Source organism: Paraburkholderia sp. BR10923 (assembly GCF_040948765.1).
Taxonomy (GTDB): Bacteria; Pseudomonadota; Gammaproteobacteria; order Burkholderiales; family Burkholderiaceae; genus Paraburkholderia; species Paraburkholderia youngii.
Map to the genome: position 1 here is coordinate 57,105 of NZ_JBFPKO010000008.1, position 226,065 is coordinate 283,169.

Annotated in this window: 211 protein-coding genes, 4 tRNA genes, 1 other RNA gene and 5 pseudogenes (2 of these 221 running past the window's edge); 85 read left to right on the forward strand and 136 right to left on the reverse strand. The window is 64.0% G+C overall.

The features are described 5' to 3' along the window. Nucleotides 1-906, forward strand: partial view of a threonine/serine dehydratase gene (locus tag AB3X94_RS16680; protein ID WP_368612118.1) — the 3' portion only. It extends 129 nt beyond the left edge of the window; 906 of the gene's 1,035 nt are visible here — the last part of the coding sequence; the start codon falls outside the window, past its left edge; its stop codon occupies nt 904-906. Nucleotides 907-1,005: 99 nt separating this feature from the next. Further along, nucleotides 1,006-1,452: a large conductance mechanosensitive channel protein MscL gene (gene mscL / locus AB3X94_RS16685; protein ID WP_176108618.1), complete on the forward strand. Its 447-nt coding sequence runs from the start codon at nt 1,006-1,008 to the stop codon at nt 1,450-1,452. Between the two features lie 123 nt (nt 1,453-1,575). On the opposite strand, the gene AB3X94_RS16690 is transcribed toward mscL, so the two are convergent. The 3 genes and pseudogenes from AB3X94_RS16690 to AB3X94_RS16700 form a co-directional block, all read right to left on the reverse strand. Then, nucleotides 1,576-3,549 carry a response regulator gene (locus AB3X94_RS16690; protein ID WP_368612119.1) on the reverse strand — a complete coding sequence of 658 codons (1,974 nt, stop codon included), beginning with the start codon at nt 3,547-3,549 and terminating at the stop codon, nt 1,576-1,578. A gap of 59 nt (nt 3,550-3,608) precedes the next feature. Next, nucleotides 3,609-3,847 (reverse strand): annotated as a pseudogene (locus tag AB3X94_RS16695) (hypothetical protein). A 54-nt stretch (nt 3,848-3,901) separates the two neighbouring features. Then, nucleotides 3,902-5,512: an ATP-binding protein gene (locus tag AB3X94_RS16700; protein ID WP_176108620.1), complete on the reverse strand. Its 1,611-nt coding sequence runs from the start codon at nt 5,510-5,512 to the stop codon at nt 3,902-3,904. Between the two features lie 114 nt (nt 5,513-5,626). Here AB3X94_RS16700 and AB3X94_RS16705 point away from each other — a divergent pair, with 114 nt between their 5' ends. Both AB3X94_RS16705 and AB3X94_RS16710 read left to right on the forward strand, forming a co-directional pair. Then, nucleotides 5,627-5,962, forward strand: a complete 336-nt coding sequence (locus tag AB3X94_RS16705; RefSeq protein ID WP_157646264.1) for a hypothetical protein — start codon at nt 5,627-5,629, stop codon at nt 5,960-5,962. Next, a complete protein-coding gene (locus AB3X94_RS16710; protein WP_013089382.1) occupies nt 5,895-6,386 on the forward strand; it encodes a hypothetical protein in 492 nt (163 codons plus the stop codon). Before AB3X94_RS16705 ends, AB3X94_RS16710 begins: the two co-directional genes overlap by 68 nt. Nucleotides 6,387-6,585: 199 nt before the next feature. Here the strand turns inward: AB3X94_RS16710 and AB3X94_RS16715 are convergent, their stop codons facing one another. Together AB3X94_RS16715 and AB3X94_RS16720 are read right to left on the reverse strand one after the other, a co-directional pair. Next, nucleotides 6,586-6,711 carry a hypothetical protein gene (locus AB3X94_RS16715; RefSeq protein ID WP_013089381.1) on the reverse strand — a complete coding sequence of 42 codons (126 nt, stop codon included), beginning with the start codon at nt 6,709-6,711 and terminating at the stop codon, nt 6,586-6,588. Beyond that, on the reverse strand, nt 6,711-9,209 hold the full coding sequence (locus AB3X94_RS16720; RefSeq protein ID WP_176108621.1) for an AsmA family protein: 2,499 nt from the start codon (nt 9,207-9,209) through the stop codon (nt 6,711-6,713). Before AB3X94_RS16720 ends, AB3X94_RS16715 begins: the two co-directional genes overlap by 1 nt. 211 nt (nt 9,210-9,420) lie before the next feature. Between AB3X94_RS16720 and AB3X94_RS16725 the strand changes: the two genes are divergently transcribed. Then, a complete protein-coding gene (locus tag AB3X94_RS16725) occupies nt 9,421-10,164 on the forward strand; it encodes an ATP-binding cassette domain-containing protein (protein WP_368612120.1) in 744 nt (247 codons plus the stop codon). Beyond that, the gene (gene fetB, locus AB3X94_RS16730) at nt 10,161-10,967 is read left to right on the forward strand and encodes an iron export ABC transporter permease subunit FetB (protein ID WP_368612121.1); all 807 of its coding nucleotides are present in this window, start codon (nt 10,161-10,163) and stop codon (nt 10,965-10,967) included. The genes AB3X94_RS16725 and fetB overlap by 4 nt, the downstream gene beginning before the upstream one ends. 70 nt (nt 10,968-11,037) lie before the next feature. On the opposite strand, the gene AB3X94_RS16735 is transcribed toward fetB, so the two are convergent. Beyond that, a complete protein-coding gene (locus AB3X94_RS16735) occupies nt 11,038-11,586 on the reverse strand; it encodes a DUF6013 family protein (protein ID WP_176108624.1) in 549 nt (182 codons plus the stop codon). A gap of 233 nt (nt 11,587-11,819) precedes the next feature. After that, on the reverse strand, nt 11,820-12,836 hold the full coding sequence (locus AB3X94_RS16740) for a zinc-binding alcohol dehydrogenase family protein (protein ID WP_368612122.1): 1,017 nt from the start codon (nt 12,834-12,836) through the stop codon (nt 11,820-11,822). Nucleotides 12,837-12,947: 111 nt separating this feature from the next. Between AB3X94_RS16740 and AB3X94_RS16745 the strand changes: the two genes are divergently transcribed. Beyond that, the gene (locus AB3X94_RS16745) at nt 12,948-13,916 is read left to right on the forward strand and encodes a LysR family transcriptional regulator (RefSeq protein ID WP_368612123.1); all 969 of its coding nucleotides are present in this window, start codon (nt 12,948-12,950) and stop codon (nt 13,914-13,916) included. A gap of 22 nt (nt 13,917-13,938) precedes the next feature. Here the strand turns inward: AB3X94_RS16745 and AB3X94_RS16750 are convergent, their stop codons facing one another. The 4 genes from AB3X94_RS16750 to AB3X94_RS16765 form a co-directional block, all read right to left on the reverse strand. Continuing rightward, nucleotides 13,939-14,241, reverse strand: coding sequence for a hypothetical protein (locus AB3X94_RS16750; RefSeq protein ID WP_368612124.1), 303 nt, complete (start codon nt 14,239-14,241; stop codon nt 13,939-13,941). An 82-nt stretch (nt 14,242-14,323) separates the two neighbouring features. After that, nucleotides 14,324-17,143, reverse strand: coding sequence for a DNA ligase D (gene ligD, locus AB3X94_RS16755; RefSeq protein WP_368612125.1), 2,820 nt, complete (start codon nt 17,141-17,143; stop codon nt 14,324-14,326). A 48-nt stretch (nt 17,144-17,191) separates the two neighbouring features. Continuing rightward, on the reverse strand, nt 17,192-18,202 hold the full coding sequence (locus AB3X94_RS16760; RefSeq protein WP_176108629.1) for a Ku protein: 1,011 nt from the start codon (nt 18,200-18,202) through the stop codon (nt 17,192-17,194). Nucleotides 18,203-18,399: 197 nt separating this feature from the next. Continuing rightward, nucleotides 18,400-19,635 (reverse strand): cytochrome P450, encoded by a 1,236-nt coding sequence (locus AB3X94_RS16765; RefSeq protein ID WP_368612126.1) that lies wholly within the window; start codon nt 19,633-19,635, stop codon nt 18,400-18,402. Between the two features lie 286 nt (nt 19,636-19,921). Here AB3X94_RS16765 and serB point away from each other — a divergent pair, with 286 nt between their 5' ends. Further along, a complete protein-coding gene (gene serB / locus AB3X94_RS16770; protein WP_368612127.1) occupies nt 19,922-20,761 on the forward strand; it encodes a phosphoserine phosphatase SerB in 840 nt (279 codons plus the stop codon). A gap of 466 nt (nt 20,762-21,227) precedes the next feature. Here the strand turns inward: serB and AB3X94_RS16775 are convergent, their stop codons facing one another. The 12 genes from AB3X94_RS16775 to AB3X94_RS16830 form a co-directional block, all read right to left on the reverse strand. Beyond that, a complete protein-coding gene (locus AB3X94_RS16775; protein ID WP_368612128.1) occupies nt 21,228-22,412 on the reverse strand; it encodes a cystathionine beta-lyase in 1,185 nt (394 codons plus the stop codon). 84 nt (nt 22,413-22,496) lie between these two features. Continuing rightward, the gene (locus AB3X94_RS16780; protein ID WP_368612129.1) at nt 22,497-23,165 is read right to left on the reverse strand and encodes a hypothetical protein; all 669 of its coding nucleotides are present in this window, start codon (nt 23,163-23,165) and stop codon (nt 22,497-22,499) included. Between the two features lie 63 nt (nt 23,166-23,228). Further along, nucleotides 23,229-24,413, reverse strand: coding sequence for a beta-ketothiolase BktB (gene bktB, locus AB3X94_RS16785; protein WP_176108634.1), 1,185 nt, complete (start codon nt 24,411-24,413; stop codon nt 23,229-23,231). Nucleotides 24,414-24,498: 85 nt separating this feature from the next. Next, the gene (locus AB3X94_RS16790) at nt 24,499-25,449 is read right to left on the reverse strand and encodes a sugar kinase (protein ID WP_368612130.1); all 951 of its coding nucleotides are present in this window, start codon (nt 25,447-25,449) and stop codon (nt 24,499-24,501) included. A 3-nt stretch (nt 25,450-25,452) separates the two neighbouring features. Further along, nucleotides 25,453-26,847 carry a 30S ribosomal protein S12 methylthiotransferase RimO gene (gene rimO, locus AB3X94_RS16795; RefSeq protein WP_368612131.1) on the reverse strand — a complete coding sequence of 465 codons (1,395 nt, stop codon included), beginning with the start codon at nt 26,845-26,847 and terminating at the stop codon, nt 25,453-25,455. An 81-nt stretch (nt 26,848-26,928) separates the two neighbouring features. Further along, the gene (locus AB3X94_RS16800; RefSeq protein WP_176108637.1) at nt 26,929-27,972 is read right to left on the reverse strand and encodes a tRNA-dihydrouridine synthase; all 1,044 of its coding nucleotides are present in this window, start codon (nt 27,970-27,972) and stop codon (nt 26,929-26,931) included. A 430-nt stretch (nt 27,973-28,402) separates the two neighbouring features. Beyond that, on the reverse strand, nt 28,403-29,020 hold the full coding sequence (phaR, locus tag AB3X94_RS16805; RefSeq protein ID WP_176108638.1) for a polyhydroxyalkanoate synthesis repressor PhaR: 618 nt from the start codon (nt 29,018-29,020) through the stop codon (nt 28,403-28,405). Nucleotides 29,021-29,157: 137 nt separating this feature from the next. Beyond that, the gene (locus AB3X94_RS16810) at nt 29,158-29,898 is read right to left on the reverse strand and encodes a 3-ketoacyl-ACP reductase (RefSeq protein ID WP_176108639.1); all 741 of its coding nucleotides are present in this window, start codon (nt 29,896-29,898) and stop codon (nt 29,158-29,160) included. A gap of 227 nt (nt 29,899-30,125) precedes the next feature. Continuing rightward, on the reverse strand, nt 30,126-31,307 hold the full coding sequence (locus AB3X94_RS16815; RefSeq protein WP_176368882.1) for an acetyl-CoA C-acetyltransferase: 1,182 nt from the start codon (nt 31,305-31,307) through the stop codon (nt 30,126-30,128). 179 nt (nt 31,308-31,486) lie between these two features. Beyond that, complete coding sequence (gene phaC, locus AB3X94_RS16820; protein ID WP_368612268.1) at nt 31,487-33,292, reverse strand: class I poly(R)-hydroxyalkanoic acid synthase; 1,806 nt, start codon at nt 33,290-33,292, stop codon at nt 31,487-31,489. A 599-nt stretch (nt 33,293-33,891) separates the two neighbouring features. Next, entirely contained in the window at nt 33,892-34,755 is an 864-nt protein-coding gene (gene pgeF / locus AB3X94_RS16825) for a peptidoglycan editing factor PgeF (protein ID WP_368612132.1), read from the reverse strand. Continuing rightward, entirely contained in the window at nt 34,752-36,002 is a 1,251-nt protein-coding gene (locus AB3X94_RS16830) for an RluA family pseudouridine synthase (protein ID WP_368612133.1), read from the reverse strand. The genes pgeF and AB3X94_RS16830 overlap by 4 nt, the downstream gene beginning before the upstream one ends. Before the next feature lie 38 nt (nt 36,003-36,040). Between AB3X94_RS16830 and AB3X94_RS16835 the strand changes: the two genes are divergently transcribed. Further along, complete coding sequence (locus tag AB3X94_RS16835; RefSeq protein ID WP_176108643.1) at nt 36,041-36,901, forward strand: outer membrane protein assembly factor BamD; 861 nt, start codon at nt 36,041-36,043, stop codon at nt 36,899-36,901. Between the two features lie 93 nt (nt 36,902-36,994). Here AB3X94_RS16835 and rlmD read toward each other — a convergent pair whose 3' ends face one another. The 6 genes from rlmD to surE all read right to left on the reverse strand — a co-directional run bounded on the left by rlmD (nt 36,995) and on the right by surE (nt 43,385). Next, complete coding sequence (rlmD, locus tag AB3X94_RS16840) at nt 36,995-38,425, reverse strand: 23S rRNA (uracil(1939)-C(5))-methyltransferase RlmD (protein WP_176108644.1); 1,431 nt, start codon at nt 38,423-38,425, stop codon at nt 36,995-36,997. 153 nt (nt 38,426-38,578) lie between these two features. Then, nucleotides 38,579-39,355 (reverse strand): 3'-5' exonuclease, encoded by a 777-nt coding sequence (locus AB3X94_RS16845; RefSeq protein WP_176108645.1) that lies wholly within the window; start codon nt 39,353-39,355, stop codon nt 38,579-38,581. Nucleotides 39,356-39,359: 4 nt separating this feature from the next. Next, a complete protein-coding gene (gene rpoS, locus AB3X94_RS16850) occupies nt 39,360-40,448 on the reverse strand; it encodes an RNA polymerase sigma factor RpoS (RefSeq protein WP_176108646.1) in 1,089 nt (362 codons plus the stop codon). Nucleotides 40,449-40,459: 11 nt separating this feature from the next. Further along, entirely contained in the window at nt 40,460-41,410 is a 951-nt protein-coding gene (locus AB3X94_RS16855) for a peptidoglycan DD-metalloendopeptidase family protein (protein WP_176108647.1), read from the reverse strand. A gap of 5 nt (nt 41,411-41,415) precedes the next feature. Next, nucleotides 41,416-42,630 carry a protein-L-isoaspartate(D-aspartate) O-methyltransferase gene (locus tag AB3X94_RS16860; RefSeq protein WP_176108648.1) on the reverse strand — a complete coding sequence of 405 codons (1,215 nt, stop codon included), beginning with the start codon at nt 42,628-42,630 and terminating at the stop codon, nt 41,416-41,418. After that, nucleotides 42,627-43,385, reverse strand: coding sequence for a 5'/3'-nucleotidase SurE (gene surE, locus AB3X94_RS16865; RefSeq protein WP_013089351.1), 759 nt, complete (start codon nt 43,383-43,385; stop codon nt 42,627-42,629). Before surE ends, AB3X94_RS16860 begins: the two co-directional genes overlap by 4 nt. 225 nt (nt 43,386-43,610) lie before the next feature. Between surE and AB3X94_RS16870 the strand changes: the two genes are divergently transcribed. Beyond that, a complete protein-coding gene (locus AB3X94_RS16870) occupies nt 43,611-44,585 on the forward strand; it encodes an NADPH:quinone oxidoreductase family protein (protein WP_368612134.1) in 975 nt (324 codons plus the stop codon). A 78-nt stretch (nt 44,586-44,663) separates the two neighbouring features. Here the strand turns inward: AB3X94_RS16870 and AB3X94_RS16875 are convergent, their stop codons facing one another. From AB3X94_RS16875 to ffs, 8 genes are all read right to left on the reverse strand, one after another. Then, complete coding sequence (locus tag AB3X94_RS16875; RefSeq protein ID WP_176108650.1) at nt 44,664-45,488, reverse strand: ABC transporter permease; 825 nt, start codon at nt 45,486-45,488, stop codon at nt 44,664-44,666. A gap of 72 nt (nt 45,489-45,560) precedes the next feature. After that, a complete protein-coding gene (locus tag AB3X94_RS16880) occupies nt 45,561-46,373 on the reverse strand; it encodes an ABC transporter ATP-binding protein (RefSeq protein WP_368612135.1) in 813 nt (270 codons plus the stop codon). A 75-nt stretch (nt 46,374-46,448) separates the two neighbouring features. Continuing rightward, a complete protein-coding gene (locus AB3X94_RS16885) occupies nt 46,449-47,486 on the reverse strand; it encodes an ABC transporter substrate-binding protein (RefSeq protein WP_368612136.1) in 1,038 nt (345 codons plus the stop codon). A 159-nt stretch (nt 47,487-47,645) separates the two neighbouring features. After that, complete coding sequence (locus tag AB3X94_RS16890) at nt 47,646-48,887, reverse strand: CaiB/BaiF CoA-transferase family protein (protein ID WP_176119892.1); 1,242 nt, start codon at nt 48,885-48,887, stop codon at nt 47,646-47,648. A gap of 154 nt (nt 48,888-49,041) precedes the next feature. Beyond that, nucleotides 49,042-49,638 carry a recombination mediator RecR gene (recR, locus tag AB3X94_RS16895; protein ID WP_018418135.1) on the reverse strand — a complete coding sequence of 199 codons (597 nt, stop codon included), beginning with the start codon at nt 49,636-49,638 and terminating at the stop codon, nt 49,042-49,044. Between the two features lie 141 nt (nt 49,639-49,779). Continuing rightward, complete coding sequence (locus tag AB3X94_RS16900) at nt 49,780-50,106, reverse strand: YbaB/EbfC family nucleoid-associated protein (protein WP_008923976.1); 327 nt, start codon at nt 50,104-50,106, stop codon at nt 49,780-49,782. Nucleotides 50,107-50,179: 73 nt separating this feature from the next. Further along, nucleotides 50,180-52,675, reverse strand: coding sequence for a DNA polymerase III subunit gamma/tau (locus AB3X94_RS16905; protein WP_368612137.1), 2,496 nt, complete (start codon nt 52,673-52,675; stop codon nt 50,180-50,182). A gap of 183 nt (nt 52,676-52,858) precedes the next feature. Then, nucleotides 52,859-52,957, reverse strand: an RNA gene (gene ffs / locus AB3X94_RS16910) — signal recognition particle sRNA small type. A gap of 509 nt (nt 52,958-53,466) precedes the next feature. Between ffs and trxA the strand changes: the two genes are divergently transcribed. The 7 genes and pseudogenes from trxA to AB3X94_RS16945 all read left to right on the forward strand — a co-directional run bounded on the left by trxA (nt 53,467) and on the right by AB3X94_RS16945 (nt 60,590). Beyond that, nucleotides 53,467-53,793 carry a thioredoxin TrxA gene (gene trxA, locus AB3X94_RS16915; protein ID WP_013089343.1) on the forward strand — a complete coding sequence of 109 codons (327 nt, stop codon included), beginning with the start codon at nt 53,467-53,469 and terminating at the stop codon, nt 53,791-53,793. A 284-nt stretch (nt 53,794-54,077) separates the two neighbouring features. Further along, complete coding sequence (gene rho, locus AB3X94_RS16920) at nt 54,078-55,346, forward strand: transcription termination factor Rho (RefSeq protein ID WP_008921615.1); 1,269 nt, start codon at nt 54,078-54,080, stop codon at nt 55,344-55,346. A 151-nt stretch (nt 55,347-55,497) separates the two neighbouring features. Next, nucleotides 55,498-55,840, forward strand: a pseudogene (locus AB3X94_RS16925) (MFS transporter); the annotation flags it as partial. A gap of 29 nt (nt 55,841-55,869) precedes the next feature. After that, nucleotides 55,870-56,703, forward strand: coding sequence for a zinc-dependent peptidase (locus tag AB3X94_RS16930; protein ID WP_176108655.1), 834 nt, complete (start codon nt 55,870-55,872; stop codon nt 56,701-56,703). Between the two features lie 178 nt (nt 56,704-56,881). Next, nucleotides 56,882-57,145: a type B 50S ribosomal protein L31 gene (locus AB3X94_RS16935; RefSeq protein ID WP_012400355.1), complete on the forward strand. Its 264-nt coding sequence runs from the start codon at nt 56,882-56,884 to the stop codon at nt 57,143-57,145. Between the two features lie 305 nt (nt 57,146-57,450). Beyond that, nucleotides 57,451-59,208 (forward strand): glycosyltransferase family 39 protein, encoded by a 1,758-nt coding sequence (locus AB3X94_RS16940; RefSeq protein WP_176377868.1) that lies wholly within the window; start codon nt 57,451-57,453, stop codon nt 59,206-59,208. A 2-nt stretch (nt 59,209-59,210) separates the two neighbouring features. Then, entirely contained in the window at nt 59,211-60,590 is a 1,380-nt protein-coding gene (locus tag AB3X94_RS16945; protein WP_176108657.1) for an MATE family efflux transporter, read from the forward strand. A 124-nt stretch (nt 60,591-60,714) separates the two neighbouring features. On the opposite strand, the gene AB3X94_RS16950 is transcribed toward AB3X94_RS16945, so the two are convergent. Together AB3X94_RS16950 and AB3X94_RS16955 are read right to left on the reverse strand one after the other, a co-directional pair. Beyond that, complete coding sequence (locus AB3X94_RS16950; RefSeq protein WP_176108658.1) at nt 60,715-61,125, reverse strand: carboxymuconolactone decarboxylase family protein; 411 nt, start codon at nt 61,123-61,125, stop codon at nt 60,715-60,717. Continuing rightward, nucleotides 61,044-61,571, reverse strand: a complete 528-nt coding sequence (locus AB3X94_RS16955; protein WP_176108659.1) for a MerR family transcriptional regulator — start codon at nt 61,569-61,571, stop codon at nt 61,044-61,046. Before AB3X94_RS16955 ends, AB3X94_RS16950 begins: the two co-directional genes overlap by 82 nt. Before the next feature lie 311 nt (nt 61,572-61,882). Here AB3X94_RS16955 and AB3X94_RS16960 point away from each other — a divergent pair, with 311 nt between their 5' ends. Both AB3X94_RS16960 and AB3X94_RS16965 read left to right on the forward strand, forming a co-directional pair. Continuing rightward, nucleotides 61,883-62,455 carry a ComEA family DNA-binding protein gene (locus tag AB3X94_RS16960; protein WP_368612138.1) on the forward strand — a complete coding sequence of 191 codons (573 nt, stop codon included), beginning with the start codon at nt 61,883-61,885 and terminating at the stop codon, nt 62,453-62,455. Nucleotides 62,456-62,558: 103 nt separating this feature from the next. Beyond that, on the forward strand, nt 62,559-62,990 hold the full coding sequence (locus tag AB3X94_RS16965) for a YidB family protein (RefSeq protein ID WP_176108661.1): 432 nt from the start codon (nt 62,559-62,561) through the stop codon (nt 62,988-62,990). Between the two features lie 175 nt (nt 62,991-63,165). Here AB3X94_RS16965 and clpB read toward each other — a convergent pair whose 3' ends face one another. Continuing rightward, a complete protein-coding gene (clpB, locus tag AB3X94_RS16970) occupies nt 63,166-65,763 on the reverse strand; it encodes an ATP-dependent chaperone ClpB (protein WP_184129992.1) in 2,598 nt (865 codons plus the stop codon). 169 nt (nt 65,764-65,932) lie between these two features. Further along, a complete protein-coding gene (locus AB3X94_RS16975; protein WP_368612139.1) occupies nt 65,933-66,463 on the reverse strand; it encodes an Rrf2 family transcriptional regulator in 531 nt (176 codons plus the stop codon). A 256-nt stretch (nt 66,464-66,719) separates the two neighbouring features. On the opposite strand from AB3X94_RS16975, the gene AB3X94_RS16980 reads away from it, so the two are divergent. After that, on the forward strand, nt 66,720-67,268 hold the full coding sequence (locus tag AB3X94_RS16980) for a group III truncated hemoglobin (protein WP_368612140.1): 549 nt from the start codon (nt 66,720-66,722) through the stop codon (nt 67,266-67,268). Nucleotides 67,269-67,342: 74 nt separating this feature from the next. Here AB3X94_RS16980 and AB3X94_RS16985 read toward each other — a convergent pair whose 3' ends face one another. From AB3X94_RS16985 to AB3X94_RS17010, 6 genes are all read right to left on the reverse strand, one after another. Beyond that, nucleotides 67,343-67,819 (reverse strand): molybdenum cofactor biosynthesis protein MoaE, encoded by a 477-nt coding sequence (locus tag AB3X94_RS16985; protein ID WP_176108665.1) that lies wholly within the window; start codon nt 67,817-67,819, stop codon nt 67,343-67,345. Between the two features lie 59 nt (nt 67,820-67,878). Then, nucleotides 67,879-68,136, reverse strand: coding sequence for a molybdopterin converting factor subunit 1 (moaD, locus tag AB3X94_RS16990; RefSeq protein ID WP_368612141.1), 258 nt, complete (start codon nt 68,134-68,136; stop codon nt 67,879-67,881). Between the two features lie 54 nt (nt 68,137-68,190). Next, nucleotides 68,191-69,402 carry a gephyrin-like molybdotransferase Glp gene (gene glp / locus AB3X94_RS16995; RefSeq protein WP_368612269.1) on the reverse strand — a complete coding sequence of 404 codons (1,212 nt, stop codon included), beginning with the start codon at nt 69,400-69,402 and terminating at the stop codon, nt 68,191-68,193. A 237-nt stretch (nt 69,403-69,639) separates the two neighbouring features. Beyond that, nucleotides 69,640-71,091: a threonine synthase gene (gene thrC / locus AB3X94_RS17000; RefSeq protein WP_368612142.1), complete on the reverse strand. Its 1,452-nt coding sequence runs from the start codon at nt 71,089-71,091 to the stop codon at nt 69,640-69,642. Nucleotides 71,092-71,099: 8 nt separating this feature from the next. Next, a complete protein-coding gene (locus AB3X94_RS17005; RefSeq protein WP_368588997.1) occupies nt 71,100-72,431 on the reverse strand; it encodes a homoserine dehydrogenase in 1,332 nt (443 codons plus the stop codon). Between the two features lie 102 nt (nt 72,432-72,533). Next, complete coding sequence (locus AB3X94_RS17010) at nt 72,534-73,781, reverse strand: pyridoxal phosphate-dependent aminotransferase (RefSeq protein WP_309235140.1); 1,248 nt, start codon at nt 73,779-73,781, stop codon at nt 72,534-72,536. Nucleotides 73,782-74,237: 456 nt separating this feature from the next. Here AB3X94_RS17010 and AB3X94_RS17015 point away from each other — a divergent pair, with 456 nt between their 5' ends. From AB3X94_RS17015 to AB3X94_RS17070, 12 genes are all read left to right on the forward strand, one after another. Beyond that, nucleotides 74,238-74,612 carry an Mth938-like domain-containing protein gene (locus AB3X94_RS17015; protein WP_176108671.1) on the forward strand — a complete coding sequence of 125 codons (375 nt, stop codon included), beginning with the start codon at nt 74,238-74,240 and terminating at the stop codon, nt 74,610-74,612. 112 nt (nt 74,613-74,724) lie between these two features. Continuing rightward, nucleotides 74,725-76,479: a glycosyltransferase family 39 protein gene (locus tag AB3X94_RS17020; RefSeq protein ID WP_368612143.1), complete on the forward strand. Its 1,755-nt coding sequence runs from the start codon at nt 74,725-74,727 to the stop codon at nt 76,477-76,479. A gap of 24 nt (nt 76,480-76,503) precedes the next feature. Continuing rightward, a complete protein-coding gene (locus AB3X94_RS17025; RefSeq protein ID WP_013089326.1) occupies nt 76,504-76,875 on the forward strand; it encodes an SMR family transporter in 372 nt (123 codons plus the stop codon). 176 nt (nt 76,876-77,051) lie between these two features. Further along, the gene (locus AB3X94_RS17030) at nt 77,052-78,203 is read left to right on the forward strand and encodes a DegT/DnrJ/EryC1/StrS family aminotransferase (RefSeq protein WP_368612144.1); all 1,152 of its coding nucleotides are present in this window, start codon (nt 77,052-77,054) and stop codon (nt 78,201-78,203) included. A 6-nt stretch (nt 78,204-78,209) separates the two neighbouring features. Further along, nucleotides 78,210-79,253, forward strand: a complete 1,044-nt coding sequence (locus AB3X94_RS17035; RefSeq protein WP_176108674.1) for a glycosyltransferase — start codon at nt 78,210-78,212, stop codon at nt 79,251-79,253. Next, nucleotides 79,250-80,179, forward strand: coding sequence for a formyltransferase (locus tag AB3X94_RS17040; protein ID WP_176108675.1), 930 nt, complete (start codon nt 79,250-79,252; stop codon nt 80,177-80,179). Before AB3X94_RS17035 ends, AB3X94_RS17040 begins: the two co-directional genes overlap by 4 nt. After that, on the forward strand, nt 80,176-81,222 hold the full coding sequence (locus AB3X94_RS17045; protein WP_176108676.1) for a bifunctional UDP-4-keto-pentose/UDP-xylose synthase: 1,047 nt from the start codon (nt 80,176-80,178) through the stop codon (nt 81,220-81,222). Before AB3X94_RS17040 ends, AB3X94_RS17045 begins: the two co-directional genes overlap by 4 nt. A 10-nt stretch (nt 81,223-81,232) precedes the next feature. Further along, nucleotides 81,233-82,126 carry a polysaccharide deacetylase family protein gene (locus AB3X94_RS17050; protein ID WP_368612145.1) on the forward strand — a complete coding sequence of 298 codons (894 nt, stop codon included), beginning with the start codon at nt 81,233-81,235 and terminating at the stop codon, nt 82,124-82,126. A 205-nt stretch (nt 82,127-82,331) separates the two neighbouring features. Next, nucleotides 82,332-82,793 carry a peroxiredoxin gene (locus AB3X94_RS17055; RefSeq protein ID WP_176108678.1) on the forward strand — a complete coding sequence of 154 codons (462 nt, stop codon included), beginning with the start codon at nt 82,332-82,334 and terminating at the stop codon, nt 82,791-82,793. A gap of 355 nt (nt 82,794-83,148) precedes the next feature. Next, nucleotides 83,149-84,987, forward strand: coding sequence for a PhoH family protein (locus AB3X94_RS17060; RefSeq protein WP_176108679.1), 1,839 nt, complete (start codon nt 83,149-83,151; stop codon nt 84,985-84,987). A 212-nt stretch (nt 84,988-85,199) separates the two neighbouring features. Beyond that, entirely contained in the window at nt 85,200-86,285 is a 1,086-nt protein-coding gene (locus AB3X94_RS17065; RefSeq protein ID WP_368612146.1) for an NlpC/P60 family protein, read from the forward strand. Nucleotides 86,286-86,336: 51 nt separating this feature from the next. Then, complete coding sequence (locus AB3X94_RS17070) at nt 86,337-87,143, forward strand: SDR family NAD(P)-dependent oxidoreductase (protein WP_368597355.1); 807 nt, start codon at nt 86,337-86,339, stop codon at nt 87,141-87,143. Between the two features lie 167 nt (nt 87,144-87,310). On the opposite strand, the gene AB3X94_RS17075 is transcribed toward AB3X94_RS17070, so the two are convergent. From AB3X94_RS17075 to AB3X94_RS17120, 10 genes are all read right to left on the reverse strand, one after another. Then, nucleotides 87,311-88,321 (reverse strand): inorganic phosphate transporter, encoded by a 1,011-nt coding sequence (locus tag AB3X94_RS17075; protein WP_176377886.1) that lies wholly within the window; start codon nt 88,319-88,321, stop codon nt 87,311-87,313. Further along, nucleotides 88,321-88,947 (reverse strand): DUF47 domain-containing protein, encoded by a 627-nt coding sequence (locus tag AB3X94_RS17080; protein ID WP_013089315.1) that lies wholly within the window; start codon nt 88,945-88,947, stop codon nt 88,321-88,323. The genes AB3X94_RS17075 and AB3X94_RS17080 overlap by 1 nt, the downstream gene beginning before the upstream one ends. A gap of 115 nt (nt 88,948-89,062) precedes the next feature. After that, entirely contained in the window at nt 89,063-90,451 is a 1,389-nt protein-coding gene (locus AB3X94_RS17085) for a replicative DNA helicase (protein WP_176108683.1), read from the reverse strand. A gap of 166 nt (nt 90,452-90,617) precedes the next feature. Continuing rightward, the gene (gene rplI, locus AB3X94_RS17090; RefSeq protein ID WP_013089313.1) at nt 90,618-91,070 is read right to left on the reverse strand and encodes a 50S ribosomal protein L9; all 453 of its coding nucleotides are present in this window, start codon (nt 91,068-91,070) and stop codon (nt 90,618-90,620) included. Between the two features lie 27 nt (nt 91,071-91,097). Continuing rightward, nucleotides 91,098-91,373: a 30S ribosomal protein S18 gene (gene rpsR / locus AB3X94_RS17095; RefSeq protein WP_008922421.1), complete on the reverse strand. Its 276-nt coding sequence runs from the start codon at nt 91,371-91,373 to the stop codon at nt 91,098-91,100. Between the two features lie 2 nt (nt 91,374-91,375). Next, nucleotides 91,376-91,675: a primosomal replication protein N gene (priB, locus tag AB3X94_RS17100; protein ID WP_176108684.1), complete on the reverse strand. Its 300-nt coding sequence runs from the start codon at nt 91,673-91,675 to the stop codon at nt 91,376-91,378. A 68-nt stretch (nt 91,676-91,743) separates the two neighbouring features. After that, nucleotides 91,744-92,118 (reverse strand): 30S ribosomal protein S6, encoded by a 375-nt coding sequence (gene rpsF, locus AB3X94_RS17105; RefSeq protein WP_013089311.1) that lies wholly within the window; start codon nt 92,116-92,118, stop codon nt 91,744-91,746. A 193-nt stretch (nt 92,119-92,311) separates the two neighbouring features. Continuing rightward, the gene (locus AB3X94_RS17110) at nt 92,312-93,259 is read right to left on the reverse strand and encodes an anti-sigma factor (protein ID WP_176108685.1); all 948 of its coding nucleotides are present in this window, start codon (nt 93,257-93,259) and stop codon (nt 92,312-92,314) included. Continuing rightward, nucleotides 93,249-94,142 carry an RNA polymerase sigma factor gene (locus AB3X94_RS17115; protein WP_368612147.1) on the reverse strand — a complete coding sequence of 298 codons (894 nt, stop codon included), beginning with the start codon at nt 94,140-94,142 and terminating at the stop codon, nt 93,249-93,251. The genes AB3X94_RS17110 and AB3X94_RS17115 overlap by 11 nt, the downstream gene beginning before the upstream one ends. A gap of 183 nt (nt 94,143-94,325) precedes the next feature. Then, nucleotides 94,326-95,240, reverse strand: a complete 915-nt coding sequence (locus tag AB3X94_RS17120; protein ID WP_018432103.1) for a LysR family transcriptional regulator — start codon at nt 95,238-95,240, stop codon at nt 94,326-94,328. A gap of 171 nt (nt 95,241-95,411) precedes the next feature. Here AB3X94_RS17120 and gcl point away from each other — a divergent pair, with 171 nt between their 5' ends. From gcl to AB3X94_RS17135, 3 genes are all read left to right on the forward strand, one after another. Continuing rightward, on the forward strand, nt 95,412-97,187 hold the full coding sequence (gcl, locus tag AB3X94_RS17125) for a glyoxylate carboligase (protein WP_176108687.1): 1,776 nt from the start codon (nt 95,412-95,414) through the stop codon (nt 97,185-97,187). 126 nt (nt 97,188-97,313) lie between these two features. Then, a complete protein-coding gene (gene hyi, locus AB3X94_RS17130; protein WP_176108688.1) occupies nt 97,314-98,123 on the forward strand; it encodes a hydroxypyruvate isomerase in 810 nt (269 codons plus the stop codon). 48 nt (nt 98,124-98,171) lie between these two features. Then, entirely contained in the window at nt 98,172-99,083 is a 912-nt protein-coding gene (locus tag AB3X94_RS17135; protein ID WP_368612148.1) for a 2-hydroxy-3-oxopropionate reductase, read from the forward strand. A 263-nt stretch (nt 99,084-99,346) separates the two neighbouring features. Here the strand turns inward: AB3X94_RS17135 and AB3X94_RS17140 are convergent, their stop codons facing one another. From AB3X94_RS17140 to AB3X94_RS17165, 6 genes are all read right to left on the reverse strand, one after another. Continuing rightward, nucleotides 99,347-100,393 (reverse strand): asparaginase, encoded by a 1,047-nt coding sequence (locus AB3X94_RS17140; RefSeq protein WP_368612149.1) that lies wholly within the window; start codon nt 100,391-100,393, stop codon nt 99,347-99,349. 53 nt (nt 100,394-100,446) lie between these two features. After that, a complete protein-coding gene (locus AB3X94_RS17145) occupies nt 100,447-101,373 on the reverse strand; it encodes a CysB family HTH-type transcriptional regulator (protein ID WP_013089301.1) in 927 nt (308 codons plus the stop codon). A 121-nt stretch (nt 101,374-101,494) separates the two neighbouring features. Beyond that, nucleotides 101,495-102,553, reverse strand: a complete 1,059-nt coding sequence (locus AB3X94_RS17150) for a sulfate/molybdate ABC transporter ATP-binding protein (RefSeq protein WP_368612150.1) — start codon at nt 102,551-102,553, stop codon at nt 101,495-101,497. Further along, on the reverse strand, nt 102,554-103,558 hold the full coding sequence (cysW, locus tag AB3X94_RS17155; RefSeq protein WP_176108693.1) for a sulfate ABC transporter permease subunit CysW: 1,005 nt from the start codon (nt 103,556-103,558) through the stop codon (nt 102,554-102,556). It abuts the gene before it with no gap. Beyond that, nucleotides 103,555-104,451, reverse strand: coding sequence for a sulfate ABC transporter permease subunit CysT (cysT, locus tag AB3X94_RS17160; RefSeq protein WP_176119925.1), 897 nt, complete (start codon nt 104,449-104,451; stop codon nt 103,555-103,557). The genes cysW and cysT overlap by 4 nt, the downstream gene beginning before the upstream one ends. A 161-nt stretch (nt 104,452-104,612) precedes the next feature. Further along, a complete protein-coding gene (locus AB3X94_RS17165) occupies nt 104,613-105,659 on the reverse strand; it encodes a sulfate ABC transporter substrate-binding protein (RefSeq protein WP_368612151.1) in 1,047 nt (348 codons plus the stop codon). A 312-nt stretch (nt 105,660-105,971) separates the two neighbouring features. Between AB3X94_RS17165 and lexA the strand changes: the two genes are divergently transcribed. From lexA to AB3X94_RS17180, 3 genes are all read left to right on the forward strand, one after another. Beyond that, nucleotides 105,972-106,622 carry a transcriptional repressor LexA gene (gene lexA, locus AB3X94_RS17170; RefSeq protein ID WP_008922406.1) on the forward strand — a complete coding sequence of 217 codons (651 nt, stop codon included), beginning with the start codon at nt 105,972-105,974 and terminating at the stop codon, nt 106,620-106,622. 110 nt (nt 106,623-106,732) lie between these two features. After that, complete coding sequence (locus AB3X94_RS17175) at nt 106,733-107,077, forward strand: hypothetical protein (RefSeq protein WP_368612152.1); 345 nt, start codon at nt 106,733-106,735, stop codon at nt 107,075-107,077. 119 nt (nt 107,078-107,196) lie between these two features. Then, nucleotides 107,197-107,814: a DUF2939 domain-containing protein gene (locus AB3X94_RS17180; protein WP_176108697.1), complete on the forward strand. Its 618-nt coding sequence runs from the start codon at nt 107,197-107,199 to the stop codon at nt 107,812-107,814. Between the two features lie 71 nt (nt 107,815-107,885). Here the strand turns inward: AB3X94_RS17180 and AB3X94_RS17185 are convergent, their stop codons facing one another. Further along, entirely contained in the window at nt 107,886-108,353 is a 468-nt protein-coding gene (locus AB3X94_RS17185; protein WP_013089294.1) for a universal stress protein, read from the reverse strand. Between the two features lie 340 nt (nt 108,354-108,693). On the opposite strand from AB3X94_RS17185, the gene nodI reads away from it, so the two are divergent. Both nodI and AB3X94_RS17195 read left to right on the forward strand, forming a co-directional pair. Next, a complete protein-coding gene (gene nodI, locus AB3X94_RS17190) occupies nt 108,694-109,608 on the forward strand; it encodes a nodulation factor ABC transporter ATP-binding protein NodI (protein WP_176108698.1) in 915 nt (304 codons plus the stop codon). A gap of 19 nt (nt 109,609-109,627) precedes the next feature. Continuing rightward, nucleotides 109,628-110,455: an ABC transporter permease gene (locus AB3X94_RS17195; protein ID WP_368612153.1), complete on the forward strand. Its 828-nt coding sequence runs from the start codon at nt 109,628-109,630 to the stop codon at nt 110,453-110,455. A 47-nt stretch (nt 110,456-110,502) separates the two neighbouring features. Here the strand turns inward: AB3X94_RS17195 and AB3X94_RS17200 are convergent, their stop codons facing one another. Together AB3X94_RS17200 and AB3X94_RS17205 are read right to left on the reverse strand one after the other, a co-directional pair. After that, a complete protein-coding gene (locus tag AB3X94_RS17200) occupies nt 110,503-110,925 on the reverse strand; it encodes a hypothetical protein (RefSeq protein ID WP_013089291.1) in 423 nt (140 codons plus the stop codon). 281 nt (nt 110,926-111,206) lie between these two features. Next, a complete protein-coding gene (locus AB3X94_RS17205; protein WP_176108700.1) occupies nt 111,207-112,190 on the reverse strand; it encodes a LysR family transcriptional regulator in 984 nt (327 codons plus the stop codon). A gap of 208 nt (nt 112,191-112,398) precedes the next feature. On the opposite strand from AB3X94_RS17205, the gene AB3X94_RS17210 reads away from it, so the two are divergent. Then, nucleotides 112,399-113,823 (forward strand): M20 family metallopeptidase, encoded by a 1,425-nt coding sequence (locus tag AB3X94_RS17210; protein WP_368612154.1) that lies wholly within the window; start codon nt 112,399-112,401, stop codon nt 113,821-113,823. A gap of 101 nt (nt 113,824-113,924) precedes the next feature. Here the strand turns inward: AB3X94_RS17210 and AB3X94_RS17215 are convergent, their stop codons facing one another. Further along, on the reverse strand, nt 113,925-114,977 hold the full coding sequence (locus AB3X94_RS17215) for an NADP(H)-dependent aldo-keto reductase (protein WP_368589021.1): 1,053 nt from the start codon (nt 114,975-114,977) through the stop codon (nt 113,925-113,927). A gap of 169 nt (nt 114,978-115,146) precedes the next feature. On the opposite strand from AB3X94_RS17215, the gene AB3X94_RS17220 reads away from it, so the two are divergent. Together AB3X94_RS17220 and AB3X94_RS17225 are read left to right on the forward strand one after the other, a co-directional pair. Next, nucleotides 115,147-115,374, forward strand: a complete 228-nt coding sequence (locus AB3X94_RS17220; protein ID WP_368612155.1) for a DUF3820 family protein — start codon at nt 115,147-115,149, stop codon at nt 115,372-115,374. 248 nt (nt 115,375-115,622) lie between these two features. Beyond that, nucleotides 115,623-115,868 (forward strand): hypothetical protein, encoded by a 246-nt coding sequence (locus tag AB3X94_RS17225; protein WP_176110588.1) that lies wholly within the window; start codon nt 115,623-115,625, stop codon nt 115,866-115,868. Here AB3X94_RS17225 and AB3X94_RS17230 read toward each other — a convergent pair. After that, on the reverse strand, nt 115,844-116,128 hold the full coding sequence (locus tag AB3X94_RS17230; RefSeq protein WP_368612156.1) for a hypothetical protein: 285 nt from the start codon (nt 116,126-116,128) through the stop codon (nt 115,844-115,846). The two genes, AB3X94_RS17225 and AB3X94_RS17230, sit on opposite strands and share 25 nt — an antisense overlap. 412 nt (nt 116,129-116,540) lie before the next feature. Between AB3X94_RS17230 and AB3X94_RS17235 the strand changes: the two genes are divergently transcribed. The 4 genes from AB3X94_RS17235 (at nt 116,541) to AB3X94_RS17250 (ending at nt 118,834) form a co-directional block, all read left to right on the forward strand. Next, nucleotides 116,541-116,906 carry a hypothetical protein gene (locus tag AB3X94_RS17235; RefSeq protein ID WP_176377903.1) on the forward strand — a complete coding sequence of 122 codons (366 nt, stop codon included), beginning with the start codon at nt 116,541-116,543 and terminating at the stop codon, nt 116,904-116,906. A 141-nt stretch (nt 116,907-117,047) separates the two neighbouring features. Further along, a complete protein-coding gene (gene dusA, locus AB3X94_RS17240; protein WP_368589025.1) occupies nt 117,048-118,049 on the forward strand; it encodes a tRNA dihydrouridine(20/20a) synthase DusA in 1,002 nt (333 codons plus the stop codon). Nucleotides 118,050-118,138: 89 nt separating this feature from the next. Beyond that, a tRNA-His gene (locus AB3X94_RS17245) sits at nt 118,139-118,214 on the forward strand. Nucleotides 118,215-118,564: 350 nt separating this feature from the next. Beyond that, entirely contained in the window at nt 118,565-118,834 is a 270-nt protein-coding gene (locus AB3X94_RS17250; protein ID WP_176108707.1) for a hypothetical protein, read from the forward strand. Between the two features lie 149 nt (nt 118,835-118,983). Here AB3X94_RS17250 and AB3X94_RS17255 read toward each other — a convergent pair whose 3' ends face one another. Next, nucleotides 118,984-119,226, reverse strand: a complete 243-nt coding sequence (locus AB3X94_RS17255) for a DUF6566 family protein (RefSeq protein WP_176108708.1) — start codon at nt 119,224-119,226, stop codon at nt 118,984-118,986. Between the two features lie 110 nt (nt 119,227-119,336). After that, nucleotides 119,337-119,534 (reverse strand): hypothetical protein, encoded by a 198-nt coding sequence (locus tag AB3X94_RS17260; RefSeq protein WP_013089281.1) that lies wholly within the window; start codon nt 119,532-119,534, stop codon nt 119,337-119,339. A 157-nt stretch (nt 119,535-119,691) separates the two neighbouring features. On the opposite strand from AB3X94_RS17260, the gene AB3X94_RS17265 reads away from it, so the two are divergent. Further along, nucleotides 119,692-119,952, forward strand: coding sequence for a hypothetical protein (locus tag AB3X94_RS17265; RefSeq protein ID WP_368612157.1), 261 nt, complete (start codon nt 119,692-119,694; stop codon nt 119,950-119,952). 46 nt (nt 119,953-119,998) lie between these two features. Here AB3X94_RS17265 and AB3X94_RS17270 read toward each other — a convergent pair whose 3' ends face one another. The 4 genes from AB3X94_RS17270 to ssuD form a co-directional block, all read right to left on the reverse strand. Beyond that, nucleotides 119,999-120,214 (reverse strand): molybdopterin-binding protein, encoded by a 216-nt coding sequence (locus AB3X94_RS17270; protein ID WP_008922916.1) that lies wholly within the window; start codon nt 120,212-120,214, stop codon nt 119,999-120,001. Between the two features lie 66 nt (nt 120,215-120,280). Continuing rightward, the gene (locus AB3X94_RS17275) at nt 120,281-121,282 is read right to left on the reverse strand and encodes an ATP-binding cassette domain-containing protein (protein WP_368612158.1); all 1,002 of its coding nucleotides are present in this window, start codon (nt 121,280-121,282) and stop codon (nt 120,281-120,283) included. After that, nucleotides 121,279-122,127: an aliphatic sulfonate ABC transporter permease SsuC gene (gene ssuC, locus AB3X94_RS17280; RefSeq protein WP_368612159.1), complete on the reverse strand. Its 849-nt coding sequence runs from the start codon at nt 122,125-122,127 to the stop codon at nt 121,279-121,281. The genes AB3X94_RS17275 and ssuC overlap by 4 nt, the downstream gene beginning before the upstream one ends. A 73-nt stretch (nt 122,128-122,200) precedes the next feature. Then, nucleotides 122,201-123,361, reverse strand: coding sequence for an FMNH2-dependent alkanesulfonate monooxygenase (gene ssuD / locus AB3X94_RS17285; RefSeq protein WP_368589030.1), 1,161 nt, complete (start codon nt 123,359-123,361; stop codon nt 122,201-122,203). An 89-nt stretch (nt 123,362-123,450) separates the two neighbouring features. Between ssuD and AB3X94_RS17290 the strand changes: the two genes are divergently transcribed. Further along, nucleotides 123,451-123,723: a hypothetical protein gene (locus tag AB3X94_RS17290; protein WP_176108713.1), complete on the forward strand. Its 273-nt coding sequence runs from the start codon at nt 123,451-123,453 to the stop codon at nt 123,721-123,723. Nucleotides 123,724-123,885: 162 nt separating this feature from the next. Continuing rightward, nucleotides 123,886-124,311, forward strand: coding sequence for a hypothetical protein (locus tag AB3X94_RS17295; RefSeq protein ID WP_176108714.1), 426 nt, complete (start codon nt 123,886-123,888; stop codon nt 124,309-124,311). Nucleotides 124,312-124,397: 86 nt separating this feature from the next. On the opposite strand, the gene AB3X94_RS17300 is transcribed toward AB3X94_RS17295, so the two are convergent. Continuing rightward, complete coding sequence (locus tag AB3X94_RS17300) at nt 124,398-125,534, reverse strand: enoyl-CoA hydratase/isomerase family protein (RefSeq protein ID WP_368612160.1); 1,137 nt, start codon at nt 125,532-125,534, stop codon at nt 124,398-124,400. A gap of 46 nt (nt 125,535-125,580) precedes the next feature. Next, nucleotides 125,581-126,417 carry a TetR/AcrR family transcriptional regulator gene (locus AB3X94_RS17305; protein WP_368612161.1) on the reverse strand — a complete coding sequence of 279 codons (837 nt, stop codon included), beginning with the start codon at nt 126,415-126,417 and terminating at the stop codon, nt 125,581-125,583. Between the two features lie 146 nt (nt 126,418-126,563). Here AB3X94_RS17305 and AB3X94_RS17310 point away from each other — a divergent pair, with 146 nt between their 5' ends. Continuing rightward, nucleotides 126,564-127,538 (forward strand): NAD-dependent epimerase/dehydratase family protein, encoded by a 975-nt coding sequence (locus AB3X94_RS17310; RefSeq protein ID WP_368612162.1) that lies wholly within the window; start codon nt 126,564-126,566, stop codon nt 127,536-127,538. A 42-nt stretch (nt 127,539-127,580) separates the two neighbouring features. Here AB3X94_RS17310 and AB3X94_RS17315 read toward each other — a convergent pair whose 3' ends face one another. Together AB3X94_RS17315 and AB3X94_RS17320 are read right to left on the reverse strand one after the other, a co-directional pair. Then, a complete protein-coding gene (locus AB3X94_RS17315) occupies nt 127,581-127,865 on the reverse strand; it encodes a DUF1488 domain-containing protein (RefSeq protein WP_013089272.1) in 285 nt (94 codons plus the stop codon). A 162-nt stretch (nt 127,866-128,027) separates the two neighbouring features. Then, nucleotides 128,028-128,315 carry a hypothetical protein gene (locus tag AB3X94_RS17320; RefSeq protein ID WP_176367862.1) on the reverse strand — a complete coding sequence of 96 codons (288 nt, stop codon included), beginning with the start codon at nt 128,313-128,315 and terminating at the stop codon, nt 128,028-128,030. A gap of 289 nt (nt 128,316-128,604) precedes the next feature. Between AB3X94_RS17320 and AB3X94_RS17325 the strand changes: the two genes are divergently transcribed. Then, the gene (locus tag AB3X94_RS17325) at nt 128,605-128,796 is read left to right on the forward strand and encodes a hypothetical protein (RefSeq protein WP_176108719.1); all 192 of its coding nucleotides are present in this window, start codon (nt 128,605-128,607) and stop codon (nt 128,794-128,796) included. Between the two features lie 82 nt (nt 128,797-128,878). Further along, nucleotides 128,879-129,268, forward strand: a complete 390-nt coding sequence (locus tag AB3X94_RS17330; RefSeq protein ID WP_368612163.1) for a hypothetical protein — start codon at nt 128,879-128,881, stop codon at nt 129,266-129,268. A 46-nt stretch (nt 129,269-129,314) separates the two neighbouring features. Here AB3X94_RS17330 and AB3X94_RS17335 read toward each other — a convergent pair whose 3' ends face one another. Both AB3X94_RS17335 and AB3X94_RS17340 read right to left on the reverse strand, forming a co-directional pair. After that, the gene (locus AB3X94_RS17335) at nt 129,315-129,653 is read right to left on the reverse strand and encodes a multidrug efflux SMR transporter (RefSeq protein WP_368612164.1); all 339 of its coding nucleotides are present in this window, start codon (nt 129,651-129,653) and stop codon (nt 129,315-129,317) included. Nucleotides 129,654-129,657: 4 nt separating this feature from the next. Next, the gene (locus AB3X94_RS17340; RefSeq protein ID WP_176108722.1) at nt 129,658-130,155 is read right to left on the reverse strand and encodes a heme-degrading domain-containing protein; all 498 of its coding nucleotides are present in this window, start codon (nt 130,153-130,155) and stop codon (nt 129,658-129,660) included. 221 nt (nt 130,156-130,376) lie between these two features. On the opposite strand from AB3X94_RS17340, the gene AB3X94_RS17345 reads away from it, so the two are divergent. The 7 genes from AB3X94_RS17345 (at nt 130,377) to AB3X94_RS17375 (ending at nt 135,808) form a co-directional block, all read left to right on the forward strand. After that, nucleotides 130,377-130,453 (forward strand) — tRNA-Met (locus tag AB3X94_RS17345). Nucleotides 130,454-130,670: 217 nt separating this feature from the next. Further along, complete coding sequence (locus AB3X94_RS17350) at nt 130,671-131,216, forward strand: NUDIX hydrolase (protein WP_018432136.1); 546 nt, start codon at nt 130,671-130,673, stop codon at nt 131,214-131,216. A gap of 9 nt (nt 131,217-131,225) precedes the next feature. Next, nucleotides 131,226-131,963, forward strand: a complete 738-nt coding sequence (gene aat / locus AB3X94_RS17355; protein WP_176108723.1) for a leucyl/phenylalanyl-tRNA--protein transferase — start codon at nt 131,226-131,228, stop codon at nt 131,961-131,963. A gap of 102 nt (nt 131,964-132,065) precedes the next feature. Beyond that, the gene (locus AB3X94_RS17360; protein WP_176108724.1) at nt 132,066-132,911 is read left to right on the forward strand and encodes an arginyltransferase; all 846 of its coding nucleotides are present in this window, start codon (nt 132,066-132,068) and stop codon (nt 132,909-132,911) included. A gap of 125 nt (nt 132,912-133,036) precedes the next feature. Continuing rightward, a complete protein-coding gene (locus AB3X94_RS17365) occupies nt 133,037-134,059 on the forward strand; it encodes a quinone-dependent dihydroorotate dehydrogenase (RefSeq protein WP_176108725.1) in 1,023 nt (340 codons plus the stop codon). A gap of 109 nt (nt 134,060-134,168) precedes the next feature. Continuing rightward, nucleotides 134,169-134,963, forward strand: a complete 795-nt coding sequence (locus tag AB3X94_RS17370; protein WP_176108726.1) for a cystine ABC transporter substrate-binding protein — start codon at nt 134,169-134,171, stop codon at nt 134,961-134,963. Between the two features lie 185 nt (nt 134,964-135,148). Beyond that, nucleotides 135,149-135,808 (forward strand): amino acid ABC transporter permease, encoded by a 660-nt coding sequence (locus tag AB3X94_RS17375; protein ID WP_176108727.1) that lies wholly within the window; start codon nt 135,149-135,151, stop codon nt 135,806-135,808. 32 nt (nt 135,809-135,840) lie between these two features. On the opposite strand, the gene AB3X94_RS17380 is transcribed toward AB3X94_RS17375, so the two are convergent. From AB3X94_RS17380 to AB3X94_RS17400, 5 genes and pseudogenes are all read right to left on the reverse strand, one after another. Then, nucleotides 135,841-136,887, reverse strand: a complete 1,047-nt coding sequence (locus AB3X94_RS17380) for a Gfo/Idh/MocA family protein (protein WP_217709932.1) — start codon at nt 136,885-136,887, stop codon at nt 135,841-135,843. A gap of 188 nt (nt 136,888-137,075) precedes the next feature. Further along, nucleotides 137,076-137,795 carry a FadR/GntR family transcriptional regulator gene (locus tag AB3X94_RS17385; protein ID WP_176108728.1) on the reverse strand — a complete coding sequence of 240 codons (720 nt, stop codon included), beginning with the start codon at nt 137,793-137,795 and terminating at the stop codon, nt 137,076-137,078. Between the two features lie 338 nt (nt 137,796-138,133). Further along, nucleotides 138,134-138,742 (reverse strand): flavin reductase family protein, encoded by a 609-nt coding sequence (locus tag AB3X94_RS17390; protein WP_176110590.1) that lies wholly within the window; start codon nt 138,740-138,742, stop codon nt 138,134-138,136. Between the two features lie 138 nt (nt 138,743-138,880). Beyond that, a pseudogene (locus AB3X94_RS17395) lies at nt 138,881-139,696 on the reverse strand (sugar phosphate nucleotidyltransferase); the annotation flags it as partial. A gap of 75 nt (nt 139,697-139,771) precedes the next feature. Next, nucleotides 139,772-141,634, reverse strand: a complete 1,863-nt coding sequence (locus tag AB3X94_RS17400; protein WP_176108729.1) for an alpha/beta fold hydrolase — start codon at nt 141,632-141,634, stop codon at nt 139,772-139,774. Nucleotides 141,635-142,089: 455 nt separating this feature from the next. Between AB3X94_RS17400 and AB3X94_RS17405 the strand changes: the two genes are divergently transcribed. Next, nucleotides 142,090-143,559 (forward strand): oligosaccharide flippase family protein, encoded by a 1,470-nt coding sequence (locus AB3X94_RS17405; RefSeq protein WP_368612165.1) that lies wholly within the window; start codon nt 142,090-142,092, stop codon nt 143,557-143,559. A gap of 9 nt (nt 143,560-143,568) precedes the next feature. On the opposite strand, the gene AB3X94_RS17410 is transcribed toward AB3X94_RS17405, so the two are convergent. Beyond that, nucleotides 143,569-144,102 (reverse strand): GNAT family N-acetyltransferase, encoded by a 534-nt coding sequence (locus AB3X94_RS17410; RefSeq protein WP_368612166.1) that lies wholly within the window; start codon nt 144,100-144,102, stop codon nt 143,569-143,571. A 368-nt stretch (nt 144,103-144,470) separates the two neighbouring features. Here AB3X94_RS17410 and AB3X94_RS17415 point away from each other — a divergent pair, with 368 nt between their 5' ends. From AB3X94_RS17415 to AB3X94_RS17435, 5 genes are read left to right on the forward strand one after another with little or no spacing between them, the layout of a single operon-like run. Beyond that, nucleotides 144,471-144,722, forward strand: coding sequence for an acyl carrier protein (locus tag AB3X94_RS17415; RefSeq protein WP_176108732.1), 252 nt, complete (start codon nt 144,471-144,473; stop codon nt 144,720-144,722). Next, nucleotides 144,719-146,026: an acyl-CoA dehydrogenase family protein gene (locus AB3X94_RS17420; RefSeq protein ID WP_368612167.1), complete on the forward strand. Its 1,308-nt coding sequence runs from the start codon at nt 144,719-144,721 to the stop codon at nt 146,024-146,026. The genes AB3X94_RS17415 and AB3X94_RS17420 overlap by 4 nt, the downstream gene beginning before the upstream one ends. Then, nucleotides 146,027-147,100: an amino acid--[acyl-carrier-protein] ligase gene (locus AB3X94_RS17425; protein WP_368612168.1), complete on the forward strand. Its 1,074-nt coding sequence runs from the start codon at nt 146,027-146,029 to the stop codon at nt 147,098-147,100. Continuing rightward, a complete protein-coding gene (locus AB3X94_RS17430; protein WP_368612169.1) occupies nt 147,097-148,170 on the forward strand; it encodes a DUF1839 family protein in 1,074 nt (357 codons plus the stop codon). The genes AB3X94_RS17425 and AB3X94_RS17430 overlap by 4 nt, the downstream gene beginning before the upstream one ends. Nucleotides 148,171-148,177: 7 nt before the next feature. Further along, complete coding sequence (locus AB3X94_RS17435; RefSeq protein ID WP_368612170.1) at nt 148,178-150,826, forward strand: glycoside hydrolase family 2 protein; 2,649 nt, start codon at nt 148,178-148,180, stop codon at nt 150,824-150,826. Nucleotides 150,827-150,990: 164 nt separating this feature from the next. On the opposite strand, the gene AB3X94_RS17440 is transcribed toward AB3X94_RS17435, so the two are convergent. Continuing rightward, the gene (locus AB3X94_RS17440) at nt 150,991-151,233 is read right to left on the reverse strand and encodes a hypothetical protein (protein ID WP_368612171.1); all 243 of its coding nucleotides are present in this window, start codon (nt 151,231-151,233) and stop codon (nt 150,991-150,993) included. 222 nt (nt 151,234-151,455) lie between these two features. Between AB3X94_RS17440 and AB3X94_RS17445 the strand changes: the two genes are divergently transcribed. Together AB3X94_RS17445 and AB3X94_RS17450 are read left to right on the forward strand one after the other, a co-directional pair. After that, on the forward strand, nt 151,456-152,190 hold the full coding sequence (locus tag AB3X94_RS17445; protein WP_006048767.1) for a Crp/Fnr family transcriptional regulator: 735 nt from the start codon (nt 151,456-151,458) through the stop codon (nt 152,188-152,190). Between the two features lie 15 nt (nt 152,191-152,205). Continuing rightward, nucleotides 152,206-153,612 carry an undecaprenyl-phosphate glucose phosphotransferase gene (locus AB3X94_RS17450; protein WP_368612172.1) on the forward strand — a complete coding sequence of 469 codons (1,407 nt, stop codon included), beginning with the start codon at nt 152,206-152,208 and terminating at the stop codon, nt 153,610-153,612. 173 nt (nt 153,613-153,785) lie between these two features. Here AB3X94_RS17450 and AB3X94_RS17455 read toward each other — a convergent pair whose 3' ends face one another. The 3 genes from AB3X94_RS17455 to rpiA all read right to left on the reverse strand — a co-directional run bounded on the left by AB3X94_RS17455 (nt 153,786) and on the right by rpiA (nt 157,061). Next, nucleotides 153,786-154,208 carry a type II toxin-antitoxin system HigA family antitoxin gene (locus AB3X94_RS17455; RefSeq protein ID WP_176108738.1) on the reverse strand — a complete coding sequence of 141 codons (423 nt, stop codon included), beginning with the start codon at nt 154,206-154,208 and terminating at the stop codon, nt 153,786-153,788. Between the two features lie 494 nt (nt 154,209-154,702). Beyond that, complete coding sequence (locus AB3X94_RS17460) at nt 154,703-155,932, reverse strand: glycosyltransferase (protein WP_368612173.1); 1,230 nt, start codon at nt 155,930-155,932, stop codon at nt 154,703-154,705. 433 nt (nt 155,933-156,365) lie between these two features. Beyond that, the gene (rpiA, locus tag AB3X94_RS17465; RefSeq protein ID WP_176367874.1) at nt 156,366-157,061 is read right to left on the reverse strand and encodes a ribose-5-phosphate isomerase RpiA; all 696 of its coding nucleotides are present in this window, start codon (nt 157,059-157,061) and stop codon (nt 156,366-156,368) included. Between the two features lie 206 nt (nt 157,062-157,267). On the opposite strand from rpiA, the gene AB3X94_RS17470 reads away from it, so the two are divergent. Beyond that, the gene (locus tag AB3X94_RS17470) at nt 157,268-158,101 is read left to right on the forward strand and encodes an RNase A-like domain-containing protein (protein WP_176108741.1); all 834 of its coding nucleotides are present in this window, start codon (nt 157,268-157,270) and stop codon (nt 158,099-158,101) included. Then, nucleotides 158,098-158,391: a contact-dependent growth inhibition system immunity protein gene (locus AB3X94_RS17475; RefSeq protein ID WP_176108742.1), complete on the forward strand. Its 294-nt coding sequence runs from the start codon at nt 158,098-158,100 to the stop codon at nt 158,389-158,391. Before AB3X94_RS17470 ends, AB3X94_RS17475 begins: the two co-directional genes overlap by 4 nt. Before the next feature lie 108 nt (nt 158,392-158,499). On the opposite strand, the gene rlmB is transcribed toward AB3X94_RS17475, so the two are convergent. Next, nucleotides 158,500-159,243, reverse strand: coding sequence for a 23S rRNA (guanosine(2251)-2'-O)-methyltransferase RlmB (rlmB, locus tag AB3X94_RS17480; protein WP_013089240.1), 744 nt, complete (start codon nt 159,241-159,243; stop codon nt 158,500-158,502). Nucleotides 159,244-159,375: 132 nt separating this feature from the next. Further along, nucleotides 159,376-161,871 carry a ribonuclease R gene (rnr, locus tag AB3X94_RS17485; protein WP_368612174.1) on the reverse strand — a complete coding sequence of 832 codons (2,496 nt, stop codon included), beginning with the start codon at nt 161,869-161,871 and terminating at the stop codon, nt 159,376-159,378. 422 nt (nt 161,872-162,293) lie between these two features. Between rnr and AB3X94_RS17490 the strand changes: the two genes are divergently transcribed. The 3 genes from AB3X94_RS17490 (at nt 162,294) to AB3X94_RS17500 (ending at nt 164,076) form a co-directional block, all read left to right on the forward strand. Next, a tRNA-Leu gene (locus AB3X94_RS17490) sits at nt 162,294-162,380 on the forward strand. Nucleotides 162,381-162,607: 227 nt separating this feature from the next. Then, a tRNA-Leu gene (locus tag AB3X94_RS17495) sits at nt 162,608-162,694 on the forward strand. A 155-nt stretch (nt 162,695-162,849) separates the two neighbouring features. After that, nucleotides 162,850-164,076: a tyrosine-type recombinase/integrase gene (locus AB3X94_RS17500; protein WP_368612175.1), complete on the forward strand. Its 1,227-nt coding sequence runs from the start codon at nt 162,850-162,852 to the stop codon at nt 164,074-164,076. A gap of 612 nt (nt 164,077-164,688) precedes the next feature. Here the strand turns inward: AB3X94_RS17500 and AB3X94_RS17505 are convergent. The 3 genes from AB3X94_RS17505 to AB3X94_RS17515 all read right to left on the reverse strand — a co-directional run bounded on the left by AB3X94_RS17505 (nt 164,689) and on the right by AB3X94_RS17515 (nt 168,622). Continuing rightward, a complete protein-coding gene (locus AB3X94_RS17505) occupies nt 164,689-165,708 on the reverse strand; it encodes a Gfo/Idh/MocA family protein (RefSeq protein ID WP_368612176.1) in 1,020 nt (339 codons plus the stop codon). A 13-nt stretch (nt 165,709-165,721) separates the two neighbouring features. Further along, on the reverse strand, nt 165,722-167,260 hold the full coding sequence (locus AB3X94_RS17510; protein ID WP_368612177.1) for an FAD-dependent oxidoreductase: 1,539 nt from the start codon (nt 167,258-167,260) through the stop codon (nt 165,722-165,724). 114 nt (nt 167,261-167,374) lie between these two features. After that, entirely contained in the window at nt 167,375-168,622 is a 1,248-nt protein-coding gene (locus AB3X94_RS17515; RefSeq protein ID WP_368612178.1) for a DUF1479 domain-containing protein, read from the reverse strand. 94 nt (nt 168,623-168,716) lie between these two features. On the opposite strand from AB3X94_RS17515, the gene AB3X94_RS17520 reads away from it, so the two are divergent. Beyond that, on the forward strand, nt 168,717-169,649 hold the full coding sequence (locus tag AB3X94_RS17520) for a helix-turn-helix domain-containing protein (RefSeq protein WP_184225925.1): 933 nt from the start codon (nt 168,717-168,719) through the stop codon (nt 169,647-169,649). Nucleotides 169,650-169,680: 31 nt separating this feature from the next. Here the strand turns inward: AB3X94_RS17520 and AB3X94_RS17525 are convergent, their stop codons facing one another. From AB3X94_RS17525 to AB3X94_RS17580, 12 genes are all read right to left on the reverse strand, one after another. Then, the gene (locus AB3X94_RS17525) at nt 169,681-171,012 is read right to left on the reverse strand and encodes an MFS transporter (RefSeq protein ID WP_368612179.1); all 1,332 of its coding nucleotides are present in this window, start codon (nt 171,010-171,012) and stop codon (nt 169,681-169,683) included. Nucleotides 171,013-171,058: 46 nt separating this feature from the next. Then, nucleotides 171,059-171,619 (reverse strand): heme-binding protein, encoded by a 561-nt coding sequence (locus tag AB3X94_RS17530; protein ID WP_184225764.1) that lies wholly within the window; start codon nt 171,617-171,619, stop codon nt 171,059-171,061. Nucleotides 171,620-171,648: 29 nt separating this feature from the next. After that, nucleotides 171,649-172,821 (reverse strand): dihydrodipicolinate synthase family protein, encoded by a 1,173-nt coding sequence (locus tag AB3X94_RS17535; RefSeq protein WP_368612180.1) that lies wholly within the window; start codon nt 172,819-172,821, stop codon nt 171,649-171,651. Then, nucleotides 172,724-174,448 (reverse strand): GMC family oxidoreductase, encoded by a 1,725-nt coding sequence (locus tag AB3X94_RS17540; protein ID WP_368612181.1) that lies wholly within the window; start codon nt 174,446-174,448, stop codon nt 172,724-172,726. The genes AB3X94_RS17535 and AB3X94_RS17540 overlap by 98 nt, the downstream gene beginning before the upstream one ends. A 10-nt stretch (nt 174,449-174,458) precedes the next feature. After that, on the reverse strand, nt 174,459-175,238 hold the full coding sequence (locus tag AB3X94_RS17545) for a 3-ketoacyl-ACP reductase (RefSeq protein WP_368594183.1): 780 nt from the start codon (nt 175,236-175,238) through the stop codon (nt 174,459-174,461). A 30-nt stretch (nt 175,239-175,268) separates the two neighbouring features. Continuing rightward, nucleotides 175,269-176,375 (reverse strand): ABC transporter ATP-binding protein, encoded by a 1,107-nt coding sequence (locus AB3X94_RS17550; RefSeq protein WP_368612182.1) that lies wholly within the window; start codon nt 176,373-176,375, stop codon nt 175,269-175,271. 3 nt (nt 176,376-176,378) lie between these two features. Further along, nucleotides 176,379-177,242: a carbohydrate ABC transporter permease gene (locus tag AB3X94_RS17555; protein ID WP_368612270.1), complete on the reverse strand. Its 864-nt coding sequence runs from the start codon at nt 177,240-177,242 to the stop codon at nt 176,379-176,381. 59 nt (nt 177,243-177,301) lie between these two features. Then, nucleotides 177,302-178,276, reverse strand: coding sequence for a carbohydrate ABC transporter permease (locus tag AB3X94_RS17560; protein WP_184225759.1), 975 nt, complete (start codon nt 178,274-178,276; stop codon nt 177,302-177,304). 78 nt (nt 178,277-178,354) lie between these two features. Beyond that, the gene (locus AB3X94_RS17565; RefSeq protein WP_368612183.1) at nt 178,355-179,611 is read right to left on the reverse strand and encodes an ABC transporter substrate-binding protein; all 1,257 of its coding nucleotides are present in this window, start codon (nt 179,609-179,611) and stop codon (nt 178,355-178,357) included. Nucleotides 179,612-179,699: 88 nt separating this feature from the next. Beyond that, entirely contained in the window at nt 179,700-181,241 is a 1,542-nt protein-coding gene (locus tag AB3X94_RS17570) for an aldehyde dehydrogenase family protein (RefSeq protein WP_368612184.1), read from the reverse strand. Nucleotide 181,242: 1 nt separating this feature from the next. Beyond that, a complete protein-coding gene (locus tag AB3X94_RS17575; RefSeq protein ID WP_368612185.1) occupies nt 181,243-182,025 on the reverse strand; it encodes an enoyl-CoA hydratase/isomerase family protein in 783 nt (260 codons plus the stop codon). Next, the gene (locus AB3X94_RS17580; RefSeq protein ID WP_368612186.1) at nt 182,018-183,610 is read right to left on the reverse strand and encodes an acyl CoA:acetate/3-ketoacid CoA transferase; all 1,593 of its coding nucleotides are present in this window, start codon (nt 183,608-183,610) and stop codon (nt 182,018-182,020) included. Before AB3X94_RS17580 ends, AB3X94_RS17575 begins: the two co-directional genes overlap by 8 nt. 222 nt (nt 183,611-183,832) lie before the next feature. Between AB3X94_RS17580 and AB3X94_RS17585 the strand changes: the two genes are divergently transcribed. Both AB3X94_RS17585 and AB3X94_RS17590 read left to right on the forward strand, forming a co-directional pair. Further along, entirely contained in the window at nt 183,833-184,915 is a 1,083-nt protein-coding gene (locus AB3X94_RS17585; protein ID WP_368612187.1) for a LacI family DNA-binding transcriptional regulator, read from the forward strand. Between the two features lie 516 nt (nt 184,916-185,431). Beyond that, nucleotides 185,432-185,734: pseudogene (locus AB3X94_RS17590) on the forward strand (acetyl-CoA hydrolase/transferase C-terminal domain-containing protein); the annotation flags it as partial. A gap of 283 nt (nt 185,735-186,017) precedes the next feature. Here the strand turns inward: AB3X94_RS17590 and AB3X94_RS17595 are convergent. From AB3X94_RS17595 to AB3X94_RS17635, 9 genes are all read right to left on the reverse strand, one after another. Continuing rightward, nucleotides 186,018-186,689, reverse strand: a complete 672-nt coding sequence (locus AB3X94_RS17595) for a hypothetical protein (protein WP_368612188.1) — start codon at nt 186,687-186,689, stop codon at nt 186,018-186,020. A 19-nt stretch (nt 186,690-186,708) separates the two neighbouring features. Beyond that, nucleotides 186,709-187,950: a cytochrome P450 gene (locus AB3X94_RS17600; protein WP_368612189.1), complete on the reverse strand. Its 1,242-nt coding sequence runs from the start codon at nt 187,948-187,950 to the stop codon at nt 186,709-186,711. A gap of 35 nt (nt 187,951-187,985) precedes the next feature. Beyond that, on the reverse strand, nt 187,986-188,744 hold the full coding sequence (locus tag AB3X94_RS17605) for a glucose 1-dehydrogenase (RefSeq protein WP_368612190.1): 759 nt from the start codon (nt 188,742-188,744) through the stop codon (nt 187,986-187,988). Between the two features lie 133 nt (nt 188,745-188,877). Further along, nucleotides 188,878-190,119 (reverse strand): cytochrome P450, encoded by a 1,242-nt coding sequence (locus tag AB3X94_RS17610; protein ID WP_368612191.1) that lies wholly within the window; start codon nt 190,117-190,119, stop codon nt 188,878-188,880. Nucleotides 190,120-190,163: 44 nt separating this feature from the next. Beyond that, nucleotides 190,164-191,381, reverse strand: a complete 1,218-nt coding sequence (locus AB3X94_RS17615; RefSeq protein ID WP_368612192.1) for a porin — start codon at nt 191,379-191,381, stop codon at nt 190,164-190,166. Nucleotides 191,382-191,485: 104 nt separating this feature from the next. Then, the gene (locus AB3X94_RS17620; RefSeq protein WP_368612193.1) at nt 191,486-192,040 is read right to left on the reverse strand and encodes an acyl dehydratase; all 555 of its coding nucleotides are present in this window, start codon (nt 192,038-192,040) and stop codon (nt 191,486-191,488) included. After that, complete coding sequence (locus AB3X94_RS17625; RefSeq protein WP_368612194.1) at nt 192,018-193,166, reverse strand: CaiB/BaiF CoA transferase family protein; 1,149 nt, start codon at nt 193,164-193,166, stop codon at nt 192,018-192,020. The genes AB3X94_RS17620 and AB3X94_RS17625 overlap by 23 nt, the downstream gene beginning before the upstream one ends. Continuing rightward, nucleotides 193,163-194,170 (reverse strand): ketopantoate reductase family protein, encoded by a 1,008-nt coding sequence (locus AB3X94_RS17630; RefSeq protein ID WP_368612195.1) that lies wholly within the window; start codon nt 194,168-194,170, stop codon nt 193,163-193,165. The genes AB3X94_RS17625 and AB3X94_RS17630 overlap by 4 nt, the downstream gene beginning before the upstream one ends. Nucleotides 194,171-194,332: 162 nt before the next feature. Next, nucleotides 194,333-195,265, reverse strand: a complete 933-nt coding sequence (locus AB3X94_RS17635; protein WP_176107960.1) for an AraC family transcriptional regulator — start codon at nt 195,263-195,265, stop codon at nt 194,333-194,335. 154 nt (nt 195,266-195,419) lie between these two features. On the opposite strand from AB3X94_RS17635, the gene AB3X94_RS17640 reads away from it, so the two are divergent. The 3 genes from AB3X94_RS17640 (at nt 195,420) to AB3X94_RS17650 (ending at nt 197,404) form a co-directional block, all read left to right on the forward strand. Further along, on the forward strand, nt 195,420-196,217 hold the full coding sequence (locus tag AB3X94_RS17640) for an SDR family NAD(P)-dependent oxidoreductase (protein ID WP_368612196.1): 798 nt from the start codon (nt 195,420-195,422) through the stop codon (nt 196,215-196,217). Nucleotides 196,218-196,314: 97 nt separating this feature from the next. Continuing rightward, nucleotides 196,315-196,443, forward strand: coding sequence for a hypothetical protein (locus AB3X94_RS17645; protein ID WP_368612197.1), 129 nt, complete (start codon nt 196,315-196,317; stop codon nt 196,441-196,443). A 1-nt stretch (nt 196,444) separates the two neighbouring features. Next, complete coding sequence (locus AB3X94_RS17650) at nt 196,445-197,404, forward strand: LysR substrate-binding domain-containing protein (RefSeq protein ID WP_184225747.1); 960 nt, start codon at nt 196,445-196,447, stop codon at nt 197,402-197,404. 5 nt (nt 197,405-197,409) lie between these two features. Here AB3X94_RS17650 and AB3X94_RS17655 read toward each other — a convergent pair whose 3' ends face one another. The 16 genes from AB3X94_RS17655 to AB3X94_RS17730 all read right to left on the reverse strand — a co-directional run bounded on the left by AB3X94_RS17655 (nt 197,410) and on the right by AB3X94_RS17730 (nt 214,778). After that, nucleotides 197,410-198,585: a CaiB/BaiF CoA transferase family protein gene (locus tag AB3X94_RS17655; protein ID WP_368612198.1), complete on the reverse strand. Its 1,176-nt coding sequence runs from the start codon at nt 198,583-198,585 to the stop codon at nt 197,410-197,412. Nucleotides 198,586-198,609: 24 nt separating this feature from the next. Further along, complete coding sequence (locus AB3X94_RS17660) at nt 198,610-199,857, reverse strand: NAD(P)/FAD-dependent oxidoreductase (RefSeq protein WP_368612199.1); 1,248 nt, start codon at nt 199,855-199,857, stop codon at nt 198,610-198,612. Continuing rightward, on the reverse strand, nt 199,854-200,105 hold the full coding sequence (locus AB3X94_RS17665) for a ferredoxin (RefSeq protein WP_368612200.1): 252 nt from the start codon (nt 200,103-200,105) through the stop codon (nt 199,854-199,856). Before AB3X94_RS17665 ends, AB3X94_RS17660 begins: the two co-directional genes overlap by 4 nt. A 43-nt stretch (nt 200,106-200,148) precedes the next feature. Further along, nucleotides 200,149-201,246: a cytochrome P450 gene (locus AB3X94_RS17670; protein WP_368612201.1), complete on the reverse strand. Its 1,098-nt coding sequence runs from the start codon at nt 201,244-201,246 to the stop codon at nt 200,149-200,151. A 165-nt stretch (nt 201,247-201,411) separates the two neighbouring features. Next, nucleotides 201,412-202,107, reverse strand: coding sequence for an SDR family NAD(P)-dependent oxidoreductase (locus AB3X94_RS17675; protein ID WP_368612202.1), 696 nt, complete (start codon nt 202,105-202,107; stop codon nt 201,412-201,414). A gap of 167 nt (nt 202,108-202,274) precedes the next feature. Then, nucleotides 202,275-203,942 (reverse strand): AMP-binding protein, encoded by a 1,668-nt coding sequence (locus tag AB3X94_RS17680; protein WP_368612203.1) that lies wholly within the window; start codon nt 203,940-203,942, stop codon nt 202,275-202,277. 30 nt (nt 203,943-203,972) lie between these two features. Beyond that, complete coding sequence (locus tag AB3X94_RS17685; protein WP_368612204.1) at nt 203,973-204,845, reverse strand: acyl-CoA thioesterase; 873 nt, start codon at nt 204,843-204,845, stop codon at nt 203,973-203,975. Between the two features lie 11 nt (nt 204,846-204,856). Next, the gene (locus AB3X94_RS17690) at nt 204,857-205,168 is read right to left on the reverse strand and encodes a 2Fe-2S iron-sulfur cluster-binding protein (protein ID WP_184225740.1); all 312 of its coding nucleotides are present in this window, start codon (nt 205,166-205,168) and stop codon (nt 204,857-204,859) included. 29 nt (nt 205,169-205,197) lie between these two features. Next, entirely contained in the window at nt 205,198-206,427 is a 1,230-nt protein-coding gene (locus AB3X94_RS17695; protein WP_368612205.1) for an NAD(P)/FAD-dependent oxidoreductase, read from the reverse strand. A 29-nt stretch (nt 206,428-206,456) separates the two neighbouring features. Then, a complete protein-coding gene (locus AB3X94_RS17700; protein ID WP_368612206.1) occupies nt 206,457-207,620 on the reverse strand; it encodes a CaiB/BaiF CoA transferase family protein in 1,164 nt (387 codons plus the stop codon). After that, nucleotides 207,617-208,483 (reverse strand): enoyl-CoA hydratase-related protein, encoded by an 867-nt coding sequence (locus tag AB3X94_RS17705; RefSeq protein ID WP_368612207.1) that lies wholly within the window; start codon nt 208,481-208,483, stop codon nt 207,617-207,619. The genes AB3X94_RS17700 and AB3X94_RS17705 overlap by 4 nt, the downstream gene beginning before the upstream one ends. Before the next feature lie 29 nt (nt 208,484-208,512). Further along, a complete protein-coding gene (locus tag AB3X94_RS17710) occupies nt 208,513-210,012 on the reverse strand; it encodes an aldehyde dehydrogenase (protein ID WP_368612271.1) in 1,500 nt (499 codons plus the stop codon). A gap of 36 nt (nt 210,013-210,048) precedes the next feature. Next, the gene (locus tag AB3X94_RS17715; RefSeq protein WP_184225736.1) at nt 210,049-211,191 is read right to left on the reverse strand and encodes an acyl-CoA dehydrogenase family protein; all 1,143 of its coding nucleotides are present in this window, start codon (nt 211,189-211,191) and stop codon (nt 210,049-210,051) included. A 24-nt stretch (nt 211,192-211,215) separates the two neighbouring features. After that, nucleotides 211,216-212,154, reverse strand: a complete 939-nt coding sequence (locus AB3X94_RS17720) for a cupin domain-containing protein (RefSeq protein WP_176107937.1) — start codon at nt 212,152-212,154, stop codon at nt 211,216-211,218. Between the two features lie 42 nt (nt 212,155-212,196). Continuing rightward, nucleotides 212,197-213,102: a fumarylacetoacetate hydrolase family protein gene (locus tag AB3X94_RS17725; RefSeq protein ID WP_368612208.1), complete on the reverse strand. Its 906-nt coding sequence runs from the start codon at nt 213,100-213,102 to the stop codon at nt 212,197-212,199. Beyond that, nucleotides 213,099-214,778, reverse strand: coding sequence for an FAD-dependent oxidoreductase (locus tag AB3X94_RS17730; protein ID WP_184225733.1), 1,680 nt, complete (start codon nt 214,776-214,778; stop codon nt 213,099-213,101). Before AB3X94_RS17730 ends, AB3X94_RS17725 begins: the two co-directional genes overlap by 4 nt. 440 nt (nt 214,779-215,218) lie before the next feature. Between AB3X94_RS17730 and AB3X94_RS17735 the strand changes: the two genes are divergently transcribed. The 4 genes from AB3X94_RS17735 to AB3X94_RS17750 all read left to right on the forward strand — a co-directional run bounded on the left by AB3X94_RS17735 (nt 215,219) and on the right by AB3X94_RS17750 (nt 220,129). Next, a complete protein-coding gene (locus AB3X94_RS17735) occupies nt 215,219-216,874 on the forward strand; it encodes a spinster family MFS transporter (protein ID WP_368612209.1) in 1,656 nt (551 codons plus the stop codon). A gap of 70 nt (nt 216,875-216,944) precedes the next feature. Continuing rightward, a complete protein-coding gene (locus AB3X94_RS17740; RefSeq protein ID WP_368612210.1) occupies nt 216,945-217,712 on the forward strand; it encodes an electron transfer flavoprotein subunit beta/FixA family protein in 768 nt (255 codons plus the stop codon). Further along, entirely contained in the window at nt 217,712-218,641 is a 930-nt protein-coding gene (locus AB3X94_RS17745) for an electron transfer flavoprotein subunit alpha/FixB family protein (RefSeq protein ID WP_368612211.1), read from the forward strand. Before AB3X94_RS17740 ends, AB3X94_RS17745 begins: the two co-directional genes overlap by 1 nt. Before the next feature lie 36 nt (nt 218,642-218,677). After that, nucleotides 218,678-220,129, forward strand: a complete 1,452-nt coding sequence (locus AB3X94_RS17750; RefSeq protein WP_368612212.1) for an MmgE/PrpD family protein — start codon at nt 218,678-218,680, stop codon at nt 220,127-220,129. Between the two features lie 48 nt (nt 220,130-220,177). Here the strand turns inward: AB3X94_RS17750 and AB3X94_RS17755 are convergent, their stop codons facing one another. From AB3X94_RS17755 to AB3X94_RS17770, 4 genes are all read right to left on the reverse strand, one after another. Beyond that, the gene (locus AB3X94_RS17755) at nt 220,178-220,942 is read right to left on the reverse strand and encodes a glucose 1-dehydrogenase (RefSeq protein ID WP_368612213.1); all 765 of its coding nucleotides are present in this window, start codon (nt 220,940-220,942) and stop codon (nt 220,178-220,180) included. After that, entirely contained in the window at nt 220,936-222,168 is a 1,233-nt protein-coding gene (locus AB3X94_RS17760; RefSeq protein WP_368612214.1) for a cytochrome P450, read from the reverse strand. The genes AB3X94_RS17755 and AB3X94_RS17760 overlap by 7 nt, the downstream gene beginning before the upstream one ends. A gap of 26 nt (nt 222,169-222,194) precedes the next feature. Beyond that, nucleotides 222,195-223,565, reverse strand: coding sequence for an MFS transporter (locus tag AB3X94_RS17765; protein WP_368612215.1), 1,371 nt, complete (start codon nt 223,563-223,565; stop codon nt 222,195-222,197). 405 nt (nt 223,566-223,970) lie between these two features. Beyond that, on the reverse strand, nt 223,971-224,207 hold the full coding sequence (locus AB3X94_RS17770; RefSeq protein ID WP_368612216.1) for a hypothetical protein: 237 nt from the start codon (nt 224,205-224,207) through the stop codon (nt 223,971-223,973). Between the two features lie 214 nt (nt 224,208-224,421). Here AB3X94_RS17770 and AB3X94_RS17775 point away from each other — a divergent pair, with 214 nt between their 5' ends. Together AB3X94_RS17775 and prpF are read left to right on the forward strand one after the other, a co-directional pair. Continuing rightward, on the forward strand, nt 224,422-225,075 hold the full coding sequence (locus AB3X94_RS17775; protein ID WP_368590806.1) for a TetR/AcrR family transcriptional regulator: 654 nt from the start codon (nt 224,422-224,424) through the stop codon (nt 225,073-225,075). Nucleotides 225,076-225,130: 55 nt separating this feature from the next. Then, nucleotides 225,131-226,065, forward strand: a pseudogene (gene prpF, locus AB3X94_RS17780) (2-methylaconitate cis-trans isomerase PrpF) (it continues 165 nt past the right edge of the window).

Consider the following 226,065-nt stretch of genomic DNA (forward strand, 5'->3'; position numbering starts at 1 on the left):
CTCGACTTCTCGTCGCTGCGCGGCACCGTCGTCAATTTCAAGTTCGAGCTCTTGCAGGCGGGTGGCAGCTTCAAGGCGCGCGGCGCCTTTACGAACCTGCTCGCGCTCGACGACGCGCAGAAGAGCGCGGGCGTGACCTGCGTGTCAGGCGGCAATCACGCGGTGGCGGTCGCCTATGCGGCGATGCGGCTCGGCGTCAGCGCGAAGGTCGTGCTGTTCAGCGCGGCGAATCCGGCGCGCGTCGCGTTGTGCCGTGCATACGGCGCCGACATCGTCTATGCGGAAGATCTCGCCGAAGCGTTCGAACTGGTGCGACGCATCGAGGCCGAGGAAGGCCGTTATTTCGTGCATCCGTTCAACGGTTATCGCACGGTGCTCGGCTCGGCGACGCTCGGCTACGAATGGGCGACGCAAACACCCGACCTCGAAGCGGTGATCGTGCCGATCGGCGGCGGCGGCCTCGCGGCCGGCGTCTCCACCGCGCTGCGCCTCGCGAATCCGAACATACACGTGTTCGGCGTCGAACCCGAAGGCTCCGATGTGATGAGCAAGAGTTTTGCCGCCAACCATACGGTCAGAATGGGCCATATGTACAGCATCGCCGATTCGCTGATGTCGCCGCATACCGAGCAATACAGCTACGAGTTGTGCCGCCGCCATATCGATCGGCTCGTGACAGTGTCCGACGATCAGTTGCGCGAAGCGATGCTGATCCTGTTCAATCAGCTGAAGCTCGCGGTGGAGCCGGCTTGCGCGGCCGCCACCGCAGCACTGCTCGGACCGTTGCGCGAACAGTTGCAGGGCAAACGTGTGGGCGTGCTGCTGTGCGGCGCGAACATCGACCCGGTCAGTTTTGCCGCGCATCTGGAGCGTGCGCGTCATAGCGAGTCACAGTTTCCTCATTAACGACACGCGGCGAATGCACTTGTTGCGTCGGGGCCAAAGCACTAGCCTATCCGCTTCAGGTTGGTATGATTCGGCTATTCATATCAGGGAGGTGTGTGTATGAGCATGATCCAGGAATTTAAAGAATTTGCCCTCAAAGGCAATGTGATGGATCTGGCGGTCGGTGTGATTATCGGCGGCGCATTTTCCACCATTGTCAATTCCGTGGTTAAAGACCTGATCATGCCGGTCGTCGGGCTCGCTACCGGCGGCTTCGATTTCTCCAATCTGTTCGTTCGCCTCGGCCATATTCCAGCGACTTACAAAGGCAACCCCGAATCGTATAAAGACCTGCAGACGGCCGGCGTGGCGGTATTCGGTTACGGCTCGTTCATTACCGCGACGATCAACTTCATCATTCTCGCGTTCATCATCTTTCTGATGGTCAAGTTCATCAACAAACTGCGCAAGGAGCCGCAAGCTGCTCCGGCGGAACCGCCGCCGACGCCGGAAGACGTGCTGCTGCTGCGCGAGATCCGCGATTCGCTGCAAAACCAGCAGCGTTAATTGTTAAATAAAGCCCGGTTTCAAATACCTGAGCCCGTGAAATGAAAAGGCCTGTTGCGATTGACTTCGCAACAGGCCTTTGTCTTTTCACTTTGCTTTCAGCACACTGCCCTTTATAGAGCCTCACGCATTCTTTTGCGCCTTCAATTGCGCGGCGCTTTCGATCATCGCTTCGAGCTGGCCGAAATTGACAGGCTTCGTCAGATGCGATGTAAAGCCCGCACCCAAACAACGGCGCACGTCCTCGTCGGTGCCGAAGCCGGTCAACGCGACGGCTGGCACATCGGAATGTTCGCGAAACGCCTCGATGAAATCGAGGCCGGTGCCATCGGGCAACCCAACATCGCTGACAACCAGATCGAAGTTCTGCAGCTGCGTCGCCGCAAGCGCATCGTCGATGCGCCCGACCACCGTCACCTGATGACCCAAGCCGTGCATCAATTGGGCCATCACGTCGGCGGTATCGGCATGATCCTCGATCAGCAGCACGGTCAGCGAACTCGCCGGCTGCACGGTGCTCGGCACGATGACCGGCGGCGCGGCGGTCGGCGCGGCCGCGGTCGGCAGCGTGATCGTGAAGGTCGCGCCGCAATGCGGACCGGGACTCTGCGCGGTCACGGTGCCGCCGTGCACGTCGGTCAGCGCCTTCGTGATCGCGAGACCGAGCCCCAGCCCGCCGAATTGCCGCGTCATACTCTGGTCGCCCTGCTCGAACGCGTTGAACAGCTTGCCGATCTGCTCCGGCTCGATGCCGATGCCGGTGTCTTCGACCGAGATCTGCACCTGCATGCGTTCGTCGCGCGTGCGTACATAGATATGGCCGCCGTCCGGCGTGAACTTGGCGGCATTGCGAATCAGGTTCCACAGCATCTGTTGCAGACGCGCGCGATCGGCGAGCACGTAGTGATGTTTCGCGCGCTTGTCGACATGCACATCCTGCTGCTTGACCTGGATTTCGCTGCGAAAGAGTTCGAGCACGCTGTCGATCACGTCGTGCACGTCGACGGTTTCCAGCGACAGCCGCAGCTTGCCGTTCGCGACGCGCGTCAGATCGAGCAGATCGTCGATCAGCCGTGCCTCCAGCTCGACGTTGCGGCGGATCATCCGCACGCTCGCGCGCGCCTGCTCGGGCAGATCGGCAATCATCTCGAGCACGCTCGCGCCCGCCAGCACCGGAGTGAGCGGCGTGCGCAATTCGTGCGACAGCATCGCGAGAAAACGGTCCTTCGCGCGGTTCGCTTCTTCGGCGGCCTGGCGCGCGGCCTGCTCGGACTCGAGCAGCCGCTCGCGCTCCTCGATCGCCTCGCGCTGCGAGTGAATGTCGGTGCAACTGCCGAACCATTTGCTGACGTTGCCTTCGGCATCGCGCATCGCGACCACGCGCACGTCGAACCAGCGGTACTGGCCGTCGTGGCGGCGAATCCGCATCTCGTGCCGATAGTCGCCGTTGCGGCTCGCCACGGCCTTGAGCCAGCTTTGCCGGATCTGCTCGCGATCGTCGGGATGCACGGCGTCGAGCCACGCAAGACCATGCGAGCTGGATTCGGGCAAGCCGGTGTAGTCGTACCATTGCTTCGACAGGAAGTCGCAATCGCCGGCTGCGTCGCAGGTCAGCACCAGATGCGGCAACGTCTCCGACAGCGTGCGGTAATGCAGTTCGCGATCGCGCAGCAGCAGCGCTTCGTCGGACGCGCGTTGCAGCCGCACCTGCGACAGCACGCGCTCCACGGCCTCCGGCAGATAGTCGAGATAGTCGCCGGACTTCGGCACCACGTCGGACACGCCCGCGCGCAGCGCTTCGATCACGCGCGACTCGTCGGTGAAGCCGGTCACGAGAATCGCCGGAATGCGCACGCCCTCCGCGCGCAGGCGCCGAAAGAAATCGAGCCCGGTCTCCGGCCCGTTCAACTGATAGTCGAGCACCAGCAGATCGAGGCCGCCGCTCGCGAGCCGCTCGCGGGCCGCCTCGACACCGGCGCAGATCGCCACCCGGCAGCCGGCGCGTTCGAGCGACTTGCGCGCGAGCCGCAGGATGCCCTCGTCGTCATCGACAACGAGCACATAAGCGGCTTGCGGCTTGGACACTTCTTCGGTCATGCGGATGCTCTGTGGCTAAGGTCAGTGCTTATGTTGTCATGAACGGCTTTCGGTCGCCTTCAGGCCGGCTCGAGCCGATGCGCCGGCGGCAGCTCGACCACTTGCAGAAAAAAGCCCAGCCGGCGCACGGCCTCGATGAACGTATCGTATTCGACCGGCTTGCGGACGCAGACGTTGCAACCGGGTTCGTAGCAGCGAGCGGATTCGCGCCGGCGCGGCGCAGATTCCGCTCGACGAGCGTTGCGTGGCCGTCGTCGTCTTCGATCAGAACGAAGCTGGCCGTTTGCGCGTGATTCATAGGCTCTGCGTGCCAACGATTCGTCATCCATGTCCGCGCCGGCATGCGCAACGCTCAGAAGCGCACGGGCTGCTCGGGCAGCACCACGAAAAAAGTCGAACCGGCGCCCTCGGCCGATTCGACCCAGACCCGCCCGCCGTGCCGCTCGACCGTGCGCCGCACCACCGCGAGGCCGATCCCCTCGCCGCTAGCGACGTCTGCATGCAGACGCTGGAACGCGCGAAACACCTTCGATAGATACGCGGCCGGAATGCCTAGCCCATTATCGCGGACGTAATAGGTGCGCATACGGACCGCGCGCGGCTCGCTTTCATCGACGGGTTCGGGCGCCAGCGCGCCGACCTCGATGCGCCCGCGGCGCGCCGGATCGAGAAAAGTCAGCGCATTGCCGATCAGGTTGCTGAAGATCTGTTCGACCGCCGCCGGATCGCCCCATGCGGGCGGCAGCTCGCGCACCGTGACGCTCGCGGCGCGCTGGTCGATCGTGCCTTGCAGTCCATCGACGACCCGCGCCACCGCGCGCCCGACGCTGACCCGCTGCCACTGGTATTCGAGCCGTCCCGCGCGCGAGATGCGCAACAGCGCGTCGATGATCGCCGCCGCGCGCGCAACAGCCGTGCGCAAATAGTGCAACGACTCGCGCATGTCGCCATTCAGAATCTGCGTCATGCACCGCGCTTCGATCACAGGCAGGCGAGCCCGCCCGACGAGGCCGTCGAGTTCGTCGCACGATACGTGCAGCTCCTTCGAAAACCCTTGCAGATTCACGAGCGGCGAGCGCAGATCATGCGACACGCTGTAGATGAACATCTCGTTGTCCTGCGTTTCCTGGCGCAATTCCTCATTGACGGCCGTCAGTTCGCGCGCGCGTGCTTCGAGCTCGGTCTTCAGGGCCTGCTGCCCGGCTTCCGCCTCGCGCAGACGCGTATCGGTCTGATGCAGCACCGAGTCGAGCGCGGCGATTTCGTCGCTGCCCGACAACGGCGCCGCGAGCGGCCGGCCGCTGCCGAGCCGCTCGGCGTTATCGGTCAGCACTTCGAGGCGCTGGCCGATGCCGCGCGCGAACACGAAGGCGGTGACCGCCCAGATCAGCATCGAGCCGAATGCCGCGGCGATCAGCGCGCGCTGCTGAAGGTCACGACGCTCGCCGAGCGCGCTCGAGCGCTCGGCATCGAGTACCGACGCCGCCGCGTCGAACTGGGCCAACTCCTCGCGGAACACGGCGATCTGCTCCGGCAACTCGCCGGTTTCGAGCGCGATATAGCGGCGTAGACTGCGCCCCTCGTGCAAAGCCTGCGAGATCGCGACACTCTGTTCGCGATACGCGCCGATCGCGCGCCGCATGCTGCGTACGCGCTCGGCCTGGGCCGGTGTTTCGGCGACGAGCGCATCGAGCTTCGCGAGCCGGTCGTTCAGTTCGACCCACACCGCGTGGCGGTCGATCAGCGACGCATCGCCCGTCACCATCGCGGTGCGCACGCGCGCGGCCTGGCGCAGCAGCGGGTCGACGATGGCCGACGACTCGTAGAGGATCTGCTTGCTGTTGTCGACCCATCGCGCGGCCTGCGCGGTGCGCTCCTGGGTGTCGAAGACGACCCCGAGCAGCGCAAGTTCGACCACGCTCGGTATCGCGATCAGCAGCAGGCCTTTGGTGAATAGTTTCATGGTTCCGTCAGGGCGTTCAGGCTGTGGTTCAGGCTGTCACTCGAACGGCGGGGCTCGCGCACCCGTGGCGCCCTGTAAGGCGGGCGCCGCGCGGCCGGACGGGCCATTATCGACGTGAACCAGAGATATTTCAACGGCGCGCCTGCAAGCGCTCGACCACACAAAAATGACTTTTTTATTGGGATGGGATGTTTTTTCCGCGCCGCCTGCGTCTATGATGGAGACAAGGTGTGCTGGGATGCGAATGCGCGCGGCGAGGCGGTTCGGCATGATTCGTGCGGGAGCGGTGGAGCGATGCAGCAACGTCGAATCATCGTGAATCCGGCCTTGTCGTATGCTATAAAAGATCGACGTGCGGCGCGCGAAAGCCGGGAGTGGTCGCATGAGGACGCAGCGTTTCTTGCAATTCTTTTTCAGGCGAATTTTTATGTCCTTCCCGAAAAAGCGTAGACGCGCGAAGGTGGACGGCGACGAGTCGTTCCTCGCGGTTCTGCGGCATTTCAAGCCGTTCGGTCAACTCGACACCAAGATTGCGCGGGCTCGCGCGCAGGACGAACCGGTGCTCTATGCACACGTACTGCCCGGACTCGACGTGCTTCTATGCAGTGTGCGCGGCGCGCAGCCGCCCTACCCCGCACCAGCCGAATTGCGGCGGCGCTGCATCGAATCCATTACCAACGCACTGGAGCAACCGCTCGATGGTCTCGAGAACGGCGGCTACTGGTACGAGGCCGACGGCTTTGGCTTCCTCGTGTTCGCGAGTCGTGCGCGCGGCAAGATTCTGACGGAGTTCGGCGCGACGCGGATCGGTACTCGCCGCGGCGTGCGTCGCCAGGATGCGTCGGGCGATGCAACACCGCGCTCTCTCCGATAGCGCCGCTCAGAGACCCTGAAGTTCAGGGTTGCTGACAGCTCGTTTCGTCGTCATTCATCCGCGGTTTCGACAGCCGATGTCGTCACCCATCGCTGGCGTCTTCGGTGGCGCGCTGCGTTGCTTTCCAGTTCGCTTCATTGCATTGAAACACGGGCTTCGACGGCGACCGCGCGCAGTTGCGCGCGCGGCACCCTGCCATTCATTCGGCCATTGCATCATCGACGCGCTCGCGCGCGGGCGGCACGCTGATCAGCCACAGAAAGATCACGCACAGGCCGCCACCAAGGCCCCAGTTCAACCAGTCCACAGGCAAGCCCGACAACATCAGCTGCCCTTGTAGTCGGCCGCGCTCGCCGGCGACTGCGTCGCGGGCTTGCGATTGCGATCCGTCGCGGCCGGCGACGACGCGCCGCCCGAGGACTTGTTGACCGGCGCGCCCTCCAGCGACATCGGCGCCTTCGGCTGTTGCTTCACGCCCGGCGCCGGCGCGTTCGGCATCTGCCGCACCTGCGCGAGCAATTGCGTGCACGGCAGCGGCTTGTTGTTGCTCGGCGCGAGCAGCGGGATCAGCGCCGCGAACGGATTGATCAGCCCGAGCCCGACCGCCGCGCCGCCACGCAGCGCAAGCGCGGCCGCATTGACACCGACGTGCGGGTCCTTGAAGGTGCCCTTCACGTACAGCGGCGAGCGCAGCGAAAAGACCCGGAAGCCCTTCGTATGCGGATGCACGCCGAGGTCCATCGTTTCGTCGCGCAGATTGATGTGACCGTCGATGTTGATCACCGCGTCGTCGGTATCGAGCGCGAACACGCGCGCTTCGAGCACGCCGTCGGTCGCGACGAAATCGGCGGCCGCGCAGTTGATCTTCACGTCGCGATTGCCGAACAGCTTTTCATAGACGACGTTCGCGACGTTCAGGCCGGCCGCCTCCATCAGCAGACGGCTCACGGTGCCCTCGCTCACGAGCGCCTTCAGCTCGCCGTTCGAAGTCGCGGCGAGCGCCGCCGGAGAGTTGCCGGTCGCGGACAGCGACGCGTCGCCGTTGATCTCGCCGAGCGCGCTCTGCATCGTCTTGAAGTTCGGGAACAATTGCTTGAGCTTCAGATGCCGCGCCGACATCGCGAAGCGCCCCTTCAACGGCGCCCCGCTGCCATCGAGATAAATGTCCGACGCGAGCGAGCCGCCCGCGACGCCGAACTTGAGCGGCACGAGCGACAGCACGCCGTCGGTCATCACGACATGCGTGTACAGATCCGTGATCGGCAGATTCGCGTTCTTGATGATGCGCCGGCCGGTGAACTTGACGTCGGCGTCGATCGCCTTCCAGCGGTCGGTGCGGAACTCCTCGACCGGCAGCGCGCGGTTGCTCGGCTGCGCGGCAGCGCCGCCGCGCTTCGCCTTGCTCGCGTTCGAATCGGCGCCGATCACCGGCGCGAGATCCGAGAATTGCAACAGATGCGACTCGAGTTCGCCTTTCAGCAGCGGACGCGGCTGGCGGCCGGTATAGGTCAACGAACCGTTCAGATCGCTGCCGCCGACCCGGCCTGTAAAGTTTTCATACGTGAACACGTTGCCGCTCGATTTGAACCGGCCGATCAGATGGCCCTCGGTCGCGTATGGCGGGGTCTCGGGCAGGGTCACCCCCGTCAGCGAATATAGCCGGGCCATGCTGTTGCCTTGCAGCCAGAGACGCAGATCGAGCGCCGCGAGATGCGCCGGATCGGTGACCGTGCCGACGAAGGCGATATGCAGGTCGCCGGCTTTGACGTCGGCCTGCACCGGGAACGGCCGGTTCGCGTCCTGCAGCGCGAGCACGCCGCCGAGCTTGCCGCTGCCCGACAGCGGCGTGCGGTTGTAGATGCCCTTGACGGTCCAGGCGATCGCATAGAGCGGCGTCGCGCGTGGCGCGCCGGGTGCGGTGCCGCTCGCGGCCGAGACGGCCGCAGGCGTGCTGGCGCTCTCACTGGCGGTTTCACCACCTGGCGCGGCGGCGCCGCTCGTCGCGAGCGCGCCGGAAGTCGCGGGCGCGCCTGATGTTGCAGCCGGGCCCGAGGCTGCCGACGCCTGTGCCGGCGTCTGTGCCTCAGAAGCTGCCGCTTCGGAAGCCGCCTTCGCCGCCGAGGCCGCCTGCGCTTCGGCCTGCGCGGCAAGCTGGCTCGCACCCGCGCGGCCGATCGCCTGCGCCGACGCGCTGCGCGAGGCCGCCTCCTGCTGCTTCAGCGCGTCGCCGATCGGGATCGGCTGCCCGAGCGTATCGACGACCATCTGCACCTCGACCTTCTTCTGCTGATCCGAGAGCGCGATATTGCCCTTCGCGAACGCGATATCGTGCAGATCGAGCTTCCACTCGGATGGCCCGGTCGATGAAGGCAGTTTGAAGGTCCAGTTATTGCGGCCGTCTACAAGACGTTCGAGATCGACCGATGGATTCACGAGGTTGATCGCCGGAATCACGATGTCGTGCGCGAGGAGCGGCAGCACCTCGACTTCGAAGTCGATTTCGTCGAGCGTCGCGAACTGCGGCTGTTTGGCCCAGTCGGGATTGCCGATCGTGATGTTGGCGGCCGAAAAGCGCGGCCAGGGCACCCAGCCGCGCCAGCCGGTTTCGCCGACCGCATGACGCCAGCCCACCTTCAGATCGCCGTTGATCGCGAACGGCCTGCCGATCGCCTGGCTGACCTTGTCGTCGATGTAAGGCCGCGCGCGGTTCCAGTCGAAGGTCAGGATGAAGATGACGAGCGCAACGATCAGGATGACGAGCACCGCCAGCAGCCATGCAAGGATTTTTCCGACCCGTCGTCCGATGCTGCTCGACACTGCCATTGAAAGGCTCCGCGTGTTGTTCCACGTTGTGCACCGTGCAGCAGTTATCGTGCCTGGCGCGTGGCAATGAATCGTCGCGCCGGTTGTGGGTTGTGTGCGCTATTCGCGCCTCGCCGTTTTATCATGGCGCACGCTTTGCCGACAGACCGACCGGCGCATTGACGCCGTCGCGCCGGCATCGAAGCGACACCCTCCCCACGATGCTCCAACCATGACGACCGATGTTCCTCTCCTTTTCGCCGACGGCATCGTGCGGCGTGATGCGCAGCGCGGCCAGACGCTGTTGCAGCAGACCACCTTCGTGCTGCGCGCCGGCGAGCGCGTCGCGATCACCGGACCGTCCGGCTCCGGCAAGAGCGTGTTCCTGCGCGCGCTCGCGCTGCTCGATCCGATCGATGCAGGGCGCATCTTGTGGCATGGTGCGCCGCTCGTGCGAGCGGCGATTCCGCGCTATCGGCGCGGCGTCGCGTATATCCGGCAGCGGCCCGCGCTGATCGACGGCAGCGTCGAAGACAATCTGCGCTATCCGTTCGAGCTGCGCGCGTATCGCGACGCGCGCTTCGATCGCGTGCGGGCGGCCACGCTTGCGATGCAGGCCGGCCGCGGCGAGGACTTTCTCGGCAAGCGCGCAAGCGAATTGTCGGGCGGCGAAGCGCAGATCGCCGCGCTGATCCGGGTGCTGCAACTCACGCCCGAAGTGTTGTTGCTCGACGAGCCGACCGCGTCGCTCGACCCGGCTTCGTCGCGCGCGATCGAAGCGCTCGTGCGGGCATGGTTCGATGCCGCGCCTCGCGCTCACGCATCGATATGGGTATCGCACGATCTCGAGCAGGCGGCACGCATGAGCGAACGGCATTTGACGATGCGCGCCGGCGTGCTGGCCGAACACACCACGGTGCGGCGCGACGCGGACCAACGCGATGTTGCGGACCTGCGTCGGGAGTCCCGCCCATGAGCCTGCAGAATCTGAGCTTGTGGGACGTCGCAATCGCGACGCTGCTGATCGTCGTGAATGGCGTGGTGTCGGTCGCGTTGAAACTCGATCTCGAACGCAAGCTCGCATGGGCGGCGGTGCGCACCGTGGTCCAGTTGCTCGCGATCGGCTATGTGCTCGGCTGGGTGTTCAGTTTCGCTCGCTGGTACGTGGTGCTGCCGCTGATGATCGTGATGACGCTGATCGCGGGTTTCGCCGGCGCGCAGCGCGGCAGCCACACCTATGCCGGACAACGCGCCGACAGTGTGCTGTCGATCTGGGTCAGCTCGTGGCTCGTGGCCGCGGCGGGACTGTTCGTCGTGATCCGCATCCATCCGTGGTACGAGCCGCAATATGCGATTCCGATTCTCGGCATGATCCTCGGCAACACGCTGACCGGTGTATCGCTCGGCATCGAGCGGATGACCGAGGAACTGACCGCGCGGCGCGACCGCGTCGACATGGCGCTCGCGCTCGGCGCGACACGTTGGGAGGCCGCGCAGGCGCCGGCGCGCCAGGCGGTGCGCGCGGGCATGATGCCGACGTTGAATCAGATGGCGGTGGTCGGCGTCGTCAGTTTGCCGGGCATGATGACCGGGCAGGTGCTGGCCGGGCAGTCGCCATTGCAGGCGGTGCGCTATCAGATCGTCATCATGTTTCTGATCGCGGCGGCGTCGGCGCTGGGGACGGTGGGTGCAGTGCTGCTCACGTACCGACGACTGTTTTCGGCCGAGCATCAGTTCTTGCCGGCGCGGCTCGTCGAGCGTGAGGCACGCAAAGGATGACTCACCGGGATGACACGCTAACGCATGTGACGGTTCGCGCACGCGGCCATCACCGCGCGCGCTGGATCATTCAACGCTTCGCGGTGACGGCGACCTCAGTGCCATCGTTCAGCGTCAGCGTTTTCGTCGTGCCGTTGACCGGCATCGTGAAACGCACGATCTGACTCATGCGCACATCGTTCGGACACTTGAGCGACTTGCCTGCGCTCGTCACAGTTTTGACACCATGCGGCGTCTGCGCCTGGAAGCTCAGCTGTACGGTCGCGGTGCCGTCGCTCGCCACCACCGGTGCAAGACGGATCTGCGTCTGGCGGATCATCGCGCCGTTCTCGTCGACCGGCAGCGACGCATAGTCCGGGCATGCGTCGGTAGCGGGCACCGGACCGCCGGGCGGCACGGTCTTCCACGTGAAGTCGTCCGTTTCGCCCGAGCGGATCGTGCGGGTCTCCTGGGAATTGCCGAACTGTTTCGACGTGACGCGAACGGTGTAGCGGATCGGACCGTCGAGCGCGGCCTTGTTGGTCACCGTGATCGGCGTGGCTGCGTGAGCAGCCGGCTCGAGCGCGCAGGCGAGAGAAGCGACAATCGAAACGGCGGAGAGTTTGAAGCTGAAGCTCATACTGTCACCTCGTTGTTGTGCCGCTGCGCGCTCGCGTCGACGCGATTGCCCGTGCACTGTTCGCGCACTGCCGAGGCCCGGCCGGTTCACACCGCCTTGCCTCGCCGCAAGACACGCAACCGTTTTGGCATGCTGCGTCGTCAGTCTAACGCCAAGCGCGCTGCCGCGCGTGTCGTGTAGGCTCGGGTGTTAACCCGCTTGCGGCGACGCGCTTTCTGCGCGTCGATTTCATCTCAGAAGCCGGTCAGCACCAGCTTGCCGATCGCGCGCCCTGCTTCCAGCAACCGATGCGCGCGGCGCAGATTCTCGGCGTTGATGCGGCCCAGGTCCTCGCCGAGCGTCGTGCGCAACGTGCCCGCGTCGACGAGGCGCGCGACCTCGGTCAGCAGCTTGTGCTGCTCGATCATGTCGGGCGTGCCGAACATCGAGCGCGTGAACATGAATTCCCAGTGAAACGCGGCGCTCTTCGCCTTCAGCAATTCGACCGGTACCGCGGCGCTGTTCTCGACGATCGTGCAGATACCGCCTTGCGGTTTGATCAGTTCGGCCGCGGCCGGGAAATTGCGATCGGTGTCGTTGAAGATCAGCACGTAGTCGACCTGTTCGATGCCGAGCTCTTTCATCTGCGCGGACAGATCGCCGAAGTGATCGACGACGTGATCCGCGCCGAGCTCCCGTGCCCATTTCGCCGATTCGGGCCGCGACGCGGTCGCGATCACCTTCAGCTTGGCGAGCTGCTTGGCGAGCTGGATGCCGATCGAGCCGACCCCGCCCGCGCCGCCGAAAATCAGCACCGTGCGGCCTGCGTCGGCGCCCTGCGGCGACACGCCGAGGCGGTCGAACAATGCTTCCCATGCAGTGATCGCGGTCAGCGGCAAGGCGGCCGCGTGCGTGAAATCGAGCGACGCCGGCTTGTGTCCGACGATCCGTTCGTCCACCAGATGAAACTCGCTGTTGGCGCCCGGCCGCGTAATGCTGCCCGCATAAAACACGGGATCGCCGACCTTGAACAGCGTGACCTCGGGTCCGGCTGCGACGACGGTGCCGGCCGCGTCCCAGCCGAGGACGCGCGGCGTCTTCTCGACGCTATCCTTCGGCGAGCGCACCTTGGTGTCGACCGGGTTCACGGAAATGGCTTCGACCTTGACCAGCAGATCGCGGCCGCTCGCTTCGGGTTTGGGGATCTCGACGTCGACGAGCGCTTCGGCGTGATCGATTGGCAGATAACGGTAGAGTCCGACGGCTTTCATGGCTGCTCCTTTGGGTTCGGTTGATGTGCAAGCATGACCCGAATCGTAAGACGGTTCTTATTCTGCTAAAACAGTCATAATCACTGAAACATCTTTTGGTTTATCAGAATAATGAACGGTTCATATCCGGCCGGCCGGCCTCTGCCCAGCGAGCGCGAACGGCTCGATCTGCTCGATGTCGGGCTGTTCGTGCGCGCCGCGCTGCTCAACAACGTGTCGGCGGCCGGGCGCGAGTTCGGTTTGTCGGCGGCGGTCGCGAGCGCTCGGATCGCCCAACTCGAAAAGCTGCTCGGCGCGCGTTTGTTGCATCGGACCACGCGCCGCATCAGCCTCACCCAGGACGGTGAAGTGTTCATGACGCGCGCCGAGGCGCTGCTCGACGCGGCCGCCGCCGCACGCGCATCGGTCGGCCGCGCGCAGGCCGAGCCGCAGGGACGGCTGCGCGTGACGATGCCGTCGTCGTTCGGGCGCCAGCATGTGTCGCCGGTGATCAGCGAGTTTTTGCGCCGCTATCCGGGCGTCAGCGTCGATCTGCGCCTGACGGATCAGGTGGTCGATCTGGTCGACGCGGGCATCGATGTCGCGATCCGCGTCGGCGTGCTGAAGGATTCGTCGCTGGTCGCGCGGCGGCTCGCGGTCAATCGCCGCGTGCTGTGCGCGGCTCCCGCCTATCTGGCCGCGCACGGCACGCCGCATCATCCGTCGGATCTCGCGCGGTACGAGTGCATCATCCTGTCGGAGCAGCGCGACTGGCGCTTCGTGACGCCCACTGGCCCGCTCGACGTGCGCGTGAGCGGCCGCCTCGTCACAGACAATGGCGAGGTGATTCGCGACGCGCTGCTCGCGGGCTTCGGCATCGCGCTGAAATCGACATGGGACGTGGCACCCTATCTGCGCAGCGGCGAACTCGTCAGTGTGCTCGACAGCTATCCGCTCGCGGACGACGTCGCGATCTGGGCCGTGTACCCGAGCCGCGCGTTCGTGCCGCCGAAGACGCTCGCATTCATCGACTTCGTCGCCGCGCATTTCGGCGATCCGCCGTATTGGGACCGGGAGCCGGTTGGACTGGCGGGCGCGTAGGCGTCACGCCCGGTACGCGGCGTCAGCGCTTGCCGTTCTTCGCGCCGCCCTGCTTGCGATCCGAATTCACATCGGCATGCGAGTCGTTCTGCGTGCGCTGCTGATACTCGCCGCCGCCGCGGCGGTCGGTATCCTGCAAGCCATGCTCGATATCCTCATGCGCCTGCTTGCCGACATCGCGCGGATGGTCCTCGTGCTGTGACTCCGGATGCTGGTCGGTTTCATGCGGCAGCGGCGCCGCGGCTTCCTGCAACGACTTGGGGTCCTTGTTCGCGTGCGGGTCGGCTTGCGACTCGCCATCAGTCGATTGCGGCAGGGTCTTCATTGCATTGCTCCTTCGCGAAGCGCGTTCGCGCACTGAGTGCGCATGGCGAATTCGCGGGTTGTTCAGCCACCTGGACGAGCACTCATGACGCGACGCCCAGACGTTTTTTCATCGCCGCGGTGATGCGCTGACGCGTCTTCGCATAGTCGGCCCACGGGTCGCTTGCGAGGCCGTCCACGCGCTCGTGGACGTTGCGGATGCCCCATTGATCGCCGCCCGTCGTGCTGTCGAGTTCGTCCCACGCGAGCGGCACCGACACGCCGAGCCCCGGCCGCGCCCGCGCCGAGAATGCGGCCACCGTGCTAGAGCCGCGGTTGTTGCGCAGATAGTCGATGAAGATCTTCTTCTTGCGATTCTGCGCGCCCATCTTCGCGCTGAAGAACTGCGGCAGCGTCGTCGCCATATGCTGCGCGACCGCCTGCGAGAAATCCTTCACTTCGTCCCAGCCGGCCTGCTTCGCGAGCGGCACGACCACGTGCAAGCCCTTGCCGCCGCTCGTCTTGACGAACGACTTCAGGCCCAGTTCGTCGAGCAGCGAGCGGGTCAGTTGCGCGGCCTCGACCATCCGTTCCCAGCCGAGCGACGGGTCCGGGTCGAGATCGAACACCATCCGATCGGGCTTTTCGATAGTCGACGCGAGGGCATTCCACGTGTGAAATTCGACGGTGCCCATCTGCGCGGCGCCGACCAGCGCGGCAAGCGTGTCGATCGTGATCAGCGCAGGATGGCCCGGGTCGAGTCCCTCGTGCTGCGTGACGTGAGGAATCGACAGCTTCTGGCTGTGCTTCTGGAAGAACAGCTCGCCGCCGATATCCTCGGGCGCGCGCACCAGCGCGACGGGCCGCTCGCGCAGATGCGGCAGCATCCATTCGGCGATTGATTCGTAGTACTGCACCAGTTCGAGCTTGCTTACGCCGCTGCTCTTGTCGATCACGCGATCGGGATGCGAGATGCGCACGCCGGCGATTTCGCTTTGCGCGCGCGAGCGTGTTGCCGTGGTTCGGGCGGGCGCGCTTTCCGTCGCGGCGGGCGCGGCGGTCCTGGCGGTTTTCGTGGCTGCGCGCTTTTTCGGCGCGCCTGTTTGCCGCGTATCGTCGGCGGCGGTTTCGGTTTGCTGTTGCACGTCGGCTCCTTGTCGGGCGGTTTCCCTGACGATCTGGCGCGCCGGTTTGTCGTCGCGCAGACTGACGAACGACGCCTGGCGCACGATGCCGTCGCTGGTCCATTCGGCGAAGTTGCATTCGGCGACGAGCACCGGCTCGACCCAGTGCACGGGCGTGCGGCTGCGCTCACGCGGCGCGCTCGCGAACGGCATGCTCTTGCTCGCGTGCGCGTCGAGCGCCTGTTTGACCGAGCGCAGCAACGCGGCGTCGAAGCCGGTGCCGACGCGCCCCGCGTACTGCAGTTGGCCGTCGGCGTCGTAGACGCCGAGCAACAGCGCGCCGAACGCCTCGCGGCTGCCGGCCGGCTCTGAATAGCCGCCGATCACGAACTCCTGGCGGCGTCGGCACTTCAGCTTGATCCACGACGGCGCGCGGCCCGACACATAGCGGCTGTCGCGCCGCTTGCCGATGATGCCTTCGAGCCCCATGTCGCACGCGCTCCTGAGCAGCTCGCCGGCGCTGAACGCGAAGTCGTTCGAAAAGCGCAGCACGCGATCGTCGACGCCTTCGAGCAGCGCGCGCAGAATCGCGCGGCGCTGTTCGAGCGGTACGCCGCGCAGGTCGTAGCCGTTCAGGAACGGCACATCGAACAGATAGATGACGATGTCCTGCGGGCGGTGCGCATCGAACGCGTTTTGCAGCAACTGGAAGCTCGGCACGTCGCGTTCATCGAGCACGACCGCTTCGCCGTCGAGCCACGCGCTTTGCAGGTCGAGCCCGGCGATGGCCTCGATCTGTTTGCTGAATCTGGTGGTCCAGTCGTTGCCGTTGCGCGTGAAAACACTGACCGCACCAGCCTTCTTCTTTGACGCGTGGTCGATGCGCGCGAGCACGCGGTAGCCATCGAACTTGATTTCGTACAGCCAGTCGTCGCCATGCGGCGCAGTGTCGACGAGCGTCGCCAGCTCCGGCGTCAAGCTCGCGGGCAAGGCGGCTTTGACCGCGCCTTCGATCGATGGCGATGCGGCGAGTTCACGTAACGACTGCGCGGTACGCGTGGCGACGATGTCGGGGCGCTTGGGATCGGCTGCGCGGCGCAAGGAGGCGGACTTCGCTGGCTTGCCTGTGCCCGTGGCTTTGCCGTCGCCCGACGTTTTCGTCTGCGCTTTCGCTTGCTTCGTTTTCCTGCCTTTCGACGCGCCGTCGGCCAGCACGCTGCCCGGCAGTTCTTTGAGCACGTCGTAGTCGCTCTCGTCGCGCGCTTCCTCGTCGCGCTCCTTGATCAGCAGCCATTGCTCCTTGTCGCCGCTGCCGCGCATATGGCTGCGTACCAGCGTCCAGCCGCCGTGCAGCTTCTCACCGTGCAAATGAAACTTGAGCTTGCCGGCCGCGTACGACCGCGCGGCCTCGGCCACGCCGCCCGCCGGCTCCCACGTGCCGCGATCCCAGACGATCACGGTTCCCGCACCGTAGTTGCCGGGCGGAATCTCGCCCTCGAACGTCCCGTATTCGACCGGATGGTCTTCGACGTGCACCGCGAGCCGCTTGACCGACGGGTCGAGGCTCGGTCCCTTCGGAACCGCCCACGACAGCAGCGCGCCGTTCAGTTCGAGCCGGAAGTCGTAGTGCAGACGCCGCGCGTCGTGCTCCTGGATCACGTAGGAAAGTGTGTCGGGCGCGGCACGCGTCGCGCTCCTGCCCGCCTTGCTTGCCGCGCGCTTGCGGGTCGCCGCGCCGGATGGCTCCGGCGTGTCTTCGAAGCGGCGCTTGCGGTGGTAGAGCTCGAGTCGGTCGTTCATGGCGATGACTCCGGTGCGTTGGCTGCGATAGGCGGGTCGGCCGCGCGTTCAGGCCGCCGCGCGCCGTTTGCGCGATGTTGCTGTGGTTTTCGATGCAGCGCGGGCGCTGCTGCCACTACCGCTGCGACTGCGCGCGGTGCTTGTCGTGCGAGCCTTTTTGCGCGCGGGCGCGGCCGCCTCTTCATCGGCCTCGGCTTCGCTATCGGTCTGATCCTCGTCCTCGCCGGCGGCGCGCTTGCGGCCCGTGGCAGCCTGCTTGCCCTTGCCGCGGCCGAGGCTGCGTTTGAGCAGATCGGACAGGTCGAGAATGTCGGCGGACTTGCGCGACTCGTGCGGCGTTTCGACCTCGGTGACTTCCTCGGTCTTGCCCGCCTGGATCTTGCGCTCGACGAGCGCCATGATGTCGTCGCGAAACGTATCGTGATACTGCATCGGGTCCCACGTCTCGCTCATGTCGTCGATCAGCTTTTTTGCCATGTCGAGTTCTTTGGCCGACACGCCGGCGGCCTTCATGCCTTCGGGCGGCACCTTGAATTCGTCCAGACCGCGTACCTCGTCGGCCCAGCGCAGCGTGTTCAGCGCGAGCATCGGACCGAGCGGAATCAGCGCGGCCAGATGCTGCTTGTTGTGCAGCACGACGCTCGCGACGCCGATCTTGCCCGAGGCTGTCATCGCCTCGCGCAACAACGCATAGACTTTTTCGCCCTTGCGGTCGGGCGTCAGGAAATACGGCGTGTCGAGATAGAGAAACGAGATGTCGGCGGCGTCGACGAACGCGAGGATGTCGACCGTCTGCGTCGACTCGGGATTCGCCGAGCGGATTTCGTCGTCCGACAGTACGACGTAGTGATCCTTCTCGTATTCGAAGCCGCGCACGATGTTCTCGCGGGTCACGTCCTTGCCGGTGCGCTTGTTGATCTGCTTATAGCCGATCGGGTCGATCGTGCGCTTGTCGAGCAGATTGAAGCCGACCTTCTCCGACCGCGTCGCCGGATAGAGCTGCACCGGTACGTGGACCAGCCCGAAACTGATTGCGCCCTTCCAGATCATATGTGCCATCGCGCGCTCCCCTGTCCCACGGCCCTGAGATATCAGGCGCAGCAGCAAGCGTGCCCGAGTTTTGGCGGGTTTTGCGCTGCCGCTACGCTTAAAGCACGAGCCGTTCCGCTCGGCGGCGTGCCGTCATGAGGCTGTAAGTCTTGCGACAAGGCGGCAAAAGCTACGGCTGTCCTCGTGTGCGCGCTACCGGGGTCGCATCAAGGCTCGAGCAGGACCGGCACGGACGCAAACCCGCGAAACCGCACGCGCCCGCCCCGCGTCGGCTCGCCATCGACGCGATACGCCGGGAAGCGCCGCACGAAGCGCCCGATCGCAATCCGCGCCTCCAGCCGCGCCAGCGACAGGCCCGCGCACTGATGAATGCCGAAGCCGAACGCGAGATGCCGGTTCGGATCGCGGCGGATATCGAAGCGGTCAGGCTCGGCAAATTGCTCGGGATCGCGATTGGCCGCGCCGATGCACAGCGTGACCGGCGTGCCGCGCGCAACCGCGACGCCGCCGATCTCGGTATCGACGGTGGTCATGCGATTGCCGAGCTGGTTCGAACTCTCGAAGCGCAGACATTCCTCGACCGCGGTGCCGATCAACTCGGGCTCGCGCAGCAGCGCGGCGCGCTCGTCAGGCCATTGGCTCAGTGTGACGAGCCCGTTGCCGATCAGGTTGGTGGTCGTTTCATGCCCTGCGTTCAGGATGAAAATGCAGTTCTGCAGCAGCTCGGCTTCCGATAGCTGCTCGTGCGCGCCCTCGCCCTGAATCAGCCGCGTCAGCACGTCGTGCTGCGGATCGCCGGGCTCGCGGCGGCGGCGCGCGACGAGGCCGCGCAGATAGTCGACGAATTCGCTGACCGCGCGATTGCCGCGCTCGAACTGCGCGTCGGTCAGCGACGGCTCGAGCGCGCCGAGTATCGCGAGCGACCAGTCGCGCAGCGGTGCGCGCTCGTCGTGCGGCACGTCGAGCAGATTACCGATGACCTCGACCGGAATCGCCGCCGCGAACTCGCCGATCAGATCGATCCGTCGGCGCTGCGCGGCCGCGTCGAGCAGACCGTCGACGAGCCGGATCAACGCGGGCTCCATCGCCGCGATCGCGCGCGCGGTCAGCGCGCCGGCGATCAGCTTGCGCACACGCGTATGGCGCGGCGGATCGTTGAATACGAGGCTCGTGGTGTGATGCGCGTAGAGCGGCGAGTCGCCGTATTTCGGGCGGAACTCGACGGTCTTGTCGGAACTGAAGGTCTTCGGGTCGCGGTAGACCGCCTGCACGTCGCGAAAGCGCGTCAGGAACAGCGAGCCGTCGGGCATGCGCCGGATCGGGTCATAGGTGCGCAGTGCGCGATAGACCGGATAGGGATCGGCGTAGAACGCGGGGCTCAGATGACGCAGATCGAAGTCGCGGGCAAGGGAGGAAGCGTCGCTGGCGGTTGCCGGGGTCATGCGTTGTCTCCGTGGGGCGTCTTGTTGCGCTTGTGACGTGGCGGCTTCGTGTGACCGTATCTGTTCGGTCTGTTCCGTTACGGCGATACGCGACACGCCGACTTCTGCCAACCTGACGACGACCGCGCCACACGATTCGATGCGTCAGTATGAACCGCGCATTGTCAAAGCGCACGGCAAACCCGCCCGCTACAGCCGCCCGCGACGGCGCGGCGCACGGAACCGATACAATAGCGGGATTTTCCGCGCGCCACGCGCCTCTTTCTTCCCGCGTCACTGGTCGTCCATGAACCTCGTCATTCAAAGCGTCGCCCCCCTTTCCGTCGACCACCACAAAACGCTCGTCGCGCTCGCGCGCGGCTCCCACGCCACCGTCATCGACGAGAGCGCGATTCGCATCGCCGGCGCGAACCTCGCGCAACGCGCCGACGTCGAAGCGTATTGCTACACGCATCAACTCGACTACGCGTTTGTCGAAGCTGGCCGCCAGTTGCGCGACTTCGGGCTCGTCGCGATGGACATGGATTCGACGCTGATCACGATCGAGTGCATCGATGAAATCGCCGATTTCTGCGGGCTCAAAGCCGAAGTCGCGGCGATCACCGAGGCGGCGATGCGCGGCGAGATCAAGGACTTCAACGAAAGCCTGACGCGCCGCGTCGCGCTGCTGAAGGGGCTTGACGCCAGCGCGCTCGAGCGCGTGTATGACGAGCGGCTGCAGTTGTCGCCGGGCGCCGAACGCATGCTCGCCGGCGCGAAACAGGCGGGCCTGAAAACGCTGCTCGTGTCGGGCGGCTTCACGTTCTTCACCGCGAAGCTGACGGCGCGCCTCGGCCTCGATTTCACGCGTGCGAACACGCTCGAAATTGTCGACGGCAAGCTGACCGGCAACGTGATTGGCGAGATCGTCAACGCGGACGTGAAAGCGCGCACGCTGCGCGAAGCCTGCGCGACGCTCGGCATCGAGCCTTCGCGCGCAATTGCGATGGGTGACGGCTCGAACGATCTGAAAATGATGGCCGAAGCCGGACTTTCCGTTGCCTTCCGCGCGAAGCCGGTGGTGCGCGAAGCAGCGAGCGTGTCGTTCAATTTCGTTGGACTGGACGGGTTGCTGCGGTTGTTCTGACGCTGTTGCTCGAGGGGTTCGTTATCGCGCCGGGACAACGACCGACGCGATAACGAAATGCGCGAACTGTGTTGTTATCTGTTGAAAATGGCCGGCAGGAACAGGGCGCACATGCCGGTGATAGCGTGCCAACCATGGACTCGGTCTGCCTGTCATCGCGAGCGGCGACGACAATCCCCAACGCAAGCATTGAGGACTCCCCGCTGCCCTGCTCCAACGCGATCACCGCCTCATAAATCGCGGCGGCACACAGTCCAATCGCACACCAGAACAGTTGCCCGTCTTTCACTGACGCCGCAATCATCGTCCGGGCAACACGCCAGCCATACGCGGGCGCGACAAGCGCACCCGTATCGAACATTCGGCCAAACGGTCAGGTCTGCTCGATACTCAAGGCAACAAAAAGCCCGCCGGGAACGAATCCCGACGGGCTTCTCGAACAACGTGTCGAACAGCCTAACGCGTATTAAGCCAGCTTAGCCAGGCTCTGCTCGATATCCGCGCGCAGATCCGCCTCGTCTTCGAGACCGATATAGAAACGCACCAGCGTGCCGCGGTGCGGCCACTGTGCCGCCGTGCGCATCGACGCGATGTCGTACGGCATCGCGAGGCTATGCGCGCCGCCCCAGCTCCAGCCGAGCGAAAACAGTTCGAGCGATTCGCAGAACGTGTCGATCTGCGCCGCGCTGTACCGCTCGTCGAACACGACCGAGAACAGGCCGCCCGCGCCGGTGAAATCACGCTTGTACACTTCGTGCCCCGGACAGTCGGCCAGCGCCGGATGCAGCACCGCGACGATTTCCGGCCGGCTCTTCAACCACGCCGCGAGCGACAACGCCGCGCGATCATGCTGCGCGAAACGCAGTTGCATGCTCGGCAGGCTGCGCAGGATCAGCGAGCAGTCGTCCGAGGACACGCCGATGCCCATGCGCATGCGCGCCGCTTTCAGCTTCACATGCACGTCGCGGTCGACCGTGATCGTCGCGCCCATCAGCACGTCGCCGCCGCCCGACTGGTACTTGGTCAGCGCCTGCACCGAGATGTCGACGCCGTGGTCGAACGGCCGGAACGCGAGGCCGGCGGACCACGTGTTGTCGATCGCGGTGAAGACGTTGCGCGCGCGCGCCGCCGCCGTGATGGCCGGCACGTCGGGCACTTCCATCGTCACCGAGCCGGGCGCCTCGATCCAGATCAGGCGCGTGTTCGGCTGGATCAGCCTGGCAATGTCCGCGCCGATCAGCGGATCGTAGTAGCGCGCCGTGATGCCGAAATCGCGCGCGAGCCAGTCGCCGTGGTCGCGGTTCGGCGAATAGACGTTATCCGGGATCAGCACGTCGTCGCCGGCCTTCACGAGGCCGAAGTAGACGTTCGAGATCGACGACAGCCCCGACGGCTGCAGCAGCGCATGATTGCCGCCCTCGATCGCGGCGAGGCGCTGCGCGAGCGCGATCTGCGTCGGCGTCGCATGCAGGCCGTAGCGCCATTGCGCGTCGTTTTTCCAGTCGAGCGCGCGCATCGCGGCGAGATCGGGAAACACCACCGTCGACGCCCGCGTGACCGGCGTCGAGAACGATTCGAAGCCCGGCGTGATGTCGTCCTCGGCACGCACGATGCGGGTCTGCAGGCGGCGTTTGAGTTTGGATTCAGTCATGTGGAGCTCGATGAAATACACAGGGAAGCGGGCTTGAAACAACCGCCGCGCCGCGCGACTCAAGATGCCCGGCGTGCATACGCATCAGTCGCCGGTTTGCAGGTTGCTGACGCCGCCCACCGGGTGCCCGCCGGCAGCGGATGCCGGCGCGGGAGCCGCCACTGCGCCGTTCACGGCAGCCGGCTGCGGAGTTGGGGGAGCCGCCTTGGCGGCCGCCGCGCCGGCCGAAGCGGCCGCAGGTGCCGCCTGCCCCGCCGCCAGAGGCTTCAGGTTGAATTCCTGAGGGTTCGAATCGTCGACGTTCATGCGGTCGCCTTCGAGCGAGCCGTCCGGTGCGAACTTGCCAACCCAGTTGCCGGTGATATGCGTGCCGTCGTTCGATTCTTCGACTTCGAACGTATCGCCGACGCGATCGCCGGCGATCAGGACCACCTCGCCGTTATCGGTGTACTGATACTCGCCGTGCACGCCGGAAGGATCGTCGGTCTTGGGCCCGAGCCGCAGCACGATCGGCCGCGCGCCGAGCGTGCCCACGTAGCGCGGAAACTTCGCGAACTCGGGGCTCGGTTTCAGCGGCAGCTGGATCGGCGGCGGCGCGGCCAGCTCCTTGACTGCATCGCTTTCCGCCCACGCCTGCGACGGCATCCACAGCACCGTGCCGGCACACAGCAGCGCGGCGGCGCTTGCCACCGCGCCGGCGCGCCGACGCAACGTGCGCGTTGCCGAACCCTTCGTCACTTTCGCTTCCCGCATCCTGTCGATCCTTGTTGCTGGTTCCTGCTTGCTACCTATGCCGGGCCGGCCGGCCGTGCGCGGTCACAGACGCTCGAAAACCGCCGCGATCCCCTGGCCGCCGCCGATGCACATCGTGACGAGCGCATAACGCCCGCCGATGCGCTGCAGCTCGTACAGCGCCTTCACGGTGATCAGCGCGCCGGTCGCGCCAATCGGATGGCCGAGCGAAATGCCCGAGCCATTCGGATTGACCTTGGCCGGATCGAAACCGAGCTCCTTGCTGACCGCACAGGCCTGCGCGGCGAATGCCTCGTTGGCCTCGATCACGTCGAGATCGGCGACCGTCAGACCCGCCCGCTCGAGCGCCTTACGGCTCGCTGGCACCGGCCCGATGCCCATATACGCCGGATCGACGCCCGCATGCGCGTACGACACGAGCCGCGCCAACGGCTTCACGCCGCGCCGCTCGGCGACGCTGCGCTCCATCAGCACGACGGCCGCCGCCGCGTCGTTGATGCCCGACGCGTTGCCCGCCGTCACCGTGCCGTTGTCCTTCACGAACACCGGCTTCAGCTTCGCGAAATCGTCGGCGGTTGCGTTCAGCCGCGCGTGCTCGTCGGTGTCGAATACGACGTCGCCCTTCTTCGACGCGAGCGTGATCGGCAGAATCTGTTCCTTGAAGTAGCCGCTCGTGATCGCGTGAGCCGCGCGACGGTGCGACTCGAGCGCGAGCGCGTCCTGCGCGTCGCGCGAGATGTCGTACTTGCGCGCGACGTTCTCGGCGGTCACGCCCATATGGATCGACTGGAACGGATCGTTGAGCGCGCCGACCATCATGTCGACCAGACGCGCATCGCCCATGCGCTGACCGAAGCGCGCGGCCGGCATCGAGTACGGCGCGCGGCTCATGTTTTCAGCGCCGCCGCCGATCGCGATATCGGCGTCGCCGAGCAGCACGCTTTGCGCGGCCGACACGATGGCCTGCAAGCCCGAGCCGCACAGCCGGTTCACCGTCAGCGCGGGGGTATGCTGCGCGACCCCGCCGTTGATCGCCGCGACGCGCGCGAGATACATGTCTTTCGGCTCGGTGTGCACGACGTTGCCGAACACGACGTGCCCGACTTCATCGCCCGACACGCTCGCGCGCTCGAGCACTTCGCGCACGACGCGCGCGCCGAGATCGGTCGGGGCAAAATCCTTCAGGCTACCGCCGAACGTGCCGATTGCCGTGCGCACACCGCTTACCACCACTACGTCCCGTTGCATCGCTTGCCCCTCCTGTTGTCTCCAGTTCGCCTGGATGATTGCGCCAACGCGGGCCATGCTGCGCCGCGCGCGGCTTACGTAATATCTAGCCCGCCAGCAGCCGCTCGACGGTCTCGCGCGACGGGATCGGCGCGACCGCGCCATAACCTTGCGTCGACAGCGCGGCGGCGACGTTCGCATAGCGCGCGGCCGCAAATGGATCGTCGCCCGCAACGATGCGCGCGATGAATGCGCCGCCGAAGCAGTCGCCGGCGCCGGTCGCATCGACCGCATCGACGACGTGACCCGGCACGACGCGTCGCTCGTTAGCCGTCGCGATATACGAGCCGTCCTTGCCGAGCTTCAGCGCGACCACGCTCGGCCCGTGCGACAGCAGAAAATCGACGATCTCGTCGCGGCCGGTCAGCCCCGTCAGTTCGGTGACGTCGTCCCAGCTCGGCAGGCAGATGTCGGTCTGGCGGATCGCCTCGAGCATCACCGCACGCGCCCGCGCGAGCGGCCACAGCTTCAGACGCAGATTGGTATCGAAGCTCACGCGCACGCCATTCGCGCGCGCATGCGCGATCGCTTCGAGCGCGGCGTCGCAAGCGCTGACGCTGATCGCGAGACTGATGCCGGACAGATGAACGACCTTCGCCGCCGCGAGCGCGCCGCGCGGCAGATCGGCGGGCGCATAGCGGCTCGCCGCCGAGCCCGCGCGCAGATAGTCGAACGCGTGGCCGTCGGGGCCGTGAGACACGAAATAGACACCGGTCGACGCTTGCGCATCGATGCGCACGAACGACGTGTCGACCTGTTCGCGCTCCCATAGATCGACCAGCAGGCGTCCGAAATGATCGGCGCCGACCGCCGATACGAAGCCGGTCCTCGCACCTTGGCGCGCGGCCGCGATGCAGAAGTTCGACGTGTCGCCGCCGAAGCCTTGCAGGTAGTTCGGCTGATCCTTCGCCGACTGGTTGAATTCGATCATCGCCTCGCCGAGCGCGAGGATGTCCGGTGTTTGAGCTTCAGGCCGTGCGGCCGCGCCGAGCGCCATCGCTTAGACCTCACCCCACAAATCGTGGCCGTCCGCGCCGGTGATCTTCACCGATACGAAATCGCCGACCTTGTAGCGCTTCGATGCTTTGGTAGACGGCGCGATATAGACGACGCCGTCGATCTCCGGCGCGTCCGCCGCGGTGCGGCCGATGCCGCCGTCCGCGTTGATCTCGTCGACCAGCACCTTCAGCGTCTTGCCAACCTTCTTCGCGATGCGCTTCGCCGACACCTGCTCGGCCACTTCCATGAAGCGCGCCCGACGTTCCTCACGCACGTCGTCGGGCAGCGCGCCGTCGAGTTCATTCGCGCTCGCGCCTTCGACCGGCGAATACGCGAAGCAGCCAACGCGATCGAGCTCCGCCTCGCGGATGAAATCGAGCAGCGTCTCGAACTGCTCTTCAGTCTCGCCCGGGAAGCCGGCGATGAACGTGCTGCGGATCGTCAGATCCGGGCAGATCTCGCGCCACGCCTTCACGCGCTCCATCACCTTCTCGGCGTTGGCCGGGCGCTTCATGCGCTTGAGCACTTCCGGATGCGCGTGCTGGAACGGCACGTCGAGATACGGCAGCACATGGCCTTTGTACGGACCCGCGGCCATCATCGGAATCACTTCGTCGACGCTCGGATACGGATACACGTAATGCAGGCGCACCCACGCGCCGTATTGCGCGGCGAGTTCGCCGAGCGCGGCGACCAGATCCGTCATGCGCGTCTTGATCGGCTTGCCGTTCCAGAAACCGGTGCGGTATTTGACATCGACGCCGTAGGCGCTCGTGTCCTGCGAAATCACGAGCAGTTCCTTCACGCCGGACTTGAACAGGTTCTCGGCTTCGAGCATCACCTCGGCGACCGGGCGCGACACCAGATCGCCGCGCATCGACGGGATGATGCAGAACGTGCAGCGATGATTGCAGCCTTCGGAAATCTTAAGGTACGCGTAGTGGCGCGGCGTGAGCTTGACGCCCGCTGCAGGCACCAGATCGACGAACGGATCGTGCGGCTTCGGCAGATGGCTGTGCACCGCCTGCATCACCTCGCCGACCGCGTGCGGGCCGGTCACCGCGAGCACCTTCGGATGCACTTCCTCGATCAGCCCCGAACCGCTGGCGCTCTTCTTCGCGCCGAGGCAGCCGGTGACGATCACCTTGCCGTTTTCGTGGAGCGCTTCGCCGATCGCGTCGAGGCTTTCCTGCACCGCTTCGTCGATGAAGCCGCAGGTGTTGACGACCACGAGGTCGGCGCCGTCATAGGTGCCGGAGATTTCGTAGCCTTCGGCGCGCAGCTGCGTGATGATCTGCTCGGAATCGACGAGGGCCTTGGGGCAGCCGAGGGAAACGAAGCCGACTTTCGGCGTGGCGCCCGGCGCGGCCGGAGCGTTCGAGGGGGTGGAAGACATGGGGAACCGCTTGAAGACGTTAAACCCTGAATTGTAGCGGTTCGCCACCGCCACCGCTCGTAAGTCTTTGAATTCTAGTCTTCAAACGGGGATCGCTTCTGCCGGTTCGGGTTGATGCAGCTCGCTATTTTCGTCGCTAAAAACGTGCTCACGCGTTGGCGCCGACGCGCCCGCGGCCGCCAGCGCCTGGCCGATCACCGTAAGAATTTCGTCAGAGTCCTGCACGCGCCGGATCGCCGCATGCAGTTCGGCCGCTTGCGGCCAGGTCCGCTGCAGGTAGCTGAGCCACTGCTTGACGCGGCCGTGCTCATGGGTCAGCGAGCCGTGCGCCCGCAGCTTGTTCAGGTAGCCGACGATCGAACCCAGCACCTGCGGCCATTCGTCGGCCGACGCACACGGGTCCATGAGCCCGCGGATTCGCTGCGCGAGGAATGGGTCCGACACGGCGCCGCGGCCAATCATCACGTCCGTGCAGCCGCTGACCGAGCGGCAGCGCTGCCAGTCCGCGACTGTCCAGACCTCGCCGTTCGCGATGACGGGCACATCGACGGCGTCGTCGATATGCGCGACCCACTCCCAGTGCGCCGGCGGCCGGTAGCGGTCGTCGCGCGTGCGCGCATGCACGACGAGCGAGGCCGCGCCGCCGTCCACGAGCGCCTGCGCGCATTCGATCGCCCGCGACGTGTCGGACACGCCGAGGCGCATTTTTGCGGTCACCGCGATATCGGCCGGCACCGCGGCGCGCACGGCCGCGACGATCTGGTTCAGCAGCTTCGGGTTCGCGAGCAGCATCGCGCCGCCGCCATGCTGATTGACCACTTTAGCGGGACAGCCGAAGTTCAGGTCGATACCGTACGGCGACAGCGTGGCCGCGTACGCGGCATTGCGCGCCATCCACCCGGGATCGCTGCCGAGCAGTTGAATCACCATCGGCGTGCCGCTGGCGGTCACGCTCGCGTGCAGGATCTCGGGCGCCTCGCGCTCATAGACGCGCGTCGGCAGCATCGAGCCCGTGATGCGGATGAACTCGGACACGCAGCCGTCGAAAGCGCCCGCGCTCGTCAGCACGTCGCGCAGCACGTAGTCCGCAAGCCCTTCCATTGGGGCGAGAAACAGCCGGCTCATGAGGATGTGGGTGAACGGCGGATCAGCGAAGAACGATCCGTGCGGCCTTCGCAACGGAAGACACGGACGCGATCAGGGAGACGGTCGGAAACATAAGGCGGGTCCAGCGGAAGGAAAACGATAACGGCGCTAGCAGCGATGTGCCGGCAGAGGGACGCAACGGACCTTGAACCGCGGCCTGAATCCGGTTCCGACGGAAAAGCGTCCCCACGCGCGGGCCGGTATTGTAGCGCGTCGGTGGCTGCGCAATCGTGCGAGCCATCTGGGAGATTGGCAACGGAGCGGCGGGATGCCAACGCTACGCCGACGGCCACGAGCTGGCTCAGCCAGGTCGCGCGATCCCGTTGCAGCCATGAAGGTCGGCTTCGCGTCCGCGGGCTACCCCCGAAGCCCTCGTCGACCCGAGCGGACCTCGCCGCCATTCACTCGTTCACTTCTTCTCCGGCTCCGGATTGCCTTGGGGCGTAGCCGGCGCATTGCTCGCGTTGTTCGCATTGACAGCGCCGCCCGGCGTGAACGGGAACGTGGCGAACATGGTCTTCGCCTGGTTCTGCATCTGCTCCTGCATTTGCACGAACATGTTCTTCGACTGCTCGATATAGCTGGTCATCATGCCCTGCATCATCGGCGCCTGCATGTTCATGAACTGCGACCAGACCTCAGGGTTCATCGCCTTGCCTTCATAGAGATTCTTCGACTGGTCGGCGAGCTTCGCCTGAATGTCGATGAAGGCCTGGATGTTCTTCTCCAGATACGTGCCCATCATGCCCTGCATCGCATGACCGTAGAACCGGATGATCTGCGACAGCATCGACGACGAGAACATCGGCAGGCCGCCGCTCTCTTCTTCGAGAATGATCTGCAGCAGGATCGAACGCGTCAGGTCCTCGTTGCTCTTGGCATCGATCACCTTGAAATCTTCCTGATCGAGCACGAGCTGCTTCACATCAGTCAGCGTGATGTAGGTGCTCGTCTCCGTGTCGTAGAGCCGACGATTCGGATATTTCTTGATCAGTCGTTCGGCCGTTTTCTTTGTAGTAGTAGTCATGTAACGCCTTTAAGCTCGAGTTAAGCAAACGCGGAAACGGCGTCCGGGCTGTGCGATCGAATCGATTGCGCAGCCGGGACGCCGGGGAAACCATCTGAGCCGGAGCGCGCCGCCATCCGGTCCGGCGCGCCGATGGCTCAGCCCATATGCAAGCCGCCGTTCAGCGAAAAATCTGCGCCGGTGGCGAAGCCCGATTCGTCCGACGCGAGCCATGCGACGATCGAGCCGATTTCGTCCGGCTGACCGAGGCGGCGCACCGGAATCGTCGCGACGATTTTTTCCAGCACGTCCGGGCGGATGGCCTTGACCATGTCGGTGCCGATGTAGCCCGGCGACACGGTGTTGACCGTCACGCCCTTGGTCGCGACTTCCTGCGCGAGCGACATCGTAAAGCCGTGGATGCCTGCCTTCGCAGTCGAATAATTGGTTTGGCCGAACTGGCCCTTCTGGCCGTTCACCGACGAAATGTTGATTACGCGGCCAAAGCCACGCTCGACCATGCCGTCGATCACCTGCTTGGTGACGTTGAACAGGCTCGTCAGGTTGGTGTCGATTACCGCGGTCCAGTCTTCGTGCGTCATCTTGCGGAACACAACGTCGCGCGTGATGCCGGCATTGTTGACCAGTACGTCGATCTCGCCGACTTCGGCCTTGACCTTGTCGAACGCGGCCTTGGTCGATTCCCAGTCGCCGACGTTACCCTCGGAGGCGACGAAGTCGAAGCCAAGCGCTTTCTGCTCGTCGAGCCACTTTGCACGGCGCGGCGAATTCGGGCCGCAGCCCGCGATCACCTTGAAGCCTTCCTTGTGCAGACGCTGGCAGATGCTTGTGCCGATGCCGCCCATGCCGCCCGTTACGTACGCAATTCGCTGTGTCATAAACCACACTCCGTTATCGTTGTCGAGGCGCCTGCCGGCGGCCTCGTGCCTCGCCTGATGCTGGTTCACGTTGCCGCCGGGCGACCGTCTGGCAACGCGCGCTGCCGGCCCGAGTCATCTGTTGCAGCGCGCCCCACCGCCAGTTGGCGTGCGGCGCGGCCAGATGGCTGTGCCGGCGAAGGCCACGCGCGAACGGTCGCGGTCGCGCGCGGCGTACCCAGCGTACTTTAAACTCGCTCGACCGCGAGCGCGACACCCATGCCGCCGCCGATACACAACGACGCCAGACCCTTCTTCGCATCGCGCTTCTGCATTTCGTGCAGCAGCGTAACGAGAATCCGGCAGCCGGACGCGCCGATCGGGTGGCCGATCGCGATCGCGCCGCCGTTCACGTTGATCTTCGACGTGTCCCAGCCCATCTGCTTGTGCACGGCGAGCGCCTGTGCGGCAAACGCTTCGTTGATTTCCATCAGGTCGAGGTCGGCCGGCGTCCAGCCCGCGCGCTCGAGGCAGCGGCGCGAAGCCGGCACCGGGCCCATGCCCATCACCTTCGGATCGACACCCGCGTTCGCGTACGCCTTGATGCGCGCGAGCGGCGTGAGACCGAGCGCTTCCGCTTTCTTCAGCGACATCACGAGCACCGCGGCCGCGCCGTCGTTCAGGCCCGACGCATTCGCCGCCGTGACCGTGCCTTCCTTCGAGAACGCCGGCTTCAGGCCCGCGAGCGATTCGGCCGTCACGCCGTGACGCACGAATTCGTCGGTGGCGAAGCGCAGCGGCTCGCCCTTGCGTTGCGGAATCTCGACCGGCACGATTTCGTCGTTGAAGCGCCCTGCCTTCTGCGCGGCTTCCGCCTTGTTCTGCGACAGCGCCGCGAACGCATCCTGCTGTTCGCGCGTGATGCCGTGTTCCTTCGCGACGTTCTCAGCCGTCACGCCCATGTGGTACTGGTTGTAGACGTCCCACAGGCCGTCGACGATCATCGAGTCGATCAGCTTCGCGTCGCCCATGCGGAAACCATCGCGCGAACCCGGCAGCACGTGCGGCGCGGCGCTCATGTTTTCCTGGCCGCCTGCGACGACGATGTCCGCATCGCCGGCGATGATCGCGTTGGCCGCGAGCATCACGGCCTTCAGACCCGAGCCGCAAACCTTGTTGATCGTCATGCCGGGCACGGCCGACGGCAAACCCGCCTTGATCAGCGCCTGACGCGCGGGGTTCTGACCGGAGCCCGCCGTCAGCACCTGGCCCAGGATAACTTCGCTCACCTGTTCCGGCTTCACGCCGGCCCGTTCGAGTACGGCGCGCACCGCGACCGCTCCGAGTTCAGGTGCGGCAACCTTCGCCAGCGACCCACCAAACTTGCCCACTGCAGTACGAGCGGCCGATACGATCACAACATCAGTCATTTCCATATCCTCAGGGCATCCCGGCAAACCGCGCCGCAGCCCGTTACGTTAAAAATTGCGTCGCAACTTGCGTTGCTCTCACGCCTTCATCAACCAGACGCTCATTCACCTGCCAAACACCTATGCACCGGCCGACTGCACAGCAACTTCGAACGCGCGCGTCGGCCTGTGCGTGAAACCTACTCCCTCTGCCGCACGTAGCGGCCCGGCGCCGGCTCGATGACCGGGAATTCGTCGGAGCCCAGCGTGGCGCGCGGCTTCACCTTCTTGCCGCCGTACTGATCGAGCCACTCGGTCCATTCGGGCCACCAGCTGCCGGGCACTTCCGTCGCCGCTTCGAACCATTCGTCCGCGCTTGCAGGCAGCGTCTTCGCGTCGCTCTCGAGCTTCCAGAAACTGCGCTTTTTCTTCGCGGGCGGATTGATCACGCCCGCGATATGACCCGACGCGCCGAGCACGAACTTCAGCGGTCCCGTGAGCAGCGGCGCGGACGCATACGCGGTTTGCCACGGCACGATATGGTCTTCGCGCGAACCGTAAATGAAGGTCGGCACGTCGATCTTCGACAGATCGATCGGCTCGCCGCAGGTGGTCAGCGCACCCGGCTCGCGCAGCTTGTTCTCCAGATACGTGTTGCGCAGATACCAGACGTACATCGGCCCCGGCACACTGGTCGAGTCGCTGTTCCAGTACAGCAGGTCGAACGGCACCGGCGTACGGCCCTTCAGGTAGTTGTCGACGACGTAGTTCCACACGAGGTCGTTCGGGCGCAGGAACGAGAACGTGTTCGCGAATTCGATGCCGCGCATCAGCCCCGGCGGCGCACCGTTCTTGCCGCCGATGGTCTGCTCGCGCATCTGCACGTGCGCCTCGTCGACGAACACGTCGAGCACCCCCGTGTCGGAGAAGTCGAGCATCGCAGTGAGCAGCGTCATCGACGCGGCCGGATGTTCGCCGCGCGCCGCGGCCACCGCGAGCGCGGTGGCGAGCAATGTGCCGCCGATGCAGAAGCCGAGCGTATTGATCTGCTCGCGGCCGCTGATCTGGCGCACGGTGTCGATCGAAGTGAGCACGCCCTCGGCGATGTAGTCGTCCCACGTCTTGTGCGCGATCGACTGATCGGCGTTGCGCCACGAAATCAGGAATACCTGGTGGCCCGAATCGAGCCCGTGCGCGACGAGCGAGTTTTCGGGCTGCAGGTCGAGGATGTAGTACTTATTGATGCACGGCGGCACGATCAGGAGCGGCCGCTCGCGCACGGTCGCCGTGCGCGGCTTGTACTGGATCAGCTGCAGCAGATCGTTCTCGAACACGACCGAGCCTTCGGTGTTCGCGAGGTTCTCGCCGACCGCGAAACGCGATTCGTCGGTTTGAGAAATCTTGCCGCGCTGCATGTCGCCGAGCAGGTTCATCACACCCTGGCGCAGGCTCTCGCCCTTGCTGTCGAGCAGCGTTTTCTGCGCTTCGGGATTCAGCGCGAAGAAGTTGCTCGGCGAGGCCGCCGCGGTCCACTGCTGGACCGCGAAGCGAATGCGCTCGCGGGTTTTCGGCTGGGTATCGAGCGCGTCGACCATCTGCTGCAAATAGCGCGCGTTCAGCAGATACCACGCGGCGGTGAACGCGTAGGCCGGCGCCTGGCTCCAGGCGTCCGCGCTAAAGCGCCGGTCCTTGAGCTCGGGCGCCTTGATCGCCGACGTGGTGGCCTGCTGGATCAGTTCCATCGCCTCGCGCGAATAGTCGGTTTGCAGCTTCTGCAAACGCTCGGGCGGAATCGCGGCGGTGGGAATGTTGAGCCCCGGCAGCGCGCCGGCGGCCAGCTTGCTGAAGTCGGGCATGCCGGGAAATGCCGGGATTTGCGGAAAGCCAGCCGTGATCTGCGCGAGGTCCGGCATCTGCGGCATTGAAGGCATCTGGAATGCCGCGCCATTGGGCGGAGCGCCGAACGAACGCCAGGCGTTCATCCAGGCGTCGAGAAATTGCTGCATGCCTGCGGCCGACGATGCACCGCTCGTACCGGCCTGCTGCGTCTGCTCCTTCGAGGAGTCCGTGCTGGGGGAAGCTGAGGAATGAGATGCTGCCATGCCTGCTTTTGACCGGTAAGTCCTTGCGGACGGGTTGAGAGGCAGGTTCGTGCGCACGGAGCGATTGCTCGCGACTTCGTCACACCCTGTCTCATGAACGAGGAGGAGCTTAGAAAGAACATTCTTGCTCCCCATCACAAGGCATGTCAATGCTTGTTCCCGATTTTGCCGCGGTGCGATATTTTTTTAATTATCGTTTTCCCTGTATGGCAAATCGCGCTTTTGCGAATAAATGTTCCATGCCGCACGCGGATCGAAAAAAGTCCAACGGCGCATGGCACTTAAGCGTATTTGTCCGTTCGCTCGCCCGCAGAGCAGGCGGGGGATTCCCGCTATCGGCAATCCTTCCGGCAGTGCAACAAAAAATGTGCTTGAAGGCCGCGGAAGGCCTTCAGTGACGGACCTGCCGTGCCATTCGTGAATCTCGAACCGGTGCGCATTCACGCAGAATGAAACTACCGTTCGATTCTAAAAATATGACGAGATGCGCGCGCCACCCAGAATCAATCGGCAATTGATTGCGCGTGTTCGTCGATCCAGATCAACGCGGCCATACGGCCGGTTTCGCGGTCACGGCGATACGAATAAAAACGCTCGCGCAGCGTGACCGTGCACAGGTCGCCGCCGCTGATACGCGTAACGCCGAGCCGCTGCAGGCGCAAGCGCGCCAGCGCTGGCAGATTGGCGAGATATTTGCCGGCTTTCGCGGGATGTGCGACGAACGCCTTCGCGGTCGCATCGCGTTGTGCGTCGTCGACACCAGTCATGAAGGCGTCACGGACGTCTGCACCGACTTCGAACGCGTTGGGCCCGATCGACGGTCCGAGGTACGCATGCAACTCGGCGGCCGGCACGCCCGCCAGCGCCGCGACCCGCGCGGCGGTCTGCTCGACGATGCCCGCCGCGAGTCCGCGCCAGCCCGCATGCGCGGCGCCGACCGCGCGCCCCGCTTCGTCGCACAACAGCACCGGCATGCAATCGGCCACCATCACGACGCACGCGATGCCCGCGCGATCGGTGACGCTCGCGTCGGCGCGCGCCGGCGCGCCATGCTCGCGCGCGTGCGCGACTGCATCCTCGGCGCGCACGATGCCGGCGCCGTGAATCTGTTCGAGCCACGCGGTTTCGCGAACACCGGTCAGCGCGACGAGCCGTGCGCGATTGCTCGCGACCGCGGCCGGATCGTCGCCGGTCTTCATGCCCAGGTTCAGCCCGCCGGGCTGGTCGGCGCCGTCGCGCCAGCGGCCGAACGGCGCGTCGCTGACGCCGCCGTCGCGCGTGGTCACGAGCGCGCGCACGCGCGGCGAGACGTTCCATGCGGGCTGCACGACATTGGCAAAACCCAGCTCCGGCAGATTGGCGCTCATGCGTGATCGTCCTCGTCGTGGTCGCTGTCTTCATCGTACGCGCCATCGTCGAACGATGCATCGTAGTCCTCGTCCTCGTCATACGCGTCGTCGAACTCCCCGGCGTCGTCGCGACCGAGGCCGAGCGCGGCCGACAATGCCTCGATGTCGGCCGGCACGTCGGCGCGCCATTGCATCGAGCGGCCGGTCTTCGGATGGATCAGGCCGAGCCGCCATGCGTGCAGCGCCTGGCGCGCGAAGCCGTCCGGCAGCGGCGTGACCGAGCGCTTGCCGCGCGCGCGTCCGTAGACGGGGTCTCCGAGCAGCGGATGACCGATATGCGCGCAATGCACGCGAATCTGATGCGTGCGCCCGGTCTCCAGATCGCAGTGGATCGCCGTGACCGGCTGACGCTGCCAGATCGCCGCGGCCACGCGTCGAAAATGCGTGCGCGCCGGCTTGCCGGCCGCGCCCGTCACCACGGCCATGCGCGTGCGCTCGCGCGGGTCGCGGCCGATCGGCGCGTCGATCGTGCCTTCATCGGGCATGTTGCCCCACACGAGGGCGAGGTAGCGGCGCTTGACCGTGCGCGCCTGCAACTGACGCACGAGGTCGGTCTGCGCCTCGAGCGTGCGCGCGACCACCATCAGTCCCGAAGTCTCCTTGTCGAGCCGATGCACGATGCCCGCGCGCGGCAGACCCGCCGCGGCCTCGCCATAGCGGTAGAGCAGTCCGTTCAGCACGGTGCCGCTCCAATTGCCGGCCGCCGGATGCACGACCATGCCGGCCGGCTTGTTGATGACGACCAGCGTGTCGTCCTCGTAGACGATCTCGAGCGGCACCGGCTCGGGCGTGAAGGCGAGCTGCTCGGGCAGCAGATCGGGCACGAGCTCGATCGTGGCACCGAGCGGCACCGGCTGGCGAATCTTCGCCGGCTTGCCGTCGACACGCACCCGCTGCGCCTCGATCCAGCTTTGCAGACGGCTGCGCGAGAATTCCGGGAATACTTTGGCGAGCACCTTGTCGAGGCGCTCGCCGGCCAGTTCGTCGGGCACCACGACGCTACGCGGCGCTTCGTCGGCCGCGCGCGCGGGTACGGGCGCCGCCGTGGCCGCGGAGCCTTGCGGACCGCTTTCGGCGAGCGCGTCGCCGGCGAAATCGTCATCGAGGGAATCGACGCCCAACGCGTCGGCCGGGTCGGCGCTTACGCTATAATCTTTGTTGCTATTCCCGGCGCCTGCGGTGCCTGGAGTATTTGAGCGGGTCATTGAATCTGGGTCACCTGGACGTAAAGCTAGACTGGAAAATGCGAGCCTTGAACACCATCACTGAAGCGGCGATCAATTTGGCGGCCATCAAGAAGGCGGCCCGGAAAGTGGCCGGATACATTGCGTGCGCCGCGGCCGTCGTCGCTGTTGCGGCTTGCCACGGCCTGCCGGAGAAGACCGACGAAACGGCAACGTGGAACAACAACAAATTATATACGGAGGCGAACGACGCCCTGACCGGTGGTGACTGGGGCAAGTGCGCGAAGTATTTCGAGCTTCTCGAGGGCCGCGACCCGTTCGGCCACTTCGCCCAGCAGGCGCAGATCAACGTCGCGTACTGCAACTGGAAAGACAACGAAAACGCCGCCGCCGACCAGGCCATCGACCGCTTCATCCAGTTGCACCCGGATCACCCGGACATCGCCTACGCGTATTACCTGAAGGGCATGATCCACTTCAATGACGACCTCGGTCTGTTCGGCCGCTTCTCGGGCCAGGATATGAGCGAACGCGATCCGAAGTCGCTGCGCGAGTCGTATGACGCGTTCAAGGTCGTGGTGGACCGCTTCCCGAACAGCAAGTACGCGCCGGACGCTGCGCAGCGCATGCGCTACATCGTGAATGCGCTGGCATCGCACGAAGTCCACGCGGCGGACTACTACTACCGCCGCGGCGCCTATGTCGCCGCGATCAACCGCGCGCAGCTCGCCTTGCGCGAGTACAAGAACGCGCCGGCCATCGAAGACGCGCTGCACATCATGATTCTGTCGTACCAGAAGCTGAACAACCAGCAACTCGCTGACGACACGCGCCGCGTGCTGGCCGGCACTTTCCCCGACAGCCCGTACGTGACCGGCCACGCACGGCCCGGCACGGCGAAGTCGTGGTGGCAGTTCTGATTCCCCACGCGCCGACGGCACACTGACCGTCGTCTGAAAACGAAAACGCCACGACCTCGGTCGTGGCGTTTTCGTTCATGCGCGCCGCGAGACTCAATCGCGCTCGAACAGCGCAATCGATTCCACGTGCGACGTATGCGGGAACATATTGACGACGCCCGCGCCCACCAGCCGATAGCCGGCCTCATGCACGAGCAGCCCGGCATCCCGCGCGAGCGTGGCCGGCGCGCACGACACGTAGACGATGCGCTTCGGCAGCGGCCCGTTGCCGCTCTGCGCGATCTCCGCGAGCGCCTTCGCGATCGCGAGCGCGCCTTCGCGCGGGGGATCGACCAGGAACTTGTCGAAGTGGCCGAGCGCGCGCAGGTCGTCGGCGGTGACTTCGAACAGATTGCGGCACGCGAACGACGTATGCCCGGCGACGCCATTGAGCTCCGCGTTCGCGAGCGCGCGCTGGGTCAGCACTTCGCTGCCCTCGATACCGACCACTTCCCGCGAAATTCGCGCGAGCGGCAGCGTGAAATTGCCGATACCGCAGAACAGGTCGAGCACGCGGTCCGTGCGCGCCGGCGCCAGCAGGCGCAACGCGCGGCTCACCAGCACACGGTTGATCGCGTGATTGACCTGGGTGAAATCAGTCGGCTTGAACGGCATGCAGATGCCGTATTCCGGCAGCGTGTAGTCGAGCTGCACGTCGAGCGGATAAAGCGGCGTGACTGTGTCGGGACCACCCGGCTGGACCCAGAACTGCACCTTGTGCTCGTCCGCGAACTCGCGCAGCACCTGCTCGTCCGCGGCTGTCAGCGGTTCGAGGTTGCGCACGACGAGCGCCGTGACCGAGGAGCCGACTGCGAGCTCGAGCTGCGGCATACGGTCGTAGATCGACAGCTTGCGGACCATGAAGCGCAGCGGCATCAGCATCGCCGACACATGCGGCGGCAGCACCTCGCAGGTCTTCATATCGGCGATATAGCTGCTCTTCTTCTCGTGAAAGCCGATGCGCATGCCGCCGCGCTCCGGCAGATAGCGCACCGCGAGCCGCGCGCGATAGCGATAACCCCAGGACGGCCCGTGAATCGGCCGGAACACCGTTTCGGGGCGCAGCTTCGCCAGATGCTGCAGGTTGTCCTCGAGCACGCGTTGCTTGACCGCCACTTGCGCGCGCATGTCCAGATGCTGCATCGAGCAGCCGCCGCAGATGTTGAAGTACGTGCATTTCGGCGTCGTGCGGATCACGCTTTCGCGGAACACCTGGACGACTTCGGCCTGCTCGAATTTTGGCTTGCTGCGATGCGTCGAATAACTGACGAGTTCACCCGGCAGTGCGCCTTCGACGAACACAACCTTGCCTGGCGTGCCGTCTTCACTCGCGGTGCGGCCCACGCCGCGCGCTTCCATATCGAGCGAAACGATTTCGATGACCGGTTCGTTGCCGGTAATGACGGGCGCCGGCGCCGGGGCGTGCGCCTTCGCATGCTTCGATGAGCGCCGCGGCGAGCGACGTTGGGGGGCAGTTCGGGACACCTGCGGACTTCCTGACAAACTATGGGGAAAGGCGAGATTGTAGACCAAGCGCCGAGCCTGCCAGTGGCGTGGTCGGGACCACGCCCGGAGCGCGTGTGGATCGCGGCCCGGATTGCGGCGCGGCGCCCCGGCGGACGCACTACTTGCGCGCCGTTACGGCTCGAACGCCGCCAGATACTCGGCCCACTGTGGCGCGGTTTCCAGCGCCAGCGCATTCTTCACGAGGTTGATCTCATCAGCATACTCCGACGGCGAAAAGCCGCCGCGCATCAACTGGAAGCGGCAATACAGCAGATACGTATTGACGACGTCGGTCTCGCAGTAATTGCGGATTTCCTCGATGCGCCCTTGCTGGAACGCCTGCCACACCTGACTGCCGTCCATGCCCATCTTGCCCGGAAAGCCGCACATCTTCGCGAGCGCGTCGAGCGGCGCGTTAGCGCGCGCCTGGTACATTGCCAGCACGTCCATCAGGTCGGTGTGGCGCGCGTGGTAGCGGCTGATGTAGTTGTTCCACTTGAAGTCGCGGTCGTCCTCGCCGAGATCCCAGAACCGGTAGGCCGGGATGCCGTTGACGAGCGCGCGATAGTTGAGCACCGGCAGATCGAATCCGCCGCCGTTCCACGACACGAGCTGCGGCGTGTACTTTTCGATCACGCGATAGAACGACTGCACGAGCGTCGCCTCGCCGTCCTCGGGCGTGCCGAGCGAGCGCACGCGAAAACCGTTGTTGTCGCGGAACACGCAGGAAATCGCCGCGACCCGTTGCAGGTGATGCGGCAGAAAATCGCTGCCGGTTTTTTCCCGGCGCGCGGCGAACGCGTGCTCGGCGACATCGGCGTCGCTCATCGACGCGGGCAAATCTTCAAGACGGCGGATGCCGGCGACATCGGGAATCGTCTCGATGTCGAAAACAAGAATCGGTGTCATCAGGTCAGAGAACGGCGTCTTTGCGGACACCGTTTGAGGCGAAGAAGCGCTTGAGCCGCACCAGCGCTTCCTGTTGGATCTGGCGCACACGCTCGCGTGTAAGGCCCATTTCGTCGGCCAGCTCCTCGAGCGTGGCGGGCTCGATATGATTCAGACCGAAGCGCCGCTCGATTACATGGCGGTGCTTGTCCGACAAACGCGCGAGCCATGCGCGTGTCAGAGTTTCGAGCTCGCGATGCTGCACCTCGGCGTCTGGCGACTGGCTCTGGTCGTCCGACAGCAAATCGAGCAGGCTGCTCGCCGGATCGAGGTCGAGCGGCGCGTCTAGCGACGCGGTGTGCTCGTTCAGCGCGAGGATGTCGGTGACTTCGTCGGTGGTCTTGCCGGTCAGATAGGCGATGTCATCGATGCTCGCGTCGCGGCGCTCGGCGGCTTCGCCCGAATTCATCGAGTTCTTTTCCAGATGGCGCTTCGCACGCAACACCTGGTTGAGCTCACGAATCACATGCACCGGTAGCCGCACGGTGCGCGCCTGGTTCATGATCGCGCGCTCGATGCTCTGGCGAATCCACCATGTCGCGTAAGTCGAAAAACGGAAGCCGCGCGTCGGATCGAATTTTTCGATTGCGTGCATCAGGCCGAGATTGCCCTCCTCGATCAGATCGAGCAGCGGCACGCCGCGATTCAGATAACCCTTGGCAATGCTGACGACCAGCCGCAGATTGCGCTCGATCATCACCTGCCGCGCTTCGAACTCGCCGGCCTTGGCAAGGCGCGAATATTTCTGCTCTTCCTCGACGGTGAGCAGCGGCTTCACGCTGATGCGGTTTAGATAATGCTGGATCGTGTCGGCCGTGAGTTCGGCCTGCAGCAGTGCGCGGAAATCGTCGGCGTCGGGCACGGCGTCGCCGGTGCTTTCGCGCGCGTCGGAGCCCTCGCTGTCGTCGAGGCCGCTCTGGCGTTCGTCGAGATCGCGCTCCTCGACGATCTCCTCTTCCACTTCCGAAGCGCCGCTTTCGTCCACTGCGGCGGACGTGACTTCGCTGATCGTCTCAGACTCGGCTTGCGGCGGGCGGCGCTTCGATTTCGGCATGGTCGTATCGCTTATTGCGGCGGCAAATACTTCAGTGGGTCGACTGGTTTACCCTGTCGGCGAACTTCGAAATGCAACATCACGCGGTCGGAATCGCTATTGCCCATCTCAGCGATCTTCTGCCCTTTCGTTACCGCGTCCCCCTCTTTTACCATCAAAGCGCGGTTGTGTGCATACGCGGTGAGATAAGTTGCATCATGCTTGATGATAATGAGATTGCCGTAACCACGCAGCCCATTTCCCGCATAGACGACGCGACCATCGGCCGACGCTTTAACCGGCTCGCCCGCGGAGCCGCCGATATTGACGCCTTTGTTGGTCGAGTCGTTGAACGTGTTGAGCAGCGGACCGCGCACCGGCCATGCAAATGCTACGTTGCCCGCCGCCGCGCTGCCGAGCTCGGCGTTCGCCGCAGAGGAATTGGCCGGAGGCGCAGCTACCGCGCCGTTCGCGGGCGTACCGTTCGTCGCGCCGCCGTAGAGCGGCGGCATCGCGGCGCCGACCGCGGCCGGCGCGTTGCTGTTCAGCGGCGCGCTTTGCACCGCGCCCGTGCTGCCGATCGGCGCGGTCGACACGCCCGGCGTCATGGCCGCGGTATTCGCACCCGGCGGCACGACGCGCAGCAGCTGGTCGACTTCGATCTGATTCGGATTGGTCAGGTTGTTCCACGTCGAGATGTCGCGGTAATTCTGGCCGTTTTCGAGCGCAATGCGGTACAGCGTATCGCCCGGCTTCACGCGATAGTAACCGGGCGGCGGCGGACCGAGCGGCACCGCCGGTTGCGCCGCGCCCTGCGCGGTGGAAAGCACGCCGCCACCGGAGCGGTCGACGACGGGCGCCTGGTCGAGCCGGGATGCACAGGCCGTCATCAACAGGGACAAGGCGAGCACGCACACGCTGCGCTGGGTTACGGTCAGGGGGGAATTCGGGGTGGTTCTCTGCATCGCGCGCAACATACTCATCGGTGTCAAATCACTCCGGATTTTAAGGGTACAAAGAAAACGCGATCAAGCCGCGACTCGCGCCATTGCGCGGGCCCGAGGCGCTCGACCAGCGTCAGCACCTGGCTCTGTCCTTCCTGCGAGCCGACCGGCGCAACCAGACGTCCGCCGATCGCAAGCTGCTCGAGCAGCGCCTGCGGAACGTCGAGCCCGGCAGCCGCGATCACGATCGCGTCGAACGGCGCCGCCGACGGCAAACCGAGCCGCCCGTCGCCGTAATGCAGCCGGATATTCGGAATGCGCAGCGGACGCAGATTCGTCTTCGCGCGCTCGGACAGCGGCTTGATGCGTTCAATCGAATAAACCTCGCGCGCGACCTGGCTCAGCACCGCTGCCTGATAGCCGCAACCGGTGCCGATTTCGAGCACCGTGTTCGGCGCGCGCCCGGCCGCCGCGAGTTCGATCATCCGCGCGACCACGGACGGCTTCGAGATGGTCTGGTGATGACCGATCGGCAGCGCGGCATCTTCGTACGCCTGAGCCGCAAGACCCGGATCGACGAACATGTGGCGCGGCACCGCCGCCATCGCGTTCAGCACACGCTGGTCGCTGACGCCATTGGCTCGCAGGCGTTCGACCATCCGTTCGCGAACCCGTTCCGAGGTCAGCGCGAGGGCGTTGTTCATCGCGCTGCTGCTTGCGCCGCCGAATGCGCCGCTCATCGCACCGGCTAGCGCGGCGTTCGACGCGGGTTTCGCGCTTTGCTGCGGTTGCGGCTGAAGTGGTGGTGTCGGACGTGCGCTGTGTGCAGACGCACGCGTCGAGGTTTTGCCTGGCTTGACCGACGACTTCGGTGCTTGCTTGACAGGCTGCCCTACCAATGCGCTGGACAACGAGTTCGCCGTTGTCTTTGCGACTGGCGCGGCCTGCGGCTTCGGCGGCATCCCTCCGGTGCTTCCCGTTGGCGAGCCCAACGTAGCGCTCTGCGTCTTCGCCTGGGGAATCACCTGGGGTCGCGTCGCCGGCGTTGACGTTGTTTGCGCCGCAGCGGAGGTCCTCGCTTGCGCTCGCGCGGCCGCGCCGCCCTGCGTCGGTTTCGCCGACTGCTGCCGCGCATTCAACGCCGCGCTCGCCGCGAGCGCCGCCGCGCGCATCTCCCCCGGACGTCCCTCGGGCCGGCGCGGTTCGCGCACCAGGTCCTCGAGACCTAGCGGAAAGCGCTTCGCGCGCTCGCCGGTCATGAACTGCCGCTCCCGGCGCGTAGCCAGTCGCGCGCCGCGGGCAGCATTTGCGTGTAGGTCAGATCGAGCTGCAGCGGCGTGATCGACACGGCGCCGTTCGCGACCGCGTGGAAGTCCGTGCCTTCGCTCGCGTCGCGCGCCTGGCCCGAGGCGCCGATCCAGTAGATCGGTTCGCCGCGCGGATTGGTTTGGCGGATCACCGGCTGCGACGGATGACGTTTGCCGAGTCGGGTGATCTCCCAGCCGCGCAGTTGGTCATACGGCAGGTTAGGAATATTGACGTTCAGCAGCGGATGTCCCGGCAACGGCCGCTCGAGATAATGCGCGACGATTTCGGCGGCAACGCGCGCCGCGTCTTCGAGATGCACCCAGTCTTTGTCGACCAGCGAAAACGCGATGGCCGGCACGCCGAACATGATGCCTTCGGTGGCGGCCGCGACGGTGCCGGAATACAGCGTGTCGTCGCCCATGTTCTGGCCGTTGTTGATACCCGACACGACGAGGTCCGGTGTATGGTCGAGCATGCCGGTCAGTGCGATGTGCACCGAGTCGGTCGGTGTGCCGTTCACGTAGTAGAAGCCATTCGCCGAACGCAGGACCGAGAGCGGCCGCCACAGCGTCAGGGAATTCGACGCGGCGCTGCAGTTCTGTTCGGGAGCCATCACGGTGACGTCGGCGATCGGCTTCAGCGCTTCGTAAAGCGCGGCGAGGCCCGGCGCCAGATAACCGTCGTCGTTGCTGAGTAGGATTCGCATGCGCCGATTGTAACCGAGGAAAGATGGCACGCGAACGACATGGTCGGCGTCTCTGCATGGCGCGCACGAGCGTCGTGCGAGCCGGGTTTATTCAGGTGCGCGGAGGCTTGTGCCGAACGCAAGGATGCTGCTTTGAGTCGCAATCCGCAGCGCAATGAATCGTACGGTCGTGCGCTTTGCTTTACACTCGAAACCGTTGCGAACCCTGAACGATATGGAGCCACGATGCGCGCGATTCGCTGCAAACAGTACGGGCCACCCGAGAGCCTGGTCGTCGATAACCTGCCGGATCTCGAACCGCCGCCAGGCCATGTCGTGATCGACGTGAAGTCCGCAGCCGTCAATTTTCCCGACGTGCTGATCATCGAGAACAAATACCAGTTCAAACCGCCGCTGCCGTTCACGCCGGGTTCGGAAGCCGCGGGCATCGTGCGCGCGGTGGGCGAAGGCGTCACGCAGTTCAGGCCCGGTTCGCGCGTGGCCGCGTTCACCGGCTCCGGCGGTTTCGCCGAACAGGCGCTCGCACCCGCCGCAGCCTGCGTGCCGCTCGACGACGATGTGTCGTTCGAACTCGCGGCCGCGTTCACGCTCGCGTATGGCACCTCGCATCACGCGGTGGTCGATCGCGGCGCGCTGCAGCCTGGCGAGACGATGCTCGTGCTAGGCGCGGCCGGCGGCGTCGGGCTGGCTGCGGTCGAAATCGGCAAGGCGCTCGGCGCGCGCGTGATCGCGGCGGCATCGAGCGACGAAAAGCTCGCGACCTGCGTCGAGCACGGCGCGGACGCGACGATCAACTACAGCAGCGAGGATCTGCGCGAGCGCATCAAGGCACTCACCGACGGCAAAGGCCCGGACGTGATCTACGACCCGGTCGGCGGCGTGTATGCGGAGCCGGCGTTTCGCAGCATCGGGTGGAGGGGGCGTTATCTGGTGGTCGGCTTTGCCAACGGCGAGATCCCGAAGCTGCCGCTGAACCTGATGTTGCTCAAGGGCGCGAGCGTAGTCGGCGTATTCTGGGGCGATTTCGCGAGGCGTGAGCCGCAGCGCAACCGCGCGGCATTCGAGCAGATGACCGGCTGGATTCGCGAAGGCAAGCTCAAGCCCTATGTGTCCGCCCGCTATTCGCTCGACGACACCGGCCGCGCGTTGCGCGACATGGCCGAGCGTCGCGTGATCGGCAAGGTGGTCATCACGCCGTAGCGCATCCAATCAGGCAGCATGAAAAACGGCGCGGCGCCCGAAGGCGATTTCGGGCGCCGCGCCGCTTGCGATCCACACTCACAGCTTCTCGGTATCTCCGGTGCGCGGCTGCCACTTCATCAAACGCCGCTCCGCGATCCCGACGATCGCGTCGAGAATCAGCGCGAACGCGGTGAGCACCAGAATGCCCGCGAACACGGTGTTGATGTCGAAGGTGCCTTCGGCCTGCAGGATCAGATAGCCGACGCCGCGCGCCGAGCCCAGATACTCGCCCACCACCGAGCCGACGAACGCCAGCCCCACCGACGTATGCAGGCTCGAAAACACCCAGCTCATCGCGCTCGGCAGATACACGAAGCGCAGCAGCTGTTTGCGGTTCGCGCCGAGCATGCGCGCGTTTGCGAGCACGACCGGGCTCACTTCCTTCACGCCCTGGTAGACGTTGAAGAACACGATGAAGAACACCAGCGTGACGCCGAGCGCGACCTTCGACCAGATGCCGAGGCCGAACCACACGCCGAAGATCGGCGCGAGAATCACGCGCGGCATCGAGTTCGCGGCCTTAACGTACGGATCGAACAGCGCGCTCGCGGTCGGCGCGAGCGCAAGCCACAGGCCGACGCCGAGCCCGATCGCGGTGCCGAACACGAACGCGAGCACGGTCTCGACGAGCGTGATCCACAGGTGCAGATAAATCTCGCCGCTCGTGAACCACTCCCAGATCCGCTGCAGCACTTTCTGCGGCTCGCCGAAGAAGAATGCCGCCTTGTTCGGATCGTCGAAATAGAACGGCGGCACCAGCGTCGGACTCGTCAGCACGTACCACAGCACGAAGCACAGCACGAGCAGCAGCCACTGCCAGATCACCAGATTCGCCCGGTTTGGGCGCAACGTCTTCCACATGACTTGGATTGCCTCGGACGATTGTTGAATGCGTCTTCTCTGTTAATGCGCATGCAGGGATGCGCGGCACGCTTAAACAGCAGTCAGTTGCTGCTGATACCCCTTGAGCACTTCATCGCGCAGCACGCCCCAGATCTGCGCATGCAATTCGACGAAGCGCGGATGCGAACGGATTTCGGCGACATCGCGCGGCCGTGGCAGATCGATCCGGAACTCGCCGATCGGATGCGTGGCGGGGCCGGCCGACAGCACGACCACGCGATCCGACATCGCGATCGCTTCGTCGAGATCGTGCGTGATGAACAGCACCGCCTTGCGCTTCGCGGCCCATAAATCGAGCAGTTCGTTTTCCATCAGCTGCCGAGTTTGAATGTCCAGCGCGGAAAACGGCTCGTCCATCAGGATGATGTCGGGATCGAGGATCAGCGTTTGCGCCATCGCGACGCGCTTGCGCATGCCGCCCGACAGCTGATGCGGATAGCGGTCGCCGAAGCCGCCGAGTCCAACGCGCTTCAACCACTCTTCGGCCTTCGCGCGCGCGTCTGCGGCCGACATGCCGCGAAACGACAGGCCGGCCATCACGTTGTCGAGCGCCGAGCGCCACGGCATCAGCGCATCGGCCTGAAACATGTAGCCCGCGCGGCGGTTCAGGCCATCGAGCTTTTCGCCGAACACGCTGACCGCGCCCGTGGACGGCTGCAGCAGCCCCGCGCCGATGTTCAGCAGCGTGGACTTGCCGCAGCCAGTCGGCCCGACCACCGACACGAACTCGCCCGGCTCGATACGCAGCGTCGCGTCTTTGACCGCTGTGTAGCGCTGCGCGCGGTTGTCGCGCGCGGCGAACGTGCAAGTGATGTTTTCGAGCGCCAGGGCAGCAACGGTCATCGTACGGCTCGCTTCAGGGATCGGGTTTGCGGGGAGATGTCGCGGCGACGCTGGAGACCGCGCGCGCCGCGTCGTTTATGCCTTGACGGTCGTCAGCGCCTTCTTCACGAAGTCGTTGGTCCACGTCTTCGACAGATCGATCTGCGCGTTCTGGATCATCGGATCGAACGCTTTCAGCGTCTTCAGCGACGTCGCGGGACCGTCGGCGGGCATCAGGCCGTCGGGCGACATCGCTTCGCGCACGTGCTGCCACGCGTCGAGATAGAGTGCGCGGTCGCCGAGCAGATAGCTCTCCGGCACCGTATTGATCAGTTCGCTGCCGCTCGCGTTCTGCAGCCACTTGAGCGCGCGCACCATCGCATTGGTCAGCGCCTGCGTGGTGTTCGGGTTCTTCGTGATGAACGACTGCGACGCGTACAGGCAGCCCGCCGGCATGTCGCCGCCGAACACGGTGTGCGTGTCGGCGAGCGTGCGCGTATCGGATACGACGCGCACTTCGCCGGCGCGCTCGAGGCGCGTGACGACCGGATCGAGATTGGCGATCGCGTCGATCTGGCCGGACTGCAGCGCGGCGATTGCACCGGCGCCCGCGCCCACGCCGATGAACGCGACGTCTTTCGGACTGAGCCCGGCTTTCGCGAGCACGAAGCTCGCCATGATCGACGTCGACGAACCCGGCGCGGTCACACCGATCTTCTTGCCCTTCAGATCGGCGATCGACTTGAAGTTCGGCATCGTCTTCTTCGACACCGCGAGCACGATCTGCGGCGCGCGGCCTTGTAGCACGAACTCACGGAACATCTGCTTTTGCGCCTGCAACAGCAGCGTGTGTTCGAACGCGCCGGAGACCACGTCGGCGCTACCGCCGACTGCCGCCTTCAGCGCCTGCGAGCCGCCCGCGAAGTCGGAAATCTCGACTTCGAGCCCTTCGTCCTTGAAGTAGTTGCGGCGCTCGGCGATCGTCAGCGGCAGGTAGTAGAACAGGTTCTTGCCGCCGACCGCGACGGCGACCCTGGTGGTCTCGGGTTTGGCCTGCGCGAAAGCGAACGGTGTGGCCGCGAGCGAGGCGCCCGCGAGCGCCGCACCGCCGGCGAGGAAGGTTCTGCGTTGCATGGTCCGTTGTCTCCAGATTTTTTTAGTCCGGCTTTTGACCGCCCGGGTGCGCGTTGCGCACGCGCTTGGGCACGGTGTGTGGCTTGCCGGTCGCGCGGAGCCGATCGTGCGTCAGCGCCGCGCTTTAAGCGCTCTTCTCAATGCGTTGCACTGTGCGCATCAGACGATCTGTTGCGCCCGCAACCGCGCGATGCCATCAGCATCATAACCCAGTGATTGAAGGACTTCATCGGTATGTTCACCCAGTTCCGGCCCTAGCCAGCGCGTCTCGCCGGGCGTCGCCGACAGCTTCGGCGTGACCGTGGGCAGCGTGATTTCCTTGCCGTCCTGCCACTTGAAACGCTGGATCATCTGCCGCGCGATGAACTGCGGATCGGTGAACATATCGGCGACGCTGTAGATGCGGCCCACCGGTACATCCGCCGCGTTCAGCACCGCGAGCGCTTCGTCGATCGTGCGCGTGGACAGCCACGCGGCGATCGCGGCGTCGATTTCCTGGGTGCGCGGCACGCGGCCGTCGTTATGCGCGAGCGCCGGATCGTTCGCGAGATCGTCGCGTTCGATCGCGATCATCAGCCGCTTGAAGATCGGATCGCTATTGCCGCCGATCACGATGCTGCCGTCGCTGCACGGATAAGTATTGGACGGCACGATGCCCGGCAGCGACGCGCCGGTACGCTCGCGCACCATCCCGTAGACGCCGTATTCAGGCACCACGCTTTCCATCATGTTGAAGACGGCCTCGTACAGCGCGACGTCGACGACCTGCCCCCTGCCGCCGTTCACCTGCTTGTGATGCAGCGCCATCAGCGCGCCGATCACGCCGTGCAGCGCGGCGATCGAATCGCCGATCGAAATGCCGATGCGCGGCGGCGGCAGATCCGGATAGCCGGTGATATGGCGCAGACCGCCCATCGATTCGGCGATCGCACCGAAGCCGGGCCGGTCGCGATACGGACCCGTCTGGCCGTAGCCCGACAGACGCACCATTACCAGACCGGGGTTCTCGGCGGACAGCACGTCGTAGCCAAGCCCGAGTTTTTCGAGCAGCCCCGGCCGGAAATTCTCGACGACGATATCGGCCTCTTTCGCGAGCCGCCGCACGATTTCTTTGCCCTCTTCGGCTTTCAGGTTGATCGTGACGGACTTCTTGTTGCGCGCCTGCACGGCCCACCACAGCGACGTACCGCCCACTTCCGGATACAGCTTGCGCCATTTGCGCAGCGGGTCGCCGCCTTTGGGGTCTTCGATCTTGATGACGTCGGCGCCGAATTCGCCGAGAAAACGCGCAGCGAACGGCCCGGCGATCAGCGTGCCGAGTTCCAGCACCTTGACGCCGGCGAGCGGACCGCGTGCGTCATGCGGTGCGGTGCTCGCGCCTGAATCGGGGGTGGCGCTCATGAGTCTCCTTTGTCGGCCAGAGTTGGTGCACAGCGCTTACTCTGATCCCCTGCAAGTGGGTTGCATTATTTTGTATCGCCGTGCGCACTGTCTGCACGTCTCGCGACGACGCGTGTCTTCACGGGTACCACGCCGGCCAACGCAAGCCGCATGGCTACATCGAACGACGGTCGAGCATCGCGCGCGCGATCGTGCCCGCGTCGACATATTCGAGTTCGCCGCCCACCGGCACGCCGCGCGCGAGACGCGTGACGGCAAGGCCGCGCGCCTTCAGTGTCTGTCCGAGGTAATGCGCGGTGGCCTCGCCTTCGTTGGTGAAATTGGTGGCCAGCACGACTTCCTTGACGACGCCATCCGACGCGCGCTTCACGAGCCGGTCGAAATGGATCTCCTTCGGGCCGATGCCGTCGAGCGGACTCAACCGCCCCATCAGCACGAAATAGAGGCCGCGATAGGTCATCGTCTGTTCGAGCATGATCTGGTCGGCCGGCGTTTCGACGACGCACAGCAGCGACGGATCGCGCTCCTCATCGAGGCAGACCTCGCAGATCTGCGCTTCGGTAAACGTGTTGCACTTTTCGCAGTGACGCAGATGCTCGGTCGCGAACAACAGCGAGCGGCCGAGCTTTTCGGCGCCTTCGCGATCGTGCTGCATCAGGTGATACGCCATGCGTTGCGCGGACTTCGGCCCGACACCGGGCAGCGCGCGCAGCGCTTCGACGAGCGCCGACAGGGCGGAAGGTTGTTTCATGCGGATCGGCGTCGACGTGGGTGGTGCTCGGGTGGGCGAATCGGGATGCGGGGTGGTGCTCGGACCCGGGCGCACTTTCGCACCGCGGCAATGAACCGCCGCGGCGCTCAACCGCTCAGCCCGGTCTCAATCAGGGCAGGTTCAGAACGGCAGCTTGAAGCCCGGCGGCAGCGGCAGGCCGGCGGTCATGCCGCCCATCTTTTCCTGCGCGGTCGCCTCGGCCTTGCGCACGGCGTCGTTGAACGCGGCGGCGACGAGGTCTTCCAGCATGTCCTTGTCGTCCGCGAGCAGGCTCGGGTCGATCGACACACGGCGCACGTCGTTCTTGCAGGTCATCGTCACCTTGACGAGACCGGCACCCGACTGCCCCTCGACTTCGATCTGCGCGAGTTGCTCCTGCATCTTCTTCATGTTTTCCTGCATCTGCTGGGCTTGCTTCATCAGCCCGGCGAGTTGGCCTTTCATCATGGACGTGCTCCTTCTAGATAGCGTGAAAGCTGGCATTCCGGCGCCGCGCTGCGACGACGCCGCGAACGATGGATCAGTGGGCCGGCGCCGCGCCGTTCGGAGCGGCGTCCGGGTTAATCGGGCGGATCGAGCCCGGCACGATGCTCGCGCCGAATTCGCGAATCAGCGACTGCACGAACGGATCGGCGCTGATTTCGCGCTCGGCCTCCTGCTGGCGCTGCGCGCGCAGCTTCGCGTCGTGCGCTGCAGCGGTACGGCGCGCCGGGCCGACTTCGACCTGCACGTCGACGTTCTGGCCGAGCCGCTCGACGAGCGCTGCTTTCAGTTTAGCGACCTGCGACGCTTCCGCGTATTGCGGCACCGGCACGTTGAGCTTCAGCGTGCTGCCTTCGAGCGCCATCAGTTCGCTGTTGAACGCAAGCTGATACGAGATGCCCTTCAGCGGCAGATCGACCGCGAGCGCGGGCCAGTCGCCGGTGAAACCGAGCGGATCGAGCGGCACCGCGGGCGGCAGCGGGCGTGTGTCGACGACCGGCGCCGGTGCGGCGGCCTGCGCGGCCGGGCCGCCCATGCGGACGTCGTCGGGGCCGTGGTCGAACACCGGCACGAAGTTGTCGTCTGGCGGAATGAAGTACGCGTCGTCCGCGGCCGACAGCGGCATGTAGTCGTCGGGCGGCATGTCGTCCCAAGGTGGGCTTGACGGGCTGGTCTGTTGCGCGTTGCCGCTTGCGCCGGTGTGGGCGTCTCGGATGGGCCCAGCCTGCGCGGCGCTGTCTTGCGACGCGCGGCGTGGCGCGCCGGGGGTCGGCACCGGCGCGACCACGCGCGGCGCGGCGGGTTTCGGGGCGACCGGCGCGGCCGGCTTCGCGGCCGCGGGCGTGTTGGGGCGGCCACGGTCGGACGATACTTTCATGCCGGCGTTGCGCAGCACGTCGAGCGCGGCGCTCGCGCCGCCCGCGCGACGCGGCGCGGAGTCGGCCGAGGCCGCCGGTGCCGGCGTTGAAGCGGGTGCAGCCAATTCCTGGCGCGCTTCCGGCTCCGGTGCCGTGGCCTCTTCCGCGCGGGCCAGCGCGCTCGGCGCGGACGCAGGTGCGAGGTCAGAAGCTTGGTTCGAGACCGGCGCAGTCGAACCGACGATCGCGGCGCCATCATTCGGGGGCGAGTCTTCCCAAGGTGCCAGCGGACGTGCCGACATAGCCGGTGCGTCTGTCACGCGCGCTGCTTCAGCTTGCGCGGTGTCGGCTGCGGGCTTCGCGATCGGCTTTGCGACCGGCGCGGTCGATTTCATCGCATCGCCCGGTTCCTCGCCGGCGACGCCCACCTGAGGTCCGCGAGTCGGCGCAGCGGCCGCCATGGCCGTCGCGGACGAAGGCGACAGCGCGCGCAGCGCGGCAACCGTCGGTGCACCAGAACGCTTCGCACCGGCGCCGGCCGCACCGGTCTGCGCGCCAGCGGCTCCCGCCGCCCCACCTCCGCCGGCTGTTGGCGCCGGCTCGAACGCGAGCATGCGCAGCAGCGTCATCGTGAAGCCAGCGTATTCGTCGGGCGCGAGGCCCAGCTCGCTTCGGCCGATCGTTGCGATCTGATAGAACAGTTGCACCTGCTCGGCGCTCAAGCTGTCGGCGAAGCGGCGCAACTCGGCCGCCTCCGGCCATTCGTCGAGCACCGACGAAGGCGCGAACTGCGCCCACGCGATCCGATGCAGCAGGCTCGCCAGATCCTGCAGCGCCGTCGAAAACGACAGACTGCGCAAGGCCATTTCATCGGCGACCGCGAGCACCGCCGCGCCGTCGCCCTGCGCGAGCGCGTCGAGCAGGCGGATCAGATAGCTTTGGTCGAGCGCGCCGAGCATGCCGCGCACCGCGTCTTCGCTGACCTGGTTCGCCGAATAGGCTATCGCCTGATCAGTCAGCGATAGCGCGTCGCGCATCGAACCGTCGGCCGCGCGCGCGAGCAGGCGCAACGCCTGCGCCTCGTGAGGCACGTTTTCTTCGCCGAGAATGCGTTCGAGATGCGACACGATATGGCCGGCCGGCATCTGCTTCAGATTGAACTGCAGGCAGCGCGACAGCACGGTGACAGGAATCTTCTGCGGGTCGGTGGTCGCGAGGATGAACTTGACGTGCGGCGGCGGCTCTTCGAGCGTCTTCAGCATCGCGTTGAACGCGTGGTTCGTCAGCATGTGCACTTCGTCGATCATGTAGACCTTGAAGCGCGCATCGACGGGCGCATACACCGCGCGCTCGAGCAGCGCGGCCATTTCATCGACGCCGCGATTGCTCGCCGCGTCCATCTCGACGTAATCGACGAAGCGCCCTTCATCGATCTCGCGACACGCACGGCACACGCCGCACGGCGTCGACGTCACGCCGGTCTCGCAATTGAGTGCCTTCGCGAAGATGCGCGACAGCGTGGTCTTGCCGACGCCGCGCGTACCTGTAAACAAATAGGCATGGTGCAGACGGCCGCCGTCGAGCGCATGGGTGAGCGCGCGCACCACGTGCTCCTGTCCGACGAGCGAAGCGAAATCCTTCGGCCGCCATTTGCGTGCGAGAACTTGATAGGTCATCCGGAAATTGTATCAGTAACAATGGCGCGCAAAACCGATTCGGCAAGACGCGCAAACGCGCGACACGGCCACGACGATGCTCAGTCCGAACACGGCGAACGATCAATATTGAAGCGGGGAATACTATGAAGGACAGCCTGCGGAGAATCCGTGAAAACGGCCGCGGAGAAAGAAGCAAAGGAAGGTGACGAGCCCGACCCTCGGCACTGGTGGAAAACGGCTGTGGCTGCTTCGTTCCCGACCTGACCAGGTTGACCATCCCTCCATGCGAGGAGGCCCGTCACGAAAGATTCTATCATTGCCGCGCGCATTGTGCGACTGTTGATATGCGCAAAACGCGAACGACGCTCCGCTTCGAACCGCTTCATACTGTTAACGTCCGCTTGCTGCACGCCGCCCGACGTCATCGCAGCCGCCGCGACGACACCCGCCACGCAAGGCACTTGAGTTCGCCGGGCCCGCCACCATTTAGACTGCAACGCGGTATCCGTGTGCCGCAGACACCGGCCGACGCCGCGGCGGCGACCTATTAGCCCCACTGACCTAATGAGTACTATCGCCATCGGCAACGCATAGCGAATTAAGCTACACTGCCAGTTGAAAGACCCGCATACGCGACTCTTTCCGCGCATTCCGTGAAAATCCGGCATTTTTTCAGACGGTTTTTCTGATTTTCACAGGCATGCGCGGCGGGTCTCCGGATGCGGCAAAGCGAACGGAAATTTTCCCGGTTTTTGACGTATCGTGGCGAGCAATTCAGGCGGGCCTCGAACCGACAGAGGTATTCATAAATGAGCGAACAAATTAAGCATATTAGCGACGCATCGTTCGAACAGGACGTCGTGAAATCCGATAAACCCGTGCTGCTCGATTTCTGGGCCGAATGGTGCGGTCCCTGCAAGATGATCGCGCCGATCCTCGACGAAGTCGCGAAGGACTACGCCGATCGTCTGCAAGTCGCGAAGATCAATGTCGACGAGCATCAGTCCACGCCGGTCAAGTTCGGCGTGCGCGGCATCCCCACGCTGATCCTGTTCAAAAATGGCGCCGTCGCCGCTCAGAAGGTCGGCGCTCTGTCGAAGTCGCAACTCACCGCGTTCCTCGACGGCAACCTGTAAGACATACAGAAGCACGTCGCGGCGCTCGCGGGTTGATCGCGCGCCGCGAGCAGTTGAGAATCGGGCGCATCGGTGGATGCAAACCACCGCGCCCGCCGGTCAAGCGTGTTGTCAACCGGCAACACGCTTTACGACAAAGATGCCACTCCGCCGCACTGGCGGAAATTGGCGTGTGCTATGCTAGAATCCAGAAAACGTCGAAAAGACGTGTAAGTCTTTGAGCGGTTCCGCTCACCCTCCTCCCAGATTTCATTTCGTCGCACCTTCTCCTGCGGGTTCTCCGTATGCATTTATCCGAGCTTAAGACTCTGCACGTGTCCCAATTGATCGAGATGGCCAATGGCCTCGAGATCGAAAGCGCGAACCGCCTGCGCAAGCAGGAATTGATGTTCGCCATTCTAAAAAAACGAGCCAAAGCGGGCGACACGATCTTCGGCGACGGCACCCTCGAAGTGTTGCCGGACGGTTTCGGCTTCTTGCGTTCGCCGGAAACCTCCTACCTCGCCAGCACGGATGATATCTACATCAGCCCGTCGCAAATCCGCCGCTTCAATCTGCATACGGGCGACACGATCGAAGGCGAAGTGCGCACGCCGAAAGACGGCGAGCGCTATTTCGCGCTGGTGAAGGTCGACAAGGTCAACGGCCAGCCGCCGGAGGCCTCGAAGCACAAGATCATGTTCGAAAACCTGACGCCGCTGCACCCGAACAAGGTGCTGCTGCTCGAACGTGAAATGCGTGGCGAAGAGAACGTGACGGGCCGCATCATCGACATGATCGCGCCGATCGGCAAGGGCCAGCGCGGCCTGCTCGTCGCCTCGCCGAAGTCGGGCAAAACGGTGATGCTTCAGCACATTGCGCACGCAATCAAACAGAACCATCCCGACGTCGTGCTGTTCGTGCTGCTGATCGACGAGCGCCCGGAAGAAGTGACGGAAATGCAGCGTTCGGTGGCAGGCGAAGTGATCGCCTCCACGTTCGACGAACCCGCCGCGCGTCACGTGCAGGTCGCCGAAATGGTGATCGAGAAGGCCAAGCGCCTCGTCGAAATGAAGAACGACGTCGTGATTCTGCTCGACTCGATCACCCGTCTCGCGCGCGCTTACAACACGGTGGTACCGGCCTCCGGCAAGGTGCTCACGGGTGGTGTCGACGCGAACGCGCTGCAGCGTCCCAAGCGCTTCTTCGGCGCGGCGCGCAACATCGAGGAAGGCGGATCGCTGACCATCATCGGCACGGCGCTGATCGAAACCGGCAGCCGCATGGACGACGTGATCTACGAAGAGTTCAAGGGCACCGGCAACATGGAAGTGCACCTCGAGCGCCGTCTCGCCGAGAAGCGCGTCTACCCGTCGATCAACCTGAACAAGTCGGGCACGCGCCGCGAAGAGTTGCTGATCAAGCCCGAAGTGCTGCAGAAGATCTGGGTACTGCGCAAGTTCATTCACGACATGGACGAAGTCGAGTCGATGGAATTCCTGCTCGACAAGATCCGCCAGACGAAGAGCAACTCCGAGTTCTTCGACATGATGCGTCGTGGTGGCGGCAGCTAACGCGCGACGTTCGTGCCGGCCGTAGCGGCCGGCAACTGCACAGCATGAAAAACCGCTCGCAGATTGCGAGCGGTTTTTTTTGGCCAGCTATATCGCGGGTGGCGTCAATGCACCGCCGGACGAGCTCGCGTGGGCGTCGAGCGCCTATGCGCTCGTGTTGCTGTTCATCGCGCAGCTGATCGCGAATCTGACTTTCCGCATCTTCGCGATCGAAGAGTTCACGTACGGCTACCGGTTGAAAAACATCGTGTGGCAGTTGACCATCTCCTTCGCGACCGCCTCGGTGATCATCATCGAACAGCACCGGCTCGCGCTGCATCAAAGTCGCCTCGCGGAGTCCGTGAATCCGTACAATTCGGTCTACTAGAAGACGCTCGCGAATCGCGACGATCAGCCGGTCGGTCGCGCAGTAGGCCAATTTTCTCGCGTCGCTCGACGGCTTCCATTTTCTGATCGGCGTCACGATTTGCGGCGGCCTGTTCGCCGCGTGGTAAAAACAGATCGACTGAAGGTGGGCTCAAGCATGCTGTCGAAACTCACGAACTGGCTGGGCACACGGCGTCGCGAGCGCGCGCTGCGCGACTACGCGATCGACGATTCCTTATGGCAGGCAACACTCGCCGGCCTGCCCTTTCTCACACATCTGGAAGCCCCCGATCTCGCACGGCTACGCGAGCTGACGAGTCTCTTCCTCGCGCAGAAGGAATTCTCGACTGCGCACGAGCTCGAACTGACCGATGCGATGACGGTCGGCATCGCCGCGCAGGCGTGCCTGCCGGTGCTGAACCTGAGCCTCGATCTGTATCGCGGCTGGGTTGGCGTAATCGTCTATCCGGGCGAGTTCGTGATCCGCAAGACCGTCGAGGACGAAGACGGCGTCGTGCACGAGATCGAACACGACGCCAGTGGCGAGGCGTGGGAAGGCGGCCCGGTGGTGCTGTCGTGGGAAGACGCGCAGATGACCGACGGCAGCGACGCATACAACGTCGTGATCCACGAGTTCGCGCACAAGATCGACATGCTGAACGGCGAAGCGGATGGCCACCCGCCGCTGATGCGCCGCTGGCACGCGCCGCTCGATGCGCAGGCATGGGCCGACGTGTTCGACCACGCATACGATCATTTCTGCGCGAAAGTCGACGCTGTGCCCGAGCGACGTTGGACGCGTTTCGAACGCGAGTCGCTGATCGATCCGTATGCGGCGGACCATCCGTCGGAATTCTTCGCCGTATGCAGCGAGGCGCTGTTCGTGAAGCCACAAGCGTTCGAGGCGGAGTATCCGGAACTGTACCGGCTGCTCGCGCGCTACTATCGGCAAGATCCTGCGCGCGTCGGATTGACGTTCACGCCGGTTTGAGACGCTGCAAACGGGCGCCGCTTGCGCCGCAATAGAATCTAGTGGCAGAAAAATCGCCAAGCGACTGATTTTCTGGCATAATCGCGGTTTTTCGACCGTAGGCAAGTGGCTCGCGCCTGAAGGCAGTCTAAATTAAGACTGCACGCGGGTTGGCTACCGCCAGATTAAAGGAAAGACCATGAAAGAAGGCATTCACCCGGATTACCGCGAAGTCCTGTTCATCGATATGTCGAACGACTTCAAGTTCGTGACGCGCTCGACCATCCAGACGCGCGAAACCGCGGAATTCAACGGCAAGACCTACCCGCTCGCGAAGATCGAAGTGTCGTCGGAATCGCACCCGTTCTACACCGGCCAGCAAAAGATCATGGACACGGCCGGCCGCGTCGAGAAGTTCAACAAGAAGTTCGGCGCCCGCGCTTCCGGCAAGGCAGCAAAGTAATACCGCAACGGTGCCGGCTTCCGGCCGGCAACGGAGCAAACAGAAAGGGCAGCGCGAGCTGCCCTTTTTTGTCGCCTGCGCGTGGGCGGCCGCTGGGTCGCATACCCGCGACGGCATAACCCGTAACCAGCACACCGCGCTTTCACGACACCTGTTACAGGTTGTCCATCGACGTTGCCGGGCGTTACCGGCCGTGACGTGCATCGCACCGCACGACTACAATGCCGGATGCTCGAAACGGGCCCTCCCGCCCTGACTTGCCGGACCGCTCCGGCTGCATCGTTTATCCAGACTCCACACACCGCATGAGACCTGTCGTCCGCCTCACCGCCTCTGCGACCAGTGCGTTGCCGCGCTGGCTGCTGCTGGCCATCTGTATCCTCTACGCCTCGTTCGGCCTGTTCGGCCGCGACCCGTGGAAGAACGAGGACGCGGCTGGCTTCGGCGTCATGTGGACGATGGCGAATGGCGGCGCGCACGACTGGCTGCTGCCTAACCTCGTCGGCAAATATCTGACCGAGGACGGCCCCCTCGGCTACTGGCTCGGAGCGAGCGCGATCCGCGTCCTCGCACCTTGGGTCGACTCGAGCAACGCGTCGCGCGTGTTCACCGGCCTGCTGTTCTGTGCGGGCTGCGCGTTCGTCTGGTACGCGGCGTATCTGCTCGGCCGGCGCGCCGAAGTGCAGCCGTTCAAATACGCGTTTGGAGGCGAGCCCGAACCGCGCGACTACGGCCGCACGCTCGCCGATGGCGCACTGCTCATCCTGCTCGCGTGCTTCGGCCTCGCCGAGCGCGGCCACGAAACCACGCCGCAGCTCGTCCAGTTCGTCTGCATCGCGATGCTCGTCTACGGCCTCGTGCGCATGATCGACAAGCCGATCCAGGGCGCGCTGATCTGGGGCCTCGCGATCGGCCTCGTCACGCTCGCGAGCAGCCCGGTGCTGGTCGGCGCGCTGCTGCTCGGCACGCTCGCGATGACGCTGATCGTGCGCGAAACGCGTTCGCGCTGGCTGCTGCTCGCGGGTCTGCCCGTCGCGCTGGTGCTCGCGGTATCGTGGCCGATCATCGCGCTTGCCGCATTCCCCGACGACGCCGTCTGGTATCTGAACCAGTGGCTGCACGTGAGCCTGAGTTCGTTCGCGGGCCCACCCGGTTCGGTCGCCGCCTATGCGCTGAAAAACCTGCCGCTCTTCACATGGCCCGCGTGGCCGCTCGCGCTGTGGTCGTGGTTCAGCTGGAAGGGCCTGCGGCGCGCGCCGCACGTGGCGATTCCACTGTCGGTGATCGGGCCGCTGTTCGTGCTCGTGGTGCTGCAAAGCCACCAATCGAATCGACTCTACATGCTGCTGCTGCCGCCGCTCGCGGTGCTCGCCACTTTTGCGCTGCCGACGCTCAAGCGCGGCGCGATCAACGCGATCGACTGGTTCGCGCTGCTGAGCTTCACGATCCTCGGCAGCTTCGTGTGGGCCGTGTATGTGGCGAGTCTGACCGGTTTTCCGCATCCGCTTGCGCGCAATCTCGCGCGGCTCGCGCCCGGCTTCGTGCCGCAGTTCAAGATTCTGTCGTTTATCTGCGCGATCGCGGTGACCGTCTGCTGGTTCCTGCTGGTGCGCTGGCGTCTCGCGCGTCATCCGAAGGTGTTGTGGCGCAGCGTGGTGCTGTCGAGCGCCGGCACGACGCTGATGTGGGTGCTGCTGATGACGCTGTGGCTGCCGGTCGTCAACTACAGCCGGACTTATCGCGACGTCGCGCAGCAGATCGCCAACCACTTGCCCGATGACTACACCTGCATCTCGCCGGTGCGCCTCGGCAATGCGCAAATCGCGACGTTCGCGTATTTCGGCGACATGCATTTCTCGTTCGACCAGGACTGCGACGTGATCCTGCGTCAGGACTCACAGGACTACGGCGACCCGAGCGCGCTGCCCGACTACATCTGGAAGCTCGTGTGGGAAGGCCGCCGCGCGGCCGACCGCGACGAGCGCTTCCGCCTGTACGTGCGCATCGACCGTCCGAAGCCGCCGCCCGGCAAGCACCGCAACTGGCACAAAAAGCCCGACTGACCATGTTCGCCGACGTACGGAAAATCGCCGCGCTCGCGTGGCCCGTATTGATCGGCCAACTGGCCATCATCGCGTTCGGCGTAATCGATACGGCGATGGTCGGGCGCTACTCGGCCGTCGATCTGGCCGCCCTCGGTCTCGGCTCGTCGATCTACGTCTCGGTCTATATCGGCCTGACCGGCATCCTGACCGCGCTGCAGCCGATCGCCGCGCAACTGTACGGCGCGCGCCGCTACGGCGAGATCGGCGAAGAGGTGCGCCAGTCATGGTGGCTCGCCGCCGCGCTGACCGTGATCGGCTTTCTGATCCTGTTCTTCCCCGGGCCGCTGTTGTCGTTGTCGCACGTGCCCGACGCGCTGCACGAGCGAACCCTCGCGTATCTGCGGATTCTCGCGTTCGGGCTGCCCGCCGGCCTCGCGTTCCGGGTCTACAGTTCCGTTGCCAACGCGCTCGGCAAACCGCGGCTCGTGATGTTCCTCCAGATCGCCGCGCTGCTGCTGAAAATTCCGCTCAATACCTGGTTCATTTTCGGCGGCCTCGGCGTGCCGGCGCTGGGCGGTCCGGGCTGCGCGCTCGCGAGCACGCTGCTCAACTGGGCGCTCGCGGCGCTTGGCATGCTGCTGCTCGCGCGCGTCGACGATTTCAAGGCGCTCGGTATCTTCACGCAATTCTGCTGGCCGGTCTGGAAGCGCCAGGCCGCACAACTGCGGCTCGGTATTCCGATGGGGTTGTCGTATCTGATCGAGGTCACGTCGTACACGTTCATGGCGCTCTTCATCGCGCGCTTCGGCACGACGACGCTCGCCGGGCATCAGATCGCCGGCAATATCGGCGCGGTGCTGTATATGACGCCGCTGTCGATCGGCATCGCGTCGTCGACGTTGGTCGCGCAGGCGCTCGGCGCGCATCGGCCGCAAGCGGCGCGCACGCTGTCGCGTCACGGCATCGCGATGGCGGTTGCGCTCGCGTGCTGCTATGGCGCGCTCGTGCTGGTGCTGCGGCCGTATATCGTCGACGGCTATACGACGAACGCGCAGGTCGCGACGAAGGCGTTGCCACTGGTGCTGATCGTCGCCTGCTACCACCTGTTCGACGCTTTGCAGATCACGACCGCGTTCGTGCTGCGCGCCTACAAGGTCGCGGTCGTGCCGACCGTCATCTATGCAGTCGCGCTGTGGGGTGTCGGGCTCGGCGGCGGCTATGCGCTCGGCTTCGATACAACCGGCCTCACGCCGTCCTGGCTCACCGGCGCGCGCGGGTTCTGGGTCGCAAATACTGCCAGTCTCGCGATTGCCGGGGCCGGCTTGCTCGTGTATTGGCGGATCGTGAGCCAGCGCTATTTGCGCAAGACCGCTGCAGTGCGGGTTGATTCGGCTGTATGAGGCGATGGGGGCTCAGGAAGGCCTCGAATCGAACTGATGGGACCGTTAGTTGCACCCCAAAACCGGGGGCGAGACTCTAGCCGTCCTGCATCCGCCATCCCTCTCCCCGTGCAGATCAGCCCTCTCACGCGGCGCACGCGGCCTCCCCCTCCCGATCCCTGGCCTCGAATATTTCGCGCGCCGCGAACAACGCATTGAGCGCGGCCGGAAAGCCCGCATAAAGCGCCATCTGCATGAACACCTCGACGATCTGCTCGCGCGTGCAGCCGACGTTCAGCGCCGCCTCGATATGCACTTTCAACTGCGGCTGCGCACAGCCGAGGGTCGCGAGCGACGCGATCGTCGCAATCTCACGCGTGCGCAGATCGAGCTGCGGCCGGCTGTAGATGTCGCCGAAGCCGAATTCGATCAGCAGGCGCCCGAATTCCGGCGCGATCGGTGCAAGCGCGGCGATTACCTGCTCGCCCGCCGAACCGTCGATTTCCCTGAGCTTGTCCCATCCGCGCGTGTAGCGGTCGTTGTCTGCGTAGTCCATTGCAAGTCCTCATTGGCGTGTGAGGACGACGAGGCTTCGTCGTCCTGTCGTGCCGGATCGGGCTCAAGCGCGCCGCTCGTGGCTGCCTCGTAGTACGCGATCTTGTCGTCGATCGCGCCGAGGTTGCTCTGCAGTTCGGCGATCCGCGCGAGCAGCACGGTGCGATGCGCGACCAGCAGGTCGCGGCGCTCGCGCATCGTCAGATGGCCTTGCGCGCGCAGCGCGGCGATCTGCTGCATGCCGGAAATCGACATGCCCGTCGTCTTCAGACGCATCACGAAGCGTAACCAGTCGAGATCGGCCGGCGAGTACAGCCGGTGCCCCGCCTGCGTGCGCCCGACCGGCCGGATCAGGCCGGCCTGCTCGTAATAGCGCAGCGTGTGCGTGGATACGCCGATCGTTTCGGCGACCTGACCGATGGTGAGCGCGGTTGAGTGTTTCGACATGACGGACTCAGGTTAGGACTTCGAGTGCACTCTAAGTCAAGCGTCGGACGGTGTCATCCGCCGGCGTTACCCATTCTTTATCGCAAGCGCTTTATCGTGACCGGTATCCACCGATAAATTCACCGGAATTGCATGCGGCTAAAAGTTTTAAAGATTGTGTGGCCGGATTTACTTGTCATCGATCGATCGGTATAAATCGACCGCTATCTCAAATCGGGTCTGCGATTTGTTCTATGCTTAAACGCAGCGCCCGCTGACAGGATAGGTCGTCCGTTCCCGGCTAACTTTTTGCCCTCAATGGAGTGCTTGCCATGCTGAAGAAGCTTTTCATGCTTTGCGTCGCTGTGGCTTTGTCGCTGTCGGCCGGATTTGCCGCGGCCGTGGAAGTGAATACCGCCGATCAGGCCGCGCTCGAATCGGTCAAGGGCATCGGCCCCGTGCATGCGAAAGCGATCCTCGACGAACGCGCCAAAAACGGCCCGTTCAAGAATGCCGACGATCTCGCCGCGCGCGTGAAGGGCCTCGGCCAGAAATCGGTCGAGAACCTCGAAGCGGCCGGACTGACGATCAACGGCTCGTCGGCGCCGCCGACCGGCGGGAAGACGTCGACCAAGTCGGCCACGAAGACGACGCCGGCGGCTCCCGCGGCAACCACCGCCGCCGCGCCCGCTGCCACGACGGCAGCGCCGGCCGCGGCTGCTCCCGCGTCGGCCGCGAAGCCGTCGAAGTCGAAGAAGAAGGCCGCTGCATCCGACGCGACAGCCGCTGCGGCGCCGGCCGCCGCGGCAGCTAGCGCACCGGCCGAAGCATCCGGCACCAAGGCTTCGAAGAAGAAAGCGAAGAAGAGCAAGGCGGCATCCGCCGCGGCTGCGTCCGGCGCTTGAGCCGGCGGGGCTGCCGCCCTTGCGTTTCACCGCGACGCGCAACCGCGCGTCGTCGTCACCCGCCCGGCCGTCATGCACGCGCCGGCATTCAAGAGAGACCGTCATGAGCCTACTCGACACCATCGGTTCCCTGCTTGGCAAATCGCCAGAAGGCGGCGGCCAGCAAGCGCTGATCGCAGCCGCGCTCGAATTCGTCAATAACCAGCCTGGTGGCCTGAACGGCCTGATCCAGCGCTTCCAGGAAAAGGGCCTCGGCGACGTCGTGTCGTCGTGGGTCGGCAACGGCGAAAACCAGCCGATCGCGCCCGACGCGCTGCATAACGTGCTCGGCTCCGAGGCCGTCAGCGGCCTCGCCGCCAAGGCCGGCGTCCAGCCGGATCAGGTGACGGGTCTGCTGTCGCAGATCCTGCCGCACGTCGTCAACGCGGCCACGCCGGAAGGCGAAGTGCCGGCCGATGGCAAGCTGAACGCGACCACGGTGCTCGGCGCACTCGGCGGCCTGTCGGCGCTGCTCGGCAACAAGGGCAACGCTTGAGCACGCAGTGCGCGATGCACTAACGGCGGCTCATGCTGCCGGTCGAGGTCGACGCCCGGTTTGAAAACGGCGGGCAAAAAAAACCGGCAACGAAGTCGCCTTCGTTGCCGGTTTCTTAACGTTGGCGGGAACGACTCGACTACCGCCGTCCCGTCGCGTCATCCAGCCATCGCGCTCAGTGCACGACGCGTTCGAACCGCAGCTCACCGTCGTCCACTTCGACCGGAATGACATCCTTCGGACCGAACTTGCCGGCCAGAATCAGCTTCGCGATCGGGTTCTCGATCTCCTGCTGGATCGCGCGCTTCAGCGGCCGCGCACCGAACAGCGGGTCGTAGCCGACCTTGCCGATGTGCTCGAGCGCCGCGTCCGATACCACCAGCTGCATGTCGAGCTTCGCGAGCCGCTCGTGCAGACGCTGCAACTGGATCCGCGCGATCGACTGGATGTTCGAGCGATCGAGCGCATGGAACACCACGACGTCGTCGATCCGGTTCAGGAACTCGGGCCGGAAGTGCAGCTTCACCTCTTCCCACACCGCGTCCTTCACCGCTTCCTGCGGCTCGCCGACCATCGCCTGGATCACCTGCGAGCCGAGGTTCGAGGTCATCACGATCACCGTGTTCTTGAAGTCGACGGTGCGGCCTTGGCCATCGGTCATGCGGCCATCGTCGAGCACCTGCAGCAGCACGTTGAACACGTCCGGATGCGCCTTCTCGATTTCGTCGAGCAGGATCACGCTATACGGCTTGCGGCGCACGGCCTCGGTCAGATAGCCGCCCTCCTCGTAGCCGACGTATCCCGGCGGCGCGCCGATCAGACGCGCGACGCTGTGCTTCTCCATGAACTCGCTCATGTCGATACGGATCAGGTGCTCTTCCGAATCGAACAGGAACGACGCCAACGCCTTGCAAAGCTCGGTCTTGCCGACGCCGGTCGGCCCCAGGAACAGGAACGAGCCGTACGGCCGGTTCGGGTCCGCCAGACCCGCCCGCGAGCGGCGGATCGCATCGGCGACCGCGCTGATCGCCTCGTCCTGGCCGACCACGCGCTCATGCAGCTTCGACTCGATCTGCAGCAGCTTTTCGCGCTCGCCTTGCATCATGCGCGACACCGGAATACCGGTGGCCCGCGACACCACTTCGGCGATCTCTTCCGCGCCGACCTGCGTGCGCAACAGACGCGGACGCTTCGGACTGTTCTGCTCCTCGGCTTCGGCGCGCGTGACTTCCTTCAACTGCGCTTCGAGCCCCGGCAGCTTGCCGTACTGAAGTTCGGCGACCTTCTCGAGCTTGCCCTCGCGCTGCAGACGCACGATTTCCGCGCGCGTCTTCTCGATCTCTTCCTTCAACTGCGCGCTGCCCTGCACCGCTGCTTTTTCGGCGGTCCAGATTTCTTCGAGGTCCGAATATTCACGGTTCAGGCGTTCGATTTCCTCTTCGATCAGTTGCAGACGCTTTTGCGACGCTTCGTCCTTCTCCTTCTTCACCGCTTCGCGTTCGATCTTCAGCTGGATCAGACGACGGTCGAGCCGGTCCATCTCCTCCGGCTTCGAGTCGATTTCCATCTTGATCTTCGACGCGGCTTCGTCGATCAGGTCGATCGCCTTGTCCGGCAGGAAGCGGTCCGTGATGTAGCGATGCGACAGCTCCGCCGCCGCGACGATCGCCGGGTCGGTGATGTCGACGCCGTGGTGCAGCTCATAGCGCTCCTGAAGACCGCGCAGGATCGCGATGGTCGCCTCGACCGACGGTTCGTCCACCAGCACCTTCTGGAAACGGCGCTCGAGCGCGGCATCCTTCTCGATGTACTTGCGGTATTCGTCGAGCGTGGTCGCGCCGACACAATGCAGTTCGCCGCGCGACAGCGCCGGCTTCAGCATGTTGCCCGCGTCCATCGCGCCCTCGGCCTTGCCGGCACCGACCATCGTGTGAATCTCGTCGATGAAGACGATGGTTTGGCCTTCGTCCTTCGCGATGTCGTTGAGCACGGCCTTCAGGCGCTCTTCGAACTCGCCGCGATATTTCGCGCCCGCGAGCAGCGCGGCCATGTCGAGCGACAGCACGCGCTTGTTCTTTAGCGTTTCCGGCACTTCGCCGTTGACGATGCGCTGCGCGAGTCCTTCGACGATCGCGGTCTTGCCAACGCCCGGCTCGCCGATCAGCACCGGGTTGTTCTTGGTGCGGCGCTGCAGGATCTGGATGGAACGGCGGATTTCGTCGTCGCGGCCGATCACCGGATCGAGCTTGCCGGCGCGGGCGCGCTCGGTCAGGTCGATCGTGTATTTCTTCAGCGCTTCGCGCTGGCTTTCGGCGTCCTGGCTATGCACCTGCGAGCCGCCGCGCACCGCGGCGATCGCGGTTTCGAGCGCCTTGCGCGACAAGCCGTGCTCGCGCGCGAGACGGCCCACGTCGCCTTTGTCGTCGGCGACCGCGAGCAGGAACATTTCGCTCGCGATGAACGTGTCGTTGAGCTTTTGCGCTTCCTTGTCGGCCTGGTTCAACAGACCGGTCAGTTCACGGCCGATCTGCACGTTGCCGTCAGTGCCTTGCACCTGGGGCAGCCGCGTGATCGCGTCGTTCAGTGCGGTCTGTAGAGGTTGTACATGCACGCCGGCGCGCGATAGCAGCGAGCGAGCGGAGCCGTCCTGCTGCGCGACGAGTGCCGCCAGCACGTGAACGGGTTCGATGTACTGATTGTCGTGGCCAACCGCCAGACTCTGGGCGTCCGCGAGTGCTTCCTGGAATTTAGTGGTGAGTTTGTCGATTCTCATCAAGAGACCTCCAATTTCGATTACCACCAAAATGAGGCGATTTATTAGGGTTTCAAGCGCTTTTTTGGCCTCGGTCGCAACTATTTAACATTTGAGCGCAAGAACTGCCGCGATCCTTCCCCGGTGAGGCGGCCGGACGGGTTTGCGCACCTGGAGCCGACTCGATGTCCTAGCTCTTGTGGCCCAACGTCGCCGAACTGCCGCCACGCGTGCCATCCGATGCCACCGGAATCGGCAGCGGCACCCTCTGAACGTTGGGTCCTAACCCGAGCAATGCCGCGAGCGGACTTTTCGGTTGCGCGACTTCGCCGATGGTAAAGCGATCGAGTTCGGCGAGAAAAGCGAGGCTCGCCGCCTGCAGCGCGCCGCGCAGCCGGCAGTGCGGCGTGATGACGCAAGGCCGCTGTTGGCCTTGCCGGTCCGGCAGACAGCCGACCAGCGCAAAGTCGCTTTCCGTGACCCGCACCACGTCGCCGACGGTCAGCGACAGCGATTGTGCGGCGAGCCGCAACCCGCCGTTGCGGCCGCGCACGGTTTCGACCCAGCCCAGTTCACCCAGTTGCTGCACGACCTTCATCAGATGATTCTTCGAGATGCCGTAAGCTTCCGAAATGTCATGAATCGTCGATAATCCGTCGCCCCGCACCGCGAGGTACAGCAGCACGCGCAGCGCGTAATCCGTATAGTCGGTAAGTCTCATAGGTCCTGGTATAGCTTGAAAAGCTGCGAGCAAGTGCGTTGAACGTGCCCGATAACCGCGTCGACGCAAGGGTTGCGGTGAATCTGCGCCGCGCCCTAACATCAGTGGCTGGCGGCGTCGTTGCTCGAATCGCGTTGCAAAGCTGTGTCGGATAGCAATAGTAGCTTTTTCCGCATCAACCGTTTGTTAGAAAAACGGGGGGTTCGAAGTTCAGTTAAGCCGCCGCCATCGGCAAACGTATTTTTCTGGAATCCGCATGAATCCGTCTTTCCCCGCCGCGCCACCGGTCGAGCGCGCGGCCGAACCCACCGAGGCCAATATCCGCGAGCTCGTCTACGGCTTTTACGATCGTGTGCGCGCCGATCCGCTGCTCGGTCCGGTCTTCGACGCGAAGCTCGAGGGCCGCTGGGACGACCATCTGCCGAAGATGTGCACATTCTGGAACAGCCTCGTGCTCGGCGCGAAGCAGTATCGCGGCAACGTGCAGCAGGTGCATCAGCCGCTCGAAGGCATCGAGCCGCAGCACTTCAGCCGCTGGCTGTACCTGTTCCTGGATACGGTCGAATCGCACTATCAACCGGCCGCGGCGGTCCGTTTCATGGAGCCGGCGCTACGGATTGCGCAGAGTCTGCAACTGAGCCGTTACGGCTGGGATTACAAGATTCCGGCTGAGCAGCAGGCGCTGCTCGAGCGGGTGGCGCCGAAGCGTCGGCCCCGCGATGCTGACGACGATGGCGAGCAGCCGTCGCGGCCGGCTGGGGAGCCGTTTCCGGTGCCGATCATCGGACGCTCACGGGACCAGTGAACGTCGGTCGGCGCCGACCCGCCTGACACAAACGCGCCGCGTGCGCCACCGCAGCGCCGTGGCCCGCGGTTCGGCTACTCCGCCGTCTGGTTTCCCGATGCGATGCCCCAGCGCGCGAGCGCGGCATCGTCGGTCACGCGCGCGTCGACCCAGCGCTCGCCCGCGTCGGTTTTCTCTTTCTTCCAGAACGGCGCTTCGGTCTTCAGATAGTCCATCACGAATTCGCACGACGCAAACGCGTCACCGCGATGCGCGGCCGTCGTCACCACGAGCACGATCTGATCGAGCGGATACAGCTTGCCAACACGATGCACGATCAGTACCTCGATGCCCGGCCAGCGTTCGCGCGCACGCTCGACGATCGCCTCGAGCGACTTCTCCGTCATGCCCGGATAGTGTTCGAGCTCCATCGTCTCGACCGCGCTGCCCTCGTTCAGGTCGCGCACGGTGCCGACGAAGCACGCGACCGCGCCGATCGTCGGATTGCGCGCGCGCAGCGCGGCCACCTCGGCGCTGAGGTCGAAGTCTTCGGTCTGGACGCGAACGGGCATGGGTGACTCCTGAGGGCTTTTGTCGCTGGCGTGAACGTGATGATGGGCGTGAGCGCGGCTCAGCCGCCGGTGACGGGCGGGAAGAACGCGACCTCGCAGCCTTCGGTAATACGCGTGCTCGCGTTGGTCATCACGTGGTTGCAGGCCATGCGCAGCGCGCGGCCTTCGGCGAGCGTCTCGGCCCAGATGCCGCCACGCACGCGCAGCCACGCGCGCACGTCGCCGACGGTCGCGATGCCGTCGGGCACCTCGACGGTTTCGTCGGAGGTATTGAGCGCTTCACGTACGCTCGCAAAGTATCGGAGTTCAATCTTCATCGGGATACCGCCGGTTTGTGCCGCGCATGCCGCGCATGCCTCGGATAGCCTGCCTCAGTTCAGCAGTTCGGAAAACGGAATGAAGCGCACGGTTTCGCCGGCGCTGATCGCGTGGTTCGGCGGATTGTCGATCAGGCCGTCGCCCCACACGGTCGACGTCAACACGGCCGAGCTCTGATTGGCAAACAGTTCGAGCCCGCCGGCCGCGTTGACGCGCGCGCGCAGGAATTCGTTGCGACGATCGGCCTTGCCCTGCGTGAAGTCCGCGCGCAGCGACAGCGCGCGCGGCGCGACCGCCTGCACGCCGGCCAGCCGCAGCACGAACGGACGCACGAACAGCAGGAACGTGACGAAGCTCGACACCGGATTGCCCGGCAGGCCGATGAAAAACGTTTCGGCCGTGCCCGCCGCGCCACGGCGCACCGCGCCGAATGCGAGCGGCTTGCCCGGCTTCATCGCGATCTGCCACATCGACAGACGCCCTTCGGCCTCGACCGCCGGCTTCACGTGATCCTCCTCGCCGACCGACACGCCGCCGCAGGTGAGAATCAGATCGTGCGCCTCAGCGGCCTCGCGCAGCGTTGCGCGGGTCGCGTCGAGCTGATCGGCGACGATGCCGTAGTCGGTCACGTCACAGCCGAGCTTCTCGAGCAGGCCGCGCAGCGTGAAGCGATTCGAGTTGTAGATCGCGCCGGGCTTCAGCGGCTCGCCGGGCATCGTCAGTTCGTCGCCGGTGAAAAACACGGCGACCTTCACGCGACGGCGCACCTCGAGCTGCGCGCATCCGACCGACGCGGCAAGCCCCAACGCCTGCGGCGTGAGCCGCGTGCCGGCCGGCAGGATCACCGAGCCCGCGCGAATATCGGCGCCCCGCGCGGTGATCCACTCGCCCGCCTGCGGACGATGCACGATCGTCACTTCGTCGCCGGCCACCTCAGTCTGCTCCTGCATCACGACCGCGTCCGCGCCAGCGGGCACCGTCGCGCCGGTGAAGATGCGCGCCGCGCTATGGGGCGCGAGCGGCGCCGGCGCATGGCCGGCCGGAATCCGTTGCGAGACCGGCAGGCGGCTGCCGTGCGCGAGATCGGCGATACGGACTGCGTAGCCGTCCATCGCGCTCGTGTGCATCGGCGGCACGTCGAGCGGCGAGGTGACGTCGGTGGCGAGCACGCGATTCAGCGCGTCGAGCGTCGGCAGCGTTTCGATACCGTCGATCGCTCGCGCGGCGTCGAGCAGGATCGCCAACGCATCGGCAGTGGCGAGCATCGGAGCGCGGGGCGTGGGTGTGGACATCTGGAGTGTCGAAGCCGCAGGTTAAAAGAACATTGTAGCGGCCGATGCCGTTAGCCTGGGCGGCCGGGCGTCATGGAGAGTTTTTTGTGATTTTTGCTGCGTGGCCGCGAGGGGTGCGGCCAGCGTTTTTTCGTAGAGCGGGCGTGGGCGTCGGGATGCCGCGTGAGCCGAAAACAGCCCACACGGCCCGCTTGCCCTCGCCGGTCGCCATTATTCGCCGGTATTCGCGACGATGAAGTCCTTCACCCGCTGCGCGTCCGCGGGCACGACCTCGAAGCGCTGCGGCAGCGACTCGAGCCCCGCGAACGCCGCCGGCCGCTCCGGTTCGCGCAGCAGCGCTTCGCGGATCGTCTCGCCGAACTTGATCGGTTGCGCGGTCTCGAGCACGATCATCGGAATGCCCGGTTGCAGATGCTCGCGCGCGACCTTCACGCCGTCGGCCGTGTGCGTGTCGATCATCGTGTCGTAGCGCTGGAACACGTCGCGGATCGTCTCCACGCGGGTGTCGTGGTTGCTGCTGCCGGACACGAAACCGAACTCCCTCACGCGCGCGAAGTCGCCGCTCGCCGCGAGGTCGAAACCGCCCTTCTCCTCGACGTCACGGAACAGTTGCAGCACGCGCGCCGGATCGCGGCCGAGCAGGTCGTACACGAAACGCTCGAAGTTCGACGCCTTCGAGATGTCCATGCTCGGGCTGCTCGTGTGATACGTCTCGGCCGCCTTGCGCACGCGGTAGATGCCGGTGCGGAAGAACTCGTCGAGCACGTCGTTTTCGTTGGTCGCGACGACGAGCTTCTCGATCGGCAGACCCATCATGCGCGCGATGTGACCCGCGCACACGTTGCCGAAGTTGCCAGACGGCACCGTAAACGACACGCGCTCGTCATTCGACTTCGTCGCGGCAAAGTAGCCCTTGAAGTAATAGACGACCTGCGCGACGACCCGCGCCCAGTTGATCGAATTGACCGTCCCGATCTTGTACTTCGCCTTGAACGCGTGATCGTTCGACACCGCCTTCACGATGTCCTGCGCGTCGTCGAACACGCCTTCCACCGCGAGGTTGAAGATGTTCGGGTCTTGCAGGCTGTACATCTGGGCGGTCTGGAACGCGCTCATCTTTTTGTGCGGCGACAGCATGAACACGCGGATGCCCTGCTTGCCGCGCATCGCATACTCGGCGGCGCTGCCGGTATCGCCCGAGGTCGCGCCGAGAATGTTCAGCGTTTCGCCGTGCTTCGCGAGCGCGTACTCGAACAGGTTGCCGATCAGCTGCATCGCCATGTCCTTGAACGCGAGCGTCGGCCCGTTCGACAGTTCGAGCAGCGACAGCGGCGCGCCGTCTTCGACGCCGAGCGTCTTCAGCGGCGTGATCTGCGCGGCGCTTTCGTCGTCGCGCACGTTGCAGTAGGTCGCGGCCGTGTAGGTCTTGCGCGTCAGCGCGCGCAGATCGTCGGCGGGGATGTCGTCGCAGAACTTCGACAGGATCTCGAACGCGAGATCCGCGTACGGCAGCGTGCGCCAGCGCGTGAGTTCATCCGCGGTGACGCGCGGATATTCGGCCGGCAGATACAGGCCGCCGTCTTTCGCGAGACCGCCGAGCAGGATGTCGGAGAAGGTATGGCGCTCGCCGGCTCCGGCGCCGCGCGTGGAGAGGTAGTTCATAGTTCGGCCTAGTTCAGCGCTTCCATGCGCAGCTTCGTGACTTGCGAGACGACGGTCTGCAGCGCCTCGATCGACTTGATCGCGGCGTTGACCTGCTTTTCGACCGTCTCGTGCGTGATCAGCAGGATGTCGGTTTCGCCCTTGCCGTTCGCGTCGACGAGTTCCGATTCCTTCTGCAGCAGCGCGTCGATCGAAATGCCGGTGTCCGCCAGAATGCGCGTGATGTCGGCGAGCACGCCGGTCACGTCGGCGACGCGCAGGCGCAGGTAGTAGCCGCTCGTGACTTCTTCGATCGGCAGGATCGGCGTGTTCGACAGGCTGTCCGGCTGGAACGCCAGATGCGGCACGCGGTGCTCGGGGTCGGCCGTGTGCAGACGCGTCACGTCGACCAGATCGGCAACCACCGCGGACGCCGTCGGCTCCGCGCCCGCGCCCTTGCCGTAGTACAGCGTCGTGCCGACCGCGTCGCCATGCACGACGACCGCGTTCATCGCGCCTTCCACGTTCGCGAGCAGGCGCTTTTCCGGAATCAGGGTGGGATGCACGCGCAGTTCGATGCCCTTGTCGGTGCGCCGCGTGATGCCGAGCAGCTTGATGCGATAGCCGAGTTCCTCGGCGTATTTGATGTCGATCGCGGCGAGCTTGCTGATGCCCTCGACGTACGCGCGGTCGAACTGCACCGGCACGCCGAACGCGATCGCGCTCATGATCGTCGCCTTGTGCGCGGCATCGACGCCTTCGATGTCGAAGGTCGGGTCCGCTTCCGCGTAGCCGAGTTCCTGCGCGGCCTTCAGCGCGGTGGCGAAATCGAGCCCGCGGTCGCGCATCTCCGACAGGATGTAGTTCGTCGTACCGTTGATGATGCCGGCGATGTACTGGATACGGTTCGCCGTCAGGCCTTCGCGCAGCGCCTTGATGATCGGAATGCCGCCCGCCACCGCCGCTTCGAACGCGACCATCACGCCGTTCGCGCGCGCCGCCTCGAAAATCTCCGTGCCATGTACGGCGAGCAGCGCCTTGTTGGCGGTGACCACGTGCTTGCCGTTGTTGATCGCGCGCAGCACGAGGTCGCGCGCAATGCCGGTGCCGCCGATCATTTCCGCGACGATCGCGATCGACGGATCGTCGACGACCGCGTTGAAGTCATCGGTCAGCGCCACGCTGCCGGCTTCGCCGCCGAGCGCCGCGGTCGCCTTGGCCGGGTTGCGCACGGCGATACGCGCAATCTCGATGCCGCGACCCGCGCGACGTTTGATTTCTTCCTGATTGCGGCGCAGTACCGTGAAGGTGCCGCTGCCTACCGTGCCGAAGCCCAGCAGTCCAACTTTGATCGGTTCCATGCAGCGTGTGTTTCTATTAGAGGTTTGAAAAGGGTGTCTGGGGTGGCACGAGCGGCGCGCCTCATGGGCCGCGTCACGCGCCACATCGTACGCGAGGCCGGCTCAGGCTGTGTGACGCTTGCGGTAGCCATCGAGGAAGCGCGCGATCCGGTTGATCGAATCCGCGAGGTCGTCGACGTTCGGCAGGAACACGACGCGGAAGTGATCCGGCGTCTTCCAGTTGAAGCCGGTGCCCTGCACGAGCAGCACGCGCTCTTCGAGCAGCAGGTCGAGGATGAACTGCTGGTCGTTCTGGATCGGATACACCTTCGGGTCGAGGCGCGGGAACATGTACAGCGCCGCTTCCGGTTTCACGCAGCTTACACCGGGGATCGCCGTGAGCATCTCATACGCGAGCTCGCGCTGCTTGTACAGGCGCCCGCTCGGCACGATCAGGTCGTTGATGCTCTGATAGCCGCCGAGCGCGGTCTGGATCGCATACTGGCCGGGCACGTTCGGACACAGCCGCATCGATGCGAGGATGCCGAGCCCTTCCAGATAGTCTTTCGCGAGCCGGCGGTTCTCGCCGGTCAGGCCCGAAATGGCCATCCAGCCGGCGCGGTAGCCGCACGAGCGGTAGCTCTTCGACAGGCTGTTGAAGGTGACGGTCAGCACGTCTTCGGACAGCGACGCCATCGACGTGTGCTTCTTGCCGTCGTAGATGATCTTGTCGTACACCTCGTCGGCGAAGATCACGAGGCCGTGCTGGCGCGCGATCTCGATCAGGCCGAGCAGCAGTTCGTCCGAATACAGCGCGCCGGTCGGGTTGTTCGGGTTGATCACGACGAGCGCGCGCGTGTTCGGCGTGATTTTCGCGCGGATGTCGTCGAGGTCGGGCATCCAGCTATTCGACTCGTCACAGATGTAGTGCACCGGCGTGCCGCCCGCGAGGCTCACGCCGGCGGTCCACAGCGGGTAGTCAGGCGCGGGCAGCAGCACTTCGTCGCCGTCGTTGACGAGGCCCTGCAGCGCCATCACGATCAGCTCGGACGCGCCGTTGCCGATGTAGATGTCGTCGAGCTCGACGCCGTGCACGCCCTTTTGCTGCGTGTAGTGCATGATCGCCTTGCGCGCGGCGAACACGCCCTTCGAATCGGAGTAGCCCGACGAGCTGGGCAGGTTCAGGATCATGTCCTGAATGATTTCATCGGGTGCCTCGAAACCGAACGGCGCCAGATTGCCGATGTTCAGCTTGATGATGCGGTGGCCCTCTTCTTCGAGCCGCTTCGCGTGTTCGAGGACGGGCCCGCGAATGTCGTAGCAGACATTCAACAATTTGTTGGATTTGAGAATCGGTTTCACGGCGGGCACTTCATCCTGGTTGATGGCTGGGGCAAACCTTGGGCAAACGGGGCCCGGCTGACGTCACCGGGCCGCTCGGATTCACCGATACGGGAATTCGGACGCGGCGGCGCCACCGAAGGCGGCCAACTGCGAAATGGGGTCGAACTGTCGAGCGGCCGCGGCTTTCCGGGTTCCGGCGCGGGAAAAAAACGCAGCGAAAGCGGGCGATGCCAGCACAGGTAGCCGGTGGGCCACGCCGATGTGCTCAGCGCGGCTTGTGGCGGCACTTGAGCGAGGGGCGCCGCAAGGCGGCTAAAAAGTTATAATTTAGCGGATTTTGGCCGACTTCCGCAATGCACCACCCGCAACGGCAAGCCTTTTCGGCCTTCTCGTGTGTCACACGCGTCGAACCGCGCGGCCTGTGCGACGTGCATCCAGGCCGGCAATACGCATGACGTCTCACGACGACTTCGGAAAACCAATTTGAAATTACATCAGGATTCCAGCGGCGCGCTGAATACCGTTACCGGCTACGGCGCCGACTACGTCGAAATCAATCTGGTGCGTCACGCGGGCAGTATTCTCGTGCTGCCGGACGCGCCCGTCATTCCCTGGCCCGTCTCGTCGTTCGAGCGGCTGAGCGCCGAGCATTTCGCGATGCTGGTCGACGCCGCGCCCGAAGTGGTCGTGTTCGGCAGTGGCGAGCGGCTGCGCTTTCCGCACCCGCGGCTGACCGCCGCGCTCACCGCGAAACGCATTGGCGTCGAAACGATGGACTTCAAGGCCGCCTGCCGCACCTACAACATTCTGATGGCCGAGGGCCGCAAGGTCGCGGCCGCGTTGCTGATCGAAGCCTGAGCGGGCCCGGCGCCGACGCATCCCGCGCGAGCCCGCGCCGGCGCCGGCCCCGTTCTGGCCCCCGCGCCGCGCCGGTGCGCGCGTCGTCGATAACAAGAAGGGTTGATATTTCATGAACGATACGCCGTCGAGGCTACCGCTCAACCGCACCGCAATCCTGTTGCTGGTGCTGGTTCTCGCCGTGATCTGGTTCGTGCCGCTCGGCTGGCGCCATCTGCTGCCGAGCGACGAAGGCCGCTACGCCGAAATGGCGCGCGAAATGTTCCTGACCGGCGACTGGATCACACCGCGCTACAACGCCTACAAGTACTTCGAGAAGCCGCCGCTGCAAACCTGGGCGAACGCGCTGACGTTCGCGTGGTTCGGCATCGGCGAATGGCAGGCGCGCCTCTATACCGCGCTGACGGGCTTCGCCGGGGTGCTGCTGATCGGCTTCACCGGCGCGCGCGTGTTCAACGCGGCGACCGGCGTGTTCGCGGCGCTCGTGCTCGCCTGCGCGCCGTACTGGAACCTGATGGGCCACTTCAACACGCTCGACATGGGCCTGTCGTTCTGGATGACCCTCACGCTGTGCGCGCTGCTGCTCGCGCAGCGCCCGAACCTGCGCCTCCCGTGCGTGCGCGGCTGGATGTGGGTGTGCTGGGCGTCGATGGCGCTGGCGGTGCTCTCCAAGGGCCTCGTCGGGCTGATCCTGCCGGGCGCGGTGCTGGTGCTCTACACGCTGATCGCGCGCGACTGGGCGCTGTGGAAGCGGCTTCACCTGGTGAGCGGCCTGATCGTCTTTTTCGCGATCGTCGCGCCATGGTTCGTCCTCGTGCAGCAGAGCAATCCGGAATTCCTGAACTTCTTCTTCGTCGTCCAGCAGTTCAAGCGCTATCTGACGCCCGAGCAGAATCGCCCCGGCGCGTTCTACTACTTCGTGCCGGTGCTGCTGGTGGGCTTCCTGCCGTGGCTGTCGGTAACCGTGCAAAGCGTGCGCCACGCGTGGCGTCAGCCGCGCCAGCCGAACGGCTTCGCGCCGGTCACGCTGATGCTTACGTGGATCGTCTTCATCTTCCTGTTCTTCAGCGCGTCGCACTCGAAGCTGCTGTCCTACACGCTGCCGATCGCGCCGCCGATCGCGATGTTGATCGGCATGTACCTGCCGCTCGTCACGCGCGAGCAGCTGCGCCGGCATCTGGCGGGCTATGCGCTGTTTTTCGTGGTCGCCGCGTTTGCGGCGCTGTTCCTGCCGCGCCTCGGCTCCCAGCGCAATCCAGCCGCGCTGTACGCCGAGTTCCGCGTGTGGGTGCTCGCCGGGCTGGCCGTGGCTTTCGTGCTCACGCTGGTCGCGTTGTGGCTGAACCGCCGCGGCGAGGATGGCGTGGGCGCCAACGCGCGGGTCGGCCTCGGCAGCCTCGCCGCGTTCGGCGCGGGCTGGCTGCTGCTCGCCACGATCGCGGGCACCGGCCACGACGTGTTCGGACGCCTGAGCTCCGGCGCGCCGCTCGCGCCCGCGATCAAGGCAAAACTCGCGCAACTGCCGCCCGACACGCCGTTCTACTCGGTCGGCGTGCTCGACCACACGCTGCCGTTCTACATCGGCCACACGATGATCATGGTCGCGCACCCGGACGAGCTCGCATTCGGCGTGTCCGTCGAGCCGCAAAAATGGGTGCCGACGGAACAAGCGTGGATCGAGCGCTGGAAGGCCGATCGCTACGCGCTCGCGCTGATCCCGCCGCCGACCTACGAGCGCCTCGTCAAGCAAGGCGTGCCGATGCAGGTGATCGCGCGCGATCCGCGTCGCGTGGTGGTGATGAAGCCGCTCGCCGACGGGGCTCCCGCCGCCGCTGCCCCCGCCTCCACGCCCGCGGCAAAGCCCTAATCCTCTCGAGAACCAGACCGTTCGATGAACCCGATTTCCCTCTTCTGCATCCTCGCCGGCGTCACGCTGAACGCCGGCGCGCAGCTGCTGCTCAAGGCCGGCACGAATGCCGTTGGACACTTCGAATTCACCCGTGCGAACATCCTGCCCATCGGCTTCAAGCTGGCAACCCAGCCGCCGATCATCGGCGGGCTCGCCTGCTACGTGATCAGCGTGGCGGTATGGATCATCGGGCTCTCGCGTGTGGACGTGTCGATCGCGTATCCGATGCTGTCGCTTGGCTACGTGGTCAACGCGATCGCCGCGTGGTATCTGTTCGGCGAAGTGATGTCGGTGCAGAAGCTGGTCGGCATCGGCATCATTCTGGTCGGCGTGGTCGTGCTCGCGCGCAGCTAGGCGCCGGGCCTCGCGCAGGAACCCGCGCGGCACACGAGCCGCCTAAGCCTGACGTAAGGTAGGGCGCGGTAAGCTGCACGGTTGCGTTTTTTCCGCCGCGGCCTTGGGTTTGCGCGTAGTTTGTGGTTTACTTCGCGCCCGTCGGGCCGCGCCCCTTTCAATCGAGCGATGCATTCATGAGCCAGTCACAAGTCCCGTTTTTGCCGTTTGTCAAACCCGAGATCGACGAGGAAACGATCCAGGGCGTCGCCGACGTGCTGCGTTCCGGCTGGATCACCACCGGCCCGCAGAACCAGAAGTTCGAGGCAGCGCTGTCCGAGTTCTGCGGCGGCCGCCCGGTGCGCACGTTCAATTCCGGCACGGCGACGCTCGAAATCGGCCTGCGCATCGCCGGCGTCGGTCCCGGCGACGAAGTCATCACGACGCCGGCCACCTGGGTGTCGACCTGCAACGTGATCCTCGAAACCGGCGCGACGCCGGTGTTCGCCGACATCGACCCGATCACGCGCAACATCGATCTCGATCTGCTCGAAAAAGCCATCACACCGCGCACCAAGGCGCTGCTGCCGGTGTTCCTGTCCGGCTTGCCGGTCGACATGGACCGTCTGTACGCGATCGCCCGCGAGCACAAGCTGCGCGTGATCGAAGACGCCGCGCAGGCGTTCGGCTCGACCTGGAACGGCGAGCGCATCGGCAAGCTCGGCGACATCGTGTCGTTCAGCTTCCACGCGAACAAGAACCTGACCTCGGTCGAAGGCGGCGCGCTCGTGCTGAACAACGAGGAAGAAGCGGTGCTCGCTCAAAAATACCGGCTGCAGGGCATCACGCGCACCGGCTTCGACGGCATGGACTGCGACGTGCTCGGCGGCAAGTACAACCTGACCGACGTCGCCGCGCGCGTCGGCCTCGGCCAGCTGCCGCATCTGGAGCGCTTCATCGCACAGCGCAAGAAGCTCGTGCGCGCGTACTTCGCGCAGTTCGAAGGCGGCGCGGCCGTGAAGCTCGGCGTCGGCCTGCCCGTCGCGGACTTCGAAAACAGCAACTGGCACATGTTCCAGATCACGCTGCCGCTCGAAAAACTGTCGATCGACCGCGCCGGCTTCATGGGCGAACTGAAGGAGCGCGGCATCGGCTCGGGCGTGCACTACCCTGCGCTGCACCTGTTTTCCCTGTACCGCGCGCGCGGCTTCAAGGAAGGCATGTTCCCGCACGCCGAACGCTTCGGCGCCACCACCGTCACGCTGCCGCTCTTCACGCTGATGAACGAAGGCGACGTCGAGCGCGTGTGCCGCGCGGTCAACGAAATTTGCGAACACTACGGAAAGTAAGCGGACATGACTTATTCGGAACATCGCGCCGTCGCACCGGAAGTGTCGATCATCATTCCGGTGTACAACGAGGAAGCCGGACTGGCCGCGCTGTTCGCGCGCCTCTATCCGGCGCTCGATGCGCTCGGCACCGGTTATGAAGTGATCTTCATCAACGACGGCAGCCGCGACAAATCCGCGGCGCTGCTCGCCGGGCAGTTCCGCGCGCGGCCCGACACGACGCGCGTGATCCTGCTGAACGGCAACTACGGCCAGCACATGGCAATTCTCGCGGGCTTCGAGCAGTCGCGCGGCGACATCGTAATCACGCTCGACGCCGACCTGCAGAATCCGCCCGAGGAAATCGGCAAGCTCGTCGCGAAGATGCGCGAGGGCTTCGACTACGTGGGCACGATCCGTCGGCAGCGTCAGGACAGCCTGTGGCGCCGCAAGGCGTCGCGCGCGATGAATCATCTGCGCGAGCGCATCACGCGCATCAAGATGACCGACCAGGGCTGCATGCTGCGCGCGTACAGCCGTCACATCATCGATACGATCAACCGCTGCGGCGAAATCAACACGTTCATCCCCGCGCTCGCGTACACGTTCGCGCAGAATCCGGTGGAAGTCGAGGTCGCGCACGAAGAACGCTTCGCCGGTGAGTCGAAGTACTCGCTGTACTCGCTGATCCGCCTGAATTTCGACCTCGTCACAGGCTTCTCGGTGGTGCCGTTGCAATGGCTGTCGTTCATCGGCGTGATCCTGTCGCTAGGCTCCGCGGCGCTGTTCGTCCTGCTGCTGATTCGGCGCTTCATCATCGGCGCGGAAGTTCAAGGTGTGTTCACGCTGTTCGCTATCACCTTCTTCCTGCTCGGCGTGATCATCTTCGCGCTCGGCCTGCTCGGTGAATACATCGGCCGGATCTATCAGCAGGTGCGTGCGCGGCCGCGTTATCTGGTGCAGACCATTCTCGAAGAACGCGACGGCGGCGCCGTCGCCGAAACGCCGCGTCAGACCGTCGCGCAAGGCGTGCAGCCGGTGCCGGTCGCCGATCAGGGACACCAGCCATGAAGCCGCGCGCCGTCGTATTCGCGTATCACAACGTCGGCGTGCGCTGCCTGCAGGTGCTGCTCGCGCGCGGCGTCGACGTCGCGCTCGTCGTCACGCACGAAGACAACCCGAGCGAGAACATCTGGTTCGGCAGCGTGGCATCGGTGGCGGCCGAGCACGGCATCGCCGTCGTCACGCCGGCCGATCCGAAGAGCCCGGAACTGCGCGCCGCGGTGAGCGCCGCGCGGCCGGACTTCATCTTCTCGTTCTACTACCGCCACATGCTGCCGCCCGATCTGCTCGCGATCGCCGCACGGGGCGCTTACAACATGCACGGCTCGCTGCTGCCGAAGTATCGCGGCCGCGTGCCGACCAACTGGGCGGTGCTCAACGGCGAGAGCGAAACCGGCGCGACGCTGCACGAAATGGCCGCGAAACCCGACGCCGGCGCGATCATTGCGCAAACACCGGTGCCGATCCTGCCCGACGACACCGCCGCGCAGGTCTTCGACAAGGTCACGGTCGCCGCGGAGCAAACGCTCTGGCGCGTGCTGCCGGCGCTGCTCGCGGGCGAGGCGCCGCATCTGCCGAACGATCTCGCGCACGGCAGCTACTACGGCGGCCGCAAACCGGAAGACGGCCGCATCGACTGGAGCCAGTCCGCGCAGCAGGTCTACAACCTGATCCGCGCGGTCGCACCGCCGTATCCGGGCGCTTTCACGGATCTGAACGGCCATCGTTTCATCGTCGCGCGCGCGCGTCTGGCCGTGCCCGGCGCGCTCCGCTCGGATTTGCCCCCGGGCCTGCACGTAAGCGATAATGCCGTTTTCGCAATTTGCGGCGACGGCCGCGCAATCAACATCCGCGAATTGCGGCACCAGCACGATGGCGGCGAGACTGCCGTCAGTCCGGCGAAATTCGCCCAGCTCATCCAATCTCATTCATGAAAAAAGTCCTGATTCTGGGTGTGAATGGCTTTATCGGCCATCACCTGTCCAAACGCATTCTCGAAACGACCGACTGGGAAGTGTTCGGGATGGACATGCAGACCGAACGTCTCGGCGACCTCGTCAATCATGAGCGGATGCACTTCTTCGAAGGCGACATCACGATCAACAAGGAGTGGGTCGAATATCACATCAAGAAGTGCGATGTGATCCTGCCGCTCGTCGCGATCGCCACGCCCGCAACCTATGTGAAGCAGCCGCTGCGCGTGTTCGAACTCGACTTCGAGGCGAACCTGCCGATCGTGCGTTCGGCCGTCAAGTACGGCAAGCACCTCGTGTTTCCGTCGACCTCCGAGGTCTACGGCATGTGCACGGACGAGCAGTTCGATCCGGAAGAATCGCAGCTGTCGTACGGCCCGATCAACAAGCCGCGCTGGATCTACGCGTGCTCGAAGCAGCTGATGGACCGCGTGATCTGGGGTTACGGCATGGAAGGCCTGAACTTCACGCTGTTCCGTCCGTTCAACTGGATCGGCCCGGGCCTCGACTCGATCTACACGCCGAAGGAAGGTAGCTCGCGCGTGGTCACGCAGTTCCTCGGCCACATCGTACGTGGCGAGAACATCAGCCTCGTCGACGGCGGCGCGCAAAAGCGCGCATTCACGGATATCGACGACGGCATCAGCGCGCTGATGAAGATCATCGAGAACAAGAACGGCGTCGCCACCGGCAAGATCTACAACATCGGCAATCCGACCAACAATTTCTCGGTGCGCGAGCTCGCGCACAAGATGCTGGCACTTGCGGCCGAATTCCCCGAATACGCGGACTCGGCCAAGAAAGTGCAACTGGTCGAAACGTCGTCGGGCGCGTACTACGGCAACGGCTATCAGGACGTGCAGAACCGCGTGCCGAAGATCGACAACACGAAGCAGGAACTCGGCTGGGCACCCACGTCGACTTTCGACGAAGCGCTGCGCAAGATTTTCGAAGCGTATCGCGGCCACGTCGCGGACGCCCGCGCACTCGTCGAACAGCAATAAGGGCGCATCCTTGGCTCGCATCGTCCTGAAGATCGACGTCGACACGCTGCGCGGCACCCGCGAAGGCGTGCCGAATCTCGCGCGCATCTTCGACCGTTTCAAGGCGCGCGCCACTTTCCTGTTCAGCCTCGGGCCCGACCACACCGGTTGGGCGATGCGCCGCGTGCTGCGGCCGGGTTTTCTGACGAAGGTGTCGCGCACGTCGGTGGTCGAGCATTACGGCGTCAAACAGCTGATGTACGGCGTGCTGCTGCCCGGTCCGGACATCGGCGCGAAGGCGGCGGCCGAGATGCGCGCGATCCACGAAGCCGGCTTCGAGTGCGGCATCCATACCTGGGATCACGTGTACTGGCAGGACAACGTGCGCGCCAAAGATCGCGCGTGGACCGTCGCGCAAATGCAGCAGAGCCACGCGCGCTTCATCGAGGTATTCGGCACGCCGCCCGTCACGCACGGCGCGGCGGGCTGGCAGATGAACGGCCACGCGTTCGAGCAGATCGACGCGTGGGGCATGCACTACGCGTCTGATGGTCGCGGCCACTCGCCTTATCTGCCGGTGGTCGACGGCAGGACGCTCAAGCAGGTGCAGATGCCGACCACGCTGCCGACGCTCGACGAAGTGCTCGGTGTCGATGGTGTCGACACGCACAACGTCGCCGCGTGGATGCTGAAACAAACCGAAAAAAATCCGCACGACCAGGTGTTCACGCTGCACGCGGAACTCGAAGGACAGAAGCTCGCGCCGGTATTCGAACAGTTGCTCGAAGGCTGGCGCGCGCAGGGCCACACGTTCGCCACGATGGGCGATTACTACGCCACGCTAGACCGCGACACGCTGCCATCGTACCCTGTTACGTGGGGTGAGATTCCGGGGCGCTCCGGCGAACTGATCGTCCAGCCCTGAAGGGCCGCGGCGCGGTGCGAAACTCGTCGTCGGTAAGCACGCCGCTTGCTGTCTGCCCGTTCACCGCGTGGCCTGCCGATCGGGCAGCCGCAAGGCAACCGCAAGGCCGCACGCCGACCGAATCCCCGAACAACAACAACCTCGACGACAGACCGGCCGACGCCGCGGCACCTAGCGACGCCGACCCCAACCACCGGAGAACCTCGTGTCCATCGCAGTCGACCAACCCATCCCCGACTTCACCGCCGCCGCGACGGGCGGCGAAATCACGCTGTCAAAGCTGCGGGGCAAGAAGGTGGTGCTGTATTTCTATCCGAAGGACAACACGCCGGGCTGCACGACCGAAGGTCTGCAGTTCCGCGATCTGTATCCGAAGTTCAAGAAGGCCGGCGCGGAAGTGATCGGCGTGTCGCGCGACAGCTTGCGTTCGCATGACAACTTCAAGGCCAAGCTCGAACTGCCCTTCCCGCTGATTTCCGATCCGGAAGAAACGCTGTGCACCCTCTTCGCCGTCATCAAAATGAAGAAAATGTATGGCAAAGAGGTACGGGGAATCGAGCGCTCCACGTTCCTCATCGACGCCGCTGGCGTGCTGCGCCAGGAGTGGCGCGGCGTCAAGGTGCCGGGCCACGTCGCCGAAATTCTGGAGGCTGTACAAGCGCTTTGATGCGCGTTATATTGGGCCGCAATGAGTGCCTGTCCACCCCATATTTTTCTCCGCTGCGCCAGCTCTGACGGCCGCTTGACCGGGTCCACCGGTGCCGTTCCGAGCATGAGGCGCAATGCGAGCATCATCGTCGAGCCGCTAGCCCCGAATACCGGGGCGGCGGCTTTTTTAATTGCGCGCGACCGCTCGTTCACTGGTTCGCGCGCTTCCGTCAAGGAGCCTATCGAAGACCAGGCGAACCGGCATCTCTAGACCGAATGCGCGCCTCCTCGCGCAGACTGGGTGCCCCATGAAGGCATCGTCAGAATGCGACGGGCGGCGCACGATATGCGACCCGATCATTTCGAGGGAAACCATGCCTTTGCCTACTCCCCCCAGCAAGCTCGGCAATCTTTTGTCGCCTGACGAATACAAGGCCAAAGCCGTCACGCCCGCGCGCTCCACTGCGAAAAAACAGGCGCGTGAAGGGGAATCCGCAGAGTCGGCCGATTACGGCCGCGCCAATGTTGCCACCCCGATGGCGCACGCCGCCAACGCCGCCACCACGTTGTGGCCCGTGCCCGCCGTCGAATCGCCGCCCGCCGCGCAACCCGCGCCGGCGCGTGGCCGCAAGACCAAACAGACCGCCGCCCTGTTGCAGCCGGTTCCATCCGGGCGCTCGCAGCTCGGGGACGACGAGGCCGCAGCGCAGCCGGTCGTCGCACGCGCGAAGCACCCCACGGCCGAAACAGCCGCCGCACCCGCCGCGGCGACCCCGGCCGCCACCCGCAAGAAACGCGGCACCAGCGCCGCGCCAGTCGAGGTGCAGAAGCTTTTCGTGCTCGACACCAACGTGCTGATGCACGATCCGAGCTGCCTGTTCCGTTTCGAGGAGCACGACGTCTATCTGCCGATGATGACGTTGGAAGAGCTCGACAACCACAAGAAGGGGATGTCGGAAGTCGCGCGCAACGCGCGTCAGGTGAGCCGCACGCTCGACGCGCTCGTCGCGAACGCGGGCGACATCACCGGCGGCATTTCGCTCGCGCGGCTGGGCAGCCGCGAGGCATCCGGACGCCTGTTCTTCCAGACCCGGCTGACCGCGATCGAGCCCGTCGAAGGGCTGCCCGAAGGCAAGGCCGACAACCAGATCCTCGGCGTCGTGCGCGCGCTGCAGCGCGATCGCGCGGATCGCCAGGTCGTGCTGGTGTCGAAAGACATCAACATGCGCATCAAGGCGCATGCGCTCGGCCTGCCCGCCGAAGATTACTTCAACGACCAGGTGCTCGAGGACAGCGACCTGCTGTACACGGGCATCCGCGCGCTGCCGCAAGACTTCTGGACCCGGCACGCGAAGGGCATGGAAAGCTGGCAGGACACCAAAACCGGCACCACGTACTACCGTGTGACGGGTCCGCTGTGCGCTTCGATGCTGGTCAACGAGTTCGTTTATCTGGAGCCGCAAAACGGCGAGCCCGCGTTTCATGCGTTGGTGCGCGAGCTGAACGGCAAGACCGCGTTGCTGCAAACGCTGCGTGACTATGGCCACCACAAGAACAACGTGTGGGGCATCACGGCGCGCAATCGCGAGCAGAATTTCGCGCTGAACCTGCTGATGAATCCGGAAATCGACTTCGTCACGCTGCTCGGCCAGGCCGGCACCGGCAAGACGCTGGTCGCGCTCGCGGCGGGCCTCGCGCAGGTGCTCGACGACAAGCGCTACAACGAGATCATCGTGACCCGCGCGACGGTGCCGGTCGGTGAAGACATCGGCTTCCTGCCGGGCACTGAAGAGGAAAAGATGCAGCCGTGGATGGGCGCGTTCGACGACAACCTCGAAGTGCTGCAAAAAACCGACGACGCCGCCGGCGAATGGGGCCGCGCCGCGACTCAGGAGCTGATCCGTTCGCGCCTGAAGATCAAGAGCATGAACTTCATGCGCGGCCGGACGTTCGTCGACAAGTATCTGATCATCGACGAGGCGCAGAACCTGACGCCGAAGCAGATGAAGACGCTCGTCACGCGCGCGGGTCCGGGCACGAAGATCATCTGCCTCGGCAACATCGCGCAGATCGACACGCCTTACCTGACCGAGGGCAGTTCGGGCCTGACCTATGTGGTCGATCGCTTCAAGGGCTGGGCGCACAGCGGACACGTGACGCTCGCGCGCGGCGAGCGCTCGCGCCTCGCTGACTACGCGTCGGAGATTCTCTAGGCGTTCGGAGGTCCCTTTCCGGCTTTTCATCGCAAGCCGCGTCCGGTTCGTTCCGGGCGCGGCTTTTTTATTGCGCCGACGTTCTCCGCCGGCAACACTTAGCGCACAAACTTCAAGTAATTTATCAACAATTCTTGCGGCAGCCTTGTTGGGCGGCTACCATCCCGACATCGTCAGTGAGTAAATGGGCGCTTACCGCCCGTGCCGTCTTCATGCGCCAACTCGCCCTATCGCTGCTGCCCGTCCTGCTGCTCGCCGCCTGCGCCGGCGCGCCGCAGAAGAGCTCGCGCGGGTCTGGCGGCACCGTCGTCGCGAACGGCGCCTATCACGCGCCGCCGCCCGGCTTCCCCCATTTCGTCGATCACAGCATCGGCCGCGAGGAAATCTCGATTCAGGCGATGAGCCTCGTCGGCGTGCCCTACCGCTGGGGCGGCAACACGCCCGACAGCGGCTTCGACTGCAGCGGGCTCGTGCGCTACGTGGTGCTGCGCGCGGCGTCGGTGAACCTGCCGCGCACGACTGCCGAGATGAGCGGGCGCGGCGAATCCGTCGAGCCCGAGGAAATCGCGCCCGGCGATCTGATCTTTTTCAATACGACGGGACGCGCGCATTCACACGTCGGCATCTACGTAGGCAAGCTGCGCTTCGTCAACGCGCCATCGACCGGCGGCACGGTGCGGCTCGACTATCTGACCAATCCCTACTGGGCGAAGCGTTTCGACGGCATCCGCCGGATGGCGGGACCGGCGGCGACGCCCGCGCCATTCGATACGCCGAGCTATCAGGCGGCGGCGCCGCAAACGGAGCGCGCTGCCGCGGGCGCCGCCGCGACGGTGGCGGTTCGGCCAGCATCGACCTCTACCGGCGCGATCCCCGCGACCGGTGCAGGTGGCAGCACGCCCATCGCGCAAACCGATCAATTCGAGCCGCCGCCGTCGGGCCTCAGCGACGCGCAACTGCAGGCGCGCTCGGCGGGCGCCGTGGCACCGCCGCTGGGCCCGGCGGCTCAGACACGCATGTACGAAAGCGGTGCTCCTTCACCCGCTCAACCGATGCAGGCCGCCACGACTGCCCGCGTCCTCCCGCCTACCGCAACCGACGCGATCGACGCCGCCGCCGATGCATTCGAACCACCGCCGCCCGCTTCCATCGCGGAACGCCAGGCCCGTCAGGCACAGCAGACCGACGGCGCTGGCGCCGTGCAGCTGATGCGCGCGTCGACTGCTTCCCACGGCGCGCCCGCACCCACGCAAAGCAGCGACGACCCGATCGCCCGTTTCGCGAACGGCAACTTCTGAGGCCGTGATCTGCTATCGTCATCGATATTCTTTCGACGGCGGGTAACGACCATGGAACTCGGACTCAAAAATAAGGTGGTGCTCATTACCGGCGGCAGCAAAGGCATCGGTTTCGCCTGCGCGCGGGCCTTCGCACAGGAAGGCGCGAAGGTCGCGATCGTGTCGCGCGACCCCGCCAACCTCGCGCGCGCCTACGAACAGCTGAAACAGGAAGGATTCCACGTGCATCGCACGCGTGCCGACCTGCACGAACCGCATAGTGCCGCCGATATCGTCGAGGAAGTCAGCGCCGCGGTAGGCCCGATCGACGTGCTGATCAATAGCGCCGGCGCCGCGCGCCGGTACGACCCTGAGACGCTCGATGCCGACGCATTTCGCGCGACGATGGAGGCGAAGTATTTCCCGTATATCTATCCGCAGCAGGAAGTGCTGCGCCGTATGGCCCAGCGCGCAAAGGCCAACGGCGGCGTCGAGCCGGGCACGATCGTCAATATCATCGGCATGGGCGGCAAGGTCGCGAGCGACATCCATATCGCGGGCGGCGCGGCCAACGCGGCGCTGATGCTCGCAACCGTTGGCCTCGCGCACTACTACGCGCGCTATGGCATCCGCATCAACGCGATCAATCCGGGTGCGACGCTGACCGAGCGGGTCGAGGAAGCGGTCCAGTTGGAGGCGGCGCAGCAAGGCATCGGCAACGACGAGGCGCTCGCGCGCGGCCAGGCCCGGATGCCGCTCGGCCGCTACGCAAAGCCTGAGGAAATTGCCGACGTGGCGCTGTTCCTCGCGAGCCGCCGTGCAAGCTATGTGACGGGCGCGATCATCCCGATGGACGGCGCAAACGCACCGCTGATCTGAACGGAAAGAGCGACGCGACGGCCTTCAGGACGGCGCAATTGCGCTTTCAATCGAACTTGTGCAGGGAAACCGATGCGATGCAACGGGCGGCATCAAGCCGAAGCCCGCGCGTGCTGTTTAGCCAAACTCAGCCAAATCGAGCAGCGCAGGCCTGCATCGCAAGGTGATTACAGGAAGTGGTGACCCAGCCACCATGCTCCGCCGGACAGCAGCGCGGACGCCGGGATGGTCAGAATCCACGCCCACACGATGTTACCGGCGACGCCCCAGCGCACCGCGCTCAACTTCTGTGTCGCGCCGACCCCGACGATCGCGCCGGTGATCGTATGCGTGGTGGAGACGGGGATACCGAGCGCCGACGCGGTGAACAGCGTGAGCGCTCCGCCCGCCTCCGCACAGAAGCCGCCGACCGGCTTCAGCTTCGTGATTTTCTGCCCCATCGTGCGCACGATTCTCCAGCCGCCGAACAGCGTGCCGAGACCCATTGACAGATAGCAGCCGCCGATCACCCACAGCGGCGGCGCATTCGCCTTCATCGACGCAAAGCCGGTTGCGATCAGCAGCATCCAGATGATGCCGATGGTCTTCTGCGCGTCGTTGCCACCGTGACCAAGGCTGTACAGGCCAGCGGAAAGCAGTTGCAGACGGCGGAAGCGCCGGTCGACCTTGCTCGGCGGAGTGCGGAAGTACAGCCACGACACCAGCAGCATGAAGAACGAGCCGAGCACGAAGCCCAGCAGCGGCGAAACGAAGATGAACGCGACGGTCTTCATCAGACCGTCCCAGTTCAGCGCCCCCCAGCCCGATTTGGCGAGCGCCGCGCCCACGAGCCCGCCGATCAGCGCGTGCGACGAACTGGACGGAATGCCGTAGACCCAGGTGATCACGTTCCACGCGATCGCGCCGGCCAGCGCGCCGAAGATCACGTAGTGATCGACGATGTCCGGATCGATCGTGCCCTTGCCGACGGTTGCGGCCACCTTCAGGTGAAACACGAAATACGCGATGACGTTGAACGCCGCCGCGAACGCCACCGCCTGCTGCGGCTTCAGCACGCCGGTCGATACGACCGTGGCGATCGAATTCGCCGCGTCGTGAAAGCCGTTCATGAAGTCGAACACCAGCGCAATGGCAACCAGGCCGGTTACGACCCAGATAGCGAGTTGTATCGATTGCATTATGCGTTTTCCAGCACGATGCCTTCGATGATGTTCGCCACATCCTCACACTTGTCCGTGATCGTTTCGAGCAGCTCGTAGATCGCCTTCAGCTTGATCAGGACCTTGACGTCGTCTTCCTCGCGGAACAGCTTCGACATCGCCGCGCGCAGCACGCGGTCGGCTTCCGATTCGAGCCGGTCGATTTCCTCGCAGGCCTTCAGGATCTGGCGCGCCTGCTTCATGTCCGACAGCAGGCTCACCGCGAATTGCACGCGCTCGCAGGTCGCCGTGCAGATATGCGCGAGCTGGCTCGCCTCCGACGTGACCGCTTGCACGTCGTACAGCGAGATCGCGGTGGCGACGTCCTCCATCAGGTCGAGGATGTCGTCCATCGTCGTGATCAGCTTGTGGATCTCGTCACGGTCGAGCGGCGTGATGAAAGTCTTGTGCAGCAGGTCGATGGCTTCGTGCGTGAGCTTGTCGGCCGCTTTCTCGGCCTTTTGCACGTTTTGCTTGTGGATTTCGGCGTCCTGCAGATTGTCGATCAGGAGCTCGAGTTCGCGGCTTGCCGAGATGATGCACGTTGCGTGCGAATTGAAGATTTCAAAGAACTTGCCCTCGGTGGGCATGAATCGACCGAACATTGGGATCCTGGAAATGGGTCACGTAATGGCTGACATAAAACCGCCATATTGTACCGTTCCGCCATCATTGCCGCACTCGCTACAGCGCCGTTACAACAGCCCACGGCGCGTCGCGTCACTCGCCGCCGTAGAAGTTCTGCGCACCCGCAAAATTGTCGAATTTCGTGTATTGACCATGGAACGTGAGGCGAACCGGGCCGATCGGACCATTCCGCTGCTTGCCGATGATGATCTCCGCGGTGCCCTTGTCGGGGCTGTCCGGGTTGTACACTTCGTCGCGGTAGATGAACAGGATCACGTCGGCGTCCTGTTCGATAGCGCCCGATTCGCGCAGGTCCGACATGATCGGCCGTTTGTTCGGCCGCTGCTCGAGGCCGCGATTCAGCTGCGACAATGCGATCACCGGCACGTCGAGCTCCTTCGCGAGGCCCTTCAGCGAACGCGAGATTTCCGAGATTTCGGTCGCGCGGTTTTCGCCCGCCGACGAGCCGCTCATCAGTTGCAGATAGTCGATGATGATCAGCCCGAGCTTGCCGCACTGGCGCGACAGCCGGCGCGCGCGCGAGCGCAGTTCCATCGGGTTCAGACCGCCGGTTTCGTCGATGAAGATCTGTGCCTCGCTCATTTTCTGCACCGCGTGCGTGAGCTTCGGCCAATCCTCGTCGGTCAGACGCCCGGTACGCATGCGATGCTGATCGAGCCGGCCGACCGAGCCGAGCATACGCATCGTGAGCTGCGTGCCCGGCATTTCCATCGAGAACACCGCGACGGGCAGTCCGTACTCGACCGCGACGTACTCGCCGATGTTCATCGAAAACGCCGTCTTACCCATCGACGGACGGCCCGCGACGATGATCAACTCGCCGCCGTGCATGCCCGAGGTCATGCGGTCCAGATCGACGAAGCCGGTTGGCGTGCCGGTCACGTCGCTCGGATTGGCGGTGTGATAGAGCGTATCGATCCGTTCGACCACCTGGGTCAGCAGCGGCCCGATCTCGAGAAAGCCCTGGGTGCCGCGCGCGCCGTCTTCGGCGATCGAAAACACCTTCGATTCCGCTTCGTCCAGCAATTGCCGGACTTCCTTGCCTTGAGGGTTGAACGCGTCGGCGGAGATTTCATCGGCGACCGACACAAGCCGGCGCAGCACCGCGCGGTCGCGCACGATTTCCGCGTAGCGGCGGATATTGGCCGCGCTCGGCGTGTTCTGCGCGAGCGCGTTCAGGTAAGCGAGGCCGCCGACCTCTTCCGCCTTGCCCGAAGTGCCGAGCGCTTCGTAGACGGTGACCACGTCGGCCGGACGCGTGGCCGCGATCAGCTTGCCGATGTGCTCGAAGATGATGCGGTGGTCGTAACGGTAGAAGTCGCTCTGCGCGAGGAAGTCGGCAATGCGGTCCCATGCCGCGTTGTCGAGCAGCAGGCCGCCCAGCACCGATTGCTCGGCTTCGATCGAATGCGGGGGGACTTTCAGCGACTCGAGTTGGGGATCTTTGGACGGTGCGTTCATGGGGAGGAATTATCGGGCAATCCGACGACGGCTGCGAGCGGAAAAAACGCCAACTCGGGGATACTCGACGGATAGTCGGGCACAAAAAAAGCAGGGGCCGGTTACCCGGCCCCTGCCCTTCACCAGCGAAGTGCTGGTTGATCCTGCGCAATGCTCAGCGGTCGACTTAGACGTGCTCGCCGATCACCGCCACCGTCACATCGACGAGAACGTCGGTGTGCAGCGAAACTTGAACCGGGTGTTCGCCAACCATCTTCAGCGGGCCTTCAGGCAGACGCACTTGCGCCTTTTCCACCGCGAAGCCTTGCTTGCCCAGTGCTTCAGCGATGTCGGCATTCGTCACCGAACCGAACAGACGGCCGTCGACGCCAGCCTTCTGATTGATCTGAACCGTCTGGCCTGCCAGCTTTTCGCCTTGAGCCTGAGCGGCTGCCAGCTTTTCAGCGGCGACCTTTTCGAGTTCTGCGCGGCGTACTTCGAATTCAGCCAGGGCTTCTTTCGTTGCACGGCGAGCTTGCTTGTTCGGGATCAGGAAGTTACGTGCGTAACCGTCCTTGACCTTCACGATGTCGCCCAGGTTACCCAGATTGACGACTTTTTCCAGAAGAATGATTTGCATTCGGATGCTCCTTATCGCGTCGTCGGGTTAAGCCTTGTGCTGGTCGGTGTACGGCATCAGCGCGAGGAAACGCGCGCGCTTGATAGCCGTGTCCAGCTGGCGTTGATAGTGCGCCTTGGTACCCGTGAGACGTGCCGGCGTGATTTTGCCGTTCTCGCCGATGAAGTCCTTCAGCGTTTCGATGTCTTTGTAGTCGATGTACTCGACGCCAGCGGCCGTGAAACGGCAGAACTTCTTGCGCTTGAAGAGCGGGTTCTGTTGCTGACGACGCTTGTCGAATTTCTTACCAGTCGGGCGGGGCATGATTAGTCCTTTCCAATGTCCTGCAATGCTGTGATGTGAAATACCAGAGTTCGCGCGTTTCGGTGCTTTTTAGCCAGAAAACCTGTGAAGAGCGTTTCGACGCCCATCTGACAGTTTTCGAGCTTGCCGCTCGCTTCGCCCGCGGCGACCGCCTGCATGGTCAGTTCGACCTGACGGGCAATGCCCGCCTCGACGACTTCCGTGCGGTGGTGCAACGTGCAGCTTGCAATCGGAACGCCGGCGGGCGTGTACCGCACCGCTTCGCGTTCGACGACGCTCGCCGTGAGTTGCAGCCGGTTCATGTACTTGAGATGCCTTCGTGTACGTGAGCGGAGCGACGCTGCGCGTCTGGTAGCTTAAATAGTGTGACTTAAGCCTGCGCTTCGGTCGGCTGAGCGGCTGCCGACTTCTTGGCTTCTTCGCGCTGCACTTCCTTCATCATCGGCGACGGGCCGGTTTCGGCCTTCTTCATCTTGACGATCAGGTGACGCAGAACGGCGTCGTTGAACTTGAACGCGTGTTCCAGCTCGTCGAGCGTGGTCTGGTCGCATTCGATGTTCATGCAGACGTAGTGAGCCTTCGCGAGTTTCTCGATCATGTAGGCCAGTTGGCGACGGCCCCAGTCTTCGACGCGGTGGATCTGACCACCGTGCGACGTGATCGTGCTCTTGTAACGCTCGATCATGGCGGGCACTTGCTCGCTTTGATCGGGATGCACGATAAAGACGATTTCGTAATGACGCATTACACACTCCTTGTGCTGACTTTTGGATAGAAGCCGCCCGGGCGTCGGAACCGGTGCGGCAAGTGAGAAGCCCGAAAGTGTAACCCGATTGGGGACGGGTTGCAAGGCACTCCGCTGATTCGGCCGTGGAATCGGATGTGTTTTCAAGAGCTTAGGGGTTGCAGAACCGGGAAATTCGGGCAGCGGCAGCCCCTCAACCCGCTTCCGTGCGTTGACTGCCGCTCTGCAAGCGCGCTCTGAGCGCCGCTTCGAAGCCCGTGAGCGCATTGGGCGCGGCGTCCGTGATCGCCCACCAGGTCATGCCCGCCGCGTCCCAGTGCGCGATCGAATAGCCGTCGTGACCGAGCGCCGCCGGCGCTGCGCCCTCCGCCGTGGACTGCGGAAACACGTACACGTCGATCACGTGCTTGCCGTAGCGGTACACGAGCACCGCGACCCGCTGATGCGCGAGGTAGTCGAGCCGGCCGCCCTGAAGCGCGAAGCCGGCGGCCGCCAGGTCCTCGACCGGCGGCGAATAGTCGAGCCGGCCGTTGAACCACGGCTTCACGGTGTGACGGTCCGTCGAAATCACGTCGATGTCGCGGCCGGAGACCTGCGCGCGCACATGGCTTTCGACGAGTTCGTCGGTGAACGGCGAGGATTCGGCCGGACGATGCAGCGTCAGCGTCAGGACCGCGGCGGCCGCGCACAACGCGATCACCAGTGCCGCAAGACCGCCGTGCGCGGCCGCGCGGTTTGCACCGCCCGCGCCGAGCGGGCCGCCGAAGCCCCCGAGCCATCCGTCGAGCCACGCGGGCCACCACGCCCCGCGACGCTGACGCCGAGGTTGCTGCGTCACCGGTTGCGTCATCCCGGCGGCGGACTTCTTCGGTAGATCGTCGGGCGCCGCCGTCGCGGCCGACACCGCGGCCCCTTCGTCGACGACGCCGGGCAAGCCCGCCACGATCCGCGCCCGCAACGACTGCGGCGCCCGATGATACGGCGCCGCGCGCAGCGCGCCGCTCAGCGCGCGCACGTTGTCGCTCGCGCGCCGGCAATCGTCGCAGCTCTCGATATGCTGCTGGACCCGGCGCGCATCGGGCGCCGGCAATTCGTGATCGGCATTCGCATCGAGGAGCGGCCGTGCTTCGTTACAGTCCATCCGGCGTCTCCTGAGCGGGGTCGGCGGCAGCGCCGGGAATGTTGAGGGGCCGGCCGTCGGCAAACGCCCGGAGCTGTGTCACTGTTGCGGTGGCGGGCATACCCGCCGACGATGCCGGGCGACCGTCGCCGGAACTTTTTGCCGGCTGGGCGCAGGGGGCGGGGGGCGCGGTGGCCGCCGACCTCGCGAGTCGCCCGGACTGCGCATCCCGATCCGACGGCGCCTCCTGCCGGCCACCCTGCTCGCCTTTACGCCCCCCCTTGCCAACCGGCTCCCCTCCACCTCGTTGCTGCGCCATCAACACCTCCGCCAGCTTGCGCCGCCCACGCGCGAGCCGCGACATCACCGTACCGATCGGCACATCGGCCACCACCGCGATCTCCCGATATCCCATCTCTTCGAGCTCACGCAAGATCAGCACCTCGCGATACTCGACCGGCAAACGCGCCAGCGCATCGTGCACCAGTCGCACATCCTCGTCGCGGATCAGCAGTGTCTGCGGATCGTCACCGCCTGCGCTCCAGCCGTCGAGGGTCGCGTCGTCCATCGTTTCGTCGAATTCGAGCATGTCGTGCGACGGCGCGCGCCGCCGCCATTCCGTGTACCAGGTCCGGCGCACGATCGCGAGCAGCCACGGCCGTGCGGAGTCGCCCCGAAACGTATCGAAGAAGCGGAACGCGCGCATGAACGCTTCCTGCACGACGTCCTCGGCATCGTTCGGATTGCCGCACAGCCAGCGCGCGAGGTTGTACGCGGCGTCCAGATGCGGCAACGCCAGCTGCTGGAAGCGGCGGCTTTTCGCGGCATCGGAATCGGCATCGGCGGCGGGGCGGGCACTAGGCTCGCCCCGCGCGCGGGCGGCGTCTGAGTCGGTCTGGACCACGTGGGTCCCTCCAAGGGCATGGCGGCTGCGTCGTGCGGGTCGCTGCTGTCGCGCGCCCCGCGTGGTGTGCTGACGTGTCTTTCACAGCAGAACTGGCCATAGACCCAGTTTATTCCCGACTTCCGCCAGCAATCGCCAAAAGTTCGGGCTCGCCCGCGCGCCTCTCGCCAACTGATACGCCCGCTAGTACGACGGCCGGTTCCAGTAGTCGTCGCTTGCGTACACGTCTTTCAGATAGTCGATGAAATAGCGCACCCGCGCCGGCACGTAGCGCTGCTGCGGATAGACCGCGAGGATGTCGTAATCGGGCAGCGCATACTCGTCGAGGACGGTTTCGAGCTCACCGCGCGCGAGCTGCTGCTGGATTTCCCATGTCGAGCGCCAGCCCAGTCCGAGCCCTTCCGAAACCCAGCGATGCAGCAGTTCGCCATCGTTGCAGTCGAGGGAGCCCCCCACCCGCACCGTCGCGAGCTTGCCGTTGCGGCGAAAATACCAGCCGCGGTTCTGGCCGCCTTGCAGATTGAACGCGAGGCAGTTGTGGGCCGGCAGATCCTCGAGCGTCTTCGGCTTGCCGTGACGACGGAAATACTCGGGCGTACCGCACACCACGCGCCGGTTCGACGCGAGCTTCACCGCGACGAAGTTCGGATCGACCGTGCCGCCGATGCGAATCGACAGGTCGTAGCCCTCGCGCACCAGATCGACGACCCGGTCGGTCAGATTGAACGACATCTGCAACCCGGGTTTGTCGCGCAAAAATGCGGGCGCGAGCGGCGCGACATGCTTGCGGCCGAACGCGGCCGGCGCCGACACGATCAGATGGCCATTCACCGCGCGGCGCCCCGCGCTCAGTTCGTTTTCCGCCTGATCCCACTCGCTGAGAAGCCCGCGGCAGCGTTCGAGAAACGCCGCGCCGTCCTCGCTGACCACCAGCCGCCGCGTCGTGCGATACATCAGCTTCACGCCGAGGCGCTTCTCCAGCGCGTCGATGCGCCGCCCGAGAATCACCGGCGACACGCCCTCCTCCAGCGCCGCCGCCGCGAGACTGCCCGCATCGGCGACCCGCACGAAGGTTTCGATCTGTTTGAAGCGGTCCATGCTCGTCTCCCACCTGTCTCTTGCCGGGCTGATGCCGGCCGTGCGCCGGTCGTCACGCCATTCCATACTTTTTGTTTCGGAATAAGCGACCCGGACTGATCTTATCAAACCTTTGGCGCAGGCCTACAGTGTCCCTCAACCGACGTAATTACCGACATTGAGGAGACATCCATGGCCAAGATGAGAGCCGTCGACGCCGCCGTTCTGGTGCTCGAAAAAGAAGGCATCGATACCGCGTTCGGCGTGCCGGGCGCCGCGATCAACCCGTTCTACTCGGCGATGCGCAAAGCCGGCGGCATCAGTCACGTGCTCGCGCGTCACGTCGAGGGCGCGTCGCACATGGCCGAGGGCTATACGCGTGCCCAGCCGGGCAACATCGGCGTGTGCATCGGCACGTCGGGCCCCGCGGGCACCGACATGATCACCGGTCTGTACTCCGCCCAGGCCGACTCGATTCCTATTCTGGCTATCACAGGCCAGGCGCCGCGCGCGCGTCTGTACAAGGAAGACTTCCAGGCCGTCGATATCGAAGCGATTGCGAAGCCCGTCACCAAGTGGGCCGTGACCGTGCGCGAGCCGGCCCTTGTGCCGCGGGTGTTCCAGCAGGCGTTCCATCTGATGCGCTCGGGCCGTCCGGGTCCTGTGCTGGTCGATCTGCCGATCGACGTGCAGCTCGCCGAAATCGAATTCGATATCGACACGTACGAACCGCTGCCCGTCTACAAGCCGAAGGCGACCCGCAAGCAGATCGAAGCGGCGCTGACGCTGCTCAACGATGCCGACAAGCCGTTGATCGTATCGGGCGGCGGCGTGTTGAACGCGGTGGCCGAAGACCTGCTCGTGAAGTTCGCCGAAACGGTCGGCGTGCCGGTGATCCCGACGCTGATGTCGTGGGGCGCGATTCCGGACGACCATCCGCTGATGGCCGGCATGGTCGGTCTGCAGACCTCGCATCGCTATGGCAACGCGACGATGCTCGCATCCGACTTCGTGCTCGGCATCGGCAACCGCTGGGCCAACCGTCACACCGGCAGCGTCGATGTGTATACGAAGGGCCGCAAGTTCGTGCACGTCGATATCGAACCGACGCAGATCGGCCGCGTGTTCGGCCCGGATCTCGGCATCGTGTCGGACGCGAAGGCCGCGCTCGAACTGTTCGTCGAAGTCGCCGGCGAATGGAAGGCCGCGGGCAAGCTGAAGGATCGCAGCGCGTGGGTTGCCGATTGCCAGCAACGCAAGCGCACGATGCTGCGCAAGACGCACTTCGACAACGTGCCGATGAAGCCGCAGCGCGTCTATGAAGAGATGAATCAGGTGTTCGGCCGCGACACCTGCTACGTGAGCACGATCGGCTTGTCGCAGATTGCCGCCGCGCAATTCCTGCACGTGTACAAGGCACGCAACTGGATCAACTGCGGCCAGGCCGGCCCGCTCGGCTGGACGATTCCGGCGGCGCTCGGCGTGCGCGCGGCCGATCCGCAACGGCCGATCGTCGCGCTGTCCGGCGACTACGACTTCCAGTTCATGATCGAAGAGCTCGCGGCGGGCGCGCAATTCAAGCTGCCGTACGTGCACGTCGTCGTGAACAACTCGTATCTCGGGCTGATCCGCCAGGCACAGCGCGCTTTCGAAATGGACTACTGCGTGCAGCTCGGCTTCGAAAACATCAACTCGCCGGAGACCAACGGCTATGGCGTCGATCACGTCGCGGTCGCCGAAGGTCTCGGTTGCAAGGCGATTCGCGTGTTCAAGCCGGAAGAGCTGAAGCCGGCGCTGCAAAAAGCGCAGTCGATGCTCGTCGAGTTCAACGTGCCGGTGATCGTCGAAGTGATTCTCGAACGCGTGACCAACATCTCGATGGGCACCGAGATCGACGCGATCAACGAGTTCGAGGAACTCGCTGAAAAGCGTGAGGACGCGCCGACCGCGATCAGCCTGCTCGATTGAGCGTCACGCGTTCGCGGTACCCGCGGCATTCAGCGCGCCCGATGCGCGAGGGCCGAGCTCTTGCTCCGCGCCCTCGCCTCATCACGCCCAGCGCCATTCCCTGACCGACCTGAGAGACAAAGCACCATGCCGAAATTCGCAGCGAACCTGACGATGCTGTTCAACGAAGTGCCGTTCCTCGACCGTTTCGCGGCAGCAGCCAATGCCGGCTTTCACGCGGTCGAATTCCTGTTTCCGTATCCGTATTCGATCGCCGAGTTGGGCGAACGTCTGCAGCAGAACCGCCTGAAGCTGGTGCTGCACAACCTGCCGGCGGGCAACTGGGAAGCCGGCGAACGCGGCATCGCGTGTCTGCCCGACCGGGTCGCCGAGTTCCAGGAAGGCGTCGGCCGCGCGATCGAATACGCAAGCGCGTTGAAGGTGCCGCAACTGAATTGCCTCGTCGGTATTCCGGGCGCGAACGTCTCCGCCGACACCGCCCGCGCGACGATCGTCGAAAACCTGCGCTTTGCCGCGCGCGAGTTGAAGAAGGCCGGTATCCGGCTGCTCGTCGAGCCGTGCAACTCGTACGACATTCCGGGCTTCGCGCTGAACCGTTCGCGCGATGGACTCGACGTGATTCGCGAAGTCGGCTCGGACAATCTGTTCCTGCAATACGACATCTATCACATGCAACGGATGGAAGGCGAACTCGCGGCGACGATCGAAAAGAACCTCGCGCAGATCGCGCATATCCAGCTTGCGGACAACCCCGGACGGCATGAACCGGGCACCGGCGAGATCAACTATCCGTATCTGTTCGCGCTGCTCGACTCGCTTGGCTACGACGGCTACGTCGGTTGCGAATACAAGCCGCGCACGACGACCGAGGCCGGCCTCGGCTGGGTGCAAAGCGTCGCTGGTCAGGCACGCGGCGCGGCACATGCGGCGGCTTGAGACTCGTCAGGCTCAACGCACGCCCCCTATAACCCTGGAGATTCACACATGGCAAAGATCGGCTTCATCGGGCTCGGCATCATGGGCGCGCACATGGCGCGCAACCTCATCAAGGGCGGTCACTCGCTGTTCGTGAACGGCGCGTATCCAGTGCCGGACGACATCGCGAAGAGCGCGAGCGTGGTCGCCAGTTCGACTGCGGTCGCGCAGGCCGCCGACATCGTCATCATCATGGTGCCGGACACGCCTGACGTCGCCAACGTGCTGTTTGCCGACGACGGCGTCGCCGCCGGCCTCAGCAAAGGCAAGCTCGTGATCGACATGAGCTCGATCTCGCCGCTCGACACCCAGGCGTTCGCGAAGAAGATCAACGCGCTCGGCGTCGACTATCTCGATGCGCCGGTGTCCGGTGGCGAAATCGGCGCACGCGACGCGTCGCTGACGATCATGGTCGGCGGTCCCGAGAAGGCCTTCGCTTTAGCCAAGCCGCTGTTCGAGCTGATGGGCAGGAACATCTCGCTGATCGGCGAGAACGGCGCGGGTCAGACCTGCAAGGTCGCGAACCAGATCATCGTCGCGCTGAACATCGAAGCGGTCGCGGAAGCGCTGCTGTTCGCGTCGCGCTCGGGCGCCGATCCGGAGCGCGTGCGCCGCGCGCTGATGGGCGGTTTCGCGTCATCGCGGATTCTCGAAGTGCATGGCGAGCGCATGACGAAGCGCACCTTCAATCCGGGCTTTCGGATCGAGCTGCATCAGAAGGACCTGAATCTCGCGCTCGATGGCGCGCGCAAGCTTGGCATCGCGCTGCCGCATACCGCGAGCGCGCAGCAGTTGTTCAGCGTGTGCGCGGCAAACGGCGGCAAGGCATGGGATCACTCGGCGATGGTGCGCGCGCTCGAGATCATGGCGAATCATGAGGTCGCGCAAACGCCGGATAGCGAGGAGGCGAAGGCGGCCTGAGGTCTGCCTTCGTGGTTCCTGTGTGATTGAGCTCGTCGTCGATTGCGCTGATGGCCGCTTCGGCGTCCGCGCGGCAATGATGAGCACAGGTGGGGCGCCCGTTCGTCGCCCGGCGGCTTCGGCTGCTGGCGCGGCGGAACGGGCAAATCGCGCCGCTCTGGGCTGAGAGCGGCAAGTGGGGTCCGCAGCGGCACCCGGCGACGCCGAGGAAGCCTTGGTCGGTCAGACGTCGTCGTCGGGTGTCCGGCTGTCGGATTCGTCAATCAGTATGTATCGAACACCTTCTGCAACGCAGCCGGCGCCGTATGGCCCGCTGCCAGCGCCAGCATCAACAGCACGCGCGCCTTGTACGGATTCAGCGTACCCGCGCTGACGAAGCCGAGCGCGTCGTCGGCGGCGGCGCCGTTGCGCATCACATGCCCCGAGCCGACACGCGACGAGCGCACCACCGCGATACCGCGCGACACCGCCTCGGCGAGCGCCTGCTGCAACGCCTGATGGAACGAGCCATTGCCCGTGCCCGCGACGACGATGCCGCGCACGCCCGCGGCGACGAGCGCATCGACGGCAGTGCGCGACACACCCGCATAGCTCGCGACGATCTCCACGTGCGGCCACGCCGTATCGATCGCGAACTCGCTCGCAAGCGTATGCGCGCGCACCACGCCGCGCTGAAACTCGACGCGGCCATCCTGCACCCAGCCGAGCGCACCGATTTCCGGCGACTGGAACGCGTCGACCGCATAGGTGCTCGTCTTTACGACGTCGCGCGCGCTATGAATGCGGTTGTTGAACGCGACCAGCACGCCCTGCCCGCGCGAAGCCGCATGCGCCGCGACCGTCACCGCGTTCAGCAGATTCAACGGACCATCGGCCGATAGCGCCGACGCCGGCCGCATCGCCGCGGTCAGCACGACTGGCTTGTCCGACTTGACGGTCAGATGCAGCAGGTAGGCGGTTTCTTCGAGCGTGTCGGTGCCGTGCGTGACGACCACGCCGTCGACGTCGTCGCTCGCGAGTAGCGTGTTGATACGTTGCGCGAGCGTGGTCCACAGCGGCAGCGCCATGTCCTTGCTATCGACGCTGGCGATCTGCTCCGGCGCGATCCGCGCAACCGTCGACAGCGCCGGCACCGCCGCGAGCAACTGATCGACGCCGACGACGCCCGCCTGATAGCCGGACGTGTTGGCGGCGTCCGCTGCCGCGCCGGCGATCGTGCCGCCGGTCGCGAGCACGGCGATGCATGGCAACGCGGAAGTGGCGCCCGGCGTGCTGGGAGGAGTCGGGAGAGAGGAAGTCGAGGTATTCATGGCGGCGATTGTAAGCGATGCGCCGCGCGCCGCCATGCGTGAAAGCGCGAGGCCTAAGCGGCCTCGCGCAACTGCGCCGCGATATCGGTCTCGCTCAGCTGCGGTGCGAACATCTCGATCAGCCGATACGCGTACGCACGCAGGAACGCGCCCTTGCGCAAGCCGACGCGCGTCGTGCTCGCCTCGAACAGATGCTGCGTATCGAGCGCGACGAGTTCGGTGTCGCGCTTCGGGTCGTAGGCCATCGCCGCGACCACGCCGATGCCCATGCCGAGCTCGACGTAGGTCTTGATCACGTCGGCGTCGATCGCGGTCAGCACGACGTCGGGCAATGCGCCTGCTTTCGCGAATGCCTGGTCGATATGCGAGCGGCCCGTGAAGTCCTGGTCGTACGTGACGATCGGGAATTCGGCGATCTCGTCGAGCGTCAGGTTTTCACGGCCGACCAGCGGATGATCCTTCGGCACCACCACCACGTGATGCCACGAATAGCACGGGAACGTGACGATGTCGGGAAAGCGGTCGAGCGCCTCGGTCGAGATGCCGATATCGGCCTCGCCGTTGATGATCATCTGCGCGATCTGCTGCGGGCTGCCCTGACGCAGCGCCAGATGCACTTTCGGGAACACCGACGTGAACTGTCGAACCACCTTCGGCAGCGCGTAGCGGGCCTGCGTGTGGGTGGTCGCGACGACGAGGTGGCCGCTGTCCTGATCCGCGTACTGACGCGCGACGCGGCGCAGATTCTCCGCATCGAGCAGCATCCGCTCGATCAGCTGATGCACGGCCTTGCCCGGTTCGGTGAGGCCCGTCAGCCGCTTGCCGCGGCGAATGAAAATGTCGACGCCGAGTTCGTCCTCGAGATCCTTGATCTGCTTGGACACGCCCGACTGCGACGTGTACAGCACGTTCGCCACTTCGGTCAGATTCATGTTCTGCCGCACGGCCTCGCGCACGAAACGCAATTGCTGGAAATTCATCGATATGTCTCCGGTTCTGCCAGAGTTGAGTTATTAGAGCCGCCAAATGCCAAATGGAACCACTCAGTACGGCCGATACGTTTTTCTCCTGCTTCGAGCGCCGCACGGCGGCGCTGCCATCTCACTGCGCCGGAAACACCCGCAGCGCGCGCGGCACCGCGGTCACGCCGTCGCCGACCGCGAGTTGCAGATCACGCCACGTTTCGCGATCGAGTTCGGCTTCGAGCAGATTGCCCGCGCGACCGGCGAGCTCGACGCGCACCGAGCCGCCGAGCGTCACCACGCGCCGCACGTCGACGACGATGCCGTCGCGATGCCCGGCCGCCTGCCGATACAGCTGCAGGTCATGCGGCCGCACATAGGCGAACGCCGGACCGCTGAAACCCGCCGTGATCGCGACCGGCAGCGCGGCGCCATCGACGACGAAGCCTTGCGCATCGACGTTGCCGTGCAGACGGTTCGCCGCGCCGAGAAACTCGTAGACGAACGGCGTCTGCGGATGGTCGTACACGTCCTGCGGGCTGCCCACCTGCTCGACATGGCCGCGATTGAGCACGACGATGCGATCGGCCACTTCGAGCGCCTCTTCCTGATCGTGCGTGACGAAGATCGTCGAGATATGCAGATCGTCGTGCAGGCGGCGCAGCCAGCTGCGCAGTTCCTTGCGCACCTTCGCGTCGAGCGCGCCGAACGGCTCGTCGAGCAGCAGCACCTTCGGCTCGACGGCCAACGCGCGCGCAAGCGCGATGCGTTGCCGCTGACCACCGGACAGCTCCGACGGATAGCGTTGCGCGAGCCAATCGAGTTGCACGAGCTTCAGCAGTTCATGCACCTTCTCGCGAATCACCTTCTCCGACGGACGTTCCTTGCGCGGCTTCACACGCAGGCCGAACGCGACGTTCTCGAACACCGTCATATGACGGAACAGCGCGTAATGCTGGAACACGAAGCCCACCTCGCGCTCGCGCGCGCCGACCGCCGCGACGTCCTGACCTTGCAGCTCGACCTGGCCGCCGTCCGCGTATTCGAGGCCGGCGATCACGCGCAGCAGGGTCGTCTTGCCGCAACCCGACGGCCCGAGCAGCGCGACGAGTTCGCCCGGCGGAAAGTCGAGCGACACGTTGTCGAGCGCGACGAAATCGCCGAAGCGCTTTTGCAGGTTACGAACGGTGATACCCATTTACAGCTCTCCTTGCTTGAGCGGATGTCGCTGCGACGCAGGCGTGGCGTTGACGAAAAACGAATGAGAAGCGGACTGCGCGCTATTGGCCTGTGACGCATCGGCCGGCGCCGGTCCCGCATGCGCGGGCACCTCACGCGCCGCCGACAGTTCCGCCGACATATGACGCTCGGCCAGCAGCTTGAGCCCCAGTGTGACCAGTGCCAGCAGCGCGAGCAGCGAGGCCACGGCGAACGCGGCCGAGAAGTTGTACTCGTTGTAGAGGATTTCGACGTGCAGCGGCATCGTGTCGGTCTGCCCGCGAATATGGCCGGACACCACCGACACCGCACCGAACTCGCCCATCGCGCGCGCATTGCACAGAATCACGCCGTACAGCAGGCCCCACTTGACGTTCGGCAGCGTCACACGACGGAACGTCTGCCAGCCCGATGCGCCGAGCACGTGCGCGGCTTCTTCCTCGTCGTTGCCCTGCGCCTGCATCAGCGGAATCAGTTCGCGCGCGACGAACGGGAACGTGACGAAGATCGTCGCGAGCACGATGCCCGGCACCGCGAAGATGATCTGCACGTTGTGATCTTCGAGCCACGGGCCGAACCAGCCCTGCGCGCCGAACATCAGCACGTAGATCAGACCGGAGATCACCGGCGACACCGAAAACGGCAGATCGATCAGCGTGGTCAGCAGTGCCTTGCCGCGGAAGTCGAACTTCGCGATACACCACGACGCCGCGAGGCCGAACACGAGGTTCAGCGGCACAGCGATCGACGCGGTGAGCAACGTGAGCTTGATCGCCGACAGCGCATCCGGATCGGCGAGCGCTTCGAAGTAAAAACGCAGCCCCTTATTCAGCGCCTGATAGAACACCGCGGCGAGCGGCACGACCAGAAACAGCGCGAGAAACAGCAGTGCGACGCCGATCAGCAGCCAGCGCACCACGGGCGGTTCGCTGACCGGATCGGGGCGACGCGCACCGCTCGCCGGGTTGGTCGGAAGACGGCTCATTGCACACCTCCACCGATTGCCGCGACGCTCGTGGCCACTGGCGCCGGCCCCGCATTGCCGCGGCTCGTGCGCCGCTGCAGCCACCACTGCAGCGTATTGATCAGCAGCAGCATCAGGAACGACACGACCAGCATCACGACCGCGAGCGCGGTCGCGCCCGCATAGTCGTATTGCTCGAGCTTCGTGATGATCAGGAGCGACGTGATCTCCGACTTCATCGGCACATTGCCGGCGATGAAGATCACCGAGCCGTATTCGCCGAGCGCGCGCGCGAAGGCGAGCGCGAAGCCGGTCAAGAGCGCCGGGAACACGGCCGGCAGCACGACGCGGCGAAACGTGAGCCAGCGCGACGCGCCGAGGCACGCGGCCGCCTCTTCCTGCTCGCGCTCGAACTCCTCGAGCACCGGCTGCACCGTGCGCACGACGAACGGCAGGCCGATGAACGTCAGCGCGACTAGCACACCGACCGGCGTGAACGCGATCTTGATGCCGAGCGGCGCGAGGAACTGGCCGATCCAGCCGTTACCCGCATACACGGCCGCGAGCGAAATGCCCGCGACCGAGGTGGGCAGCGCGAACGGCAGATCGACGACCGCATCGACGATGCGCTTGAACGGAAACGTGTAGCGCACCAGCACCCACGCGACGAGAAAGCCGAACACCGCGTTGATCAGCGCGCCGCCGAGCGCCGAGAAGAACGTCAGCCGATACGACGCGAGCACGCGCGGCGACGCCACCGCACGCACGAACTGGTCCCAGTCGAGCGTCGCGGTTTTCAGAAAGGTCGCCGCCAATGGAATCAGCACCACGAGGCTCAAATAAGCCACCGTGATGCCGAGTGTCAGGCCAAAGCCGGGCAATGCGCTCGGCTTGCGGAAGGTCAACGTGGTCATGCTGGATACTCGTTCATGGTTGATGCTCGCGCGGTTGTTCGTGTTGCGGTGTTGCGGTGTTGCGGTACTACCGCCCTGCTGGCCAGCGGGTCCCGGTTAGCCGAAAGCGCGCCCATTGGGCGCGCCCTTGTTGCCTGTGCCCGTGCTTCAGGCGATGCTTGTTACTGCGGCTGATAAATCGAATCGAATACGCCGCCGTCCGCGAAATGGGTCTTCTGCGCGTTGGTCCAGCCGCCGAACGAATCGTCGATCGTGTACAGCTTCAGCTTCGGAAACTTCGCGGTCAGGTCGGCCGGCACCTTGTTCGAACGCGGACGATAGAAATTGCGCGCGGCGATCTCCTGCCCTTCCTCGCTATACAGAAAGTTCAGATACGCGTCGGCCAGCTTGCGCGTGCCGTGTTTGTCGACGACCTTGTCGACCACCGCGACCGGCGGCTCGGCCAGGATGCTCACCGTCGGCACCACGATCTCGAACTTGTCCGGACCGAACTCCTTCACCGACAGAAACGCCTCGTTTTCCCACGCGATCAGCACATCGCCGATACCGCGCTGCACGAAGCTGGTGGTCGCGCCGCGCGCGCCCGAATCGAGCACGCCGGCGTTCTTGTACAGCTTGCCGACGAACTCCTTGGCCTTCTGGTCGTTGCCGCCCGGCTGATGCTCGGCGTACGCCCACGCGGCCAGGTAGTTCCAGCGCGCGCCGCCGGAGGTCTTCGGATTCGGCGTCACGATCGACACGCCCGGCTTCACCAGATCGTCCCAATCCTTGATGTGCTTCGGGTTGCCCTTGCGCACCAGAAACACGATCGTCGACGTGTACGGCGAGGCGTTGTCCGGCAGACGCTTCTGCCAGTTCTTGTCGACGAGCCCCTTGTTCGCGATGGCGTCGATGTCGTAAGCGAGCGCGAGCGTCACGACGTCGGCCTGCAGACCGTCGAGCACCGAGCGAGCCTGCGCGCCCGAGCCGCCGTGCGACTGCTTGAAGGTGACGGCTTCGCCGGTCTTGGCCTTCCATTCTTTGCCGAATGCCTGATTGATGTCCTGATACAGCTCGCGCGTCGGATCGTAGGACACGTTCAGCAGCGTGGTGTCGGCGTTCGCGACGCCGCTTGCGCCCACCATGCCGAGCGTACCCGCCGCGCCGACGACAAGCGCCGTGATCAGTTTTCTGGTTCGAGCCGCGAGCCCCGTATGCCGATGGTTCATTTCAGTTTCTCTCCGCGTGATGGTCCGCTGATAAGCGTCTGGTGTTGTTTTGCGTCGCGGTCATGTGCACATGAGCGCTAACCCGGAAGCCAGTCTATCGAAGGGCTTTCATCATTAAAAATAATGTTTCTTCATTTTTTAATGCCCAAAAGTGGTAACGGCAGAGGCGCCGGCTGTTCAGACGCCGAAATCGTCGCCATGTCGCCGATAAACGACGCCCCAGCGCGCCCCTTGCGTCGAACTTAAAGTAAAGCTTGAAATGCGCCGAATACTGTATAAAAATACAGTCACCTGTTCATACATACAGTGGCCATGACCAAACTCACCGCACGACAGCAGCAGGTTTTCGATCTGATCCGCCGCGCGATCGAACGCACCGGCTTTCCGCCCACTCGCGCGGAAATTGCCGCCGAACTCGGTTTCAGCTCGGCCAATTCCGCGGAAGAGCATCTGCGCGCGCTGGCGCGCAAGGGCGTGATCGAACTCGCGGCCGGCGCGTCGCGCGGCATCCGCCTGCTGTCCGGGCAGGAGGATGCGCCGCACCAGTTCACGCTGCCGCATGCGGGCCTGATGCAGTTGTCACTGCCGCTGATCGGCCGGGTCGCGGCGGGTAGCCCGATCCTCGCGCAGGAACATATCTCGCAGCACTACGCGTGCGACCCGGCACTGTTCTCGAGCAAGCCCGACTACCTGCTGAAGGTGCGCGGCCTGTCGATGCGCGACGCCGGCATTCTCGACGGCGACCTGCTCGCGGTGCAAAAGCGCAGCGAAGCGAAAGACGGCCAGATCATCATTGCGCGGCTTGGCGACGACGTGACGGTCAAGCGTCTGAAGCGCCGGCCGAACGGCATCGAACTGATCGCCGAAAACCCCGACTACGACAACATCTTCGTGGAAACCGGCAGCGCGGATTTCGCGCTCGAAGGGATCGCGGTCGGGCTGATTCGCCCCAGCGAGTTCTGATCTTTGTTGCCGGAACGCTCGCGCCGGTTTGTCCGAACCAAGCCGCATTAACGCCCGCATTAACGCCCGCATTACGCCGCGCATTCAAGCCGCATCGTCTGGAGAGACTCATGGAACGCCTTGCCCGCCTGCTGCCTTTTCGCCAGTTCGGCCGTCTGCGCCATCTGCGCAAGCTCACGCCTTGCGCGCCGATCGACGCGCCCGCGGCGCGCACGCCGTCGCTGTTCGACGTGCCTGCCGAAGCTTGCGGTCTGCCGTCGTCGTTGCCGGCGTTTGCGCGCGTATCGCTGAATTCGGCGCTGAATGTCGCGGAGCCCGCGCGCCGCGCTCCGGTGCGGGTCTATCATGGACCGTCGCGACTGATCATGGTCGGCACCGTCGACGCCGTATGCCGTATGATCGATCGTTGCATAGCCGACGAAGCCAACGTGCACGGCGCGGTGTTCGAAGCCTGAGCGAATTCTGAGCACGCATGCAATAAGCACTTCGGATGTTCAGAGATTCGCGTGGGATGGGATCGTTTCGACCTCGCCGTGGTCGACGTTAGATCATCACTGACGTGGAGTCCCATTCGATGACAATTCCGAAACGAACACAGGGCAGCGCCACCCGGCCGCTGCTGATCACGCTGATCGTGGTGATCGTGATTGCCGCGCTGGGCTTTATTTACGCGTCACCGTATCTCGCGGTGAACAATCTCAAACGCGCGGCAGACGCGCGTGACGTGCAAACCGTCAATCAGTACGTCGACTTCCCCGCGCTGCGCGATAGCCTGAAGCAGCAGGTGGGCGCCATGCTGACGCACCGGCTCGAAGCGGATGCCGGGAACAAGATGGCCACGATCGGCGCGGTGATCGGCGTGACACTGATCGGCCCGCTCGTCGATGCCTATGCGACACCCGACGGCGTCGCGGCACTGCTGAACGGCATGCCGCCGCGCGGCACACCGGGCGAGCAACCGTCAGCACCGCCAGCCGCGGGCGGAGAAGCGCCGGCCGCATCGGCCGCGGGCGACACCACCACGCACGCAAGCGCGCCGCCGCCCGGGCGCCAAAGCACGGCCGGCTATCGGAGTCTCAACGAGTTTGTGGTCACGTACCGGCGCGGCGAAGGCAACGCGAACTATTCGGCTATCTTCCGTCGCGAAGGGCTGGTCACGTGGAAGCTCGCGGCGATCAATCTGAACGAGTGAGGTTCAAGCCGTGAACTGAAGAGATGCGCGGGCTGGCCATTGGAGCCAGCCGCGTGTCAGGTTTGTTCGTATTACGCCGCGGCCGCCTGCTGCTGCTCCTGCGCGGACGAGCACGCCACCAGAATGCTGCACGACACGCGGTCGAGCAGCGGCGTGTTGCCCGCCCCCATCCACCACCTCGACAAACCGGTCCGGCAGCGATGTCCCACCACCACGAGGTCGACGTGCAACTCGTTGGCAAGATTGGCGATCTCGTCGATCGGATGACCGAATGCGAAATGCCCCTGCGCGTTCACGCCTCGCTCGGTCAGCCAGTTCACGCCCTCCTGCAGAATTTCGCGGGCCGTTTTTTCGAAGCTTCCGCAGGCCACATCGGTCAATAAGCCCGCGCTTTGCGCGATGCTGGAACGCATGTCTACTACCGACAGCAGATGCGTTTCCGCCTTCAGGTCCAACGCCAGATCGGCGCCGCAACGCAGGGCTTTGCGGCCTTCGCGCGAGCCGTCGTAGCACAACAGGATTTTCTGGTAGCTCGCCATCTGTCTTCTCCCATTCGCGCGGAAAGCGCGGTCTGAATCAATCATGGTGCGCCGCAATTCGGCTTGCAAGGGATGGAAAACGCTAAGTGCATAGTCGGTGCGTGCTGAAGCCGTCTGCACAAGCGTTGGGCCACCTGGAGCAGTGTTCGCACACGTTTGCGGCACCGCAAAAGTTCGTATGCGAACGCATCGCATCCCCATGCATTACGCGTTCCCGGACACCCGCTCGCGTCAGTGGCCGATACCCTAGAATAAGCGGCCTGTGCGCAATGCGTGCGTCGCAGGTATGTTGTGTGTCTTGCGCGTACGTTATGTCTTCTTCCGGAGCCTCGCTCGAGTCATGCCCGCAGCCCCCATCGAATTCCATCAGGTCAGGAAAAACTATGGCGAAAAAACAGTCGTCGACGGATTGTCGTTTCATGTGAACACCGGCGAATGCTTCGGGCTGCTTGGCCCCAACGGCGCCGGCAAGACCACGACGCTGCGCATGCTGCTCGGCATCGCGGCGCCCGACGCCGGCGCGATCCGCCTGTGCGGCGAACCGATCCCTGGCCGCGCGCGCCTCGCGCGCTCGCGCGTGGGCGTGGTGCCGCAGTTCGACAACCTCGATCCCGATTTCACCGTGCGTGAAAATCTGCTCGTGTTCGGCCGCTACTTCGGTCTGAGCGCCGCGCAGTGTCGCGCGGCGGTGCCGGGTCTGCTCGAATTCGCCCGCCTCGAGAACAAGGCGGACGCACGCGTGAGCGAACTGTCGGGCGGCATGAAGCGGCGCCTCACGCTGGCGCGCGCGCTGATCAACGATCCCGACGTGCTGATCATGGACGAACCGACCACCGGTCTCGACCCGCAAGCGCGCCATCTGATCTGGGAGCGACTGAGATCGCTGCTCGCGCGCGGCAAGACCATCCTGCTGACCACGCACTTCATGGAAGAAGCCGAACGGCTCTGTCATCGACTGTGCGTGATCGAGGAAGGACGCAAGATCGCAGAAGGCGCGCCGCGCGAGCTAATCGAGTCCGAGATCGGCTGCGACGTGATCGAGATCTATGGTCCCGATCCGTTTGCATTGCGCGACGAACTCGCACCGCTCGCCGAGCGCACCGAGATCAGCGGCGAGACCCTGTTCTGTTACGTGAACGACGCGCAGCCCGTGCATATGCGCCTGAAGCAGCGCGCGGATTTGCGCTATCTGCATCGGCCGGCGAATCTCGAAGATGTGTTTCTGCGGCTCACCGGCCGCGAAATGCAGGACTGAACCCGCAGCGAGACACTTGATGGACGCACGCACCTACGAAACCCACGACGGCACGCCATCGGCACAAGAGCCGTTCGGCGCCTTCCCCGCCAATGCCACGAACTGGATCGCGGTATGGCGCCGCAACTATCTGGTGTGGAAGAAGCTCGCGATTGCGTCGATGTTCGGCAACCTCGCCGATCCGATGATCTATCTGTTCGGTCTCGGCTTGGGGCTCGGGCTGATGGTCGGGCACGTCGACGGCGTGTCGTATATCTCGTTCCTCGCGGCGGGCACTGTGGCGTCGAGCGTGATGATGTCGGCGAGCTTCGAGTCGATGTATTCGGGCTTTTCGCGCATGCACGTGCAGCGAACGTGGGAGGCGATCATGCATACGCCGCTCACGCTCGGCGATATCGTGCTCGGCGAGGTAGTGTGGGCCGCCAGCAAATCGGTGTTGTCGGGTGTGGCGATCATGCTGGTGGCGGGCGCGCTCGGCTATGCGAGTTTTCCGTCGATGCTGCTCGCGCTGCCGGTCATCGTGCTGGCCGGTCTCGCGTTCGCGAGCCTCGCGATGATCGTGACGGCGCTCGCGCCGTCGTACGACTTTTTCATGTTCTATCAGACGCTCGTGCTCACGCCGATGCTGCTGCTCTCCGGCGTGTTCTTTCCGATCTCGCAGCTGCCCGGCCCCGCTCAAGCGGTGACCGCCGCGCTGCCGCTCGCCAATGCGGTCGATCTGATGCGCCCGGCGATGCTCGGCCGGCCGATGGAGCACGCGGCGCTGCATGTGAGCGTACTGGCCGCTTATGCAGTCGGCGGCTTTATCGTGTCGGCGATCCTGTTTCGGCGCCGCATGATGAAGTAAGCCGAACGCGCCGGTGGTCGCTATGAGCGTTTGCTATCGTTGCGCGCTCAGTCCTCGTCGTCGGTCCACGGAATGTCGACGTCGGAGATGAACGCGACCGTCGCGAACGGGCCGCCCTCGTGACGCCCGATCTTGCCATCGGCGCGCTGCCATTCGACCCGGAACACGGTGGCCGGATCGTCCGCGATCAGCCGCACCGTACGCAATTCGTCGGGATCGGCATCCTCGACCGGACCGTCGAGCGAGATCAGCAGCGCCTGCGGCCACAGACCATCGGCGGGATCGTAAATCTTGTCGCCGTCGTGAATCAATGTGAAGGCTTCCACACCGATGGTCGCCGACGCATCGACGATCATCTTGGCGAGCGCACGCAACAGCGCGGTCGCTCTCGCCGAATTTGCCTGGCGGATCGCGAGATCACCGCGCGTGAGCGCCTGCTCGAGTTTCGGATTGGTTTTCTGTTGCGCCATGGATGTGTTGGTCCTATCGCTCTGTTGTGGGCAACGCGCCATCGGGACGACGCGCCGCGTTTCTTTTTGGGTGCATCTATTGCCGCTTGTGTGCATCGCAGCATCGCGGGTTGCGCGGCCGGTCCGCGCTTCGACTGCCATTGTTCTGCCGTTTCCCCTGATCGTGGCGCGCACCATCAGGGTCGTTTTCTCAGGGCCGTCCTTGCCGTCCACCACAGTTTAGGTCGTGATTTGGATTCCGGGAGAACATTTGCCGCTTAGTGCGTGGCATGTGTCGCATTTCATGCATCGGCTCGCGGGCGACGCGGCGTGCGCTTGCCGCGCCCTCGGTCCGCCTTCGAGGCCTGAGCCCCGGCCGGCTTCGGATCCGCGATCCGTGCGATCAGATGGTCGCGAAACGCCCGCACCGACGGCGGCAACTCGCGCCCCGCCATCGTCTGCACCTGGATACTGCGCTGGCGCATCTGCGGGTCGGTCAGCGGAATCACGACGAAGCCGTCGGCCGCATAGCGGTCGCGCACCGACAGCAGCCCCGTGAACATGATCGCGCCGGACTTCTGCGCATAGCGATAACTCGCGCCGCTGTTGTTGCAGATAAGGTCCGGCTCGAGCAGGATGCCTTCGAGCGCACAGGTGATGTCGATCAACTGGCGAAGCGTGGTGCCGGTCTCCGACAACACCAGCGGATAACGGCTCACCTCGGCGAGCGACAGCTTCGCGCGCGCCGCGAGCGGATGATCGACACGCACCAGCACGAACACCGGCGCGCGCTCGGTGTGCTCGACCTTGACGCCCTTCTCCGGCGCGAGGCTGAACGACAACGCGATGTCGACGTCACCGTCGCGCACATGCCGGGTCGCGTCGGCCGGCGACATCACGGTCAACGTGAAATCGATGCCGGGATGCTCGGCGCGGAAATCCGCGATCGCGGCGGGCAGGAAGTCGACCGCGAAGCCCTCGGCGGTCGCGATCTTGATCCGGCTGCCGTGCAGGCTAGCGAGACCGCTGAGCTCCTTCATCACGTGCTCGGCTTCGAGCAGGCTGCGTTGTGCATACGCGAGCAGCCGCTCGCCCGCCTCGGACAGCGCCATGCCGCGCGGACGCCGCTCGAATAGCGTGACGCCGAGTTCGCTCTCGAGCCGCGCGATCTGCCGGCTGAGCGCCGATACCGCGACATGCAGCCGTTCGGACGCGTCGCTCAGCGAGCCGCTGCGCGCGACTTCGACGAAATAACGCAACGCGATGCCATGCAGTGAACGTGCCATCCGGGACGCCTCGATCGAATCGGTTGCAACGGTGCGATGACGCTTTGCCTTTGCGGCAATGCAAGCTTCGAAACATGATCATTGTGACAAAAATGACGCGCTTCTAGAATCGATCGCAATGAGATCGCGGACAAATCGCCCGAAGACCCCGCCATCGGGCCGCGGCCCTCTGCCCGCCTCGCCCATCCCCCGCATTGGAGACACCGACATGAGCCGCCACCAGGCCATCGAGCTTGCCACCCGGCACTTCGAATCCGGCGCTTTTCTCGCCGACCTGAACCGCCGCGTCGGTATTCGCACCGAAAGCCAGGAAAGCGATCGCGGCGCGCTGCTGCGGTCTTATCTGACCAACGAAATCCAGCCCGCAGCGGAGCGCCTCGGCTTCAGCACGCGCATCGTCGATAACCCGGTCGACGGTTTCGGTCCGTTCCTGATCGCGAACCGTCACGAAGGCGATCATCTGCCGACCGTGCTGATCTACGGCCACGGCGACGTCGTGCGCGGCTACGACAGCCAGTGGCGCGCGCCGCTGACGCCGTGGGCGGTGACCATCGAAGGCGAGCGCTGGTTCGGTCGCGGCACCGCCGACAACAAAGGCCAGCACTCGATCAACCTCGCCGCGCTCGCGTGCACGCTCGCCGCGCGCGACGGCAAACTCGGCTTCAACACGAAGCTGCTGATCGAAATGGGCGAGGAAACCGGCTCGCCGGGGCTCGATGCGATCTGCCGCGCGCACCGCGACGAACTCGCCGCCGACGTGCTGATCGCCTCCGACGGCCCGCGTCTCGCCGCGCGTCGTCCGACCGTGTTTCTCGGCTCGCGCGGCGCGGTCAATTTCAAGCTGTCGCTGAACCTGCGCGACGGCGCGCATCACTCGGGCAACTGGGGCGGCCTGTTGCGCAATCCGGCGACGGTGCTCGCCAACGCGCTCGCGAGTCTCGTCGATGCGCGCGGCGTGATCGCAGTCGACGGCCTGCGTCCGCCGCCGATCCCGGAGGCCGTGCGCCGCGCGCTTGCCGACATCACGGTGGGCGACGGTCCTGGCGACCCCACCGTCGACGACAACTGGGGCGAGCCGGGGCTTTCGGCGCCCGAGCGCGTGTTCGGCTGGAACAGCTTCGAAGTGCTGGCCTTCAAGGCGGGCAATCCGGAGAACCCGGTCAACGCGATTCCGCCGTCGGCGTTCGCGGTCTGCCAGTTGCGTTTCGTGGTCGGCACGGATTGGGAAAATCTCGGCAAGCATCTGCGCGCGCATCTCGATGCGCACGGCTTTCAGCTGGTCGAAATCGACGTCGAACGCGGCGCACCGGCCACACGGCTCGATCCCGACGATCCGTGGGTCACATGGGCGCTAGCGTCGCTCGAAGCGACCACCGGCAAGAAGACCGCGCTGCTGCCGAATCTCGGCGGCACGCTGCCGAACGAGGTATTCGCCGACACGCTCGGCCTGCCGACGATCTGGGTGCCGCATTCTTATCCGGCCTGCTCGCAGCATGCGCCGAACGAGCACCTTCTAGGCCCGGTGGTGCGTGAGGGCCTGCAGATGATGGCGGGACTGTTCTGGGATCTCGGCGAGAATTCGCCGCTTGCGGCGAAGCGCGAGGAAGTGGATGCGGCAAAGGCCGCGACTTGAGTTCGGCTCGCGCCGATCGATTCGCGGTGCCTGCCGCGGCCGCCCCGGCATTCTACCGGGGCGACCGCGGCAAGCGCGTCGCGCTTACCTCGACACCGACATCAAGGCGCCGGATTCGGCTGCAGCTCGTGCAGCTTGTCGATTTCCGCAAGCACTTCCGGCGACAGCTTGACGTCCGCGCTCGCGATGTTTTCCTTCAACTGCTCGAGCGACGTCGCGCCGATCAGATTGCTGGTCACGAACGGCCGGCTATTGACGAACGCGAGCGCGAATTGCGCGGGCGACATGCCGTGGCGCTTCGCGAGCTCGACATAACGGGTGGTCGCCTGCACGGCTTGCGGCTTGCTGTAGCGCGCAAAGCGCTCGAACAGCGTGATGCGTGCGCCGGCCGGACGCGCGCCGCCTTCGTACTTGCCCGACAGCCAGCCGAACGCGAGCGGCGAGTACGCGAGCAGACCGATGTTGTCGCGATGCGCGTACTCGGACAGACCCGCTTCGTACGTGCGGTTCAACAGGCTGTACGGATTCTGGATGCTGACGATGCGTGGCAAGCCGAGCTTTTCGGCCGCGCGCAGAAACTGCGCGACACCCCACGGCGTTTCGTTCGACACGCCGACATGGCGCACCTTGCCAGCCTTCACGAATTCGGCGAGCACAGTCAGCGTTTCCTCGATCGGCACCGTGTACGCGTCGTCGACCCACGGATATGACGGACGGCCGAAGGTCATCGTGCTGCGATCGGGCCAATGCAGCTGATACAGATCGACGTAGTCCGTTTGCAGACGTTTGAGGCTGTCGTTGAGCGCCTCGGTCAGGTTCTTGCGGTCGAACTGGTTGCCTTCGCCGCGAATATGACGCGGATTGTGCGGCTGACGCGCGGGACCCGCGATCTTGGTGGCGAGCACGATCTTCTCACGCGCGCTCTTGTGCTGCGCGAGCCACGTGCCGATGTAGCGCTCCGTCGAACCTTGCGTTTCGGCGCGCGGCGGCACCGGATACATTTCGGCGGTGTCGATCAGGTTCACGCCGTGATCGAGCGCGTAGTCGATCTGCGCGTGCGCTTCCTGCTCGGTGTTCTGCTCGCCCCACGTCATCGTGCCGAGACCAATCAGGCTGACCTGCACGTCGGAGTCGCCGAGTCTGCGGTATTCCATCTAACTTGTCCTGTTGAAGAGATGAACGGAAAGCGCAGACGTTACCACGCCGGCGCATTACCTGCAGCAAGGCTAGAATGCGGGGCCATGCGTTGCTGCGCGCCGCCTGGCGATTTGCGTAGTACACGCTTTGCGCTCATGAGGCGCGCTTCATCATGACTTCGTTGCCATGAATCACGAACACCTCGAATTGCTGGTCACGCGCGTGATGCCCTACGGGAAATATAAAGGCCGCGTGATCGCCGACCTGCCCGGCCACTATTTGAACTGGTTCGCGAGCCAGGGCTTTCCGCCCGGCGAGATCGGCCGGCTGCTCGCGTTGATGCACGAGATCGATCACAACGGTTTGAAACCGCTGCTCGATCCCTTTCGCAAACCGAAGCCCAACGAGCGTTGAGACCGTCTCCGTGAAAGCGTTGCCAAGCCCGCCGAAAGTCGCGGCGCAGGCAGGCCGCAAGCAATGTCGGGCAGTCCGAATTCAGACAGGTTTTTTCCTTGCGGATCGCGATTGCATGGCCTTTAATCGGCTTAGGTCGTCGCGCTGTGGAACGTCGATAGTGAAGTGGTTCAGTCGTCGTTCACTCCACTGTTTCTTGTGTTCCGGCGCCGTGCGATCCCCCCGCCTTCGTGACTGCCTGTATGTCCATGTCGCAATTCAATCTGTCCGCGTTGCTCGACTTCATCGGTCACGATCTGTCGCCGGTGCATGCGGTCATCCTGTTCTTCGTGATCGGCTACGTCGTGGTCGGACTACCCGTGCATTTCCGCCAGGGCGCGGCCTCGCGAGACGTGTGGGGCACGGCCGCCGGCGTGACGATGGCGGCGATCTACGCGGCGTTCATTGCCGGCGTGTACCCGTGGCTGCATCATGTGTCGGTGATCGCGCATTGAGCGCCCGCCGCCGCCAGCTCGGGACCGAAGCCTTCCCATAGCTGTTCGAGCAATTCGCGTCGCGGCTGCCATCGCCGCATCGACGTGCGATACAACGGCCGGCGCACCTGCGCAGAACTCGCGGCACTCACAGGCCGCGTCGTCTCGCGAAATGGGAGGAGGCAACGTTCGTCCCACTCGAGTCCGCGATGCGCGAGCATGCGACGCACGTTCGGTTCGAAATCGTCGACCAGTTCCTCGTATTCGATCTCGAGCCTCATGCCCGGGGGAAGAACGCGCCGTTAGTGGGCCATCAACTGATCGTAGGCGCGGTGACAGATAGTCCGCGCCGAGAGCACTCCACTGCGCCGCGCCCGCTTTGTTCAGCATCTCGACGTCGATCCGCAGCGGATCGTCTGCGTCGCATCGCTTGCGACTCAAAAGACGAATCGTCCGACGGAAATTTGCAGCGATGCCCTTGAGTAACGTTTCGAATGGTTAACGAAGTGTTACCGCAGCGCCGCTCGGTAAGACGCGAGAAGATCGGCGGAAAGGTCGAGCGTCGCGGCAACGGCTCGCACAGTCGAAGCCTCGAGCGCACAGCGCCGCGCCGACGCCGGTAACGCTCGGACACAAACGCGGCCGAACTCCGTTGCGCGCGGTTTCTCTGAGGTTTATGTGAAGGAGAAAATCGTGACCAGGCTCATTGCATCGATGACGCTGCTAGCGGCCGTGGCAGCGAGCATCACTGGATGCGCCGTCGCGCCGCCAGCGGACTACGGCTATGCGCAACCCTATTATCCCTACGCGTACGGACCGCCTTACTACGGGCCGGTGTACGGCTCGATTGGTTTCTACGGCGGCTTTGGCGGGCCGTGCTGCTATTACGGCCATGGCTATTGGCACGGTCGCGGCGGATGGCATGGCGGTGGTTGGCACGGCGGGCACGGCGGATGGCATGGCGGGGCCGGCGGATGGCACGGCGGCGGATTCGGCGGCATGCACGGCGGCGGCAGCGCCTGGACCGGTGGTGGCGGGATGGGGGGACATGGACACTGAGGCATTCAGGTATTGAGGCCTTGATGCATCGACGAACCGGTGCCCGCCTCCGTCGCGACAGTGACACGGCCTCAGCGCGCCCGGCGCTTTCTGGCCTTGCGGTAAAATTATCGTTTTGATTCAAGCCCGCTCGGCCGTTCCATGTCTTTACCCCGCACTCCCAGCCCCCGCCGCGTGTCCGTCGCCCCGATGATGGACTGGACGGATCGTCATTGCCGCTCGCTGCATCGAATGATTTCGCGCCATACGTGGCTTTACACGGAAATGGTGACGACCGGTGCGCTGCTGCACGGCGACGTGCCGCGCCATCTCGCGTTCACGCCCGACGAAGCGCCGGTCGCGCTGCAACTCGGCGGCAGCGAGCCCGACGATCTCGCGCGTTCGGCAAAGCTCGGCGAGCAATGGGGCTATGACGAAATCAACCTGAATTGCGGCTGCCCGTCCGAGCGCGTGCAACGCGGCGCGTTCGGCGCATGCCTGATGAACGAGCCGCAACTCGTCGCCGATTGCGTGAAGGCGATGCGCGACGTCGTATCGGTGCCGGTCACGGTCAAACACCGCATCGGCGTCGATACGGTCGAGGAATACGGCTTCGTCCGCGATTTCGTCGGCACGATCGCGCAAGCCGGCTGCGACGTGTTCATCGTTCATGCGCGCAACGCGATCCTGAAGGGCTTGAGCCCGAAGGAAAACCGCGAGATTCCGCCGCTCAAGTACGACTACGCGTATCAGCTGAAGCGCGATTTTCCGCAGTTGGAGATCATCATCAATGGCGGCATCAAGACGCTCGACGAAGTCGACACGCATCTTCAGCACGTCGACGGCGTGATGCTCGGGCGCGAGGCGTATCACAACCCGTACGTGCTCGCCGATGTCGACGCGCGCTTCTATGGGGCGACGCAGGCGCCGCTGACGCGCGATCAGGTCGAAGCGAAACTGATCGAGTATTGCGCGACCGAAATGGCGCGCGGCACCTATCTCGGCGCGATCACACGCCATGCGCTCGGGCTGTATCGCGGCGAAGCTGGCGCGCGCGGTTGGCGTCGAGTTTTGTCCGACAGCAAGCGGCTTGCGGCCCGCGATCTGACCATCTTCGACGAAGCGAGACAGCATCTGCGCGAGCCCCTCGAAATTTTTGAATAAAGGACTAGGCAAAGCCAGATCTAGTCCCTATAATCTCGTTTCTTCGTCGGCGAGACAGGTTTTTAAAGCAAGTCAAGCGGATGTTAGTGGTGGCTGTAGCTCAGTTGGTAGAGTCCAGGATTGTGATTCCTGTCGTCGTGGGTTCGAGTCCCATCAGCCACCCCAAAGAATTCAAGCAAACGGCGTTGTGAGCAATCACAACGCCGTTTTCGTTTTGCTGGCGGCCTTCTGCGTTTTCCATGAAGAATGCGCGGTCTTCCGGCCCGCATCACCCCTTCCCGCCTCCTTCCTATTCTCAAAAACCGCTTGGCCAGCAGGGCCGGATCACCGCTCTGGCTTGCCGCGCTTACGTCTGAACGATTGTTTCCTCATCGGGAATAGTAATTTCAGATTATCGGCACAAATTCTCGATAGTAGGGGTATACACTGCCTTCCATCGACGTTGCAGACACCTGGTTCACTGGCTCCTGCAACATCTTCCTGAAATGCAGTCGAAACGTTATCGGAGTCCTACCATGAAGACCAAGTTTATCGCCGCCCTGCTGGTTGCCGCTTCCGCCTCGATCGCCGCTCCCGCTTTCGCAAGCGGCTATGGTCCGGCGCCGTACTATCGTCCGTCGGTTGGCGCGCCGGCTTCACAACAAGGCCAGAACGCCGAGACCGTCGCTGCTGAACGCGCCAACGCGCAATCGAATGCGTACGGTGGCGTGAATAGCGTGTCGACCCAATCGGGCTCGCGCAGCGAGTCCAAGTCGGGCCCGCAATCGGTGTACTTCGGTCACTAAGCCGCCAGCAGTAGCAGTACCGTCGGATCCGCTGCCTCTGCAGGCAGCGATCAAACTGGGCGCCGCGCATGCAGTATCGATGCCGGCGCCCAGTTGCGTTTACGCCGGCTGTAGTGCGCCCGGCACCGTTCCGTCGCGACTATCCGCCATTAGCTGGCCAGCCCCGCATCGATCAACTCGCGCGCCGCACTGAAAGCCGTCTGGGCGGCCGCATGCTCGGTGGACCACAAGCTATCGATATGCACGAGCTGCCAGTCGACCACCGTCGAATCGTCGCGCAGCACCCGGAAATGCGCCTTGACGCCGGTCAGCACCTGTTCGACCGCCACCTCGATGTCATAGTCGCCATAACGCGCCTGATAGTCGCCCATGTCGACGCCCTTCGGCTCCATGTTCGTCTCCGTGGTTTCGCTGATCGCGGGCAAACGAACGCGCGCGACTCACCCGCGACGCGCCGCCTCGCTCTTCATCCCGGCCGCGCGGCCGGCCGCCGATCAGCGGATCAATTGCAGTCGCCGGAAAGATACTGCCGGCCGTTGCAGTTGATTTCGACCCCACCGCTGCCCGCTTCGGCGACGAGGTCGCATGCCAGCAACTCCGCCGCGACGGACTGGGCGACTTCGGGCGCCGTCTGTCCGACGCCGACGTCGTTCAGACGCCGCAACGCTTCGACCGCTTCGGGACTCAAGGACTTCGACATGGCCGTCTCCGTCGGAATGGTCAATTCATCGTAGCAAGTTTCATCGGCGGATGCAGGCGTGCGCGCCCGCAGCGGCCCCGGAACACAGTCTGCTACTAGTGAATGGTGCATACAGCCGCGGGTCTACAGCCGACGCGCGACATCGAAGGAGAACGACATGAAGCGAGTCAATTGGGCCACCCTTACGGCCACTGCTGCAGCGCTGGCGGCGCTGCTCGCGAGCGGCGCGAACGCCGTCGCGCAGACGGGGTCCAGCGCACCGCCGGACAGCCATGCGCCGATGGCCAAACCGCCCGAGGCGGCATCGGGCGCCGGAGGTTCGAGCAACCCGGACAACATGCCGATCAAGCGACCGACGAAGCCGACCAACGACCACATGTCGCACGAGCCGCCAGCAAGCGGCGCAAACGCGAAGTAGCCGCTGCGCACGCCGCTCGCGCTAGCGCAACGTCGTCAAAGCCTCGTCAAAGCCGCGCAATCGACACCTCGGTCGACTTCACGAGCGCAACCACCTCCGAGCCGACTTTCAGTTCGAGTTCGTCGACCGAGCGCGTCGTGATCACCGACGTGACGATGCCGAACGGCGTCTCCACGTCGACTTCGGACACCACCGAGCCGCGAATGATTTCCTTGACCTTGCCTTTGAATTGATTGCGCACGTTGATGGCGGAAATGCTCATTTCAGATAACTCCACAGAAGCGGTTGATAACGGAATGGATCAGATGGGATCGATTTGCTGGAAAGCTCAGACGGCCCATCGCACTTCGGTCGGCCGCGTCAGACGGCCCGGTTCCGGCAAGCCATACGGGTCATAGGGCTCGTACGCGCGATGCGCGAGCGTGTCGTCGTTCGGCGCGTTTTTGAGTACGCGTTGCAACACGTGATCTTCGAGCGCGGCGAAGCCAGCCGACGCCCGCGCCCGCGGCCGCGCAAGCGCGACCGGCTGATCGAGCGCGATGCGGCCCTCCTCGATCAGCAAAATCCGGTCGCCGAGCGCGACGGCTTCGTGCACGTCGTGCGTGACGAGCAGCGCGGTGAAGCGATGCTCGCGCCACAGCCGTTCGATCAGCGTGTGCATTTCGATGCGCGTCAACGCATCGAGCGCGCCGAGCGGCTCGTCGAGCAGCAGCAATTGCGGACGATGCACGAGGGCGCGCGCTAGCGCGACGCGCTGCCGCTGACCGCCCGAGAGTTGCGCGGGCCAGTCGTTCGCGCGTTCGAGCAGGCCGACTTCGGCGAGCACCGCGCGCGCATCGTCGCGCGCACCCCGGCCGCGGCCGAGGCCGAGCATCACGTTCTGCAGCACGCTTTTCCACGGCAGAAGACGTGCATCCTGAAACATGATGCGGGTGTCGAGCGGACCGCCATTGCCGGCGCGTTTTTCGAGCACGCCCCAGCTGGCTTCTTCGAGACCAGCGACGAGTCGCAGCAACGTCGACTTGCCGCAGCCGCTGCGGCCGACGATCGCGACGAAGCTGCCGCGCTCGATCGACAGATCGAAGCCCGACAGCACCTCGCGCTCGCCATAGCGTTTGCCGACGCCGCGCAATTGCACCGCGTAGTCGCTTGCGGAGCGCGCGTCGCTACGGGCCAGTGCAATGGCGGGTTGCAAGCCGGCCGCCCCGTCCCGCTCGATCTCCCCGGCCTCGTTCGCGTCGTGATCCGCGAGCCGCGGCTGCGCGAGCTCGGTCTCGAGGTCGCTGCCCGCGATGCCGCCGAAGGTCGTCGCTAGTGTCGTTGCGCTCATGCTTTTGCTCCTCGCTGATAGGCCGGATGCCAGCGCAGCGACACGCGCTCGAGGCTCTTCGCGAGCATGTCCGCGAGCTTGCCGAGCGCCGCGTACAGCAGAATGCCGACCACCACCACATCGGTTTGCAGGAATTCGCGCGCATTCATCGTCATGTAGCCGATGCCCGATTGCGCGGAAATCGTCTCGGCGACGATCAGCGTGACCCACATCAGGCCGAACGCGAAGCGCACGCCGACCAGAATCGACGGCAGCGCGCCCGGCAGGATTACGTGGCGGTACAGCGCGAAACCTTTGACGCCATAACTGCGCGCCATCTCGATCAGGTTCGCATCGACCGAACGGATGCCGTGGAACGTGTTCACATAGACCGGAAAGAACACGCCGAGCGCCACGAGGAACACCTTCGCTTGTTCCTCGATGCCGAACCACAGGATCACGAGCGGAATCATCGCGAGCGCGGGGATGTTGCGGATCATCTGCACGGTCGAATCGAGCACGATTTCCGCGGGCTTGAACAAACCCGTCGCCAGTCCGAGCACGAGACCGATTCCGCCGCCGATTGCGAAGCCCGACACCGCGCGCCACGTGCTGACCCTCACGTCCGCCCACATTTCGCCGGACTGGATCAGCGACCAGGCCGCCTTCACGACTGCGAGCGGCTCGGGCAGCACGCGTGTCGACAGCGCACCGCTGCGCGCGGCGATTTCCCACGCGAGCAGGATCGCGATGGGCGCGAGCCACGGCACCAGGTGCGCGCCGAAGCGGCGCAACACGTCAGCGCGCGTGGTGGACGCGGGCTGCGGGGTTGCCCCCGTAGCCGCCTTCAAAGCAGTGTCACTCATGTTGGCTTTTCTCCTTGCCAGTCGATCGTCGTGCACGAATCGCGCAGACCGCGCGCCCTCGCTTCGCGCTCACTCAGCTCGCGCTCGCCGCCTTCGGCAAATCGCTGGTGCCGACGATTTCGCCGAACGGCCCCGACAGCGGCCCGTTGGCGACCTTGCTGAAGCGTTGCGGCAGCAGCGGAAACACGAGTTCGGCGAAGCGGTACGATTCCTCGAGATGCGGATAGCCGGACAGGATGAACGTCTCGATGCCGAGTGCCGCATACTCCTTCATACGCGCGGCCACCTGCTCCGGACTACCGACCAGCGCAGTGCCCGCGCCGCCGCGCACGAGCCCGACGCCCGCCCACAGATTCGGATAGACCTCGAGCTGTTCGCGCCCGCCGCGTTTGCCACCGTGCAGCGCGGCCATGCGGCGCTGGCCTTCCGAATCCATCTTCGCGAACGACGCCTGCGCACGCGCGACCGTGTCGTCGTCGAGCTTGCTGATCAGCTTGTCAGCGGCGGCCCACGCTTCTTCCTCGGTCTCGCGCACGATCACGTGCAGACGGATGCCGAAGCGGATCTGCCGGCCGCGTGCCGCGGCGCGTGCGCGAATGTCGGCGATCTTCTTTGCGACCGCTTCGGGCGGCTCGCCCCACGTCAGATAGGTGTCGATGTGCTCGGCCGCGATATCGTGCGCGGCCGCCGACGAGCCGCCGAACCACAGCGGCGGATGCGGGTTCTGCACCGGCGGATACAGCGCCTTGCCGCCTTTCGATTGCAGATGCTCGCCGTCGAAATCGATCGCTTCGTTGCTATGCGAAGCCGTAAGCAGCTTGCGCCAGATATGCAGGAATTCGTCGGTGATTTCGTAGCGCGTGTCGTGATCGACGAATACGCCGTCGCCGGCCAGTTCGGCCGCGTCGCCGCCCGTCACCACGTTGATCAGCAGCCGCCCGTTCGACAGCCGGTCGAACGTCGCCGCCATGCGTGCGGCGAGCCCCGGCGACGACAGTCCCGGGCGAATCGCGACGAGGAACTTGAGCCGCTGGGTCGCGGGAATCAGGCTCGACGCGACGACCCAGGCGTCCTCGCACGAGCGGCCGGTCGGCAGCAGCACGCCCTCGTAGCCGAGCGTATCGGCGGCGACGGCGATCTGCCGGAAGTAGTCGTAATCGGCTGCGCGTGCGCCTTGGGACGTACCGAGATAGCGGCTGTCGCCGTGAGTCGGAATGAACCAGAACACATTCATGTTGTTGCTCCTGCCTGCTCTTGAAAGAAAACGGTGGGCGCGAGCGCCGGCCGCGCGCATCGAGCCGGCAACCGGCAAGGCGCTGCGACGTGCTGAAGGATTGCGAAACGGACGGTGGACTCAGGCCACCGGCAAAAGCGCTGAAAGCCTATGCGCCGGGCGGACGACACCGCGAACACGACCGCACGCGGGCCCTGCGGCAACGGAGATTCGGCATGAGGCTCGACATTGCGACGGTTTTCCTGGACCAACGTGCGCGTGGTGCGCTCGATTTAACGGATGACGGCGACACCAGCGCCGTCTGCATGAGGAAACAGTCTATGGAGCGGTCCGCGGCTTTTGAACGATTTTTTTTAGCTTAGGAATTCCGCTTTCGTGATTAGCCCGGCGCTACCGCATACGGTTGTTGCGCTTTACACACGCGGCCGCGGCCGCCGCACCTCGATCGATATAATGGCGCTCGTTTCCAATCACCCGGTACAGGCGTTGCGATTCGCGTCGCCAGTACGTTGCCGGTGCAATGCATGCACAAAATAATTCTGCCGTTCGTCGCCGGTTTTCTGGCTTCCTTGTTCTTCCGCGAATCGACGCTGGCGCTGATGCACGCCGCCGGCATGATCGACCCCACCGGTTTTTCGACCGCGCCGTTTTTGCCGCTAGGCCTGCCTGAATTCATCGCGAACGCAATCTGGAGCGCGTGCTGGGCCGTGCTGATGGCCTGGCTGCTGCGCGTCGCGCCGCATCGGCACGCGCCGTGGGTACCGGCGTTCGTGTTCGGCGGCATCGTGCTGACGGCGGCGAGCGTGTTCGTCGTCGATCCGCTGCGCGGCATCTGGCCGAGCGGCAACATGCTGCCGCGCCTCGCGGTGGGCTTCGCGGCGAACGCGATGTGGGGCTGGGGCGCGCTCGTGTTCATGCGCGCGTTCATGGCGAGCGAGGCCGAGGAATGAGCGCGTCGCGCGTGAATACGCGCAACGCGTAGATTTTCGCGGACGGGTTCGCGAGGCGGCGCGTTCAGTGCGCGTTCGGTGCACGTTCACCCGCGCAGAGCGACTAGCGGATGCTCGTTCGCCGGCCACGGACTGTCGAACATCTTCTCCACATCGGCCTGGTTGACGTCCTCGATGCGCGCGAAACGCCAGCGCGGCGCGTTGTCCTTGTCGATGATGCGCGCGCGAATGCCTTCCACCGTGTCTCCGAGCAGGAAGCTCGAACGTGTCAGATCGAGATCGACACGCAGCACGTCGGCCATCGACCCTTCCGCGCGCGTGACCACTTCGAGCGAGACCGCCATCGACAGCGGCGAGCGCACGCGCAGCACCGCGATCGTCCGCTCGGCCCACTCCGCCGCGTCGCCGCCGCGCTCGCGCTCCTGTTCGAGCGACGCGAGTATCCGCGCGACGTCGGGCTGCGCGAAATGCCGGTCGATCAACGTGCGCGCCTTCGCGAGCGCGCTCTCCTCGGGCCGCGGCGCGACCTGACAGGCGAGCGTTTCGCGCTCGACGCACGCAACCACATCCGCGCCGCGCTCGAACGGTTCGCGGCTCAACGTAGCGACGAGCGCGGGCAACGCCGCGTCGTCGATGTAGACATCGGCGAGGCCCGCGTACAACGCGTCGGCCGCGCCGATCGTCTCGCCCGTCACCGCCAGATAGCGGCCGAGCGCGCCGGGCGTGCGCGCGAGAAACCAGCTCGCACCGACGTCCGGAAAGAGGCCGATACGCGTTTCGGGCATCGCCATCTTCGTCGATTGCGTGACGACGCGCAGGCCGCCGGTGCGATGCGCGCCCTGCGAAATGCCCATGCCGCCGCCCATCACGATGCCGTTCATCAACGCGATATACGGTTTCGGATACACGAAGATCGCGTGATTGAGCCGGTATTCCTCGCTGAAGAATGTATCGCGGGCCTGCTGGTCGCCGCGTTGCGCCGCCTCGTACATGAAGCGGATGTCGCCGCCCGCGCAGAACGCGCGCTCATGCCGGCTGCGCACGACGACGGCCAGCACCTCGGGGTCGTCGCGCCACTGGTCGAGCGCCGTGTGGATTGCGCGAATCATGCTCGTCGACAGCGCATTCAGCGCTTTCGGCCGCTCCAGTTCGATGAAACCGATGCGGTTGGTTACGTGGGTCGCGATTTCGTCGCTAGTGGCGGGCGAGGCGGACGTGGGCATGGAAAGCTGGGCGCGGCGGCGCGGGTTGACGTGGAACTGAACGTTATCACGGGCCTGCCGCTTTGCGTTTGGTGGCGGGTTCGGGAGCCGGGTCCGTGGAGTCGGCAGGCTCGGAGTGGCGCCGCGCGACGGTTTTCTTGCCGCGCACTGCGGCGCTCTTCGATGCGCCCGCTGCCACGGGCTGCGGCGCGCCGAGCCAAGCGTCGAGCGTTACGCCGACGAGCGTCTCGAGCGGCGCACTCGGAAACACCGGACACGTGAGATTCAACGCGACGATGCCGTGCAGACTCGCCCACAACGCCTCGGCCCACACGGCCGACTCCATCGATGCGACCGACGCCGACAGACGCCCCGCTGCTCGCAACTCGTCGAGCGCGTCGATCATGATGCGCAGCGCGGCGTCGCCGGGGTCGTCGTCGGCGTTGCCTCGGGACGCGGTTGAACCACCGGTCCCGGCGTTCGCGCTTGCATCGTCCCCGTTGCCGCCATCTTTGCCTGCGCCCGCCGCCGCGCCACCGAGCGCCGCGCCCGTATAGCTCGGATCCTCCATGAAAATCAGCCGGTACGTTTCCGGATGCTGAACGCCAAACGCGACGTACGCGCGCCCGAGCGCCTTCAGCCGTTCGGCGGGATCTGCGATCTGCACGAGCGGCACGAAGGTCGCGAGCAACTGCGCGTAACCCTCCTCGCACAAGGCCCGCGCGATGTCGTCGCGACTCGCGAAATGCAGATACAACGTGGCGGGCGAATATTCGATCGCGTCGGCGATCTTGCGCATCGACAGCGCGGCAAAGCCCTCGCGCACGACGATGCGCCGCGCGGCATCGAGGATGCGTTCGCGCAGCGCCTGTTTCTGGCGGTGTTTTCGTTCAGCGATTCCCATGACTCGCAATTTTCAGGTTGACAAACTGAAAAGTCAAATTAAACTGAACGCTGTTTACTGAACAGTGTTCAGTATATTTTCATCGGTCAAACTGAGTCGCCACGTGCACACGCGACGAGGTCGCGCCGCCATCTGAAGGAGTCGTCATGCAAGCCAAGGGAAAGGTCGGTTTATTCGGTGCCGCAGGCGCAGCGGGTCAAAGCATTGCCGCGGCGCTTGGTGCGGCGGGCCGCGATTATCGGATGGTCGGCCGCTCGCGCGAGGCATTGCAACGCTGCTTCGGTGACGATCCGCACGCTGAGATCGTCACCTGGAACCCCGACGACCCCGCCTCGATTCGCGCCGCGGCCGCCGGTCTGCAAACCGTGATCTATCTCGTCGGCGTGCCCTACGACCAGTTCGCGCAGCACCCGCCGTTGATGGAGAAAACGCTGGCTGGCGTGACGGCCGCCGGCGTCGAGCGCTTCATTCTGATCGGCACCGTGTATCCGTATGGCCGCGCGCATGGCAATCCGATTCGCGAAGATCATCCGCGCGAGCCGCACACGTTCAAGGGCCGCATGCGGCTCGAACAGGAAAAGCTCGTGCTGGCCGCGCATGGCCGGAATGGTCTCGAAACGCTGGTATTGCGGCTGCCCGATTTCTACGGACCGGGGGTTGAGCGCAGCCTGTTGCATGGTGTCTTCGTTGGCGCCGCTACCGGTAAGCGCGCACAGGTGCTCGGTCCCATCGACGTGCCGCACGAATTCATCTTTCTGCCGGATGTCGGCCCCGTGGTCGAACGACTCACGCGCACACCCGAGGCTTACGGCCGCTGGTGGCATCTCGGCGGCGTCGGCACGATCACGCAGCGCGAAGTGGCGCACGAGGCCTACGCGCTCGCGGGCCGCGAGCCGAAGCTGATGGTGGCCGGCAAGGGCATGCTGCGCGTGCTCGGGCTGTTCAATCCGCTGATGCGCGAACTGGTCGAGATGAACTATCTGTTGACCGAGCCGATCGTGCTCGACGATTCCGCGCTGGCGACGTTGATCGGGCCGTTCAGCAAGACTTCGTATCAGGAAGGGATCAGGCGGTGCTTCGAAGCGGCGCGCGAGGCAGTGCCGGCGCATGGCGTGAATTAGCGGCAACGCGTTGACGATGCGTTGGTGGAAGGAAAGTTCCGCTCAGCCTGCCATCTGCCCTGGCGGAAAGTGACCACTCTTGAGCAGCACGGGTGTGCCGTTGCTGATCTGCAAATGCTCACGCGCAACGGCCTCGATGCGCGGCCGGCCCGCATCGAACGCACGCAGCCAGCCGTCGAGGTCCTCGCTGTAAGCGCCGAAATGATCCTCGAGCGCTTCCACCGAGATCGCGCACGGCACCGGCTCACCGTCCACCAGCGCTGAAAACACGACGGTCAGATTGGAGTCACGGTAAGCAGGCGCGTCTTCGGGAAAACGGATTTCCATAGTCGCCTCATCAAAAGGTGGCGGCGGGAACGTAACACGCGTGGAAAGCCGCTATGCGCCGCCGATCCGCGCGGGTCCCGCTATGGTACCCGCGCCGCCGGATCACGGTCCAGCGTGCGCGGGCGCCTGCTTCAGGGCATCGTGCGGGAATCGCCGACACGCTCACTGCCCATCCAGCAATCGGTCGACATATTCACGCGCCGCCCGTTCGACGAACGCGAGCGCCTCTTCTTCGCTACTGAAGCGTTGCCGGTCGCCGAGTTCGAGCAACGTTTCCATCCGATGCGGATCGTCCGGGCCGGCTTCGGCGAGGCTAACCGAGCCGACGTAAGTACCATCCGCTTTGGCGTGCGCTTCGCCCGACGCGCCCGACGTGCTGCCCCCCGGCACGAGGCGCGCGGTGGCGCTGATGTAATAGCCGCGATAAGGGCCACTGACCCGTTCAGCCATCTTCGTCCTCCTGTTGCGGTTGCGGAGCTGGAGCCAGTCGCGACGGCGCCGCCTTGATGCTTCAGCATGCGGCGCGCCGCTGCACCGGAGGTGTGCGGGCGCCCCGCCCCATTCCGATAAGGCGCGTTACAGCGCGATAAGTTCTGCGCGCTCGCGAGCCCCACTTTCGCCCCACCCCACGGCCGCGCCGCACGTCAGCCACGCGCGCTGGTCGAACGGTCCAGATCGGCATACTCCATGCTGTTAAAAGGTACTATGACGACACCATTTCGAGGCCAGCGAGCGCAATATGGGAAAATATTTTCTGCAGAATCACGAACTGCCCGAGCCGGATGCAGCGAACCGCTGGTTCGAGTACGCCGAAAGTCATGGGATCGACATCCCAAAAGCGATCAGCATCTGGGAAGACGCGGCCACTGAAGAAGGCGCGGAAGCCCGGCGGCTCGTCAGCGCGGCGGGCATCACCGTCGAAGCGACCTGAGCCTTGGCGCGCGCCCGCGCGTTCCACACCGACCGGCTCCAGCGCGGCAGCAACCTCTATCTGAATGAAAGGACACAACACGATGCATTTCACGACGCAACCGCGGCGCGCCGGCCGATTCCACCGCCTCCGCTCCAGCGCCGCGCTTGCCTTCTTGCGTCGCGCGTCGCTGACGGCCGCATTGCCCTCCGCGCTGCTGCTCGCCGCGGGGCTCGGCGGCTGCGCGTCGTCGAACACGACCACGCTGATCAATCTGCCGAACGGCCAGACCGGCTTCGCGGTCAACTGCAGCGGCGCCAACGCCGGCTCGAGCTGGGCCTCGTGCTACGTGCAAGCGGGGCAGGCCTGCGGTGCGACCGGCTACGACATCGTGTCGAAAGATAACGACGAGGGTGGCACCGCTGGCGGCAGCGTCACCAACGTGGCATCGGCGAATGTGAAAGGCCGCTCGATGATCGTGCGCTGCAAATAAGCCGACTTACGGTCCGTGCGGCAACCGAGGCGGCTTGCGCGGGCGCTCAATGCGCCTGCATCTTCGAGAAGAGATTCAACACCGCGACGCCAGCGACGATCAATCCCAGCCCGATGATCGCCGGCACGTCGGGTACCTGCCGGTACAGCACCAGCGCGACCAGCGTGATCAGCACGATCCCGGCACCGGACCAGATCGCATAGACGATGCCGACCGGAATGCTCCTGAGCGTCAGCGACAGGCAATAGAACGCGATGCCGTAGCCGAGCACGACGACCATCGACGGCAGCAGCCGCGAGAAACCGTCCGAGGCCCGCATCGCCGAAGTCGCAATGACCTCGGCGACGATCGCGGTCGCGAGCAGCGCATACGGGGGTACGCGCATCGCGTCAGCTTTTCGCGAGCGCGAGCTTGCCGTAATCGTGACCCAGATGCGCGCACAGCGCTTCGACCACGAGCTCATGATCGGCGCGCTGCGGCAGACCGGACACCGTGATCGAACCGATCACGCCCGCGCCTTCCACCGTCAGCGGAAACGCGCCGCCGTGCGATGCGTACTCGGTGGCCGGCAGACCGTGCTTGTCGGCGAGCGTCGCACCCGCGAGCTGCATTTTCAAACCGATCGCGTACGAGCTACGGCGAAATTGTGCAACCGTGTTGCCCTTGCGGCGCGCCCAGTCGACGTTGTCGGGCGTCGCGCCGTCGAGAAGGCTGAAGAACAGCGGCTGGCCAAATGTGCGCACGTCGATCGCGGCGCCAATGCCGCGCGCTTTCGCGACCTCGTGCAGATACGCGCCGACTTGCCACGCACGGTCGGCATCGAAACGGGGAAACACGAGGGTCTTTTCCTGAAGAGCGATGACCTGCAGATCGTGAGCGATATCCATGGGGTTCAGAACGGGTCGGAAGAAGAGTCGAAGAGGTCGCCGTCGTGAAGATCCAGCGAGCCGCGTGGAGAATCTGAATTCTAGCGCAGCGTCCGCGCGCGGCTTTCCGGAGCCTTTCCGATAGGTGACGTAGCGGTCGCGGCGCAAAGCGCAATGAAGCCAATCCTTACATGGCTATTGCGCTGTCTGTCTGGCTGGTCTATAATCTTTTCTTCGACGGACGCGGGGTGGAGCAGTCTGGCAGCTCGTCGGGCTCATAACCCGAAGGTCGTAGGTTCAAATCCTACCCCCGCAACCACAACGAAATCATTGAAGGGTTACAACGCATTGGCGTGTAACCCTTTTTTGTTTTTGTGGCCACGATCTGACGAGCGCATTCGAAAATCGACTGTCAAGCGTGTCAGACGCGGCGGCGCTCCCCGCATCGAACCTCCCATCGCGCAGTCCCCGCCGGCGCCTCAGTAATCGCCCGCCCGGGTGATAAACTCCTATCACCCTTTCTCGTCCCCTTTCCAATGAAATTCTGTTCTGTCTGCGGCCACGGCGTCAGTCTGAGCATTCCGCCGGGCGACAATCGCGAGCGCTTCGTATGCAGCAGTTGCGGCACCGTGCATTATCAGAATCCGCGTAACGTGGTCGGCACCGTTCCCGTGTGGGACGACAAAGTGCTGCTGTGCCGCCGCGCGATCGAGCCGCGCTACGGTTACTGGACGCTGCCCGCCGGCTTCATGGAAATGGGAGAAACGACTGCCGAAGCTGCCTCGCGCGAAACGCTCGAGGAAGCCGGCGCGCGCGTCGAGGTGCAGAACCTGTTTTCGCTGCTGAACGTGCCGCACGTGCATCAGGTGCATCTGTTTTACATGGCGCGGCTGCTCGATCTCGACATTGCCGCCGGCGAAGAAAGTCTCGAAGTGAAGCTGTTCGAGGAGCACGAGATTCCGTGGGACGAGATCGCGTTTCCAACCGTCGGCCAGACGCTGCGCTTTTTTTTCGCCGACCGCGCGGCCGGCAGTTTCGGCCTGCATACCGGCGACATCTTCCGCTCCCTGCGCGAAGGTTGAGCGGCGCGCATGGTTCCCTGGCTCGGAGCTGACGATCCGTTTCCGCCCGTCGAGCGCGCGCTCGGCGCCGCGAGCGGCGCGCCCGGTCTGCTCGCGGCAAGCGGCGATCTGCTGCCGTCGCGTCTGATCGACGCTTACCAGCGCGGCATTTTCCCGTGGTATTCGGACGGCCAGCCCGTGTTGTGGTGGAGTCCCGATCCGCGCATGATCCTGCGCCCCGCCGAGTTCAAGCTGTCGCCGTCGCTGCGCAAGACGCTCAAGCGGATGTTGCGCGACGACGCGTGGGAAATCCGCGTCGATCAGGATTTCGCCGCCGTGATGCGCGCCTGCGCGCAGGCGCCGCGCCGCGGCCAGCGCGGCACGTGGATCACCGCCGACGTCGTCGAAGCCTATTCGTCGCTGCATCGCCTCGGCGACGCGCACAGCATCGAAACGTGGTTCGAGGGCAAGCGCGTAGGCGGTTTGTATGGCGTGTCGCTCGGCCGCATGTTCTTCGGCGAATCGATGTACACCGACGTCACCGACGGCTCGAAAATGGCGCTGGCCGCGCTGGTCGGCCACTTGCGACGTCACGAAATAGAAATGATAGACTGCCAGCAGAACACGTCGCATCTGGCGTCGCTCGGCGGCCGCGAGATAGCGCGCAAGGCGTTCGTCGCGCATGTTCGCGCGTCTGTCGGCGCACCGGCCATTCCTTGGCGCTTCGACAAGACCGCCCTGCTCGAAATCCTCGTGCGCGCGGCGTAGGAAAAATCAGGCCGAATCCGGGTCCGCCGCCCATCGAATCGCGGCATCAACCGCCATGCGCGCCGGGTTTGCATTACCAGAGACGCTTCGAGAGCTGCCAACGTGACTCATCCCAACGAGCTGCCTCTTTCGCCGCTTTCCGCGCTGCAATTTTATGCAACGGCGCCCTATCCCTGCAGTTACCTGGACGGCCGCATCGCGCGCTCGCAGGTCGCCACACCCAGTCACCTGATCAATTCGGACGTCTACACGGATCTCGTCAAGGCCGGCTTCCGGCGCTCGGGCGTGTTCACCTACCGTCCGTATTGCGACGGCTGCCGCGCATGCGTGCCGGTGCGCGTGCCGGTCGAGCGTTTTCAGCCGAACCGCACTCAGCGGCGTGTGTGGAGAAAGCACGGCGAGCTGATCGCGACCGTCGCGCCGCTGCATTACGACGAGGAGCATTACGCGCTGTATATGCGCTATCAGTCGGCGCGCCACGCAGGCGGCGGCATGGATCGCGACAGCCGCGATCAGTACGAGCAGTTCCTGCTGCAAAGCCGGATCAACTCCCGGCTCGTCGAGTTTCGCGAGCCGGCGCCGCTGCGTCCCGATGGACGGCCCGATCCGCGCCCCGATGCACAGGGCGCGCTGCGCATGATCAGCATGATCGATATCCTCGGCGACGGCTTGTCGTCGGTCTACACGTTCTTCGAGCCGAGCCTGCCCCATGCGAGCTTCGGCACGTACAACATCTTCTGGCAGATCGAGCAGGCACGCAGCCTGAACCTGCCGTACGTGTATCTCGGCTACTGGATTCGCGAAAGCCCGAAAATGGCGTACAAGGCGAATTTCCGGCCGCTCGAAGGCTTGATCGACGGCGAGTGGCGCGTGCTCGATCCGGCCAGCATCGACTTTCCGCCGGTCGATCTGCCGATGCATGGACGACGCGGTCCGCTCAGGCCGTAGCCGAAGCGCCGTCCGCCGAGTCGTCGCCGGGCCCTGCTCGCCGCCAGCAACGCCCTACAGTCTCATCAAAGCCCAAAGCCGGTAAAATAGCGGGTTCCCATTTTCCGGCCGTCCGGCTTCATCCCGTGTTCAGTTCCCTTTATCCGCTCGTTCGCGCCCAACTCTTTCGCATGGACGCGGAAGACGCTCACCATCTGACTTTGCGCATGCTCGGCGCCGCCGGCCGCACCGGCATCGCCGGCGCGCTCGCCGCGCGCGTGCCGGATTCGCCGCGCACCGTGATGGGCCTCACGTTCCGCAACCCGGTCGGACTCGCGGCCGGCCTCGACAAGGACGGCGCGTGCATCGACGGTCTGGCGGCGCTCGGCTTCGGCTTCATCGAAGTGGGCACCGTGACGCCGCGCGCGCAGCCGGGCAATCCGCGCCCGCGCATGTTCCGGCTGCCGCAAGCGAACGCGGTGATCAACCGGATGGGCTTCAACAACGCCGGCGTCGACCAGTTCGTGAAGAACGTCCAGGCCGCGCGCTATCGCGGCATCCTCGGTCTGAACATCGGCAAGAACGCCGACACGCCGATCGAGCGCGCCGCTGAAGACTACCTGTACTGCCTCGAGCGCGTGTACCCGTTCGCGAGCTACGTGACGGTCAACATCTCGTCGCCGAATACGAAGAACCTGCGCCAGCTGCAAGGCGCCGACGAACTCGACGCGCTGCTCGCCGCGCTGAAGGACAAGCAGCAACGGCTCGCCGACATGCACGGCAAGCTGGTGCCGCTCGCCCTCAAGATCGCTCCGGACCTCGACGACGAGCAGATCAAGTCGATCGCCGACACCTTGCTGCGCCACCAATTCGAAGGCGTAATCGCGACCAACACGACGCTGTCGCGCGCTGCCGTCACCGGCATGCCGCATGCGGACGAAGCCGGCGGCCTGTCGGGCAAGCCGGTATTCGACGCGTCGAACGAAGTGATCCGCAAGCTGCGCGCCGAAGTCGGCGAGGCGGTACCGATCATCGGAGTCGGCGGGATCTTCTCGGGGGAAGACGCACGAGCGAAGCTCGCGGCCGGCGCGTCACTGGTGCAGCTTTATACTGGTTTCATCTACCGCGGTCCGGCGCTCGTCGCCGAATGCGCGCAGGCGCTGCGCTAAGCATCCGCACCCGCGGTGCATATAGACATAAACAAACGGTATTTAGATTGCGATAGTCTCGTTTGCTATGCTCTCGACCGTCAAAACGTCAGACGTACAAAGGAACACGATGAAATTTGGCCTGCTGAAGAAACTCCTCGCCACCGCGCTGATCGGCGCGTCGTTGACCGCCGTCGCCGCGCACGCGGAAGACCTGCTCGACCAGGTCAAGCAGCGCGGCACGCTGCGCGTCGGTCTCGAAGGCACCTTCCCGCCGTTCAACTCGAAAGCGCCGTCGGGCGAGCTGGTCGGCTATGACGTCGACATCGCCAAGGCCGTCGCGGCCAAGCTCGGCGTGAAGCCGGTGTTCGTCACGACCGAATGGAGCGGCATCATCGCCGGTCTGCAGGCGGGCAAGTTCGATGTGATCGTCAATCAGGTCGGCATCACCGACGCGCGCAAGCAAACCCTCGACTTCTCGCCGGCGTACACGTACTCGGCCGCGCAACTGATCCAGCGCAAGGACGACACGCGCCAGTTCACGTCGCTCGAAGACCTGAAGGGCAAGAAGCTCGGCGTCGGTCTCGGCACGAACTACATGGACATGGCGAAGTCGGTGCCCGGCATCGACGTGAAGACCTATCCGGGCGCGCCCGAATACCTGCGCGACCTGGCCGCCGGCCGGCTCGACGCGGCGTTGAACGACCGTCTGATGCTCGCGTACCTGCTGAAGAACTCGAACCTGCCGCTGCGCACCGGCGCGAACGTCGGCCCGGGCAACCCGTCGGGCATTCCGTTCCGGAAGGGCAACCCGCAGTTCGCAAAGGCGATCGACGATGCGATGACCCAGCTCGAAGCGGACGGCACCTTCACGAAGATCTCGGACAAATGGTTCGGCATCGACGTCAGCAAGCCGATCAAGTAACACCCGTGTAGTCAAACGAAGGGCGGCATCGATCACGATGCCGCCCTTCGCGTTTATGCGGCCCGCGCGGGGCCTTGGACCCGAACCGCGCGTCACGTATACCCCGAGCCGCATTGCGCGACCCGCGCCTGAACGCGCGCCAAAGTTTATGATGTGCGCTTTGTGCGTCAATAAGAACACTACCCATGTCCATCACATCCCTGCTGCTCCAATCGCTGCCGGTACTCGCACAAGGCGCCTTGCTGACGATCAAGTTCGCGATCCTGTCGATGATCTTCGGCTTGATCGGCGGCGCCGTGCTCGCACTGATGGGGATCAGCCACAGCCGGCCGCTGAACTGGATCGCACGCGTTTATGTGAGCGTGATGCGCGGCACGCCGCTGCTGGTGCAGATCTTCGTGATTTACTACGGTCTGCCGAGCTTCGGCATTTCGCTCGAACCGACGCCGGCCGGCGTAATCGCGCTGTCGGCGAACGTCGCCGCCTATCTGTCCGAGAGCATGCGCGGCGCGATTCTGGGCATTCACCAGGGCCAGTGGCTCGCGTCGTACAGCCTTGGGCTGTCGCGGCGCCAGACGCTGCGCTACGTGATCGCGCCGCAGGCGCTGCGCATCGCGGTGCCGAGTCTGTCGAACAGCCTGATCAGCCTGGTCAAGGACACCTCGCTCGTGTCCGTGATCACGGTGACCGAGTTGCTGCGCAGCGCGCAGGAAATGATCGCGTCGACCTACCAACCGCTGCCGCTTTATCTGGCCGCCGCGGCCGTGTACTGGGTACTGTGCCAGGTGCTCGAGTGGGCGCAGCGCTGGTACGAGCGGCGGCTGTCGCTACCGACGCGGCACTGAGCGCCGCGCACTCCTTTCTTTGCCCTCGCGGCTCATTCGCCAGCGAACTTCAGCCCCAACGCCGCGCGCGCCGCGTCGGCCATCGCGATCATCTGTCGCGACGTGTCGTGCGGCATCAGCGGACTCTGCAGCACACCCGCGCGAATCAGCTCGCAAAAGTGCGCGGTCTCGTAGTTCAAACCACCGCCTTCGAACGGTTCGTCGAGTTCGACGACGCGGCCGTCCGCGTAACGGATGGTCGCGCGCGACGGGTTCCACCACGGCTCGTGCAGCGTCACGTGACCGCCTTTGGCCATCAGCAGCGCATCGCCCTTGCCATGCAGATCGAGCCCGCAGAATAGCTGCGCGATGCCGCCGCGCTCGTGCTGGCTGTTCAGACTCGCGAACGTATCCACGCCGGTGGCGCCGAGCCGGCCGAAGGTCCGCACGTCGCGCGGGGCGCCGAGCCAATCCACCGCAAGAAACATCTCGTAGATGCCGATATCGAGCAGCGCGCCGCCCGCATGCTCGAACGACAGCGACGGATGATCGGCCGGCACGCCCGGCACTGAGCAGCCCGCGCGCACGAGGCCGACCTCGCCGATCGGATCGGCCGCGAGGTGCTCGCGCAACCTTCTGTAAAGCGGATAGAACGGCGGCTTCATCGCTTCCATGAAGAGCCGTTGCGAAGCGCGCGCGGTCTCGAGCACGCGCTCGAGCTGCGCACGATTGATACACGCGGGTTTCTCGCACAGCACGTGCAACCCGGCTTGCAACGCGGCGATCGCATAGTCGGCGTGGCTGTCCTGCAGCGTCGCGATATAGAGCGCGTCGATGCCGCTCGCGAGCAGCGTATCGAAACTGTCGCAAACGGTACCGCCGAATTCATCGGCGAACGCCTGAGCCGGTTCCACGCGACGCGACCACAGCGCGGCGAGCCGCGCGCGCGGCACGAAGGCGAGACCTTGCGCAAAGCGGCGCGCAATTCGGCCAGTGCCGACGATCCCCCAACGGATCTCACGCGATGAAGTGGTGTCCTGCGTTGCCCGATTGGTCGGTTGGGCGGTGGCTGCCTGCGGTGCCGCTGTCGTGTCTGTCATCGTTGTGCGAGGGTCCATGCGGTTCGGAACAGCCGCTATTGTCGCCGATGCCGTTTGAGAATGCGGCGAACCCGGCCAATCCGAACCATGCGACATCGCAGCCGCGCACCGACCTTCGACACCCGCGCCGCCGCTGTCGCGGCCAGGCACTCACGCAGCCAGGCTCAAACCGACGCTCACACCGAGTCTCAAACCCGCGCCGGCGGCTCCGCGGAAAACCGGCCGCCGATCTCCTCGGCCGAGTAATCGATCATCGCCAGCGAGGCGATCTCGGCCTCCTTCGGATCGCGCCGCTCGATCGCTTCGACGACGCGCTGATGCGACGCGATCGCGCCCTCCCACACCCCGGTCCGGTCATGCACGATCGGGGTGACGGTCGACAGCGCGCCGCGAATGATCGCGGCCATCTGCTTGAAGAACTGGTTGCCGCTCGCGATCACGATACGCGTGTGGAACAGCTCGTCGGCTTCCTGATAGGCGGGCTCGCCCGGACGGATCACGCGAAACGCCTCGAACGCCTCGCGAATCGCGGCGACATCCGCGGCACTGCCGCGTGCGGCCGCCTGCGCCGCAGCGCGTGGTTCGATCAGGATGCGAAACTCGATCACGTCACGCAGAAACATCGGATCGGGCTTCGCGCGAAAACGCCAGTTGACGACGTCCTCGTCGATCATGCGCCAATCGCTCATAGGCCGGATGCGCGTGCCGATCTTCGGGCGCACGTCGAGCATGTCGCGCGCGAGCAGCATCGATAGCGCCTCGCGCATCACGGTGCGGCTCACGTCGAATTCCTTCGACAGCACATCCTGCGGCGGCAGAATCGCGCCGTACTTTTCCTCGACGATGCCGCTGACGAGCCCGTCCATTACTTTGCTCACCAGCGAGCGATCCTTGTTTGCGTGTTCCATGACATATCCCCGAAGCGGTGTTGACCCCGCGTGGCCTGTTGATGAAGGGCCCGTACGTATCTGCTATGCAAATAGGATCGTTTTCCGATACGTTGCTAGCTTCGAAACGGATGCGCCAGTTGGGACACTTCCTGACAGGGTTATCCCTCTGAAGATTTGTTTCGTTCGTGTAACGCAATCTGTTCCGCCAGGCTCAAAGCTCGCCCGTCAAAGCGTGCCTGCGTTACCCGGTTTAATTAGTGCGCATTCGCACGTTGGCAAGACGAAATTGTCTGATCTGCACGGACGTGGTCCGGCGATTGCGTGCTTGGGCGAACAAACATGCGATGGCAATCGCATCACGCCGAATCCTCGTTCGACGCGCTCGCCGCCACCGACGCATAGCGGCCGCCGAAAAACAGCAGCGGCGCGTGCTCGTCGAGCGAGAACACCAGCACCTCGCCGACGAACAGCGTATGGTCGCCGCACGGATGGCGGTCCACCACGCGCGCGGCGAAGCGCGCGGCCGCGTGCTCGAGCAGCACGACGCCGGCAAGGCCGTCGACCGCCGCGAAGCGCGGTGCGCAAGTCGGCGTGAGGCGGCTTTGCGCCTCGCCCGCGAAATGGCGGCTGTGCGACTCCTGCGCCTCCGACAGCACGCTGACGCCGAATAGCTCGGCATCCATCAGCCGTGCATGCATGCGCGCACGATGCCCGACCGACACGACGATCAGCGGCGGCTTCAGCGACCCCGACATGAACGCGTTGGCGGTCATCGCGTGAAGACTGTCGCCGCTGCCGGTCGAGATCACCACCACGCCGGTTGCGAAGCGCGAGAGCGCATGACGAAAGCGCCGCTCGTCGAATGACGGCGACCGCGCTTCATCGGCTGGCTTATCGGCTTGAGCTGCATTGACGCGCCTGGGCGCGGCGACGTCCGGCCAGCCCTCGCCGAGCGGTACCGTCACGCCGAGAAGACGCGCGTCGGTACCGATGCGCTCCATCACCGCATGGTCGACCGAGTCGGATGGACACGCGGCGAACGCGTCGCGCGCGAGATGCACCGCGCCGGCATCGTCGATGCTCGCGCCCGCGAATGCGTCCTTGCAGGCCGCCGCGATCAGCGGACGGCACAAGCCGATCGCGTCGAGCCATACCGACGCGCGCACCACGAACATGCCGCAGTTCCACCAGTACTCGCCCGCTGCGAAGTAGCGCTCGGCAAGCTCGGCATCGGGCTTCTCGACAAAGCGCTCGATCGTCCGCGCGCCACGGTTGCCCAAGGGCGCGTCGGTGCGGATATAGCTGTAGCCGATCGCCGCACGCTGCGGTGGCACCCCGAACGCGACGATCGCGCCGCGCGAGGCATGCGCGAGCGCCTCGTTGAGCGCCGCACCGAATGCAGTGTGATCGGCGCTCGGATGATCGGTGGGCAGCACGACCAGGATCGGATCGTCGCCAGCCACGGCCGACGCGCGCGCGGCGAGCGCCGCGACGCTCAGCGCCGGCGCGGTGTTGCGCGCCATCGGTTCGAGCAGCAAGCGCGCAGGCTTGCGGTACCGCCGCTCGACTCGCTCTAGCGCAGGCAGCCGCGGTTCGTCGCGGCAGACCACCAGCGGCGCGGCGGACGGTCTGGTACGGGCCGCGTCGTGCGCGGCCGAGTCGAATGCATCGTCGAGCCAACGCAGCGTCGCTTCGAGCCGCCAGCGGTCGTCCATCGGACCGGCCAGCCGCTTCGAATTGCGTTCGCGCGACAGCGGCCACGGCCTCGTACCGGAGTCGCCCACGAGAATCACCGGTTGCACGGTCAGTTCGTGAAGCGCGCCGGTGGCGCGAGTCCCCGGCGCCAGCGGATTACCTGGCTCTACTATTCGGTTCATTTGCGATCCTCTCGAATCCAACTCCTGTTCACCGGCCGGCATGACGCCGGCAGGTGCCTCGTGGTCGCAATCGTTTCTGGTCGTACGCGCGTGCCCCTCTGTCCGCCGCGTGTTCCCCTATGCTTCTCCGAACGGACGCAACGCCCCCGGGCCGCGATGCTCATCGTGTTCCGGGTGCTGCCTGTGCAGTTCGCCGTCGAGCGCGGCGCTGTCGGGCTGACGCAGCTTCGTGAAGCCGCCGCGATAGACGTTCTCGACGTAGGACATGATGTTTTCCTGCGCCACCGACGACAGGATCGCGTGATCGGTGTGCTTGCAAAAGGCCACGTGAATGCGCGTGAAGCGCGCGAGCCGCGTGCCGCGCGCACCGAAGTAGCGCTCGAGCTCCTCGACGCCTTCGTCGAGCACACCGAACACCAGGTGCGTGTCGACGCCCCGCGCATCGAGGTTGGCGAACAGATGCCGCTCATCCCGCGCGCCGAGTTCAAGGCCGCACAACCGCTCGATCCGGTCGGCCAGCGTTTCGCCGGTCTTCGCGAGCTGCCGTACCACCAGCTCGCGCACGAGGCCCCAGCCGCCCGTCTTGCCCTTGAGCACGCGCAGCCATTTGCCCGGCTGCTTCATCGAGCGCATGTAGTTGCGCGTCGACCCGAACGCGGACACCGGGATCATCGGCTTGCCGTGTTCGTCGCAGACGTTGTGCCATCTGAACTTCTGTACGTTGACGATCACCGCGCCCACCACGGCGGGTTCGCGCGTCGCGGCATGCAGGCCGGTATAGGCGCCCGAGCAGATGCCGACCGGTACCGCGCCCGCATGACCGCGCGCGACGAGCCAGCGCGATGCGCATGCGGCGTCGGCGGCGCTCGATTGCGAGTACAGCGCGTCGAGGCTCAGCGTGTCGCACGACGGCATGCTGTCGCCGACACCGCCGACGTCGATGCGCAGCGAAGCGATCCCCTGACGGGCAAGACGCCGCGCGAAATGTACGCCGAAACGCCCGTTGCCGATCCGCGACACCGCGCCGGTATTGAGCAGCAGCACCGCCGGCGCCTGCGCCGCCGCGGCGCCGTCGGGCCGGCAGTAGATGCCGAACACCTTGCCGTCGTTCAGCCATACCGGCGTCTCGTGCAGCGTCGGCGCGACATAGTGGCCGCCCGCCGGCTCTTCGCCTCGCTCGGGCACGCGCGCCACCGCCGGGCTGATTCGCGTGCTGCCCGCGAGCAGCCAGTTCTCGATGGTCTCGAACGCGGCGTGCGGTATTTCGCTTTCGAGCGGCTCCATCATGAAGCGGCTGTATTCGTCGAACGGGTGACGCTCGAGCTCGACGCCATGTTCACTGTAATGCGCGGCGAGCGCACCGGTGCGCACGGGGTTCAGTGAATCGAGCAACAGCACGCGCGCGGCCGGCCGGCTCGTCGCGCGATATAGATCCGCCGTGTGCAGGCTCTCCAGCGTGTCGCGATACATGCGGAAGCCGTACGCTTCGACGAACTCGTCGGTATCGGGCTCGACCACGCAATCCATCGCGGCCGGATCGTTCAACCATTGCCGGTAATGCGCGCGCAATTCGCGCTGATAAGTCTTGCCCGACAGCACCGGCGACATCAGCACGAGACCGTGCACGTCGCCAAGTTCCTGCGCGGCAAGCGCGGCCAGCATGCCGCCAAGACGCAGACCGCACAAGCTGACCCGCTCGACACCGGTCGCTGCGCGCAGCTGCGCGACCGCCTGTTTGACGCTGTCGATCCACGCGCGCCACAGGCCGGCGTCGGTCGGATCGCCGGCCGAATCGCCGCTCGCCGGGTAGTCGAAGCGCAGCACCGGTATGCCGCGAGCGGCGAGGCGCTCGGCGAGCCGGCGCATGCCGCGATACGTGCACAGCGTGTCATAGCCAAACGGGGAACACATCACAACGCCATCCGGGCCGTGGGCTGAATGCAACCAGCCGAAGTTGCCGTCGAAGACGATGGGTCTCACTGTCCGCTCCTTACGTTTTCTTCCTTTTCATGTGATTACAACAAAGGCGCTGTCGCCCATATGTGCGTCCCGCCACATTGGTTTGGGCTCCGAATCGAGCTGGGCTCGCGTGTGTCGATGAGCATGCTGTGCAGTGCAGCATGCCCCGCTCATGGACCGAAACGCGGCTGATCGCGTCGTTCATGCGCTGTATTGAATGCCGGCGGCTGCGGTGTGCGTGCCGCGAGCATCAGATGATGGAGAAGGTGCGGGCGCGCCCGCGCGCGACGCCAAGGCTCGTGGCCAACCACCACGCGACCCTATGACCATTGCCATTTAACTCCCTCCGATCGCGGCCATCTGTACGGCCACCCACACAGTCACGCGGCGCCTGGGGGCAAGATGCAAGACCTGCGACGGCGCCGACGGGAAAGTCATACGATAGGCTCGCCCGTCACCGGCCGGACAAGAGGACCATGGAACGAAGCATCGTCAGGAACATCTTCATCAACTTTGCCGGAGCCGTCGCGCCGACCTTCGTGTCCCTCGTGACCGTGCCGGCCTACATTCATCTGCTGGGCGCCGAGCGCTATGGGGTGATCAATCTGGTGTGGGCGCTGATCGGCTACTTCAGCGTCCTCGATCTGGGCACCAGCCTCGCGACGGAAAACCAGATCGCCAAGGCGCGCGCGACCAACGACGATTCGATCGAACCGATTTTCTGGAGCGCGTGGTTCATGAATCTCGGCACCGGCATCATCGGCGGTGCGCTGATTTATGCCGGCACCATCGTCTACATCACCTACGGCGTGAAAATCGAGCCGGCGTTCCAGCGTGAAGTGATGGCGAGCCTGCCGTGGATCGCGGTGGCGGTGCCGATCGCGAACGTCACTTGGGTATTCGCGGGCGCGATTACCGGCGTCGAATGCTTCGCGAGCTACAACATCAACCAGATGCTCGGCACCGCGCTGTTCCAGCTGCTGCCGATCGCGGCGGTCTTCTGCTTTTCGCCGTCGCTGGCGTTCGTGATTCCGGCCGCGGTGATCGCGCGCTTCATCGCCGGCCTGATGCTCGGCGTGGCCGCCATTCGCGCGCTCGGCATTCGCCGGATGCGGCTGCCGCAATGGCGCCTGATGATCGGGCTGTTCCGCTACGGCCGTTGGCTGCTGATGTTTTCCGGCGCCAACATGATTGCCTCGACCCTCGACCGCGTGTTCGTCGGCGGACTGCTCGGCGCGCGCTTCGTCACCTACTACGCGACGCCGCAAAACCTGATCAATCGATTGAACCTGCTGCCGCTCGCGATGGTGCGCACGCTCTTTCCGCGTCTGTCGGCCGCGTCGCGCGAGGATGCGGACGCGCTCGCGCACCACGCGCTCGCGTTTCTCAATGGCGCTTTTACGCCGTGCGTGATCGTCGCGCTGTTCGCCTTGAAGCCGTTCCTGCTGCTGTGGCTCGGTCCGCAGCTTGCCGCCTCGGCGCCGGTCGCGAGCGTGCTGATCGTCGGCGTGTGGCTGAGCGGCCAGTCGAGCATCCTCGGCAGCCTGTTGCAGGCGCAGACCCATCCCGCGGCGGTAGCAAGCGTCAGCTGGCTTCAGTTGCCGTTCTTCACCGGCGCGTTGTGGTGCGGCATCCAATGGTTCGGCATCATGGGCGCGGCGGTCGTCGTCGTGCTGAAGGCGCTGTTCGATTACTCGGTGTTGCTCGCCTTCTCACGGCTGCATGCGTGGACGATCGTGCGCAACATGCTCGCGCATCTGGCGTTTCTGCTCGTCGCGCTCGCGCTCGCGGATTCGATCAACGCGCTGCTGCTGGCGATCATCGCTGCGCTCGCGTTGAGCGCAGCGAACTTCGGCATATCGCTGCGCGGGTCCAGCGAATTGCGCGCCGCGCTTTACCGGCTCTGGCTGCGTCTCGTGCCGTCGTCCGGACGGGCACGAGGCTGAGTCCCGGCATCACAACAGTTCGAACGTGTTGGCGAACGATGCGCCGGCGCGCTCGCGCCGCCGCTGCCCGAAGCGCGCCTGAGTGCCACGCACCTGACGCGTAAGACCGATGTACGGCATTCCATGTTCGAGGTACGGCCCCTCCGTTTTGCGAAAGCCGAACTGCTCGTAGAACCCGCGCAAGCCAAGCGGCGCACTCACGCGCGTGGCGCGGCCCGGCCAGCGTTCGGCGACCGCTTCGAGCACGCGCTCGATCAGCATCTCGGCGGTGCCGTCGCCGCGCCGCAGCGGACTCGTCAGCACCTTGTCGATCGTCACTTCCGGATCTTCCGAATCGCCGGGCTGCACCCGCGCATAGGCGAGCACCGGCATTGGACGTGCCATGTCGTCGACCGCGAACACATGCAAAGCGTGCTCGTCGCGCCCGTCCGCGTCGAGGCACACATGCGACTGCTCGACGACGAATACCGCACTGCGCGCACGCAGCACGATATACAACTCACGTGCAGATAGCTGATCGAACTCCAGCGTTTTCCAGTTCATCACGCCCCCGGCGGTCAAAATACCTGGCGAAACCGGCGATGCCTGCCGTGCGCGACGGCCGGCCGATCCATGACGGTCCCTCATCATCGACTACACGGTAGCCTGCGCGAAAGACGTGCTTCCGTGCGCCATCGCACTGACGCTCGGGGTTGCCGATTCTTAAATACGAGCCAACGAAGCGCAGTCTCACCACGTGCCCCGGTATCGCAGATGGCTTCACACAGCCCGCCTGCATCACCGCACCGCACCATCGCGCACACACATTGCGGTCTTCGCACCGCACGAACCTACCCACGAAAATCAGGCGCCCACGATCATTCGATCCCGGCACCCATCGGCAGACCTTTGAGCATAAGGGGGAGCACTGCATGAAAACTGCTTTGAGACGCATCCTTTCAGAATCCGCACGCCTGGATGTCCCGGTGGAAAGCCTCGCCGACGACGCCGACCTCTATGCTGCCGGACTCTCATCGCTCGCGACCGTGCATCTGATGCTTGCCATGGAAGACGAATTCAACGTCGAAATTCCTGACCGTATGCTGACGCGCCGCCTGTTCTCGAGCATCGACTCGATGGCCGCCGCGATGACGGAGTTGCTGCAGGCCAAGGCGGCAGCATGAGCGCGCCGCTGCTGGATCAGGCCGCCGCGGCGGCCTGCGGGGCGGCCGCGAACTCGACTACCGACGCACGGGCCGGCGCTGGCGAGAGCCCCGCCACCGGGGCGCTGACCGCGCTCGACAGCGGTCCCGAATGGCGTGCTGCAGCGCATCGGTGCGCGGCGATCGCCGCGCAATACGCGGACGCTGTCGACCGTGACGCGCGCTTTCCGGTCGAGGCGTTCGACGCGCTGAGGGCCGAGCGTTTGTTGTCGGCGATGGTGCCGACCGCCTACGGTGGCGCGGGCCTGTCGCTTGCCGATATCGGCGCGATCTGCGAAACGCTCGCCCAGGGCTGTGCATCGACGGCGATGATCTATGCGATGCATCAGATTCAGGTCGCGTGCATCGACTCTCATCGCGGCAATTCGGCCTGGCAAGCGAGCCTGCTCGCGCAACTGGCCGAGCAGCAATGGCTGCTCGCGTCGGCGACATCGGAAGAGACGATCGGCGGCAACATGCGTACGAGCGCGTGCTCGGTCGAGCTCGATGGCGCGCGTTTCCGGATCGAGAAGCTCGCACCGACGATCTCGTACGGCGCGCACGCCGACGGCATCCTCGTGACCGCTCGGCGCACCGCCGAAGCGGCCGCGTCCGACCAGGTGCTGATCGTCGCGCTGCGCGCCGAAACGCAGCTCGAGCGACGCGGCGGCTGGGACGCGATGGGCATGCGCGGCACCTGCAGCGAGGGCTTCCGGCTCGTCGCGACGGGACTCGCCGAACAGATTCTTGCGACGCCGTTCGCCGACATCGCCGATCAGACCATGCTGCCCGTGTCGCACACGCTGTGGGCGTCGGTGTGGACCGGCATCGCGATCGACGCGGTCAATCGCGCGAAAGCGTTCTTCCGCGCGCAGGCGCGCGCGAAGCCCGGCTCCATGCCGCCGGCGGGCCTGCGGCTTGCCGAAGCCGTCGGGCTGCTGCAGATGATGCAGGCGCGTCTGTCGGTTGCACTGGAGGCCGCGCGCGCCGCGCATCAGGCACGCGAGGGCGCGATCCAGGCGGACGCCCCGCTCGCGGCGATGCTCGGTTTCGCGTCGGACATGAACACGCTGAAGACCAGCATCTCGAGCACCGCGCTGCAGGTCGTACAGGAAGTGCTGATGATCTGCGGCATGGCGGGCTACAAGAACGGCACACCTTATAGCGTCGGGCGCCATCTGCGCGACCTGCACTCGGCGCCCTTGATGATCAATAACGACCGTATCGCGCAGAACACCGCGAGTCTGCTGCTCGCGCAACGTCCTGCCGCGCCGGGGAGACCCTGAATGAAGCTGATGACCGATACCGCCGCTGCTGCCACTGCCGCGGCGGCCTCCGCCACCGACGTGGGGCCTTCGCTCACGCTGCGCGACGAGATGCTGGCAGCCGGCCTGCTGATCGACACCGGCGAAAACGGACTGTATGGCCGCAGCCAGATTTTCGAGGACGTGATCGATCGATTGAACGTGGCAATTACGCATCTCGGCAAAGATCAGCAAGCCGAAGTACTGCGTTTTCCGCCCGCGATGCGCCGCACCGACTTCGAGGACAGCGAGTACCTGAAGAGCTTTCCGAATCTCGCGGGCACCATCCATGCGTTCTGCGGCGACGACATGGGCCATCACCGTCTGCTGCGCGCGCTCGACGAGGCGATGGCCGACAGCGACGACGACCGCGGCGACGCGTGGCTAGCGCAACAGAAACCGACGCGCGTCGTGCTGACGCCGGCCGCCTGCTATCCGATCTATCCGGTGATGGCGCGGCGCGGCCCCCTGCCCGCCGGCGGCCGCACGATCGACGTGCTGTCGTACTGCTTCCGCCATGAGCCGTCGCTCGATCCGGGCCGGATGCAAATGTTCCGTCAACGCGAATACGTGCGTCTCGGCAGCCCCGAGCAGGTGATGGCGTTCCGGCAGATGTGGATCGAGCGCGGCTCGTTGCTCGTGAAGCTGCTGGGCTTGCCCGTCGAAGTCGATCTTGCGAACGATCCGTTCTTCGGCCGCGGCGGCAAGATCGTCGCCGATAGCCAGCGCGCGCAGGCGCTCAAGTTCGAGTTGCTGATCGCGGTCGCCGATCCGCGCGGCAAGACGGCCTGCCTGTCGTTCAACTATCACATGGACCACTTCGGTGCGATCTGGAAGATCGCCTGCGACGACGGCACGACCGCGCATACGGGTTGTGTCGGCTTCGGCATGGAACGCATCACGCTCGCGCTGTTCCGTCATCATGGGCTCGACGTCGACGCGTGGCCCGACGACGTGCGCGCGCTGCTGTGGGGCGATACCGGGAGCCGCGTCGCGGATGCGCTGCAGGCGGCGCAATCTATGCAAACCGCAGCCGTGGCTGGAGAGCGCGCATGAACTCATCGCCGACTTCGGCGCTTGCCGGCTCGCTCGCCAACTCGTCGCTGCCGCGACGCGCAGGCGATCCGCCGACGCCTCAGCAGACCCACGCGGCGCCGCGTGCCGGCACGCAGCTGCGCGAGCACGTAGCGCACGCGCTGCATCAGGGCGAACGCGTGTGGCAGGAGACCAACTGCTACGTCGATCTGTGGATCGAGCTGCTGCACGGCTTCGGGCTCGACCCGCGCGCGGCGCTCGCGTTCACGGTCACGCAGGACTTCGAAGGCGATCAGTTCACGTTCTTCAAGTTTCCGCTCGATGATCTCGAACGGCTGTATGGCACCCAGGTGCAGGAGCTCGCGATCTACGATTCGCTCGAAGAACGCGTGCTCGCGCAGACATTGCGCGGCCACACCGTGCTGGTCGAAGTCGACGGCTACTACCTGCCCGATACGCGCGCGACCTCGTATCGCAGCGAGCATCCGAAGACCACGATCGGCATCGACTTCGTCGATACCGCCGCGCGCCGCCTCGGCTATTTCCACAACACCGGCTACCACCAGCTCGAAGGCGACGACTACGACGGCGTGTTTCGCAAGCTGCCGCATTTCACCGGCCAGCCCGATCTGCTGTTTCCGTACGTCGAGTTCGCCAAGCAGGCGCGGCCCGCGCTCGAAGGCACCGCGCTCGCGGAGGCGTCGGCGCAACTGCTGTGCGCGCATCTGGAGCGGCGTCCATTGAGCAATCCGATTTCGCAATGGCGTGCCGCGTTTCCAGCGCATCTCGATACGCTGTTCGAGCGCGACGAGGCGTACTTCCATTTGTACTCGTTCAATCTGATGCGGCAGCTCGGTGCGAACTTCGAGTTTCTGTCGAAGTATCTGCAGTGGCTGTCCGCGCAAGGCTTCGAGATGCCGCCGACGATACCGGCCGCCGCGCAGTGCATCGCGTCGGAATCGATGGTGATGCAGTTCCGGCTGATTCGCGCGCTCGCGCGTGGTCGCCGCGATAGCTGCGAAGACTGCTTCGACGTGCTTGAAAGCGCCTATGAACAAACGCTGCCGCCGCTAGCCGCTCTGGTGCGCTAATGCGTTGATGCGCGTGCCTCGCGCCGCGCGGTTTTTCCGGGAATTGACCGTGGATGTATCGACACTCGATCCGGCGGCTGACGAGAGCGGCGCCGGCCGTCCGCGCGCGGACGGCGCGCTCTCCCTATGGCCACAACGGCTCGACACCGGCTGGGCTTGTCTGAGCACCCCACCCAACGCCTATGCGTCACCGGCCGATCTGCCCGCGCAAGGCTGGCTCGCCGCGCCCGTACCCGGCACCGTCGCGAGCGCGCGGCGCGCCGCCGGTCTGCTCGATGTCGATCACCCGCCACCGCTCGCGTTCGACGATCACTGGTATCGCGTCACGCTGATCGGCACCGGTCGGCGCCGCCTGCGCTTTCATGGACTCGCGACGCTCGCGCAAGTGTGGCTCGACGATGTGAAGCGGCTCGATTGCGCATCGATGTTCATCGCCCATGATGTGGATATCGAACTGAATGGCCGTGCGACGCTCGTGCTGTGCTTTCGCTCGCTGACGCCGGCGCTGGCGGCCAAACGCTCGCGTGCGCGCTGGCGGCCACGCCTCGTGTCGCCGCCGACGCTTCGCAATGTGCGCACCACCCTGCTCGGCCATATGCCCGGCTGGTGTCCGTCGATCCATGCGGTCGGGCCGTGGCGTCCAGTCGAGATGCTCGGCGACGCACCGCACGCATTCGACACGATTGATCTGACCAGCCGGCTCGAGCATGACGATGGGGTTGTTTCGTTGACGTTACGTTTCGTACACCCCCACGACGCCGCCTGCCGCGCGACACTCGCGTGCGGCAACCATGTTTCGTGTTTGCAATGGCACGATGCATATACACTCACCGGCGACGTGCGCGTGCCCGATGCGAAACGCTGGTGGCCGCACACGCACGGAGAGCCCGCTTTATATCCTCTGACGTTGCAACTCGCCGACGGCAACGTGATCAGCCAGTCTCTGGGCTCGATCGGCTTTCGTCGTATCGAAGTGGATCGCGGCGCCGATGCTGCGGGCTTTACCTTGCGCGTGAATGAGGTGCCCGTGTTCTGTCGCGGCGCGTGCTGGACCAGCGCCGATCTCGTCACGCTAGCAGGCACCGAAGCGCAATTGCGCCATACGTTCGAGCTCGCGCGCGCCACCGGCATGAACATGCTGCGCGTCGGCGGCACGATGCTCTATGAATCAGATCTGTTTTATGCGCTCGCCGATGAGTACGGCCTGCTGATCTGGCAGGACTTCGCGCTGGCGAATTTCGACTACCCGAACGATGCCGCATTCAGCGCACTGATCGAGCGCGAAGCGAGCCAGTTCCTGACCCGCACGCGTCGCTTCGCGTCGCTCGCGGTGCTATGCGGGGGCAGCGAGGTCGATCAGCAGGCGGCGATGTTCGGACTGCCCGCGGCGCGGCGCGCGCAACCGATGTTTACCGAGCTGCTGCCCGCGCTCGTCGCGCGCGAACGCGCGGACGTGCCCTATGTCAGCAATTCGCCATCGGGTGGCGCGTGGCCGTTTTCGACTAACGAGGGCGTCACGCACTACTACGGCGTCGGCGCGTATCAGCGGCCGCTCGCCGACGTGCGGCGCGCACAGGTGCGCTTCGCCGCCGAATGCCTCGCATTCGCCAACGTCCCCGACGACGCGACGCTGCACGACGCGCTCGGCACGATCCACACGCACGACCCGCGCTGGAAAGCCGCCGTGCCGCGCGATGCCGGCGCAGGCTGGGATTTCGACGACGTGCGCGATCATTATCTGCAGGCGCTTTACGGCGTCGAGCCGGCGCGCTTGCGCTATGAAGACACGGCGCGCTATCTGGATCTGTCGCGCGCGGTGGTTGCCGATCTGATCAGCGACGTGTTCGCCGAGTGGCGGCGCGCGGGCTCACCGTGCGGCGGCGGCCTCGTGTGGCAGTTGCAGGACCTGCGCGCGGGCGCGGGCTGGGGCGTGATCGACGCGATGGGACGGCCGAAAAGCGCGCTGCACGGCTTCGCGCAGACACTGCAGCCGTTGCAGGTCACGCTGACCGACGAAGGCCTGAACGGCCTCGATATCCATCTGATCAACGAGCGCGCGCAAACGTTTAGCGGCGAACTCGAACTGGTCTGTCTGCGCGACGGCAGCGTGAAGGTCACGTCCGCGCGCAGCGCGCTGACGCTTGCGCCGCGCAGCCTGCAACGCATCAGCGCGGCCGCGCTGCTCGGCCAGTTCTTCGATCTGACGCATGCGTACCGCTTCGGCCCGCGCGCGCACGATGTCACGATTGCAACGTTATACGATGCCGCGAGCGGCGAGATCGTGTCCGAGGCGTTTCATCTGCCCGAGCGTAGCGTGCACGCGCGAGCTGACCTCGGTATGACCGTTCAGGTCGAACGTCGTGGCGACGGCAACGGCTGGCAGCTCGCGATCGAAACGAAGCGCTTTGCGCGCTTCGTTCATATCATTGACCCGCACTATCGCGCGACGCGCGACTGGTTCCATCTCGCGCCGAACCGGCGCTGTGTCGTGCCGCTGCTTCCGCTGGAACCGCTGTTGCCGACCGTGTTCGCCGCGTCGCCGCAAGAAGTCGTTGCTCCTGCATCAAACGCGGCCTTTAAAGTGGATGAAACAAGCGCGGCGCCCCAAGGGGAAGTCCGCGCGATCAATGCGCTTTCCGCCATCTTTTACGGCTAGTGGTGATTCCGAACTAGTCGCAGGCCCGCGAGGCGCGCCAGAGCCCGCTTCGCACCTCTCGAACTGTCGGCTCCGCGCAGTCACTGTTGGCTCGAACGCGACTGTTAGCGGCTCTAAAAGGCTTTGCGTGCGACAGCGTACGCACTCCATTTAACACTTCTGAATCATTTCCGACACTTCAGGTCGAGCGCTTCAAAACGTGCATGCGGCGCCAGGTTCAAATCTGAGACAGCTTCGACAGCCCGCCTGTTTTTGGCCGTGAAGCCTTTGATATCAAGGGATTCCCCGAAACCCAAAGCTTTCATACGATGCATTCCCCATCCGGAGGGGGTGTGCAGAACTGAAACAAAAAGCCGCTTTTCCCCTGCCGACGCACTCCGGGTTTGTTCGCTGCGCCGCATCAGCACACGTTTTCCCTTATGTTGGCACGGTCCTCGCTATTACCTTCACGCAACAGAGTGCCACCGCACACGAGCGCAACAACAGAGGCGGTGGCAGACAGGCCTATAACGGGGCCGATGCTGGTCATCCTAGCTGCCCGCCGGGCAGCCCTGTCCCGAGGATGCGGGCATCGGATCAAATAAACGGAGAGAGTCGCGCGCGGCGCGGCTTTCATGCGAGGACCGATCATGTTGACACTTCAATCCGATTTGCACGGTAACCATCTGCTGGGCGCATTGCCTTCGCACGAATGGCAAGCGCTGGCCCCCCACCTGGAACTGGTTCATCTGCGCACCGAGCAGCTGCTGTGCGACTCGGGTCAACGGATCCATCATGTTTACTTCCCCACCACCGCGATCATCTCCATGCTCTCGACGATGGAAGACGGCAGCTCCGTCGAGATCGCCGCGGTCGGCCGCGAAGGCATGACCGGCGTGCCGGTCCTGACGGGTGGCGAAACCATGCCCAACCGCGTGCAGGTGCAATGCGCGGGCTTCGCCTACCGGATGAGCGCGCAGGCGCTCAAGCAGCAGTTCGCGCGGTCCGACTTTCTGCGCCGCCTGATGCTGCTGTATATGCACGCGCTTCTGACCCAGGTCGCGCAGACCGCCGCGTGCAACCGCCATCACGCGCTCAACAAGCAACTGTGCCGCTGGCTGCTGATCGAAGTGGATCGCGTCGCGTCGAACGATCTGACCGTCACGCAGCAGCTGATCGCCGACATGCTCGGCGTGCGCCGCGAAGGGATCACCGAAGCGGCCGGCAAGCTGCACGACGAAGGCCTGATCCATCATAGCCGCGGTCATATCAAGGTGCTCGACCGCAAGGGCCTCGAAGCCCGCGCGTGCGAATGCTACGGCCTCGTGAAACGCGAATTCGATCGTCTGCTGCCGCGCCTGCGCCAGGCGGAGACCGTCGAATAAGCGGGACGCCGTTCGATGACCGGGGTCGATTTGCCTACGTTTAGGGCTACTTCTCGATGTCTCGACGTGCTCTTCGTGATTGCAGGCGGTCTGCTAGCCCACTGGATCCGCTTTCCCGCGCCAATCGCGTTAGGCGATACCGAGCGCCTTCTGATTGCGTTCAACTGTGTGCTGGTTCTGCTGCTGTTTCCGGGCTTCGGCGCCTATGAGACGTGGCGCGGCAACGCGCTCGCGCCAGTGCTCGCAAGAATCGCCGCCGCGTGGGTCGTGGTGGTCGCGACCTCGCTCGTGCTCGCGTTCACACTGCATCGGATGGATGCGGTGTCGCGCCTATGGTTCGGATATTCGACGCTGATCTCCGGCGCGCTGATCATTGCGACCCGCTGCATCATGCACGTGGTGCTGCGCTTCGTGCGCCGCCGCGGGATGAACGCGCGCACCGTCGCGATCGTCGGCGCACCGGGCTTTGCGCGCACGCTGCTCGCGCATCTCGAGCATGCGCCGCAAGCGGGCTTCAAACCGGTGTGCGTGTTCGACACTAGCGTGGCAGGCCGCGACGCGTATGGCGCGCGTCTGGCCCGCCTGCCCGTGCTGACCGATCTGGAAGCGTTCGCGACGAAGGTGCGCGACGAACGCGTCAACGAAGTGTGGCTCGCGTTGCCACTTTGCGAAGAACACACGATCTACCGCTTCACGCGCACCTTCAGACACGACTTCGTCAATCTGCGCTTCATTCCCGACGTGCGCGGTCTGTCGCTGTTCAATCATGCGATCGTCGATGTCGTCGGTTTGCCGACGCTGAATCTGAGCGCGACGCCGTTCTCGCCGCCGCAGATGTGGCCCAAGCTGATGTTCGACCGCCTGTTCGCCGCGCTAGCGCTGTTCGCACTCGCGCCGGTGTTCGTCGTGCTCGCGATCGGCATCAAGCTCACGTCGCCGGGACCCGTGTTTTTCCGGCAGATCCGCAAGGGCGTCGATGGTCAGCCATTCTGCATCTACAAGTTCCGCTCGATGACCGTGCACCGGGAAGAGCACGGCCAGATCACGCAGGCGACCCGCAACGACTCGCGCGTGACGAAGCTCGGCAGCTTCATGCGCCGCACGAGTCTCGACGAGCTGCCGCAGTTTCTGAACGTGCTGCTCGGTCAGATGTCGGTGGTGGGTCCGCGCCCGCATGCGATCGAACACGATGATCTGTACAAAGACCAGGTGTACGGCTACATGCACCGCTACCGCATCAAGCCCGGCATCACCGGCTGGGCCCAGGTCAACGGCTATCGCGGCGCGACCGCCAAGGTCGAGAAGATGGAAGCGCGCATAAAATTCGATCTCTTCTATATCCAGAACTGGTCGTTCTGGTTCGACATGAAGATCGTCTTCATCACGGTTTTCAAGGGCTTCGTCGGCCGCAACGCGTTCTGATCATGCGATCGAGCGGATCGCTTCCGACGGTGGCGGCCATCGTGCCCGCGCCGCGGCGCGCTGCAAATGGAAACGCCAACTCCGGCGGCCCGATCGACAGCCGCCATCGTTGACGCAAGACAAAGAGCCGCGACGGACTCCGTCATGGACGGACCCGCCGCGCGACACCGCCGCTACAGGAACTGGCTGACGTCGGTCTGAAACCGTACCGCGAGCGCCTTGGCGACTTTCTTGCTGATCGCGCGGCGCCCCGCGAGAATATCGCTGACCACGGTCGGCGACGCGATGCCGGCCAGATCCTTCTGCTTGAGACCATGCGTGGTCAGCAAATGGCGCAGGACCTCGCGCGGCTCCGCTTTTGGAATCGCCAGGTTGCGCGCTTGCCAGTGACCGACCAGCTCCTTCACGATCGCGTGCAGATCCGCGAGCGGATCGTTGTCTTCGCCACTTAGATGATCGGACAGCGAGTTTGCGATGCGCACCATCTGGTGATAATCCTCTTCGGTGCGAATCGGCGTGATCGGCAACTGGCTCTTAAGCGCAGCCCAGGTTGCGGCAATGTCGGGAAAAGGTCCCGGAAGGCGATCGGCATTCATGAGTTTAAATTCGTCCTCGTCCAAAAGCCGTCGGCGCGTTAATCGGTGACGCGCGAATGACGACTGCCTGTTGTAGTGAATCGCCGTGGCACGCCGAATTGCCAGCACTGCGAACTTCGCAGTGAGGTGATTCAGCGGTCACGATAGCGAACGTCTGCTTCAGGTCGTTATGGCCACGCGAGGCATGCCGCGCCAGCGAATATCTCGCCCGTAGCGCGTGGCGCGCACCCCGATGTCATTTTTTGAAGTCCAGTCCTGCTTGCTTGACAATGGCCGGCCGCGGCTCGCCTTGCACGCGCGGTGCGTTTCGCGCGATACGCGATACGCACTGCCGACACAAAGCGCGAAGCGGACGCGCCCACACCAATAGCCGCCCGGACGCGTTGGTCAGAACGGCTCGTTACTGCCTGTTGCGAAATCACTGCATGACGACGAAGACCCTTCCTTCTCCTATCGAAAACTCCACGAGGCGAGAACAGCGAAAGACCCTCACCTCATTGCCTCCACCTGCTTTTCGGCGCGGTGTCGCTAGCGATGCCGAGTTCCCGGGTCGCGAGATCGGACTCCGCCCACGTCACCTGTTCCCCCAGTTCCGCCGCCGGCAGACCCTGAGCGACCGCCGCAATCGTGCGCGTAACCTCGGCCATGAACGCCCGCCGGAACACCTGAGACGAAAACCGTTCGGCATTCGCGCGGCAGGCCGCCGGCGTGATGTACGCGCTCAGCCGCTCGAAGCGGTTGACCGCGTCGAGCAGCGACACCGCCGTCTGACGCGCGAAGAAAACACCGGTCGGATGCGGGTCGCCGACCGGCACGACCGTTTCGAGCGCCCCGCCCTTGGCGAACGCAATGACCGGTGTGCCGCAGGCCTGCGCTTCGAGCGGCACGATGCCGAAATCTTCCTCGGCGGCGAACACGAAGGCTCGCGCGCGCGCCAGATAATCCTTCAGTACGCCAAATGGCTGATAACCGAGGACCGTCACATTCGGTCCGGCTTTCGTGCGAATCGACGCCATCTGCGGCCCATCGCCGATCACGATCAGCTTGCGCTGCGGCGTCGCGTTGAACGTCTCGACGATCAGATCGATGCGTTGATGCGGCACCATCCGCGACACGCTCAGATAGAAATCGTCTTTCTCGGCGCGCAGTTCGAATTCGTTCACGTCGACGGGCGGCGGAATCACTGCGGCATCGCGCCGATAGGTTTTCAGCATGCGCCGCGCGACCGATTGTGAATTCGCGATCAGACGATCGACACCATTCGTCGACTGCGCGTCCCAGCCGCGCAGATAATGCAGCAACACCCGCGCGGCCCACGACTTCGGTCCGCGCAGCAGATTCGCGTCGCGCAGATACTGATGCTGCAGATCCCACGCATAGCGCATCAGCGAATGCACGTAGCTGATGTGCGTCTGATGTGGGCCGACCAGTACACCCTTCGCGACCGCGCAAGAACTGCTTATGATCAGGTCATAGTTCGACAGATCGAACCGTTCGACGGCAAGCGGCATCAACGGCAAATAGGCGCGATACCGGGTGCGCGCAAACGGCAGGCGTTGTATGAATGACGCGGTGACCGGCTTACCGGCTAGTGGCGTGCGATCTTCGAGAAAATCGACGACGCTGAAAACATCGGCGTCGGGAAAGCACTCGATGATCTGCCCGAGCACTTTCTCGGCGCCGCCGGGAGCGACCAGCCAATCGTGCACGATCGCCACTTTCATATTCCGCCCTATCTGTCACGAAACGCCACCTGGCCTTAGAGAAGAGTGTATGTGCCACGTTTCTGACTGTGCGTGCGCGTGCACACATTCGACGTGCGACAGTTCGCGAGTAATTCGCAGAGTCCGTTTGCGTCTGCAAAATCACGGCTTGATTGCTGAGGTTTCGTCCGTGCACCACGGCTGACGTTTTCGTCGTCACCTCTTCTCGCTAGTCCTGGTCACGCGTTGCGATCGGAGCGCTGCGCGGGCGAATGGCACCTGACGTGGCGGGCATCGCGCGCGGCTAGCATCGACGGCGAATGGTCTGCGCGCGCGTCCAGGCACTTTCCGCCAGGTGCGCGCGATTGCCCCCGCGGCGGGCGAGCGCAATAAAAAACGCGTGTGAACCGCTGGAACGGTTCACACGCGTCAGAGCGAACAGAAATGCAGTCGCTTAATTCTGGCCGTACGTGATCGTTTGCACGCCGGTGTCGGTGCCGAGCAGGCACAGATTCGCGCCGCGGCCCGCGAACAGGCCGACCGTGACGACGCCGGGCCATGCGTTGATATGCGCCTCGAGCGTGCGCGGGTCGCTGATGCTCAAGCCCTTCACGTCGATGATCTCGTTGCCGTTGTCGGTGATGAACGGCGCGCCCTCTTTCGTCACGCGCACGACGGGCACGCCGCCGAGCGCTGTCACGCGACGGCCGATCGCGGTACGCGCCATCGGCACGACTTCGATCGGCAACGGGAACTTGCCGAGCGTCTCGACGACCTTGCTCGCATCCGCGATGCAGACGAATACTTCCGACACCGACGCGACGATCTTCTCGCGCGTCAGCGCGCCGCCGCCGCCCTTGATCATTGCACCGCTGCGATCGATTTCGTCGGCACCGTCGACGTACACCGGCAGCGAGTCGATCTCGTTCAGGTCCAGCACCTTGAAGCCGTGCGATTGCAGCCGCGCGGTGGTGGCGAGCGAACTCGACACCGCGCCGCGATAGCGGGATTTGGTGGCGGCCAGCGCGTCGATGAAGCAGTTCGCGGTGGAGCCCGTGCCGACGCCGATCACCGAGCCTTGCGGCACGTTGGCGTTCACGTAATCGGCGGCGGCCTGGCCGACCAGTTGTTTGAGTTCGTCTTGAGTCATGGGAGAGGCGGGAAAAGCGTGAAAAACCGATAGTTTACCGGAGCGGCGGGGGGAGGGTTCGGTTTGGGCGCGCTTTGTGCCGTGCAGCCCGCTGATTTGCCGGACAGCTTTTCACATATTGAGTCATGAGAATCATCCATCGCCCATATCAAACCGCTGTGGTGCTTGCTAGTTTTTAGGCCCGCAAGACCACAGAGGATTCTGGAATGTCGCAGGAATACGATGGAGATGGCGTGCGCGTGGTGCTCAGCGCGCCGCAGCTGGCCGCCATATTGACGCGCGGATCGATCAGCCAGACGGAGATGCTGAGCAACCGGCTCTGGGGCGGCCTGCAGGTCGCCGCAGGCGTAGCGGAGATGGTCGGAGCGGCAGCGCTATGCGCGCTGCCTGAACCGACGATGGCAAGCAAGGCCGGTTGCGTAATGTTCGGCGTGCACGGCTCGGACACGGCGGCGAGCGGTCTGCGTCAGATACTGACGGGCCAGGACACGGTTACGCTGACACAGCAAAGCGCGACGAAGCTCGCCGAGTCGCTGAAAGCCCGCCCGGACCTGGCTAATCAGATTGGCGTGTCGCTCGATATCGCGGTGCCGTTCGGACTCATCGGCTCGATCAGAGCCGCGCGCGTCGCGCGGATTACGATGGGGCGGATTAGTCTGGATGCGCATGAGGCCAAAGCCGGTAGCCGGATCGGTGGGCATACGATACTGAAGCATGTGGGGAGGACTGAGGCGCAGTTGCGGGAGCGGCTGCGATTGGAATCGGAGAGAAGAGTGGTATCGTCGTTTCGGGACTTGGCGGCCGCGGAATGGGCCATCTCCAAGGTGATGGAGTCCAACACGTCAAAAATCACGAATTGGGCTCAGTCAAACCCAAGGCGTCTTTTGATTCTCTATCAGGACGTAGGGAGCAAGGTGGGCTATGGAGTCGTCCGGGCAACGGGGGAACTTAAAGACATGAGTACTGTTCGAGTTTCCATTAAATTTGAAGAATACAACGGAATGCCCTATTACATTCTCACATCGTACTTACTGAAATGATCGACGAAACATCGTACCCACAATTCTATGCATTGTTTGGCGGCTATCTCAATCAGGACTCGGACCTATGGGGAGACACTCTGGAGGAGATCGTCTCCTGCTTCAAAAGAGACAGTTCGCCCGAAGAGATCCAGGATACGTTGGCCGAAATAGAGAAATTCAGGCAGGAGGCAGGTGAAAAACTGGATGAAAAATTCGATGAGGCGTGTGGATATGATTTCGATCCCGTTTTATGGGGATATACAACCAGCACCTTCTTTGATGAATTAGCGAGAATTCTCACTACATAACCTGTTGCGTGAATAGCCAATCCCTTGCACGCAAAACAAAGCGCCCGAAACCACCACCGCGTTCCGGGCGCCATCAATCGACCAACAACAAGAACGACGACAGAAGAACTACTTCTTCACCGCCCGCTGCCGCACCGCTTCAAACAGACACACCCCGCTGGCCACGGACACATTCAAACTCTCCACCGTCCCCGCCATCGGAATGTTCATGACGACGTCGCAGGTTTCACGCGTCAGACGCCGCATGCCCTCGCCTTCCGCGCCCATCACGAGCGCCACCGGCCCGTCGAGTTCCGTTTCGTAGACGCTCTTCTGCGCGTCGCCGGCCGTGCCGACCACCCAAACGCCCGCGTCCTTCAGTTCGCGCAGCGCGCGCGCCAGATTCGTGACCGTGATGTACGGCACCGTGTCGGCCGCGCCGCTCGCGACCTTCGCGGCAGTCGCGTTCAGTCCCACCGCGCGATCGCGCGGCGCGATCACCGCATGCGCGCCGGCCGCGTCGGCGACGCGCAGGCAGGCGCCGAGATTGTGCGGATCGGTCACGCCGTCGAGCACGAGAATCAGTGGCGAACCGCTGATCCCGTCGAGCAGTTCGGCGAGGTTCTGCGCGAGCGGCAGATCGCCCGCGCGCGCGACCACGCCTTGATGGCGCTCGGTGCGCGCGAGACCCCACAGACGGGTTTCGTCGGCGGCGATCAGACGCACGCCCGCGTCCTTCGCGGCCTGCAGGAATTCGGTCATACGACGGTCCTTGCGCGTCGCGTCGTAATAGACATCCTCGACCGTCGACGCATCGTGCCGGATACGCGCGGTCACTGCGTGGAAACCGTATAAAACCTTATGACGTGCCATGACTGAACAACCTTTGATTGGACGCGCATTCAACGCGCGCCACTGTGATGAAGATGAAACCAAAAGGCAGACCGCGCGCAACCGGCACGCGTTCACGTGCCCGCTGCGCGCGGTCCCGGCGCTGTGAAAGCCTCAGCGCTTCTTGCGTGCCTGCTTCGACGCCGCCTTGCTCGCGACGCCATGCTTCCTCGCCGCGCCGCGCGCGGCGCGCGCTTCCTTGACCGCCACGCTCTGCGCGGGCGCGGCTTTCTTGCGCCGCGGCCCCGGCAACGACGCGCCGCTTTCCGCCGACGGCAACACGCGCACTCGCGGCCCAGCGCCGTCACCCTTGTCCGCCGCCATACCGCGCGCCGCAGGCGGCTTGATCGGCGTATCGCGCACGAGACGGAAGTCGATCTTGCGTGCGTCGAGATCGACGCGGCTCACCTGCACGCGCACACGATCCGACAGCCGGTAACGAATGCCGGTGCGCTCGCCGCGCAGCTCGTTCCTGATCTCGTCGTACTGGAAGTAGTCCGAGCCGAGTTCGGTCACATGCACGAGACCTTCGATGAACAGCGAATCGAGCTGCACGAAGATGCCAAACGACGTGACGCCGTTGACCATGCCGCCATACTCTTCGCCGAGCTTGTCGCGCATGAAATAGCACTTGAGCCACGCTTCGACGTCGCGCGATGCTTCGTCCGCGCGGCGCTCGTTGGCCGAGCAGTGCAGCCCGAGCTCTTCCCAGATCGCCACGTTGTTCGTGCGAGCGCGGGCACCGCGCTTTTCCTCGTCGGCCTGCTGCATTGCGCGGGCGCGCGGCGACAGCGCGGTATTGAGTTCGACGCCGTGCGGCGGCTGCGGCTGATACTTGCGGCCTTGCAGGATCGCGTAGATCGCGCGATGCGTGAGCAGGTCCGGATAGCGACGAATCGGGCTCGTGAAGTGAGCGTAGGCCTCGTAGGCGAGACCGAAGTGCCCGATGTTGTCGGGGCTGTAGACCGCCTGCTGCATCGAGCGCAGCAGCATCGTCTGCAGCATCGAGGCGTCGGGCCGGTCGCGGATCTGCGCCATCAGTGCGGCGTAGTCGCTCGCGTGCGGCGTGTCGCCGCCGCCGAGCGTCAGGCCCATGCCGCGCAGGAACGTGCGCAGGTTCTCGAGCTTTTCCGCGCTCGGACCCGCATGCACGCGGAACAGGCCCGGGTGTTTGTTGCGTTTCAGGAAATCCGCCGCGCACACGTTCGCGGCCAGCATGCACTCCTCGATCAGTTTGTGCGCGTCGTTGCGCGTGCGCGGCACGATCTGCTCGATCTTGCCCTGCGCGTTGCAGACGATGTACGTCTCCGTCGTATCGAAGTCGATCGCGCCGCGCTTCTGGCGCGCCGCGAACAGCGCCTTGTAGACGCCATACAGATTCTGCAGTTGCGGCAGCAATGCGGCGCGGCGGGTCGCCTCGGGGCCCTTGGTGTTTGTCAGCACCGCGGCGACTTCGGTGTACGTGAGCCGCGCGGCCGAATGCATGACGCCCGGATAGAACTGATACGCCTTCACGTCGCCACGCGCGGTGACGATCATGTCACACACGAGCACGCAGCGGTCGACTTGCGGATTCAGCGAGCACAGTCCGTTCGACAGCTTCTCCGGCAGCATCGGGATCACGCGGCGCGGGAAATACACCGACGTGCTGCGCTCGATCGCGTCGGTGTCGAGCCCGCTTTGCGGCAGCACGTAATGCGACACGTCCGCGATCGCGACGATCAGGCGGAAGCCGTCGCCGCGGCCCACCTTGACCGGCTCGCAATAGACGGCGTCGTCGAAGTCGCGCGCGTCCTCGCCGTCGATCGTGACGAGCGGCACGTCGCGCAGATCGACGCGATGGCGGATGTCGGCCGGGCGCACTTCGTCGGGCAGCTTGGCCGCTTCGCCGAGCGCGGCCTCGCTGAATTCGTGCGGCACGCCGTACTTGCGCACCGCGATTTCGATTTCCATGCCGGGGTCGTCGATATCGCCAAGCACTTCGACCACGCGGCCGAGCGGCTGCGAATGACGGCTCGGGAAATCGGTCAGCTCGACCACCACGACCTGGCCGACCTTCGCCTTGCGGGTGTTCTGCGTGATCAGGATGTCGTGGCCGATGCGCTTGTCTTCGGGCGCGACGATCAGCGCGCCGTTCTCGTTGAGCAGACGCCCGATCACGCGCTTGTTCGCGCGGTCCGTGACTTCGACGATGTGCCCTTCGGGCCGCCCACGCCGGTCATAGCCGACGATGCGCGCGAGCACGCGGTCGTTGTGCATGACCTTCTGCATCTCGCCGTTGGGCAGGAACAGGTCGTCCTGGCCGTCGTCGCGAATCAGGAAACCGTAGCCGTCGCGATGGCCCTGCACGCGGCCCGCGACGAAGTTCGACGGATGAGTCAGTTGATAGAGATTGCGCTGATCGAGCCGGATCTGGCCGTCGCGCTCCATCGCGCCGAGACGCTTGAAAAATCCTTCGCGCTCCTGGCGCTTGATCGACAGGGCTTCGGCGATGTCGTTCGCGGCAAGCGGCGTTTCACTCGTGCGCAGCACGCCGAGGATTTCTTCGCGGCTTGGAATCGGATACGGAAATTTGCTCAAGGGCTTGTCGATGATTTTTTCTCGTTGCATGGACGTCGGTCGGCGATGTGGTCCGGCCTGGAAGGCGTTTGCTTAATGCGCGCAGTTGCGCTCGGCTGCATCTGTAAGGCAGCTGCGCTGCCTCGGTCATTACACCTGCTGCTTGCTGCTCTTCTGCTCGACTGCTCTACTGCGATTAGCACAGGAAACTGCCTGGGTTCGGCTCGTTCAACGCGAGGCCGGCGCGCGTCTGGCTGATCGCATGTCGACACTCGCGTCGCGACACCGGATGTGCATCGTGCCAACGAACTACTGCGAGGCATTCTAACACCCGTGTCGGGCGCCACGCGGGCCTGCGCCGGTGGTTCGGACGCGTCGTGCGCCGGCTCGCCGCGAGGTTCAAACGCGTTCGGCGAATCGCTTGACAGGTCGGAATCGGTCGCTATAATGGCGGTCTTTGCAGTTCATCACCTGCCCAGGTGGCGAAATTGGTAGACGCACTAGGTTCAGGTCCTAGCGGTGGCAACACTGTGGAGGTTCGAGTCCTCTCTTGGGCACCAGATTCGAAAGTAGAGCCGCCTTCTGGCGGCTCTCTTTTTTGTGTAAGGCCTGGCAATCGAAATCGCTGTTCCTATTTCGATTGCCGGATCAGCAGGACGGTGGTTCGGCAGCGGTTGCATCACTTCGCTGCGCGTTCAACCGGGCGGATGAGAAAAGCAAGTTTGTTTGAAGCAGAGATTGACAAACTTAATCATCTTGCTAAAATAGCGGTCTAGCTTGAAGACGTGCCCAGGTGGCGGAATTGGTAGACGCACTAGGTTCAGGTCCTAGCGGTGGCAACACCGTGGAGGTTCGAGTCCTCTCCTGGGCACCAACAGTTGTTCCGGCGAAAGCTGAAGTAGTCCGAGAAACCCCGTAAGATCAAGGTCTTACGGGGTTTTTTGTTTCCGCTGGCAACCGCCATATACCGGCGGCATCAGCGATTTTTGCGTATACTCTTGCGTATACACGGAATCGAGGTGCCGAGCGATGCCCAAACGCGCCGAACCGAGGTCCGAAGTCGTATTTCGCGTCGCCAAACCGCGCAAGCGCCCTTACCTGCTCTCAGACGGGAACGGGCTTGCCTTACGCATCTGGCCGGACGGAAGCAAAACGTGGCTGCTCCGTTATCGCCGCCCGAGTACTGGCAAAGAAAATTTTCTCAGTCTTGGTCCCTCTCCCGAAGTTGCACTCGTCGACGCGCGCAAGTCCGCTGCGATCACGCGTAGTCTCGTGCGTGATGGTACTGATCCAGTCGAGCACCGCAGAGCCGAAGCCGCTGCACGCAAACGAGCCGCTGAAGGGGCGTTCCAGCTCGTCGCGGAGAATTGGCTCGCGTTCAAGCGCAAGGAGTGGGCCGTCGAGACTTACCGCAAGGCGGAGTTCGTAGTTCGGCAATACCTGATCCCGCCACTACGCAACAAGCCCATTTCGACGCTCGCGACATCGGAAGTCAAACCGGTGTTGGAAGCAATAGCGGAGCATGCTCCCAACCTCGCAACCAAGGCACGCCAATACGTGGGCGGCATCGTGACGTACGCGATCCACCATAGCCTGCGGGAGGACGGTGTTCCGTTGTCGCTGCGCGGCGTCATCCCGCGACACGAGAAAGGCCACATCCCGGCGATTACGAAACCCACGGATATCGTCCCGCTGGTGCAAGCCATCAATACCTATAAGTCACCAATCACCAGGGCCGCACTGAAACTGACCATGCTCACGGGCTTACGCCCCGGAGTGATCGCAGCCGCACCGTGGGACGAAATTGACCTGAAAGCGGGCGAATGGCATGTTCTGGCCGTACGAATGAAGATGCGCCACGACCATATTGTGCCCTTACCTAAGCAAGCGGTTACGTTGCTCGGCGAGTTGCAGTCGCTCACAGGCCGCGGACACTATGTGTTTCCATCTCCCGCTCGCCAGAAAACGCCGCATTTACATCGAGACGCGTTAAGCAAGGCTTTGCGCGAGATGGGATTCAAAGGAAAGCACGCTACGCACGGATTCCGGGGCATGCTGCGGACCGTTGGCCGGGAGCGACTCGGCATCGACATCGACGTCCTGGAAGCGCAACTCGCGCATGCAAAACGAGGTGACATACAGAAGGCTTATGACAGAACAACTTTCGACGACGATCGTCGCCGCGTGATGCAAGAGTGGGCGGACTATATCGACGGACTATGCAGAACAACGCCGGCAAGTGGCGCAGTCGATTGACCGCGGTTCGCACGATATGTCGCTCACGAATGCGCATACCGATGACCGCGAATCCCCACTCGATTAGCAACTGCCCACCGCAAACCCAACGCTGGGCCTGACACGGGCCCCATGGCGCCCGCCAATACCGTCAGCGATACCGACATTCCCGCCCGGCACTCAACGGCCTTGGGTGGGCCGCATCGGAAAATCAGCACCGCCTGCTTAACAAAGATCGTCTAAACCATGCATCTCCAGTTCACTTCGGAGGTTGATACCGTCTGCGATACCGTCAGGTCACAACTGCCTAACTGAGCCGACCGGCGGCTGGTCGGCCACAACTGACGTTCGTGCGACGACGCCGATACGCCTGCTCACCGCCGCTCACCAGTCGTTCGCCGAAGGCCGGCGACTATCGACTGCTGCCGAGTTTAACGTGTGCGTACTGTTCGACCCGATTCAGCCAGTCGCCCAGTCGCGACCTGCGCGGCTCTTCTCCGACAAGGGGATCAGACAAGGATGTAGAGGCGAGACACTGGCGCGCGGATTGACGCGATAGCAGATACAACAGTGGGCGGCACGTCTATCGCGTGGCCTTGCGCCCCCTGTCGTCGCATCAGAACGGCCGTCTGTTTATCGCAAGTCCGGAGATTCAACAGTCACGTGGCTACGGCTGACGGCGGAAGCCTGGAGCGCGCGCGCCGTAGCGAGAGACACATATCCATCACGGCCGCTCGCAGCCGGACTCTCATTTGCCGTCACGGCGCGATGAAACTGGGCGACCCCGGCGACATACAGGTCACCATGCGAGACCTCGATCCGCTCTTCGCCTCGTGCGGTACGCAGCGTGACTTCCCCGACGGGCCGCTGGGTCATCACATCACGCCCGATCAGTGAGCCTTCAGCACCGTGCACCTCGAGTCCCGTCGGCGCGAAGGGAACGGTAAACGCATCGTGGATCTGCGCAAGCACCCCATTATCGAAGCGGAGGATGCCCATCACGCCGTCCGCGAGCCCCGCCTGTCCCAAACCGCCGGACGTGGTCATGGCACCCACTTCGACAGGTTCGGCGTCGAGCAGGAAGCGCAATGTATCGACATCGTGTACCGAGATGTCGAGCACGACGCCGCCGCCGGCCTCTGGCCGTTCGATACGCCAGCCGCGCAAGTGCGGCGGCAACGACACCGCGTGAAAGACGCGCGCAAACAGCGGCGTGCCGATCGCGCCTGCCCGGATCAGATCGCGCATGCGTCGATGCGTGGCCGCGCAGCGCAGATGGTGATTGGTTGCGAGTACGACCTGATGACTGCCACACGCTTCGATCATCTGTCGTGCGTCGTCGGTAGTGAGCGCGAGCGGCTTCTCACAGAGAACATGCTTGCCCGCGGCAGCCGCGGCGAGAACCTGTGGCAAATGCTTCTCGTTGGTGCTGCTGATATAGATCGCGTCGATCTGCGGGTCTGCAAGCACTTCGTTCAGGTCCGCGCTCGCTTGCGGAATCGCATGTTTGTCCGCGAACTGCCGGGCGCGCGCAAGGTCGCCACTGACGATGGCCTTTATCGCTCCGTCGGGTTGAGCGCGTATGGCGTTGATCATCCATTCTTCTGCAATCGTGCTGGCGCCGACTAGCGCCCATTGAACAGCAGTTCCCATCTTCCGTCTCCTTTCAGGTCGGTTCAACAATCCGGTTTGCAATGGCCGGCGGCCCAAGACTGCGGCACAGTGATTCCCCCACGCGCAACGCCTGGGCAGCGATCGTCAACGCCGGATTCAAGGCGGCGGACGATGGAAAGAAACCGGCATCGACTACGTAAAGGTTGTCGTGGTCGTATGCCTTGCACAGCGGATCCAGCGGCGACGACGCCGGATCGTCGCCAAAGCGCACTGTGCCGCATTGATGCGACGGCGTGTCTTCACCAAATCGGCGGCTCACGACCAAAGGGAATCCTGAGCGACGCAGTATTTTCTTCGTCTCGCTGACAAGTCGCGCATGTGGCTTCAGATTCGTGCGTTTCCACAGAAGCCTGATCTCGCCCTGCTCCGTCAGTTCGATCCGGCTATCGTGATCCGGCAGATCCTCGGACATCGCATACAGATCGACACTGTGCTCACTCAGATATCGAAGCGCCCGCTTCGGCATGTAGGGCATCGCGCCACGCAGCATCGCTTCGCGAATCTTCCCGAGCATCTGGATATTGCCAAGCGGCCACTCGTCGTGTTTTCCAGCAAAATAGAAGTCGTTGACGGACAGCGTTTTCGGAAACCGGGTGTCGTTCACGTGGCGTGGGTCGATCGCGAGTATTGCCGTGCAGTTGTGGTTCATGTAATACCGCCCCACACTACCCGACGAGTTCGCGAGTCCCCGCGGCATACGTGAATTGGCCGACGCGAGCAACAAGGCGGCGCTGTTGATTGCGCCGGCAGAGAGAATGAAGGTATCGCCGGTCACAGTCTTGCGCCCTTCGCGCGCTTCGACTTCCGCCGATACGATCCTTTTCCCCGTCGCGTCCGTGACCAGGCGGGTGACGCGTGCGCCCGTCATGAGTGTGACTGAACCGCGCCTCAGAGCCGGACGCAACAGGCATTTTTCCGCGTCGCCCTTTGCATCGATGCGGCAAGGAAAGGCATCGCAGGTCCCGCAACGAATGCAGCCTCCCCCTGAGCCCAGATCGATAGAGGTCGGCATATGGAAGGGATGCAGCCCCTGGCGTTCGAAGTCGTGACGCAGCCTCGCAATCGCCGGTTCGTCCGGTACCGGAGGATGCGGATAGGGTCGAGAATGAGGCGGCTCCGTCGGATCGGCGCTCGAGTCTCCCCTTATTCCAAACAGCGATTCGGCAAGGTCGTAGTAGGGTTCCAGGTCGGCGTACGAGATCGGCCATGCGGGGGAAATGCCCTCTTCGTGCTGCACCTCCCCGAAATCCGCCTCTCTGAATCGAAACATCGCCGTCCCGAAGAATTTCGTGTGCCCGCCAACGAAATAGTATTGACCTGGGCGATACCGTCGGCCCACGCGGTCCAGCCAGGTTTCGCGCGTCCGGTAACGAAGCTGCCCAAATACGGCCTCGGCATCCCAGTTCTCCAACTCCCGCGGCAGATTTTCGCCGCGTTCGATGACCAGCACGCGCGCGTCCGTCTGCGCCAGTTGCCACGCAACGGCGCTCCCTCCTACACCCGAACCGATGATGACGACGTCGGCGTGCATTGCAGTCTCCCTATCTTCTATTGACCTCGCCGTGCTCGTCGTGACGATTTCACGGTGCGAGTCTGACCTCGCGTGGCTCGCCGCGCGTGGGATGCTACGGACCGGGTTGCCGGATCAGAGATCGAATCCGAGCTGTGTTTTGCCCAGATCCGTCAGGCTGGCTTCGGTTGCCCGGCCGACGAAATCGGTCTCGAAGTTGTCGGCCGGAAAATCGGGCGGGCTTTCGCCTCTCAGGAAGGTCGGCAGTTGCCGTTTCAGGTATTCGTCATTTTTCGCGCAGCCGGGTGCCGCCGCGATGTACATCACGTTGCTGTATCCGGTTCCACGATGGGCGTCCTCGACTGCATGAATTACATCGCTGTGCCAGAACACGGTGTCGCCGGCCTGCATCAATGGAATCGACGAAAGCGCTTCGTGCAACGGTGCATGCCACTTTGCATCGATCGACAGGGCGCGGCCCGGCATTGCGCCACATAGATCGTCGTCTGAGACGTCGTCCTGAAGCGCCCGCAACAACACGTACACCATTGCGTTCGCGATCGGCACCAGCTGCAAGGTGCCGTCGCCTGGCCCCTGCGGAGTGAGCGCGGTCCACCCCTGGAAAGTGCGGAACATCGAACATACAGTCGGGGAACGAATCTCCCGGGCTTGCGGCCGCCATGCCGCGTCGAACGCATCGTACCGGCGCCAGTCGCCGCTGAAGACGTGCCGATAGACGCACCGGAAGTTGTCATCGAGCCAGCGCTCCACCGACCCGCCATCGCAATGTGCGGAGAGCCCCAACGACTCAGAACCCGGAGGACGCCGGCGCAGGCGGTCCGCGTAGACCGGAACCCTGTCCGGATCAAAGTGAATCCGGCCTTCACTCTCCCACTTCCAGAGCCTGTTCAGGAAGACGCGTGTCTCAGTGAGTTCGGCAGACTGACGTGCCTCCACTTGAGGACCAGACCAGTAAATGCCATAAATTTGCGGCTTGCTCGATGCGAGGGTGCCGAAAAACTTGTCCTCGGCCCGGTGGGCGAGTTTGTCGTCGAGGCGATTACGCTCGACGTACTGCGCGATTTCTTCGTCCCACGCCCCGGCGCGTTCCGCGCTGAACACACCGCGCACGACACACGCGCCACGGTCCTTGATCGTCGCAATCGTTGCTGCGCTCACGCGTCCTTCAGCAATGTCCGCATACTGGATCTCGGGGATCACCGCGTCGCCGTGCTGGCGCTCCTGCGCAATCACCTCGACCTTGCGCCTGATTTCGGCGTCGACCTGCTCGAACACTTCCCTGTAGTTGGGAAGTCTCTGGCGCAGCTGCTTCTTCACCGACCGGATCGCCGCCGGCAGATCTTCAATGTGCAGGGATTCCATGATGCGTCTCCGCGTGTGCTGCAGTGTCCAAATCTTAGCCGCCGTCGTGCTCGAGAAGAGATACAATTTGGACAATCTGTTCGCGTATCCGGCCATGAAACCAGCATACGAACACGTCACGATGGATGCCGGATGTTCCATCCGGGTCTATCACCGTAAGCTCGCCCGCATCCCGTTCGAATGGCATCACCATCCGGAGTACGAACTTACGCTCACGATGAATAGCCGTGGCAAGCGATACATCGGTGATTCGGTCGCCGACTATGAAGGCAACGACCTGGTGCTCGTTCCGCCGGATCTGCCCCATACATGGGCCTCGAACAAGTCGATCGACGCTGCGGCACCGCAGGTGGCGATCGTGATCTGGTTTAGCGGCGACTGGGCCAGACGGATCGCGGACTGCTGCCCAGAATACGAACCGCTCCGCACGCTCTTGCGCCGGGGCGCATCCGGCCTCGCCTTTTCATCGGAAGCCGGATTGGCAGTGAGTCAGCAACTTGAAGCCCTGCTATCCAAATCGCCGAGGCAGCGCTTGAGCGCCGCGCTCGATCTGTTGTGCGGACTGGCCGACAGGGACGCGACGCCACTCGCTTCCCCGGCCGCCTTCAACCAGGGGCAGGTGGGCCGGCCGTCGGGCCACGAACCCGAACGCCTGAATCGCGCGTTGAGCGTCATCGACGCACGTTTTGCCGAGCGCCTGACGCTGCAGGAACTGGCCGAAGCGGCGACGCTGTCCGAGCGCACGCTCAACCGGTACTTCGTTCAGCATCTGGGCGAGAGCGTCGGCAAATACCTGAATCGGGTGCGCATCGGCCACGCGTGCCGGATGCTCGCCACGACGTCGTGGCCGGTCTCCCTCATTGCTTCGCGATCGGGGTTTCCGAACGTCGCCAACTTCAACCGGCAATTCCGCGCCGTGAAGCAGACGACGCCAGCCGCTTATCGCGAAGCGTTTGCGGGAACGAACCCGGCCCCGGAGGATTCGTTGTCCCTCGAAACCAGGTCGCCTTCGCTGGAAAAGCACTAGGCGTCATTCAGGCGCTACGGCAATTGACCGCTCATCCGGCGAGATCGCAACCTCGCGTCTCTGGCGCAAAGAACGTCGACAGGAAAGTCACACCCGCCAACACGACGATATACGTTGCGATCGGCCAATACGCGCCACCCGACCAGCCAATCAACGCCGCCGCAATGAAAGGCGCGACGCCCCCCGAGGCCACCGCCGCGAACTCCTTGCTGACCGCGACACCGGTATAGCGATAGCGCGCACTGAACAATTCAGGGAAATACGCACCCTGAATGCCGTACATGCCGAACACGCCAACGCCGATCGCCACGCTCATGCCGACGATGATCCACACGGGATCTTTCGTGTTGAACAGCCAGAAGGCCGGAAACGCCCATGCGCAGGTAAAGAGCGCTGCCAGCCGATACATGATCCGGCGGCCAAAACGATCGGACAACCAGCCCATCAGCGGGATCGTCACTACGGCCAGACCTGCCGCAACGGTGATACCCAGTGTGCCGACCGACTTGTCGACGAGCAGCACCTTCGTCAGATAGCTGAGCGCAAACACCTGATACAGGTACGACGAACCGTTCTCGCCCACGCGCAACCCGAAGGCCACGAGCAGCGTGCGGCGCGAATCGGTCAGCAGATCGCGTACAGGTTGTTTGCTGGTATGCCCTTGTCGCTGGATCTCCTCGAACACGGGACTCTCCTTCACGCGCATCCGGATCACGATGCCCGCGATCACGACCAGCGCACTGAAGAGAAACGGAATGCGCCAGCCGTACGCGTAGAAAACGTCCTTCGGCAGATGTTGCACCCAGGTAAACATCGCACCAGCCAGCAGGATGCCGATGATGCAGCCCGCAAACGGCAGCGCGGCATAGAAACCGCGTCGTTCGGCCGGCGCGAACTCGGAGACGATTAGCGAAGCGCCCGCCTGCTCCGCACCCGCGCCAAAACCCTGCAACAGCCGCAACGCCACGAGACCCACCGTCGACCACACGCCCGCACTCACATAGGTTGGCAGCAAGCCAATGCAGAACGTCGAGCCGCCCATCAGCAGCACGGTCGCGACCAGCACGACCTTGCGCCCGAGCCGGTCGCCTAGCCAGCCGAAGAACAGGCCGCCTACAGGTCGCGCAAAGAATCCCGCCGCGTAGGCACCGAAAATCGCGAGTAGACCCGCGGCCTTGCTGAGCCCAGGAAAGAACAGATCGGCGAAGATCAGCGCGGACGCGGTCCCGTAGATGCTGAAGTCGTACCACTCCATCGCGCTGCCGGCCGTGCTCGCTGCAATCACGCGGACCAGATCGGCGGTGCCTGCGTTCTCGGCTGTATGCGTGTGTGGCGCCACGCTGTGTATTGCGTTCGCTTCCATGAAAACGTCTCCTGTGTCGTTCTGGCTTGTTGATCTGTGTTGTCGTTCAGGCGCTGGCCGCGCGCCGTTCGGACGGATGGCTCGTGTGCTGTCGCGATGCAGCCGCGGCATCCGACAGGATCGCGTTGAAGTGCGGCACGCCCAGGTGCCAGCACAGCGCCTCCACCACGAGTTCGTGATCGGCCACGTGATCGAGTCCCGACACGCACATGGCACCGACGATGCCGTCGTTCACCACGCGTAGCGGCACGCCGCCGCCCAAAGCCGTGAAGCGCTGCTCCGGCAGACCGAGCGACGCGAGGCGTTGTTCATTCCGTTCCAGCATCACGCCCACCTCGAGCGAACTGCGCTCAAAGTGGAAGACGGTGTTCTCCTTGCGCCGGATCCAGTCGACGTTCTCCGCATTGCTGCCTTCGAGTGCGCAGAAATACAGCGGTCGATCCGGCAGCGCGACACCCACCGCGATCGGCAGGCTGCGGCGCCCCGCGATATTGACGACTATCTCTCCCAGCCTGCGCGCGACCTCCGCATTGAAGACCGGCAGCTTCGTACGCCGTGCCTGCTCATCGAATGTTTCGTTTCGCCTAGTCCCATTGCGTCGTGTCATTTCCTGTCTCCTCGGCTCAACGACCGCTCTCACTGCGACAAACCCGCGCGCACGCTCAGCAAGCGCGCCATACGCTCGGCTGCCAGCTGCGGCCGGATCAATACACCTGCCGCGTCTGCCTTGCGGAACACCTCCGCAAAATGTTGCAGGGACCGTGCGGACTCCATGCCGCCCGCCATCGAAAAATGATCCTGATGGCCGTTGAGCCATGCGAGAAACACGACGCCCGCCTTGTAGTACTGCGTGGGCGCACGGAACAACTCGCGCGACAGCGCAACCGTCGGATCGATCAGCTGTCGATATGCATTCGTGTCTCCAGCCGCGAGCTTCGACAACGCGCGCGACGCGACAGGCGCGATCGGATCGAAGATGCCGAGCAACGCGTGCGAATGACCGGTGCTGTCGCCTGCGATGAGTTCGCCGTAGTTGTAGTCGTCGCCCGTAAACATCGCGACACCCTCGGGCAACTGCGACCTGAGTTGCCGCTCGTATTCCGCGTTGAGCAGCGAAATCTTGATGCCTTCGATCTTGTCCTGATGAAGACGGATGATGTCGAGCACGGTCGCCATCGCCGTCGGTACGTCGCGGCTGCCCCAGTACCCGGTGAGCGAAGCGTCGAACGCATCGCCGAGCCAATGCAACACGACCTTGTTGCGTGAGGCGGAGATCACCGCGTCATAGACGTGCTTGTAGTCGTCGGCGGAACGCGCTGCCGCACATAGCGCGCGGCTCGCCATCATGATCGGCCGGCCGCCTGCCGATTCGATCACCTCGAACTGCTCCTGATAGCCCGCGACAATGTCTGCAAGCGTATGGTCACGCGCGTCATCGAGATGATCGGTACCAGCGCCGCAAGCCAGATCCGCGCCGGGGATGCTGCGCGCGTGAGCGATACTGCGGCGGATCAACTCCGCGGCCGTCGGCCAGCCGATGCCCATGCCGCGTTGCGCGGTATCCATCGCTTCGGCCACCTTGAATCCCAACCCATACAGGTAGCTGCGAAATTCAAGCGTGGCGTCCCAGTCGACTCGTGGCGCATCACTCCAAGGCTCATAGGCATGAGCGGGGTCGACGACAACGTGGGCCGCCGCATAAGCGATGCGGTTAAAGGTCGGCGCGGTGGACGGCGGAAGTTGGTCTTCCTGCTGCTGCATCGCGTATTCCAGGATTGTGCCGTCCGATGTAGGCAGTTTGATCTTCATACGATCCTCTCGATGTTGAGGGTTGAATGATCATGTCGGCGGCTTTTTCGGCGACCATGATCGTCGGTGCATTTGTGTTGCACGAGGGCAGATACGGCATGACAGACGCATCGACGACCCGCAAGCCTTCGATTCCAATGAGACGCAGGTCTGGCGTGACCACGCTGTCGGGGTCTCCAGATTGTCCGATGCGGCAGGTACCGACAGGATGGTGATCGGTCTTCGCATTCGCGCATGCGTATTCGAACAGCTCCTGATCGCTGTTCACGCGCGCGCCTGGCAGAACTTCGCTTTGTACATAGCGCTTCATCGCGGGGGCGCGAAGGATGTCGCGCGCCACTCGTAGACCCTTGATCGCCATGTCGCGATCGTATGGATCGGCCCAGTAGTTCGGATCGAGCAGCGGCGCGGCGGCGGGGTCCGCGCTGGCAAGGCGGACTGTGCCGCGCGAGCGCGGACGAAGATACGCGGTGTTCAGCGTGACGCCAGCATTGTTCAGCTTCGCCATGCCCGCTTCGATTCCGGACCCAAGGCCGAGATGAAACTGGATGTCCGGAGACCGGTCGCGCGCGTCGTCATCGGCATACCAGAAGCCGCCCGTTTCAAAGAGACTCGACGCTACCGGCCCCTTCTTCAGCAACAGATATTGCAATGCGGCCCACGCAGCGTTGTGCAGCTTGTTGTACTTGTCGTAGGTGTGATCGCCCGTGCACTCCGCGATGACGAAGAGGTCGAGGTGATCCTGCAGATTCGAGCCAACGCCGCGAAGATCGTGGATCGGCTTGATCCCAACCGACTGGAGATGATCGGCGGGACCGATGCCCGACTGCATCAACAGTTTCGGTGAGCCGATCGCGCCCGAAGACACGATGACTTCACGTGACGCACGCACGGTCTGCGGATCGCGGCTCTCGCCAGTCACGTATTCGACGCCTGTCGCGCGGGTTCCTTCGACGATCACGCGCAGCGTCCTCGTCTGCATGCAGACCGTCAGATTCGGCCTCCCGAGCACGGGACGGATGAAGCCTGCCGCCGTCGATGACCGCCGCGCGTCCAGTTGCGTTAGCTGATAGTAGCCGAGACCTTCCTGGGTCGCACCATTGAAGTCCGGATTGAAGGGAATGCCAAGTTCCTGTCCCGCCTGAAAGAACGCCTCGCAGATCGGCAACGGGCTGATCGGGTTCGATACGCCGAGCGGGCCGCCATAGCTGTGATATTCGTTCGCGAAGCGCTGGTTATTCTCGGACTTTTTGAAGTAAGGCAGCACTTCGCGATAAGACCATCCTGTCGCGCCCGCTTTCTGCTCCCAATCATCGTAGTCCGCGGGAACGCCGCGCGTGTAGATCTGCGCATTGATCGACGATCCGCCGCCAATCACTTTCGCCTGTGTAAAGCGCAGCACGCGATTGTTCAGATGCTTTTGCGGCACCGTGAACCAGCCCCACGAACCAATGCCGCGCGTCATTTTCGCAAAGCCGGCGGGCATCGAGAAGAACGGGTGGCGATCGGAACCGCCTGCTTCCAGTAGTAGAACCTTGATTGAGGGATCGGCGCTCAGGCGATTGGCCAGTACACAGCCAGCCGAGCCGCCGCCCACGATCACGTAGTCATATGTCGTCGCTTTCATGGCGTCTGGCTCAGAATGTTGGGATGGACAGGCCACCATCCACGTTGACCACGCTGCCTGTTCCAAACGGCAGCAGACCGCCGGCGAGCGTCGCGACCACCTGGCCCACTTCGTCGCTTTCACCCCAGCGTCCGGCGGGCACCAGGCCCTCGCGGAATCGCGCCTCGTATTTCTCCGCGACACCTGCCGTCATCGGGGTGCGGATGATGCCGGGTCTCACCTCGAACACGCCGATATTCGCTTTCGCGAGTCGAAGGGCAAAAAGTCGGGTGATCATGGGCAGCGCCGACTTCGACAGGCAATATTCGGCACGCTCGGTCGATGCCATTTCGGCCGAAACGGAGGAGACCGTGACGATTGCCCGCGCAAAACTGGAGGCCGTCGAGTCCATGTGGCGGGCGACGGCCTGCGTCATGAAGAACGTGCCGCGCAGATTGACGCCGAGCACGGCATCGAATGCTTGCGGCGATACGTCGAGCAGATCGCCGCGGCTCGGCGAACCGATGCCCGCGTTGTTGACGAGGCATTCAATGCTTCCATTGAAGCGCACGGCTTGCTCGACGACGTTGTCATGCGAAGCGATGTCACTCAGATCGCTCTGAATGAACAGCGCGTCCTGACCTTCGTCGCGCACGAGTGCGCAGGTCGTCGCCGCGTCCTCGTCGTTCACGACATCGGTCAGCACAACGTCGAAGCCGCGCCGCGCGAGCGCGACGCAGATCGAACGGCCAATGCCGCGTCGCGCGCCCGTTACCAAAGCGGTTGGAAACTTTCCAGCTATCTTGCTCATGGTTGCACCATCTATCGTTGCGCTGGGCGCTCAGTGAATCCGGACTTCCGTGTCGGTGTCAAACAGCACGAGCTTCGACAGGTCGATGCGCAGTTCGCATCGTTCTCCGGACGCGTGCGGCATGTCGGCGCCGAGCCGCGCGGAGACTTCCATGCCGCCGAGGTCGAGCACCGCCAGCGTATCGGGGCCCGTCGGTTCGAGCACGTTGATCGTGACGGGCACGGTACGCAGCGCCGACGTTGCACGCTCGTTTTCCACGCCGATTGCCTCGGGGCGCAACCCCGCGATCACCTTCTTGCCGATGTAGCGCTCGACAGCGGCAGGTTGCGGCGGCAACGCAAGATCGATGGCCTTCTGGCCTTCGCCCACTTTCAGATGCAGCGCGCCATTCATACGCTCGATGCGCGCCGGAATCAGGTTCATCGAAGGTGAGCCCATGAAGGTCGCGACGAACGTGTTGGCGGGCGTGTTGTAGACCTCGCCGGGCGTGCCGAGCTGCTGCAGCACGCCGCCCTTCATCACGGCAATACGCGTGGCGAGTGTCATCGCTTCGATCTGGTCATGCGTGACGTAGACGATGGTCGCACCCAGGCGCTGATGAAGCTTCTTGATCTCGGTGCGCATATCGACGCGCAGCTTTGCATCGAGGTTCGACAATGGTTCATCGAACAGGAAGATCTTCGGATGACGCACCAGCGCGCGGCCCATCGCGACACGCTGGCGTTGCCCCCCTGATAGCTGGCCCGGACGCCGATCGAGCAGATGCTCGATCTGCAGCAGACGGGCGGCATCATTCACTGCCTTCTCGCGGTCGGGCTTCGAAACTTTGCGCATCTCCAGGCCGAAGCTGATGTTCTGCCCGACGGACATGTTCGGATACAACGCATAGCTCTGAAACACCATCGCGATATCGCGCTCGCTCGGATGCAGGTCGTTGACCTTGTCGTTACCGATGCGGATTTCGCCGCCCGACAGCGTGTCGAGTCCGGCGATCAGGGAAAGGAGCGTCGACTTCCCGCAGCCCGATGGCCCGACCAGAACCAGAAAATCGCCATCTTCGACATCGATGTTGATCTCCTTCAGTATTTCAGTGGAGCCGTAGGCTTTGCGAACATTGGATACGTGCAGTGAAGACATGATTTACCCCTTGACCGAGCCGGCCATCAGACCGCGTACGAAGTAGCGACCACCGATCACATAGACGAGCAGCGTCGGCAGTGCGGCGATCATGGCCGTGGCCATGTTGACGTTGTATTCCTTGACGCCTGTCGACGTATTGACGATGTTGTTCAGTGCGACGGTGATGGGCGCGGAGCTGCCTGTCGTGAATGAAGCGCCGAACAGGAAGTCGTTCCAGATGTTCGTGAATTGCCAGATCACCGTGACCGTGATGATCGGCACCGAGTTGGGAAGCAGGATGCGGAAGAAGATACGGAAGAAGCGCGCACCGTCGATCATCGCGGCTTTCACGAGTTCATCGGGAAAAGCGATGTAGTAGTTCCGGAAGTACAGAGTAGTGAAACAGAGGCCATAGACGACGTGCACGAACACCAGCCCGCTGATCGATTGCGCGAGACCCACCTTGCCGAGGAACGACGCCATCGGAATCAGCACGATCTGGAACGGAATGAAGCACCCGAACAGCACCAGTCCGAACAGCAGGTTGTCGCCTTTGAAGCGCCATTTGGTCAGCACGTAGCCGTTCAGTGCACCGAGCAGCGTGGAGATCGCGACCGCTGAGAAGACCATCCGGAAAGAATTCCAGAAGAAGCCTTTGACGCCGGAGCATTCAAGTCCCACACACGCCGATCCCCACGCTTTTTGCCATGCATCGAGCGTCCACTGGTGCGGCAGCGCGAGGATATTGCCTGAATAGACTTCGGGCAGCGGCTTGAACGAGGTCAGCAGCATCACGAGCAGCGGTACGAGGTAGACCACCGCCACGACCGCAAGCATTGAATAAATGACGATTCGCGAGAGATAGTTATGCTTGCCCACCACCATCTGCGGTGAATCCCATGTTCTGGTAGCCATCTTTGTCTCCTAAGGGCTATGGGTCGAATTCAATGGCCGCCGCTCTTTCGGCGTGGTCTCATTTCGGAGTAGAGGTACGGCACCATGATTGCCGCCACCGTGCAAAGCATCATCACCGCGCTCGCCGCGCCCATGCCGAGTTCGTTACGGGTGAAGGTGAACGAATACATGAACGTGGACGGCAGTTCGGTCGAGTAGCCAGGGCCGGCGCCCGTCAATGCGATCACGAGCTCATAGCTCTTGACGGCGAGGTGCACGAGAATCACGAATGCCGATACGAACACGGGCCGCAATTGCGGGATGATGATTCGCCGGTAGATTGAAGGCATGCGGGCGCCGTCGATCGAAGCTGCCTTGACCTGTTCCTGGTCGATGCCGCGCAGCCCCGCCAGAAACATCGCCATCACGAAGCCCGACGCCTGCCAGACAGCGGCGATGACGACGGTATAGATCGCCATGTCGTCGTTGATGATCCAGTCGAACTGGAAGCTCGACCAGCCCCAGTCATGGAACAGCTTGGTCAGGCCCAGCCCCGGATTGAGAATCCATTTCCATGCGGTGCCGGTGACGATGAACGAAAGCGCCATCGGGTAGAGGAACAGCGCCCGCAGGCCTCCTTCCGCGCGAATCCGTTGATCGAGCAGGATGGCGAGCCCGAGACCGATCGCCATGCACAGCACGACATAAAGCGACGCGTAGATGCCGAGGTTGCCGATCGCCACGTGCCAGCGCGGGTGCTCCCACACGCGGCCGTACTGAAGCAGACCGGCCCAGTGGAAGTTGGCGAACGCGCGTGACCGGGTGAACGAGAGCACCGTCGTCCACGCGATAAAGCCGTAGACGAAGATCAGCGTGATGATCAGCGTCGGGCTCAGCACGAGCTTGGGTAAAACCGCTTCGAAGCGGTTTCGCAACGTTGATCGCTTTCGCGTCGGACTATCGCCCGAGCCGTTGTTCAGATCTTCAAGACTGGTCGCCGCATGGGCGCGATTGTGCAATAGCATGGCAACACCTACCGTCGGAGATGACGGGCCTCGCGGAGCACGGCGTACGGTGCCGCATCCGCATGAGGACCAGTTGGCTTACTGCGAGTTCTTCACTGCCGCGACGAGTGCCTTGACGGCATCCGCGGACGACTGATTCGAATTGAAGAAGTGCGTGACGACGTCATAGACGGCGTTCTTCGGACCGTCGGGCATCGCGTGTCCGTGCGCGAAGCTCCCGACCATCGAGTCGGTCTTGAGCGCCGCGCGCATGTCGTTCATCGACTTCTTGCCGCAATCGTCGAAGCCGTCCTCCGGCACATCGAGCCGCGCGGGAATCGAGCCCTTGATCTGGTTGAATTTCGCCTGGACGCCCTTGTCCATGATCGTCGACGCGAACGCGTACTCGCCCGGCAGACTCGCGTCGCCCTTCTTGAAGCCCGCAAACTGATCGGTGTTGAAGATGAATGCGCCATCGGTTCCGGGATAGTTGAAGCAGAGATAGTCGACGTTCGGCTGCTTGCCTGCCGATGCGAACTCGCCCTTCGCCCAGTCGCCCATGATCTGCATGGCTGCCTTGCCGGTGATCACCATCGACGTCGCAAGGTTCCAGTCACGGCCGGGGAAGTTCGGGTCGACCATGCCGCGCAACGCACGCATCTGGTCGAAGGCCTTCTCCATCGTCTTCGAGCCAAGTGCGCTGGGGTCGAGCTTGACGAGCGCCTGCTGGTAGAACTTGGGGCCGCCGGCTGACATCACCGCGCTATCGAAGATCGTCGCTTCCTGCCATGCCTGGCCGCCGTGCGCGAGCGGAACGTAGCCGGCTTTGCGGATCTTGTCCGCGTCCGCGACGAGTTCATCGAAGGTCTTCGGCGGCGTCAGCTTCAATTGATCGAAGATCTTTTTGTTGGCCCAGATCCAGTTCGTGCGGTGCACATCGACAGGCGTGGCGACCCAGTGACCATCGACTTTCGAGAACTTCTGGATCGGCGCGGGCACGAGTTTGTCCCAGCCTTCCTTCGATGCGACTGCATCGAGGTTCTGGAGATAATCCTCCTGCGCGTACTCGGGGATCGTGAAGCCAAGCATCTGGATTGCATCCGGCGGATTGCCCGATGCGACGCGCGCCTTCAGCACGGTGCGTGCGGCCTCTCCGCCGCCGCCCGCGATCGGACTGTCCTTCCATGCATAGCCCTTGGCCTTCAGGCCGTCTTTGAGGACGGTGAGTGCCTTCGCTTCGCCGCCGGAAGTCCACCAGTGCATGACTTCGACAGTCTTCGTGTCGGCTGCTGCAGCGGACAGCACGTGGCAGGCAACGAGGCCGACTGCGATTGCAGCAATACGCTTCTTGAACATTTTCGTCTCCTTGATGAGGCTCTCTTAACGGGCTTTCTTGTGGACTTCACGGCGGGTATGCCGTGGAGCGATCTGGGTAGATTCGTAATCAGGCGGGTTGACGCGGCAGCCACCAGTTCTTGCGCGCTCCGATGTGAAGCTGCACCGTCTTCGTCTCCGTGTAGTCCTCGACGGCCTGCTTGCCGAGTTCGCGTCCCACACCGCTCGATTTGAAGCCGCCGAACGGCAGCTCGGGGTAACCGTCGAGGAAGGTGTTGACCCAAACGGTCCCCGCGTCGACGCCGCGGGCGACGGTCAGGCAGGTGTTGATGTCGTTGCTCCAGACGGCAGCGGAGAGCCCATAGGCCGTGTCGTTTGCGATATCGATCGCGTTCTGCGCGTCTGAGAAAGGAATGATCGCGAGCACAGGGCCGAAAATTTCTTCGCGCGCGATGCTCATGTCGGGCGCGACATCGCTGATGACAGTCGGCTCCAGATACAGGCCATTCGCGTCATAGCGTTTGCCACCCAGGCGCAGCCGAGCGCCTGCCGCGACGCCCTTTTCGATGTTGCCGAGAATCTCGACCAGCTGGTTCTCGCTGACGATCGCGCCGATCTTGCATTCGGGGTGCAGCGGGTCGCCAACCGGCACCTGGCGCGCGCGCTCCACTACCGCCTGCGCGAAGCGCTCTGCGATCGATTCGTGCACGAGCACCCTGCTTCCGCTGTTACAGCATTCGCCCGCGTTGAAATACACCCCGAACACGACGGCATCGATCATCGCGTCCCAGTCGCAATCGGGGAAGACGATTTGCGGATTCTTGCCACCGAGTTCGAGCGCAACCTTCTTCAGCTTCTTCGACGCGAGTCCGCCGAGCAGACTACCCACACGCGTCGAACCAGTGAACGACAGCATGTCGATAACGTCGTGCTCCGCCAGCGGCTGTCCGACGGACGGACCTTTTCCCGTCACCACGTTGACGACGCCATTCGGGACACCGGCCTGTTCGAGAATCTCCATCAACATGACGGTCGTGCTCGACGTGAGCTCACTTGGTTTGACGACGCACGTGCAGCCTGCCGCGAGTGCAAACGGCAGCTTCTGAGAAAGAATCCAGAGCGGGAAATTCCACGGCGTGATGAGTCCGACGACGCCGATCGGCTGGCGCAGCACGATGCCGAGCATGTCTTCGCCAAGCGTGTCGTATGCCTCGCCACTCGTCGTGCGGGCAAGACTCGCTGCGTATTGCCAGAGATCGATGCAGCCGGCGACTTCGCCGCGTGCCTGCGCAAGCGGTTTGCCCGTTTCGAGCGATTCGAGCAGCGACATCCTGTCGACGCGTGCCTTGATGCCGTCAGCGATCGCGAGCAGAATCCGCGCACGTTCTGCGCCCTTGAGCTTCGGCCATGGACCGTGACGGAAGGCAACGTCAGCGGCCTTGATCGCTCGCTCGACGTCCGCCGGCGTCGCTTCGGGAAACGAGCTGACAACGTGGCCATGCGCGGGACTACGGCGCTCGAAGCGCTGCTGGCCCGCTGATTCGGTCCACGCTCCGTCGATGTACATGCGGCCGTTGAAAGCTTCGTGCGCGGGTGCTTTTTCGCTCGCCAGAAGCGCAGTTGCAGCAGGAATTTCAGTGTCGTACGTCATGTCATTGACCCTCGTATTGCGCTGGGCGCCGTTCACGGAAACTGGCCATGCCTTCGCGGGCGTCGTGCGTCGTCGCGGACAGCGCGCCCGCCATGGCTTCAAGCGTTGCGCCAGCCCCGAATCCCGAGGCGGCGTTGATCAGTTGCTTCGTCAGTTGCACGGAGACGGGCGCAAGCGTCGCGATCTTTTCAGCGAGTGCGACAGCTGTAGTGACCGACGCTTTCGGCGCGGAGATTTCGTCGATCAAACCGATCGTGTACGCGCGTTGCGCATCGATCCGCTTCGCGGTCAGCGCGAGCGATTTCACGTGGCTCGGACCAAGCAGCGAAACCAGCCGCTGCGTGCCGGACCAGCCCGGGCAGGTTGCGATGCTCGCTTCGGGAAGCGCGAACGTGGCAACCGGATCCGCGACGCGTACATCGGCCACTGCTGCCAACTCGAGACCGCCACCGAACGCGGGACCGTTGATCGCCGCGACGACAGGCAGACGCAATCCAGCCCAGCGGTCGAAGATGCGATGGCCGCGCGAGACCCATACTCGCCACATGTCGAGCGGGGCGAGTGCCGACCATTGGTTAATGTCCGCGCCCACGCAGAACGCGCGTTCACCGGCGCCAGTCAGCACGACAGCCCGCACGTTCGGATCCGACTCGAGCTGCGCAGCCGCACCTTCGAGTTGATCGAGCATCTCCGGTGTCAGCGCATTGAGCTTCTCCGGGCGATTGAGCGTGACGACGGCAACGGCGTTGGTCTTCTCGATCTGGATCAATCCGTGGTCAGCCATGACGCGCCTCCTTCAGCTTCAGACCGAAGGGAGAGTCAGTGAAAATGGACTCATCCATGGTCTTCAGGGAGGGGGATACGGTGAGTCCGATATCGCACTGATCGAGCACGTCCTTTTGCAGATCGATGCCGGGCGCGATCTCGATCACTTCGAGACCGTTGTTGCCGAGTTCAATCACGCACCGTTCCGTGACATACAGCGCTTGCTGATCGCGCTTTTGTCCCATGCGTCCGCTGAAGGTCACGTGATCGACATCGGCGATGAACTTCTTCTTGCCCTCCTTCACGATCTTCAGACGACCATCGCCCACTTCGATCTTTGCGCCTGCCGTGAAATAGCCGCAAAAGACGACGCGCTTCGCATGCGTCGTGATGTCGATAAAGCCGCCGCATCCGGCAGTGAGATACGGCTTGCTCGGCAGCCTCGACACGTTCACGTTGCCGAATCGGTCCACTTGCAGGAACGACAGCAGCGATACATCGAAGCCGCCGCCCTGGAAGTACACGAACTGCGAAGGCGAAGGCATGATCGCGTCGGCATTGCCGGAGCATCCAAAGGCGAAACCGAGCAACGGCACGCCGCCGACAGCGCCTTGTTCGATGACCCACGTGACGTCGTCGCGGCAGCCCTCCTCGAGCAGAACGCGCGGCACGTTTGCGGAGATGCCGAAGCCCAGATTCACCGCGTCGTTCTGTGCGAGTTCCATCGCTGCCCGGCGTGCGATGACCTTGTCGGCGTGCCATTCAGCGAACGCGAACGCGCTATCGGGCAGCTTCACTTCACCGCTGATCTCCGGGTCGTATTCGATCTGCGTGGTCTGTTTCTGCGCGGGATCGACGACCACGTAGTCGACGAGGTTGCACGGAATGTGCACCTGCTGCGTGTGCAGGGAACCGGCCTTCACGACGCGCTTCACCTGCGCGATCACGATGCCGCCGTTGTTTCGCACGGCCAGCGCCTGATCGCGACCGCCAAGCAGAGCGCCTTCATGTTCGAACGACAGGTTGCCGCGTTCATCGGCGGTCGTTGCGCGCACGATTGCAATGCGCGGCACGAAGTTCTTGTAGTGCAGCCACTCGTCACCCGCGAACGTCACTTTTTCGACGATCGGATATTCGGCGGCCTGTGCGTTCATCGCGCCGCCCTGGCGGTCGGGATCGACGTAGGTGTCGAGTCCGACCTTGGTCAGCACGCCTGGACGTTTCGCCGCAACTTCACGATGCATGTCGAACAGGACGCCGCTCGGCAGGTTGTATGCACGAATGTCGTTATCGGTGATCAGATGCCAGATGTCGGGCATCCGCAGGCTCGAAGGGCCGCTCGGAAACGAGCCGGCGATGATCGTCTGGATCAGCCCTTTCTTCGCGATGTGGTCGATGCCCTTGATGCCGTACATGTCGCCGGCCGCGATCGGGTGCAGCATCGTCAGATTGCGCGGATGGCCTTGCGCCTCGAAGCGTGCGCCGATGGCGGCAAGCATCGCGTCGGGGCAACCCAGACCGCTCGACGAACTGACGGTGACAGTGTCGTCATCGTCGATCAGGCTCGCCGCATGGGCCAATGAAACAACCTTGCTGGAACGCACAGTCAGTCTCCACAAACTTTTATTCGGCGAAACGGGATGGCACCGTCACGTGCCCGCCTGCTTCGGTGCTGGCGCCGATCAGCGCCCTGTGGCGTGTAGATCGCACCCTCCTCTTAATTGGAACGTTCCAATTGGCTTGCGTTGGATCGTTCCAATTAAATGTAGTAGACTCGTTTCACGGTGTCAAACACTTTTTGGAACGTTCCAATTGTGCAGAGCAACATGAAATCAGGCCCGACCATACAGGACATAGCCGCCGTAGCTGGCGTATCGAAATCGACGGTGTCGCTAGTTTTGCAAGAAAGTCCGCTCATCAAGGCCGAGACCGCGGAGAAGGTGCGCGAGGCGGCTCGCGCGCTCGGTTATGTGTACAACCGCGGGGCGGCCAACCTGCGGGGCAAGCGCAGCACGACGATCGGCATGGTGATCAATGATCTGACCAACCCGTTTTTTGTTGAACTGCTGGTGGCAATCGAGCGCGTGCTGGCCCAGGCCGGATATACAACGCTGATGGCCCACACTGCGGAAAGTCTCGAGACCCAGACGAGGGTTCTAAAATCCATGCGTGAGCAGAATGTTGCTGGCCTGATCATGTCTCCCGCGCTAGGAACGACAGATGAGTTGCCTGCCGAGATCCAGTCGTGGGGAATTCCGCTGGTACTCGTCATGCGCCCGATGGGACCGGACGTCGATACGATCGGTGTCGACAACAGCTATGGATTTGCGCTGGCTACCGAGCATCTGGTCGGGCAAGGACATACGCGCATCGCTTTCGCCGGCAACCGGAAGGGCTACGCGGTCGCCAACCAGCGCAGACAGGGTTATCTGTCCACGATGGCGAAGCACTCTCTGCCCGTCAATGACGACTGGATCATCGATGTCCCTTTGACACCGGAGGGTGGGCGCGATGCGGTCCGTGCGATCTTCGACATGAAGCCGCGGCCGACGGCGGTGGTTTGCTACAACGACCAGGTCGCAATCGGCGTGCTGCACGAGCTCGACAGAATGGGCAAGCGCGCGGGTAAGGCTCTGGCGGTCGTGGGTTGTGACAACATCGTCGCGGCTGAGCACACCAATCCGCCTTTGACCACTCTGTTCGCAGGTGCGGACAAGCTCGGCACCATTGCAAGCGAGACACTGTTGGCCCGACTGAGCGAACCATCAGAAGACGAGAAGCCGCCAGTGCAATACTTTGCGGTGCCGGAACTCGTCGTCAGGGAATCGAGCGTAGGCGCGAAGGCATCTCTCGTCAACGCGCCGGCAAAAGCGCCGCGAAAACATGCGGTCATTGGTGATGAAGAGTAGGAGCCGTCCATCCGGGCACCCGCATCACGCTTTGGAATCCCGTTCTCGCGCAGCTGGCGAAGTGGTCCGCTTTCCCGCGCGTTCGAGCCTGCATCACGCAGCACGCCCGGGGCGGCCGCGCGCACGCTGATGAAGCGGAAACAGAACTGCTGTCGAAGGCGCTGCACGAGAAGCCGGACGGAACAACGCAGTGCAGTGTGTGCTCCGCTGCTGCGTTTACCGGAATTATTAGCCTGGCGGTTGCGCCGTAGCCGCGATAATTCCGGTTATCGCCGCGATCCGCCGGCCCCCGTCCCGCCCACGCATGCCAGGCTGATCCCGACGCCCGCCGGGGCAGCAAGTGCGCCCCACTGCCGCCGGCGCCCCGTCCGGCCTTCCGGGGCAGCTGACGGAGCAGTGCGGACATCCGGGCCGGCGTTTCAGTGACAGTAGATCGGCCATTGCCGACATTCGAGCGGACGGGGTCTATGTCGGCAATGTGGCCCATTGCCGACGATGGTGACATCAAGTAGTGATAGCGGGCACGACGTGGCTGTGCTCGTCACCGAGCAGGGGCTTGCCGATCTGCGCGGGCTTTCGCCGAAGCAACGGGCTCGGCAGGTCATCGCGCAATACGCGCATCCCGACTACCGCCCTATGCTGCAAGACTATTTCGATCGGTCCTGCCGCGAAAGCTATGGCAAACACACTCCGCATCTGCTTGATGAGGCGTTGTCCTGGAACCAGCGCTATGTCCAGCGCGGCTCGATGCATGATACATGCGGTCTAGCAACGGATTGGGTGGCGCTGTTTCGCGAATTGGCAGGGGGCAGGCAGTAATGCGCATGCTGCGTGGAAGGCCTACTCATGTGAATCGCGGCGTAGAAATCCGATTCAGTGGCTAGATGCGGTGACCGATACTGACCAGCCAGCCATTCGGGGATTTGCACCATTGAATTCTTCCATCTTGGTACAGTGCGGAGAACCAGCGCCACAGCGAAGTGTCCTCTCTGTTCGCATGTTGACCCGCCTGTGAACGGATATCGTCATATAAAGTCACGAGCATATGCGCTTGCCTTAGGTCGATGCACTACTCGATCGGTGACGGGAAGTTAGTCACGAATCAGTTGTTGGCGACACGCACCTGCAAACCATAGGTCTTCCAGCATTCATCCCCGACCAAGCCCCATTGGCGGCAGCGTGACGCAGTGAATTCATCGCGTGCGAAATCCCGCAGATGCTTTTCAGAGAGTCCTTCGACCAACAAAATCCAGTCTTCGGCAAAGCGATTGCCGCTTTGACGACTTTCTTCCGTTACATGCGTTGAAGCTATCTGGTCAGGCTCTGCGAAAGCAATTCGCACAATGCCGGGCCGTCTGCACCAATCGTTTAGTAGCTCCGACGTGATCTCTTCCTTTAACGCCAGTGCATCAAGCGATCGTACGCGGACCATCATCACAAACGCTGCTTCCGCGTTCCCAGAATCCGCCAGCAACCGGTATGCTGAGCGCTGGCCATCTTGGAAGGTCGGAAGGGTGGCGCGAGTCCAGGTAGTGGGGTTATTCAGACGTTCGAGATAATCCGGCCGGGAAAGCACGGAAAGACACTCGACATCGTAGAGAATCAAATAGCACCGTTTTGCATCCGTGCGCTCGAAGCGCCGGCCGCGTAGAAATCCAGGAATTGCAAGGCGCTCCGGAAAATGCTCGCGCGTGTGCCAAGCGACGAAGTTTTCTTCGTCGCATTCGCGTATGGTAAGCGTCGCACAGAGGATAGCTTGGCCGGATCGTGTCATGTTGTACCTTCGATTGAAACTACCACTCGACCGGCAATGAAACCAGTCCGAACACATTGCCGTTATGCTTGAACTCGAGTGCGTCGAAAGGCACAGCGAGACGCAGTGTTGGTAGCCGCTTGAACAGCGTCTCGAACAACACCTGAAGTTCAAGGCGCGCAAGCGGTTGCCCCAAGCACTGGTGCACGCCGAACGAGAACGCGACATGGGATGCACCCTTGCTATCACGACGAATATCGAACCGGTTGGGCTCCGAAAATGCCTCGGGATCGTGATTCGCCGCCTGCACCGGTGCGAAGACACCCTCGCCCTTGCGAATGAGCTGGCCCCCGATCATGACATCGGCGGTCGCCACACGGGCGGAATTCATATGCGTAATCGAATGAAAGCGCAGCATCTCCTCCACCGCGCTCCGCACCAGCGAGGGGTCCGCATTAAGCGCTGCCACTTGCTCGGGTTCCTGCAGCAAGCTTAGCAAACCAAGGCCAATCTGGTTCGCGGTGGTTTCGTGTCCGGCGAGGTACAGCAAAGCGCCCATTTGCACAGCGTCGGAGTGCGACAGCTTGCCTGGGTTGATCCACTCAATGGCGAGACGACTCAGCAGGTCGCTTCCTTCACCAGGATTCTCCTCCTTCTCGCGTAGAAGGCGGTCAAGATATTGCTCCATCTCCTGAGCAGACCGCCTGAGCAATTCCGGGCTGATGTCGAGATTCATACGATTGCTGCTTAGCATCTGCAACCGCGCGTGATCTTGATAAGGTACACCGAGCATGATGGAGATGACCATCGAGGGAAGCGGCAGCGCAACATCCTGAATGAAGTCGACGGGTGCCCCCTTCTCGATCATCTGATCGAGCAAATCATCGAGCGTCTTTTGCACAAATGGCCGCAACTCGTCGATTCGCTTCATCATGAATTCTTTGGTCAGCGTGCGTCGATACTGACCATGCTCCGGTGGGTCCATCGTGATGAATGTCCGATAGGACCTCGACTGCGCCGCGCGCGCGGGCGACACTGAAGGGTATCCAGGTGTCTCCGGCGATGCACTAAAATGCGGGCTCGTCAGTACCTCACGGAAGTCCTTCATCTTCGTCACGAGCCATACGGTGCTGCCGTCCCATGCCGTTACCCGCTTGATGGGATCACTCTCACGAACGATCGCGTAGCGGGGTGGCGGATGCAGCGGGCACTCCGCGGCGCGGGGCCACGGGAAGGTGTCTACGTCCATTGGACATGGATGGACGGAAGTATCGTTGGTCATCAAGGTGCCTTCTCGAATTGAATAACTGCTTTCGTTTAGCGCGCAGTAGCGCCCCCGTCAACGGGCAGCGCCACACCGACGACGAAAGATGCCGCATCGGAACACAACCACACGACGGCATTCGCGATTTCTTCGGGTTGCGCTATCCGACCAAGCGGATTGGCTGTCGCCGCACGCGCGGACAGTTCGTCGCCGAAGCGGGCGCGCGTGAGCGCTGTTTCGACGAGCCCGGGACACACCGCATTAATGCGAATGCCCCTGGCGGCAAATTCGATTGCTGCTGCCTTCGTCAGTCCGATGACACCGTGTTTTGCCGCGCCATATACACCGTCGGAGGGTACGCCGACGAGACCCGAGCGCGATGAATTGTTGACGATCGCACCCTTCCCCGCGACCAGCATGTGATCGAGTTCAGCCTTCATGCAGTGCCAGACGCCTTCCAGATTCACGGACATCACGCGGTCCCAGTTCTCCTGCGTAGAGACATGGAGGCTAGCGGCGCGATCCGGCACCCCTGCATTGTTGAAAGCCATGTCGATCCTGCCGAAGCTGTCGACGGCCGAACGCACCATTGTCTTGACTGAGTCGGCATCAGTAACGTCCACCTGAACGAACATCGCTCGTGCGTCACAGTGTGTCTCGATGAACTCGACCGTCTCATGTCCCCCCGCTGCATCAGCGTCCGCGACGACGACAGCCGCACCGTTGTGGGCGAATGCGATCGCCGTGGCCCGGCCGATGCCCGACGCGCCGCCCGTGACCAACGCTGCCTTTCCGGCTAGCTTCCGATCCATTTAGTTGCTCCCCTTATTGCTCGATGACGCTTGACTATGCCGCCATCGCCAGACTGGCGAGAATCGCGATCAGCGTGTCAAGCGTTTCTCGCATACTTTTCACAAACGAATGAGCCTTCATCTCTTCCTCCATCTACCAACGGACAGGCAGTGCCTTCAATCCGTAGACGAAGGACCTGTCCTTGTAACGCAATGCATCCTCGGGTACTGCAAGCTCCAGGTGCGGAAAGCGTTTAAAGATCGTTTCGAACACCACTTGAAGTTCGAGCCTTGCAAGCGGCTGACCGAGGCACTGGTGAATACCAAACGAGAACGCGACATGTGATTGGTCTTTCGTATCCCGGCGGATGTCGAAGCGCTCGGGTTCAGGGAACGCAAGCGGATCATGATTCGCGCCGTGGAGCAGCGCTAACACGCCCTCGCCCTTCCGGATCAACTTACCGCCGATCATGACGTCTTCCGTCGCGATCCGGTTCGAGTTCATGTGCGTGATCGAATGAAAGCGCAGCATCTCTTCAACGGCGCCTTTGACGAGCGACGCGTCGTCCATCAATGCCGCGCGTTGCTCGGGATGCTGAAAGAGGCTCAGCAGCCCGAGGCCGATCTGATTCGCGGTCGTCTCGTGTCCGGCCAGGTAGAGCAGCGTCGCCATCTGCACGGCCTCAGCATGCGACACCTTGCCGGGATTGATCCACTCGATCGCCATCCGGCTCAACAGGTCGCTACCGTCACCCGGGTCGCGCTCCTTTTGAAGCAGCAGCGCGTCAATGTATTGAGTCATATGCATTGCAGACTGCGTCAGCGCTTCGGGCGCAATCGACATATCCATTCGGTCACCGCTCCATTTCTGCAGCTTGTCGTGATCCTCGTAGGGCACGCCGAGCATGATCGAAATGACAAGTGACGGAAGCGGCAATGCGACAGCCGCGATGAAGTCGGCTGGCGCGCCGTGACGCTCCATGCTGTCGAGAAGCTGATCGAGGGAACTCTGGACCAGCGGACGCAACTCCTGCATGCGCTTTGCCATGAATTCCTTCGTCAGCGTCCGGCGATACTGGCCGTGCTCGGGCGGGTCCATCGTGATGAAGGTCTGATACGACTTCGACTGCGCGGCCCGCGACGGCGAGACGAACGGAAAACCGGGCGTCAACGGCGACGCACTGAAGTGCGGGCACGTCATGACTTCGCGGAAGTGCTTCATGTCCGTGACGAGCCACGCCAGACTGCCGTCCCACAAACTGACCTGAACGACGGGGGCCTGCTCGCGCAACAGAGCATACTGACGCGGCGGAACCAACGGCGCGGCGCCGTCTCGCGGCCACGGAAAGTGTTCCGTCGCGAATGGGCATGTGAGGGTGGTTTCGGTTGTGTCCATTCCTTCCTCGATGTTTGATGGAGAAACGCTGCCTCGATATCTGTCTAGAACCGGTGCCGCATGCCGACCCGCAGCACGACCTGATGCGGCGTATTGGAAGGCGTGATCGTCAGGAAGGACGCCACGGCGGGTTGGCCGGTCGAATCCACACCCGACGCGATCTGATAGTTCGCCATGAAATAAACGTCTGTCCTTTTCGAGAGAAAGTAGTCAAGCGTCGCATTGAACGTGTGGTACTTTGCGCTCTCCTTGCCGTCGATCGCCCCGCCCACGAGATAGTCATACGAGCCGTTGAGCCACAGGAACGGCGTGATCGCGTAACGCGCAAACACGTTGTAGCTGTTAAATGCAGCGCTGCCCGTATAACCGCGTGGATTGGTCAGCGCGAGATTACCCGACGAAGGTGAGTTCAGATCGCCGAACGTGATGTGCGAATAGTTGAATCCAACGATCGCGCTCTGCACCGCGTATTGAAACGCCGCGCCTATTACCTGGTAATACGCCGCCGACGCGAAGGCACCATACACCGGGTTCGTCTGAACGCCACTTGTAGCGCCGAGGTTATTGGCCGTGGTCGAACTGTTCGGGTTGTTGCCGAAGAGCGAGCGGTTCGGATCGCGGGCACGCAGATACGCCACAGCGCCAATGAACGAGCCGCTGGAATAGGAAGCGCCCGCGGAGTAGATGCTGTTCGTGCCGAACGAACCCGCGACGCCGCCAAAGCTATACAGCCCGCCGAACTTGAACCCCCCATACGTGTTGCTGGTGAATTTGACCGCGTTGTTCACCCGGTACGTGTTGCCGAAGTTGTTGATGTCGTTTCCGTGCAGCGAGTAGGTGCCGTTACCAACTGATCCGGTGATCGGTCCGAGGTAGTCGACCACTGAGTCGTACTGCCGACCCATTGTCACTGTGCCGTATGGCGACGCGAGACCGACATACGCTTGTCGGCCGAATATGTTGCCACCCTGACCGAGCGCGCCCGTGCCGACGTCGAAGCCGTTCTCCAATACGAAGATTGCCTGATAGCCGCCGCCGAGTTCTTCAGTTCCGCGAAACCCCAGCCGGTTGCCCTGCATGATGCTGCTGCTCATCGCGTACTGCTGACTACCCGTGCGTCCACCATGCGTCGCCGTCTGCGCATTGTTGACAAAGTTCAGACCGTAATCGATGATCCCGTAAATCATCACGTTGCTTTGCGCCGACGCCTGCGCTGACACGAACAACACCGCGGCGGTTGCCGGCCATCTCCAATATTTCATTGCTGTCTCCATGTCTCATACCTTCAGGACTTTTGATTTGTAGTACTTCTTGAAAAACCCAATTCGGCTAATGCAACTTGGTCGCTTCAATGCCCTCTTCGTACTCAACCGCAGATCAGACCGTGTGCGCGCAAAGACGGATTCGGCATGCCTGCAACAACGGCAGGGCGGAACCGGTACAGCACGTTCGCACGCAACACCGGTCCGGTCACGACATCGCAGTCCATTACGCATTCGAGATTCAGGTGCCAGTGGTCTCCCGCTGGCTGAATCGCTCTGACGGTCGCGCCGACCCTTAGACCAGAACCGGTCGGAACGGGTGCGGCGAAATGCAGTTGTTCGATCCTGTGAAGCGCGACATTAAGCGTGTCCTCGAGCATGTAGATCTGCTGAAGCATTGGAATCAACAAGGCGAGCACAACGCTGCCCGGCACGAACGCGTGTTCCGCACCGTCGATGTCACCCGGTGACCGATCTTCGGTCAATGATTCAAAGCGCTCGAGCGTGGCCTGATCGACCTCGATCCAGTCGCTGTAGCCCAGGTGCATGCCAAGGCAGGCACGGATGCCGTCGACGCCGCTTAGGATGATGGGCACTGGTTTCTCCGTGTCGGGGACGTTCGACCGCCAGCTCTTTTCACGAGCCGAACAGTTCAGCATTGCCTTCGCCGAGCGCGGGCGCGGCCTGGCGAGGTTTGAGCAGGTGCCCGTTGAAGCGCGCCGGGTAGCGGATTGCCCGGACTGCACCCGCGGGCGTCTCCAGCTCCGAATACAACTGGTTATGCCGCACCTGCGGGTCGTTCAGATGCGCATCGGGCGCATTGACGGGACCGGCCGGCACATCGAGTTCGCGAAAGCGCACGAGCCAATGCGCGGTCGTCTTCTCTTTGAGCGGCGCCGCGATGCGCTCGAAAAAGGCATGTGTCATGTCGCGCTTACTGGTGATCTTCTTCAGCTCGTCTTTCCATTCGGGATGCCCGACGGCTTCGAGCGTCCGGCTCAACTGCTTTCCTGACACGGGCGAAATCACCAGATACCCGTCACTCGTCGCAAGCACGGGCTGCGGCGCAAGCGTTTCGGACGATCTGTCGTCGACGAAAGCGCGGTTGTGGAACATATCCGGAAAGTTGTAGTAGGACAGCATGTCGAGCATCGACGTCTCGAGGTGAATTGCCTTCTGAGCGGAATCGCGCGCGATCAATCCCGAGAGCGCCATCTGCGCGGCGAAGATCGCGGCGACCTTGTCAGCGACGAAAGTGTTCGTCGCACGCGGCCGGCCGCCCGCAGCTTCGTAGCTGAGCAGGCCGGTGCGCCCCTGAATCAGCGCGTCGAAGGCCGGCTCCGCCGCGAGCTCGCCATCCGCGCCATATCCCGTGATCGAAAGCTGAACGATGCGCGGATTCAGCGCGCTCACCGCCTCGAAGCTCAGGCCGAGCGACGCCGACACATGCGGACGCCAGTTCTCGATGTACAGGTCCGCGTCACGCAAAAGCGTCTTGAATCTCGCGAGATCTTCGGCGGCCTTGAGGTCGAGCGTGACACTACGCTTGCCGCGATTCGAGTTGGTCCAGACCGTGCCCACACCCTTCCAGCCGTGGCCGAAGTTGCGATAGGGATCGCCCGTTGGCGGCTCAACCTTGATGACTTCGGCGCCGAGGTCGGACAGCATCTGCGCGCAGAATGGACCTGAGATATAGCTGCATGCCTCGACGACTTTCACGCCGGCGAGCGGGCGTCTGAAGTCGCTGTCGTCTTGCGTCGCGGCCGTCGTTGATGCGTGTGTCATGCGTGTTGCTCCTGTGTGTTGATTGCATGCGCCGCCGTGACTGAACGCAGCTGAGCCATCGCGAGCACGGCGTCGAGAACGGGGGTGGCCACGTCTTTGAGATCGCGCAGCGCGCGAATCGAGCGGCTCAGCGGTTCGAGTTCGAGCGGACGGCCCGCCTCGAGATCCTGCAGCATCGACATTTTGTGGTTCGATGCACTGACCGTCAGCGCGATACGCCTGTCGGGGGCCGGCCCGATCGCAAGCCCCAGTTGCACGGCCATGGCATCAGCTTCGGTCATCATCGTGCGCACGATGTTCAGCACGCCGCTCGCCTCGGCCATCTCTCCCAATGTGCCCTGCGTGAGCAGCGCAACGGGATTGAACGCGAGACTGTTGACGAACTTCATCCAGATCGCGGAGCGGATGTCCTTGTTTACCTTCGAATCGATTCCGCTCGCGCATAGCAGTTCGCTCAACGCGCGCACGCGAGGCGAGTCGCTGCCGTCGAGCTCACCGATTGGACAGCCGGCCTTCGCGCCGTCCTGCACGATGACGCCCGGCGCGCTCGCATGTGCGCCGATCCAGTAGACGCAGCCCAACACCTGCGTGGGCGGAATCACGCGCCATTGACGCCCCTCGCGGTCGAGCGCGGGGAGTTGCCGGCCGTCGAAAGGTCCGGGGAACGCGTGAAAGAAATAGTAGGGAATGCCTGTGGTCGGCGGCAGCACCGCGGTATCGGGGCCGATCAGCGGCGCGATCTGTTCGAGAGCCCCTTCGACCTGATGCGCCTTGAGCGTGATGAACACGTAGTCCTGCACGCCCAGCTCGCGTGTGTCGGAGGTGGCGCGCACGGGCACCGTGAACGCCTCGCTCGCGGTTCTGACGCGAAGCCCGTGGCTGCGAATGGCGTCGAGCGTCCTGCCCCGCGCGACGACACTTACCTCGCAGCGTCCGGCGCGCGTGAGATGCGCCGCCAGATAGCCGCCGATTGCCCCGCCACCGAAAATGCATACCCTCAGCATATTGCGCTCTCTTGCGAATCGGGTGAACCGCGCCTTGCATCGCTTCGGAGAGAAGCGACCGCAGACGCCTGCGATGAGCACAAGATACGGGCGACCAATGCAAGAGGGGAAATACTAAAAAACGATGATTCAAGCAGATCGGCGTATAGCTGAGAAAGCCCGCTATTGCGCGGGCTGTTCACTTCGTCTTGCGCGCCTGAAGGCCGCGGGCGCGACACCCACGGCACGGCTGAAAGCCGTACTAAAAGCGCTGTCCGAGTAATAGCCGATGGACAGTGCGATATCGATCATCGAACGCTCGCTGTTGATTAGCGCATCCTTGGCCAACGCGATGCGCCAGTTCGACAGATACGTCGCGGGCGCAACGCCGACACGTTCGGCGAAACGCCGCGCAAATGCGGCGCGCGACATTCCGACCTCCTTTGCAAGCGTGCCGACGGTCCAGTGACGCGCCACATCCGAGTGCATCCTCTGCAGCGCGAGGTGGATGTTTGGATCTGCCATTCCGCTGAACCAGCCCGCCTCGCGCGAGTCGATCCTCGTCAGCGGACGGCGCCACACTTCGACCAGCATGATCTCGACGAGGCGGCTCATCACAAGATCGTGCCCCGGCAGACCCGAGCCCGACTCTTCTCCGATCAGCGCGATGAGGCGCGAGAGTCGCCCCGCCTCCTCATCCGACGAACGGATGTGCAGGAAGTCCGGCAACATCCCGGAGAACAGCGCGGTATGCTCGGGGCCGATTTCGAAGTAGCCGCCAACGATACGCACTTTGTCGCCGCCAAGCCCGTCGTCCCAGCGCACATATTGATCGCTAGCGACGTGTGTTTCCATCGCATGCAGGGTCTCGATGGCGTCGGGATCGCTGACGAGGCAGTAGCGGGCCGTCGCGCGCATCAGTAGATAGTCGCCCTGCCGTAGCAGGAGTGGCTGGCCGTGGCGCGGCACGTACCAGCATTGTCCCGTGACGACGAGGAAGAACACGGGTATATCCCGGCACGGCACGCTCATACCCCATCGGCCCTGCACGTCGACCGTTCTCCAACTGATCGCCTGGGGTCGCATAAGTCGAATGATATCGGTCAGGATGTCCATGTTGAGACGATCGATAAACTTTCATAGACAGGCTGTTATAGATTAACTCATTTAGTTGCGTTAAGTTTTTTCTCAACGACCGGCGCACGCTTTCAGCGGACGAGACGCCGGCAAAGAAGCCCCAATCCGGGCGAGAACAGAACGGAGACACGCAATGAAGCTCAAGGATCGAGTCGTCGTGGTCACAGGCGCGGCGCAGGGAATGGGCCGCGCAATCGCGATCGAGGCAGCGCTCCAGGGTGCCGCATGGGTCACGCTCGCGGACCTGCAGGAGGACCGCGGCACGACCGCCGCACACGAGGTCGAAGAGGCCGGCGCGAAAGCCTGCTTTATCCGCACAGATCTGTCAGATACGGACGCGATCCGCCACATGATCGACGAGACCGCGCGCCTCGCGGGTGGCATCGACGTCCTCGTCAACAACGCCGGCGTCACCGACGACGGACTGACCGGCCGCGCCCCGACGATCGAAGACCTGCCCGAAGCCGTGTGGGACAAGGTCATGAACGTGAATCTCAAGGCGATGTGGCTTGCGAGCAAGTTTGCCGCGCCGTGGCTGCGGAAATCCACCAAGGGTCCCGCCATCGTTAATGGCGCGTCCGTCGCCGGCAGCGTCGCCTATCCGGGTTTGCCCGCGTACGCGGCGAGCAAAGGCGGCGTCGTGATGCTGACCAAGGCGATCGCACTCGATCTCGCCGACGCCGGCATTCGCTGCAACGCCTACGCGCCAGGGGCGATCGACACGCCGATGCTGTCCCGCAGCGTCGAGCACGCGCAGGACCGCGAGAAGGCCCGCGCGCGTCTGTGGGGCACACATCTGCTCAAACGTCTGGGACGTCCCGAAGAAGTCGCGAAGCTCGTGTGCTTCCTCGCGTCCGACGAGGCGTCGTTCTCGACAGGCGGCATCTTCAGCGTCGACGCGGGCACGCTCGCATGGCGCGGCGTCCACTGAACGCGAACGCGGTGACCCGATGCGAGCGACGAACAGGCGCGGCGAAACATCGACGTTCGCGCGTCGCCTGACGCACGCGCTAACCCTCGCCCTGTATATGACCGACCCGATCCGCCAAGGCGCCGACGAGCGCCTGGTCGCCCGATATCTCGGCGAGCTGGAATCGAATCTGCGTGGACCGATCGTCGCGATCGCCTACGCGCGAACAGCAAGGAAGGAACGCTGACATGAACATGCGCCAACTCCAGTATTTCCTCGCCGTGGCCGCCGAGCTGAACTTCACGCGCGCTTCCGAGCGCGTGAACATCGCCCAGCCCGCATTGAGTGCACAGATCATCGCCCTTGAAGACGAACTGGGCACTCCGCTCTTCACGCGCGAGAAACGCAAAGTATTGCTCACGCCGGCTGGGGAGATTCTCGTCGAGCACGCGCAGCGCGTGCTCAACACGGCGTCGGCGGCCATCGCGGCGGTGCGTGCATCGGGCCGCGGGGCGCGCGCGCATCTGATCGTCGGCTCGATCTACACGGCGATCTACTGCTTTCTGCCTAACACGCTGCGGATCTTCAACACGCTCGCACCGAACTCGGACGTGAGCCTGCAGGAAATGACCATCTCTCAGCAGATCGCGGGCCTCAAGGAAGGCCTGATCGAAGTCGGGCTTGTGCGCGGCCATGTCTTCGATCACAACATCGTGACCGAGCTGCTCTATCGCGAGTTGCTTGTGGTGGCCGTGCCCGCCGGAAGCGAATATGACGTTCCCGGACCGGTCAATCTGCGCGATCTCGCGAAGTGGCCGCTCATCGCCGTCGCGCGTGGCACGGCGACGGAACGCGGTTACGGCGACAAGATTCTCGACATCTTTGAGGACGCGAACCTCAAGCCCAACATCGCGAAAGAGGCCTACGACATGCATACGTCCGCGTGTCTCGTCGCGGCAGGTGTGGGCGTTGCGGTCGTCCCCGCCATCATGCAACTGATGCAGCCGCACGGCGTCGCCTATCGGCCGCTCGCCGTCGAAACCGCGGGCGTCTCGCTGTCGCTCGCCTGGCACAAGGATCGCGTGCCCCCCCTTCTCAACGCATGGCGCGAGGCCGCGCGCGCGAACGCGGCGCAACTGATCGCGCGTCATCCACAGTACTTCATCGATACATCTTCGCCGAGTCTCGTCGAAGCTGCCGCGGCCTGACGCGCTCAGCGCGGCGTGTCGCCCTCCTGCTTCAACCAGGCCTCTATCTCTTCGCTGTGCTCGCCGAGACAGGGCGCTGCGCGCATCTCGGCCGGCCGAGTGTCGTGAAAGCGCACCGGCAGGCGCATCTGCAACGTGCCACCCTCCGACGGATGGGTTCTTTGCTCAAAGAATCCCACCGACATCAGATGAGGATCCGTGAGTACACCTTCGAGATCCCGGACCTCTGACGCGGGAATATCGCATTCGGCAAAGAGCATGAGCCAGTGGCGCAACGGCCTGTCCGCCACGATGCGGGCCATTTCCGCGTGCATTCGGTCGAGCGCGAGGAAGCGCTCGCGCGCCGTGCATAGCTTTTCCTGTTCGAGGAAGTCCGCATGCCCCGTCACGTCGAAGAAGCGCACCCAGCGCTCGTCGGTGTAAGGCGCGACTGCGATATAGCCGTCGAGACACTTCAGCGGCTGGCGCAGCGGATCGAGCTGACGCGGGTAGCCAGCGGCATCGGTCGGCGGAATGAACGCACGGCCATAGAGATGCTCCTGCAACAGGAAATGCGTAAAGCTCTCGAACATGGGCACCTCGACGGCCTGCCCCTGCCCGGTCCGCTCGCGATGCAGCAATGCGCCGAGCACGGCGTACGTCGCATGCAGGCCGGCGACCTTGTCGGCCATCGCCATCGGGAGATAGCGCGGCGCGGGGTTGCCGTCGGCGCGCGGAAGAAGGCTTGCCGCCCCCGATGCAGCCTGGATGATGTCGTCGTACGCGGGCCGGCCTGAGTACGGACCGCCTTCACCGAAGCCCGTGCAATGCACATAGACGAGACGAGGAAACCGGGTGCGGATCGCATCATAGCCAAGGCCGAGCCGCTCGATCGCCTCCCGCCGCAGGTTATGAATGAACACGTCGCAGCGGGAAAGCAGACGCAACAGCGATGCCTTCCCGCGCGGCGTCTTCAGGTCCCATACGACGGAGCGTTTGCCGCGATTGAGCGTCATGTGCGCCGGTCCCATGCCGCGCGTCTTCGCGGGCCGCCCGACGCGCCTGATCTCGTCGCCGCCGAGTGGCTCGATCTTGATGACATCCGCGCCCATTTCGGCAAGTGTCGCCGTGCAATATGGGCCGAAGATCACCGACGTCATGTCGAGAATGCGGATGCCGTCGAGAATGGGCGATGCAGCCATGAATGTATTTCTCCGCAACGGATTTCAGACCGCTTCCTCAAGCGTCAGCAACAGCTTCAGATCGAACGAAGGATCCGCGGCCTGCTCGCGCGTCGGACTGATACGCCTTTGCAACAACCGCCGCGCGGCCATGTGTTCGGCGGGTCGGTTGCACGATTCGACGCCGGTCAGCCGGTGATGCCGGTAGCGGAACACCGAAAACGCGCCGGACTCGGGATCGCCGCGCACGACGCTGCTGTCAAGCCTGCGTGCGACGCCCGCTATCTGCAGCCGCGCGCCGCCTTGATCGCTCCAGAAGACAGGCGTCTGGTTGTAGGGCGCCGCATCGCCGAGCAGAGCGCGCGCCACATGGCGCGCCTGATCGACCGCGTTCTGCACCGATTCGAGGCGCAGCAGATCGCCGCCGTCGAACGCGTATGGAAACGCCGCGCAATCGCCGATGGCGGAGATTGCCGGATCCGATGTGCGCAGGCGCTCATCGACGATGATGCCGTTGAACCCTGACAGGCCGCACGCCGTCGCGAGTTCGCTGTTCGGCACCACGCCGGCGGCCACGAGCACGAGATCGGCGTCGAGCCGCGTGCCGTCCGCCAGTTCGACAGCGCAGACTTGATCATCGCGGCAGAGGATGCGCTCGACGCGCGCATTGAAGAAAAAGCGCACGCCCGACGCCTGATGATGCGCGCCGTACGCAGCCGACATTTCCGCGGAAATCGCGCGCTTCATCACGCGATCCACGGATTCGACGACATGCACGTCACAGCCGCGCGCCGCCGCGATGCTCGCGACCTCCAGGCCGAGAAATCCCGCGCCGATCACGACGACGCGCCGCGCATCGCCGAGGCGCGCTTTGAGCAGTTGCGCATCGCACACCGAGCGCAGCGACACGACGCCATGCGCCGGTTGCGTCGCAAATGGTAGCGAGCGGTTGCGCGATCCCGTCGCGAGAACGAGATGATCGTAGGGCACGATGCGCCCTGACAGCAACGAAAGCCTCTGACGCCGGCGATCGATCGCGCCGACGCGCTCGCCGGCCAGCAGTTCGATGCGCGCATTGTCGAACCAGTGGGATTCTTCAAGACTCAGTTCGTCCGCCGCGACATCACCGGTCAGGAAGCTCTTGGACAGTGGCGGCCTTTGATACGGCAGCCCCGCTTCGTCGCCGATGAGCCGGATCGCGCCTTCGTACCCTTCGTCGCGCAAGGAGGCCGCGGTCTGCAGGCCGGCCTGCCCCGCGCCGACGATCACCACCGATTCGGGCCGCGCGTTCACTGCCCGCTCTCCTGCGTGTCTGCATCGTCTGTCAACTTCTCGACCTTGATCGCCTTTGACGGGCATTTGCGTGCTGCGCCGAGCACCTTTTCATATAGTGCCTCGTCCGGTTCTGTCTGCAACAGCTTAACGACACCGTCCTCGTCGCGCTGGTCGAACACCTCGGCAGTCGACAGCACGCACAGTCCCGCGCCGACACACACGTCCTGATCCACTGCGACGCGCAGTTTGAAGTTTCCGTTTGTCATGCCCTACTCTCCTTCATCGCTACAATGAGCGCGCTCCAGTTGATTACCAGGTAACCGGCAAGGCTTCGAGACCTTGCACGAAATGATCGCCCTTGCCCTTGATCTCTTCGAGCGGCACGGCAAAGCGCAAGCCCGGCATGCGTTCGAAGAGCGTCGCGAACACGACCTGCAACTCGACGCGCGCAAGCGGCTGACCTAGACACTGGTGAATGCCGTAGCTGAACGCGACGTGATGATCGGCCTTGCGCGTGATGTCGAAGCGATCCGGCTGCTCGAACGCCGCGGCGTCGTGATTCGCACCGGAAATCAGCGCGATTACGCCCTCGCCCTTGCGGATCATCTGCCCCGCCACTTCGACGTCTTCCGTTGCGACCCGGAACGCGTTGTAGTGAACGATAGTATGAAAGCGCAGCATTTCCTCGACCGCATTGCGCAGCAGCGAAGGGTTCTCACGCAGCAAGCGCAGCTGGTCCGGGTTGGTGAGGAAGCTGAACACGCCGAGCGCCATCTGGTTCGCGGTCGTTTCGTGGCCGGCCATCAGCAGCAGCTCAGCCATGATCACCAGTTCGCGATGCGTCAAATGCCCCGGCCGCACCTGCTCGACGATGAGCCGGCTCAGCAGGTCCGTGCGGTTTTCCGCATCTTTCGCACGCGCGGTGATTAGCCGGTCGAGATACGCGAGGATGCGGTCTGACGCCGCCTTCGGAATCGACGGATCGACGTCGAGCAGCACCTTGAGCCGGCTTTGTTCCTGAAAGAAGCCGTGATCGCTCGCCGGTACATCGAGCAGGCCGGCGATTACTTCCGACGTCAGCGGCAGGAAGAGGTCTTCGACCAGATTAGCGGGCGGTCCCTTTTCGAGCAGCTCATCAATGAGTCGATTAAAAATCGAATCGATGCGCGGGCGAAGCTCGCTGACCCGTTTGATCATGAATTCTTTCGTCAGCATGCGCCGATAGTGGCCGTGCTGCGGCGGGTCCATGCGAATGAACGCGGGCTCCAGATCGAGGACGGCATTGCGCGCGGGCGAGAGGCTCGGGAAGCCGCTTACATGCGGGTCGCCGCTGAAGCGGTTATCGCCGAGCACGGCGCGCACATCGTCGTAACGCGTGAAGAGCCAGGCGTCCCGGCCGTCCCACATTTGCACTTTTACCGGTCCCGGCTGCTGCTGAAAATCACGGTACTCTGCGGGCGGAACGAAAGGACATTGCCGTGGCATGGGGAACGCCGGCTTGCTGAAAGGACATCCAGACATCGCGCCTCCCGTCAGATCAATTGAATGCTTGAGTTCATGTCGGCAAGCCGCTTACAGACCGCCATTGACGTCGAGTGTCGCGCCGGTGACGTAGCGTGCGTCGTCGCTCACGAGAAAGCCGATGGCCGATGCGATCTCTTCCGGTTCCGCGGCGCGCTGCAGGCCTGAGCCCGCGATGAGTTTGTCACGGATCTCCTTGGGCACCTTTTCGCCCATTGCGGTGTTGATGGTCCCCGGCGAGACGGCCGTGACACGAATGCCATGCGGGCCAAGGGGCTTTGCGAGGCTCTTCGTCAGGTTGATGACCGCCGCCTTCGAACCGCCGTAGTCCGTCACGCCGCTGCCCGCCGTCGCCACGATCGACGCGAGGTTCACGATCACGCCGCCGCCGCCCGCTTTCACGAGACGCTTCGCCACTTCCTGGCTCAGGAAGAACGGCGCGCGTGCGTTGACGCCGTAGGTGAAGTCGTAGTCGGCAGGAGAAATGTCGAAGAACGTTTTCCCGTGCCAGACGCCCGCATTGTTGATGAGCACGCGGATCGTGCCGTGCTCCGCATCGATCGCTTCGACGGCCGCGCGAATCTGTTCGATATCTGTGACGTCGCACTTGCGGTAGGCGTACTCGCCCTTGCCCGACTCGGCGATGTCGAGTCCGACGACCTTGTAGCCGCGCTCACTCAAGTTCTTGCAAATGGCTTGTCCCGTCAGGCCGTTCGAGCCCGTAACAACTGCAACGCTAGTGGTCATGTGTCATCTCTTCTCACGATATGGACTTGAACCCGGATCATCTTCATGCACGCTCCACGTCGAGCGGCTCAGGCTCAAGATTCGCCCGGCTGGCGATGCAGGTCCAATACTGTTTTGCGAGAAAGTGAGACCGATTTCCTATCGTTGCCGCTTCGTGACGGCGCGCATCAGCGCTGAATGACGATACCCGCGCGTTCGCGATCCCAGCAGTCGGCGGTGACGCCTTCCGCGCGCAGCCGATACTTCTCGACGCGCTGGCTCGGCGTCTTCGGTAGGCTGTCGCGAAACGCGACATAACGGGGAATGGCGAAATACGCGAGACGCGGCTCGCACCAGCGAATCAGCTCCGCTTCCGTGAGTCGCTCGCCGTGTCTGAGCACGATGACGACCTTCACGTCGTCTTCGCCCATCTCGGCCGGTACGCCGACCACGCACGATTCGAGCACCGCCGGATGTGCCCCGATGACGGCTTCAACCTCGAACGACGAGATGTTTTCACCGCGCCTTCGTAGCGCCTGCTTCTTTCTGTCGACGAAGTGGAAATAACCGTCGTCGTCCTGCCGCGCGAGGTCGCCCGTGTGAATCCATAGATTCCGGAACAGATCGAGCGTCGCGGCGGGGTCCTTGTAATAGCCGCTCGTGCCGAGAAACGGGCGTTGCGGTCTCGCGATCAATTCGCCGGTCGTGCCGCGTTCTACTTCATTGTCCAAATCATCCACGATACGTACGTCGTAGCCCGTGATCGCCCTTCCACACGCGCCCGCGCGGCGGTCGTCGTACGGATTCACCAGACAGCTGCTGCATTCGGTCATGCCGTACAGTTCAAGCAGGCGCGTGTTGAAGCGCGCCTCGAAAGCATGCCAAAGATGCGGCGGCGCGGCGGCGCCCACCATCAAGCGAAGCGGATTGTCGGCATCGAGCGGCGATGGCGCCTGCTTCATCAGGATCGACAGCATCCCGCCGATGAATTTCGCCGACGTGCAGTTCCACCGGCGGCAATCGTCGAGCATGCGGCTCGCCGAGAAGCGATCGACGAACACCGCCTGCGCATCGGCAAGGATTGCGGGACCGGTCGTCCCGTGCGCGCTCGTGTGAAAGAACGGCAGGCCGGTGTAGAGAACGTCTTCGTCTGTATAGCGCGAGTACTTCACCGCCTGCGACCAGATTTCGTACCAGTAGTGATGGCTGATCAGCACGCCCTTCGAGCGCCCCGTCGTGCCGGATGTGTACGAGATAGTCGATAACTGCCTGAAGTCCACCGCAACGCCGGGCGCGGTCTCCGCGCGGGACATGAGTTCGTCGAAGTGCAGCGCTTCGCGCCCTGGCCAGTCTGCGCGATGCGGCGTCGTGCGCGCATCCACGACAATCGTGTGATTCAGCTTCGGCAGCCGGTCCGCGATGGCGCCTAACGTCCCGGCGTAGGCGGGCTCGGCGACGAGCGCAACGCAATCTGCATGATCGATCTGATACGCGAGGCCTTCGCCTTTCAGCGCGACGTTGATCGGCACGCAAACCGCGCCAATTCTGTTAAGCCCGAACCACGCGAACAGGAATTCGACGCGGTTCGAAAGCATCAGCGCGACCTTGTCGCCAGACTCGATGCCGAGCGCGCGAAAGCCATTCGCCGCGCGATTCGACGATGCATTCAGCTCGTCGAACGTAACGGTCCGGTCGCGAAACCGGAACACTTCATGATGCGGATGTCGCCGCGCCTTGTCCTCGATGATATGGCCGATCACGCGCTCGGACTGCGCGTACTCGTGCATCGTCCATTCGGCCCATCTCCGCGCGGCGCGTTCGAACTTGTCATCCCACTGACCCATCGTGTCGCTCACCCTGATTCATTCATAGGTTGCGCGACGGCGTCACGCAAGACTCTCATCCTCATTGACGCGCATCAGCCCTTCCTGCATCGCCGTACCGATCCGCCGCCCGTCCTGATACAACGCGCCCGCGCCAAGCCCGCGATTGTTGGTCGCGCACGGCCCGCTCATGTCGTAGTAGAACCACGCATCGGGGCGCACGGGCGCATGGAACCACATCGCGTGATCGAGGCTCGCCGAGCGCGCGCGGCGGTCCATCGTGCCGTGGCCGCGCGGACGCATCGCGGTGGTCATCAGGTCGAGATCGCACGCATAGGCGAGCACGGCATGACAGAGCAGAGGATCGTCGCCGCACGGCTCGCGCAACCGGCACCAAAGCCCGTTGGCGGGCGCCATTGCGCCCGGATCGAGCCAGGGCCGCCACATCTCGCTGCGCCGCTCGAAGAGCCTCATGATTGTCGATACGTGCGAGCGGCGTCGCTCCAGCAGATGGGCTTCGCGCGCGTAGAACTCCGCTTCGGCGGGCATGTGTTCGGGCGATGGCACGTCCGGCATCCGTGCGAGACGCTCGTGATCGCCCTCTGACGCCTGAAACGAGGCCGCGCCGATGAACACCACGCGCTCGCTCTGCGTGACGGTCACCCGGCGCGTGCTGAAGCTGCGGCCATCGCGCACCAGTTGCACGTCGAAGCGGATGCGCTTCGACACGTCCCCAGGGTGTACGAAATAACCCTGCATCGAATGCAGGCCGTGCGCCTCGCGCACGGTTCGCCCCATCGCCATGATCGACTGGGCGAGCATTTGTCCGCCGTAAATGCGCCGCACGCCATCGAAGAGCGAGTCGCCCGCGAATACGTGACGACTTTCCTCGCGCACCCGAAGGACCGACAGCAGATCGCTCACCGTCAGCGCCATACGCCCTCCCGTCAGCCAGGAATCGCGACGACGAGGCCGTCCAGCTCCGGCGTGATCTCGATCTGGCAGCTCAGGCGGCTATTGCTGCGCGGCTCTCCGAGACCTTCGAGCATTTCGCGCTCGACATCGCACGCTTCGCCGACCACGCCCATCCACGCATCGTCGACATAGACTTCGCAGGTCGCGCAACTGCACGCGCCGCCGCATTCGGCGACGATACCCGCGATCATGTTGTCGACGGCACCCTGCATCACGGAACTGCCGAGCGGTACGTCGACTTCCGTGGTCTCACCGCTTACCTGTACGTATTTGATGACTGGCATTGCACACCTCTCTGTCTAACTTGATCGGACTAGTGTTGCGCCGTTTCGAACAGCGACTTCAATGAAAACGCTTCGTCGGCCAGGCATGCCGGATCGAGTGGCACGGCTTCGGAGATCACGCGCTTGCTGAGCATAAAATCCTGCGCGCGATTGATGCAATCGACTGCGAGGAGCCGCCCTTCCTTCAGGTAGAAGGCGCTGAAACTGCGGCCTGTGTCGCGCGTCCCGCGCACAACGACCTGGTCGTAACCCGTGTTGAGGCCCGCAATCTGCAGCTTGATGTCGTATTGGTCGGACCAGAACCACGGTGTCGCACGATACGGCTTATCCTTGCCGCACAGCGCCGCGGCGGCTGCTTTCGCCTGTTCAGTCGCGTTGGGGACCGATTCAAGTCGGATGCGGCCGTAGTACGGCGACGGATGTAGCGTGCAGTCGCCCGCCGCGACGATGTCCGGGTCTGAGGTCCGCGCGCACTCATCGACGACGATGCCGTTATCGACATCGAGCCCGGCCGCTTGTGCGAGCTCGACATTAGGCACCACGCCAACGCCGATCACGACCAGGCTCGCAGGGAGCGCCGTGCCGTCGTTTAGCACGATCCGCTTGACGTGCCCATCGCCCTCGAAACGATCGACGGTGACACTCGTGCGGATATCGACACCCTCTTCCCGATGCACGCGCTCGAAGAAGCCAGACACCTCCGGCGCAGTGACACGCGCGAGCACGCGCGGCGCCATTTCCAGCACGGTTACATGCATACCGAGACGCCTGAGCACAGCCGCCGTCTCCAGCCCGATGTAGCCGCCGCCGACAATTGCAGCGTACCCGCCCGGCTGCACGTGGCGGCGAATACGATCGATGTCTGCGATGCCGCGCAGGTAATGTACGCCTTCGAGTTGCGCGCCGGGGAGCGCAACGGTCCGCACACGTGTACCGGTGCAGAGCGCGAGCTTGTCGTAGGCGAGCGATGCGCCATCGCGCAGCATCACTGACTTGCGCTCCCGATCGATCGCGACGACCCGCTCGCCCAGACAAAACTCGATGCCGAGTTTGCCGTAAGCGTCCTCGGCCCGGATCAGCAGATCGTTGCTGCTCTTTTCGCCCAGCAAATACGCCTTCGACAATGGCGGCCGATGATACGGCAAATGGGCTTCGTCGCCGACCACAATGATGCGCCCTTGCCACCCTTCTTGCCGAAGGCTCGGCGCAAGTTGCGCCGCCGCATGGCTCGCGCCGACGATGATGCAGGTCCTTTCCACGATGCCTCCTTGCTATCGCCGATCCCGTCTCATGCGACCACCACAGGCCATGCGCCGCCGTGCTGCTTTAGCACTTCCTCGTTGTGTTCGCCAAGCATCGGCGGCGAGCGGTCGATCCGCGTCGGCGTGGCGGAGAAGTTCAGCGGATTATTGATGATCTTGAATTCGCCGCCCTTCGGGTGCGGCAGCGTCTTCAACAAGTTGTCGACGACGTGCGGATCGCTGAACACTTCGGGCCACGTGCGCACCGCGCCGTAGATCGCGCCCGCCGCAGACAGCCTCCCTTCCCACGCGTCGAGATCCCGGGTCGAGAAGATCGCGGCGAGCCGTTCGTTGACGAGTTCACGATTCGCAAGACGTGCAGCCTTCGTCGCGAAGCGCTCGTCGGTCTTGAGCTCCGGTGCATCGAGCGCGTCGCACAGCACCTGCCAGAACTTGTCGTTGATCGTGATGATCATGATGTCGCGGCCGTCGGACGTCGCGTACGTGTTGTTCGGCACGATGTCCCAGTGCTGGTTGCCCATGCGCAAGGGTGTCTTCGAAGTCAGATCGAAATACACATCGCGCGGCACCTGGCTGAATATGCTCGCGTCGAGCATTGACAGGTCGACGCGCTGTCCTTCGCCTGTGCGCTCGCGCGCCTGCAACGCGGTGAGCATGCCGATCGCCGCGAGCAGCGCGGTAACAAGATCCGAGAAAGGAAATCCCGTCTTGAGCGGACCGGATTCTTGCGTACCCGTGACCTGCATCACGCCCGAGATGGCCTGAATGATCATATCGAGCGCAGGGCGATTGCGGTCGGGGCCGTTGCGGTCGAAGCCCGAGATCGAGCAGTAGACGAGGCGCGGGTTCAGTTCGCGTAGCGCTTCATAGCCGATGCCGACGCGTTCCGTAAAGCCCGGTCGAAAATTTTCAACCAGCACGTCGGCCTCGGCGGCGAGCGCACGCGCGGCAGCCTGTCCTTCCTCCGTCTTCAGATCGAGCACGATGCCGCGCTTGTTGCGATTCACGCCAAGAAAGAACGCGCCGTCGCCGTTGAGCGTTGTCTCGCCAGAGCGGCGGAACGGATCGCCTTCCGGCTGCTCGACCTTGATCACGTCGGCGCCGCAATCGCCGAGCATCATCGTCGCGAACGGGCCGGTCATCATCTGCGTGAAATCGAGCACCTTCAGGCCCTGCAGCGCCGTCTTCATGCTTTGTCCTTTTCGGTGTAGAACGCTTCGCGCTCGTGGTTCGACGCACGCACGCCCTTGTCGCGGCGCTGCTTCATGAAGTTGTACTCGTCGGCTTCGTAACGCACGTTGGTGGCGAGTGTATGCAGAACGTGACCGTAGGAGAACTGGGCGTCGATGCCGAGCGCATTCATCGCCAGATTCGTCGCGGCCTTGCCCATTACGATGCCGTCGCGTGGCAAACGTACGATGCGCTCCGCCCATTCCTCGCCCGCTTCGAGGAGCGACGCGCGTGGCACGACCTTGTTGACGAAACCGTTCGCGAGACAGGTTTGCGCGTCCCAGACGTCAGCCATCAGCAATAGTTCGCGCGCCTTGCGCGGACCGAGCGTCATCATCTCCCAGGCGGCGAAGTAGGCAGCGCCTGACAGCCCGAGCTTCTGCTCCGGATGTCCCATCTTCGCGGTGTCAGCCGCGATGACGAGATCCGACGCTTCGGCCAGGTACAAACCTCCGCCGAGACAATAGCCCTTGACCAGCGACAGCGTTGGCTTGAGAAACTTGAAAATCCGCTCAAAGCGTTCGATATAGCGCTTGTCGTGCAACAGCCGCGCACGCTGGCTCGGCTTGCGCGGACGCCCCTTGTCGTCGTACGTGGTCTCTCCGTATTCGGTGCCGACTTCAGCCAGATCGTGGCCGGTCGTGAAGTCTTCGCCAGCGCCTTGCAGCACGACCACGCGCACGTCGTCGTCGGCTTCGGCCCGGTCGTAGCCGTCCATGAGTTGATCGAGCATGGCGCTCGTCATCGCGTTTTTCTTCTCCGGGCGGTTGATCGTGATGTAGGCCCGGCCGTCCTTCGCGATGTAGTCGATGCTGCCTGTCATGGGTATTCTCCTGTCCTGTGTGGTCTGCGTCAGTTGTTCAGATTGATCGCGACCGCCTTGACCTCGGTGTAGAGCTCGATCGCCTCGAAGCCGCGTTCGCGGCCCCAGCCCGATTGCTTGTAGCCGCCGTAGGGCAGGGTCGCGTCGGGCGACGAGAGCGCGTTCACGTTGACGATGCCCGCCTGCATGCGGCGCGCCATCTTGTGCGCGCGGCCGATGTCCTTCGTCCAGATGCTGGCCGCGAGCCCGTATGTCGACGCATTCGCGGTCGCGGAAATGCGCTCGAGGTCGTCGTCGTCGAAGGACATCGCGCACAGCACCGGCCCGAAGATTTCCTCGTCATGCACCTTCATGCCGGGCTTGACGCCGGTCAGAACGGTGGGTTGCACGAAGTAGCCGCGTTCGCCCGACGAGCCGCCACCCGCGTAGAGCGTTGCGCCCTCTTCCTGTCCGCTGTGGATGTAGCCCGCGACGCGATCGAGCTGGCGCCGCGAGATGACGGGACCCATGTCCGTGCCAGCGTCGAGGCCGTGGCCCATCTTCATGCCGTTCGCGCGCTTGGCGATGAGCTCCAGCATTGGCTCGAACACGCGTTCGTGGACGTAGAGCCGCGAACCCGCCGCGCAAATCTGCCCGGCATGAAAGAAGATCGACGAGCACACGCCCGCGGCCGCGGCTTCGAGGTTCGCGTCGGGAAAGACGATCACGGGAGACTTGCCGCCCAGTTCCAGTGAGACGCGCTTGAGGTTGCCGCTCGCTGCCTGCAAAATGCGCCGTCCCGTCTCGCCGGAGCCCGTGAACGCGACCTTGTCGATGCCCGGATGAGCGGCGATCGCGGAGCCGACAGGATTGCCGAAGCCAGTCACGATGTTCAGCACGCCTGGCGGAATCCCGGCTTCCAGCGCGAGTTCGCCTAGCCTGAGCGCCGTGAGAGGGGTCTGCTCCGACGGCTTCATAACGACCACGCAACCCGCTGCGAGGGCGGGCGCGATCTTCCACATCGCCATGTTGAGCGGAAAATTCCACGGAATGATCTGCCCAACCACACCCACCGGTTCGCGCAGCGTGTATGCGTGCCATTCGCCCGGCAGCGACACGTTCGGTGTCTCGCCGCTCATCTTGGTGGTCCAGCCGGCCATGTAGCGCAGCATCTCGATGATGCCCACCACGTCGCCGTTGCGGCAGAACGGCAGCGGCTTGCCGCTGTTGATGCATTCGAGCTGCGCGAGCTCGTCGCCGTGCGCTTCGATCAGATCGGCGAAGCGCAGCATCATGCGCGTGCGTTCCGATGGCGTGATCTTGCGCCACGGTCCTTCCAGCGCGCGACGTGCGGCTTCGACGGCGCGATCCACGTCGGTGGCGGTCGCTTCCGCGACCGTGGCGATCACTTCGCCCGTCGCGGGATCGAGGATGTCGGTGCGCTTGCCTCCATCGGATGCAATCATGCGGCCGTCGATCAGCAGTCCGTGTTCGCGCGAAAGGAAGTCGCGGGCCGCCTCACGCAGCGCCGGATGAAAACTCGTCGTCATGTCAGTGTCCTTCATGGTCAATGTCGTTGTCCCACGTCACTTGCCGAGCAGCTGCCGCGCGATGATCAGCCGATGAATCTCGTTGGTGCCTTCGAGAATCTGGTTCAGCTTCGCGTCGCGCATGAAGCGCTCGACGGGATATTCGGTCGAGTAGCCGTATGAGCCGTGCACCTGCACAGCTTCGAGCGCGGCTTCCATGGCGACGTCGGTGACATAGCACTTCGCCATCGACGAAAGCAGCGTGAGGCGGCTCGTGTCGCCCGCGTCGATTTCCTGCGTGCTCGTGTAGAGCAGCGTGCGCGCGGCCTCGATCTTCATCGCCATGTCGGCGAGCTTGAACTGGATCGCCTGAAAGTCGCCGATCCGCTTGCCGAACTGGCGGCGGTCCTTCGCGTATTGCACCGACTCGTCGAGCGCCGCCTGCGCGAGCCCGAGCGACGACGCCGCGACCGAAGGCCGGTTCAGGTCGAGAATCCGCATGCAGGCCTTGAATCCGTGGCCTTCCTCGCCGAGCAGGCAATCGGCATCGACGCGCATGTTCTCGAAGAACACCTGATAGGTCGGCGAGCCGTGGCGGCCCATTTTCACTTCCTTGCGGCCGACCTTGAGGCCCGGCGTCTTCGTATCGACGAGGAACACGCTGATGCCCTCGTGCCCGCGCCCTTCCGACGTACGCGCGAAAACGAGCATGAAGTGCGCTTGCGCGGCCCACGTTATCCAGCTCTTCTGTCCGTCGATCACATACGACGCGCCGTCGCGGCGGGCCGTGGTGCGGATCGCGGAGACGTCGGAACCGGCCTCCGGCTCCGTGATCGCGACCGACGAGATCGTGCGGCCCTTCGCGGCTTCCGGCAGATAGCGCGCCCTTTGTGCGTCGGTGCCGAAATGCAGCAACGGCAGAATGAGGCCGATCGAGTTGTTCGCACACAGCGTCGAGGCGGCCAGCGACACCTTGCCGATCTCCTCCTTCGCGATGCACACCGAGGTCAGATTGCCGCCCGGTCCGCCGTATTCCTCCGGTATCCACATCTGCAAGAGGCCGAGATCGCCGAACACTTCGACGAGCGCATCCGGAAAATCACGCGTCTCCTCCATTTCCGCGACGAGGGGGCGCACCTGTTCGTCCGCGACCCTGCGCACCATGTCGCGCAACATTTCCTGTTCTTCGCTGAACTTCACCTTGTTCTCCTCATATGCGTTGCGTCACGGCAGCGTCACGTCGCGAAAGCCGAGCGCGCGCATCGCAGGCTCGTCGCTCACGCAAATCAGTTGCGCCTGTTCGGACAGGCTCTCGATCGTGAACGCGTGCCAGCAGGGAATGGCGATCACATCGCCGCGCGTGAGCTCGACGGCGCCCAGCGGCTCGACGGTGATCCGCACGTGCCCGCTCATGACCGTGTACAGGTTGTTGTCGATGCGCGGTCGCTGTTCCTCGCGTGCGCCACGCGCCAGGCCGATCGACTGCACGCCGATGGTCTTCAGACAATCGGTGGCGAGTTCGAAAGTGCCGTGTTCGCGCGCGCCGCGCTCCAGGTCGGCGCGCTTGTGACGCATCGGCGAATCCGGTTCGTGCGACGTCACCGGTTCGTTGCGCCGCGGATGATCCTCGAAGAACATGCATTCGAGGTTCTGCACCAGCGGCACATCGAGAAAGTCGATCCAGAAAGCGGGCTCGTCGCCGAAGTTGCTGTGGCCGTGCCAGTGCCACGACGGTGTGAGCACCACATCGCCCGGCGCGACGTCGATCTGCACGCCGTTGACGATCGTGAAAGTGCGCTCGCCCGCATCGAGAATCAGGCGCAGTGCGTTGGGCGAATGCCGGTGCGAACGCGCGGTCTCGCCGGGCAGCACAAGCTGATACGCGGCCACCAGATTGCGGCAGGTCGGGTAGATGTTGTCGGCAATCGGATCGACCATGATCAGATTGCGCCGCTCCGCCTGCTCGGGCGAGACGAAGGCACACGCGGCATCGAGCGCGGCGCGGGCATCGGCATAGCGCCACACTGCGGGCACGAAACGCGGCCGTGGCGCCGGCCACATCTGCGGCACTTTCTTCGCCCAGCCCGGCGAGAGCGCGCGGGCCTGCAAGTCATCAAAGTAACCTTGAGGCGCGGCGGGCGCCTGTGTGACCGTGTGCGACATTGCTGCTCCCTGTTCGTTTGTCTGCATACGAAGCGGCGCGCGTTATACCGCCAGACCGGCTTTCGCCTTGTCCCACACGGCGTGCATGCCGAGTTCACCCTGACGCACGTCGAGCGTCATCGAGCCGACGCCGTCGATCACGATCTCCAGCACGTCGCCGTCCTCGACGGGACCGACGCCAGCCGGCGTGCCGCTCGCGATGATGTCGCCCGGTTCGAGCGTCATCACGGCCGAGGACATCGCGATCATCTCGGGAATGTCGACGATCAGATTGCGCGTCGAAGCCGACTGACGTTCCTCGCCGTTCACGAAGAGACGCATCTCGATGTTGTCGAAATCGGCGATTTCATCGGCGGTCGTGATCCAAGGCCCGGTCGGGCAGAACGTGTCGAAGGACTTGCGCATCACACGCTCCTCCTTGCCGCGCACGACCATGTCGAGCAGACACGTGAAGCCGAACACATAGTCGCGCGCATCGGCCCGCGTCACGCCGCGCCCTCGCCTGCCGATCACAACGCCGAGCTCGCACTCGTGATGAATCTCGCGGCCAGCGAGAGGCGGCAGGACGATGTCGTCCGCGGGACCGCTCAGACTAGAGTTCGCCTTCAGGAAGAAGCCCTGGCCGCTCGCCTTGTAGGTCGAGATCACGCCGCTGCCGGAGCCATGCTTCATCTCGTCGATATGCGCGAGATAGTTCGCGGGAAACGCGATGATCTTGTTCGGCCACTGCACGGGCGCTTCGAGCCGAACCTCGGCGAGCGGCCTGCTTTCGCGTCGTGTCAGTGCATCGTGCAGCGCGGGGCTGCGCGTCTGCCAGTCGGCGATCAGGCGCACCATGCCGATGGGCGGCCATGTGCCCGGTTCTGCGCCCGCAAGATCGGTGATATCGATGACACGCTCGCCATCCACCATGCCGATACGGCCTTGATCGAATGTGACGAGCTTCATCGCGTGGCCACCTCTTCGGTGACGACCGCCTCGGGCTTCACCGGATACACGCCGCGAATCACGTCGATCAACGCCTGCGCATCTTCGGGTGCCGCGTCGGCGCGCCATGCCACGTGCCCATCCGGACGCACGAGCACGAGTGCGCGCTCGTACACGGCACGTGCCGCGTCATTGCCGATATCGACGACCGTGAAAGGCACGCCCGCGCGTTGCGCCGCGTCGCGCAGCGTTTCCACATCGAGCGATGCGTCGAAGCGCAGCAGCACGAAACTCTGGCCGAACAGGTCGAGCGTGGAGCGGCCGGGCGCGAGCCACACATGCGGCGCGCGATGGCCCGGACGCGAAGTCTGCACATAGGTGCTGATCGTGTCCTCGGGCTCCGGCGTGCCATCGGGGACAACGATCGACGAGCCTTCGTACCGGAAGCCCAAATGAATACCGATCGTGTACCACTCGCGCTTCATCATCGCCGTGTAGGCATCGCCGAAAACACGGCGCGCCTCATCGCCCGCTTCGCCCGACTCGAACACGGCGGGGCTCAGATTCTTGCGTGGCGTGAGCATGAGCTTGAGATTGTTGGTCGCCTCGTTGACGTTGCGGATGGCAACCGGACGGCGTTCAAACTCGTACGTATCGAGCAGATGTTCGCCGCCCCACCCCTCGACCATCGCCTGCAGCTTCCAGCCGAGGTCCACGGAGTCCTGGATGCCCATGTTCATGCCGAAGCCCCCAGTGGGTGAAGTCAGGTGGGCGGCGTCGCCTGCGATCTTCACGCGCGCGGTGCCGTAGTTGTCCGCGACAAGCTGGCGACGAATCCACGGCATCACCGACAAGATCCTGAAATCGAAGTCATCGCGGCCTACAGCGCGCCGGAAAGCCTTCGCCACATCCTCTTCTGAGAGCGTGCGCATCGTGCCGTCGCCGACGATTGAAAAGCGCCACTGGTCCCGCCCATTGATCGCGACCACCGTGCTCCATGTGCCTTCTGGTCCGATGAAGATGTAGCGATAGCCAGGCTTCTTGTCGTGCAGCGCTTCGAGCCCCTTGCATTCGATAATCGCGTTGGTTGTATAAGTCAGCGCGGGCGTACCGGTCATGCGGATCCCGAGGTTCTCCTTCACGCGGCTCGCGCCGCCGTCGCAACCGACGAGATATTGGCACTCGATCGTATCTTCCTTGCCCGATCCCAGGTCGCGCACGGTCACGCAAACGCCGTCGTCATGCTCTTCATGCGATACGTATTCGGTGCAATAGCGGAACTGCACCTTACCCGTCTTCTGCGCGAAGCGCGTCAGCACGGGGTCGAAGAAATTCTGCGGGCAGCGCTCGCGTTTTTGCGGGCTCTGCTCGGGGCGCGCTTCATCCCGCACGCTCGGAAACTGCTCGCGGCCGAATTCATAGCCGCCCGCCAGTTGCGATACCCAGGCGTAGTCCTGCGGATAGTCCCGGTTGTAGCCCGCGTTCTCGACATCCTCGACGATGCCCCAGCGGCGGCAGAACTCCATCGTGCGGATGCCGACCATGTCCATCTTGGGCTGCGACACGGTGCCGTCGCTGCGTTCGATGAGCACGCAAGGAACGCCTCGCCACCCGAGATCGCCTGCGAGGGAAAGGCCGATCGGCCCCGCTCCAATAATGACGACCGGGGCGTGCCCGCTCGCTTCGATTTGCGCCATAGCTGAATGCTCCATCATGCTCCACGTGTCGTTAGAACCTACGTCGCACCGCCTTGCTTTTCGACAGCGGCACCTCGATGTGAAGCCACTCTAGCAAGCACCCCCGTGCCTCGACCAATACTGTTTGCAGAGGAATTCAGAGGATTTCCCTCTGATATGCACCCAAGTTTCTTCCTCTCAATGGATCGGAAAAACGTATTGGTTTCTGGCCCATATGCGTGGCTATCCTGTGAAGCAGCCGATAGGCCGAGACGCTTCGGCAGCCGACAAAAGCCAACATCAGGAGACACGACACCATGCCCGCCATCCGCACCGACTAATCGCGCCTCGCGACGGTTCTTCAACGAGGCCGGCCTGTCCGCAAGTCCGGATGCATGGCCGTCGATTCGCATCCGCGCCGCGCATTTTCCGTTTGCGGCGCCGCATTTCAAAGGTTCACCATGACCACCCCCGAACGTCCCTGGTATCGCTGGTATGTGCTGTTCATCCTGACGCTGATCTACGCCTTCGGCTACGTCGACCGGCAGATCGTGACCATCCTCGCGCCCTATCTGAAGAAGGATCTGGGCGTGTCCGACGCGCAGCTCGGCCTGCTCTACGGCACATCTTTTGCGCTGTTCTACTGCGTGTTCGGCATTCCGCTCGCGCGTCTCGCCGACGGCTGGAGCCGCGTGCGCACGCTCGCGCTCGGGCTGTCGTTCTGGTCGCTGATGACGGCGCTGTCCGGGTTGTCGCGCAACTTCGTGCAACTGGGCACGGCGCGCATCGGGGTGGGCATCGGCGAGGCAAGCGCCACGCCTGCCGCCGTCTCGCTGCTCGGCGACTACTTCGAGCGCGCGCGGCGCGGTACGGTGCTCGCGCTCTATTCCGTCGGCGTGTATGTCGGTGCGGGCGCATCGCTCGCGATTGGCGGCTCAATCGTGTCGGCATGGGAGCGCTCCTTCGGGCACGGCAATGCGCCGCTCGGACTGACGGGCTGGCAGGCGTCCTTCATCGGCGTCGGCGTGCCGGGCATGCTGTTCGCGCTGATCGTGATGCTGACGGTTCGCGAGCCGACGCGCGGCCGGCTCGACACCGTGCCTGCCAGGAAGGACCCGCATCCGTTCGCGAGCGCCGTGCGGGATCTCGGCTCGATGATTCCGCCGTGGAGCTGGCTGCGGCTTCAGGCGCTTGGCGCCCCGCGCCGCGAATACGCGCGCAACTTCGTCTATCTGCTCATTTCCGTCGCGCTCGTGATCGTCGCCACGTGGGGCACGAACCAAGTGCTTTCGGCAGGCCGCAAGGCCGTGATCGCGACGGTCGGCGGCTTCGATATCACGAGTAACCTCGTGCAATGGGTCGCCATCGCGGTTGCGTTTTACGTGTGCTCCAACTGGTATCAGGCCACGCGGCTCAGCGACGCGTACGCGCACCGCCTCATCACGGGATCGCGGACCTTCGCGGCCGTCACCGTCGCGGGCGCTTTCCTCGCGTTCGCGATGAATGCGGTCAACGCCTTCGTGTTCGTCTACGCGAGCCGCACGCTCGGCCTGACCGCTAGCGCCGGCCTGCATCTGGGCGTTATCGCGATCATTGCGGGCGGATCGGGCATCAGCGTGAGCGGCTACCTGTGCGACTGGGCCAAGCGCAAGCACGCATTCGGCCGCCTTTATTTCGTCTGCGTGACCGCGACCGCGTTCAGCGCGGCGAGCGTGGTGCAGTACCTGACGCAAAACGTCACGGTGTTCTATTGCGCCTATGCAGTCGCGACATTCTTCGTCCCGATGTGGTTCGGTCCGCTTCAGGCGACCACGCAGGATCTCGTCATTCCGCGACTGCGCGGCACGGCGTTCGCCGCATTTTCGCTCGGGCCGAACATTTTCGGGCTGGGGCTCGGGCCGTACTTCGTCGGCATCGTCAGCGATGCATCTGGCGATCTGAGACTCGCGATTCTCATCGCGATCGGTGTGCTGCCCGTTTCGATCGGCGCGCTGCTGTTCGCGACCCGCTCACTGTTGCAGGGCGAAGCAGATGCCCATGCGGAGCTCGAGCGCTTCAATGCCGAAACGCGCGGTGACGGTTACGTGGAAGTCGGCGGTCCGCAGTTGATGCACTGAGGCCCCGTACTCGCTCGCTTTGCGGTTTTGCTATCCCGTCGATGAGGAATCAGACAATGAGGTCATCAGCATGAAGGTATTGGTTACGGTCAAACGCGCCGTCGATCACAACGTGAAGGTGCGCGTCAAATCCGATCATAGCGGCGTCGAACTCGACAACGTGAAGATGTCGATCAATCCGTTCTGTGAAATCGCCGTCGAAGAGGCCGTTCGTCTGAAGGAAAAAGGTATCGCGACAGAAATCGTCGCGGTGTCAGTCGGCCCCGCCGCTGCACAGGAGCAATTGCGCACGGCGCTCGCGATCGGCGCGGACCGGGCGATTCTGGTCGAGACGACCGGGACGCCCGGCGCGCTCGCCGTCGCGAAGCTGTTGAAGGCGGTCGTCGAACGCGAAGCACCGCAGCTCGTCCTGCTCGGCAAGCAGGCGATCGACAGCGACAACAATCAGACGGGCCAGATGCTTGCCGCGCTCACGAACTGGCCGCAAGGCACGTTTGCCTCGAGCGTCGACGTCGACGTCGCCGTCGACGTCGACGCGCATCGCGTGACAGTGACGCGCGAAGTGGACGGTGGCCTGCAGACGGTACAACTGCGACTGCCCGCCGTCGTCACGGCCGACTTGCGTCTTAACGAGCCACGTTACACGACGCTGCCCAGCATCATGAAGGCGAAGAAGAAACCATTCGAAACGCTAGCGGCGAGCGCGCTCGGCGTTTCGGTCGGGACGACGCTCGAAACACTGCGTGTCGAGCCGCCCGCCGAACGCAAGGGCGGCGTAAAGGTGACGTCCGTCGCGCAACTTGTCGACAAGCTCAAGACCGAAGCAAAGGTGATCTGATGGCCATTCTCGTAATCGCAGAACATTCGAACGGCGCGCTCGGCGCGGCCACATTGAACACGATCGCGGCCGCTCGGGCGATCGGCGGCGACATCACGCTGCTCGTGGCCGGGCACTTAGTGCAGGACGTGGCGGCGCAAGCGCGCTGCATCGCACATGTGAAAACCGTGCTCGTCGCCGATCACTCTGAGTATGCGCATCAGTTGCCGGAAAACCTCGCACCGCTCGTCGTGTCGCTGGCAGTCGGCTTTAGCCACGTCCTGTGTGCGGCGAGCTCCCACGGAAAGAACCTGCTGCCGCGCATCGCCGCGTTGCTTGACTCGGACCCCGTTTCCGATATTGTCGCGGTCCTTTCCGCCGACACGTTCAAGCGCCCCATTCATGCAGGTAACGCGATCGCGACCGTACAGTCGGGCGCGGCGATCAAATGCGCAACCGTGCGCGCGACTGCCTTCGCGCCCGTCGATGCAACCGGCGGAAGCGCCGACATCGTGCCCGTCACGGGCGCTGTGGATAGCGGGACCTCAGTCTTCGTTGGCGAGAAAATGGCGCGCTCGGATCGCCCGGACCTCGGCGCTGCGGACATCGTGGTGAGCGGCGGGCGCGGCATGCGCAGCGCGGAGCTGTTCGAGCTGCTCTATCCGCTCGCGGACAAGTTAGGCGCCGCCGTAGGGGCGTCGCGTGCGGCCGTCGATGCGGGTTTCGCGCCGAACGATCTGCAGGTCGGGCAGACCGGAAAGATCGTTGCGCCGCAACTGTATGTCGCCATCGGCATCTCGGGCGCGATCCAGCATCTCGCCGGGATGAAAGACTCGAAGGTGATCGTCGCGATCAATAAGGATGCCGACGCGCCTATCTTCCAAGTGGCGGACTATGGCCTCGTCGGCGATCTGTTCGAGGCGCTGCCGCAACTGCAGGACGCGCTTTGACGCGCGTTTGTTCATCGTTCATTCAGGAGTTTTCGCATGACCTCGCTCACGCAGACATTGGCCGATTTCACTGTTCAGACGCGCTTCGACGATCTTCCCGGGCCCGTCGTGCATGAAACGAAGCGCCTGCTGCTCGATACGATCGGCTGCGCGCTCGGCGCCGTCGATACGCCAAGCGGAAAAATCGCGCTCGACTATGTCGACATGCTCGGTGGCGCGCCGCATGCGAGCGTCGTCGGCTCGGCACGGCGCAGCTCGGCGACGGCGGCCGCGTACGCCAACGCGCGCCTCGCCAATGTGCTCGACGCCGACGACACTTTTCCCACGTCGACACACTTCGGCAACGCCACGGTGTTCTCCGCGCTAGCGCTGGCCGAACTCGACAGTCGCAGCGGCCGCGATCTGCTCGGCGCGATCGCCGTGGGCTTCGATGTCGGCGCACGGATCGGCAGCTGGATGGGCGCGCCGATGCAGATCGAAAACGGCAAGGTGATCGGCTGGAACGAGCTCGGCGGACCTGCTGCGACCATCACGTGGGCAGCTATCGGCGCGTCGGTGCACATCGCGGGTCTGGACGGTAGGCAGGCCAATCACGCGTTCGGTATCGGCGGCAGCAATTCGCCGCAGCCTACGCTGCGCAAATGGGCGGAATCCGTCGAGCAGCCGATGTACAAATACGCCGATGCCGGTTGGTGCGCGGAAATTGGCGTATCGTCCGCGTTGCTTGCGCGACTCGGCAGCACGGGGTTCACGGACATACTCGACGGCGAAAATGCATTCTGGAAGTTCTACGGTTCGCCGGGCCACGACGATCGCGCGCTACTCGCCGGCCTCGGCGACGACTGGCAGATTCTCAATACGACCTACAAGCCCTGGCCGTGCTGCCGCTGGATCCACCACCCCCTGACCGCGTTCGCGCAACTGCTTGAACAGCACGCGCTGCGGCCCGATGAAATCACGCGTGTCGTGGTGCGGGCGAATCCGTTCGCGCTCACGCCCATCTTCCGTGAACAGCAGCCGAAGGATCTTCTCAGCGCCGAGTTCAGCCATGCGCACGCACTCGCCGCCCTCGCCCACGCGATTCCGCCGGGTCCACGCTGGTACGAATCGACAACAATGAATGACTCGCGCATCGCGGCGTTCCGCGAACGCGTGACGGTCACCGCCGAGCCGTCTTCTTCGAACATCGCAGAATGGATGACGGGCGGACAATGGCGCGGGGTGCCTGGCGGCGTCGATATTCATGCGCGCGGCACCGTCTTCAGCGCGACCTCCGATAACGCGACGGGCGACCCCTGGACCGAAACGACGCGTTTCTCGGACGCGCAAGTCCGCAGCAAGTTCGGCGTGATGGCCGGGCTCGATGCGGCAGGCGGCGGCCCGGAGGAACTTCAGCGCGCGGTGCGCGAAGTGACGGACGTGGTCATGGCGCTGGACGAATTGCCGGTCGAACGGCTCACCGCGAGTCTCAGAGCCTTGTTCCTGTGAATGCGCACGCAGGTCACGGAAGCATGAGGGGCGGCGGGCGCGGCGTGATCAGGCCACCGCGCCCCCATCCACCGGCAAGGCGATGCCCGTGACGAAGCTCGCCGCATCGGAACACAGCCACGCGATGCATTCAGCGATCTCTTCGGGCTCGCCGATGCGCCCCATTGGATTCATCGTAGCTGCCAGCTCACCCAGGCGGTCACCGAACTTTCGCTCGACGAAAGGGGTGCGCACGAGTCCCGGGCAGACGGCGTTGACGCGTATGCCGTGTCGCGCGTAATCGACGGCAGCCGATCGCGTCAGTCCGAGCACGCCATGCTTGCCGGCCGTATAGATCGCGTGCCGCGGCTTGCCCACCAAGCCCGTGCGCGACGACACGTTGACGATCGCACCTCCGCTTTCCAGCATGGCCTGGATCTCGTGCTGCATCGAAAGAAATACGCCGCGCAGGTTGACCGACATGAGACGCGTCCAATGTTCGGGCGTGGCGTCGGTCAGATCGATCGGCGTCTCGGACAAGCCGGCATTGTTGACGGCGCAATCGATGCGGCCGTGTTCGCGCAAGGTGCGTGTGACCATCGCTTCGATGGAGTCCGGGCAGGTGACATCGGTCTCGATGAACAGGGCATCGCCGTGGTCGCGACGCAGACGTGAGCCGAGCGCATTGCCCTCCTCGCGGCACCGGTCCGCGATGACGACACGCGCCCCTTCGCGTGCCAGCAGTTCCGCCGTTGCACGGCCGATGCCCGAGGCGCCGCCGGTGATCAACGCGACTTTGCCAGCAAAGCGCGGTGTCTCGGGTGCGCTCACCATGTGACGGGCAAGGCTTCCAGCCGATAAACCTGAGACGTGCTGTTGAACGTCAGCGTCTCGACCGGCACCGCGAGCCGCAATCCAGGCAGACGCCTGAACAGCATGCTGAACACCGTCTGCAGCTCGAGGCGCGCAAGCGGTTGCCCTAGACACTGATGGATGCCGTAGGCGAAAGCTACATGCTCCTGCGGGTTGCGGTGGATATCGAACGTATCAGGGTTTGGGAATACATCAGGATCGCGATTGGCAGCGAAGATCAGCGGGTAGACGCCTTCACCGGCGCGAATCAGGCTTTCTCCGACCACCACGTCCACCGTCGCCACGCGTGCCGAATTGAAGTGCGCAATCGTATGAAAACGCAGCATCTCTTCGACGGCGCTTGCGAGCAACGAAGGATCGGCATCGAGTTCGGCGCGCTGGTCGGGGTGCATCAGCAACGACAGCGTGCCAAGACCGATCTGGCTGCCCGTGGTGCCGTGCCCGGCTGAATACAACAGTGAGGCGATCCGCACCACTTCCTCACGTGTCACGTGTCCGGGACGAATCTGCTCGATGACCAGGCGGCTCAGCATGTCGCGCCCCTCGCCAGGATCGACCTCCTTCTGAGCGATGATCCGGTCCAGATGCGCTTCCATACTGCGCACCGCCTCCTGCACGGTTTCCGGCGACGCGGTGTGATCGTTACGCGTCGTACTCCATGTGCCGAGTTTCGCGTGATCCTCGTACGGCACGCCGAGCAGCGCGGAGATGACCATCGAAGGAAGCGGCTGCGAAAAATGCTCGACGAAATCAAGCGGCGGTCCATGCTGGAGCATCTTGTCGACTAGCTCGTCGATGAGCTCGCGGACCATCGGACGCAGGTCGCTCATGCGCTTCTGCATAAAGTCTTTCGTCAGCATCCGCCGGAAGCGCGCATGATCGGGGTCGTCCATGTTGATGAACGCCTGACGCGATCGTGCTTGCACGGCGCGTGCCGGCGAAACCGACGGATAGCCCGGACGAAACGGATCGACGCTGAAATGCGGGCTTCCGAGGATCGCGCGCACGTCCTCCCAGCGGGTCGCGATCCAGGCTGTCGACCCGTCCCAAAGCCTGACCTTGCTGAGCGGTTGTTCCTCACGCAGCCGTGCATATTCGAGCGGTGGGCTAAGCGGGCCGCCTGGCCGTTGAAACGGAAAGTCGCGTCCGACGTGGTCGTGATCCGTCACATCTCCATCCTTTCGCATGCATGTGGCTCCACGAGATAAAACCGTTATTCCAAGCCGACGTTGCCTGCTGCCGAAACGCCAGGCGTGCCGCGTCCCACCTCCGCTTTCGATCGCGATTGACTGACCTGGAAAGCAAGAAATGCCGATATGAGGAAGAAGGCCGACATCACATAAAGTCCGGTCCGGCTGGTTCCCGTCAGATCCTGCGAAATGCCGAGAATCCACGGCCCGACGAGTCCCGCTGTACTTGCGACTGAGTTGATAAAGGCAATTGCTATCGCCGCGCGCGCACCACTGAAGGACATCGCGGGAATGGTCCAGAACAGCGGCACCGCCGCCTGCACGCCAGCAGCACTGATACAAATGCCGATCAGGCCGACGACGGGCGAATCGACGCGCGCCGTGATCCACAGGCCGACCGCAGAGAGCAGCAAGACGATCAGCAAGTGCCATTTCCGGTCGCCGGTCTTGCGCGAAGTCCATGCCACGAGCGCAATGCCGGCGACCGCTGCCAACCATGGAATCGAGGAGATCAGGCCCGCATGGACGGGATCGACGTGAAAGCGCTCCTGCACGATCTTTGGCAGGAAGTATGTGACGGCCCAGAAGCCGATGATGATCGAGAACTCGAGCGCGATAAAGAGCCATGTCAGCGGGTTGCATACGACGGCCTTGAATTCGCTCAGGCTCGCTTTTGAATGTCCGTGATCCGAAACGGTTCTCAAGCGTAAATAGTCTTGCTCTTCCTGCGTCAGCCATTTTGCCTGCTTCGGTCCATCCGGCAGAATGAAAAGGACCAGGAAGCCCATCAATATGGCGGGAATGCCTTCCAGCGCGAAGGCCCAGCGCCAACCGGCGATGCCTGCTACGCCCTCCATCAGAAGAAGTCCGGCAGTCACGACAGAGCCGAGCGCGAGCGAAACGGGCACGCTTAGTTCGAGCGTCAAATAGGCCTGGCCGAGCAGATGTCGCGGATACCAAAAAGTTAGGTAAAACAGCACACCGGGAAAGAACCCTGCTTCGGCGGCACCAAGAACAAAGCGCAGCGTGTACAGCATCGGCACGCTGTGCGTTGCCGCGAGCAGGCAAGTGACGATACCCCAGCTAATCATGATCCGCGCGATCCAGCGTCTCGCGCCGAAGCGCACGATCGCCATATTCGATGGCACTTCGAACACGAGGTAGCCGAGAAAGAAGATACCGGCGGCGAAACCGAAAGCGGATGCCGTGAGATGCAGTTCTTTGGAGATGGGGGAAAATAGAACGCCGAGGTTGGCGCGATCGATATAGTTGATGAAGAAACACAAAATGAGGATCGGTACTATCCGCATCGTCACCTTCCGGAAAATCTTCCGTTCGATGGCGGCATGCATGTCGGACCGTTCGGGACCTTGCGCGACTGGGTTGAGTTGCATCGTCTCCTCACTAGTGAGAGTAATTGGGCACTGTCGACCGTTCTTTCACCGCTTCTTCATGGCGGCATTGCAAGCGTCAGGCAGGAGTCGAAAGCGGGCCGCGCGGCGACAGTGCCGCGCCGGTCTCACGCCAATCGCGAAGACGACCGTGTACCCCGGGCCGCGAAATACTTTGCTCGTGGTCCGTGCGTTCAGGTTGGCTCGCTGAGGGTCATGCGCGGCTCGGGCGTCATGCCACGCGCATTTCGTTCCGTCTGGATACGTTTGTCTGTCGTTAGCTTATGCGCGAGCGAATGAGGCGACCAATACGTTTTTCCGATCCATTGAGACGAAAAATCTAGCGACGATCAAAAGGCTTTTGCCGCATGGAGTTGCGATGGCCGCGGCGTATGCGCCGGGCGCAACTTACTGCGCATTGATGGAGGGACGCGCCTTTTGCGGGGGATAGACCTGCCAGGAGCCATCGTCATGGCGAAAAAACAGCATCGACAGGTTGCGCGACGTGCGGCTGATCTCCACGCGCACGCAGCGATGCGGACCAGCTTCGTCACGCGCAAGGCGCACCACGCGAGCCGGAGCCGCAAGGTAGGGCGCCAGCCATTTCTCGACGAGGCTATGCAACGTCATCGACCGATCGTTCATTTTGCGACTCCCGGACCGCAACGTATTGGTCCTATGACCAAATATTAGCGGTCAACTGACCAACAAACAAGGAATTTGCGACTAGGCGTTTACCATTAACTCCTGTAAAACTCGAGCTGGCACGGTATAAAATCTAACGAAATTGGTCATAAGACCAACCTTTCTAGGTCAAACGCACTTCGGAACCAGTCTGGCGACTACACGGGACGAAACCATGGAAAATTTGACGATCGCGCTATCGGACGTGGCGGGACCGGGTAAAAAGGGGGCGCCACGCGGACGACGCGAAACGCGCGTGCCGGAAATCCTCGAGGCGGCGATCAGCGTGTTCGCGGCCGCGGGAAACGACGGGTTCACGCAGCGGGGTGTCGCAGCGGCGGCGAACATCCGGCTCGCCACGCTTCAACACTACTTCGGCAGCCGCGATTCCCTGCTCAAGGCAACCATCGAGGAACTAGCACAACGCTATCTGAGGCGCTTTCATGAATTGGGAGAAGATGCCCGGCTCACGCCCGAAGCGCGCCTTCACGCCGTGCTCGATGAGACATTCAATACGCTCGCCAGCCCCGGCAATCTCATCAGTCCGTTCGCTCTCGAATGCTGGTGCCTCGCCGAACATCATCCGGAAGTAAGGGAACTGATGGAGGAAGTGAGCGAGAAATACCAGTCGCTCTTCGGTGGCCTGGTCGCCCAGATCAATCCCGATCTCCCCGCGCAGGAGTGCCGCATAAGGGGTGCGCTGATCTACTCGCATTGGCAGGGGCTGATCGTCTTCCTGCGTCGCTCGGGGAGGAACGCTCCTGACCTGGCCGCGTTTCGCAAGGCGACAGGCGTCGTGTGGACCGCGCTCGGCAAGACGACTTCGTGAATCGCGATATCACTGGAGAGCAACATTGAATCAATTGAAAGTTCAGGCAGTCTAAATGCGTGGGGGCCCCAGCAAAGGGGTCTTCTTCCGCGACGACTGGTTGCCCGTCGACGTCGCATCGCGCGACCGGATTCTGATGCGCGTGATCGGCAGCCCTGATCCGTACGGCCAGCAGATGGACGGCATGGACGGCGCGACGTCGAGCACGAGCAAGGTCGCGATCGTCGGGGCATCGTCGCGCGGGGATTGCGACGTGGACTATCGCTTCGGGCAGGTCGCGATCGACAAACCGGTGCCTGACTGGTCCGGCAACTGCGGCAACCTCACGTCCGCCGTCGGCCCGTTCGCCATTGCACAAGGGCTCGTCGATGCTCCACGCGATGGCATCGCCATCGTGCGGATTTGGCAGGCGAACATCAGCACAAAAATCGTCGCACATGTGCCGATGAGAAACGGCGAAGTCGTCGAGGAAGGCAATTTCGAACTGGATGGCGTGACATTTCCGGCTGCGGAGATCAAGATCGAATTCCTCGACCCCGGCGGCGATAGCGACGATGCCCGCGGCGCGATGTTCCCGACCGGCAACGCGATCGACGTGCTCGATGTGCCCGGCGTCGGCCCCATTGAAATGACGATGATCAACGCGGGCAATCCGGCCATTTTCATCGACGCGGCATCGCTCGGACTGCAAGGCAGCGAATTGCAGCACGACGTGAACGGCGACAGCGCCCTGCTCCAGAAAGTGGAGGCGATCCGCTCGCACGCGTCCGTGCGCATGGGGCTCACTGCGACGCCGAGGAAGCGACGCAGTTGCGCCCGCACACGCCGAAACTCGCGTTCGTCTCGAAGCCCGCGAGCTATGTCGCATCGAGCGGCAAGCCGATCGCCGCGGACACGCTCGACATCAACGCCCGCATCTTCTCGATGGGCAAGCTGCATCACGCAATGACCGGCACTGGCGCGGTGGCGATCGCCGTCGCGGGGGTTATT

What these genes read in the sequence shown, in the direction of transcription:
- AB3X94_RS17270 (WP_008922916.1), bottom strand. Translation starts at nt 120,214, where the DNA reads ATGAGCATTTCCGCCATCAACGTGCGCAATCAATTCAAAGGCAAGGTC.
- glp (WP_368612269.1), bottom strand. Translation starts at nt 69,402, where the DNA reads ATGCTCGCCACTGCCGATGCGTTGGCGATCCTGCTCGACGCCGCGCGA.
- rpiA (WP_176367874.1), bottom strand. Translation starts at nt 157,061, where the DNA reads ATGACTCAAGACGAACTCAAACAACTGGTCGGCCAGGCCGCCGCCGAT.
- AB3X94_RS17550 (WP_368612182.1), bottom strand. Translation starts at nt 176,375, where the DNA reads ATGTCTTCACTGCACGTATCCAATGTTCGCAAAGCCTACGGCTCCACT.
- AB3X94_RS17145 (WP_013089301.1), bottom strand. Translation starts at nt 101,373, where the DNA reads ATGAATTTCCAGCAATTGCGTTTCGTGCGCGAGGCCGTGCGGCAGAAC.
- AB3X94_RS17020 (WP_368612143.1), top strand. Translation starts at nt 74,725, where the DNA reads ATGAACGATACGCCGTCGAGGCTACCGCTCAACCGCACCGCAATCCTG.
- surE (WP_013089351.1), bottom strand. Translation starts at nt 43,385, where the DNA reads ATGCGAATCCTACTCAGCAACGACGACGGTTATCTGGCGCCGGGCCTC.
- dusA (WP_368589025.1), top strand. Translation starts at nt 117,048, where the DNA reads ATGTCTTTACCCCGCACTCCCAGCCCCCGCCGCGTGTCCGTCGCCCCG.
- rplI (WP_013089313.1), bottom strand. Translation starts at nt 91,070, where the DNA reads ATGCAAATCATTCTTCTGGAAAAAGTCGTCAATCTGGGTAACCTGGGC.
- AB3X94_RS17230 (WP_368612156.1), bottom strand. Translation starts at nt 116,128, where the DNA reads ATGAGGCTCGAGATCGAATACGAGGAACTGGTCGACGATTTCGAACCG.
- AB3X94_RS16985 (WP_176108665.1), bottom strand. Translation starts at nt 67,819, where the DNA reads ATGCCCGTTCGCGTCCAGACCGAAGACTTCGACCTCAGCGCCGAGGTG.
- AB3X94_RS16750 (WP_368612124.1), bottom strand. Translation starts at nt 14,241, where the DNA reads ATGAAGACCCTGCCGCAATCGACTGATGGCGAGTCGCAAGCCGACCCG.
- bktB (WP_176108634.1), bottom strand. Translation starts at nt 24,413, where the DNA reads ATGCAACGGGACGTAGTGGTGGTAAGCGGTGTGCGCACGGCAATCGGC.
- AB3X94_RS16725 (WP_368612120.1), top strand. Translation starts at nt 9,421, where the DNA reads ATGACGACCGATGTTCCTCTCCTTTTCGCCGACGGCATCGTGCGGCGT.
- AB3X94_RS17320 (WP_176367862.1), bottom strand. Translation starts at nt 128,315, where the DNA reads ATGGCTGAACGGGTCAGTGGCCCTTATCGCGGCTATTACATCAGCGCC.
- AB3X94_RS17375 (WP_176108727.1), top strand. Translation starts at nt 135,149, where the DNA reads ATGTCCATCACATCCCTGCTGCTCCAATCGCTGCCGGTACTCGCACAA.
- AB3X94_RS16965 (WP_176108661.1), top strand. Translation starts at nt 62,559, where the DNA reads ATGAGCCTACTCGACACCATCGGTTCCCTGCTTGGCAAATCGCCAGAA.
- AB3X94_RS17340 (WP_176108722.1), bottom strand. Translation starts at nt 130,155, where the DNA reads ATGGATATCGCTCACGATCTGCAGGTCATCGCTCTTCAGGAAAAGACC.
- rpsR (WP_008922421.1), bottom strand. Translation starts at nt 91,373, where the DNA reads ATGCCCCGCCCGACTGGTAAGAAATTCGACAAGCGTCGTCAGCAACAG.
- AB3X94_RS17515 (WP_368612178.1), bottom strand. Translation starts at nt 168,622, where the DNA reads ATGGAATCCCTGCACATTGAAGATCTGCCGGCGGCGATCCGGTCGGTG.
- AB3X94_RS17030 (WP_368612144.1), top strand. Translation starts at nt 77,052, where the DNA reads ATGAGCCAGTCACAAGTCCCGTTTTTGCCGTTTGTCAAACCCGAGATC.
- AB3X94_RS17735 (WP_368612209.1), top strand. Translation starts at nt 215,219, where the DNA reads ATGACCACCCCCGAACGTCCCTGGTATCGCTGGTATGTGCTGTTCATC.
- cysT (WP_176119925.1), bottom strand. Translation starts at nt 104,451, where the DNA reads ATGACCACGTTGACCTTCCGCAAGCCGAGCGCATTGCCCGGCTTTGGC.
- AB3X94_RS17425 (WP_368612168.1), top strand. Translation starts at nt 146,027, where the DNA reads ATGAAGCTGATGACCGATACCGCCGCTGCTGCCACTGCCGCGGCGGCC.
- AB3X94_RS17635 (WP_176107960.1), bottom strand. Translation starts at nt 195,265, where the DNA reads ATGGACATCCTGACCGATATCATTCGACTTATGCGACCCCAGGCGATC.
- rho (WP_008921615.1), top strand. Translation starts at nt 54,078, where the DNA reads ATGCATTTATCCGAGCTTAAGACTCTGCACGTGTCCCAATTGATCGAG.
- AB3X94_RS17760 (WP_368612214.1), bottom strand. Translation starts at nt 222,168, where the DNA reads ATGCGAAAGGATGGAGATGTGACGGATCACGACCACGTCGGACGCGAC.
- AB3X94_RS17615 (WP_368612192.1), bottom strand. Translation starts at nt 191,381, where the DNA reads ATGAAATATTGGAGATGGCCGGCAACCGCCGCGGTGTTGTTCGTGTCA.
- AB3X94_RS17260 (WP_013089281.1), bottom strand. Translation starts at nt 119,534, where the DNA reads ATGTCGAAGTCCTTGAGTCCCGAAGCGGTCGAAGCGTTGCGGCGTCTG.
- AB3X94_RS17745 (WP_368612211.1), top strand. Translation starts at nt 217,712, where the DNA reads ATGGCCATTCTCGTAATCGCAGAACATTCGAACGGCGCGCTCGGCGCG.
- AB3X94_RS17295 (WP_176108714.1), top strand. Translation starts at nt 123,886, where the DNA reads ATGCACAAAATAATTCTGCCGTTCGTCGCCGGTTTTCTGGCTTCCTTG.
- AB3X94_RS17530 (WP_184225764.1), bottom strand. Translation starts at nt 171,619, where the DNA reads ATGACACGACGCAATGGGACTAGGCGAAACGAAACATTCGATGAGCAG.
- phaR (WP_176108638.1), bottom strand. Translation starts at nt 29,020, where the DNA reads ATGACTACTACTACAAAGAAAACGGCCGAACGACTGATCAAGAAATAT.
- AB3X94_RS16900 (WP_008923976.1), bottom strand. Translation starts at nt 50,106, where the DNA reads ATGATGAAAGGCCAACTCGCCGGGCTGATGAAGCAAGCCCAGCAGATG.
- AB3X94_RS17380 (WP_217709932.1), bottom strand. Translation starts at nt 136,887, where the DNA reads ATGACAGACACGACAGCGGCACCGCAGGCAGCCACCGCCCAACCGACC.
- AB3X94_RS16880 (WP_368612135.1), bottom strand. Translation starts at nt 46,373, where the DNA reads ATGACCGTTGCTGCCCTGGCGCTCGAAAACATCACTTGCACGTTCGCC.
- AB3X94_RS17410 (WP_368612166.1), bottom strand. Translation starts at nt 144,102, where the DNA reads ATGAACTGGAAAACGCTGGAGTTCGATCAGCTATCTGCACGTGAGTTG.
- rpsF (WP_013089311.1), bottom strand. Translation starts at nt 92,118, where the DNA reads ATGCGTCATTACGAAATCGTCTTTATCGTGCATCCCGATCAAAGCGAG.
- AB3X94_RS17430 (WP_368612169.1), top strand. Translation starts at nt 147,097, where the DNA reads ATGAACTCATCGCCGACTTCGGCGCTTGCCGGCTCGCTCGCCAACTCG.
- AB3X94_RS17200 (WP_013089291.1), bottom strand. Translation starts at nt 110,925, where the DNA reads ATGGCGCAACAGAAAACCAATCCGAAACTCGAGCAGGCGCTCACGCGC.
- AB3X94_RS16935 (WP_012400355.1), top strand. Translation starts at nt 56,882, where the DNA reads ATGAAAGAAGGCATTCACCCGGATTACCGCGAAGTCCTGTTCATCGAT.
- nodI (WP_176108698.1), top strand. Translation starts at nt 108,694, where the DNA reads ATGCCCGCAGCCCCCATCGAATTCCATCAGGTCAGGAAAAACTATGGC.
- AB3X94_RS17740 (WP_368612210.1), top strand. Translation starts at nt 216,945, where the DNA reads ATGAAGGTATTGGTTACGGTCAAACGCGCCGTCGATCACAACGTGAAG.
- AB3X94_RS16885 (WP_368612136.1), bottom strand. Translation starts at nt 47,486, where the DNA reads ATGCAACGCAGAACCTTCCTCGCCGGCGGTGCGGCGCTCGCGGGCGCC.
- AB3X94_RS17210 (WP_368612154.1), top strand. Translation starts at nt 112,399, where the DNA reads ATGAGCCGCCACCAGGCCATCGAGCTTGCCACCCGGCACTTCGAATCC.
- AB3X94_RS16940 (WP_176377868.1), top strand. Translation starts at nt 57,451, where the DNA reads ATGAGACCTGTCGTCCGCCTCACCGCCTCTGCGACCAGTGCGTTGCCG.
- lexA (WP_008922406.1), top strand. Translation starts at nt 105,972, where the DNA reads ATGACCAAACTCACCGCACGACAGCAGCAGGTTTTCGATCTGATCCGC.
- AB3X94_RS17370 (WP_176108726.1), top strand. Translation starts at nt 134,169, where the DNA reads ATGAAATTTGGCCTGCTGAAGAAACTCCTCGCCACCGCGCTGATCGGC.
- AB3X94_RS17620 (WP_368612193.1), bottom strand. Translation starts at nt 192,040, where the DNA reads ATGCTGAACTGTTCGGCTCGTGAAAAGAGCTGGCGGTCGAACGTCCCC.
- phaC (WP_368612268.1), bottom strand. Translation starts at nt 33,292, where the DNA reads ATGCAGCAATTTCTCGACGCCTGGATGAACGCCTGGCGTTCGTTCGGC.
- AB3X94_RS17070 (WP_368597355.1), top strand. Translation starts at nt 86,337, where the DNA reads ATGGAACTCGGACTCAAAAATAAGGTGGTGCTCATTACCGGCGGCAGC.
- AB3X94_RS17195 (WP_368612153.1), top strand. Translation starts at nt 109,628, where the DNA reads ATGGACGCACGCACCTACGAAACCCACGACGGCACGCCATCGGCACAA.
- AB3X94_RS17110 (WP_176108685.1), bottom strand. Translation starts at nt 93,259, where the DNA reads ATGGACTGTAACGAAGCACGGCCGCTCCTCGATGCGAATGCCGATCAC.
- pgeF (WP_368612132.1), bottom strand. Translation starts at nt 34,755, where the DNA reads ATGAGCGCCAATCTGCCGGAGCTGGGTTTTGCCAATGTCGTGCAGCCC.
- AB3X94_RS16905 (WP_368612137.1), bottom strand. Translation starts at nt 52,675, where the DNA reads ATGACCTATCAAGTTCTCGCACGCAAATGGCGGCCGAAGGATTTCGCT.
- AB3X94_RS17470 (WP_176108741.1), top strand. Translation starts at nt 157,268, where the DNA reads ATGTCGCAGGAATACGATGGAGATGGCGTGCGCGTGGTGCTCAGCGCG.
- AB3X94_RS17730 (WP_184225733.1), bottom strand. Translation starts at nt 214,778, where the DNA reads ATGGCGCAAATCGAAGCGAGCGGGCACGCCCCGGTCGTCATTATTGGA.
- AB3X94_RS16955 (WP_176108659.1), bottom strand. Translation starts at nt 61,571, where the DNA reads ATGTCGAAACACTCAACCGCGCTCACCATCGGTCAGGTCGCCGAAACG.
- mscL (WP_176108618.1), top strand. Translation starts at nt 1,006, where the DNA reads ATGAGCATGATCCAGGAATTTAAAGAATTTGCCCTCAAAGGCAATGTG.
- AB3X94_RS17540 (WP_368612181.1), bottom strand. Translation starts at nt 174,448, where the DNA reads ATGAAAGCGACGACATATGACTACGTGATCGTGGGCGGCGGCTCGGCT.
- AB3X94_RS17450 (WP_368612172.1), top strand. Translation starts at nt 152,206, where the DNA reads ATGACCGGGGTCGATTTGCCTACGTTTAGGGCTACTTCTCGATGTCTC.
- AB3X94_RS17640 (WP_368612196.1), top strand. Translation starts at nt 195,420, where the DNA reads ATGAAGCTCAAGGATCGAGTCGTCGTGGTCACAGGCGCGGCGCAGGGA.
- AB3X94_RS16815 (WP_176368882.1), bottom strand. Translation starts at nt 31,307, where the DNA reads ATGACTGATGTTGTGATCGTATCGGCCGCTCGTACTGCAGTGGGCAAG.
- ssuD (WP_368589030.1), bottom strand. Translation starts at nt 123,361, where the DNA reads ATGAATGTGTTCTGGTTCATTCCGACTCACGGCGACAGCCGCTATCTC.
- AB3X94_RS17750 (WP_368612212.1), top strand. Translation starts at nt 218,678, where the DNA reads ATGACCTCGCTCACGCAGACATTGGCCGATTTCACTGTTCAGACGCGC.
- AB3X94_RS17045 (WP_176108676.1), top strand. Translation starts at nt 80,176, where the DNA reads ATGAAAAAAGTCCTGATTCTGGGTGTGAATGGCTTTATCGGCCATCAC.
- AB3X94_RS17445 (WP_006048767.1), top strand. Translation starts at nt 151,456, where the DNA reads ATGTTGACACTTCAATCCGATTTGCACGGTAACCATCTGCTGGGCGCA.
- hyi (WP_176108688.1), top strand. Translation starts at nt 97,314, where the DNA reads ATGCCGAAATTCGCAGCGAACCTGACGATGCTGTTCAACGAAGTGCCG.
- AB3X94_RS16765 (WP_368612126.1), bottom strand. Translation starts at nt 19,635, where the DNA reads ATGACCCCGGCAACCGCCAGCGACGCTTCCTCCCTTGCCCGCGACTTC.
- AB3X94_RS17315 (WP_013089272.1), bottom strand. Translation starts at nt 127,865, where the DNA reads ATGGAAATCCGTTTTCCCGAAGACGCGCCTGCTTACCGTGACTCCAAT.
- AB3X94_RS17275 (WP_368612158.1), bottom strand. Translation starts at nt 121,282, where the DNA reads ATGAGCGCAACGACACTAGCGACGACCTTCGGCGGCATCGCGGGCAGC.
- AB3X94_RS17610 (WP_368612191.1), bottom strand. Translation starts at nt 190,119, where the DNA reads ATGGACACAACCGAAACCACCCTCACATGCCCATTCGCGACGGAACAC.
- AB3X94_RS17060 (WP_176108679.1), top strand. Translation starts at nt 83,149, where the DNA reads ATGCCTTTGCCTACTCCCCCCAGCAAGCTCGGCAATCTTTTGTCGCCT.
- AB3X94_RS16800 (WP_176108637.1), bottom strand. Translation starts at nt 27,972, where the DNA reads ATGAGCCGGCTGTTTCTCGCCCCAATGGAAGGGCTTGCGGACTACGTG.
- AB3X94_RS17065 (WP_368612146.1), top strand. Translation starts at nt 85,200, where the DNA reads ATGCGCCAACTCGCCCTATCGCTGCTGCCCGTCCTGCTGCTCGCCGCC.
- AB3X94_RS16700 (WP_176108620.1), bottom strand. Translation starts at nt 5,512, where the DNA reads ATGAAACTATTCACCAAAGGCCTGCTGCTGATCGCGATACCGAGCGTG.
- AB3X94_RS17220 (WP_368612155.1), top strand. Translation starts at nt 115,147, where the DNA reads ATGAATCACGAACACCTCGAATTGCTGGTCACGCGCGTGATGCCCTAC.
- AB3X94_RS17525 (WP_368612179.1), bottom strand. Translation starts at nt 171,012, where the DNA reads ATGGAAGCGAACGCAATACACAGCGTGGCGCCACACACGCATACAGCC.
- AB3X94_RS17250 (WP_176108707.1), top strand. Translation starts at nt 118,565, where the DNA reads ATGAAGACCAAGTTTATCGCCGCCCTGCTGGTTGCCGCTTCCGCCTCG.
- AB3X94_RS16810 (WP_176108639.1), bottom strand. Translation starts at nt 29,898, where the DNA reads ATGACACAGCGAATTGCGTACGTAACGGGCGGCATGGGCGGCATCGGC.
- AB3X94_RS17535 (WP_368612180.1), bottom strand. Translation starts at nt 172,821, where the DNA reads ATGAAGATCAAACTGCCTACATCGGACGGCACAATCCTGGAATACGCG.
- thrC (WP_368612142.1), bottom strand. Translation starts at nt 71,091, where the DNA reads ATGAACTACCTCTCCACGCGCGGCGCCGGAGCCGGCGAGCGCCATACC.
- AB3X94_RS16960 (WP_368612138.1), top strand. Translation starts at nt 61,883, where the DNA reads ATGCTGAAGAAGCTTTTCATGCTTTGCGTCGCTGTGGCTTTGTCGCTG.
- AB3X94_RS17775 (WP_368590806.1), top strand. Translation starts at nt 224,422, where the DNA reads ATGGAAAATTTGACGATCGCGCTATCGGACGTGGCGGGACCGGGTAAA.
- AB3X94_RS16790 (WP_368612130.1), bottom strand. Translation starts at nt 25,449, where the DNA reads ATGGCGCTCGGCGCGGCCGCACGGCCTGAAGCTCAAACACCGGACATC.
- rnr (WP_368612174.1), bottom strand. Translation starts at nt 161,871, where the DNA reads ATGCAACGAGAAAAAATCATCGACAAGCCCTTGAGCAAATTTCCGTAT.
- AB3X94_RS17040 (WP_176108675.1), top strand. Translation starts at nt 79,250, where the DNA reads ATGAAGCCGCGCGCCGTCGTATTCGCGTATCACAACGTCGGCGTGCGC.
- AB3X94_RS17325 (WP_176108719.1), top strand. Translation starts at nt 128,605, where the DNA reads ATGGGAAAATATTTTCTGCAGAATCACGAACTGCCCGAGCCGGATGCA.
- AB3X94_RS16740 (WP_368612122.1), bottom strand. Translation starts at nt 12,836, where the DNA reads ATGAAAGCCGTCGGACTCTACCGTTATCTGCCAATCGATCACGCCGAA.
- AB3X94_RS17140 (WP_368612149.1), bottom strand. Translation starts at nt 100,393, where the DNA reads ATGAATACCTCGACTTCCTCTCTCCCGACTCCTCCCAGCACGCCGGGC.
- fetB (WP_368612121.1), top strand. Translation starts at nt 10,161, where the DNA reads ATGAGCCTGCAGAATCTGAGCTTGTGGGACGTCGCAATCGCGACGCTG.
- AB3X94_RS17755 (WP_368612213.1), bottom strand. Translation starts at nt 220,942, where the DNA reads ATGGTGAGCGCACCCGAGACACCGCGCTTTGCTGGCAAAGTCGCGTTG.
- AB3X94_RS16890 (WP_176119892.1), bottom strand. Translation starts at nt 48,887, where the DNA reads ATGAGCGCCACCCCCGATTCAGGCGCGAGCACCGCACCGCATGACGCA.
- AB3X94_RS16690 (WP_368612119.1), bottom strand. Translation starts at nt 3,549, where the DNA reads ATGACCGAAGAAGTGTCCAAGCCGCAAGCCGCTTATGTGCTCGTTGTC.
- AB3X94_RS17765 (WP_368612215.1), bottom strand. Translation starts at nt 223,565, where the DNA reads ATGCAACTCAACCCAGTCGCGCAAGGTCCCGAACGGTCCGACATGCAT.
- AB3X94_RS17700 (WP_368612206.1), bottom strand. Translation starts at nt 207,620, where the DNA reads ATGAAGACGGCGCTGCAGGGCCTGAAGGTGCTCGATTTCACGCAGATG.
- AB3X94_RS17120 (WP_018432103.1), bottom strand. Translation starts at nt 95,240, where the DNA reads ATGGACCGCTTCAAACAGATCGAAACCTTCGTGCGGGTCGCCGATGCG.
- AB3X94_RS17725 (WP_368612208.1), bottom strand. Translation starts at nt 213,102, where the DNA reads ATGAAGCTCGTCACATTCGATCAAGGCCGTATCGGCATGGTGGATGGC.
- AB3X94_RS17035 (WP_176108674.1), top strand. Translation starts at nt 78,210, where the DNA reads ATGACTTATTCGGAACATCGCGCCGTCGCACCGGAAGTGTCGATCATC.
- AB3X94_RS17265 (WP_368612157.1), top strand. Translation starts at nt 119,692, where the DNA reads ATGAAGCGAGTCAATTGGGCCACCCTTACGGCCACTGCTGCAGCGCTG.
- AB3X94_RS17225 (WP_176110588.1), top strand. Translation starts at nt 115,623, where the DNA reads ATGTCGCAATTCAATCTGTCCGCGTTGCTCGACTTCATCGGTCACGAT.
- AB3X94_RS17670 (WP_368612201.1), bottom strand. Translation starts at nt 201,246, where the DNA reads ATGTGGGACGGCCGGGACGCCTGGCTCTTCACGCGTTACGACGATGTG.
- AB3X94_RS16870 (WP_368612134.1), top strand. Translation starts at nt 43,611, where the DNA reads ATGCGCGCGATTCGCTGCAAACAGTACGGGCCACCCGAGAGCCTGGTC.
- AB3X94_RS16845 (WP_176108645.1), bottom strand. Translation starts at nt 39,355, where the DNA reads ATGACACCGATTCTTGTTTTCGACATCGAGACGATTCCCGATGTCGCC.
- trxA (WP_013089343.1), top strand. Translation starts at nt 53,467, where the DNA reads ATGAGCGAACAAATTAAGCATATTAGCGACGCATCGTTCGAACAGGAC.
- AB3X94_RS16780 (WP_368612129.1), bottom strand. Translation starts at nt 23,165, where the DNA reads ATGCGGGAAGCGAAAGTGACGAAGGGTTCGGCAACGCGCACGTTGCGT.
- AB3X94_RS16980 (WP_368612140.1), top strand. Translation starts at nt 66,720, where the DNA reads ATGAATCCGTCTTTCCCCGCCGCGCCACCGGTCGAGCGCGCGGCCGAA.
- AB3X94_RS16760 (WP_176108629.1), bottom strand. Translation starts at nt 18,202, where the DNA reads ATGGCACATATGATCTGGAAGGGCGCAATCAGTTTCGGGCTGGTCCAC.
- gcl (WP_176108687.1), top strand. Translation starts at nt 95,412, where the DNA reads ATGGCCAAGATGAGAGCCGTCGACGCCGCCGTTCTGGTGCTCGAAAAA.
- AB3X94_RS17555 (WP_368612270.1), bottom strand. Translation starts at nt 177,242, where the DNA reads ATGGTGGTGGGCAAGCATAACTATCTCTCGCGAATCGTCATTTATTCA.
- AB3X94_RS17330 (WP_368612163.1), top strand. Translation starts at nt 128,879, where the DNA reads ATGCATTTCACGACGCAACCGCGGCGCGCCGGCCGATTCCACCGCCTC.
- AB3X94_RS16830 (WP_368612133.1), bottom strand. Translation starts at nt 36,002, where the DNA reads ATGACCCGCTCAAATACTCCAGGCACCGCAGGCGCCGGGAATAGCAAC.
- moaD (WP_368612141.1), bottom strand. Translation starts at nt 68,136, where the DNA reads ATGAAGATTGAACTCCGATACTTTGCGAGCGTACGTGAAGCGCTCAAT.
- AB3X94_RS17605 (WP_368612190.1), bottom strand. Translation starts at nt 188,744, where the DNA reads ATGGATCGGAAGCTAGCCGGAAAGGCAGCGTTGGTCACGGGCGGCGCG.
- AB3X94_RS16720 (WP_176108621.1), bottom strand. Translation starts at nt 9,209, where the DNA reads ATGGCAGTGTCGAGCAGCATCGGACGACGGGTCGGAAAAATCCTTGCA.
- AB3X94_RS17655 (WP_368612198.1), bottom strand. Translation starts at nt 198,585, where the DNA reads ATGGCTGCATCGCCCATTCTCGACGGCATCCGCATTCTCGACATGACG.
- AB3X94_RS17475 (WP_176108742.1), top strand. Translation starts at nt 158,098, where the DNA reads ATGATCGACGAAACATCGTACCCACAATTCTATGCATTGTTTGGCGGC.
- AB3X94_RS17435 (WP_368612170.1), top strand. Translation starts at nt 148,178, where the DNA reads ATGCGCGTGCCTCGCGCCGCGCGGTTTTTCCGGGAATTGACCGTGGAT.
- AB3X94_RS17520 (WP_184225925.1), top strand. Translation starts at nt 168,717, where the DNA reads ATGAAACCAGCATACGAACACGTCACGATGGATGCCGGATGTTCCATC.
- AB3X94_RS17415 (WP_176108732.1), top strand. Translation starts at nt 144,471, where the DNA reads ATGAAAACTGCTTTGAGACGCATCCTTTCAGAATCCGCACGCCTGGAT.
- AB3X94_RS16855 (WP_176108647.1), bottom strand. Translation starts at nt 41,410, where the DNA reads ATGAGTATGTTGCGCGCGATGCAGAGAACCACCCCGAATTCCCCCCTG.
- recR (WP_018418135.1), bottom strand. Translation starts at nt 49,638, where the DNA reads ATGAAACAACCTTCCGCCCTGTCGGCGCTCGTCGAAGCGCTGCGCGCG.
- AB3X94_RS16745 (WP_368612123.1), top strand. Translation starts at nt 12,948, where the DNA reads ATGAACGGTTCATATCCGGCCGGCCGGCCTCTGCCCAGCGAGCGCGAA.
- AB3X94_RS16735 (WP_176108624.1), bottom strand. Translation starts at nt 11,586, where the DNA reads ATGAGCTTCAGCTTCAAACTCTCCGCCGTTTCGATTGTCGCTTCTCTC.
- AB3X94_RS17685 (WP_368612204.1), bottom strand. Translation starts at nt 204,845, where the DNA reads ATGGCGCTGACGGTGAGCGATCTGCTGTCGGTCCTTCGGGTGCGCGAG.
- AB3X94_RS17385 (WP_176108728.1), bottom strand. Translation starts at nt 137,795, where the DNA reads ATGGAACACGCAAACAAGGATCGCTCGCTGGTGAGCAAAGTAATGGAC.
- rlmB (WP_013089240.1), bottom strand. Translation starts at nt 159,243, where the DNA reads ATGGCACGTCATAAGGTTTTATACGGTTTCCACGCAGTGACCGCGCGT.
- AB3X94_RS17310 (WP_368612162.1), top strand. Translation starts at nt 126,564, where the DNA reads ATGCAAGCCAAGGGAAAGGTCGGTTTATTCGGTGCCGCAGGCGCAGCG.
- AB3X94_RS16875 (WP_176108650.1), bottom strand. Translation starts at nt 45,488, where the DNA reads ATGTGGAAGACGTTGCGCCCAAACCGGGCGAATCTGGTGATCTGGCAG.
- AB3X94_RS17135 (WP_368612148.1), top strand. Translation starts at nt 98,172, where the DNA reads ATGGCAAAGATCGGCTTCATCGGGCTCGGCATCATGGGCGCGCACATG.
- AB3X94_RS17650 (WP_184225747.1), top strand. Translation starts at nt 196,445, where the DNA reads ATGAACATGCGCCAACTCCAGTATTTCCTCGCCGTGGCCGCCGAGCTG.
- AB3X94_RS17600 (WP_368612189.1), bottom strand. Translation starts at nt 187,950, where the DNA reads ATGACCAACGATACTTCCGTCCATCCATGTCCAATGGACGTAGACACC.
- AB3X94_RS16950 (WP_176108658.1), bottom strand. Translation starts at nt 61,125, where the DNA reads ATGGACTACGCAGACAACGACCGCTACACGCGCGGATGGGACAAGCTC.
- AB3X94_RS17665 (WP_368612200.1), bottom strand. Translation starts at nt 200,105, where the DNA reads ATGACAAACGGAAACTTCAAACTGCGCGTCGCAGTGGATCAGGACGTG.
- AB3X94_RS17150 (WP_368612150.1), bottom strand. Translation starts at nt 102,553, where the DNA reads ATGGGTATCACCGTTCGTAACCTGCAAAAGCGCTTCGGCGATTTCGTC.
- AB3X94_RS17545 (WP_368594183.1), bottom strand. Translation starts at nt 175,238, where the DNA reads ATGAGCAAGATAGCTGGAAAGTTTCCAACCGCTTTGGTAACGGGCGCG.
- AB3X94_RS16945 (WP_176108657.1), top strand. Translation starts at nt 59,211, where the DNA reads ATGTTCGCCGACGTACGGAAAATCGCCGCGCTCGCGTGGCCCGTATTG.
- AB3X94_RS17630 (WP_368612195.1), bottom strand. Translation starts at nt 194,170, where the DNA reads ATGCTGAGGGTATGCATTTTCGGTGGCGGGGCAATCGGCGGCTATCTG.
- AB3X94_RS17075 (WP_176377886.1), bottom strand. Translation starts at nt 88,321, where the DNA reads ATGCAATCGATACAACTCGCTATCTGGGTCGTAACCGGCCTGGTTGCC.
- AB3X94_RS17595 (WP_368612188.1), bottom strand. Translation starts at nt 186,689, where the DNA reads ATGACACGATCCGGCCAAGCTATCCTCTGTGCGACGCTTACCATACGC.
- AB3X94_RS17255 (WP_176108708.1), bottom strand. Translation starts at nt 119,226, where the DNA reads ATGGAGCCGAAGGGCGTCGACATGGGCGACTATCAGGCGCGTTATGGC.
- AB3X94_RS16860 (WP_176108648.1), bottom strand. Translation starts at nt 42,630, where the DNA reads ATGACCGGCGAGCGCGCGAAGCGCTTTCCGCTAGGTCTCGAGGACCTG.
- AB3X94_RS17175 (WP_368612152.1), top strand. Translation starts at nt 106,733, where the DNA reads ATGGAACGCCTTGCCCGCCTGCTGCCTTTTCGCCAGTTCGGCCGTCTG.
- AB3X94_RS17720 (WP_176107937.1), bottom strand. Translation starts at nt 212,154, where the DNA reads ATGTCGCACACGGTCACACAGGCGCCCGCCGCGCCTCAAGGTTACTTT.
- AB3X94_RS16775 (WP_368612128.1), bottom strand. Translation starts at nt 22,412, where the DNA reads ATGACTGAATCCAAACTCAAACGCCGCCTGCAGACCCGCATCGTGCGT.
- AB3X94_RS17215 (WP_368589021.1), bottom strand. Translation starts at nt 114,977, where the DNA reads ATGGAATACCGCAGACTCGGCGACTCCGACGTGCAGGTCAGCCTGATT.
- AB3X94_RS17505 (WP_368612176.1), bottom strand. Translation starts at nt 165,708, where the DNA reads ATGGGAACTGCTGTTCAATGGGCGCTAGTCGGCGCCAGCACGATTGCA.
- AB3X94_RS17675 (WP_368612202.1), bottom strand. Translation starts at nt 202,107, where the DNA reads ATGACCACTAGCGTTGCAGTTGTTACGGGCTCGAACGGCCTGACGGGA.
- AB3X94_RS17205 (WP_176108700.1), bottom strand. Translation starts at nt 112,190, where the DNA reads ATGGCACGTTCACTGCATGGCATCGCGTTGCGTTATTTCGTCGAAGTC.
- AB3X94_RS17420 (WP_368612167.1), top strand. Translation starts at nt 144,719, where the DNA reads ATGAGCGCGCCGCTGCTGGATCAGGCCGCCGCGGCGGCCTGCGGGGCG.
- AB3X94_RS16710 (WP_013089382.1), top strand. Translation starts at nt 5,895, where the DNA reads ATGAGGACGCAGCGTTTCTTGCAATTCTTTTTCAGGCGAATTTTTATG.
- ssuC (WP_368612159.1), bottom strand. Translation starts at nt 122,127, where the DNA reads ATGAGTGACACTGCTTTGAAGGCGGCTACGGGGGCAACCCCGCAGCCC.
- ligD (WP_368612125.1), bottom strand. Translation starts at nt 17,143, where the DNA reads ATGAACGACCGACTCGAGCTCTACCACCGCAAGCGCCGCTTCGAAGAC.
- rimO (WP_368612131.1), bottom strand. Translation starts at nt 26,847, where the DNA reads ATGTCTTCCACCCCCTCGAACGCTCCGGCCGCGCCGGGCGCCACGCCG.
- AB3X94_RS17575 (WP_368612185.1), bottom strand. Translation starts at nt 182,025, where the DNA reads ATGGCTGACCACGGATTGATCCAGATCGAGAAGACCAACGCCGTTGCC.
- AB3X94_RS17405 (WP_368612165.1), top strand. Translation starts at nt 142,090, where the DNA reads ATGGAACGAAGCATCGTCAGGAACATCTTCATCAACTTTGCCGGAGCC.
- AB3X94_RS17570 (WP_368612184.1), bottom strand. Translation starts at nt 181,241, where the DNA reads ATGACGTACGACACTGAAATTCCTGCTGCAACTGCGCTTCTGGCGAGC.
- AB3X94_RS17300 (WP_368612160.1), bottom strand. Translation starts at nt 125,534, where the DNA reads ATGCCCACGTCCGCCTCGCCCGCCACTAGCGACGAAATCGCGACCCAC.
- AB3X94_RS17025 (WP_013089326.1), top strand. Translation starts at nt 76,504, where the DNA reads ATGAACCCGATTTCCCTCTTCTGCATCCTCGCCGGCGTCACGCTGAAC.
- AB3X94_RS17350 (WP_018432136.1), top strand. Translation starts at nt 130,671, where the DNA reads ATGAAATTCTGTTCTGTCTGCGGCCACGGCGTCAGTCTGAGCATTCCG.
- AB3X94_RS17165 (WP_368612151.1), bottom strand. Translation starts at nt 105,659, where the DNA reads ATGAACCATCGGCATACGGGGCTCGCGGCTCGAACCAGAAAACTGATC.
- cysW (WP_176108693.1), bottom strand. Translation starts at nt 103,558, where the DNA reads ATGAGCCGTCTTCCGACCAACCCGGCGAGCGGTGCGCGTCGCCCCGAT.
- AB3X94_RS17645 (WP_368612197.1), top strand. Translation starts at nt 196,315, where the DNA reads ATGACCGACCCGATCCGCCAAGGCGCCGACGAGCGCCTGGTCGCCCGA.
- priB (WP_176108684.1), bottom strand. Translation starts at nt 91,675, where the DNA reads ATGAACCGGCTGCAACTCACGGCGAGCGTCGTCGAACGCGAAGCGGTG.
- AB3X94_RS17705 (WP_368612207.1), bottom strand. Translation starts at nt 208,483, where the DNA reads ATGACAGGCAGCATCGACTACATCGCGAAGGACGGCCGGGCCTACATC.
- AB3X94_RS17560 (WP_184225759.1), bottom strand. Translation starts at nt 178,276, where the DNA reads ATGCTATTGCACAATCGCGCCCATGCGGCGACCAGTCTTGAAGATCTG.
- AB3X94_RS17305 (WP_368612161.1), bottom strand. Translation starts at nt 126,417, where the DNA reads ATGGGAATCGCTGAACGAAAACACCGCCAGAAACAGGCGCTGCGCGAA.
- AB3X94_RS17565 (WP_368612183.1), bottom strand. Translation starts at nt 179,611, where the DNA reads ATGTTCAAGAAGCGTATTGCTGCAATCGCAGTCGGCCTCGTTGCCTGC.
- AB3X94_RS16930 (WP_176108655.1), top strand. Translation starts at nt 55,870, where the DNA reads ATGCTGTCGAAACTCACGAACTGGCTGGGCACACGGCGTCGCGAGCGC.
- AB3X94_RS16715 (WP_013089381.1), bottom strand. Translation starts at nt 6,711, where the DNA reads ATGTTGTCGGGCTTGCCTGTGGACTGGTTGAACTGGGGCCTTGGTGGC.
- AB3X94_RS17455 (WP_176108738.1), bottom strand. Translation starts at nt 154,208, where the DNA reads ATGAATGCCGATCGCCTTCCGGGACCTTTTCCCGACATTGCCGCAACC.
- AB3X94_RS17770 (WP_368612216.1), bottom strand. Translation starts at nt 224,207, where the DNA reads ATGAACGATCGGTCGATGACGTTGCATAGCCTCGTCGAGAAATGGCTG.
- AB3X94_RS17335 (WP_368612164.1), bottom strand. Translation starts at nt 129,653, where the DNA reads ATGCGCGTACCCCCGTATGCGCTGCTCGCGACCGCGATCGTCGCCGAG.
- AB3X94_RS17625 (WP_368612194.1), bottom strand. Translation starts at nt 193,166, where the DNA reads ATGACACACGCATCAACGACGGCCGCGACGCAAGACGACAGCGACTTC.
- AB3X94_RS16835 (WP_176108643.1), top strand. Translation starts at nt 36,041, where the DNA reads ATGCGAGCCTTGAACACCATCACTGAAGCGGCGATCAATTTGGCGGCC.
- AB3X94_RS17510 (WP_368612177.1), bottom strand. Translation starts at nt 167,260, where the DNA reads ATGCACGCCGACGTCGTCATCATCGGTTCGGGTGTAGGAGGGAGCGCC.
- rpoS (WP_176108646.1), bottom strand. Translation starts at nt 40,448, where the DNA reads ATGCCGAAATCGAAGCGCCGCCCGCCGCAAGCCGAGTCTGAGACGATC.
- AB3X94_RS17500 (WP_368612175.1), top strand. Translation starts at nt 162,850, where the DNA reads ATGCCCAAACGCGCCGAACCGAGGTCCGAAGTCGTATTTCGCGTCGCC.
- AB3X94_RS17080 (WP_013089315.1), bottom strand. Translation starts at nt 88,947, where the DNA reads ATGTTCGGTCGATTCATGCCCACCGAGGGCAAGTTCTTTGAAATCTTC.
- AB3X94_RS17460 (WP_368612173.1), bottom strand. Translation starts at nt 155,932, where the DNA reads ATGAAAGTGGCGATCGTGCACGATTGGCTGGTCGCTCCCGGCGGCGCC.
- clpB (WP_184129992.1), bottom strand. Translation starts at nt 65,763, where the DNA reads ATGAGAATCGACAAACTCACCACTAAATTCCAGGAAGCACTCGCGGAC.
- aat (WP_176108723.1), top strand. Translation starts at nt 131,226, where the DNA reads ATGGTTCCCTGGCTCGGAGCTGACGATCCGTTTCCGCCCGTCGAGCGC.
- AB3X94_RS17585 (WP_368612187.1), top strand. Translation starts at nt 183,833, where the DNA reads ATGAAATCAGGCCCGACCATACAGGACATAGCCGCCGTAGCTGGCGTA.
- AB3X94_RS17180 (WP_176108697.1), top strand. Translation starts at nt 107,197, where the DNA reads ATGACAATTCCGAAACGAACACAGGGCAGCGCCACCCGGCCGCTGCTG.
- serB (WP_368612127.1), top strand. Translation starts at nt 19,922, where the DNA reads ATGAACCTCGTCATTCAAAGCGTCGCCCCCCTTTCCGTCGACCACCAC.
- AB3X94_RS17710 (WP_368612271.1), bottom strand. Translation starts at nt 210,012, where the DNA reads ATGACGACGAGTTTTCATCCGGCGCTGCGTGAGGCGGCCCGCGACTTC.
- AB3X94_RS17085 (WP_176108683.1), bottom strand. Translation starts at nt 90,451, where the DNA reads ATGAACGCACCGTCCAAAGATCCCCAACTCGAGTCGCTGAAAGTCCCC.
- AB3X94_RS17185 (WP_013089294.1), bottom strand. Translation starts at nt 108,353, where the DNA reads ATGGCGAGCTACCAGAAAATCCTGTTGTGCTACGACGGCTCGCGCGAA.
- AB3X94_RS16975 (WP_368612139.1), bottom strand. Translation starts at nt 66,463, where the DNA reads ATGAGACTTACCGACTATACGGATTACGCGCTGCGCGTGCTGCTGTAC.
- AB3X94_RS17690 (WP_184225740.1), bottom strand. Translation starts at nt 205,168, where the DNA reads ATGCCAGTCATCAAATACGTACAGGTAAGCGGTGAGACCACGGAAGTC.
- AB3X94_RS17005 (WP_368588997.1), bottom strand. Translation starts at nt 72,431, where the DNA reads ATGGAACCGATCAAAGTTGGACTGCTGGGCTTCGGCACGGTAGGCAGC.